The sequence below is a fragment of the Psychrobacillus sp. FSL H8-0483 genome (assembly GCF_038637725.1).
Taxonomy (GTDB): domain Bacteria; phylum Bacillota; class Bacilli; order Bacillales_A; family Planococcaceae; genus Psychrobacillus.
Genome location: NZ_CP152052.1, coordinates 648,187 through 878,872, shown reverse-complemented (window position 1 = coordinate 878,872; position 230,686 = coordinate 648,187). Strand labels below are relative to the sequence as shown.

Sequence of the window (230,686 nt, the reverse complement as noted above, 5' to 3'; positions counted from 1 at the left end):
ATTTGCGATTTGAGGGGTTGATCTTGCGATTCGTCGAAATTTACCAGGCATACTGTATCTTAGTTTCTAACAAAGGTGTACAAATTAAAAAAAAGATTCTTTCAAGTCAGTAGACTCAAAAGGATCTTTCTCGTATTCTATTGAACTATATTGGAAGAGGCAATGTAACCTGATACGTTTTTACCATTGATGATGGTTTGCACTGGATACCATACAAAATGGTTAGTAGAGTCTTTTCGTTTATCATAGATAGGTGACCCTATAATCTTCATTGTTGCTCCTTTGCTTGTTGGGATAAGTTCTGAATTCGTGGTACTTGGTAATTTACGAATCCCTTTCCCATCATACTTCACTTGATTTCCTTCGCTTAACAATTCCTTCGATGGAGTTGCATTCGATGAAAGGGTAAAGTTCTTTTTATTAAATTTGATGGAATGATTTGTATCTTCCCCATAAGTGAAATCATTTTTGTTCATGTCAATCGAAGTAATATTGGTAGAAAGCAATCCATTTTCACGAATAGCTTGGAATACTTTCTCTTGATAAGCGTCTAAATTTCTTTCACCAGTAGCTTGGAAAAATGGACTATTTTCTGCTTTTGTTCCATTATAGGCCATGACTGCGAAATACCAGCTCTCTAAATTTTCGGGATTATGATCTGCAATTTTAGGCAAATCACTTCTATTGAAATTTTTCACAAGCATGTCGATTCCCGCTTCAATATTGTACGTTAGATCATATTTTAAACGTTCTACATCGTATCCTGCTGTGTTTGTAATTTGCATTAACCCTATTCCACCGTCACTACTAATCATCGGTTCACCGTTCGATTGGAAATGAACCCAACCGTTACTTTCAACGGAAGCCACTGCTTTGACAATCTCAGGTGGAATCGGTGTTTCTGCATTTCTTGCCGCTTCTGTCAGTAAACAGTTGACGGTTTGACGATCTGGATTTGTTTTACTTTCTGGATTATATCCACATGCATTTACAGGTAGACGCAAATCATCATTTAATGCTCTTGCTAAAAAAGCAGCAAAGTGTGCTCGAGTTACTGGCTGATTTGGTTTAAACTCATCTTTTGAATACCCTGCTACAACCCCAAAAGCAGCTGCTTTCCGAATAGATGAATAAGCGGATGAATTTAGTGGAACATCCGCAAAAGGAAGTGCTTCCTTCTCTAGCTTAAAAGCTCTCGCTATAAAACTAGTCATCTGTCCTCTAGTTACAACTTCTTGTGGGCGGAATGTTCCATCCGGATATCCTTTAATAATCCCCGCATCATTGGCAGATTGAATAGCACCAGAAGCTTGATTTTGCATGCTCACATCTGAAAAAACAGTTTTTTGTTTGGTCATGTCCAATTTCATTGCTCTTGCAACCATTAAAGCAGCTTGTTTTCGTGTAACAAATTCGTTTGGTTCATAGTGATTGGCATCAACCCCACTAATAATATTATCCGAATTTAAATAGTTGATATGTTCATAAAATTGATGACTCGTAGGAACATCCGTAAAAGTCTGCGCTTGAGCAGGTGATGAAAAAGTCGTTCCTAGTAAAATAAATAAACTTACTAATAATGCTAATTTTCTCATTCGTATCCCCTCCTACCTTAAGATTACTAAAAAATTAGTAGAATAGATACCAATATGTAGAAATTATCCAATTTAGTAAAGTTGTCAGAATAGTGCTCAATTAGTGTGAGTGACAGGTATCAGAAAAATTACTTATTGTTTGGCGGGTTTGTCGCTTTCGGTGGTGGGTTTGTCGTTTTCATGTGGCTGTTTGTCGCGTTCGTGTCTTAGTTTGTCGCGTTCACTCTACAGAATGTCTCGTTCAGCCATATTTTCACATAAATACACTTCAGTCGAAGAAATAAGACTAGCCGCTCCAGTTTGAATACGGAGCGGCTTTTTAGATTGAGCATTTTGCGATTCGGGGAGGTTACCTTGCGATTTACACAGTCTATCTTGCGATTCTTAGTAAATGAACAGTGAATTTGAAAAAGGTACCAGGTTCATGCACACTCTAGAAGTGCGTTAGAACCGATACCTAAGGTTATACTTGCACCAAAACTAATCCTCCGTCACTTCACTTGTCGCCGTAATCTCAATTCCATTTAGTGCTTGTGTAGCCAAACGGTCTGCTTCTGCATTTGCTTTTCGCGGCACTAGTTCATACTCTGGCTGAATACCAAGTTCTTTCAGCTTCGCATCTATCCGGTCCGCCCAGCCGGATAGATCCTTCTCGAGAGCCGGCCATTCCCCATTCATCTGGTTGATGACAACCTGGGAATCTCCGATAAACCAGACTGGTAGATGATGAACATTTAATAGCGCTAACTCCTGCAAGCTTAAATAGAGCGCCGCATATTCAGCCTCATTATTCGACGTCAGTTGTGCAGATGGTGCATTCCGCCGTAGCCTGTAGGACTTTCCATTCTGATCATAAAAGATGACGCACCCTAAACCAGCTCTGCTTGTCGCAAGATCGAAACCGCCGTCGAAATAAACTGTGACATTATGCGGCTCGGTTTCGATTCCTTTTAAATAACTCTTCATTTCTTTAATCGTCCATGTGCTATCAAATCGGTCTATAAATATAATGTTTTTGGCACGACCTGTCCGCTCCATATCTTCTGCAAGCAGCATCCCTTGTGCTGCGGGCATCTCCTCCGAGTGGAAAACCGTTTCGGTTCCTTTGGGTGTTCTATAAATCCATTCGATTCGGATATTCATTGCTTGTCCTCCTTACACCAATAAGTCTGTGTAATGTTGAGTTTTCCCAATACAGATCATTTTTATGAAACATCTATAAGTTAAACAAAAATATGAACTCTACCGTTGAATGCCATCGGTTTGTCCATGGGTGTAATATCTATATTCAAAACCAGTTTCCGTTTCCTTATATTCTATATTTGCATCGACACATGCTTGTCTAAGTAACTTTTTAGCTACTCCATTTTGGATGTTCCACTCAGCAATTAGTGAATTTATTTCCTGCATATTATTTCTATCTAACGTAACATTTCTCTCTAGTGCAATGGAAAATTCCCCTAATGTTTCAAGGACATCTTGAATGCTCATGTGAAAGGCTTCAAACTCTTTCGGAACACGAATTGCGGTCAAGTTTTCTTTCGCTACAATCAATTCTTTTTGGGCATTTAAAATATCAAAGTTCGTCAAAGGATCACTTGGGGTGTGCAACTTCTCATTCAACACGATAAATTGAGCATTGATATCATAATACGAACGATAGCCTTCATCCAAATAAGTCGTTATTTTCTTATGACGCGCAATCGTAAATTCCCCTACAATAAATCCCCTATTTTCAAGCAGTGTAAAGCCTATAAGAACCAAAACTAACAGCAATATTGTTTTTCGTGAAAAAACTTTTTTAACTTTCTTTTCAGGGAAATTAATACTACTATCGGTTGCCTCTTTTCGATAAGGAATCACTTCTTCACATCCTTTCCCTTCTGTACCAAACATCTCATTTAAAAATATATGTATATTGTAATACATAGGAAAGACAAATTATGTCGAACCACGTTGCAAAGAGCAAACAATCTTTTGGATAATGAAACAAATACCCATTTCCTACAAAAAAAATAGCAGCCGAAGAGACAATTTCGGCTGCCTGTGGCTTTCTTTATTTCATATAACCTTCTAGCATTCCATTTCATTGTAGTTGGAGATTTCGTTTAAATATTACACTTTAACAGCCTATTAAAATCCATTATTTTCTAATTAGTAGTGGATGGAAATGGATAAATAATCCTCAACGAGACAAAACTATTGCCGAAAGCGACAAACCACCTAGTGAACGCGACAAAACCACTGCCGAACACGACAAAAAACCACCTCTGCTACAAAAACAGAGGCGGTTGTTCATTTAGCTATTTATTTCAATGAGTATTTTCCGAAACCATCAGTACCTTCGCCAAGGTATTTAATGCTTCCATTTGCAGGGATAACTTTCTCTGCTTTTTTGGATGATTCGAATACTACTTGTGCGTTTGCAGGTATTGTAGCGAACTTCCAGTTGCCGTCAGCAGATGGATCGATTGTTTTCTCCGCAAGAATATAGTCGATGATTGCTTGACGGTTCTCATCTGGGTAGATTTCGATTGCCGTCGCATTACGCACACCTGGGAATGTTCCGTTTGCACGGTAGTTATTTGTTGCAACGATAAATTCTTGTTTCAAATCAATTGGTTTTCCGTTGTATTGTAAATTTTTAATACGTGATGCACTTTCATTTTTCACTTTACCTTCTACATCGTATTTAGCAGGTTGTGTCACGTCGATTTCATACGTTACCCCATCAATTACGTCATAGTTGTATGAACGGTATTCTGAATTGATAAGCTGTTGCTCTCCTGTTTTCGTTGCATCGATTTGATTAAATTGACCTGCAGACATTTCCAGCCATTCTTTCACATCTGCTCCTGTCACTTTTACCATGGAAAGCGTATTGTCATATAGGTATAGATCCGCTACGTTTTTAATTGCTAATTCGCCTTTTGGAACGAATGTGTAGTATTCTGGATCACTTCTAGTTCCCGCTTTAAATGGTGCACCAGCAGAAAGAACGGCTAGTTTTTCATATGCTGTACCTTTCAGTTTCGCTTGTACATAGGCAGTTTGCGCGTTTGTTACGATTTGGATCGATGGATCATCTTGCACTTGGGAGAAGTAGCTATGAATGTCTGCTGTTGAAGTTCCAACTGCTTGACGAACGTATTTAATCGTTCCATCATGCGCTTCTTTCACTGCTTTCACAACGGTTTGATCTAAGTCCGTAGCGTCTTTTGCAATTGCACGCACTTCCGCTTGTGACTCTGCTACATCCCACTCGTTTCCTTTTTTCACTAGCTCTAAATCAATAACCCCTAAATGGCTACCGAATTTACCTGGCATAACAACTGGAACTCCGTTGATCGTACCTTTTTCAACATCCACATTAGTTAAAGAAGCATCCACTTTACCAGGGAATACTTGGTGCGCGTGACCTGTAATAATTGCATCTACACCTTTAACTTTTGTTAATAAATACGTTACATCCTCTTCTCCAGCCTCATGTGTCATATTGCCAAGACCTGAGTGAGATAGAACAACGATTACATCCGCTCCAGCTTTTTGCATTTCAGGAACCACTGCCTCCACCGCTTGAACAGAGTCGTCTACTGTCACTTTTCCTTCTAAATGAGACTTGTCCCACTTAAGGATTTGCGGAGGAACAATACCAGTAACCCCAACTTTAATCGTTGTTTTCTTACCTTTTGAATCAACCACTTCTTTGTCAATCAATACATATGGTGTATATTTCAATTTCTTCGTAGCTGCATCGCGAATATTCGCATTTAGATAAGGGAAGTTTGCATCATCCGTTACTTCATTTAAATAATCAAGACCGTAGTTGAATTCATGATTCCCGAACGTTGCGCCATCATATTTTAGCAGATTCATTGCTGTTACAGATGGATGTTCTTCCCCATCTACTAGCTTGTCTACTGCTTGTTTATAAGAACCTAATGGAGTACCTTGAATTGCATCTCCATTGTCAAATAATAAAGTGTTGCTATTTTCTTTACGTGCATTTTTGACTAATGTAGCTGTTTTAGCAAGACCTAAGCTATTAGACTCTGTGTCTTTGTAATAATCATAGTTCACGATATTTGTATGAATATCAGAAGTTCCTAAAATACGTAAAGAAACTGTCGTATTTGCTTGAGCAGGCTTGTATGCTTTTAAGAAGCGTTGCACAATCGTATTCATCTCGTGTTTACTTACAACATTTGCAGGTTTCATCGTTTTATCCGGATACCCGTTTAAAAAACCTAATCCTACAGCTTTCGCAATAAGACTGCGATTCTCTTTACCAATTTTATTTTTATCATTAAATTTATCTAATGTATCTTCTGCATAAGTTTTGTCCGAAGCTACCGCTTTGGAAACAATCACAAAAGCATGCTCACGAGTAAGCCTTTCATTAGGAGCAAAAACAGTTGAAGACTTTCCTGTGATAAGCTTTAACTCTAGTGCTTTTTCAATATACGGTTTCAATGAATCTGGGACATCTTTAAATGTGACCGACTTTCCTGTGCCTAGCTCAACACCCATTGCTTCAATGATCGTTTTTACATATTCACCACGCGTAACATCTTGATTATTAGCAGCTGCTGCTTGTTCCACACCAGCCATTCCACTCACTGCTAGGGACAAAGCCAGTGCTGAAGCCGAAACTTTTTTCCACATAAATAGTATTCCTCATCTCTCATTTGTAATATTGAAACAATTATATTGTACCAAAAAGAAAGTCATAAAAGTGTTAAATTTTTGTAAAAAATGAAAATTAATCTTAATTTGAATCTCTATTCGTGCAAGAAACCCACACAAATTTGATAAAAATAACCCTCTCAGCACAATAAAGACCTAAGATGATATTCATTGCAGCATTCAAACCCATTATTTCCTAATTACAAGTTCATTAAATTGGATAAATAATCCTAAACGAGACATACTAGCGACCGAAAGCGACAAACCGCCTAGTGAAGACGACAAACGACCCATCGAACGCGACAAACAACACGCCGAACGCGACAAAACACAAAAAAGCCTCTTCATCATTGCTCGATGAAGAGTTTTTTTGCGTATTGTTCCATCAATTTTGTTTGCACCTTCATGCTTGTTGGCGTCCGGCGTGTTTGGCGCTAATAATACTGATAAGCTTAGTTCCATTTAAATTATGAACTGTTTCACCTATATCTTCACTTGCTATTGTAAACCCACATATTCTTCCTCAAAACACATATACCAGTATCCGGACTCATCTTCTTTGCAAATGGCTTCTCTTGTTTCATATAATCCTGCTGGTGTGAAATAATAGGCACAAACTCTTTCTATTGCAAGATCGGCATCATAGAAACGGTAGACCATTAATACATTGGACATTTGACTCCTATTCTTTTGAATGAGCAAGGCGTTTAGAACTTCTATTCTATCCATTGACGCGATGTATTGAATCCCGATGACGTTATGAGGAACAAAGCCTTCTTCGGTGTCAGAAAAGAGCTTTTCAATGGTTTCCTCATCTTTACCCCAGACAAATTCTCTTTCTAAATGAAGTGCAGGATACAAGAAATTCTCCATATCTTCTCTTTTGTCCCACTTCCACCACGATAAGTCCATAGGTCTTGAACGTCCTTTTAACTTATCAAACTTGGAATCTTCTACAAAAGCATCAAATCCAAGCATCTCACCTAGATTGGCGAAATAATCTATTTCTCTTTTCGTAAACATGGAACGATTATGTAAGGAAGACAAATTTAATCTCCGATAATTTCGTACATATCCATTAAAAAATTGCATGAGATTAAAATATTGTTTCTTCATTTGCTTTTTTCCTTCTCCCTTAAAATTAAATCTAAATAAATAAAACAAAAAAATAACCAGTCAAATCTAATGATTTAACTGAGACAACTCTATCTAGTTATTAAGTTTGGGGAACACAAAAGCATATCGATGAAATAAAACCCGGTCAGCTTTTTCCATATAAGCCTTTGTTTGTGTAGGGGAACAATAGATGGCTCCATTCGAGTCCTTTAGTTCTAAATTACCAGGCATTTCATAATCCATAACAATAACCATCACATTTCTTTTCGCTTTGAGTTTTTTAATCATATAGCCTGTATGAACTGTAACCCCCATAATCACATGTAATTTCAATACAAAGCGCCTCCTAAACTGTCACGTATTAACTGGTAAAAAAACTCTATTCTGTATATTTCTTTTTATTAAAATCGTAGCACAAAGAAATAAACAAGTAAATATCATATAGTTCAAATAACATAATAAAAAACTTTATATTTCCATTTTAACTACATTAGATATGTATTTATGTTTTTCCAACTCTTCTGCTGCATCTACCATCGTGACTAAACACCATCACTACCTTGTACTTCTTTCCGATAAATCTCTACCAAATCATCCAGTAGCTCTTGTTGAGTTGTTTTCAAATGCGGTAGGATATGGAAGTAGTCAATTCCATTACGATGCGGCTTCCCAAACATTGGAATACCAGCATCCTCTAGTTGTTTTGTCCATTCTTGTTTTCGCGCGCTTAATTGCTTCCAATTTGGATTACTATTAATCCCCCAACATTTGCAGATCCACGGGTGAGTTCTCAATTCTTCCATGGAAGGAATAGCATCGATAACCGGAACATCGCTTAATTTTGCTAATACCTCAAACAAATCAATTGGGTCTTGCTCTATCGTATTTCGCAAGGAAAACAGATAGTATAGATGAACACGTCCTTCCAATTTTTCGTTGCCATAGATACGTTCGACTAATTTTCGCTTCTGCTCCATCATCAAATCCACTTTCACTTCACCAAAAAGTACCTCTCCTACTCCTATCAGAGCTCCAGTCAAAAGTTCCGTTCTTCCGGGATTCAGAAAAAGAAAAGCTCCAAGCGATTTCGTACTCGACCCCCATTGCAAATAAGCAGACGTACGGAATACATACCCTCTCCGCTCCTCAAATTGACCAAAAGCCTTCACATTGTTCAAGTAAACCCCTCCTAAATGGTTGTCCTCTATTATATTTAATGTGGAAATCAAAGCCCTGTTTGAATTTCTTCATACTCACTTCATAAAAAACAAATATTAGCTATTTTTGCAGCCTATTTACTTAAAATGATAATATACCTATCTCTGAACCCGCAATTGCAATTGGCAATAAATTGATATTTCCTCCTCTTCGATAGACACAAAAATGCCCTAATTTGTGGAAAAATCACCACTCACCAATAACCTCAGTACACTCAGTATTTTAGGTTTGGAAAATGAAAGAATTGATACTTCCTATATATTCAAAAAGCAACCGAAGATACAATTTCGGTTGCTCTTTCACTTCTTTATAAGATGATCACTGACTATTTTTCTACTAATTATGCTGAGCTTTTAGCCATTCCATTGCAACATTTGCATGTAAAGCAGCACCATATTTAAAGATGTCTTCATTTTGATGCATGCGAGGATTGTGAACTGATGGTTCTCCCTCTTTACCTTTACCTAAAACAACAAATGCAGAAGGAACCGCTTGAGATATATGAGAGACAAGCACACTGATTAAACATGATTGTCACTCCCTAAAATCCCTTCATGTGTAAGTTCCACATTCACGGCCATAGCCACTGTCGCACCGCTTGCTGCCGCAATGATGATTTGTGATGGATAAATAGTTGCTGCTTCCCCGGCTACAAAAAAACCATGAATTTTCGTTTTTCCCGCTTCGTCGCACTTGTGGCCCCCTGTATCGTCCAGCTTCAAACCCATAGCTGTCCCTAGATCCGTTGCCTGTACCAATTCCGGTGTGACAAATCCCCCGGTTCTTTCGATGACAAGTCCGTCTTCCAACTCAACACTATGGAGCAGCCCGTCATTACCAGTAAGTAGTTTTACTGGACTAGTTTCCACCCGTACTTGCATGCTGTTCAACCGTTTGAACTGGCTTTTTGTCACTTTGTCCCCGTTTGTAAAGATAACCAAGTCCTTGGACCAATTCCGAAGAATCTCTGCCATATGGATCGTAAATTCCACAACCCCGAACAACGCAAGTGGCTGGTCTCTCAGTTCCCACGCATCACAATAAGGACAGTTGAATATGCTCTTGCCGTAATAATTCCGAAAGTTCGGCACGTTCGGAAACTTTTCAGTCACGCCTGTAGCCAACACAACCTTTCTTGTCTTCCATTCCATCCCTTTATCCGTCTTGATTGTGAAACCATCCGCTTCTTTAATGATCTCTATGACCTTGTCTTCCATTGTCTCAATCGTATTGTATTTTTTAAATTCTTGATGGGCCAATTCTCGAAATTCATTCGGTTTAACCCCATCCCTTGTAACGAAGCCATGTGCCTCATGAGTGACTTTATTGCGTGCGTCGTTGCTATCGACCATTACCACGGTTCGTCTGGCTCTTCCTAATACCAATGTCGCATTTAAACCTGCTGGTCCCCCTCCAATAATAGTGCAATCCTTCATTCTTGTTCCTCCGCTTTAAAAACGTCATGTAAATGTAGTCCGTTTTTTTACAAATATATTGATACTCTTACCTTTTTTTAACATATTCAAACGATAATTTTTTAGATGAAAGGGTAAAAGAGTACATTTCCTACCATAGAAGAGCTGTCGATGATACAATCTGAAGTTTACTTTGAAAACACTTCTCCTTTATGCTCTGGATCTATAAACTCATCAAAATAAAGTTCAATATTAGAAAGACCTCCTACACTTTATTAATTCAAGTGTAAGAGGTCTTATTTGTTAGTATTAATCTAAAAATGTAAGTATCGATTAGAATTGATTCTGATACCGGGACATCAAGAAGGTCTATTAGATGTCAGTGGAATCTTCTCATAATCTTCCGGATTCAATGTTTCAACAGAACCATCTGCAACTCCTTGGATAATTGCTTCGAGTCCACGTTCAACCGATTTAACAAGTTGTCCTTTTTCCTTATGCCCCATCATTTGTGTCTGTCCTTTCACCTCAAAAAGCACCGTTCCACTTCCATTCAGTGCATAACTTCCAAGTGCCGTGCCTGGAAGATCAAGACCTTGAGAATAAAGAGAAATATTTGTAAACTTTGAGTTTCCATACGATTGAAGTTCGTTATAAGCTGCAACGTTCAATTGTCTTGAAAAATCATAGTTATAGTCATCAGCATATTGGGCATATTTCGCTCCTTCAGGCGTGTTCGGGTTTGGAACAAACTGTGCAGATAACGAAAGGGTTACTTCATCCGACGTGCCATCCACATAATACATGCCTTGATGATGTAGATCTACGAAAACATCTACGTTTCCATATTCTGCTTTTAATTCTTTGTATACGTCACGAGAAGTTTGCGATTCAGGTGTGATAAACCAACCAGGCTTATTGGATGCTCCTGGGAAATCTTGTGCCGTTGGGACATAGTTGAGATTTGGATTGAAATCTCTATTTACGTCGAAACCTGGATTTTCACCGTAGTTATAACTTTGACTGATTCCTCGGTCTAAATAGTTCCAAGAAGGTTTAGCACTCGCCAGTTGTGGGAAATCCTCCACCACTTCAGCCCATGTCATACTATTGCGACGTTTATCTCCTTCGGATGCATCTGGATTCATCATTGGCATAAATACAAGGGTCACTTCTTCCCGTATTTTTTTCGCTTCTTTTGAATTTGTGGAAAGGTTATTTAATAGATTTAAAATGGCGACCGTACCAGTTTTTTCGTTTCCATGAATTTCACTTTGAATAAGAATAACCTTGTCTCCCGTCCCAACTTTTACCGTATAAATATCCAAACCTTTGTGTGATTGCCCAGCGACCTCTACCTGTACAACCCCATTACTTGATTTTTCGATCTGTTTAAGACTCTTTTGCAGCTCACTGTGACTGATAAAACCAGAGATCGAGTACGGATGATGATGCATTTCTTGATTTACAGGATCAGCCGCATAAGCAGGGAAAGCCAAGCTTGTACATAATCCTAAAATTCCAATTGTACTAACTATTTTCTTCTTCACTACCCATCCACTCCTTCTTATTCTTAGATTCGTTAACAGAATAACAAAGGAAAAATTAATAGTAAATGTATTTTGAATATTTGATTAATTAGTAATGTAAACAAAACATTTGGAACGAAATATATCTATCTTTAGTGACACGAAGGACTAATTATTTCGGCTAGCGAAGTTAGTGAGTTTATAGGACAAATCCACTACTACAAAAAGATTTACTACTGAAATACCGAAAGTAAAGAAGATTATAGTAAGTGAATTTCAGCATATTATCAGAAACGATTAGAATCTAACACAGAGAAGTATTTTCTAATTTTCTCTTCCGCCCTATTTCTTCACTACTTTACTTCTCCATCATTAATTTTAAAATCAATTCATCTGTTTGCCTTGTACCTTCGTTGCCTAATGTACAGAAAGCATCAATCGTTTTCTCTACATCCCCATGTATAAAGCCATCTGTAGACTGAATCTCTTGGTGATTTAAAGCAAGCAAAGCAGACTGAACGGCAACATTAGAACAAGTGGAAACCTTCATAGCACATCCCGCTTTTGCTCCGTCGCAAATCATTCCCGATACATTCCCAATAGTATTTTGTATAGCCCCTTTGACTTGTTGAAGTGACCCATCCAGCAAATGGACGATACCTGCACTTGCTCCCATTCCAGCAACAGTCACCCCACATAATGCGGATAGACGGCCAAATTTAGATTTGATATGGATGGTAACTAAGTGACTAAGTGCTACTGCTCGAATCATTTTTTCTTCTGAAACTTGGAGTTTCTCCGCTACACCGACGACGGGAAGCGTTACGGCAATCCCTTGATTTCCACTTCCAGAGTTCGCCATAACAGGCAGTGTCGAGCCCGCCATTCGAGCGTCCGAGCCAGCAGCTGCAAGAGACATAGCGACAGTAGCTAAATCATCTGATAATATGCCTTTTTGAACATTTTGCTGAATGGTTTTTCCAACATTAAGTCCGTAATCACCTGAAAGTCCCTCTAGAGCAATTACTTTGTTCAATTCAATACTCTGTTTGACCAGTGCCAAGTTCTTCAGATCGGTTTGAATAACCCACTCATAAATTTCATCAATCGATAATTTGTCTAGTTCTTCTCCTGCTGATGCGACCCCTAGATTCTCACAGCCACCTCGAGAAATTGCTTTGCCATCCACTTCAATTAAAGAGATGTTGCTATGATTATCCGAGATAATTACTCTAGCATTCTGCTGATCTGTTTGAACAATGACTTCAATGAATAACCGCTTCGGACTATCCGATTGGCTAGCCTTCACTTTCCCTTCATCTATGAGCTTAAAGGCTAAACGTTCATCTTCCTTCGTAAGCCCCTCTAACAATTCCAGCTTTCTATCCGGGTTGCCAGCAACTACCCCAATCGCTGCAGAGAAATCCAGACCTTTACCCGACATCCCAGGAATTCCAACGGATTTAGCATTCTTAATAATATTGCCACTAGCCTTCACCATTACTTCTTGAATTTCCCCGTTCACATGCTTCTTTGCAGTAGCAGCTGCCAACGCGATAGCAACCGGTTCCGTGCATCCAAGTGCCACGACTAATTCCTTTTCTAAAATCATTGAAATTTTATTCTCTTCCATTTGCTACATCCCCTTTTAAATAACAGTGAAAATTTAATTTTCTCCTAACTTAATCATAATTGCAAACTTGTTTAAAGAATACATTCTTTTTTCCAATTAACGTTCCAATCAATGCGTCTTCTACAACTTTTCTAGCACTCTCAAAATCTTTTAAATACACATACACCTCACTTAGAGAGAAAATTATATATATATTATTAGGATCTAATTCAAAAGCTCTAGAATTTCTACCTAGTAACTACCAGAATTTTCTAAAAAATAGAGAAGATGATTGATTTATTCAATGAGAAGATTATTTGGACCCTTTGCAATACCTACGATCCTCATCCAAATGTATGAAGGGTAAATGTGGATATCAATTACGAATAGATACTCGTTCGAAAGTGCTTTTCAATCTTCTCCGCTCTTGTCGGATTCGTTTAGAATTGTTTCTATAGTATTAATAATAATGAAGGCAGCCGAAGATTCGATTTCGGCTGCTTTTTCCTTTTATAGAACATGTATACTAGATAATATTTAATGGTGGATTGTAGTCTATTGTAAAAATAGTGTAGAATTGTCCCTAACAACGGGACGAGTCTTTAATACCAAAGCTGTCAGGGGAACAGGAGAACCATCCCCCTTCCACCTTCCATTGAATGGAACGATGTTTTGCGGTAAAGTAGGTTCATTGGGAATTCTTTCTACTAGTTATTATGTGAGATTTAACCTTAGCAGAAACGGATTCTTTTTTTCACTACTTCACAAAAAATAACAACTCTTTTAGGCTAGGGTATATATTTTATATAAAGGTTTTAGGAGGAGAACATGAATACGAGGGAACCATACTACATTACAGAATCTAAGAGAATGTGCATAGAGGCCGGGATGGATCCGAATGAGGTATCAAGACCAAAGAATTTTTTAAACGAAGTGGAGTTTGAAAAGAAGAGAAAATCATATAGCGAAATATTGTCAGTTGTTAGTTTTTTCTCGAATAAGCTACTGGATTCCTTAAAAGGCACCCCGATACTCGTTGTTGTTTCGGATGCAACCGGTTTCCTTCTTGGAATTGAAGGAGACGAAACCATAAAGTCTACCATCGAACAATTCGGAATCAGACCTGCCAGCCTATTCATCCAAGAAGATACAGGCACGAATGTTATTAGTCTATCATTGCAACAAAAGCACCCAATTAGTCTTATTGGCGAACAACATTATCATACGTTTCTTCATGGCATTGCTTGTTACGGGACCGCATTTCACTATACCGATGACAATAACTTGCTTGGCAGTGTATGCCTCATGATGCCCATCCAGTTTCAGAATGCACTTTTCTTAACGATGCTAACCCAGGCGGTTGACTCAATCGAAAGAGAATTATTATTAAGAAAACAAAATAAGAAGCTTAATATTATGAATCAGATTATGTTAAGCAGAACAAGAAATGGAATTGTTATTACAGACGAGAAAGGAATCACTACCGAGTTTAATAGCTTTGCACAAAAAATTTCGAATAACAGTAGAGATTCGGTTGTGGGAAGAAATATTCGTGAATCATATCTAACGGGAGAGTATTTTAAAGAAGTACTGGAACAAGAAAGAATATTTAATAATGAAGAAATAAAATTTAAAGATGACGCTGGTAACCTCATCGTCTGCCTGTTCGATGCACAGCCAATTTATGAAGAAGACAAAATGATAGGTGCCTTTGGTCAGTTTAGGGACATTTCAGATCGTTACATACTGCAGGAGAAGTATAACTACTTAGCCTATCATGATGATTTAACAAATCTACCAAACAGACGATATATTAATAAGGAAATAGAATCCATTATCAAGGACCTAAATGCAGGTCATCATAGGACTTTAGCCCTTTTATACATAGACCTAGATCGTTTTAAAATCATTAATGATAACTTTAATCATTCTTACGGAGATAAACTCCTTATCGAGGTAAGCAAGCGTTTATGTGGATGTCTTGGGGAAAAGGATATACTTGCTCGAATGGGTGGCGATGAATTTATTTTCATACTGAAAGATTTTGTTGATCTGGATTATGTCACGAAAAAAGCTGAAGAGATACTCCAACTGGTGCGACAACCTTTTCATGTCAGCGGGAAAGAATTACATACGACAGCGAGTATCGGGGTTGCTATTTATCCCGACTACCCAATTACAATGGAACAGCTCATGGTCTACGCTGATAATGCGATGTACCAGGCAAAATCGCAAGGGAAAAATCGCTATGTTGTTCATACCTCTGAATTATTAGATGCAATGATGGATGAATACATGCTTGAGGTCGATTTAAGAAGAGCACTGGAGAAAAATGAGTTTGTTCTCCATTATCAGCCCCAAATTAATAACGATACCGGTAAATTGGTTGGATTTGAAGCGTTAATTCGCTGGCAGCATCCTACGTTAGGTCAAATACCTCCAGGAAAATTTATAAAGCTGGCAGAAGAAAACGGATTGATCACCCAAATTGGAGAGTGGGTCATCGATGAGGCCTGTTCTCAAAACAAAAAATGGCAAGATGCTGGAATGATACCGGTAAAAATGTCCGTTAATCTATCGACGCAACAATTCCTTACTGGAAATCTCATCCCATTTATGGAAGAGGTGTTGGAACGTACAGCGATCGATCCGGCATATGTTGTCGTGGAGATCACTGAATATATGGCGATGGAGTACGAATACTCCATTCACGTATTGGAACAGCTAAAAGCACTCGGTATTGGTATCAGTATTGATGATTTCGGGACAGGCTATAGCTCGCTAAATTATTTAAAAAATTTTCCGATTGATTATATTAAGATCGACAGATCCTTCGTTAGTGGATTAATGAACAATGAGGAGGATGCCATTATTGTAAAAGCAATTATCACGTTAGCACACAACCTACATAAGGAGGTGATTGCAGAAGGTGTGGAAACAAAGGAACAGCTTGATTTTCTGAAAAATCACCAGTGTGATATCTCACAGGGTTATTTCTTTAGCAAACCACTTCCCGCGGACGAAATAGAGAAGATTTATTTAGAACAACATAGAGCATAGGGGGAGGATGACAGCATGAAAACGACTTCATCCGTATTAGTAGCGAATTTTAAACATTGGGGAATTCATCATATTTTTGGGATTCCTGGTAAGGCAATATCTCCTATATTATTCGAAATATTGCACCATGATATGGAATTTGTATTAAGTAAACACGAAGCAGCAGCAGGGTTTGAAGCTTCCGGCTATGCCTTAATGACTCAAAAAATAGGGGTCGCAGTTGGTACGTCTGGACCTGGTGGGACTAACCTGATTACAGCTGCTGGCCAGGCGAAAGCCTCTAATCTACCACTATTAATCATCACAGGCCACCCTTCGATGAAAGATACTGGAAAAGCAATGGGACAAGACTCTAGCCTATTTGGTGCTGATCTTGTAGATATGTTTAAATCTGTCACCAAGTTTAGTGCACGGGTAGAACGAGGTGATATGCTACAGCCGTTCCTGCAGCATGCCCTTGAAAAAGCGTTATCAGGTGTAAAAGGACCTGTACATCTGTCCATCCCGTTTGATATTTTGTTAGAACAGATTGAACCATTCCAACTGGAGTTACCTGTGTCCCACGATATGATTTCGCCTAAAACAGGGGAAGTAATCGATAAACTGAATGTGGCCAAACGTCCCCTTTTATTCCTAGGAAAAGGCGTTCATTCAAGTCAGGCCTACGAAGAAGTACAGCATCTTGCGGAGCATTGGAGTATTCCTGTCATCACCACACCAGGAGGAAAAGGGGCATTTCCTTCCAATCATACGCTTTCATTGGGAGCATTCGGATTGGGTGGTACCGCCGAAGCGACAGAATTCTTACATGAAAAGGTTGACCTACTCCTTGTCATCGGTTCAAAACTAAGTGATATGTCAATCGCCGGATTATCTGAAGCGATGTACCCGGAGCACATCATTCACTTCGATTATGACCCAACCTTTATTGGGAAATCGATCCCAGTACCAACTACTCCAGTACTTGGCGATATAAAAGCGAATCTGACAGCTATTTTAAAGGATATACCGAAAACCGATAGCGAAGCATTTTTAATGCCAATCGAGTCAATCCCACTTCATGATAATAATCCAGGAGAGCGAATGTCTGCCGTCCAAGTATTACGGGCGATGCGTTACGCGCTTCCAGATGACGCGATTATTTTTGGAGATGATGGGAGCCACTCTTTTTACGGTATCAAATACTTTGACATTTACAGGCCTGGGTCTTTCTTCTTTGATGATATATTCGGTGCGATGGGCAACGGAATTGGCTATTCCATAGGTGCAAAACTAGCAGCCCCTAAAGAAACAATTGTATGCTTAGTTGGGGATGGATGTATGTTCATGCACGGTACGGAACTTTCAACGGCGTACAATTATAACTCCCCTGTCCTATTCATCGTTTTGAATAATGGACGATTGGACATGGTGGAAAAAGGGATGCAAAAAATGATTGGCACGTCTATCGGTGGGATTTATGAGACTCCGCTCAATGTAGCCCGATTTGCCGAATCTATGGGACTGGAAGCATACACCTGTTATAACCCTTATGATTTAACTGATAGTATAAAAGAAGCATTACATAAGATTGAAGAAACAAACAAACCAATCGTGATTGAAGCATTAGTGGATGAAAACGAAATACCACCAACTATGGGGAGGCAATAATATGGAAAATAACAAGCGATACGAGTCTGGTTTACGTGCAATGGAAGAATTTTTTTCTAAAGAAGTACGAGCTGGCATGGAAGAAATAAAAAAAATTTCACCTGACTTATGGGAGATGATTGTATCCTTTGGCTTTGGAGATCTCTACTCTAGAAATACTCTTTCCCACGTACAACGGGAAATCATCACACTCACAGCACTTATCACACAGGGAGCTTTCGATCAGCTTAAAGTTCACTTACAGGCCGCTCTAAACGTTGGGCTCTCAAAAGAAGAAATTATCGAAATCATCATCCACTGTGTCGGATACGTTGGGTTTCCAAAAGCTGTTCAGGCAATGGGAATAGCAGGGGAGATTTTTAAGGAAACAGAATAAACACAGGGGTAAAGCTGGAGGTAAGAAAAGTGCAAGTGCACTTTAAGTACAACATGTCTTTCGCCAATTCCAGCGTGCTTTGGACGAAACATTGGCTGTACTATTACCATGGGATTTTTAGAGGAGCTGGTTGTGACCACGTCACATCCAGCTTCTCTATTTTCGGTAATCTTATGGCGAATGTTTGTCCGTCGCCCTCTTGAAATATGAATAGACATAGTGCATTTGCTTAGGATAATGAAAGATAAAATCCTACCTTAATCTTTTAAAGGCGTCCGAAGATACCATTTCGGACGCCCTTCACATCTTTATTAATACCAAGTGATAATTGGTTTTCTGAATTATTATCGGATGTTTCATTAGATACATTAGTATCATTTTCTGTAACTCCATCATTTTGCGCTTCCTAATGATTAGTAACTTTCAAGTAACTATCTAAAGTGTAATAATCCTCGTTAGTAAATACTTCATATGCATTTAGCTTTTCGATGGCTCCGTTGAATGTATCCACATATTCCAATCCATCAGGAGTGAATTGGTACATATCCGTTCCTGTTATACGAGCACCCGTTTCATAAAACAACTCCATCCAACCATCTAAATTAATATCATACAAATATAAAATAGGTGGATTTTCGGCACTAACAGGAACTGAAAATATTTCACCCGTATCAAATTCAACTTTTATCTCTACATTTTCATTCATGTAGTTGCTACTTTCTTCTGGTCCCCCATTAAAAGAAACTATTTCTAGGGTTCCATCATTATTTAAGTCAATTTCATCCGTAATAATAAAATCAAACATACTAGGTGCATGTAAGGTTTTATATGTAGGTTCATTAGATAAACTATCGACATTATTTTGAACCGATATATCTTCATCTAAGTAGCTTACAGACACCACTTCCGTGTCAAAAAACTTCCACTTTCCTTTTTGGGGTCTAAGTGTATGGATGAAAACTGATTCATTATTACGAAAATCTTCTCCGTCTACTAGAGTTGTTGTTTGAGTTACGCGTACTTTAACTTCATTTTGGGAAATTGATAAAAATTCATAATCACTAATTTCATATGCCAAATCAAATCTTTCAAATATACCTCTTACCATTTGTACTGTTTCTTCATAAATAGTTTGGTCATCATCTATATACACCATAGCCATATAGTCATCAAAATGCTCATTTTGGAGAGCCTGTATATTGTCTTCAAGAACTTCTATAACATCGAATTCAATATCATAAGCTACTTCAGACTCTACCGTATCGTTAATAGAAGGAACAAAGGAAAAAATGCTCATTGCTAATAAAATGTAAATTGAGAATAACCCAACTGATGCAAAAAAACCTTTCCAGCTTGGCCCCCCTCTCAATTGAATTTCGTCGTGTAATAATTCAGGATTAGTTGGTTTACTCTCCATTATTTTACGAATTCTTTTGATTGCATATAATCGATATGTATTATTACCTGTAATTCCGAAAGTGACTCCAACAGCTAATCCTAAATAACTATTGAGTACGGTATCGTCTATCCCCAGTATTGTAACAATTAGGTCAATTACTAAATATATTCCCAAAATCAAGAGAATTGGATTGTACATTTTCCGATAACCAAGCCAAAATAATGAAAAGAAAAATGCCGCCCAGTTCCAAGAATTCAATCCTTTTGACCATTTTCGTATGTAATAGTTTTGCTTTTTTTCTCCAATAAATAATCCCAGTAAATGATTATTTATATCTGATCGATTTCTATTCCTTCTACTATTATAAATCAATTCCCTGTCCACTTTTTGTTCAGTAATCTCTTTGCCACAAGCTGAACAAAATTTTGCTGCTTCATTTATTTTAGAACGACATGAAGTACAGAACAGTTACATTCCTCCTATTTTAAATACTTTCATTCCTTCCTAATGATATGCATTACCATTTTCATTATTCCTTATTTAGCCTTTCTGAATTAGGCGGCGTATATTTATATGTATTATTTAAACCCATGAAAAAAAGCTCTAAGCTCAATTCAATTTCAACTAAATCCACTAAAAAACACTCTCCCCCGAACACTATTCCGGTACGCATCACAAAAAGCCGTATATCACGATTTTTTTAATCGAATATACGGCTTATTTTATTTTGTACTACATATTGCCTGGATTGTTTTTGACTAAGGTATTTAGCGATCTAAAGTCGCCAGGTTTTGATAGATTTCAAGATTCGGTAGAACTACCAAATATTTTTTTAGTTTCTAACACAGGGACGCATTTTAAGAGACGCATTACTCAAGGTACCTTCTAGCACCAGAATAATTTCTTTTAAAGTTTCCTGCATCAATAGCTTCAATTTTCACTTTGGATGATGCATGTGGTGCATGAAGCATTTTACCAGAGCCGATATATAAACCGACGTGATATACTTTTCCTTTTCCTCCATTACCGGCAAAAAACACTAAATCCCCCGGTTGTAAATTCTTTTTGGCTACTGGTGTGCCTTTTGTAGCTTGATAGAAAGAATCTCGCGGAATGAGAATTCCATGAGCTTTGTATACAGCGTAAATAATACCTGAACAGTCATATCCAAGTGCTGAAGTACCTGCCCATAGATAAGGAAGACCTAAGAATCTCTTTGCCTCATACACTATTTCGGCTTGGGTTGGTTTTGGTACATCCTTATAACTTTTAACTGTTTTTGCATCTTCTTTTTTCAACAGTTTTACACCATTTCCAGGTGTCTGGATATGTAGCCATTCTCCCTCTTCTTTTAGTACTGGGAGGATTGTAGAAAAGCTAATGTCCATAAACTTCTTCTTATTTACTAGATTGTGGAGGGTTGCTAATTTGGATGTTACGATAGCAATCGAACAATCCGTATAATCAGTCGATGATTTTGTTACATGGGATTTGGGTACCCAGCCTGGATAACCTGCTTTTTGATACGGTACAAATTGATCCTTTACAGCTATTTGGTACCAATTTCCACTACTTTTTAGAACAGTTACTTCATCCCCATATAAAGCTTGCGTATCTATTTTTCCCACAAGCCACCATTTTTGAGTCAAATTCATATCTTTAGTCCATTTTGGTATATCTACTGGGTTGGTAAGGGATGGTCTATCTACAGTTCGGTGCGTGTTCGGCTTATTCCAAAGAGAAGTTACTTGGACATTTACTTTATATGTTTTTGTTTCGCTTGGCTTTTCGCATGACACTGGTGTCTGTCCTTGCTCTAGAACAGGATTGGATGTGCTAACATCCTTTCTGAATGTGGGATTTAATATCCGAGCAAGTAATACGACAAAATCGGATTTGGTAATAAAAGCAGTTGGTTTATATATATTATTTGGATATACACTTATTATTTTATTAGCTACGAGTACTTGGATTGATTCGAATGCCCAATAAGTAGTTGGTACATCTTTGAAAAGTTCATCTGTTGTACCAGTAAGGTTAAATGCATTGACAAGAATGGCCGCCATCTGTCCTCTAGTCAATTTATCATTAGGTTTAAACTCCCAGTTTTCATTACCACTCATGATTTTCTCATCAACTATTGCAGCGATAAGTGGAAACTTTTCATCTTCTGGTTTGATATCAGCAAAAGTAGGAACTGGTCGATTTTCTAGATCTAAATTAAGTGCTTGTACGAGGATTTCTACTGCTTGAATTCGTGTAATTCCCTCATTTATCCCAAAATTAACTTCAGGGTTCGCTTTAAGAATTCCTTTTTCTATTAGATAATCGAACTCAGCTTTTGAAGAGTATTTGTCGGTGACATCTTGAAATATGGATTCAGCCAATGCTTTACTATTTGGGACAGCGACCAATACTAATACAATAAAAATTGCTAATAACTTTTTGTACATGTAAACCTCCTTCAGTTTTTCACATTGAATTATATATACGAGTTATGCAGGTAGGATATACCCACTTATGGTTAATAAGTAACGGAATAATTTGGAGTGTGAAGTGACTGCGTCGAGGTCACTTAAAAAGTCCATATAAATAAAAATAGTGTTGGCTATCTCGATAATATAGAGAAAGCCAACACTATTTTCTAGTAATTTAGAGTTCTGGTATTCGCTTTCCACGGGGTAACGCCGCCGAGCTAAATGCTTTTATATGAAGAAAAACCCATGCCAAATATGTCGGTATTTGTGGAACGAAACTACGTATATGCGGTCTATATTTCACCATACAATATAACTATTGTAGTAAAAAATACTCAGTAGGAATGGGGATTATTTATGTCATTTAAAAAGAAACGAATCATCGGGTGGATAGTTTTAACGTCTATGCTTTTATTGCCAAGCCAATCACTGGCTGCTGGAAAAGCAATTTATGTTCCACTTTCTTATGAAAACGGAGCTGCACCTGGAATTTATCAAGTAGTACCGAATACAAAGAAAGCTACTTTGATCATTAAAGATAATACTCATAAGCTAGTAGAAATAGAAAAACCCGTAGTCAAATTAGACGTAAATGAAGATAATAGACATTTTAAACTAGGTGAAGTCACCACATCAAAACAAGTATTAGAAGAGTACTATCCGGATTATACACAGTTCTCTGATCCTCTTGAAATTGGAAAAGAACTACTGTTTCAGAAGTACTTAGGGGAAACTACACATTCAGGTGGCTGTGGAGGTGCTGTCTCCGCTTTCACTTTACTTTATAAAAAAGCTGCTAACGGAAAAGAGACACTACTAACTAAGGATACTCTAGCAAATGCTACTGGGGATGCAGTACAGGTTAAGGAAAACACTATCTATTATACGAAAGTAAATAAAGACTTTTTAGAAAATTACACCCTATATAAAATGGATGCTAATGGTAAAAATAAAGTAGAAATAGCTAAGTCTATAGATGATTATATTCTTTCAGATACCAATGAAATTTATTACTTAAAGGACAATAAATTCTATAAAATGGACCTCAACGGAAAGAAATCGACACAATTAAAATCGATTAAAGACGATATACAAGGTATGCTCCCTTGTGGACCTGCAAATTACAAGTTCACCGATTCAGGTATATACTTTGAAAACGCTGACTACCAAACATCCGTCTATGACTTTGCAACTGGAAAAATGGTTGAAGTAAAAGATAAAACTTTCTATTATATTGAAGATCACTCTAAAACCCTAAATCAATTTGCTATATTAAATTATGACTGGGAAACATATACCACAACTGGAGCTTCTATAATAGACAAGAATGGTACAACTATAAAAGATATCAAACTTCCTGCAGACGCGAAAAAAGTCAAGGTTGATATCAACACCGGTATAGTTAGCTACTTTGTAAAGACTGCCTATTTTGAAGAGAAATATTGAATACATGTCGGCCAGGGAATATTTTCTGGCCGGCTTATTAATAAAAAATTATACTTTGGCAAAAGAGCTCCGTAAGCCCGAATTATAAAAAATATGCCCACTATTCCGGTACGTATCACAAAAAGCCGTATATCACGATTTTATTAATCGAATATACGGCTTCTTTCGTTTATTTACTACAAGCTGCCTAGATCGGTTTTGACCAGGGCATATATGCAACTAAAATTCCTAGGTTTTGATGAATGCCGTGAGTCGTAGGTCCGTCAAAATTTTCTGCAGGTATTTGTAGAAATCAACCGCTGTTACTTTTGGCTGTTTCCTTTTTTCTCTCCCACTTTTTCCCCACTTTGGGGCAAAAAGATAGGCCGCTAGAAGTGATTGAATCACCTCTAACGGCTCACTACTCATTACTTAATAGATTGATCTTTTCAATCAAACCAACGATTTTCTCGGTCTCTTCTATCCCTACCGGAGATAATCCAGTTTCAAAAAACTGAACGACTTGCTCGATTAAACCAGCATAATAAGGTTTATCTTCTTCCCACAAGCGTAGGGATTGAACACTTGCCTTAGAATGAAGGATTGCTCCAAAACGATTATGCCACTCGTTTTCTCCTCGAATGATTACATGTTTTCCACTAGCAAATGTCATATGAATTTGTTCACAATCCGTATATTTCTCTATTTTCATTTTTTCAACTTCAGTACCAAAGATTGTGACAACCATTTCAAGTAAGTGAATTCCATACCAAAAGTATCCTGAGATTTGTTCTTGACGAGGGGTCGGTCCGAAAAAGTAGCCACTCTGTATATCTGGGTTATTCGCAACGGATGCAACAGATTCTGAATATCTTAAAGATGAGGAACTCATGACCGGTGTGTTATGTTCACTACTTAAACGGATCAATTCTTGCATTTCCCTGCTACTCATGACAACTGGTTTATCGATGAAAATTGGTTTACTATAGCTCACTATTTTCTTAAACCAATCTAGATGATTTCTTCCATCTACTGTCCCAATGATTACAGCATCGACAGCAGCCATAAGCTCTTCAACGTCTTCAACTGGAATAACTCCATATTTATTGGTGACTATTTCATAGTAATTAGTGAAACGTTCTCGGCTAATAGGTAAATCCTCTGAATATGTTGGGATAGCATGTGTTATTTCAGCCCCTGTAACATGATAAGAATCCTCCGAATCATTTAATAATCTCGTGAAAATTTCACTATGTGACGTATCCAAACCGATTAAACCTATTTTCATATGCTATTCTCCTCACTATTTAGTAGAGTGAAAACTTGCCGTGGCCTGCCTCTTCTAGATATTTTCTCTGTCCCAATCACCTCGATTAAAGAAGCATCTAACCAAGATTGAACAATTCTATGCGCACTCCTTGGTGTAATTCCAAGTACCGAAGCTAGCTCATGGGCCGTAAATTCATTTTTCTTTTTTCTTCCAATTAGTGCCATCGTCTTTTCTATGTTCGCTGCATTCATACCAACTGCCTCTGATTGTTGTATTAATAGCTGATCTGTCACCGCAAGTGGGTATTTCATAGGTGCAGTTATATCAATTGGTCCAAATACACTTCTATCCTCATTAACGATATAGCAGCCAGCCCCTCCATTTTCTTGCGCTTGAATAAGTGCTACTCTCGCATGGGAACCTGCTTCTAATGCAGAAAATCCAAAGCCTACCCCAATTGATAAAGTTACTCCTAATTTTTTCTTTAACTCATCTACCATCGGCAATACTTTATAACCTTCTGTAACCCTTTCAAATATTCCACGGTTTGTGACAAACAAGTATTCAGTACTACTCAATGCGGTCAAATAACCGCTCATTTGCTCAGCAAAATGGAGGAGAAATCGATATGTAGTATGATTTCTTTTTTGAATTTGCTGCTCTGTCATAAAATCAGTGGCTAGCGTAGTTGAATTTTCTATAAAGATTCTTCCTATTATAATTTGCATTTCTTTTTGTTTTCGTTGATTAGTTCCTAATAACATTCGTTCTATCGCAACAATAATATCTTCTTCTGAAGGCTTCAGCCATTCATTCACTATATTATTCCTTGTCAATAATTCACTTACTAATTTTAAACTTGTAATTACAACTGAGTTAGAATTTATTGCCACATTCTCCACATGAAAGTTTACTATATCATCCACATTTTCAAACGAAACTAAATCATTGTAGTTGTCGTAACTAAACGTTTCTTCTAAATTTTTTTTTGCAATTTCAATATAATCATTTTGAATTCCATCAATGCTTAGATGTGTGAAATTCATTTTACTTTTCATTTTATATAGTGCCTGGTATAAGCCTGCTCCTTTTAACGGTATATAAAATGAAGGAACTTCCATTGGCACTTCTTCTTTAGCGACCAAGTATGGAATTCTTCCCGAATAAAATAAACAATCCACTTTATCCTTAAGTTCCACAGTGAATTCTTTTGCTTTATCCATATCATCAGACAAACGAAATATCGGTTGAATGGTAGGAAAAAGATTAAAACAGCGGACAAGCGTGTCATAAATCCATCGTGGTCCAATCACTCCTACCTTTATATGAGTTTTCAAACCAATCTTCCTTTCCAGCACGAAAAGACACATGACTGCTAATGTGTCTTTTCCTACTACTTATTATTCTTTATCACGACGAAGAAAATCCTGTACAAATGCATCATCATTTAACTGTGGATAGGTTGCATAAACACGATTGATTTCCTCTGCTTGACCTGGACTTAATACTTCATGATCAGTTAAACACCAATTCCCCTGCAGTAGCCCTTGTCTAGTTAGTACTTCATTAATCCCAGCAATACTTCCCTTGAAGGCATTTTTAGAATCAAAGAATGCAGAATTTGCATCTGTTACATTTTGAGCAATGGAAAACCAACGATTATCTAGTTCGTTATGAAGTCGAGCCTGTTTTATTTTTTCAAAAAGGTTTACGGCCTCGTGCGTCCATACCGACCAATGACCTAAAAGACCACCCACTATGCTTTTACTTTCCATTTGGCCATCCACTTCAAATTCGTATGTTGTAAATAAATCCAAAACAATATTATCGTCATTTCCAGTGTAGAGTGCAATTTCATCTCTTCTTGGAGAGGCACAAACAGCTCGAATTACATCCAATGTTAAATAACGATCAAAAGGCGCCATTTTAATACCTACTACGTTTTGGATACTGGCAAATTCCTCCCAAAATTCGTAGCTAAAAATTCGTCCTCCAACAGCTGGCTGTAAATAAAACCCAAATACCGGTAATTCCTCCGCAACAACTTTCGTCCGTTCAATAAGTTCCTTTTCTGAATAATCATGTAACCCACCGTTACTTAAAAGCACCAGATCATAGCCTAGTCTTTTAGCTATTTTCGTTTCTTCTAATGCTTGTTCGGTACCTCCGCAGACACCTGCTATTTTGATGAACGGACGCTGTAACTGTGCTTTTTCAACTTCCTCCATCGCCAAACGTAAAACAATTTCGTACAGATTAAACGCTGGGTCTCTTATTTCAAATTGAGTTGTATGAACGCCAACTGCAATCCCGCCTACTCCAGCCTCTATATAGTATCTAGTCAATCTTCTTTGGGAATATTCATCCAATTGTTTATCACTTGTCAATGCTAAAGGATGAGCTGGGATAAAGGCTCCTTCATGTAGATGTTTCTCTAGTTCTTGCGATAAAGTCATTTAGAATTGCCCCTTCCTTTCCTGAAAGTGAGTTGGTTTATTGATCGTTTCTCCATCATTTGCTACCCAGTCTGCTGTCCATTCAATCATTTCACGTATGGAGACACGCGGATATCCAAATAGCTTATGTGATTTACTAGCATTATTTAGTAATGCATTTTCCTTTTCTATCCCTTCAAATACCGGAGTTTTCCCTAGCAATTTTCCGAACTCATTTGCAAGCCATCGAACTGGTAACGTTTCTGGTCCCGTTACATTTAGAATGGCTGGAGGTGAGCTAGCGATTAATAACGACCTAATTGCATATTCGTTCGCATCTCCCTGCCAAATTACATTTACATGACCCATGGATAAATCTAATGGAATCTCGTTATATACTGAACGAGCAATTTCAAGTAATACACCATATCTCATATCGATCGCATAATTTAACCTGAAAACAGTTAATGGCGTGTTATCTTTATGAGAGAAATAAGTAAACACTCGTTCTCTTCCAAGGGAGGATTGACCATACTCTCCAACTGGAGCGACCTCATGCTTTTCATCACATCCACCTAATGTCAAAGGCACTAATGGATATACATTCCCCGTTGAGAAAGCCACAATGTTGGAGCCTTTAAAGTGCTCTGCAACTCTACCAGGAAGATATGTATTCATTGCCCAGGTGAAGTGTTCATTGCCAGTTGTACCGAATTTATTCCCTGCCATATAAATGATATTTTTCTCTTTCGGAAGAAGTTTCAATTGTTCATCGTTTAGCAAATCTGTGGAAATTGTTTCGATTCCTGCTTTTTCTAAATCCTCTTGTAATGTTCCATTTGAAAAGCGGGATACCCCTATCACTTTCTTATCTAACCCTGCTTTATCAATAGCTCGTTTTGCCATTATCCCTAAAGTAGGTCCCATTTTACCACCAATGCCTAATATCAAAATATTCCCTTCTATTTTTCGCATATCCTCTACTAGTGCATCAGATGGCTCGGTCATTAAATTCTCTAATTCTTCAACTGTTTTCAAATAAATTCCTCCTATCTCTTATGAGAAAAAGATATTTTTTATATTATTGAATGCTAAATAAATTAAAACGAGTAATCCGATAACCCCTAGGACATTACTTAATAGTTTGTTTTTAAGCTCACCCATAATGTTTTTATCATTAGCTACTACTAAAATAGCAATAGCGATAAAAGGCACAACAAATATTGTAATGGCTTGTGCAAAAATAATTAGATTCAATGGAGCAGAACCAAATACAATCCCAATGATGGAACCGAAGAGCATCACTAAAATAATGAGTAGTTTCACTTTTATATTTGATAGGCTGCTTCCTAGCCCTAGACCATCAGCTAGCAAAGATCCGCCAATCGTGGCATTCCCCATTAGTGAAGAAAAGGACGCCCCGAACAGGCCGAGCATAAAGACAAAAGTAGACCAGCTACCGAAAAGTGGTTCTAAAGCTAAGCCCATTTCAGTTGCATCATTCACAACAAGTCCCTGAGGCTTTAGAATAGTTGCAGCTGTGATCATTATTAAAAAAGAAATAAAACCCAGAAGAAAGATTCCTAAAAATGATTCCTTTCGACCACTTGCAGCATCCGTGATTTTCCAGCCCTTCTCTTTAACTAAATAAGATTGATATAAGGCACCTACGATGGAAAAGCTTGTAGCAAAAAGAGCTATGATTAACCCCATACTGCCCTCAGGCAATACTGGTATAAATCCTTTAAAAATATCTATTATTGATGGTTGAACTACAATCACAGTGATTAGAAATGCTAGTAGCATAATCACTACTAAAACAAGCATTATTTTTTCAAGAACTTGATAAAATTGTTTTGCAAACAACAATCCGATTGAAATGAGTGTAAAGATGATAATCCAAATTGTTGGATCCATATTCGTAACTGTAGAGATAGCGATCCCAGTCCCAATTGCATTGCCAGCCTGAAATGATGCGGTAACCAAAAATGCACCAACACCTATTAATACCCCTGCCGACAACCCCCACTTTTTCTTAATCGTTTGGATGAAACTGTGCTTAGCAGTTAAACCAATTCGAGTACTCATTTCTGTATATACCATCATCAAAATAATGGCTAAAATAATGGCCCATACTAATTGGGTACCATATATTGCTCCAATTTTAGAAGAAAGCGTAACACTTCCTGGACCTAAAACTAATGCAGAAGTGATTAAAGCAGGTCCAAGATAATTAAAAATATTTTTCTTTTTTATGCCCTCACTACCCTTTGCTGAAACTGTTTTCCCTTCGACATCCAAACTAATTCCTCCCATTACTAATTATTCTGAATAATCTATGATTATATTAACTTACTGATCGAATTAATGACATGTCTTTAATATGTCTTTAATTTGGTTGGAGGAATTCTATTTTATGTTTCATGCAAGACTATATTTCATTTAGAAATGTCTTCACAATCATCGACCGTGGAAGGCGGCGACTCCAGCGGGATAAGCTAGAAAGTCGAGACCTCGCAGCAAAGCGAGGACGCTCGGCCTCGCCCGCGGAAAGCGTCCGCCTGTAACGTAAATCAGCGGTATCATTTAACAAAGCCTATTTTGAAAATGGCCCATTCGCATGAGCGAATAGGCCATCTACTTATTACTTCCATTCTCTTTCTGTGTAACCTTTTGCTTTGATTCCTTCATTTGTTTCTTTAATAATCGCTTCGCCGCCTTTTGCCAAGTATTCCTCAACAAGCGCATCCCAATCAGATACTGGTCTTTGGCCTGCGATCATTTTAGATTGTTCGTTTATTAGGAATTGCATTAAGTCTGTGCCTTTTTCTTGATTTGTCGGTGACAAAACCCCATGAGATGGGTCAATATACATTTGGTTGGATTCAAACATTTCCTGTAGGGTAACCGTCATTTCCTTCAACTCTGGTAAAGTGTAGCTATCAGCATAGTTAATCGCTGCATCCTCTGGAACCTGTTCTCTGTTATCCAAGAAATAGGTTGATGGTGAAAGTCCTTCAGAAGAGAATGTTGGAACTTGGACAGGCAATCCATTTTCCATATTATAACCAGTTCCTTCTTTACCTAAATAAAAATCAAAATCTGCATTTTGAGGATTTTTTTTCTCAGCCGGAAAGTATGTTTTTCCGAAATCCACTAACTCTAATGCACGATATATTTTTCCTTCATCTTCCGCAAGTTTAGCATTTAAAGCAAGAATCCCTGAGTTACCTGAACCCATTGTGAATCCTTTAGATTTATCTGGCGCTTCAAATGGTGGAATTGCTACAAGCTCTGCATCCGGATTAATGGATAATAATCCTTCAAAGTATTCCTGAGACATTCCAGAGACACCACCTACAAAAATTCCTGCTTTGCCAGAATAAAATTCATTATTTGTACTTGCCCAATCTAAAACCGCAAAATCCTTTGTCATAGCGCCTTCTTTATAAAGATTAGCAAAAAATTGAATCAAATCTTTTCTTCCATTAGAAATGATACCAGGGATAAAATCACCGTTATCATTTTGGTGATACCATGCGTTGAAGTCCCAATAAGTTCCCATATTAAAGCTTGGATTGATATTTTCTCCAATAGCTACACCATACGTATCGGCCTTACCATTACCATCTGGATCTTCTTTAGTGAATGCAATGGCAATTTCCTCAAGCTCTTCGTAATTCGTTGGAACTTCTAACCCTAGTTTGTCTAGCCAATCCTTCCGAATAATCGGTGTTAAAGGAAATGGTTGAGAATAACGCGGAATCCCGTATATTTTTCCATTTACTTTAAAAGAATTGTAAATATAGTCTGGAATTTTCCCTAATGTTGCGTAATGTGATAGATAATCATCTAATGGTAAGAACGCTCCATCTTCAGCCCACTGATAAAAACGGGTATCACCAGCTTGGAAACCAACTAAATCTGGCATTGAACCTGAAGCTACAATGGCAGACGATTTTTCCACATAGTCACCCTGTGGTATGATCTCTGGTTTATAATCTACGTTAAAGCGCTCATTTATCATATCAAGACCAGGACTGCTTAACGGAGGTGGATCACCAAAACGGAATGTCATCCCCGTGATTGTATATTTCTCACTATGATCAAATGGATATATCTCTTTATCTGGAGCTTTTTCAGTTTCTCCTGCTGTTTCATTTTCTTTATTGGTCTCTTTTTCACCTGTCTTTTCATCCGTACAAGCTACCAACATAAAACTGAGGAAAAGAAGCAGAAAGCTAATTATTAAGTGCTTATTTTTCACAATGACCCCTCCATTTATCTTTTTGTAAGGCTTCGTTAAACAGTAGTACAGACCATTTTTAATTACTAACCTTTTACAGATCCAAGCATCACTCCTTTTGCAAAATGTTTTTGTAAGAATGGATAAACAATAAGTATTGGTAAGGTTGCCAACAAAATAGCTGCCATTTGAACCGTTTCTGGAGGAGGTAATGCCTCAACCATTGCCGCATGACCACCTAGCGCTGCATTTGGTTCATTAACAATTACAATTTGTCGTAAAATAACCTGTATTGGCCACTTTGCAGGGTCGTTCAAGTAAAGTACTCCTGAGAAGTAGCTATTCCAATGACCCACTGCATAAAACAGACCAAATGCTGCCAAAGCAGGCTTAGATAACGGTAAAATAATTTTAGAAAAAATTTGAATATCATTGGCTCCATCAATAACCGCAGCCTCTGTTAGTTCCTCAGGAATCCCTTTAAAAAATTGAGTCATGATGATTAAGTTAAAAGGACTGATTGCTACAGGTATTATCAAAGCCCATAACGAATTCAACAAACCAGTTTCTTTTACAATAATATAAGTTGGAATCATTCCAGCAGAAAATAGTAAAGTGAATAATACTAAAAACAGGATTAAGCGTTGCCCAATAATATTTCTTGTTAATGAATAGGCCATTGTTGAAGTGAAAACTAGATTAACAAATGTTCCTACCACAGTGACATAAACTGTAACCCATAAGGAACGGATAAACTGATCAGACCCTAAAATATACGTATAAGCGTCTGTCACCCAATCCTTTGGCCATAAAAGGAAATCACTATTAAGTACATCACTTATACTTGAAAATGAAACGGAAAAAATGTATAAAAAGGGAAATAGCATCGTTACGGTTATTAATAACAAAAGTATGTTATTAACAATTTCCATTACCCTTTCGCCACCAGAAGATTTAAACATAACCTTACCCCCTTAAGTAAATCCTGTAAGATGGTGTTTTAATATAAACCATCTTCTCCAAACTTTTTCGCAAGTCTATTGGCAAGAACAACAAGTATTAAACCAATAATTCCTTTAAACAGCCCTACAGCTGTGGCGAAACTGAAATTAGCCTGCTGAATCCCCTTAAAATACACATAAGTATCCAAGACGTTTCCCGTTTCCATATTGAAAGGATTCAACATGAGAAAGATTTGCTCAAAACCACTATCCATGACATTACCTAAACGGAGTATCAATAAGATGACAATCGTACTCTTAAGTGCTGGTAAAGTGATATGCCACATCTGTCTCAAACGACTAGCTCCGTCTATTACAGCCGCTTCATACAAATGCGGACTAATCCCAGACAATGCCGCTAAGAAAAGAATAGTACCCCATCCTGATTCCTTCCAGATAACCTGGAGAATGACTATAGGCTTGAACATAGAAGGATCTGTTAAAAATGGGATCGGATTGACTTCCAAAAAATTCACTAGAAAACTATTTATTAAACCTTCACTTCTAAGAAAAATAACAGTTATCCCAACAACGACTACCCAGGATAAGAAATGTGGTAAATACACAATAGATTGAAGAAATCTCTTGTATACCTGGTTTCTAATTTCATTCAGCATTAAGGCAAGTACTATGGAAATTGGAAAAGCAAAAAAGATTTGTAACAATGAAATTTGTAGCGTATTCCAAATAACTTGAATAACTTCCGCATCTTCAAAGATCAATTTAAAGTATTTTAACCCTACCCACGGACTATCAGCAAACCCACGAAATGGGCTATAATCCTTAAATGCTAGAAGAATTCCGGCCATTGGTATATAGCGATATATAAGGAAATATAGAATTCCAGGTAAGATTAGTAGTAGTAAATAGCGATCTCGCCATAATTTCTTTTTTAATGAATTCTTTTTTCTTTTAGTCGGGATATTATTTGATACCGCTAATGTTGAATCCAGCGTATCATTTTTTTTGTTTTTAGTTTCAATAACCAATTTCCCCTTTCCCAAGTACTTGTTACTCTATTAAACTCTTTTCAATACATGTATATTACATGTATTTAATAATAATTTAAATTTTACAATAATTCAATGTTTTTTAAAAAATTATATTCCTTTTTCTGTAACTGTCTTGTTATTTTTCGCTAAGTTCGTAAACATTTTGTTAGAAATAACCATTAATACTAGGCTTATGAGGCTACCTCCGAAAAATGGAAGTAATCCTGGAATTTTGATCATCAAATAATATGGGAAATAAAATCCTAAAACCATTAGCACAGAAAACAATGGATTAGAAAGTACAATGAGTAAGCAGTTTCTAAAATATTGCTTTAAGGTCAACTTATATTGAACGTAAACCGGGAATGCATATAGCAAAGCTACTATATAAATAGCAGCAAGTATAAAAAAGAATAAAGAAACAATTAATGCCCAAATAGTAGGAATGCCACGGAAAAACTGTAAATCCACGTATATTATTAACCCAAGTACTGCCCATGAATAGCCATATTTGTTGGATTGGAGGAATTCCTTTTTATACTCATTTTTAAAATGAGCGAATACCTTAAGTTCCTCTTCTTCCTCTTGTGTCCACTTTCTAAGTACAGAGAACATTGCCATGGTTGACGGAAAAAATCCTGCAATTCCCACACCAATGATTATCCCCACTAACCAAAGAATATTTAGATACGCAAGCTTCAAAGCCCAATCCATATAATGATATAACGAGCCTCTCCATCCAGTAAGTTCCATGTAAATCACCTCTTTAAATACAGATTATCATTGAAAATTCAGTCAATTATTAATGCAATTTCAAATGGATAGCTTGATTTCATATTTTCCAAACTTCAGATGAAATTCAAGCATTCCCTGTTCATTTTGATAGTTTATCAAATGCTCCTCATTATTTACTAATAGACCAGTAGGCTGGGGAGTTTTTATCCAAACCTGAGTAGTTTTTGGAAGCTCCAGCTGTATTTTTGCTCCTTTTTTATTAAAATGAACAGAAACATTCAGATCTTCAGTCGATTGAAAGATTGTATCCTCCTGTAGCTTCATACAGCTACCTTTTACGACAGATAACTTACTTAGCTTGTTGTCGTCGTTCTGAAATGAAATCCACCCCTGTTCTCCTTGAAGACCAATTTCACGATTAGAGGATGTTTGCCACACAGACTCTCTTTCCTCATTTACAAGAATATGATCTGTAATACCTTGACGACTAACCTCCATTTGAAATAGTGATCCATCTCTCGTTACTGAATACGCTAATTCGTTTTCTGAAGATTCAGGAACAAGCATCGTTATCATATATTGTAGCTGCTCCTTATCATGAGGCACTACCTGTAGATAAGAGCCATACTCTTCTGCTCCCTTATGCTGTTCTATGCTTTTCTTTGTATCTTCTGGATAGCAATCGTAAAGGGAAACGGAAGCTTTGTCTCCAGTGAACCTGATATGCTTTTCTTCTGTCTTCGTCCCTGGCAGTAAATTTTTATCCCCTGCGTATATTTGTGCTGGCGTATGGAAAAGAAAGCTGAGAACACTATCCGGATCCTCTTTAACTACCTTATCTACAATAAGATAATAGCTATTATCGATATGTACTATTTTTCGTTCCCATTGCGAAATACTCTTGTCGTAGGCACCAGCTGCTTCTCCACTTACAAAAGAATAGTTATCAGATGTATACCAGTCTACAAATTTACTTTTTCCTAATCGAGATTGTCCATTGCCATTTACAAGCATACTATTATGTCCAATTGTCCCAATCGTAAAATCTCTCCTTGGACCTTCCACATAATCCTGGTAACCCGGATTGGATATTAGCCATTCTCCAGCAACATGTAAAATAAAATTGTTTTGATCAAAATGATTATGATCCTTTGCTGATTGACTTGAATTGAAGGCTAATAGATGATTAAGATCCTTCCAACCACTTCTAAGTGAAGCCCAGCCTATCGTAGAAAATATATTGGAGCATTTATTTTCATAGTATTTTTCCGGCTCTAAAGGCTCGGGTAGATTATTCGCATGAAGTAATGTTTCCAAATGACTTTCAGAGAATTTATTTATATACCAGCTTGCAATACGATTTTGGTTTTTCGATGCAAGAATTGCCATAAGATAAGAAATATCCAAGCTATAAAATGAATCTGAAAAGTTTACAAAGCTCTTCTCTCCACCGGTACCAAGTGAATATATGAAGATATCAGGAAGAAAACTAAAGTATGGATGCTGGAGAAATTCTACATTTCCTGTCGAACGATGGTACGTATCCACTGCCAATAAAACATGTCTTACAGCAACATTTAAATACAATAGCCCCTCAATGTCGGCATCCTTCAACCTACTATCTAGATAATCGCTTATATAAGTACAAGAATTGAAGATGAAGGGTTCCACTTCGTCCTCACAATCACTATCTAAAATGGCAAGTGATCCGATAAGCATCGCTACTTGCTTTGATGCAATAATATTATGGCTATCATGATTGGCAAAATCTATACGGAAAGGCTGTAAACCTTTTGTTAAAATAGCATGTTTAATCGTATTTTTCTCCGAGTTGGATAAGGTATGCAAAATTGCATCGTAGCCAATTGCTGCGCCTATAGTGAAATGAGCATTACTTAAATTCCCTTCCGCACCTCTTAGCGGAAATTCAAACCATCTTGTAAACGAGGATAGAGCAATGAGATACTCCTTTACTTTTTCAGCAAACCTTTTTTCCCTCGTCATTCCATAGGCAAATGCTAAAATTCTAATTCTGTCCTCAATAGCTCGAGAATACATCGTCCAAAAAGGATAATCTTTATACCCTGGTGGATCCCCAACAGGCTCTAATTGTATTAATGGCAAAGGAATAGTCAGTTGAACCGAGCAGCTTGGATAGAGAACCGTAAACTCTTTTTCATCTACGTATGACTCTGCTAGTTCAAGCGTTTTATCCCACGCATTGTTAAAATCAATCCCACTTTCGAGTTTGTTATCTGCTAGTCTTGCTTTCATTTCCATTAGTTCCTCGTCATTATATAAAATTCGAGGATTTGGCTTTAATTGCTTAAGATGTTGAGCAAATTTCATCACAAGTACACCCCTTAGATAACGGTTTAACCGCTATACGTCGCTTGTTTTAAATTTAGAAGCTCTTCAATTCGTTTACATGTATCCTCTGCTTTTTCCATATTGGCCCAGAAAAATTGCATCTCTCGTTCAATTAGTTCAAATTCCTCGATCGTTAAATGAAGGTCTCTAATCGTCTTGGAGGATCCCATTACTTCTTTAAAAGCATTATATTGTTCAGGATGAACACCAGGCTGTAGAAGATTGTTATCCTCTGCAACTATGCGAAGCATCGGAATCGTACATCCATTTTGCTTGAGCAATGTTTGTGCTTCAGTACTTACCATAAAGCTAACAAATGCTTGCGCTGCCTCTTTAATATTGCTATTTGCATTAATTCCTAAAGCACCACCTAAAAGAAGTGTTCCTGGTGCATCATTTTGAGGAGGAGGAAGAACGTCCCATTTAATCTTATGGTCTCTAAATTCATTCATAAAATAATAGGTGGTCAAAATCATTGCTGCTCCTTCTCGCATAAAGAGATTTTCAGCTAACTCATTACTCCCGTGAGAGAATATGGGAGAGACTTGATGCTTATACATTAAATCACCACAGTAATTGAGCGCTTCTATATTCTCTTTTCTGTTCATAACTGATTTAGAGCGGTCCTCTGACATGAACGAACCTTTGTTTTGTAATAGAAATACTGGCCAGCGATTTGTGGAAGATGAAAAACAAAAACCGTACTCGTTAATCATACTGTCGCTATCCATTCCCTTCGTTGTACGGGTAGATAACTCTAACAGGTCACTCCAGTTTTCCATTTTGAAGTCCTTTGAGATCCCTGCCTCTTCAAACATTCGTCGATTGTAGCAGATCATCACTGGTGAAAATACAAATGGCGTTACAGGAACCGTCTGATTATACGTAAACATATCAAACACCTGCTTATAGCTATCCTTTTCTGTGTCAATATGCTCCGGCAAGAAAGGATCTAGCATATCTAAAGAGTTCGACTCCATTAGTTCCCGAAAATGATAGTCAGATACGATAAATACATCGGGTCCGTTATCATGCTTTAAGGATTGTGTCAGATTGTAAATATACTGGCTATTAGGCAGTATTTGAAGATTTACTTTTGTGAACGGGTTGAGCTGTTCGAAACGTTTTATAATTTTCCGTATAATTTCTATCTCATATGAATTAGAAAACCAACCTAGTGTAATCGTCTGTTTTTGCGTATCGTTTGGAATTGTTACTCTGTTTCCTTTTCCGGGTATTTTCTCAATTAGGCCTTCCTCGACAAGTTCTGCCAATGCCTTTCTAATGGAAACTCTACTTAATTCATACACTTTACTTAATGTATTTTCAGGGAGGATGAATTCACCAGGCTTAATCTTTCCTGAAATAATTTCTTCTTTTAATTCATGGATGAATTTATTGTAGCGATTTTCAAATACACTTTTTCTTTTTAGCAATTCCTACAACTCCCTACTAATGATTGCCCTACTTTTAATTAGGATAGCATATTTTGCAATGAAAACTTGAACGACTATTTTAGCTCAACCATTTATCTAGAAAAGCATAGGCAATTTGGCGAATTTCTGGTGGGAAATCGTGGCCTGAGTTCCCTATCAATGATGTAAATCGTTTCCCTTCTGCCATCCATTCATATAAGGAGTTAAGTTCAACTAATCCTTTTGCTGCAGGTTCCCAATGAGGAAAGATACCGTCATTTTGCCCCATCCATAGGAAGAAGGGGGTTGGAGCAACTAGTGCAGCTATTTCGGTGAATTCAAACGGTACGATTCCTTCATTTATATAATCACTAATCTTAGGGATATGGCTGAACCACTCTCTTCTGCCCCAGCGATGCACCTCCGGGTCTTGTGCGAAAAGTGAGAACCCACAGCTACAAACGACTGCTTTAACCCTCCTGTCGACTCCTGCTAGAAAGAAGCTATTATAACCGCCTAAAGAGTGCCCAATTGCACCAATTTTGGAGTTGTCTACGATACTTAGTTCCTCTAATAAGCTTATACCCTGTTGATGATCCACAATCATTTTAGCAACTGCCGACCACTCCGGGTGACTTTTATAAAATGCAGCCGTTTGAAACGGCTGATCGTTCTTTAATACTCGTTCTCCTGCAGTTATGGTATCTGGAGCTAAAACCACATATCCTCTTTTTACGAGCTCCAGTCCGTACTGTCTATTCTTCCTACCCGCTATTGTACTTATGTCCTCTTTCCCATTATCGCTCGTTGGATGGAGGGCAATCACTGCCCGAAACTGCTCGCTATTAGCTGAGTTCAATAATTGAAGCACATCACTTTTTGTTGCTATAATTTCTTCTTCATGGACTTTCGGAACTAAAAGATTTGCAGGTACCCAGTCCTCGTAAACCGTGGAATAGCAAATGTTGATCAGGTAATAATCGGTATGGAGCTCCCAGGAGTTAATCTTCATATTGGGTTTAACTAAAGGAGGAAGACCTCCTATACAATCTAACCAATTCCGGTGTATCATAGATCTTTTTTCATGCCAATCGACTATATCACTTACATTATGTAATAATGGTGGGGCTCCATCCTTTTCAATCGCTTTTAATGTATACATGGTCTTATCCCTCCTCTAATTTTCACCAATTTGAATACTACATAAATGACTTCCGCTACCATAGTAGATTCGACTATTCTTATGAACAATACCACTACTAGCGATCATCGGTAGTGAGTGAACTACTTTCGGTTCTACACACTGTTCCTCCTGAATCTCTATACTGAGCAATGTATGACTAAGAAGACAATAGAGCGTATTAGTCGGCAAATCATAAGCAAAACCATTTCGAACAATTTGTCCCCAGCTGGATAAATCTTGTTGGAAAAGGATCTGTTCGTTATATGGATTGCACACAAAGTAAATACTTTGTTCCGTAAGACAATGTACACGGTTGAATTGGTCAACAAAGATTTGAGCAATTTCACGAGCATCTTCTATTGGAACAAAACTATTTTTCACTTTTTGGGTCTTCCAGTCTAATACATATAAACGAGCCTCTTTTTCTCGTGATTCTGCTCCACCAGGTGTCTCAATACTCGTTCCACCAACGATATCACCAGAGCTCAATTCACCAAGGCTAATCGTACTCTGGTTTTCCACTACTATTTCATGTGTCAGCAGATGGTTTTCCTTAGATTCAATATGATAGATACCTAATGCCCCTCCGACCATTCCATATCCCGGAAATCCTCCCCAAACAATATGTTCATGATCCTTTAAAGCAATGGCGCAGCGAGGTCGGTGGATACTCTCTTCCCCCAGTACCAATTTTGGATTTTCACTCTTCCTAAATTTCTTCGTTGTATCAAAGACGTATAGCTTTCCACCTGCGTATGCTGCTCCTAAAAGTAAATTCCCTATGGAAGCATAGGCTGCAATATTTCCCCCGCCACCTTTTTCAATCACCTCTCCACCAAAATTAGTCGTCTTGACCGTGGAGCTATCAAATTGAAAAAATTGTAACGGATGCATAGATGTACCGTATATTCGATCATCAGGTCCGAGGTAAATAGTAGATAATTTCGCTCCGTCTGAGGTATAGCTAAAATGTATATTTTTTGTCTGTGCTGTTTCTCTGTGAACAAGTTCAATAAATCCTTCAGACAGACTATATCTCTCTATATTATAGATTCCCTCTTGATACCGATGAATCCTTTGAAATGCTGTACCAGTATAAAAAGAGGGGGATAGTTTTTCTACATCGATAGTTTCGAACTCTCCATTAGAAAACTTCATCCATTGCGGAGAACTAGTAGCTCCCATATGTCCGTATACAAATCCATCGTCACCTAAATAGATATATCCAGTTCCCTTTTCCCTTTGTGTTTCTGCGACAAGGTCTTTCTTCAAACCTTTTTCTAGATGAAAGGCAACTATATTTTTCTTTTCCGTTCCGATTCCTATATATGCCCACCCTGTGTGATCCACCGCTACAGTTCCTGGATACTTTTCGGTAATGTCCATCCTGCCATAGTCCATGATCTCTTTTGAGCGAGGCGAATAACAAAGTAAATGACAATGGGGATACGAGGTGAAATAAATATTACCCGGTATATCCTCCGCAAAGCTAAAACCTACAATTTCTTCCCCGTTTTCAATCACCTTATAATAAATAAATTGCTCTAAAAAAGGGTCCAATACCATAACCATATTTGCAGCACCGGTATAAAATAATCCATTGCTACTAAACGAGGAATAAGGATATTCTTCGTTATTTTCAGGAAAGAATACTTGTTTTATATGATCATTTTCAAGATTGACAATAATGACAAACCCTTTGGCAGCAATAACGAACCTATAGTCACCTTCCGAATTCATACATATTGCAGCTGTTCTTTCTTCCTCTGCTGAAACTGGAATACCATAGTCTGTAAACATATTTTTGAGCATAGTGACCCTCCTTCCAGAACTATTTACTATAATAGGAAGCAACTTTATTGATTGCGATAATCATCTCTTCTATATCTTGGTCTGTATAGAATTCATTTATATTTAATCGAATCGCCGTTTCTAAAATATTCTCGGCGTTTGGGCAGCTACCTATGGAATAATCATAGGATCCTAGATCAAATGGATAATGACTATTCAAATACGCCTGTTCCTTTTGAAATAAAGGCTGTGCATATAACACCTTCGGAATATAACCAGGCTGGTTTGGAATTCCTTCTGCTGCTAAAGCTTCCGAAAATCCCTCTCTTGAACAGGAAAACTGCTCCAGATTTAAGGTGAGCATGTAAAACCAATAGCTACACCAGCCTTCGTCGGTAGTTTTCATCGGATTGATCCCATTAATAGTACCGAGTCCTTGGTTTAAGCTTTTCCCTAGCTCGTTGCGTCTTGTACAGATCCAGTTAAGCTTTTTTAACTGCGCAATTCCAACCGCACCTTGTAGCTCTGTCATACGATAATTCGGCGCTAAGTATTCTAAATCCTTCATCACAGCGTCTTCTTGTCTACGATAATTTTTATCTGCAAATGCATGAGTAGTAAAATAATCTGATTCTTCCCCTGAGTTTACGGTCACCATTCCTCCGTCACCAGTAGAAATATGCTTAAAATCATTTGTACTAAAACAACCATAATCCCCAATTGTACCCGTTAGTCGCCCTTTGTAAGTCGTTAAATAACTTTGAGCACAATCCTCCACAACCTTAAGGCTATATTTTTTTGCAAGCTCCATAATAGGATCCATATCGCAAGGATTACCTGCTAGATGCACAACAATTATCGCCTTCGTCTTGGCTGTTATTTTTTCTTCGATTGATTTAGCAGTCAAAGTATAGCTATGGGGATCCAAATCAGCGAAAACTGGGATAGCATTTTGATAGAGAATCCCTACCACTGTCCCTTGGTCTGTAATAGGGCTTGTAATAACTTCATCTCCAACCGTAACTCCAGCTGCTCCAAGTGCGACATGTAGTGCAGCAGTTCCAGAAGAAGTAGCAACACTGTATTTAACTTTATAAAGATCGTTAAAATCCTGTAAAAACTGCTTTACTTTATTGCCAAAGTGATAGAATAATGTATTTTGCTCAAGTGCTTCTAGTAATTCCTTTGCCTCCTCTAACCCAAAACGCTGTCCTGTACCAAAGTCGGTCGTTTTCACCTTCGTACCGCCATTTAATGCTAGTATATTTTCTCCCATTATAAGTCCCCCATATTAGGATCCGTTCACTTTAACTTTAACTTCAACTTGCTTACAGCTAATGCCAAATCGTTTCACTACAACATTATCTGCATGGTTTTCGGCTACAGGAATAAGAATCACAAAATCATTTTCTTCATCCAGTGTAGTTACCTTTATAGCTCCAGAATGACTAATTCCATCAATTGTTACTCTACGACGTGCACGTTCCCAATCATTGATTTGCTTACTAGTCCAGAAGGTAAATCCCTGATCTTTAGCAGTCGTTATTAATTGAACAATGGCTTCTCTTACTTTTGGCTGATGGTAGATATGGTATTGATGGAACAGAAAATGAGCTACTCCATGTACACGCTTCACTCCATCTAAGAAAGGCTGAATGACACTAACATCTGATAATGTATTGTGATTTAAATCCTGCGTTAAAAATCCGATTTCTAAAACGTCATATAATCTATTTTTTTCATCCGCCCAAGCAATCGGAAAATAGGGGTGACATGTTCCAAATAAGAAACCAATATTCCCTTTTTTACTTGGACCTCTCGATTGATCCACTTGTATCTCATTGTTTTCACACCAAGCGTATAACTCTCCCCAGCCTTCAAAACGAGTATAGTGATTTTTATTGGAGACAGTATGGTCTGTATTTGTTGCTTTTTCTACCCATGCTAATTGCTTTTGAAAAGCTTCCGCTGACCAAACGCCCTCATCCTGTTCTAGTGCATTATAATGGAGGGCAATTTCATGACCATCTTTTTTTATTTGATCATATATTGAGGGACTGTAGCCTGGTGCAATCATGCACCAGGTAGATTGAACATTTTCTGCCTTCAAAGTATCTAATGTGATTTGCGCTGATTCATCCACATTTAAATCACTGTCATGGGAAATCATCGCAACATGTTGCACGTCAGCTGGCCAATAATCGAGGAACGGAAGTGTTAAGCCTTTTTCTAGTACTATTTTTAAAAGATGTTCCATTATTACTTCTTTCCATAAGTCGGCATATGGATGTGGAAAATAAGGCATTCCTGTTTCTGTAAATGCTCTATCCAAAACCCAATCTAGTTCAAAGCCATCCTCTGCCTTTAAGATTTCCTCATCTAAATTTGCCGAACCATCCGGAGCTGGTGTTCCATCCTCCACAACAGGCTTCGTTCCCTGCTGCAGTCCAACAATCGTTTGAGGAATCGCAATAGACCAGCGTTCAATAGTTCCAGATCCATATTTAATCTGTTGTAATGCCGATGCTCCTTGCCATGTTTTTGCCTCATCAGCTACAGAACCAAATTCCGTTACGCCTAAATTAGTTTCCTGTGTCCAGGGCTCTGCATCGAGAAAACGTAAAGGTGTATGTTGATTTAAGAAGGAAGATAAATCCGCATATCCCTTTTGAGGAGCATACTTATTTGAAAAACCTAATTTGCTTCGAATAGCGTCCAATCCGCCGTAGGAAATTACTGTCCCACCAGCGTGTACATATGCTAATATTTTGGAGCTTGCCTCTTCACTATCACGCAAATGGCTTACAATAAGTACATCAAACGATTCGTACTCATCCTTCTCACTTACTTTTTTATACGGGAGTCTTACATGTTCAAGAATTTCAAATAAATAGCTACTAAAAATATTCTGTCCTTCTAACCAGGTTAACTCCGCTTCTTTTTCATCAAAAAGAATACCAATATTCGCTAATTTCATGTTCTCAGCACCTCTATGAAGTAGTATAGATACATGTATTTTACATGTATCTATACTCTTTTCTTAGATCATATTATAGTTTTATATAATAAGCAATAAATTGTTTGAAATTTTAAATAATAAAAACAATTGTAGTAAATTTTTTAATTTTAATGGTATTTTACTTATTGTTTCCACCTTTATTATCGATCCAGACGGAGACCGTATTACTTTCAACAGTAACCCCATTTAATGTAACGTTTACTGTAATATCAGCTCTTCCACTTTTTTGGGCAGTCAAGATCCCATTGTTTATAGATACCATCTTTGGATTACTAACTGTGTATTCAATAGTACTCCCCGCCAATTCATAGGTGCTTCTATTATTCTCTAAAATAGCTTTAAGATGAAGCTGCGTAGTATCTCCAACTGTAAGACGTTGTTCATCAACTGACAGCTCTGCGCTCTTAATAGTTTGAATCAAACTATTATCCTCGTATTTATATAAGTTGATACCTTTTGATAAATAGAAGGCTCCAAAATCATCTTGGGCTAAATGCTCCACACCACTAGCAAGAAATTCATGTTCGTTACTAACTACATCAAATTTAAAAAACTTATTACCAATTACCCCATAGATGTTCCCATCCGTACCATTCTCAAGAGAAGCATTTCTCCAGTTACTTGAAGCTTTAGGGTCTATCTCCTTGCTATAAATTACGTTGTTTGTAGCAGGGTCAAATGCAAATAATGTTCCATCTGACATCCCCCAAATATTTCCGTCTGGGCCAAGGATTAATGCAGTTAATGCTCTTTTACCTGGTACAGGGACCACTTCAAAAGTTTTCTCTTGCTTCTCTATATCCCAAACAAATAATTTAGCTTCTGTTGTTGTAGGTGTAGAACCCTGCCCTCCAGCTACAGTAGTTCCGCCGTATACCTTTCCATTCGCATAAGCTAAGGAAACAATACTTTGGTCTTTCATTAAATTCCAATAAATTTCTAGATCTTTTTCTGTTCCTGGTTCATATATAGTAAATGCACCACCTAAATTCCCGTTTTTCGGTACAGTTCCTATGAACAACTTGTTATAATCATCTACTCCAAGCATCGCGAATGGTCTGTCTTGCAGTGTATAACCTGGTATGCTATCATTTTTTTCCAAGCTGAATAAGAGGTCAGGATTTAAATTATTAGAGTCCGTCCGATCCCATGCTTTGAATGGGTTATATTCATATATTTTGGCATTAGGATAAATTCCTAAATACATTTTATTGTTTAAGTTAGTCATTCCCTCACTTTGCCCAATACCATCAAATCGAACAGTTTCCTGTGAAGTAGGGATAAATGCACTCATGTTACCAGGTAGATAACCGGTACTATATATTTTTCCATCTGGTCCCTTCGCCAACTCATGAATTAAAACAGACTCAGAAGGTAAATCTAAATTTGTCAGCTTAAGGTTTCCATTTACCAAGTTATATTTATAAAGCTGACCACCATTACCGGAAAGACCCACCAGTGTATATCCTGGAAATTCTTCTTCATTTAATTGGATGAATTTATAACTTATAGCACTTCCTTTTAGATCCACATTCAACGATTGGAATGTATTCGTATCCAAATTGTACTCATGTAATATTCCAAAATGAGTGTAATAAACTTTATTGGCAATAGGAGATTTTTCCGAAACGCCTCTTGATGATTCAGGAATATCATATGTCTTCTCACCTGTGTCACCGTTCGTAGCCTCTACCAAATTTCCAGTTTCCGTATCGTAAATAAACATTTCAAATTTGGATTCTTTTTGTGCAAATAATTTCCCATCAACAAAATTTAAATCATAAACAGAAATAATATCTTCATATTGTGCGGGAAGAATATTTCTCTTTTCACCAGTAGCAATATCGTATTCTATTAAATGTGCTTTACTACCTACTCCTGCATAGACTTTTTGATTTCCTTCATCTAAAGCAACACTTCTAACCCATGACTGTCCATCAGCCATCCTTCCAAAATCCGTAAACATTTCAGTAGTAGGATCATATTCATAAACACTTCCAGAACCATAGGTACCTCCATAAATTTTCCCATCGCTTGCTGTAGTAAATGGATAAAGTACAGCATCTGTATCCTTAACCGGATGTCCAAGATTGATTAATTCATCGGTCTGAGGTAAATAACGGTAAAGAAAGCCCTTATTATATGCACCTAGATAAACAGAACCATCTGAAGCAACCTTTACACCCCACGCCCCAGATGTATCCTCTAACGTATAGCTTTTTATTAACTCTTCAGTAGCAACATCCACAATAGCAAATTTAGAAGGAATTCCCGCCACTACTGTATATAAGACATCATTTTCCTGAGAGTCTTTCCCAATATCCCCTAACATGACAGTTGTTTTCGTAACTTGGATACCTAAATCCTCAGCTACCTCTTCAATTGGGTTGATAGGCTTTACCTCCATTAAACTAGCATCATCAAAATAGAAGGTTCCTATATTTGCTTTACCAGAATAAAATAAAATAGCAGCCGATGCTGCTGTTTCCGGTGCAACAGCTGTAATGCTTATATCTGACCATGCAATTGCCCCATTTAACGACTTATTAAAACCAGTAATATATGCACCTTGCTGGTCAAAAAAACGAATGTATATTTCTCCAGATCCATTCGAACCCGTTTTGATTTTGGCAGATGCAGTGTATTCTCTACCAGGTGTAACAGAAACTGTATTACTTATTAATCCAAGGTTTTCATTCTTACTTGTATCTCTAATTTCTAAGCTTTTCGTACCTGAATAAAACTCATTCTCTACGGTCGTTATGCTAGTAGTACCAAAATTCTGTGTCCAGCCTGGGATAACTCCACTACCTGACGAATCCTCAAAGCCCGGGTTTTGTATTACCAAATCTTCAGCTGAAACTGAATGCATACTAGGAAATGAGAAGGTTACCAATAAAATCATACTTAATAGAAAAACAAAATTTAATACAATCTTCATTTTCTTCCTCCTTGAGTAGTAGATTGAAGAGCTTTTTCCGATAGATTAATCTGTTGCGTTTCTTATTGAAGCTGTCCGCTGTAGAGGTTAGGCGTTAGAAATAGTACATATTGATTTATTCTTCAAGTGAATTATACAAACCTCCTCCATTACTTCCTACTATGTATACATGTATATAACATGTATTTAATAATAAATGTAATTCAAATTGACAGAAAAATCAACTTTTTTATAAATAAGTTTGTTTAATAAGTAGTTGGATTTCTGATCCAGGCGGACGCTTCCGCGGGCGAAGCAGAGCCTCATGGAAAGCGATAGTGACAAGCAATTGTGAGGTGAAGCAGCCTTCACCTTCCCCACAAATTCAATACACCATTTGTAAAATAAAAAAACCGCCCTTTTTAAACGGCGGTAGGTTGATCTATTGCATTTTAGTATTTTCTAACAAGACTTTTAATTGAGCTGATAACTCATCGATAAACTCGCTTACTTTGATTGTTCTATTTTCGTTTCCTAGTGTATAACCGTATTCTAATATTTTTTTTAATTCTTCATTTAATTCTGTCGTGATCACGAAACTTCCTCCTACTATCTTTCTGTTTGCAATTTTATTTATTGTAATACAGAAATTGTTGATAACAGGCAATGTTACTAAGATTTAATAAATTAGAAATAAAAGACTCAGATGTAATATATTTCGCATCAAATTTTCTATATCCACTTCCACCACCCCAAATTTCCCGTCCATCTGTGTGACCAGTGTATTGATGTGTTTCTTCATTTACTAATTGAAGAACGACCGGATTTTCGCTATGGTGCCAGTCAAATACAGTTGGAATGTTAGCAGAAGTTAGTAATTGTATTTCTAAATTAGAAAAGCCTAATTCAGTTGCTACAATTAGAGATTCTTGTATAGCTTGAAAGAGGGTATCATTTGCTATTAGAAAATGGTTGTTGTCGCTTTCTAAATACAATTCTTCAGCTAAGACAGTACTAAATTTGGATTCAAATACTGGGAAAGTTCCAGTTAGCAGTTCACCACTGGATCATTCAATTGTATTCTCTACAAACGGGACCTTTCATTCTTAGTTCCTTTACTAGTATGAGAACCTGGTATCTCAAATTAGTTGTTACTTGGGTTAGCGGCGCCGAGCTAAATCCTTTTATATAGAAAAACCCATGCCAAATATGTCGGTATTTGTGGAACGAAACTACGTTTACGCGGTCTATATTTCACCATATAATATAACTAAATACTCAGTCGGAATGGGGATTATTAATGTCATTTAAAAAGAAACGAATCCTCGGGTGGATCGCTTTAATGTCTATGCTTTTATTGCCAAGTCAATCACTGGCTGCTGGAAAAGCAATTTATGTTCCACTTTCTTATGAAAACGGAGCTGCACCTGGAATTTATCAAGTAGTACCGAATACAAAGAAAGCTACTTTGATCATTAAAGATAACACTCATAAGTTAGTAGAAATAGAAAAACCCGTAGTCGAATTAAATGTAAATGGAGATAATAAACATTATAAACTAGGTGAAGTCACCACATCGAAACAAGTATTAGAAGAGCACTATCCGGATTATACACAGTTCTCTGATCCTATTGAAATTGGAAAAGAACTACTGTTTCAGAAGTACTTAGGGGAAACAACACATGAAGGTGGCTGTGGAGGTGCTGTCTCCGCCTTCACTTTACTTTATAAAAAAGCCGCTAACGGAAAAGATACACTACTAACTAAGGATACTATAGCAAATGCTACTGGAGATGCAGTACAAGTTAAGGAAAACACTATCTATTATACGAAAGTAAATAAAGACTTTTTAGAAAATTATACCCTGTACAAAATGGATGCTGATGGTAATAATAAAGTAGAAATAGCTAAGTCTATAGATGATTACATTCTTTCAGATACCAATGAAATTTATTACTTAAAGGACAATAAATTTTATAAAATGGACCTTAACGGAAAGAAATCGACACACTTAACATCTATTAAAGACCATATACATGGTGAGCTCCCTTGTGATGGACCAAATTACAAGTTCACCGATTCAGGTATATACTTTCACGCTGACTTCCAAACATCCGTCTATGACTTTGCAACTGGAAAAACAATTGTAGGAAAAGAAAACAGTTTTTATAATATTGTAGATCACTCTAAAAAACTTGATCAATTTGCTGTATTAGATTATGACTCCGAAACAGGCGCTACAATTGGAAATTCAATAACGATAATAGACAAGAATGGTACAACTATAAAAAATATCAAACTTTCTGCAGACGCGAAAAAAGTCAAGGTTGATATCAACACCGGTATAGTTAGCTACTTTGTAAAGACTGCTTTTTTTGAAGAGAAATATTGAATACATGTCGGCCTGGGAATTTTCTGGCCGGCTTTTTTTATAAAAAATTTTGGCAAAAGAGCTCCGTAAACCAGAAAAAGAAGCTTCCTTCAACGTTTTATGACATAAACTTTTAGTCTTTATCTACAATCTTATGGTAGGTCGGTTAGTGACCTAAATCTTCTCCATATTTTTGCACAATAAAAGCCCACTACCAATTGAGGTGATGAGCTAAATGAAATAACCTATTAATTTATCTATTCTGATGTTTTTAACTCTATATAATCAAAGATTTTTTTAGATTGTGGAAACTTGTTTTCGACAGAAGATATCCATCAAACAATTGTCTTCAACTCAGGGATGCGTTACTGGGTTGCATCTCAATTATCTTTTCATCAATAGTGAATTTACGTAATGTCTCATGATTGATATCATATCCAATGCCATGTCCAGAAGGTATTGAAATCAAACCGTTTTCTACAGTTACTTCTGGGGAAATGATATCTTCATCCCAGTAATTAGAGGATGCCGAAGTATCTCCTGGTAGGTCAAAACCAGCTAAACTGGTTATCGCAATATTATGTGCCCTACCTATTCCTAGCTCAAGCATTCCACCACACCATAAAGAAATTCCGTTCTCTAAACAGTAGTCATGAATCTTCTTAGATTCAGAAATTCCACCAACTCTACCGATTTTTAAATTCACGATTTTACAACTTTTTAGTTTTATCGCTTTCTTTACATCTTCTAGAGAATGTAAGCTTTCATCTAAACAAATTGGTGTTTTAATCCGGGCTTGTAATTCGGAATGATCGATAATATCGTTATGGGCTAGTGGCTGTTCAATCATCATCAAATTAAACTCATCTAACTTGGCTAAATGCTCAGCATCTTCCAGCGTATACGCTGAATTTGCATCTACCATGAGGTTAATATCTGGGTATGCTTTACGCACTGATTTTACAACCTCCAAATCATTACCTGGTTCTATTTTTAACTTTACTCTCTTATAGCCAAGTTTAATGTAAGTACCGACTAGTTCTAGTAACTTTTCTTCACTCTCTTGTAAACCTATACTAACTCCCACTTCTATTTTTTCTTTAGTACCACCGATTGCTTCTACTAAAGTCATATGATTTTGCCGAGCATATAAATCCCATATAGCTCCTTCTAAAGCTGCTTTAGCCATGTTATTCCCTTTCACCTTACTAAATCTTTCCATCAACTCATCTGGATGGCTAATAGGAGCTTGTCTTAACAAAGGGATTAATACCTCTTCTATAATATGCCTATTGGTTTCTACAGTCTCTTCACTATACCAAGGAAAGGTACCTGCTACCGTTTCTCCCCAGCCACTACGCTGTTTCGAATCTATAACCTCCACAATGTACAACTGTCGATCTTGTTGAGATCCAAAACTAGTTTTAAATGGGTTTTTCATACGTACTTTAAGTTTTCGTAGAATTATTTTCTCAATATCTATTTTTTGATTTGTCAATACCTTCACTCCGTTCAATGGACTTAAGTGCTAGTTCTACGCAATTTTCTAGTATCAGTACCCCCTTATTCAGTGCTTCTAAATTGAATGTCATTTTTTCATGATGTAATCCCGGTTGTAAATCACAGCCTAATGCTAGCATGGTTGATTTTAATCCAGGGGAATTAAGAGCATAAAAATGAAAATCATCTCCACCAGTTGTTGTTACACTAGTAACTAAATTTTCACTACCTAATATATTAATAATTGCTTTTTGCATAAAATCTTGAGCTGTCAAATTTACCGTTGCTGCTGGTAAATAAGTATTGATTTTATAATCCATATCTATTTGATATATCTCTTTTACTTTTTCTAAAATATGCACAGTACTATCAGTTAGCGACTTCATTACCTCATTTGTTTGGGCTCTTAGATCTAAACTAAACTCTGCTTTACCAGGGATTATGTTTGAATTTATTCCTCCAGCCAATAGTCGTGTCATCTTAACTGAATATGGAACAGCGGGATCCAAGTGAATGGTATTTAACATATTAACTAATGATGTTGCTACTTCAATAGCATTTTTACCTAAATGTGGTCTTGCCCCATGTAGATCAGGACCGATAATTTTCCCTACTATTGAACTTGTAGAACCATGCTGTATTGACGGGGCAGCCTTGCCATATTTGAGTTCATCGATTGGTCTTAAATGTAAACCAAACAAATACTCAACGTCTTCTAGAACCCCTTTTTCAATCATTTTTAATCCGCCTTGTCCAAATTCCTCAGCAGGTTGGAAAATAAAACGAATTTTACCAACGAATTTCTTTTGTATAAACTTAAGCATAACACCTAGAACAATAGCCATATGTGCATCGTGGCCACAAGAGTGGTTCGCTTTGAATTCACCGTCTACTTCTTGCCATAAGGCATCAATGTCTGCCCTAATTGCTACAATTGGGTATCCGTCACCAATCTCAGCAACGACCCCAGTACAATCTTCAAAGGTTTCTACACGGCATCCTGACCCTTCAAGAATATTTTTTAAATATTCTGTTGTACCATGTTCATTCCAGCTAATTTCTGGATGTAAATGAAAGTAAGAATAGAAATTTAAAACTCTCTGTTCAAGAGATACGTGTTTGTCCATCATTCACTCCACCTTGATTAGTTTTTCCAAAACATAGTAGTTCACCATTGTGTCCGAGCGATGAACTCCAACAATTTTATAGTTTGCTTGGAGTAGTTTCAGCATTACATTCCTTACACACTCACGCCATTTAATTACTTCTTCCATACATTTCGTCTTCATTTCTTCTATATCTACAGGTATAGGAACTAATAGTCCAAATGCTTTTTCATTAATCGAGGCACTAGAAACTATTGGGAATTCTCCTTGTTCATGCCAAGTTAAAGCTGGAGAGTAATTTTTCCAATGGTCATGTTGATCTTGTTTTAATTCTATTAATGTTTTTAAATCCGTCTGACAATCCCAAGATAAAATAAATCGATCTGATGGTAAGCCTTTATTTATTCTGTCATCCATATATCCGTAATAGTTAGGTTTATAAGCTTCTATGCTACCACCTAGTTTACAGATATTAAGATAACCATTTCTAATCTCTAAAGGGTCAAAAGTCCATTTCATGTCGGAATATCCTTTATCAGAGGCTACTTCTCTTTGTTTTATTTTTAATAGAGTTCCCAATCCTTTGTTGCGAAACTGAGGATGGATTGCAAGCATATGGGAATATAAGAAATTATCTCCTTCTTCTGTTTGCCCAGAAAAACCTAAACAAAACCCACTATATAAACCTGATATCTCTTCCACTGCCGCTACAATAAGACCTCCATTTTTTATCATAGCAAGCATTAAGGGTATAGGAATTCTACCTTCTGCCCCCCAAACAAGTTCTTGTAGCTCTGCAATAAATTTCAAATCGTTTGAACTCTCTATGCTTCTAATTGAAAATTTCTCTGGCATTTTTTCTCCTTTAATTACAATTAAAATTAAACATATTATTTAAGCCCATTTCAATTCTAAATTTCATTAGTTAAGTTACTAATCGCAAGAATTGTTTTGTTCTTTCATGCTGAGGATTATTGAAGAAAGCAGATGGTTGCGCCTCCTCAATAATCTTTCCTTTATGTAACATCAGAATTCTATCAGCTACATCTCTAGCAAAATTCATTTCATGTGTAACGATTGCCATCGTCATACCGTCTTTAGCGAGTTCTTTAATAACTTGAAGTACCTCATTGACAAGTTCTGGATCGAGAGCAGAAGTTGGCTCATCAAACAATAAAGCTTTGGGTTTCATAGCAAGTGACCTTGCGATAGCAACACGTTGTTTTTGACCTCCAGAAAGTTGATTTGGATAAGTATGTGCTTTATCCTTTAGTCCTACCTTATCTAATAATGTCATAGCCTCCAAAATAGCTTCTTCTCTCTCCATCTTTTTGACAATTATTGGCGCCTCAATAATATTTTCTAATACACTCTTATGGGGGAATAAGTTAAAGTGTTGAAAAACCATTCCTACTTGAGCCCGTATTTTTGGCAAATCTTTTTCATTTAACAAAATTTCTTGACCGTCTATTCTTATTCTTCCCGAATCGATTTTCTCCAAAAAATTAAAACAGCGAAGTAGTGTACTTTTACCTGAACCACTCGAACCTACTAACACTACTACTTCTTGAGATTTGATATGAATATCAATTTCATCAAGTACCTTCAAATTTCCAAATGATTTACTTATATTTTCTGCAATTAACATTCAATTCACCTCAGTCCGTTTATCAACGTCCATTCTTTTTTCCATCATTTTAAAGATATATGAAAATAGAATAACTAAAACTAAATAATATAAACCAGCTACAAAGAATGATTCGAATTGTTGAAAAGATTGCGCTGCCTCCATATTAGCTAAAGAATAAATCTCAGCTACCCCAATTACATAAACTAATGAAGAATCTTTTAATAGAATAATAAATTGATTTCCTAAAGCAGGTAAGGAAATTTTAAATGCTTGTGGAAATATGATGCGCTGCATACTTTGCTTTGTAGTCATTCCTAGAGATTTGCTAGCCTCTAGTTGACCTTTATCGATACTTTGTATAGCTCCTCGGAACGTTTCTGCAACATAAGCACCAGTATGGACTCCTAATGCGATTGCTCCTGCCCAAAACCCCGACAAAACGATGAATGAAGATATCCCAAAATATAAAAAAGAAATTTGCACGATTAACGGTGTACCTCGAACAATAGTGATATAAAAGCCTGCAATTGTTTGTAACACCTTACTATTGGAAACTTTGAAAAGGGCAAAAATTATTCCCAAAGTCGCCCCTACTAGTAAACCTACAACGGTCAGTTGGAGAGTAACAACGCTAGCACTAAGGAAGCCTGTGAATGTTCTCAAGAATAAATCAATTATATTTGCTATCAACCAAATCTTCCTTTCTTTTTATTTAACAGAATCTATTCTAAAATTTTTATCCCTTCCGTTTCCAATTCAAGTAAGTTTTCTCCGAAAAGTTCCTTTGAAATTCTTTCATATTCACCATTTTCAATAATAGTTTTCAGTGCTTTATTTAGAGCATTAAGTAGTTCTTCGTCTTCCTTTCTTACAGCAATTCCTGCTAACTCAATCCATATTGGATCGCCAGCTTGTTTAATTTCCAAACCTGCTGCTTTTGCTTCTAGCCCAATAACAGGTGCCGTTATTACTGCATCTAAGCGTCCTTTGATTGTTAAATCATTTAACGCTGTTACGTCGCCGGTGTAATATTTAATATCATCTGTATACTCTTTAGCAGCCACATCATACGTACTTTGCGCCACTACACCAATTCTTTTACCTTTCAAATCTTCTGCACCTTGAATTTCTTCATTTCCCTCAGCTACAAAAATTGAACCACCTGAATAGTAATAAGGTTCTGTAAAGTTTACTTCCTTTTTATTCTTTTCAGTAATAGCCATACTACCAATGACAACATCAAACTTTTTACCTTTGAGTCCTTGGATAATACTTTCCCAAGGATTTGTTACTGGATTTGGTTTAAGTCCCATTTCCTTAGCTAACGCCTTACCAATTTCAACGTCAAAACCTTTAAGTTTCCCAGATTCAACATAATTGAAAGGTTTATACATTCCACTCATGGCAAACGTTAGTGTTCCTTCCTTGTATAAATCTAAACCATTACTAGTATTATCTTTTGCAGAGGCATCATTTCCTGAATCCCCCTCACTACCACATGCTGCTAAAAATAGTGTTACTAACAATATCCCTACAACCCCTAAACTGAAAAACTTCTTCATACAATTACCCCCTAGATTATTTTTTATATTTAAAATAATTGAAGCCAAAGTAATTATTTGCTAAAAAATATATTATTCCTTAAATATAGCTGTTCTATATTTTCTAAGTTCTCTCTTACACGAGTTTTTTCCAGAATCGAAATATACCTAGTTAATGCATTTATTAACGCCATTACGGCTGTATATGAGTCAATTTCAATCTTTGAATTTATAGGGACTGTTAATAACTCGTCTGCATATGCAGCAATTGGGGATAGCTCTGAATCCGTAATTGCTATAATTTTTGCCCCATGTTCCTTAGATTGCTGTGCAACTTTTAGTGTGCTATTTATATACCTTGGGAAAATTATAGGAATTACAACTGTATTTTTATCTATCTTACTTATCTGTGAGTAATAGTTTATAGAATCTAGAGTAAGTAATTCAGCATTTCCTAGTAACATTTGTAACCATTGAGAAAAAAAATGTGCCAAGCCATAAGTAGATAAATTTCCAACTACGTAAATTTTCTCTGCCTTTCCAATATCCGCAACCACTTTTCTCAGTTTAATATCATCAATATTTTGAATTAGTTGCTGAAGATTATGGATATCCCCAATCACCAAATCATTAAGTAAGGAACTTTGCTCAAAATTCGTAACTTCTTGAGATTGAACTAAAATTCTACCTTGAGGTATAGATTGTCTAATCGTATCCTGGAGGTCTGTAAAACCTTTGTATCCTAATGTTTGACTAAACCTGATGACAGTTGATTCACTGACATTAGCTAGCCCGCCAATTTCCAAAGCAGTTGAAAAAGTAATAATACTAGGATTATCAAAAATTAACTTAGCAACCCTTTGTTGACTTTTACTTAGAATTTCAAAGTTCTCTCTTAGAATTTTCATAAATTCTTCCATTTCATATCTTCTCCAATAAACTATTTTTGTCTTTTAAAAATCTTCTTTGAAGGATTTCCTCCAAATATAACATAATGATTTTAAACCTGCAATATATTTTTCTGAATATTCTATATCGAGTGAATATAAAAAGAAAAGCGCATGCGCCCTTTAAGTGCAGCATGTCTTTTGCCAATTCCAGCGTGCTTTGGACGAAACGTTAGCTATCCGTTACCGTGGGATTTTTAGAGGAGCTTAATGTGACTGCGTCACATTAAGCTCCTCCTTTTTCGGTAATCTTATGGTGGATGTTTGTCCGTCGCCCTCTTGGAATGTGAATGGACAAAAAAAATCAATAATGATAATAGATAAATTTTACAATACTGTATAATATTATAGTGATGTTTTATTCGCAATATTTAAGTCTATTCCTCTATGCATGAATAGTTTAGAACCTTAATAGCACTGTGACATATTTTTCATTCTAAATTTAATATTTGATATAATTAGAAAAGTAAGGGAAATTTGTAAAAAGGGGGAGTGTTAAGTTGAGGGAGGCACATTACGAAGGGAAGAACTTTGACTTAGTAGTTTATTTGGAATCAAAATCAAACACGAAAGAAATTGAAAAATTAAAGAAAAGAGCGGATAAAGGTGCTTTTTCGTGTCCTTACTGCAATGAAACTTTAATTATTCGATCTGGTGAAATTCGAGAAGTTCATTTTGCACATCGCCATTCTAAATCTTGTGCGATGTCTGTCGCTAGTGAAGTATATCAAAAACAGCTTAAAGGGGAATCCAAACGGCACTCTGTAATGAAAGATATCATCCATGATGAATTAAAATCTCAAGAAAAAATTAATACTGACCTTCATGTTAACTATGGATATATGTCAAAAGCTGAGGAAAAATGGAAATACTACCCTGATATCATTATTAATTTTAAAGGAAAAGAATCAGCAATTTCCATTCTATCAGAAGTTACCTCTAATAAAGATGAACAATTAGTAAAACGAATTAAAAATCGGAATCGATATTTTAAAAGGAAAAATTTAGAAACTGTTTGGTTTGTTGAAAATACGGAACAATCAATTGATATGGCTCATCATGTTATCCACCTTTGGGAAGCTGAGTTAGACATAGCTTCTAAAACTGCTGAGGATAGAAAATGGGAAGATTGTATAAATACTTTATCTCCTAAATATCCATTATTTGAGCTCTTCGATTATCACAATAATTATTCACCAGTACCTATTAATGTACGCAGCTTATATTACATCAGTTCAACAGATACTAACATCGTTTTTAGCGTTCAACGCTTTATCCAAGATCAAGATAAATATCCTTTTCGTGCTTTTGCATTGAATGAGGCTTATCAAATGAGTCTTTCTACTGCTCTGCGGACAACTGTAACTTTACAATTAAGCGATCAGGTCATGGAAAATAAACAAAGACAACATTTTATACAAGAGGTTAAGGAAAAAGAAACTGAATACATTGCAAAACAACAAGAGGAAGAGGTATTTCTTCAAACAGCTGCAGCTATTACAGTAAATGATTCTCTAAAATCTAATTTTTCTATTACATCTACAGTAAAACCGAAGAGAACCCCTCTTAAATCAGTACAACAATTGAAAGATATAAAACCAGCGATAAATAGTTTCATACGTCATAACTCTGTTTTTTCAGCAACAGAAGTATGTGAATTTTTAGTATTAAAATGCGGTGCTTCTCAAGACTCATTTTCAACTGGAAGATATAAAATCTATCCAGAAGTTTGTACCTACCTTGAAATATTGGTAAGTGAACACATCCTAAAATTAGAAAGTAAAAATTTTGTTAATGAAAGAGTTTATCGTGTAGTATAAGCAGATTACTAGAAAGTCAATTTTTATGTTTTATAGATTAACGCTGCTTTGAATACTCCACAAACTCAATGTAATACTTAATAGCCCGTGGATAGTTATTGGAAGCATCTTTATAATGCTCATTGATTCTTTTCAACATCTCATCAGTAACAGTAAGTTCTCCATTATAAATCTTGCGTTTCTGCAAATTGATTAGTCTGTTATTATACTGCTCGGCTGATAGGTCTTTGATTTGCCTTTCTCCGAGTTTGATTGTATGTCTCTTCTTCAAGTAATCGATGAATTTCATTTCAGAAACCTCTTTGCGTGGAACGCTATATTCATTAATGAGGTCTACATAGATCTTCCGGTATTTCTCAACATTCTTACCGATTGAACAATAATATGGATGCGGAAGACGCTTTGCAATTGGGTGTTTCAGTCTTCCTTCTGCCCTCATCTGCTTTAACGTCTTTTCCACTTCCTCACTGAGCGGCACAATGATCGTAGGCCAGACTAAGTCCATCTCGTCAATAAAGGAATCGGTGAATGTTGCTTGCAAGTGCTTGGGTAGCTCGTAATAATTAATATTACTGCCGTTCCGAGTAAAGCCAAACCAAGAGAGATTTGTCATGTAGACACAATCATGAAATGTCTCTGCTCCGATTTCACTGGTCACAGACATGATAAACTGTGCACTGCACTCATGGTCTTGTTTTGTAATTCCCGGAAGCAGCTGGGATAACCCTTTAAAATCGATGAATGGAACCCCCGTCTTCCCCGCCCCATTTCTGCCAGGATTTATCCCGCAAAACACGATGCGATTTCCTTGACCCTTATACATCTCTCTATAATAGGAGCGGACGAGTTCTATGTTGTTATGAAATCCATTTAAAATTATAACATTCTCTGCTTCAAGCACTTGCAAAAATTCTAGATCAGCTGTCTTCTTGCTATAAAAATCATTATGAAGATCTACGACTCTTTCCAATGTACGTCCTCCTCGTCTTAACTCGTTATGTCAGTAAGTTTGCGATTGCAAAGTAAGAATAGCCTATTAACATCGGAGTTGTTTTAGAACTTCCTTACTTCTTTCCATACTAAAAAGGAATTCGGCACAACTCACCGAACTCCTTTTTAAATAATGATCTTGCAGAAACTTTCAATGCAGCTAATCCATCAATTGAATTTCGTGAGTTAGTACTTCCACTAACCAAAAACATACTGGCGCGTTATTAATAGTGAATTGTAGTCTATTGTCAGAATAGTGTAGAATTCTTTCTAACACTGGGACGCTTTTTTTACGAAAACCGAGGTCAAAAAAGAATGGGTTATTTAAGTCCAGCAACTTACTAAAATTTAAAATATTCTGCTAGCTAATGCACAATTTTACACTGTACATAAAATAGGGGCTAGACTACAGTAACGCGTTTTTCAAGCATCAACACTTTAATTCTACCTTTTTAACTTCATCATTAATAACTTTTCTGGCCCACAGAAAACCTATAATATATACAATAGACATGGCTATTGTATATAGACCTACAAACCCATATGAGTTTAACAAAAAAATCTTTGACAATGCAAATACCAATAAAACCATAATAATCCTAAAAATATCAAGGAATAGCTCATCTTTTTGTTTTTCATATATTGAAAATACCCTAGTAATTGGTGTAAAAGCTAACCTCGCAAATATTAAAAACGCTATTATTCTTGCATAAACTCCTGATGTATACCATTCTTGTCCAAATACAAATGCAAATAAAGATGGTCCAAACATTAATAAAATTATTAATGGGATTAATCCAATCAATATTAATTTTTTAAATAAATTATTTGATATTTTTTTTAAATCATTTGGACTAGTTCTTCCGATTCTGGCTGCTTCTCCATAAAACACATCAGATACAGATCGACCAATTAAGTTTATGGGAAGGCTAACAATTATGTTTGCTAATCCATAGAAACCAACAACTGAACTGCCAAATAAAGATGTCATAAACAGAATAGGTAACTGTAAACCGGCTATATTTAAAAATTGGCTAGGTGCTGTGTATAATGGAAATCTAACATATCTCTTAGCACACCATAATATATACTTAATATTAATTTTATTAAATAGATATTTATCTTCCTTTATTAATGGTGCTGATAATGTCCCAATACCAGAACTTTGACCAAATATATTTCCTAAGATTAGACCTATTGGTCCTAAATGAAACAATCCAAAACTAATTGTAAATATATTTTGTATTAAACTTTGGTTTAGTTTTGTCTTTGATATTGAATTGTAATTTCTATTCCTTAAAGCCCATTGAGTAAATATATTGTACAAGCCTGTAAATAATATTCCTAAAGGTATTAAAAATTTATATTTAATAATTACTGTGCTTGAAAAAAGTTCTAATAGATTATCTCCCCAAAAGTATAAAATTAAAGTTATTGAACTCACATACATCACCAAAACTATAATACTTAACGCTACCACATTAATTGCTTTTTCATCATCTTCAGCAATTGCAATACCTAAGTCAAATTTTAGTGAACCAGTTATAGCAATAATCCCTAAAATTGCAAGGTAAACAGTTAGTATCCCAAACTCTTCTGGAGAATATATTCTTGTTATAACTGGCGTTAATAGTGTATTTATTAACTGTGCTGTGGCGGTACCACCAGTAATGATTAATACATTTTTAAAAAAACTATTTTTTTTAGACTTTTTTATTTCCTTCACTTTCTCACCTTTTTTCTTAAAATAAATCATCGATATTATAATTAAAAGTAATAGCTTGAAAGTTGAAATACCACAATTATATTTTGACCTACAGTATCATTGTTTCACCGCAATTTGTTTTGAAGAACTTATATTTAAATGCTCTTTTCTAGGCAAATAGTATAGTATTAGACATAAAGCTAAAAAACCATGAGATAATAGTACAGTAAAAAATGATGAGCTTATTAAATTTAAACTAGTTGTAATTATACTTGCGATTAATATTCGGGAATCTAAGCCCATAGTACAAGCATCTAGCAATCTTAACGCCAAAATAATTAGGAATGGCATAATCAATATACCTATAATACCAATGTTATAAAATGCATCAGAAAATAATCCATTGTTCGCTGAACTCCCATAATAATTTTCTCCTATAATAATTGGGATCCTTACGATATAAGGTGAATCTATGCCTAAATTCCCAATAATACTTTGTCTAAAGTAATCAAACTCATTTTTTGAAAAGAAATCAAAATAAAAATAATTTAATAATTGTGGCAAGAACATAAGTCTTCTAATAAAAATAGTCATTATATACGTTGTTTCCAATATTCTTTCTTCCAATATAGCCAAAACATTAATAAATAAAAGTAACCATACGAACCAAGATATTCGATTACTTCTATAAATGAAATAACCACTAAAAGCTAATATTAAAGAAAATAAAACTGATTTTGATCCATCAACGGAAAAAATAAGTAACTGTATTAAAGCTAGCCAAAAGGCAATTGGTTTTTTACTGTTTACTAGGAAGTATACAATAAGAGTAGGTAAAACAACCCTTGATGCAGAATAAAGGTATTTTAGGATGATAAACATATCAAACTCTTTTGCTTCTTCCCTCAATTCATAAACATTAAAAATATTTAGATTTATACGAAAATTAGTATATTTATAAGATATGTATATAACTACTAGAGAAAAGATGATTAATACGCTATTAGTAACAAAATGACTTTCTTTAGCGATAGGTTTTCTTAAATTAAAATAAGGAATTATTCTATGGTATATACTTAATATTACCCAATACAACAAGAACAAAATTATAAACTCATTGTCCATAGGCTTAAAAGCCATTAAGACAGAAGCAGGAATAAAAGCAATAAGATAAAAAATAGTAATAATAGCACTAGAAGGTTTATTACTTTTATAATTTTTGCTAATAAAGGGTATTAATGCGATTAATACCAACCATGTCAGAAAATATCTTATAAAATCAAAATTAATTGTAAACCCACTATATGCCCAAACTGGATTTACTTGATAAACATATATCCAATCAAGCGATATTCTATAAAAAAAAATTCCTATTATTGTTAAAATAAGACTAGGCTGATATATTTTTTTATTCTTTGTAATTAAACTATTAACTTCCAAATTTAATCCTCATTTCTAAAGATATGGCTTAAATGAATTTTTTTCAACTTTAGGTGGATTAAGCATTGACTTCCCGCTAACAACCAATTTGGAAATTTCATCAAACCCTTTTTTTGCAAAAATTATTCTAATTTGGATATTTCCAATTTTTCCGTAAAATTTTTTATCTTTAGGCAAATTTTTGTATACTTTTTTTATATTTTTTTTATATAATTTAGCATAATTACCTTCAATCATTTCTCTTTTGGTAATAGTTCCATCATTAATTATTACAGTTGCTGTGTATTTTTTGGATAAATAACGATTAAAATATGGATAAACATCCTTAAAAATATACTCAATACAATGAATTAATGTTAATTTAATAGGATATTTTCCCATACCTAACATTACAACTTTGCTATTTTCTTTTTGTGAAAAAATATAATATGGAGAAAAATTATCAAAACCAAACTCACTTTTGATGTGATATTTAGTTATGATGTCAGCATCTTTACCAAAAGCACAAACAGAGAAATGAGAACATTCACTTCTCTTAACACCTGGATATCTTCTGAACTCTTCTGATAAAACTCCTGCAGTCGATCGAGTATTTTTAACATCAAAATATTTTCTATTATCACCATAGCATGGCATTAAAAGCGTTCCCTCATTACCAAGTAACTCAATAAAATTTTCAATCAAACTTTTAGGAGTTCCTGAATAATTATAGAATTTTCTCCAAGAAGCATGCAGCATTACAGTGTCTCCACTTTTTATCCCCATACTTTTTATTATTTTTAAAAAATCTTCTTCAGAGATTTTTTTTCTATTTATTTTTTTTTGAAGTCTCGTTTTATGCCTATCGATTGCATCTGATATTTTTTCATTTTCTCTACTTTTTATAAGGTACCTAATAATTTCTCGCAGTTTTTGCCTCATTTCATCGCTCCTAATAAAATAACACTTGAATCCATTTATAAAGCTTATATTATCAAGAATACTACCTACTCTTTGTAGTTAAAGCTTAAATTTATTTAATTATACTTTTTTAGTAAGTTCCTTAAATGTATCAATAAGTTTTTGATTTACAACATCATATTTCCACTTAAGATAAAAAGACCTACAATTTTCTTTTATCTCTCTTCGCAAGAAAAAGTCATTTTTTAGTTTTAATAAAGCATTAGTCAATTCATTAATGTTACCATCAGCTACAGATACTCCCAGTACTTCTTTCTCAACTATATTTGATAGTTCAGTTTCTTTAGATACAATAAGTGGTAATCCACATATTGCAGCCTCATAAAGTCGATTAGGCAATGCAATACGGACATTTTGAATCTTTGTATCATACATAGAATATATACAATCTACCTCACTGTATAGGGTAGCTATCTCTTCTTCATATTTGTAAGGACCATAGATAATTATATTTTGCTTACCTCTACAATAATCAGTGATTTCACTTAGATCAACTCCATTTCCTGCAATTAAAATATCAATATCAGCTCTTTCTGAAGCATCTATCAATAATTTAAGTTGTTCCTTATACCGAACCTTCCCAATAAAACCAATTCGGAATCTACCTCCTTCTTTAGGCTTGTAGCTTTTAAATATAGACTCGCGTGGGGTATTAGGTAAAAATAATACATTTCTTTTTGGAATTAGACGCTTATAATATGCATTCCAAAAGGACTCAGAGGTAATTATTAATCGATCTACTACACTCATGCCAATACGTTCTAAAATATATAAACACAATTTTATTACTTTCTTAAATAAAGATTTAGAATTATTAAAAGCCATTACATGAATATCACTTACCTCATATATTACGGATGGTCGTTTTTTTCTTGTAATACAAAACAACCAGACTAAAAGCAACATATCAGTTTTAGTTACATGGATACATGTTGGATTTTCAGTTTTTAAGATTGAAAAAGCTTTCCTACTAAAACGAAATGTAGCACCAAGTCTTTTCAATGGTTGGCCTTCATTTGCTTTCTCTTTAATATGGTGAATCTCCGCATTGGAAGGTAAATCTAAATTCGTAATTTCATCAGTGCCTCTGTCCCAAAATATTACTGAAGTATTATCTATGGAAGATGATGTCTTTATCCGCTTAACCATTCTAGGAATTGGTACATATGGAATAATAAATACAATACTCAAATTCATAATTCCTTTCTTGCCATATTGATTAATTTTGGCTAAAATTCTTGCACTTCCACCTTATTTTGGTATTCTCATTGCCCCTCTATATTTAAACTTTATTGAAAGCACATAATAGTTTTTCATTGCAATTCATAGTCAACCATTGCTCTACAACTTATAAACACCATCGAATAAACAAATATTTTTAGTATCCAGAACAATCTTGTCCTTTATGATATCCGTATTGTTTTTAATATGATCGTGTCCTACCATTATCACGAGAACTTCTATTTCATTTAGAAAGTCTTCAAAGTTCATAAACTGATGATCTATAATTCTTTCCTTTAAAAATGGGTCAAACACTTTAACACCAAAAGCTAAGTGTTCATCCATTCTTTCTAATAATTGATGTGTAGGGCTTTCTCTTGTGTCATCAACATTTTCTTTATAAGCCAACCCGTATAGACCAACTTTGGATATATCTTTAATGTTATGTTCTCTCATGATATCTCTGATTCGTCCTAATACATGCCTTGGCATCGAATCGTTAACTTTACGCGCAGTCAAAATAAGATTTGTTAGATCTGGGTAATCTCCAACTAAGAACCACGGATCCACTGAGATGCAATGCCCCCCAACTCCAGGTCCGGGTTGCATGATATTAACTCGTGGATGCATATTTGCAATGCGAATAATCTCATAAACATCCATATTGTCTGTATGACAAATTTTTGCCAACTCATTAGCAAAGGCAATATTAATATCACGATAAGTATTTTCTACTACCTTAGACATTTCCGCTGATCTTATATCAGTCACAACAATTTCTGCTTTACAGAAATTCAAATATAGCCCTTTAATCTTCTCTCCAATTTCTGAATTATCTGCGCCAATCGTTCTTGAATTGTACTCAAGTTCATAAATCATGTTTCCAGGTATAATTCTTTCCGGAGCATGTAACAAATGAATGTCTTCTCCAATAACAAGACCTCTTTTTTCAATTTCAGGACGTACGTATTTATCAATAGTTCCTGGTGAAACAGTAGACTCAACAATTAAAGCTGCACCCTTTTCACAAACATCAAGAACACTATTCACTGCAGAGATAACATACTTTGGATCAAGTTTCTTACTTTCTTTTATATAAGGAGTTGGAACCGAAATAATATAAGTATGTGTCTTCTGGTATTCGGTAGTAAATTCAATTCCCTTAGCGAGAGCTTCATTGAATAGTTCTTCTAGTCCCTCTTCTTCAAATGTAAGCCTACCTTCTATTAATGAACTTACTAAATTACCGTTGTAATCAGTTCCTACTACTTTTAATCCACTTTTTGCAAACATAAGAGCTGTTGGTAAACCTATATACCCAAGCCCAATAATATTAATCATGAATAAACTTCCTTTCTTTTCTTAGTTAATTAGCTTTATATTAAACTTCATATTACATCTATTTTGGGTTATAGCACTTCTAATTGTCACGCAATTTATCTCTTCTTTTTTTAAATAATACAAACTTCTAAAAGCCTTTTCTACTTCTACAAGACCATTAGTTAAAACCTTACACATGAGATGATTTTCATGGTATATTTCAAAACCAGATTTATTTATTTTGACATCACATGGGGTGTGAAAATAAAAATCACTGTACTCCCCTGCACCGTATATATCATCAGTAATCAAATAACCCTGTTCATATTTTTCAATAAATCTGCTATGTTCATAGCCATTCTTTGAAACCATAGTCCCTTTAAAAGAGGTATTATCAAAATGGACATCTTTTCGTTTTGTCCAGTCTATTACTAAAAATGCACCTATTTTATTCATCTGCTCAATACCAGAAATTTTTACGGTATTATGACCTGATGTAGAAGTAAGTTCTTTACCTAGATTACTAGCATAAGAATGAGTACCACTGTCGCAAAGGATATTTACCCCTTTATGCCATAAATCAATATGGAGTTGATCCATGTGAGCAGGTCTGGATTTGAAATTTTGTAGGCTAGTCATCAAAAAGCCATTATCATGGTGAAATTTATAAAAGCCAGATTCATCATAGGAAGAAGTTTTGCGTAATACTTTTTCAAATGGTAACTTTCTTCTACTACCAAACCATAATAGTTCTTCATCATAATCACCAGATTCATAGAGTCTTTTTCCCTCAATTAATGAGTACATCGTATTTAAAACTGGACGAAAATCACGATAACCACAAGATGTTACTGGGAATATTAGTGCTCCGTCATTTGATCCATAGTTTGGAACGTCTCCGTTATCATTTTGAACCTGATACAATAAAAGCACGCTACTTTTTATTCTTTCTTGTTCAGTAATATACAACTGAGTTTTTTCACTTAGTTTATAAACACACTCAATTATTTGAAGGGTGAATCTATGATAGTTAAATGAATATTGTGTAAAACCTCCATCAGGGAGAAACTGATTTCGAATTTCTTTATCAAGAAATATATAGGCCTTTTTAACTGCTAACTCATCTTCACAACACCAAGCCCCAACAATTAAACCACAAATTTCTGAAAAGGTATGATTGTTTTTAATACATTTATGTGCATAAAAAAAGTTTGATAGCACCTTCTTATAACATACCTCTACTAGTGTCGTTACATTATCTGAGTCTTCCTTAGTAGTTACTTCGCAACTCTTAAAAACTGAATAAGCCATAAGTAGATTTATCATACGAAGAGTACATTCTTGCCCACATTTAAAGTTAGCACCATAAGGATAGGGGTTATTTTTCAGCCAATCCTTTAGCTGTTCTGAAAATGCTCTATAATATTTCATATCACCAGACAACAAATATGCTCTAACAAAATAAAAGAAATGTGTAAATCGTGATGCTTCCCAAACAACTTTTATATCTCCTAATTCACTATCAAAATCCGGTATTTCATACCACTTAACATGTTTTTTGCTTTCCAATCCCGTTAACGGATTAAAGTGCCAATTAATCGGTTTTCCATAATCAAGATTAATTGAAGAAAAACCAGTAACAACCCCATCGATGGCTTTATCAGCAACAGAAATTATTTCTGCTTTTTTTTCTTCCGATAACCCCCATAAAAAGGCCATAATTGAAAAAACATCAAAATCGAATATATCAATTCTCGTCACCTTTACATTTCTTTCATAAAGCTTTTCCGTAACAGGAATTGCAGACATCGTTTTAAGTTTAGCTGAATATAACGCTCGATTGATTGTCCACTTTACTCCATATTCAGTTAATACTGTTTTAGCTATTTTTTTCATGAATTAAAATTCTCCATTACTGAAATCAATTTTTGGGTTAATACTTTATATTCAAATTCTCGCGCCCCGTTCTTAGCATTTTCACTCATTTCACTGTACACTTCTTTAGACATGTCATAAATACGCATAATAACATTTGCTAAATCTTCTGGGGTATCCCTAGTTAATGATAACCCGCAATTATATTTTTCTAATGGACTATACCCCATTTGAACAGTTGATATAATAGGCTTACCAGATGCCATATATTCAAACAACTTGTTTGAACTATTCCCTCTCGACCAATTATATTTAGTTTGAGAATAATTCAATATGTTAACTGATGATTTGCTCAACACAAAAGGGATATATTTCTTATCTATATATCCCTTCATCTTAACATTAGTTAATCCTTCGTCCTTTACACGCTTCTTCAAAGATTCTAATTGATTCCCGTCACCATAAATTAAAAATTGAATGTTTTCGTGTTCTTTTAATAACCTAGCCGCATCGAGAATATTCTCTACATTATTAATAGGACGTATTGCACCTGTATAAACAGCATTAAACTTACCACTAAGTAAGTCTTTATCTTTTAAAATATTATTTTCAATCTGCCTGTTAAATGCAGCAATATCAACACCATTATTAATGTAATGACATTTATTTAAGTCAATTTCCCCACCTTGTTCTGTTGCCCAATTTCTATCTTTGAGATAGTCCGTATCTCCTTCTTTTAAAAACACTAATGCATCTGCTCTTTTGTAAATCCAATGTTCTCCAGCTATTAGAAGTCTACCTAAAATACTTGTTTCTTTAGTTTTTCCAAAGGCAAATATTGCTTCTGGCCACAAGTCTCGAATTTCACAAATACAAGGAACATTGAGTTTTTTTGCAATTTTAATTCCAGCAACCATGGCTAAAGGGTGCGGGGATGAGGCAATAATAACATCAGGTTTGCCATAACTATCAGAGTAATTTTTTGCTACACTAAACAATTTTTTATAATAAGAAGCCATATTTTTTATTCTAGCCAAAGAATTTTTACCTGAGGAAGGTGTATTTACAAATACAAAAGAAACCTCTGAGTGATTTTCTACAACATATGGAGTTTTATCACTTATTAAATTTATGTCTGAAAAATGAAGGTAAGACGCAGCAAAGACTGTAGTCTTATAATTTTTATCGTTCATATTTGTTGCAAAGTTATAAGGCCTTGTAAAACCATTCATTGTTGGCGGTGTAGCATAGTGATGAAAAACCCATATATTCTTGAAATCTGTCTTCTTCCCCATAATTTAACCACCTATATTCTTTTCAGTAACTATGATCGATTTTTCAAATGACACAGTCTCATAATCTACTTTTTTTCCATTTATCGTATATAACGGTCCGCCCGAGATTCCTTTATCATAAACAAATGTCCCGAATACCTTCCTTAAAGTTCCTGACAGTTTAAGTCCTATTTCAACCCCGCAGTTAAAAATACTAGATACTCTAATTTCCTTGCCATGGGCTATTGCAATAAGCCTTACTAAATCAGCAGTATTCACATAATCCTTATTTTGCGGAAAATATATACCACCTTGGTTATTATCTATTAATATCCTAATAAATTCAGATAAATTATCAATATATAGCATACTACGCTTATTTTCTATTTTAGGAAAAATCGGTAGCTTTATAACCATATTTGCTAGTCTAGCGTAGTTCCCAGGACAATCCTTTCCATAGACAATCGGTGGTCGAAGAATAGCTACGTTAAAATCAGTAGTGTTAAGATTTAACAGAAGCTGTTCAGCTTCATATTTTGACTGGGCATATGGAGTCTTTGGTATTGGTATTGTTTCTTCAGTAATATAACCTGTTTCATTACCATAAATCCCCATAGTACTTAAAAATATGAATTGCTTCACACCTTCATCTTTCGCCTTATTAGCTAACTCAATTGTTATATCTCTATTAACTTTAAAATACTTAAGTGTATCGTTTTCTTTAACATGAACAATTGCTGCTGTATGAAAAATGATATCGTATCCAGAGAATGAGCTTTCCTTCCAATGATCATCTCTTATACTAATAAAATCTACCGAATACATATCAGGATATTGTAAAACCCATTTTTGAAATGAAGTACCTATATAACTATTAACTCCTGTTATAAGTATCTTTTTCATTTATGCATTCTCCTCTTTAGTACCTGCTACTTCTGTAAATCCTAAATTAATCTCAACTAAGCACTTATCAACATACTTCTCTTCTCCAAATAAAACAACACCGATGGTCCTTATAATAATCCTCAAATCAAGCCACAAACTATATTGTTCTACATAATAAACATCCAATTTATAACGATCTTCTAATGATAGATATATATTACCACTTACTTGCGCCAATCCAGACATTCCTGGATTCATATAAAGTCTTTTAGACATTTCATTTGTATAATCACTTAGTGATTCTACTCTCTCAGGTCTTGGACCAACAAGACTCATTTCACCCTTCAACACGTTAAGCACTTGTGGTATTTCATCCAATTTGCTTCTTCTTAGAAACTTGCCAATTGTAGTAATCCGATTGTCGTCTTTCATTACTTCATGACCCTTAACCATTTTTTCTGACCCGGGTTTCATCGTTCGAAATTTGTATACTTTAAAAATCTTTTTGTTCAGACCAGGGCGATCTTGCAAGAAAAATATAGGACCGGTAGAAGTAATCTTTATAAACAAAGCAACTATTACCCAAACAGGAAGGAAAGATACAAGTACTAGTAAAGAAGCAACAATATCAAAGACACGCTTTATTAGTTTTTGAACTTTCTTTTCTTTCATAGCTTTACCTCTACTTCATAATCCATGGGTGTCAAATATCCATCGCTAAGTTCTATTACACCTTCATCTTTACTCGTTTTAGCTGACCATATTCTGTATGTATTATTCCCTCTATTATAAAAAGCACCTGGATATGGATATGTTACTGCTCTTACTAATTTACTAGCTTCATCCATTGTCAAACTACTAAAAATCTCACCGTCTTCTGGCTTTCTTCCCGGCCATTCAGTCGCATTAACTTCATTTTGTTTTGTAAGTACAATATCGTTATTTACAATACTATCCCAATACTTTGACATAAGGGAGATATGCATATCATCAACTTCTTTATAAAGCTTCGTTGCTGTTGTGTTTTCATCTAGTTCGATGACGCCTTGTCCAATAATATCACCTGTATCAACACCTTCATCTAACTTAAACATCGTTACACCAGTCTCTTTTATACCTTTAATAATTGCCCAGGGTATTGCTGCTCGTCCCCTACCAATTGGTAATAAGGTAGGGTGCATTCCAATACAACCATAAGAAGGTGTTTCAAGAAGTTCTTTCTTAGCAATTTGTGACCAACCAATAATAAATAGCCAATCGATTTGACGTTCTTTCAATTCATTAAGAACTTGTTGATCATTGATATTATCAACTTTTAAGAGCGGAGCACTATTTTCGTAAGCAATCTTATCAAGGTTTATTCTTCCTGATTTATTCTTCGCCTTTTCATCCTTAAGTGTAATAAGCAAGTCAGGGATACCACCAATACGATATATCTCTTCAATGCAGCTTAATCCTAATTGAACACAAGTTGCAAAAGCGATTTTTTTCTTCAATCTAGATCTCCCTTTCTGACATTAGAATCCCCGTCTGAATACACTTTCAAATGCTTCGGCATAGACCATACCGGCTTGTCCACCACGGTAAGCGGAAAGACCTTTAATAACTTCGTTACTTCTCGGATGAGGATAATCTCTCATAACTCCACGATATTGAGCAAGGGCTTCTATCTTTTTATCGACACTTAGTTCACCAACTTCAATAAAGGTATTTGGAGAAAACTGGTTCATCGCTTTATTTAATCCCCACTCAGTTGAAGATGGAACTTCCATGAAAAGAAGCTCTTTTAACGGCTTTACATCACTTCTTCTTTGGAATAATCTCACTGCGGCCTGGCAAGCAAGAGATGTATGTAGATGGTCATTATTTAAATCTGCTGGATGATGAGTAAATACTACATCCGCATTTGTTTCAAGAATTGCTTTCTCTATAAACTCAACAAGTTTTATATGTCCCGTATTGTTAAACTCTATGTTCGGAAAATGACCTTTAATGACTCTATCAACGCCAATTATATCCATAGAGTTATTCACATCCTCATCAAGTTCATTGGAAGAAGGGCGGAAATTTCTTGCATTCACTTCTCCCGATAATATACAAACATTCACTGAATATCCTTGTTTAGCAAGTTTGTACATTGTGGCTCCCGCTCCTAAAACCTCATCATCTGGATGCGCAACAACTATTAAATATGACAATTATATTCCCTCACTTTAATTTAAATTTATTGTTTGTGGTTTTTTAGTTGTCTAGTACTTGATTAGATTTTTAGCTTTTTCTATCCAACTACTAATCAACTAAACCTATTTATAAACTGGAAGCCCACCTAGTATGGGCTTCAATATTTAAATATTTCCACCTAACTAACTATTCACATTCACAAATCGCGTACCCTCAAAATCAAACGCATACACATTCCTGCATTTGGTTTAACTGTTGGATCGCATCCGTCAACTGAATTTCTCCACCAGCACCAGTTTCCTGTGTTTCCAAAAACTCAAAAATCTCCGGTGTTAAAATATAACGTCCCATAATTGCCAAATTAGAAGGAGCTGTACCTTGTCCTAGCTTTTCCGCAAAGTTACTTACTTGATAGCGTCTCCTTTGGCAATTGCTATCATCTCTTCTATTTGAGAGTCATGATTTTCTAACGGGTAATCTAGCCATCCTAAAAACTTGTTTCCTTCTAAGCTTCTTTTATGCATTTTTTCGTGAATACGTTGAACAGAGTCTTTTAATAGAAGTAATTCTTCCGGTTGAATAAATGACTTTAAATAACCTGTTTGTAGTTTCAATGTACTCATCTTATTCTCCGTTCCAAATCCTTCTATAAAAGTTTTTAACTCTAGCAAATTTTTAGTAGCTATTTTCATGCCATCATTCTCTTATTCATTAATTCGACATTCTTCCTATTAGCAATCCCTACTAGCGTCTCTTTCACTTCTAAAACCGGCATCTCCAGTAGGTTATCCAGCACATCCTCCAACTCCAGCTGACTAATTGGAGTAGCGCGTCCAATATGAATCTTTGGAAATACATAGCCATTTTGAATTTCATTTTCGTTCAAAAGTTCTTCAAACAACTTCTCGCCTGGCCGAATGCCTGAGAATTGGATGCCAATCTCGTTTGCTGCGTAACCAGAAAGCTTGATGAGATTTTTAGCTAGGTCCACAATTTTAACCGGTTCTCCCATGTCGAGGACGAATACTTCTCCGCCATTTGCAAGTGTTCCAGCTTGAATGACTAGTCGAGATGCTTCTGGTATGGTCATGAAATATCGTGTCATCTCTGGATCGGTTACGGTCACCGGTCCACCAGCAGCTATTTGTTTTTTAAATAGTGGTACTACGCTTCCGCGAGAACCAAGCACGTTTCCGAAGCGGACTGCTGCGAATTTCGTCTCACTTTCTTTTGCAAGATTCTGAACAATCATTTCAGCAAAGCGTTTGGTTGCACCCATGATATTCGGTGGGTTAACCGCTTTATCGGTTGAAATCATGACGAAATAGCCGACGCCAAACATATCTGCTGCTTCTGCTACATTTTTTGTACCAAAGATATTATTTTTGACTGCTTCCATCGGGTTTCCTTCCATTAAAGGAACATGTTTATGGGCTGCAGCATGGTAAATAACATCTGGTTTATATTCAGACATAATGTCAAAGATACGGTTTCGATCTTGAACATCTGCAATTATTGGAATTATTTCTGTGTTTGGTGAAACCTTTCGGCGCAATTCCATGTCTATTGTATAGATAGAATTTTCTCCGTGACCGAGTAGAATGAGTTGGCTTGGATCGAATCTTGCTACTTGACGACAAATTTCTGAACCTATGGAGCCGCCCGCTCCGGTTATGAGAATCTTTTTATTTGTCAATTTGGTAGAGATCAATTCTAAGTCTAGTTCTACTTCGTCGCGTCCGAGTAGGTCTTCTAATTTTACATCTCTAATTTCATTGACTGATACTTTACCAGTCAATAAGTCTTCAATAAGCGGCATGATTTGTGTATGTACTCCAGTGTCTAAGCACTGTTGCATTAGCATGGCACTCGTTGTTTTGTCGAGTGATGGGATGGCAATGATGATGTGTTCGATGTCCAAGTCTTTCACAGCATCTTGTATAATGTCTGTTCCACCCATTACTCGAATATTGAAGATTTCTAGACCTTTTTTCTTATAATCATCGTCTATAAAAGCTACTGGAACTAGTGGTGAATCCATGTTCTTCAGCAATTGACGAGCAATCATGGTGCCTGCTGATCCAGCCCCAATAATGAGCGTTCGCTTTTTTGCGCTATTTACTTTTTCTCCTGATATATATGTATCTCGGAACACTCTCCAAGAAAGCCTTGATCCTCCAATGAGTAACATATGTAGCATCCACGTAATGGATAATGCTCTATATAATATATCTCCTCGAATGATTTGTTGAACGATTGCTACTACAATAATGGATAACGTTACCGCTTTAAAGATGGATTCTAATTCTCTAATAGAAGCGTACTCCCACACCTTTCGATATAATCCAAAATACATTGCTAAGACATGATGTGCTATGAAAATAGTAATAGAGCTTGTTACTAAAAATGAATCTGTAAAAGGATTGTCGATTGGATGCAGTAAAAAGTATCCGATGAAGATAGAAAACAATACGATAACAGAATCGACAAAAACTAACAGCGACATTCTTTTTCCTAATGACACTATTACAACCCCATTCCCAAATAATACTTTCACCCTAATTATTATAGCATTTTTGGGATTTTATAGGGATTTTCTTAAACTATAATACTTACTAAATATTATAGTTTTAGGTATTTTTAATTACAAAAAAACTCCATCGGCGGGACTCCTCCATTATTCAGATAATTAAGACAAATAATTTTCTCCTATTTATGATAAATAGTTACATCGTTAAGCGAAAATATTCCACCATTTTGGTAATTGTAGGTCTTCTGGCTCTAATATGATGACTTCGCTATTTTCTACGATTCTTGCATTATTTTCGAGAAAAATGTCTACGGCATCTAATCTTTTATGTTTTTCTAAGTATCTTAATCCCCGGTCAAATTTATATGGTCTCGTTTTTAAATTATGTACATCTGAACCATATGTATGCACTAAGTTTGCATCAACTAACTGTAAGGATAGTTTTTGAATTCCTCTTCCAAAGTGCCCTGCTAAGCTTCCTGATGTAATTTGTGCAATCGCTCCATGATTAATCAGTTTCTTTAATCTACTTGGATTTTCTGCAATTGCTTTGTTTCTTTCCGGATGTGCAATAATGGGCAGTATGTCTTCTGATAATAATTGATGAATAATATCTGTCGTGTACTTTGGAATACCTTGCGAAGGGAGTTCAAGTAGTAGGTATTTAGATCCAGCAAGCGTATGAATTTTCTCTTCTTTTATTAACTCTACTAAATCATCTCTTAGTCTCGCTTCATGTCCGATATGTAATTTTAAAGGTAGTTGCTGTTCTGCTATTTCTTGTTGTAGCGTGAGCAGTTTTTCTTTTACTTCATGTGCTTCTGCATGGTATTGCGGATGGAACGCATGAGAGGTGGATATAATCTCCGTTATTCCTTCTTTTACTGCCTTCTCTAGCATTTGGATCGTCACTTCTTTTACACCTGGTCCATCGTCTACTCCATATAAAATGTGGCTATGTATATCTATCATTATCTAGATTCTCCTATTATTTAAAATTAAATTAACATAAAAAGAGAGTATAAAAGACACCTAAGTGCCTTTTTACTCTTCCGTTCCATAGTATTGGTAATAATAATGATCTTTTTCTAGTTTGAAGTTGTTGAGTACAGTTCCGATAATTTTCGCTTTTGAGGCTTCTAACAACTCTTTTGCTTTTAGCACACTATTTTTATCGGTTGCACCTGCACTAATCACAAGCACAGTTCCTTCACACTTATTCGCCAAAATTTGCGCATCTGTCACGGATAATACAGGAGGAGCATCAAAAATAACGAGGTCATAATGCTTTTTTAATTCCACAACCATTTCATCCATGGACTTGGAACTAAGCAATTCCGCCGGATTTGGAGGGATTGGTCCACTTGTAATGATGTGTAGATTTTCAATATCCGTCTCTTTCACTGCATCCATCACAGGTGTACTTTGCGCTAGTATATTGGACAGACCTATCGTGTTCGTTAAATGAAATGTATATTGGACAGTTGGTTTTCGCATATCTGCATCAATTAGAATCACTTTTTTTCCTTCTTGTGCAAACAAACAAGCTAAATTACCAGAAGAAGTTGACTTCCCTTCTGCTTGTACAGAAGATGTAAATAGTAAAGTAGTTAACTCTCCATCTGGTTTCGAGAAGTTAATGTTTGTACGAGCGATACGAAATTGTTCTGAAACAAAAGATTTTGGATCGGTTTTCACGATTAATTTACGGGCGACTTCTTTTAAGCTTTTAGTTTTTTTCGCCATACTTTACACTCGCTTTCGTCGGGACTTAATCTGACTCGTAACACTTACATCATTTATTTCTGGAATTGGGCTAATAAGTCCTAGTATTGGTAATTGAAGAATATCTTCAATATCTTGCTCATTTTTTATCGACGTATCTAAGTATTCTAGTAAGAATGCAATCCCCACTCCAAGCATTAATCCAATAACCGCTGCAATAGCCATGTTAAGAACAGGATTCGGTTTAATTGGCGATGGATTTTCTACATGCACTGCTGGTGACAGGATGTTTACGTTGTCGACTTTCATTAATTTTTGGATTTCTTCTTGGAACACTTGTGCAGTTGTATTAGCAATATCCACCGCTTTAAAAGGTTCAGGGTCTTCTACACTAATGTTCACTACTTGCGAATTTTGTGCATTCGTTACGGTGATTTTATCTGTTAGGGCTGCTGGTGTCGTGTCCAGATCTAGATTCTCGATTACTTTTGATAGAATAGCAGGGCTTTTAATAATTACGTTATATGTGTTAATCAACTGAAGATTCGTTTGTATGTCTTGGGAATTGAATTGTTGCTGCTCGATTTTTTGTTGATTGACAAGGATTTGTGTAGAAGCTTGATAGATTGGCGTCAAAAAGAAGTAGCTAATAACTCCAGCAATCATTACTACAACTGCGACCATACTGATAATCAATATAAGCCTTTTCCTCAATGTCTTAAATAATTCTTGTAAACTAATTGTTTCTTCCATATGTATTTGCTACCCCTTTACATCTCAAATATCTTCTTTACCAACAAATTCTAGTATAACATAAATATTACCTATTCTATTACAAATAATCTCAATTTTCTATTGAAAACGAGACATTTCTACAATTCATTTAGTACCAATTATATTTGTAAATTGTGGTATTATTTTGTTATGAATAAACTACTTGTTTTACTCTTTCTTGTGACTATTTTATTCCTATCTTCCGGTCAAACGTACGAGCAACAATCTCTTATACCTACACTTCAGGAAATGCTACCATATAAGCCATTGGAAACGCAGTTAGCGAAGCTGGAAATACCTTATTGGGGAAAAACAGTTTCTATTGAGCAGCGTGGATATTATCGATTTTTGGAGTTTATTATTCGGAAAGGTGCACATTTCTTTCTTTTTGGTTTTGTCGCAGTTGCCGTTTATTTCGTTTTACCAAAGAAGAGATTCCGAGTATTGCTTGCTGGTTTGTCCACTTTTATCATTGCTTGTACGGATGAGTATCGACAGTTGCTTACGGGAGGCCGGACTCCTACGTGGCATGATGTTTTTCTTGATATGTGCGGGGCTATTACGTTTTTAGGTGTTTTAGTTTTTATGGAATGGATACAAAAAATCCGTCGGGATCCCTCTGTAAAGTGAGTCCTAGCGGATTTTTTTGTATTTTAATTATTTGCCAAGGGCCTTGTTTAATAAACTATCTCTTCTTGCTTTTTTCGTCGCTTCGTATTCTTCTTTGAAGCTTTTTGCGTACGATTTATCAAAACCGTTTGCTACTAGGTCTTTTTCTACTGCTGCTAGTACGCCATAAAATACAGCATCCGTGCTTGTTTCTAAATCTTTTGCAGCAGCCATGTACTTATTGTAGAAGTATCCGAAATTGATACTTTCTCCGTTTGCTTTCTTGTCCTGATATTCGCCCTTTGCACGGCCGACAAGTGCGTTTATTTTCGAGTCTGCTTGGGCTTCTAAACCTTGAAGGGCAGGTATGTATTTTTCTTTAATCGAACCGACAGTTGGTGTCGTGGATGAGTTGGCTGTTGTTGAATCAGTTGATCCAGTTGAACTTGTTTGACTGGAAGATTGTGTTTGATCGTTAGCTTGTCCAACACTACCCGTTATTGAATGGCCTGCAGATACTGTCTTAGTATCCGTTGCTTTATCTTCTATAACTTTTCCATTTTCATCGATTGTAATCTTACTTCCATCCGGTAACTCCACTGTGTAAGGATCTGCCATAATCTCTGTTACCGCTTCATCGGCAACGTCATATTTTTTAAATTTAAATTCATATAGTAAATAGCTTCCTGCCCCAATAATAATGATTAAAGCTGTTAACAAAAATATTTTTAGCCTTCTTCTCTTTTTCATGGAATTCCCCTTTTTACTTAATCTTAGCATAAGTTTAGCATGAAGCATGTCGAATGAGTAGCTAAAATTGGAAAAATAGGATATTAGTTAATAAATTTTACTGGTTTGGTTATTTGGTTTTTAGTACTTATGTATTAGTTTTGTGGGGAGTGGGGTGATTTTGCTAAGTTCGGAGATGGTTATGCTGAGTTCGTTGAGAGTTATGTTGGATTCGAAGATGGTTATGATTAGTTCGTTGAGGGTTATGTTGGATTCAGTGACTTATTCTTAGTTCGTTGGGGGTTATGCTTACTTCGGGCGTATTGTGTGAGTGACTGGCACTCGAAGAAACACAAAAAACTCTTATGCCCCAAAGGACATAAGAGTTTTTTAATTGTATGAGTAACTGGCACTTACTTATTTCGCAAATACAAATGTGTAAGTACCATTTACAGGTTCATTGTCAAATGTTCCAGCTACAGTAAAGCTAATAGTTTTACCTTTAAGCAGGCTTAGTGGTGATCCTAATGTAATGTCGGTATTTGTAGTAAGTGCATTAATATCTTCCAGTGCTTCTTCTACTGCAGTATCAAAAGGAACATTAGTAGTGAAAGTTTTTACTATATCTACACCTTCGTATGGTATTGTAATACTTTTTAATGTAGCAATTGGAGAATACTTACCATGGATACTTCTCGCTAACCCTGTAAAGTTTGCAAAAGTACTATTAACATCAATTGTGACGTTAAAAGTATTCCCATTAGGCACTATTGATATTGTGTCATCTTTAGTATCAGCTGAAGTAAGTCCTTCAAGAATTGCTGCATCTAATTTTTGTTGAGCTGTTTGAGTAGGGGGTGTAACTGTACCGCCACCACCGCCGCCAGTTGAACCACCACCACCGCCGCCGCCTGCTGGTGGTGTTAATGCTGATGAGTCAGGATTTTTTACTCCACCGATTTGAGAGATGTTAGCTTTTACTGCTTCATAGTTTGTGATAACATCTGAAGCTTTTACACCAGCTGGTAATACAAGGTTTGTTATTTTAGTTGTTGCGCTAAGTGTTATTTTTGTAGAAGTATTTTTTACGTCTAATGTTGTAACATTCGCATTAACACTTACATCTTTTACTCCAGCAGCAATTGCAAGTTTTGAAATTGTAATTCCTGAAGCAGCTGTCACAGAAGCATCTGTCGTTACGGTTACATTTTTCACAGTACCTGTACCTTTAAGCTCAAGCTTCGCGCCTGATTGTGCAATGTCTACATCATTTAAAGTAGAGTTATTGAAAGTAATACTTGTACCATTTGCTACTGCAGCAAGGAATTGATTGTCTAAGCTTGCTACTAATGCTTTTTTATTAGATACAGTTGTTTTTCCTTTAACTGTCACTTTTTCAGCTGTAAAGCTAGTTTTTACTTCATTTCCAAGTTTCAAGTCACCTGTAACTGTAAGGTTTTTAAGGATAACTGAATCTCCACTAACTACTACATTGCCCGCTACTGATGCACCAGCACCATCAAGTGTAACTTTGTCTTTTGTAATATTTAATGATTCAATAGAAGTGATTGCTCCATCTTTCGCTGTGAATTTTAGTTTTGCACCAGCTAAAGCGTCCGCATTTGCTACATTTAATACTTTTTGTAGATCAGCAGAAAGTGTATATGTGCCAGAAGCAAGCTCGATTGAACCTTCTTTCAAACTTACAACTACCTCTCCAGTGTCTATTGCTTTTTCAGCACGAACAACGAAAGAAGCTAATTGCCCACGTTTAACCGCAGCGCCTGGATCGAAAGTTGTTGCAGTCGTTCCTTTCGTGATGTTGTGAGTTACTAGTGTTTGAACATATCCTTTGAACCAATGTGTTTCTTTTACATCTTTGAAAGAGTTACTGATTGTTTGTTCTTCTGGAAGATCAAACGCTAAAGCAATAATTTTCGCCATTTGACCACGTGTCAATGTATCACCAGGGCGATATGTATTGTCTTCAAATCCAGTGATAATACCAGCCTGAACAAGTGCAGCGATTGGACCATAATATTGGTTATCTGTTTTAATATCTTTGAAACCGGGATTTTTGACATCTTTTGTTTCTAATCCAATAGCAAGCGCGATAATTTTAGCTGCTTGTCCACGTGTAACTGTATTGTCTGGCTTGAAAGTACCATCTGCATATCCTTGAATGATTCCTTTTGCAGCTAAATCTAGTACAGTTTGATAGTGATCGCTAGTAGACTTAAGGTCTTTGAAACTAGTAGTTGCTGCATCTGAATTTACTGGAGCAAGCACTACCATAGCACCAGTTGCAACTGAAGTAGCAAGAGCGGCTTTGAATAGTTTTTGAGCCATTTTTGTATTTTTTTTCATTAAACTTCCTCCTTATTTCCCCAATAATATGATGATAATTGACTATACCATTTTATATTAACATATAATTCTCTATTTTTGTGCAAAATTTTCCATTAAATTAGCCTATATGAAAAAACCCCCTTGAGTCTAAAGAGACAGAAGGAGGTTTTTTGCTATTTATTCATTTACACAAGCTATCTACCTATTAAAATGTTTCTATTAAGAAATAAAGCATTTTTGCCGCTTGTGCACGTGTTGCGTTGTCTTTCGGTGCGAAAACAGTTTTGCCATTTTCGTCTTTTCCGCTAATGATGCCTAGCTCTGCTGCTAAGCCAAGGTACCAGTCACCCACACAAATTATCAAAATTGATCATGAAATTCTAAATATCAATAGTTTAGTAATAGTATGGATGACTAACACGCAGTTGAGTGTATCACTTCTTCCAAATAACGTTTGCCCACTCTGGATGGTCGATGAATGGGTTGCGGTTCCCTTGCCATTTTTGAATGACGTTGTTTCTGTTTCTTTCGAAATCATCCACTGGGTCCAGTTCGTTCCATTTTAGTAAAATTGAAAGCTTTCCATGGTATGGGTTTGTTCCATTATTTAGCTTTTCGTTTAATTCTAAATCTACTCGATCACCTTGTTCATAGCGAGTTGCCATGTAGAACAGGATACGTGCTACATCGCCTTTTACACGATTTGGTGGTTCAAATGAATTCGATGTTTTATAACATCCATTACAATTTTTCACAGGGCTGCCACCATTATCGAAGTCTAAATTACCTCGAGTGCTATTGATTGTAACGTCTGTTGGACGAAGGTGATGAATATCGGTTCCCGGCCCCATGCTCGTGCCGAAGTTTCCGTGTGATTTAGCCCAAGTGTGTTCACGGTTCCAATCTCCCACATCTCCACCATTTAAACTTTTAGAACGAGAAATTCCAGAATAGAACAAAATAACATTGCTCTTATTATTAGGATCTTCATCCGTTTCTTTCAATGCTTCCCATGCTCCGTCGTATGTAAGTTGTTTATGGTCATCGATAATTTCATGTAAAGCAACTTTTAACGCTAAACCTTCTTTGCCGATTGCTGTTTGGTAATAGGCATCCGTTGAGCCTGATTCCGCTGTAACTTTAACAGTAAACCTTGAAGTTACACTGTTTTTTCCATCGTTTGCTGTAACACCTACGATGTGGTCACCTGCTTCTAGATTCAGCGTTAATGTTGAAGTTGCGTAATTGATTGTTCCTTTAGTAGAAGTAAAAGTCAGCTTATCATTTTCAGGATCAGAGAAATGATCTGTTAATATGATAGAAATGGATTCTCCAGCTTTAATCGTTGCGTTAGGTATCTCTTTTTTCACTATAGGTGCTTTGTTGCCATTAGGTAAAGAAGGAACCTCAATGAGGTCCCCTTCCACATTTGTAATTTTAATTGTTTCTGCACTTGCACCGTTGATGAACTTAATGCTCTTGATATTTTCCGCACCGCGGATTTCTTTTACATTTGTTCCATCAATAATAACTTCTTTTACTTCAGTGCCTTTGAAGTCGACAATTGCACCTGCTTTGTTTGGATTAATCGTCACAGTTAGGTCTTTGAATCCAGCACCTGTAAGCTCAGCGTATTCTCCTTTTACGAAAACTCCTTCTGAAATGATAGAAGTTTCATCTACAGATACTGCAATACTTGGAGATGCCAGGTTTAATTTTTTTGTTGCGAAGCCTTTTAAGTTGTATACTTTTTCAGCTTCAATCGGTGCAACAACATCGCCAGCAAGTAAATCGATTTGAACCATTACTGGGTCATGGTCACTTGCACGTCCTGCCATATCTGTAAAGTCAGCATTGACATGAAGAATATCAATTTTTGTTTTAGCTGCTAAGTTGTTTGATACTAAAATATGATCTAGTACTTGAGAATTACCTTGGAATACATATGTGTAACGATCAGACGTTTCTACTTTGTTGATCATATTTGTCATGTGATCGCCTTCGTGGATTTTTAATGCTTCAGAGAATTGGAAGTCATTAAAGTCACCAAGAGATACAACGTTCGCATCTGGATTTTTTGTTTTAATGTCCTTAACAAAATTAGACACTAAGTTTGCAATTTCTTTACGTTGTGTTTCACTTCCATAGACAGGAGGTTGTTGTGAACCGAATAATGGAGTGTCTCCATTTTTTGAGTTCCAATGGTTCGCAATAACAACAACGCTTTCACCTTGGAATTCAAATTGTGCTGCTAATGGTTTACGACTGCTATTGAATGCAGCATTTGTTGGATCGATACGGCCAGGGTTTAACGTTAACTTCCCATTTTCGTAACCAACTGCTTCTGTTGCATTTCCAGCATTAATTCCTTCTGGTAAAGATACACGTTCAGGATTGTATAAGAAGCCCACACGGATATTAGCATTAGGTGCACCACCGTCTTGGTTGTTCACTGGGTCGATATTCAAATACTCATATTTCGGCCCGCCTGCATTTTCAATCTCAGTGATTAGCCTTTGATAACTTTGGTTTGCTTTTGAATCACCAGCATCTTGACCATTATTATCTTGAACTTCAGTCACTCCAACAATATCAGGACCTTGCATATCTTTTGCAATAGCTCTTGCTAATTTTTTTGCTTTATCAACTGTCGTTGACTGTGTGTTATTTGAGAAATTTTCTAAGTTATAAGAAGCAATCGTTAATTTGTCATCTTCTTTAACAATCTTTGTTTGTTCTGGTTTTGCTGTTCCTTTTGAATGCTTTTGGGTCATCTCATCTAAAGAAACGTAAATTTTATAGTTTTGGAATGAATAACCAACTACTCCATTGATCGTCCCTGTAAATTTATCACCAGTCGCCACTTCAAAATTACGCGCTGTATTGTTTGGCTCTAAACGGAATTGAATACGATCTGCGTTTTGGTTATCTTTTTCTAGCAAAATTCCACCTTGTAAAGAATTTGTATGTTTGCTTTCAAGAACTGTTACTATATCTCCGTGCTCTTGTGGAGCAACTGCTTTCACATTTCCAACTTCTACACGCATTCCTTCAATACTTTCCCAGAAATCAAGTGCGTCTACCTCTGGGTTAAATTGTGCTAGTTGATCACTGTCAATAGATTGAGTAGGTAGGTTAGTTTCGTCAATAATGATTGGTTTTGGCAATTCAACACCTGTTTGAACGACTTCCACTTTTCCACCTTGATCATTACGAACATTGATTTGCGTTGTTTTCATATCAGTTAATTGACGTTCGTTACCAGCATATCCATCATAAACATACTCACTTACTTTACCAGTAACGGATACTAAATCCCCTACTTGAATAGGCCAAGCATTATTTCCACTGTAAAGTAAAATTGCTTCAGACGTTTTTGCATCAGTATCAGCAAGTGCGTCTGGTGTTTGTATATGGTAGTAATTTGCAGTACCTAGTTTGAAAGAATATGTTACAACACCTTGTATATTTTCTACAGTTTGACCGTCAAATGATGATTTGTGGTTAGCCCCTTGAATGTCGTGGATTTGTAGGCTATCTGTGATTGTATAGTCAAATGTTGATACTTCACTTAATGTACCTTCTTGAGTTTTCACGATTGCCATAACTGTTGTGTTTTCTTTAATTTCAATTGGATTCACGTATTTAGTACTCTCTACAGTTGGTTCCGAACCATTTAGCGTGAAATAAATCTCAGCACCTGCTGTAGTTGTAGATAATGTTACAGTTGTACTTCCAACAAATGTTCCACTACCTGGAGTTGCAACTGCTGGTTTTATTACGGAGCTATCCTCCACGATATCTTGAGTAGAGCGTGGAATGATTTGATAAGTCCCATTAAACTCTTGAACGATACCTGTGATTGACTCGTATGTTGAACCAGCTACTAATCCTAAGTTACTATTCTCATCACGAACAGTAAATGTAGTACCAGCTGCATCCGTACCTGTATAGTTCTGAGATGCTCCTGAAATTGTTACATTATTTACTGTTGCTAACTTTGATTCGTTCGTTTCGTTAAGTTGTGCACCAGTAAGTACTTCTGGATTTGGCACTGTTTTTGATACTGGGGTACCCACCAGTGTTCCTGTTAGTTGCAATAAACCATTATATTCACCTAATGAACCGTCAACCGTAATTTCATCACCAAGTTGAACATTGAGAGATGTTGGACGAACTGCAATTGCTGCTGATTCATCTTGAATATGAATCGTGTTTTTTAATTTCGCTGTTACGATACCTTTTACCGTTACTTCACCAGTTTTCTGCGCACGTGCATCAGCGATTGACATTACTTCAACAGGTGTTTCTGGATCTGCTGCAGCTACTTGTCCTGTTGCTTCACTTGTAATAGATGACTCCTCGTCACCACTAATGGTAACTTTGATAAATTTACTTTCTTGTTCTGCAGCTAATACTAATGTTGCATTTGTAGCTCCATCAATATTTGTGTAAGTGCCTTCTGCTGTATCAGCTACTTGCCATTGATACTTTACATTTGTTGCTCCTTCATTTGCTGAAGCAGTTAAAGTTTCTCCTACTTTAGCCGTTCCAGTGATTGTAGCTGAAGTTACTGCTACTGGATCAGTTGGATCTGGATCTGTTGAGCCGTCCATATCGTGGGAGCCAATATAAGTTAACGTATCTTTTGGATAACCAATCCATTCTGTAGCTGGATCAAATGCATCATTAGGATTCGTATCACCAGATGTAATAGAACTTTTTCTAACAAGTGTAAAGTCGGCTGTTTTTATAGTTGTTCCCCATGAAGTCCCAGGGTCTACACCTACTTGTCCAAAGGAATCAACGACTTCATTTGCTTTTTTTAGAACGATTGCATCATCGCCGTTAAAATTAATTACGTTTGAATCTACTTGATTACCTTTACTTTTAATATCAGCATGTGCATCTTTATGATTAATAACATAGGTTTTCCCGTGATCTAATGAACCTGTTAGATTTACTTTTAATGGTGAAGAAGCGTTACCATTCATATAACCTTCTAAAGAGTAGGCACTTAAATCAACAGCTTTTCCTGTCCCGTTGTAAAGTTCAATAGCCTTATTAAAATTTCCACCCTCAATATACTCCGAAATAATCAAATCGGTTGCACTTGTAGCAGCTACAGCTTTTGTTGGCATCGCTGGCAGTACTAGACTTGCTATTAAACTAGCAGATAGAAAAGCATTTATTGGCTTTTTCCAATTCCTTTTACTCATCTAAATAATTCTCCTTTTTAGTTAGGGATTTTTAGCAAAACAAACGATTTAACAAAGCCTTCAAACCTTAGGTAGAAGGCTTTGCATAAAATAATTAAAGATTTATTTCTCCATCTACGTTCAATCCATTAAAGTTAAAATCTTTTCCGTTAAGTCCTGAAAGATCTACATTTCCTTTAACTACAATGTTTGTAATTGAGAACGTATCTTTTTGGGTACCAGTCAGTATCAAGTTTCCTTTAATAACTGCATGTTCAAGTTTTTCAGCATCTGTAACAGATACTGTAACGTTCCCCTCATAGACTTTTGGTGCATCAACTGTACCAGAGAAGTTTTCAGCAGGAATATCAACTGCACCAACTCCAAATTCATAAACTGCAACTGTTCCAGAAACTTCATGCGTTGCAGCTAATAGAGCCTTACCAGTAGGGCTTTCAGAAGCCGGGATAAATTGTAATCCTTCAGGAGAAACATCGCCAGCAGCATCAAGAGAGAAGTCGCGGCTTGAAATCAATGTAACAAATTCAGGTGCTGCTACATTTGTTAAATCATAAACCATAATTCCGCTGTATCGCTCTAGAGCAATAAATGCATACATTTTTCCATCGACTTCACCAACAACTGCTGTTTCTGGCTCTGGTCCTTTATCATCACTTCGATTATCTACTTTAACCGCATCGTGACTAGTGTTGAAATATTGTGGAGTTTTTTCAGCAATAATTTGTTCAAACTCACTACCACTGTCGAATACCTGCTTCATTGATGCTGCATCAAAAATAGAGAAGCTACGGCCACCATAACCATAGATTGCGTCATATTCTGTGCCTTCTTCGTTTAATCCATTTTCAATCGTTACTTTATAGCCAGCTAAAGTTGTTAAGTCAAATGCGTCTAATTCTGATTGCGTGTAGTTTTTGTAATTAGCAGCTTTTAATTTAATCGGCAATTCTAACTTTCCTAATTCTTCTACTTCTGAGTATCCACCGTCATCAGCATAATCACGAGAATCACCTTCGTTTGGTGTAATGATATAGGTTTTATCAGCCACCGTGAATGTATCAACCGCATCTGGCATATGGAAAGTAAGAATTGGTTGTTTTAAGATGTCAGCTTTTTTGTCATCTTTATTTGCATCCATTTCATTTCCTTCTATAGAATGGTCAATAACTCCAAGACCTTTTACATGTAAAATTTCGTTATTTACGAGATCCACTGTCGCAATTGCATTGTTTTCTTGTAAAGTGACATAAGCAGTTTTGCTATCCTCTGAAACCGTTACGTATTCAGGTTCTAGTTGCTCTAGGATGGAAGCCCCTTTATAAGAAGTACGAACGTTTTCATCCAACATAGCCTCTGTAAAATTAAGTGTTGTTGCAGTTAATGATGTTACATCAATAACTGAAATAGAACCTTTTGGATCAATAGTTGTATCCATATTTGGCTCACCTTCATTTGCAACAATTGCTTTTGTTCCGTCTGGAGTGAATGTCACCATGTCTGGTAGTGCTCCAACTTTAACATGTTTCACATATTTTCCGTCTTTCGTTGCAAACACGATATAACCAGGGTCTGTTTTTTCTCCATATGCAGCAATGGCAATTAAATCTGCTGTTGGATGAGAAGCGATACTTGTAATGTTCTTAACTCCTGGGATTCCGTAATCCTCAATAACAACACGTTTAGTAGAATCAACTTGTTTAAACTCTCCAGATTTTACATCTGCAAAAGTTAGGATATCAAACCCACCAATTGCTCCATTTGTAACAAAAGCTTTTTTAGAATTTTTATCAAATGCCAATATCTCTGTTCCCGTTGATCCTTGACCACTGTCATAGCGAGCTACTTGAGAAACTCCTAATTTCTCTGGGTTAGAGTTATAAAGTGGTGGTGCAGTTGTTGGAACTGGTGCTGGAGTTGTACCTGGATCTTCCACTATTACTGGTTCTGTTGGAGCTTTAACGTCTACGATACGTCCTTCTATTTCGGTCGGGATATCATTTTTCACAGCAATTAAGTGGTCTTTAAGGTTTTCCCAATCTGATAAACCGAGGTCTGTTACACGACCTTCTGTATATGCTTTTGCAAGTACTGTATAACCGTCGCCACCTTTTGCAGTGAATGCGTTTGTTGCGATTGTGTATTTCGTTTCATCGTCTTCTAAGTCTATTTCAGTGTACGAATCATTTCCGCTTTTATATGAAATTGAAACGACACGTTCTCCTTCTTGTGTGACAACACCTTTGTTATCTACAATTCTTCCTTTTTTAGATGAATCGAATTCTACTTTTGCACCTGAAACGTGTAAGAAGCCTCCATTTTCTTTTGGATATTGACTCACACTAATTTCGAATGCTTCTTTAAGCTCTGCACCTGTTACTTCCATTGTTGCTAATGTGTTACCAAACGGAAGTACTGTAATTACTTCACCTACTGTGATTGGACCGGCATCAATAGCAGCCCGAATTCCTCCACCATTTTGGAATGCCATGATTACATTTTTGCCTTTTACATATTCTTGCGCTTTTGCAAGCATACCATCTGTAATTAAATTCCCTAGAATAGTTTCACTAACTCTTACACTTGTTCCCGGTACATAATCTTTATCCGATGTTCTTGGACTTAAAAGTGCTTTATCAAGTGTTACTCCAATTTCTTTTTTATTTACAGCTTCGATTTGATCCTTATAAGGTTTTAAGAGCTTAACTGCATCAGCATCTTCTGCTTTAGCTTTTGTCTCAATTAACTTTCCTGCATGTCCTACTACGACACCATTTTTATCGAATTCAACATCTAAAGTACCAAGATAATCTGCATACTGATATGCTTGTACAATAATTGTTTTGTCTTTCGTTGCACCAGTTTCATCTTTGTCTATAACTACAGGAACATTTAATTGTGTATGGCTATGTCCGCCAACAATAACGTCAATGCCATCGACTTTTGCAGCTAGTTCTTGATCATTGTCCATAGCGGCATTATCATCAAAACCAATATGTGTAAGTGCTACAATTTTGTTAATACCCATTGCTTCAAATTCAGCAACCATCTTTTCGGCATCTTCAATATAATTTGAGAATGTAATTTTTCCTGGACTTGCAATGTCTTTCGTTTCAGCAGTTGTAAGTCCAAAGATACCGACTTTTTCTCCGTTTACTTCTTTTACAATTCCTGTGTAAATATTCCCGTTTTCAGGTGTTGTAGGTATTTTCGTATTAAATAAACCAGTGAATTTGTCATCTTTTGAAAAATCTACGTTTGCGGAAACAAGCGGGAATTTTGCTGCTTTAATGAAATCAACCAATGCTTGATGACCTTCAGGAGATGAGCCAAGATCAAACTCATGGTTACCGAATGTCATAGCGTCTACTTTCATTAAATTCATAAACTCTAAGTCTGCTTTGCCTAAGAATTCATTAAAATACAAAGTACCAGAGAAAACATCCCCTGCATTTAATAGCAATGCATCCGGTTTAACTGAGCGTACTTCTTTTACTGCTGTAACAAGCTTTGGTGCTTTGTCTGTATTCGCATGTATATCATTTACGTGCATGATAGACAGATTAAAGTTTTCATCGTCAGGTTTCGGTGATGGATTATTTTCGTTATCGTTATCATCGTTACCACTATTTCCATCACCATTAGAAGGTGGTGTCACTGGTTTTGCATCAGGATTTGATTTGCCATTGATGTTTTCGACGTTTGCTTTTACTTTGTCATAGTTTTGAATGACATCTTTCGCATCTGTTCCTGCTGGAAGCGAGATATTCCCTACTTTTGTTCCGGTCCCTAGAGTAAGTTTAGTACCTTTTGAATCTACGTTTAATTTGCTAACATTTGCATTGATTGTTACTTGAGTAGCGCCAGCTAGAAGTTTAACTTCAGGTAATGTGATGGTTTTATCTGCTTTAATTTCCACATTGGATCCAACGTTGATCGTTTTTGCTGAAGTAGTACCTTTTGCTTCTAATACAGAACCGGCCTTCGATAACTCGACCGTACCAAGTTTGGAGTTATTGAAAACAGTTGATGAAGGAGCAATTGCTGCAACAGGAGTTAAACTAGCAATATTGTTATTTTTTGCAACTGCATTCTCAGAGATAATAGTTTTCCCTATGACTGTAATTGCATCACCTAGGAAACTATTTTTTACTGCATTTCCGATAATTAAATCATTGTTAATCGTAAGGTTTTTTACGGAAACAAAGTCACCATTCACTGTAAGATTCCCAGCAAAATTGGAGCCCTTTCCATCAAGTACAAGATTGCTATTTGCAGTTCCACTTTCTTTGATTTCAATAGAACTAACTTCTGTAATCTCGTTGTTTTTCACTGTGTATTTAACCTTGGCACCTTTTAACACAGCTAAATTGGATTCGTTGAATATGTTTTGTAAGCTTGTATTTACTGCATACGTACCGGTCGATAGTTTTAGTTCATTTTTGGAAATATCGATTACTTCAACAGCTTGTTGTTTAGCAGCTGCTTCTGCTCTATTAATAAAGGAAGCTACTTGTCCACGTGTTACATGTGCATTTGGTTCAAATGTAGTAGCTGTTTTCCCTGTTGTAATTTCATATTTATATAAGGTTTGAATATAATTTGCAAACCATTGTTTATCGTTAATATCTTTAAATGGTAAGTTTGAAAGTTTCTCTTCTTCTAAGTCAAAACCAACTACTAGCATTTGCGCGATATGTGCACGAGTTAAATTTCCATTTGGCTTAAATGTTTGATCTTCGTACCCTTTAATGATTCCCGCATCTACAAGCGCAGCGATATGACCAAAGTAAGGGTTGTTTTTACTCACATCTTTAAATCCAGGATCTTTTACATTTTTAGTGTCTAAGCCTAATGCTAGGGAAATTATTTTCGCAGCATGTGCTCTACTAATGTTTTCTCCTGGTTTAAAGGTACCATCTTCGTATCCGCTTATTATTCCTCTAGATGTTAGGTCTTTCACACTTTCGTAAAAATGCTGATGCTCTTTTACATCTGTGAAGGAAATTCCTTGTGCCTCTGCAACGTTTATACTTGATGGTACGGCCGCGACAAGTGTTCCAGCAGCCAATGTTGTTGCCAGCACCGCTTTATACGTCTTTTGTCGTAGTTTCTTGCTTTCTTTCATTTCCCATCCTCCTAGTTATCTGATACTCTTGCAAAAACCATTCTAACATTTACCAATATATAAATAGGTCAAATTTACAATTTCTTAATCATTTTTACCTACATTTACTATTCCTTTACAATGTTTTATATCGAAATAAGTGTCCTAGATAGACCAATTTATCTACTTCAAACCCAAAAAAGTCCCACAAAGATTTCTCTTCGCAGGACTTCCTCTATTATGACATAAGTGTTACTGGTGCCAGGCACCAGTAACACTTCTGCAACAAAACACTCTTTTATGAGTTTATGACGTACTTGACTAAACCTTTTGCGTTGGCGTATAAGGCTGCTTGGGTTCTGTCGGCTAGACCTAGTTTTGCGAATACTTGGCTTACGTGTTTTTTCACGGTGAATTCGGTGATATATAAGGTCTTGGAGATTTCCTTGTTGGAATGACCTTTGCCTAGTTCTATTAGTATTTCCTTCTCTTTTGGGGTTAACTGTTCGATATGCTCATCATCTTGGAGAGATGTGTTTGATTTCATCACTAAATCGAGTACTCCTGGATCGTAATATTTTCTTCCTTTGCTAATCATGGATAGAGCATGTAAAAGTTCCTCCGGAAGGGCTTCCTTCAACAAGTAACCGTCTACTCCTATTTCTTTTGCTAGCTTAAAGTCTTCTTCTTCTGCTGATGAAGTTAGCACAACAAATTTGCACACGATTCCTTTTCGAATTGCCTCTTTTATAAGTTCTAGGCCTGACTCTTCCCCTAATCGAAGGTCCACTATCGCAATATCAGGTTTGACCATGTTTAAAAGATTTAAGGCATCCCTACTATTCGTTGCCTCACCAAGTACCTCCATTGATCCATCTAACGAAAATAATGATTTTAGACCTTTTCTTATTAAAGGATGATCATCAATAATAACTACTTTCATTATCCTAGCACCTCTTGTTTTTTTAGCATTTTTACATGTGGAATATCAATTTGTATTTTTGTTCCCATACCTGGTATCCCTTCTATCGAGAATGTTCCATTAAACGAATTTACAATACTTTTCATATTAAAGAGGCCTATTCCTTTTTCCTTCTTTTCTTCCTGTTTATGCAAATTAATTCCAATCCCGTCGTCTTGGATTACTACTAATGTCTTCTCTTCTAGTAAAGAAACTCTTATTTCCATCACATGACATTTCCCGTGTCTAACTGCATTTCCACATGCCTCGCAAATGACCCGATAGAGTCCAGTTTTTAGATCGTGAGGAATGAAGGATTCATCTCCCTCTATTTGATAGTCAATTCTCACGTCATTCAGCTTGGCATACTCTTCTAAATAATTTTTTAGGAGTACCAGAAATGGTTTATCTCCTTTTTTTACTGAGCTTAGTCGGTAAATAGCTGCTCTTAGTTCTTTTATGGTCGAATTCGCTATCTTTGATAGAAATTGATACTCTCTATTTAACTCTTCTTTCGAAATATTCCGACTTTTATTCTGTAAGCTGTGCAATGAGTAGACGATTCCAAATAGTTTCTGAGAAACACTGTCATGTATTTCATTGGCTATACGATTTTGCTCTTCAATAATGATTAGCTGATCCATCATTTTATCCATATGAATTCTCTCGAGCATGATTTCACTGAGCTCTGCGATAAACTCAAATGTCCGGTTTAATAAGAAAGTATCTCTTACTTCACTGAAACTGCTGACATTAATTCCTACAACACCAACATTTTTAGAAGTTCTAATTACTTTCATCCAAAAGTATTCATCGTGAATCTTGTCCATAAATGATTCTTTCTTTTGGCTAATATTGTGCCAGTCTTTCTTAAGTTCCTCTTCCATGTTTAGAATACTCGTTGTATTTGCTAAATAGCTTTTCTGTTTATGGAGATCTATTAACCAAAAGAATGCAGATTCTTTTTGCGTACAATTAATTAAAGAAGATGTGATATCTGTTGTTAACTTTTCAGGGTTTTTATCGGCTGAAAAGTTATCCATTAAGTGATACAAAGACATGATATGCTCTAACGTATTCTCATACATTTCATTTGATTCCGACAGTTTTTTATTTACGAGCATTAGTTCAGTAGCTTTTGCATCTAGCTCCTTCGTTAGACCCAAAAACAAACTTGCAAGCAATGTAATTAATAAACAGACTAAATAAATATAAGAATTTTCTTCTAAAATCGTTACCATATTGTCTATGCGGAATAGAGAAGAAGCAATGAAAGTCGCACTACTTAGATAGAAGGTCAATACTCCCCAACAGAACAAAGGCGTTAGAAAACTTGCAGCTGCCAATACAGGATTCAGCGCATACCATATAAACGGACTTTCAATACCACCTGTAGGGATGAGTAATAAAGTCAAACCAATTGTTTCGGTTAAGACAATCGTTTTTAATACCTTACTATTCCCTACATATTTTCTTTGTAAGTCCGTTAAGATCCAAGCTGCTACACCAAGTGATACAACCAACCCGACTTTAAAAACAAATGGCGATTGGGGCGGTCCTAACAAAAAAAAGCAAGAAGTTAAGATAAGTGAAATATATCGATAAACAAGCACCAGATGCGGTTTGCTGGAAGGATTCTTTTCTATGAAAGAATAAACTTGACTAGTCCAGTGCATAAGCTGGATCACTTTCTGCACCTTTGTTCGCACTTCGACTTCTATTTCGAATGGATTCTACTTGATATAGGACATTTGGTGTAATTGTCGCCTTGTAATCATAGACTGTCTCAATTTGAGAGGTGTTACCATTGATTTGGTTAGTAGTTGTTACAGGTCGCGACAGAGAATAGACAGATATTGCAACAAATACTATTAGCAGTGGTAATAGGATGAAAGTAAGTTTCGTATTGTTTTCCCTATAGAAATTAGCAAAGATTCCTCCCAATTTTGCTCTCCCCTTTTATTGTACATCTGCAATTTCTGGTGTAATTGGTTCTTCAGTAATTTTTGGAGTTGAATGTATTTCTATTAAGTCTAGTTCTAGTTGATTCCCAATTTCTTTTGGAACAGTTTGTTCTTTACCTAATACCGGAAGCACTTCTTCAACTTGGTGTGGAGCATTTTCTTCTTCACATAATACTGGAGTCTTATCTCCTTCATCTATTTTGGGAACTTCTACTTCTTCACCTAGTTCTGAATGTTTCTCTTTTTCACACCCTAAATATTTTTCTTCTTCATTTAGTACTAAAAGCATTTTATCTTCTGCGAATTTCGGAAACATGGATGTAATTTCTGCACTGCCTCCATTCCAACTTGCTGTTATTTTAATAACTTTGCCTGTTAACTCCTTAGGACTACCAGTTAAAGCAAATTCTTTTATTTCTCCTGCCATGACATCGGAATCTGATTCTTCCATATTAACAATCTCTTTTACTGATTCCCCCATTAATTCAATTTTTTAATGGTTTTATCAGTATTATTTGTGACCTTAAGTGTCTTATTTTCCCCATAAGTTATTGCAACAAGTGCGCTATTCTCTAAAACCATGGTTATTGTTGCATCACTTTTTATTTCTGCAGTTGTAAACTAGTGCTCTGCAATAGAAGTAAAATCATGGATACAAAAAGTGCGGATTGAACAAACATCAGTTTCAATACGTTTCCTCCTGAATACATAATAAAGGCCTAATTAAATTGAACAAAATGTCCAAGTTTAATCAGGCCGGTTGCACCAATAACTCCATACGTCCCAGGTGCCCAAATACAGGTCGTACTTCACAGTTTCCGAAATATTTATTACTTTACAGAATTCAGTATAGCCAAATTACACCAATTTTAACGTCATTTTGCGCGGTTTTGTAGGTTCTATTTTTGTCGGAAAACGGAAGGGATTGTCTACCTTTGTTTTGTATTTGTAATATTCAAATTTTTAAAAATTTCAGTTCTACTGCACAGATTGTAGGCATGTATTAGTTATTTAATTTTTCCTGGAAAAATTAAATAGACAACAGGGCTCATTTTGATTTCAAGAACTTATTTGAATAACAATACCTTGTTCTATTAATAATAGACTGTAAGATTCAAGTAAATTTCGCTTTTCTACAGTCTAAAACAGCTCTAAGAAGTCCCTTAGAGCTGTTTCAAGTTCATCTATTAATTTATCTTAATCAGGGAAGAAAGAAGCTGGAGGTTAAGAAAAGGGTATAGGCTTTTGTTGTAGTGCAAGTTTTACCCACCTTTCTTTTCACTTCGGTTTGGCGCGTTTCCAATATTCCCGAATGGATAGCATGTGGATAAAGTAAGCATTCCTTCCGGTGCTGTAGAACCGATGACGGTTGTGTTATTTTCATCCACAATGGCATATGTAAAGTTACCATGCTGCATTTTTACGATGATCGTATCACCATTTTGCAGTTTGTCCAGTCCTGTAAAAACGGTATCCCATGTCTGGATAACAGAATTTGATCATTTTACCGGGATAAACAGTCCCTGTATAGAGAACAACACCTTGCTTTAAAGCATACACACCGGCGTATCTAATGAAAAACAATCCAATCACCAGCAAAATCACAGCTATTTTTTTCAGTAAAATGCTTCACCTCCTACAAACAAGTTATCCTGCTGTAAAGCTAATAAAGGATATTTTTATCCATCTCATATTCACCGTAGTCTACGAAAAACGGAAAAGCTGCCAATGCACGATACGCCATGCATAGGCAGCTTTTCAAAAGTTCCCCTGTAACTGATCAGCCTTTTGACATCTTAGTGTCTATTGAGCTATCTTCATCCGTCTGTAATGTCTGATGATCATCAACACAATTCCACTTGCCACAAGTATAGTTCCAAATAATATCAGAAAAAATATATTTGTCGAAGTGCTAGGCTGGCTGAACCCAGTTGATGTTGGACCGACGCTGGCAACCTGCCCTGTTGTCATGACTTGAACCGTCGTGTTATCTTTTCCTTCCGCCGTAAAAGAGAAAGTAAAAGCAGAATTAAGACCTTGAAAATCATTTCCAAGATGCTCTGGAAAACGAATAGTGATATCTAAGTTTTCTTCGGTGCCGCTTGAAAGTTTTCTTCCTGGAAATGATTTAAATCCAGCCAATTTCCCTTGATACAATTCTTTGTCACCTTCTTTAACTTCCAGCAACAGCTCATTGAAAAGCTTTTTTTCTCCACTGTTTTGCAATTGCATTTGGTAGACAAAATCTTTGCTTCCGGAATTCTGAACTGTAATGGTCCGAGGCGCCCAATCACCGGGCTTCATGTTAGTAATATCAAATAAATTTTCTTTTGGTGAAATACTGATGACTATATCATTCTCAGTCGTGTCATTATCAACATCTGCAAATACACTCGTCAAGGGATAGAAGCAGATTACGCTAATCAATAGAAGAAACGTGAATAGCCGAAAGAATTTGGTCATAGTAATACCTCCTTACATATTCTATCAATCATTCAGGTAGTACTTTTCCCGCTATCTTCGCCTACTATGTCTACTTGTTTTTTCGGGCGCAATTCAATTACAGATAGTACTTTCCAAATTGTAAATGCGGAGTAGATAAGCAACAGGAATCCAGGTATCAACAGTAGTAATGCGCCATTTTTAGACTGAGAAAAATTAATGAAGTATCCAACGTAAGGCACTGTGAAACCCGTGTATTTTGCTACCACATTGTCAGAAAGAACCGGATTCATGTCCTCCGCATTGTTGTTATCGCCTTTTGTACGGTAAAGTACGGAGTCACCAGTTCTGACTACCTCTGTGATTCTGTGTGTAATCAAAATGTCTTCTTCTGTCTGAAATGTAATGACATCGCCTTTTTCGAAGCCAGTTTTAACTACAGCAGACTTGAGAGCGACGATTGAGCCTGTTTGAATTCCTGGCTCCATCGATCCCGATAGAACGGTTTTTAACTGGTAACCGAAAAACTCTGGTTCTCCGCCGGAGGCTTTCGATATAACAACTACGGTAGCTACCGTGATCAACAGAATCATTAATATGCCGGTTACAATGTTATTTACCCACTTTTTTATCTTTTGATTTTTTGCTTTCATTTTATATCTCATTTGTATCCCCCTCTGCTTTTTCTATGTTTTTTTCTTGTTTTACTGCGTCGTTTATTTCATCATCTTTCTTTGTGTTGCTACTACTTTCTGAAGTTTCATCTTTTGCGGAGTCCTTTTCTGTTGGGTTCTTTTCTTTCGATTCGTTTACAGATTCATCCTTGGCTTCCGGTTGTTTTGGACTTTCCTCGTTAGATTTCTGTGGCTCATCCTCTTTGCTATCAACCACATCTGTTTTATCCGCATTTTCTTTCTCTGTTTCAATATCTCCCTCTTTTAATTCATCTTGTTTCTCTATAATCGGTTCAATCGTTTCTATATCTTCTGGCGCTTTTTCTTTTTCAATTTCATTATTAGGCTCGTCATCTTTTTTCGGGCAGTCGGTCTTGACTTCCACGCTTGTAGCGGCATCCTCTTCATTTACTTCTACAAGGTTTTCATCTTTGCCCTCGCATAATAGCTCTTCTGCAGCATCCTTTTCATCTTTTTCCTTAGGCACGTCATCTTTGTCTCCACAGTCAACCTCATCTTCCCCGCTTGCTATTACATCCTTTTCGCTTTCTTCTATAGGATTATCATCTTTGTCTTCGTGGTCGACATTGATTTCCTCACCCGGTAATGCATCATTTTCGGTTTCTACATTAGAATTTCCATCATTGTCCTCATTGTTAGGTTTGGTTCCCACGCTCGATACCTCACCGATTGTGTATTCCTCGCCACATCCATTAATAAGAACTTCCGGCACTTCCCATATACCGGCAGTAATTATCTGTGAGATCTCCGACTGGCTACTGAAATATGCGGATGTGTCAGATGACATATAACCGACGCCAAAAATGGCTAAGTAACAAATGAGGGCAATTTTTAAACACAGGAAAAGGTCAAGTTTCTTTTTCTTATACCTGCGCCTACGCTCCTTACGCTTGCTACGATTGCTTTTCAAACTGATCCCGCCTTTCGAAGTTTTATCACCGGATTTTCTTAAATATATTCCTCAAAACACAAAATAAGTTTATATGTTGAGAAATATATATAAATAATGACACTGACGGATTGGTTAAATAAAATAAGGGAGGAGAAGGGCTCTCCTCCCAGGTTATATGGTAGTATTATTTCCATGCTCCTGCTGTCTGTTTTGCATCGAATGACCATTTAAGCTGTAAAGAATCCCCTTGGAATCTATTTTGATCCCCTTGATCAACAAATTCAAACACTACAGTAAGATCATCAGATGTACCTGCTTTTAGTCCATCTCTCTCTCCGCCAAGAATAGCTCCTAATAGATCTCTATCCACAACGTCTGTTCTAGCCAATTCTTTTAAAGTAGTTTCCCAAATAACCGCTGACTCTTTGTCCTCATTAGCAAGGAATTTAACCTTAATATGCTCACCGAAATCTACGCCTGCATTATTGCCGTTTGCATCGGTAACACTATATGTTGAAGTCAGTAATACTTTAGATACATCCAGACTGCCTGTGTTATTAAGTTTAAAAGTACGTAACATATGGTCACCTGGTTTTAAATTGCTCACATCAATAATGGCATTTGCCGCATCATTACCTGCAACATTAATATCCAATGTACCTGCTGCAAATTTGCTGTTATTTACTTCTACATCATTGAAATAAGCATAAGTTCCTCCACCGATCATACTAATAGCTAATCCACCTGTTAAAATACCCATTGCTAACTTTTGTTTGATACCCATTTTTAATTTCCTCCAATTAGTTGTAGTTTTTGGTTTTGTTATTGCTTTTCCTTACTCGTCTTCTTTTTCCAGCTTTGTTTCGAAGTTTACTTGTGCTAAGGGAGACTTGGTTCCATGCACCATTTCCTAGTCCGATAGCTGTTTTACTTCGAATGTTACATTTTGTTCGAGGTGATTTATTACCCCACTTTAGAGAATTCCTTGGCTAAGTCTCTCATTGCAAATTTAGTTTCTTAGCCTGTAACAGCGATAGATAATAGAATTATAATGCCACTTTTTGCTTGATATTCAATTCTAGATTTAAGCTCCTCTTTTTATGTCATTCAGTGCCTCCTTAGACTTCGTTTTCGTTTTGATCACCATGCAATGGAACTAACTTCAGTATAAACAGCGCCAAACAATTCAGCCTCCCTCGAACGGGTAATTTTTGACTTTTCAGTATTCTACTTTTGGATGATTCCCTTGGTATACTTTCGCACCATACAATTTATTGTTACTTTTGATACAATCTTGTTATTTATTTTTTTGTACGATTCAAAGGATATGAAAGAGTGTAATAAAATAAAAGCTTACAAAAAAAGTGTTTACTATCTCCGGGGGACTGACAAAATTTTGACCTTCAAAGTGCCAGTGACCTTCAACGTGCCAGTCACCCACACATCACCCATTTATTGATGGCAAAATGAAAAGCAGAATTATGAGGAAGATAAAGAATAAGGTGATGAATAGTTTACCGTTTTGATCGTGGATTTTTCGAGTGACCACAGTCACTTACTCAATTTAGAAACAATTCAAAAAACCTCCATCAATCTAAATAGACTGATGGAGGTTTTTGATTTTTATTTATCCAATGGTACCAGGTTCTCATATCATTAACTGTTTTGAACCTGGTACCGTGCAACCTTACTTTAAACCTTCAGAAAAAATAACAAAGATTTTTGCAGCTTGTGCACGTGTTGTTGGACTAGATGGCATAAATTTCCCTTCAAATCCTGTAACTACTTTAAGCTCATAAAGCATAGAGATTGCATTTATTGTTTCCGGACTATAGTTTCCTAAATCCGAAAACGGAGCTATTGTGGATGCTTTGTATTGCTTGCCAGTTTTGTGTGCATATGCACGTTCAATCATTAATGCTAATTGTGCACGAGTAACTTTATCAGCAGGCTTGAAGTTACCATTATCGCCTTTGATAATTCCATATTTATATGCCGCTGCAATTTCGGATTTTGTTTCATTTGCATAATTAGCAATGTCGTTAAATGGTGCGACTTCATCTGTTTTTAATCCCAAAGCACGGACAATCAAAGAAACTGCTTGTGCACGTGTTAAATGATTGTTCGGTTTAAATGTTCCATCTGCATAGCCATTTATGAAGCCTAATCCAGCAATTTTTTGAATATAGCTTTCTGCCCAATGCCCTGTTACATCTGTAAACTTAATAGGTGTTGTTGGTTTAGGGTCTACTGGTTTAGTTGGACCTGTTGTACCAGTTCCCGGATTTGATGTGCCTGGGTTTCCTGATCCAGGGTTTCCTGGTCCTGGATCTACTGGAGGAGCTGTAACTGTAACGTTTACGGTTACTTCATCTTCACCGTGTTTAACCGTTATTGTTGTTTTACCTGCTGCTTTGGCAGTAACTAAACCTTCTGACACTGAAACTACTTTTTCATCCCCAACTATATACGTTGCTTCTTTTGTAACGTTCTTAACAGTTTCCGACTCAAATGAACCGTATCTTGCTGGTCCATCCGACGCGCTATTATTGTATGATACAGCGTTATTATTAGATTCTGAATTATCTATTTGCGACACAAGAGTTAATTTAGGAAGCTCCACATTTTCATTGATTGGAGTTGTTGTTGCTTCTGCTGGTGTTACTGTTTCTGCCGGTGTTGCTGGTACTTCCGGTGTTGTGCCTTCTTCAGGAGCTGTTGGTTCTTCTGGCGTTGTTCCTTCTTCTGGAGCTACTGGCTCTCCTGGTGTTGCTCCTTCTTCAGGAGTTACTGGTGCTTCTGGTGTTGCTCCTACTTCTGGAGCTACTTGCTCTCCTGGTGTTGCTCCTTCTTCAGGAGTTACTGGTGCTTCTGGTGTTGCTGGTTCAGTTTGTATGAATGCACCTTCAATAACTTGCTCCCCTTTGTTACCAGCTGCATCTTCAATTACTACTGTTACCGCTTCTGTTTCAGCTGTCACTGGGAATGAGAAGCTTCCATCCTGATTCAAATCAAAGTCAACCGCTGCTGTTGCTTCACCATCTACTGTAGCAATATACGATGCATTTAATTTTTCATTCAAATCGTACTCTAAACCATATAAATATAATTCTTCATTGTATTCGATATATTTGTCTGTTACTTGCCCTGTTACCACGCCTTCTGTTACCGTACCAGTAATTTCTGGGCTAGTAGTTTTAACGACAATTGGTCCCACGTAATCAGAAAGATTATCGTCGTACGCATTGAAGTCAAATGTATACAAACCATCTGGAATAATTGTTAGAGGTTCTCCACTCCAAGGCTGGTATATACCGTTAATCGGTAGTTTCCAAGATCCCGCACCTAGTGAATTATTTCCATATAAGTAACCAAGATAGCCGTCACCAAATTCTCCACCATCAGGATTCATGACATCCCAAACTTCGACGAAGTGAAGTCCAACCTCACCTGTCAACCTAAATGTCAGCTCAGCTGCATCTTGCACACCGTCTCCATCAAACGATAAGTCTGTTTCTGTTATAGCCATATCTTTGATTTCAGTTACTGCTGCACCACCAAAGTCTGCTGCAAATGGCAATGAAATTTCCGTGTATTCACTTTCTACTGGTGTTGTTGTTTCTATTACATTCAGTTGAAGTTTGTCACCTGTTTTCATGTTCAATTCTGTTTTATCTACAGAAAGGGAGGTTTCAGTTTTAGTTTCATCTGCTGGCGTAATGTGAATATATCCTAGAATTTCATCACCAGCTTCTGTAGCTTCTGATTTGGAAGCTGTTAATGTTACTTTCAACAATTCTTCTCCATCTAATGTAAAGGATGGTTTATCGACAGTTACTGTTGCATTGCCAAATTCTTTGGTTACATCTACTGTTACGTTATAATCTCCGCCGATACCTTTAATATCTTTGACTAGTATTTCCTTTGTAACTGTAATATCTTCCTCTAAAGATTGCGGACCAAATGTAACAGTCCCTTTTAAGTTTTCAACTATTTCACCATCTGCATCTAGCACAGCCTCGTCAATTGCATATGCAAGTGCCGCAGGATGAGCTGCTGCATATGCATCTACACGACCTGCACCCTGTGCGAATACATCGTATTTCGTTGTATCAAGGATTTTCGCTGTGTTAGAAAGGGCTACTTTTACGTCAAAAGCATTCCAATCAGGATTCGCTTGTTTTACAAGTGCTGCGATCCCTGTGACATGCGGTGTAGCCATCGATGTACCCGTTTTACGGTCATATGCTTCACCGTAAACAGCATCTGGAAAGTCTGCTTTGTACATTGGAATCGTTGACATAATGTTCGTACCAGGTGCACTTACATCTGGCTTGATGTCAAAGTTAGGTGTGGTTGGTCCACGTGAACTTGAATCATTTACATCATCACCAATTGTTTTTGCTGAAGCAAAATTACCAAAAGTAACTTTTCCTGCCCCATTTACTAATGCTGCACGGATTGCGACACCGTCTGTGTATGACATATCGAACGTTGGAACGAATTCAAATGAATCACCTAGGAACACACCAGATTCATTTGGTGCATTGGATCCAGTTTGAGAGTTGTGAATGATTGTTCCTACTGCTCCGTTTGCTTTTGCATGTGCAATTTTATCGACAAATGCAATGCTACCACGAGAGATCAGAGCAACTTTTCCAGTCACATTGATTCCATTATAATCTTTTGCTTCCCCGTTTCCAGGAACAGCAACTACGTCAAACTCACCTTGAAGTTGTGTTGCTAAGTCTTTCCCAAAAGTAGTTCCCATCAATTGTAGTTGTTTAGAAAGAGTATAATCCCCGACAGTTACATTTACCTTACCGTTATGCATTTTCTCAGGGTTTGTTGTGTTCCCTACTGCAATACCTAAACGTGATGTAGCCGGAGGAGATATTGTTCCACGATTAGGTCCATCGTTACCAGTTGCAAGTACACTTATTGTCCCCGCCATCATTGCGTTGTTGATCGCAAAGGAGCCTGCATCCGTTTCAGAGTTTGATCCTCCACCTAGAGATAAGTTGATAACATCCATCTTTTCAATTACAGCAGTGTCAATCGCTTTTACGATACCAGAATTAGATCCACTTCCATAAGCTCCAAGCACGCGATAAGCGTAAAGATCAACTTTAGGCGCAATCCCTTTAATGCCGTATTCATTCGCGCCAATTGCTGCGATTGTACCTGCAACATGCGTACCGTGAGAAGTATAGAATGCACTTCCTCTTTCATTAAACTCAGGAGTTCCCGCTGGACGTTCTACAGGAGAAGTTTCCGATGCATCATCAGCCGAACGTGTTCTTGTATAGACAGATGAGTTCGGGATAAAGTTCTTACCACCTTTATAAATTCCCGCAAACTCTGGGTGATCTGCATCGATTCCTGTATCAAGTACTGCAACTTTAATGCCTTGACCTTCAATTCCCTCGTTCCAAAGTCTTTCAATTCCAAGGAACGAAATGCTTGTATTCATCGCAGCATCTACTTGGCCATCTTTTTCAAGTTTAGATGGTGCTGATTCACTTGAGTCTTCAAATGCATACACTGTCGCATCTGGTTCTACTAATGTAATACCTTTAATTCCAAGTAATTTTGTAAGATCGTCGGCTTTTACAGTTGCTGCAAAGCCATTTAAAACTGTATCAAAGGAGTACCCTTGCGTGAATGTTACTGCCTTTGATTGCATTTCTTTTATGATAAATGATTGCTGCGCAATCACTTTTGACTTCACTGTACTTGCATCTGCACTAGTGAATTTTTTTCCTGCTAATTCTTTGATTCCTTTTTCAAGCGCTACTGGTTTCTCCGATAAATGAACGATAACCGCTACCTCTTCATCTCCTGACAAACCTTGTAGATCTTTGTGAAGTGTTGGTCCACTGTCCGTCAATACTAATTGTTCAGCGATAGCTGCCTTCATTTGCAGCGTGCTTTCTCTTGGAACGCTTTGTTTGAACGGTTTTGCATCTGTGTTCGCAAACGCATTCATTGGAGCCAATAGTGCGAAGATCATGGTCAATACCATGAATGCACTAAATAACCTAGTAAACTGTTTCTTCTTCAATAGATTCTTCCCCCTTACCAATAGTTGCTGCGATCCAACTAAAAATGATAGTAAAATTGCAGCACAAGTACAGAAAACAAATGTAAAGATAACAGTCTAGTATTCTTCACAACTAGTTGTTCGAACTAAACTATTACCCTTAATCTAATTTGTATGATTACTTGTCTACTATTATTCGTAATACTTGAGGGTTCTTATGGGTGACAGTCACCCACACAATTTAGGCACAATTCACAAGCGTTTAAGTGTCTGATTTTAATAGTTTATGTACTAGGTTTTAAGCTTTACTTTGGCTAAAACTATGAAAAGTAGAAAACCTGGGAAATCTCCATATAAAAACAAGATAAACCCCTTTTCCTAAACGGAAAAGAGGTTTACTTTTTATCCCATAACTAATTAGTTTGTCTATTTGAAACTTATTTTTTCTTTGACACTTTGATGATTTGCTTAGCTTCGTTACCTACAAGATCCACCACTTTTAATTCAAATGTGTTATTACCAGTAACCAATGGAAGTTCGATATCAATTGTCTGGCTATAACCTAACATTGCATATGGTTCAGAAATTGGTTTGTAGTAAACTTCACTTCCATTAAGGTAAAGGCGGATTTCATCGAAATTGTCGCCCACATTCACTTGAATGACGGGATTTCCTTGATTCGATGAAACGTTTTTCGGAACGGTTGTAGAAACAGCTTGCACAGTTGGTTTTGTCGTATCAACGAAAATTCTGCGTGTGATCGCCATTACATTTCCGAACTCGTCAATCGCTTCCACATTGATAAGTTGTACACCGTCTTCAAGAATCAATGTGTGCGTAAAGTTTTCACCATCAAAAGTTGTTACGTCTTGTCCATTGACTTTTAATGATGCAATATTAGAATCGTCTTCAATAGTCCCCGCAACCAATACTTCAGATGCTGTATGGTGGCTGAAGAATTCAGGTGTATTGATATAGATGACTGGTTCAACTGTCTCTGGCTCATTAGGAGTTGAGTCATCTTCACTGCCTGGATCTGTTTCGCCCGGAGTACCTTCGTCTGCAGGATCTTCTACTCCTACTTCATCTGTCGATTTTCCGTGTCCTTTAAACTCTTTTGCTGTAACATTACCAGCAATGTCCCAAATTCTAACTTCAATTTTGTCATCCTTAGCAACTTTTTCCTCAAATGTGTACTTTTCAATATTTGCCGCTTCTGCCACTTCTTCACCATTCAAAAGGACTTCTACGCGGTCAATACCGATACCTGTTTGGTTATCCGAAAGTTTAGCAATGGAGATGACTTGTTTTTTCTTGTCATAACTTACGTCTGCTGTAGGTTTCACTGTATCCACGATGATTGGGAATTCAATGGATTGCCATTCTGCGCCTTCAAAATCAATGACTCCTCGTAGCTGAATTTGGTATTGTCCATCTACAGCTACTTTTCCATTAATTAATCCATCCCACCCATAAACAGGATTGTACGTGTATGGTAAGTTAGGTGCTGTAGCCGAGTAATGTTTAGTTAAATTGTTTTCTGTACGAATTGTACGTACTTTATTGCCTTCTGCATCCAATATATTTACTTCAAATTTTTTCGCGTTACGCATTAGAGAGTAAACAGGAATTGCCTTATCCACATTGCCATCACCATTTGGAGAGAATGCGAATTTCGATGGGTCAATACCTTCACGATAGGTTGGTCCAAGGATCAAGTTTCCTTGTTCATCAGCTAAAGCTTGCATGCCATAATAATTTTCTGCTTCCCATGCAAAGTAGTCAAAAATGGATGCGTCATCCCACGAACCATTAAATCCGAAGAAAGGTACTGTTAATGGTACGGTTCCTGTTGTTTCTTCGTTCGGGTCAATAAGAGAAACGAATCCGTCAATGAAGAATCCGTTTACGAATGTTTCAAAGCCATCCATGTCTTTCAATGCAGACGCATCAACAGATACTCGAATTTCCACTTCCCCATTTGCAGGAACAACAACCGTTTCAGGTGCATCTACATTTACAGCATCCGTAACAACGTTAGATCCTGCAATATTTGGTACAACGACATCATATCCAGATGTAGTTAATGCATAATCCGTCTGAAGCTGAACGTCTACATTATAGTTTTTCTCTACGTCTGAGTAATTTTTCGCTGTTAAAGTGAAGTTAAATTGGCCATTACTTATTTCTTTTAGTGCTACTTTTGCTTCACCAGTTACTTTGTCTGTCACCACAACATCAGTTTCCAAAGCATTCGCAAGTTGCATGATACCTGCACCTTGACGACGTGGTGATACATATTCAGTAATACCGTCGTATTCAGCAAATATAACTTTCGAAGCTGTATTCATCATTAAATTCTTCGCTAATTGAACACGTGCTGCACCAGTTAATCCGAACTCTTCGTTCACGCGTTCCATCACAAGCGCCGTACCACCTGATACATGTGGAGCTGCCATTGAAGTTCCACTCATCAAACCGTAGGAATCGTTATTTAATGTCGAGAAGATGTTTCCACCCGGTGCTGTGATTTCAGGTTTGAAATCTAAATTCGGTGTAGGACCCCAAGACGTAAATGAACTCATTTTTCCTGCAGTCGGACTTGGTGTTTCTAAATACTGACCGTCGAATCCAACTGAAACGACTTGTCCAGCATCAAGCCCTGCTTTGATCGCTAATCCATCCGCTTGAAGCGTGGACATGAACGGAATATCGATCGCTGGGTCAGATGCCATATTAATTGTTCCTGCAGCATTGTTATATACGATGATACCAGCAGCACCAGCAGCTTGTGCATTTAGTCCTTTTTCAACGAAAGAAAACGATCCACGAGCTACTAATGCAAATTTGTTTGTCCAATCTTTCCCTTCAAAGTCAGTAGGGCTACCTAAACCTGCGAATTGAATTTGATATTCCTCTTCAGGAAGATCGTTTGGATTTTGGTCATTTGCAAGTAAGAACAGTGAACGACCAGATTCCACACTATCAAATTTGTATTTAAAACTGGAAGCCGTGATCGTACTATTTTCAAACGATGCCACACCAAATGAATCTTCCGAAACAGAAGGTGAACCTGTTAACGCATAATCTTGATTTTCAGCCATTGGATAGAAGTAACCGGAACCAAACATATCTGAATTACCCGCAGAAATGGCCACTAGCAGTCCATTGTCTTGTGCCCGTGTAACAGCTTGCTGTTCAGGGTTACTGTTATCCACATAACCCGCAGTCGATCCAAGTGACAAGTTCAACACATCTGCGCCGAGCTTAATCGCATCGTCCATCGCTTTTACGTAAATATCTCCATATGTTGAAGAGAATAATGGATCATTACCAAATACTTTAAGTGCTAAAAGTTGAGCTTCAGGAGCTACTCCCTTGATCCCTCCATTTTCTTCATCACCATTCGCTCCAACTGTTCCAGAAACGTGCATCCCATGCATGGAAGCATCTGGTCCAAGATCCCGTATTTCTAGGTTTCCATCCATGTAGTTATAACCGTAAGGAACTTTGGCTGAGTAGTATTTACCTGATTCAATAGAACCGTCTCCAATTAAAGCTTCCACTTCAGAAGCAGTAATGTCACCGGATGCATCATCCGTTAAAATCATATCGCGATGACTTGGATCGATACCCGTATCAATTACACCGACTACCATTCCTTCACCTTTGAAGTCATATTTTTCCCAAGCCAATTGAGCTTGTATTAATTCTTTCGAGTGGACCATGTTTGGCTCAATATTTGGTCTCGTATATTCTGTAGACTCATAGATTGCTTTTACACCTTCCGTTTCCGCGATGGCTGCGACATCTCCCGCTTCAACTTCGGCTGAGAATCCATTGAAGACAGCTGTAAATTCTTCTTTGAATTTAATTTTTTTTGACTTTTGTTTCACTTTTTCTTTTACATTTTTTTGATCTGCTTCAATAGATGCTTCCACGCTTTTTCGTTGTGACTTAGGAAGGTTCTTGTAAAGGACACCTTTTTTGGTAGCCGTCTCAATCGCAGGTGCTTTTTCTAGCTCCACGATGATGCGAACAGTTTCACTTGGATTTTTTGGAGCAATCAGTTGCTGAGGTACTGTGGTTGCCGACTTTTGCAATTGAAGCGGTGGAATCTGTTTCGCCAATACGTTGGCGGCTGTTGGAACTGGTGCACCGAAAGAAGCGGTGCTTATTACTAAGGTTCCAGCAAGAGCGAGTAACATACTTTTTCTCTTAATCCCCAATTTACTTTCCTCCCTATTCGTGGTTCATAATTTAATCGGAATCTACAAATCTATTAAACTCCCTACTAAATTATGTGACAATAGAAACTTACCATATATTCGGATTATTTGGAATAATATATTATGTTACATTTTGGTAACAAAAGATTCTATTAGAAAACGGTTAGTTAAATAGTTTTAGTTCGTTTAGACCGGTTTCATACATATTTCTGTCACCATAATTCCTCTCTTTTTGAAACAACTCACACCTCATGAAAGCACAATACTTTTGGTCTACTTTTGGTGACAGTCACTCACACAATACTCACACAATTTAGGCACAATTCGACCGAAATATTTTTTGGGTCGAATTGTGTCTTTTGAAGGGAAAATTAATTTTGGTTGTCTAAATCGCTCTAAAATTGAATTGTCTACACTTTTGTACAATTGACTTTAATCCTTAGTCCTTTTATTCTGTATTTATTAATTTCTATAGGGGTTTAGTAATGAGGAGGGGGTTAGAGGTTGGGTAGGAAACGTAGACACTGGCATCCGAACATGTATTATCACGTGGTAATGAGAGGGAATAATAGGCAGAATATTTTCCGGAATAGTGATGATTTGCGAGAGTTGTTTCGCATTTTTCACTATGCTTACGATAAATACCCATTTTCAATTGTTGCGTATTGTATAATGACGAACCACTATCATCTGCTTATTCAGTCACCGGAAGTGCCGTTAGGTAAAATAATGAGTATTATCAATCGCCGCTATAGTGAGTACTATAAGAAAAGGTATAATACGAGCGGATTTCTCTACGATAGTCGGTATTTTGCGGAACTCCTTATTAGCCCACGAAGCATTCTTGCTGTAAGTCGATATATTCACAGAAATCCGATCGAAACAAAGGTGCCAATTGTTTCTCATATGGAACTATATGAAAATAGTTCCTATGCTTTTTACAAACTTACAAAGTCCACTACTCACCCTTTTCTGCATTTGCATATACTCCCCACTTTTCTTCCAACATCTTTTAACCAAACAAATGAAGATTATTGCAAATTTTGTGAGGCTGAGTTGCCTGATGAGCAAAACAGTTAAAAATCCCACGATTGAAATCAATCGTGGGATTTTTATTGTCAGAATAGTTTCTGAATTGTGCGGGTGACTGGCACGTACTTAGTTTGCTTTTTTCCATATGGAATTTACCCACTCTGGGTGGTCAATGAATGGATTGCGGTTGCCTTGCCATTTTTGAATGACATTATTGCGTTTTGTTTCAAATTCATCGACTGGATCTTGCTCATGCCACTGTAAAAGAACGGATAATTTGCCGTGGAAAGGGATACTTCCGTTATTGACTCTATCATTTAATTCGAGGTCCACTCTATCTCCAGCCTCATAGCGTGTTGCCATATAGAATAAAATTCGAGCGACATCGCCTTTTACACGATCAGATGGTTCAAATGAATCCGCATCTTTATAACACCCATTACAATTATTAACAGGACTTCCCCCGTTATCAAAATCTAAGTTCCCTCTGGTGCTGTTCACTTGTACATCTGTTGGACGCAAATGGTGGATGTCAGTACCAGGTCCTTGACTTGTACCGAAACCGCCATGTGATTGCGCCCATGTATGTTCTCGATTCCACTGGCCTACGTTCCCCCCATTACTAGTTTTAGAGCGCGATAGTCCAGAGTAGAACAAAATGATGTTATTTGAGTTATTTGGATCTTCATCTGTTTCACGCAATGCGTCCCAGACTTTGTCGTATGATAGTAGAGTGTGCTCATCAATAATTTCATGTAAGGCATCTTTTAATGCTTGCCCCTCTTTGCCGAATGCGTCTTTGTAATAATCATCTGTTGGAACTTCATTAGATGTTACACTCACACTGAAGCTTGTCGTTACACTTTTTTCACCATCTGTAGCAGTAACCCCTACAATATGGCTTCCTTCACCTAGAGTTAGGCTTAACGTAGAACCTTCTATCGTTCCTAATGTAGAAGTAAAAGTTAGTGCTTTGTTTTCAGGGTCTGCAAAATGATCTGTTAGTAAGATCGAAATGGATTCTCCGACTTTAATTGTTTGATTTGGAATACTTCTTTTTACTACCGGTGCTTTATTTTCACCTGGAAAAGAAGGAACCTCAATGGGCTCCCCTTTCGAATTTGTGAATTTAATCGTATCTGGATTTGCACCGTTAATGAATTCAATTTCTTGAATATTTTCAGCGCCTCTTATTTCCTTTACATTAGTCCCATCAATAATAACCTTTTTCATTACTGTTCCTTTGAAATCTAAAATCGCCCCAGCATTTACTGGTTTGATCGTTACAGTATGCTCTGCAAATCCTGCTCCGTGGAATTCTGCATAAGCCCCTGTGAAAAGAATGCCTTCTGAAATGAGCGAATGGTTATCCAGCGTAATAGAAACGCTAGGTTTGCCAATTGTTAATTTCATCGTTTGCAGATTTTTAATATTGTATGTTTTTTCAGCTACGATCGGTACTACAACTTCATCTTCGGCTAATATATCAATTTGAACCATTACTGGATCATGATCACTAGCACGACCTGCCATATCCGTGAAGTCTGCATTGATATGAAGAATATCGATTTTTGTTTTGCTTTCTAAATTCTTCGTGACTAAAATATGATCTAGCACTTGTGAGTTCCCTTGATATAGATATGTGTAACGATCTGGTGTTTCTACTTTGTTTATCATGTTTGTCATCTGTTCGCCTTCGTGAATTAAAAGTGCATCGGCAAATTGATAATCGTTAAAGTCACCCAAAGATACAATGTTTGCATCTGGTTTTTTCGTTTTAATATCTACAACAAAGTCAGAAACTATTTTTGCAATTTTTTTACGTTGTACTTCGCTGTCGTATTTTGGTGGCTGAATCGATCCAAATAGAGGTGTATCACCATTTTTTGAATTCCAGTGATTCGCAATCACAATGACGCTTTCCCCTTTGAAATCAAATTGTGCAGCTAACGGTTTACGGCTACTGTTAAATGCACTATTTTTTGGATCAATACGACCCGGGTTAAGTGTTAACTTACCATTTTCGTAACCTACAGCAGTTGTAGCATCCCCAGCAGAAATACCTTCCGTTAATTTAACTCGTTCTGGATTGTATAGGAATCCAACACGAATATTCGCATTCGGTGCTCCACCGTCTTGGTTGTTCACAGGGTCAATATTTACATATTTATACTCTGGTCCACCTGCAGCTTTTATAGCAGCAATTAATCTACCATAGCTTTGATCTGCTTTTGAATCCCCTGTACTTTCACCGTTATTATCTTGCACTTCTGTTACACCAACAATATCAGGACTTTGCATATCCGTAGCAATTGCTCTTGCTAATTTACGTGCTTTGTCGTCTGAAGTGGATGTTCTGTTATTCGAGAAGTTTTCTAAGTTATAGGAAGCAATCGTTAACTTATCTTCTGTTTTCACAATGGTTGTTTTTTCTGGTGTTGCAGTTCCTTTTGTATGGGCAGCATTCATTTCGTTTAAAGAGACATAGATTTTAAAGTTTTGGAATGAATAGCCTACCACTCCAGTAATCGGACCACTAAATTTATCACCTGTCGCTACTTCAAAATCACGTCCCGGTCCGTTTGGTTCTAAACGGAATTGAATACGATTTGGATTTTGATTAGTTTTTTCATATAATACACCGCCATGAAGGGAGTTCGTAGGTGCATTTTCTAAAACCGTAATCAAATCGCCATGCTCTTGAGGTGCTACCGCTTTCACATTTCCAACTTGCACGCGCATTCCTTCGATACTTTCCCAGAAATCGATTGCGTCCACTGTTGGATTGAAAACTGTAAGATTGTCGCTATCAATTTTAGCTAAAGACATTTTAGTTTCATCAATTAAGATTGGAGCTGGTAAAGCTACGCCACTTTTAATGACTTCCACTTTTCCACCTTGATCATCACGAACATTGATTTGGGTAGTTTTCAAGTCTGTTTGTTGACGATCATCATATCCGTCGTATGCAAATTCACTTACTTTCCCTGTAACTGATACTAAGTCTCCAACTTTTACTGTTAAAGATTTATTACCGCTATAAAGAAGGATTGCTTCCGATGTGTTTGGATTATTATCCGCTAACTCATCTGGCGTTTGGATATGATAATAATTTGACCCATTCAAGGTAAATGAATAGGTTACTACCCCTTGAATTCCTTCTACTGATTTATTGTCAAAAGAAGTAAAGTGTCCTGCTCCTTGGATGTCATGAATTTGAAGACTATCTGTAATGACATACTCGAAAGTCTTTACTTCACTTGCAGTGCCATCTGCCGTAATTGCTACAGCTTTAAGCGTTGTATTTTTTTTAATTTCGATTGGTGCTGTATACTTTGTGCTTGCATTCGTCGGTTCTGAACCATCTATTGTGTAATAAATTTCTGTATTTGCCGTTGTTGTGGATAATGTTACGGTTGTACCACCTACAAACGTACCGCTTCCAGGATTTGCTGCAACCGGTTGTAGTGTGGTGCTATCTTCTACAATATCTTGAATAGATCGTGGAATGATTTGATAAGCTGCATCGAACTGTTGCACGATACCAGTAGTTGATTCATACGTTTTACCTACACTTAGACCTAGTGAATTGTTTTCATCACGAACGATGAATTCAGTAGTTCCATCAGTTGCTGAATAGTTTAATGCATTTACTGCAGTTATTGTAATTTGTTTTGCTTGCACAAGAAGCGATTCATTGGCTTCATTTACTTCTGCACCTGTAACAACTTTAGGAGTTGGTGCTCCGACATTTTCCGTTTTTTCAACGATGGTTGCTCCATCTAATTGAAGAAGTCCACGGAATTCTCCTAGTTTACCAGTAAGGGTTACTTCATCGCCTACTGTCGCAGATAGATTTGCAGGACGAACTGCAATACCTCCGGTTGCATCTTGTACAGAAATAGTATTTTTCAAGTTCGCAGCTACTATCGCTTTAATCGTCACAGTTTCACCAACAGCTGTAGCGCGTGCTTCAGCAATGGACAATATTCCTGATTCACTTATTACTGTATAAGCGAACTCAGCAATTGAACTGTTTTCAAGACCTTCCTTCACTCCTATCGCCTTGATCGTCATGTCCTTATCGATAACAATCGGAGCTTCATATCTCACACTTGAACTCGTTGGATCTGAACCATCGGTTGTATAGTAGATTGTTGCACCATCTGTGTTTGTTGATAACTCCACTATCGTTCCAACATTTACTTGACCGGGCGAAACAGTTGCTGATATTGTTGATACTTTTTCGGGCTCTTGATTGTCATTACTTGACCATATAATATCATCTAAAACTATTTGTTTATTTCCTGGAGAAGCATTAGTGATTTTTATTGTAAAAGGACCTTCCACATTTACATTATCAACAGAAAAATTATGAATCTCTGTGTCATCAAAACCTTGAGATATCCCAATAGATTGACCATTAATAAATACTTCTACCTTACGTTCTCCCGCTCCTGTAAATGCTTTCTTAAACTTCACTGAAAAGGAGCTTATGCCTCCCTCAATGGAATTAGATTCAATATACTTTCCTGTATCTCTAAATAAAATACCTTTACCATCAATTTCATTTCCTGTTGCTTCCCTAGCACCGCTATAGGACCACACTATGTCATTTTCTCCTATAAAACTGCCATTAATATAACTAGTTCCGGCAATATTAATATTATTAAAGTTTTCCACGAAAGTTGCTGCCATAGTCTTGTTTATCAAATTTGGATTAATGAGACTGACAATCATAATAAAGATGAGAAACAAGGAAATTTTACGTTTTTGTTGTTTCAATATTTATCCTCCTCTAGCTTATTCATTCTAGTATTTCTAGGCACCTCTTTTTGCAGATTTTTTAAACAATAGGAGATGCCTATTCTATCTGCTTCAAATCAATTAAAAAATTGTTTCTCCGTATACTTCGATATCTTCTAGTCCGTAAACGTTGCCTTCATGTCCTGATAGGTCCAAGTCCCCTTCTACAATCATGTTTCCAAGAGAAATGTTTGCAGTGGATGTACCAACAATGATTAAGTTTCCTTTGATAATTACATTACCAAGGAAGGATACGTCTTGAACGTCTACTGTAACGTCGCCATTGTATATTTTTAGCTTTTCAGGTGTACCAGAGAAATCTGTAGCTGGTACATCTCCACCAGGAAGTTCTCCAACTACATCGACAATGCGTCCTTCTACTATTGGATCTACGTTACCTAGACTTACAAGATGCTCACGAAGATTTTCCCAATCTGATAAACCTAAATCGGTAACTCTGCCCTCTTCGTAAGCTTTTTTGAGTACTGTATAGCCGTCTCCGCCTTTAGCTGTGAATGCGTTTGTTGCAATTGTGTAAGTTGCATCATCAAGGATTGGAGTATATATATTATCTGCATTTTTATAGGCAATCGATACGACACGTTGTCCAACTGGCTTAGAAGAGTCAAATTTCACTTTTGCACCAGCAACATGTAGGAATCCACCATTTTCACCTGGGAGTTCTTTGAAGCTAATTTCAAATGCTTCTTTGATTTCTGCTCCTGTTAAGTCCATTGTTGCTAGTGTATTTCCGAATGGAAGAACCGTGATTATTTCTCCGATCGTAATAGGACCTTGATTAATAGACGATCTTATTCCCCCACCATTTTGGAACGCCATGATTACATTTTTGTTGTATACTTTTGCTTTCTTAAGCATGCCATCCGTGATTAAGTTTCCTAGTGGAGTTTCATTTCTTCGAACACTATTATTCTCTGCACGTGGATTTTCTATTGCTTTTACAGCAATTGCACCAGATTCTTCATTTGATATTTCTGCAATTTTATCAGAATATTTCTTAAGTAATGCTGCTGCTTCAGGATCCGCTGTTTGGTCTGCAATTTTTATCAATTTCCCTGCATGTTCTACAACTACACCATTATTATCAAACGTTACATCAAGTGTTCCTAGATTATCTGCATATTGACCTGTTTGAACGATTATTGTTGGTTCATCATTTACACCAATCAGAACTGGTTCTGCCAATGTTGTATGACTATGTCCGCCGACAATTACATCGATACCCTCAACTGCTTTTGCTAACTCGATGTCGTTATCTACTGCTGGATTATCATCATAGCCGATATGTGTAATGGCAACGATCTTATTGACACCCATTGCCTCAAACTCAGCAACCATTCTTTTTGCATCCTCAATATAATTAGAGAATGTGATGCTACCAGGGCTTGAAATGTCTTTGGTTTCCGCTGTTGTTAAACCGAAAATCCCTACTTTTTCTCCGTCCACTTCTTTGACAATACCTGAATAGATGTTCGCTTTTTCAGGAGTGGTCGAGACTTTCGTATTAAACAAACCGGTAAACAATGCATCATTTGAGAAATCCACGTTAGCTGATACAAACGGGAAGTTTGCCGCTTTAATGAAGTCTGTTAACGCTTTATGACCTTCCTCCGATGAACCAAGATCGAATTCATGGTTACCGAACGTCATCGCATCGACTTTCATTAAATTCATAAACTCTAAGTCTGCTTGTCCTTTGAACTCATTAAAGTACAATGTCCCCGAGAATACATCCCCTGCATCTAGTAGCAATGCATTTGGTTTTGCTGCACGTACTTTGTTCACTGCTGTTACACGTTTTGCTGCATTATCTAAATGAGCATGCGTATCATTGAAATGCATTAGGGATAGTTCAAACTCTTCTGGAATAGGTTCATCCTTAACATCTACAATTCGTCCTTCTACCTTCGGATCAACATTACCTAAGCTTACGACATGGTCCCGTAAATTTTCCCAATCTGAAAGACCTAGATCAGTTACTCTTCCTTCTTCGTATGCTTTTTTCAGTACGTCATAACCATCTCCACCTTTAGCTGTGAACGCATTCGTCGCAATTGTGTACTTTTCAGTATCTTGAATTGCGATATAATTACCTTCTGCATTTTTATAAGCTATCGATACGACTCGCTCTCCACTCGGTTTAGAAGAATCAAATTCTACTTTTGCACCTGATACATGAAGGAATCCTCCGTTTTCACGTGGAAGTTCTTTAAAGCTAATTTCAAATGCAGCTTTAATTTCCGCACCTGTAAGTTTCATTGTCGCTAATGTATTTCCAAAAGGTAGAACAGTTATTACCTCACCTACTGTAATAGGTCCTTGATTAATAGCTTCTCGAATCCCGCCACCATTTTGGAATGCCATGACAACTTCTTTGTTATATTCTTTTGCTTTTGCCAGCATGCCATCCGTGATCAGGTTTCCTAAAGGTGTTTCATTTTTGCGTACACTCGGTTTTGTATTATCCCCACCAGTGCGAGGGTTTTCTAATGCATTTACGGCAGTTGCACCAGTTTCTTCATTTTTTATTTCTGCAATTTTATCAGCATATTTTTTAAGTATTGCAGCCGCTTCTGGGTTTTCCGTTTTCCCAGCAACATTGATTAGCTTGCCTTCATGTGCAACAACTACACCCTTTTTATTAAACGTAATATCTAACGTACCAAGATTGTCAGCATATTGACCTGATTGCACGATAATTGTTGGCTCAGCATTTGCTTTAATTAAAACTGGTTTTTCCAATGCTGTATGACTATGTCCGCCGACAATTACGTCAATACCTTTTACTGCTTTCGCTAACTCGATGTCATTATCAACTGCTGGATTATCGTCATAGCCGATATGTGTGATAGCAACGATCTTGTTAACACCCATTTTTTCAAATTCAGCAACCATCTTTTTCGCATCTTCAATATAGTTAGAGAATGTAATGCTTCCAGGACTAGAGATATCTTTCGTATCGGCAGTTGTTAAACCAAAAATTCCAACCCTTTGGCCATTCACTACTTTTACAATACCTGAATAAATGTTACCTTTTTTTGGAGCGTTTGATATTTTGGTATTAAACAATCCAGTGAACAACGCATCATTTGAGAAGTCTACGTTTGCTGATACAAACGGGAAATTTGCTGCTTTAATGAAATCTGCTAATGCTTTGTGGCCTTCAGGAGATGAACCAAGATCGAATTCATGATTACCAAACGTCATTGCATCGACTTTCATTAGATTCATAAATTCTAAATCTGCTTGTCCCTTGAATTCATTAAAGTATAATGTTCCAGAGAAAACATCGCCTGCATCTAGTAGTAATGCGTTTGGTTTTTTAGCGCGTACTTCGTTCACTGCTGTTACACGTTTCGCAGCATTATCTAAATGGGCATGTGTATCGTTGAAATGCATCAGGGATAATTCAAAGTTTTTATCTTCAGTAACTGGAGGTGGATTATTTCCATTTCCACTGCCACTACCTCCGCCGCCATTACTTGCTGGTGGTGTCACTGGTTTTATATCAGGGTTTGCTGCGCCATTAATTTTGACGATATTTCCCTTTACTTTTTCATAGTCTAGGATTATATCTTTCGCTTTTACTCCTGTTGGAAGAATAAGGTCTCCCACTCTTGCATTAGCTCCTAATGAGACTTTGGCATCCTTCGATTGGATGTTTAATTTACCAACTTTCGCGTCCAACGTTACATGAGTAGCTCCAGATTGTATGTTTAATACCGACAACGTAAGGTTTTTAACCGATACATAATTACCTTTTATAGAAAGCTCACCTGCAAATGTAGAACCTTTCCCATCAAGTACAAGATAACCATTTGCAGTTCCATTTGCTCTAATTTCAATCAAACTAATGTCCACAATCTCATTATTTTTCAATGTGTACTTAACTTTTGCACCTTTTAACACGGCTAAATTCGACTCGTTAAATATGCCTTGCAAGCTTGGATTCAATGCATACTTTCCATTAGATAAGGTCAATTCGTTTTTAGAGATATCTATTACTTTTACATTTTGTAGTTCAACAGCTGCTTCTGTTCTATAAATAAAAGCGGCAGCTTGTCCACGTGTTACAAATGCATTTGGTTCAAATGTAGTAGCTGTTTTACCTGTTGTTATTTTATTTGTAAATAAGGTTTGGATATAATGTGCATACCATTGTTTATTATTAATATCTTTAAATGGTAGGTTTGAGAGTTTCTCTTCCTCTAACCCAAAACCTACTACTAGCATTTGAGCAATATGTGCTCGAGTTAGATTCCCGTTTGGTTTAAATGTATCGTCTTCATACCCTTTAATAATTCCTGCATCTACAAGTGCTGCGATATAAGCATAGTAAGGATTACTTTTACTCACATCTTTAAACCCAGGATCTTTTACGTTCTCTGTGTTTAACCCTAATGCAAGGGCAATTATTTTCACAGCCTGTCCTCGAGTAATATTTTCAGCAGGTCTAAATGTATCGTCTTCATATCCACTAATAAATCCTCTAGCAGTTAACTCTTTTACACTTTCGTAGAAATACTGGCTATCTGTTACATCTTTGAAGAAAACCTCTTGTGCTTCTGCCACGTTCATGTTTATTGGTGCTGCCGCGACAAGTGATCCAGCTGCCAACGTTGTTGCCAACGCAGCTCGATACGATTTTTGGCGAAGTTTCTTGCTTGCTCTCATTTCCTAGCCTCCTATTTATCTAATAGTCTTACTGAAACTGTTCTAATATATGAGGCGATATCAACCTTCCAAGTTTCGAAACTATGAACTAGATTTACTCGTATTGGACGTTAATATCACCTCTCCCTTCACCATATGTGTGAGAGTTGATAAAGATGTTTAATAGATAGAAAAAGAGTTAGCTTTAAACTAAAAAAATCCCTTGAAGAGTATTCTTCAAGAGATTAAAAAAGGAATGTTACTGGTGCCAGGCACCAGTAACATTTTTGTAATATAAAAAGCACTTATTCCTCTAGGGAATAAGTGCTTTTGGGTGCAGGCAAAGAGTTTACATAGTGTGTAAGTTGTAATCATTCAAAACTATATGATTCACTACATAACCGTCGAATATTATATGTTAGTTCTTGAATTTGCTCCCAGGTTACTAGGTGGTTTAAAGATTTTCTAACATGTTGTAAAGCATTTTTCCTGCTTGTGCGCGTGTTGCGTTGTCTTTTGGTGCGAAAATTTGTTGACCATTTTGATCTTTTCCGTTAATGATGCCTAATTGAGCTGCTAAACCAACATTTTCTTTCGCGTAATCGCTGATAGATGCATTGTCGGCGAATGATGCTTTACTTGTTACGCCCTCTAGTACAGATGCGTCGTTATATTGAATTGCACGGATAATCATTGTTGCCATTTGTTGACGAGTAATGTTTTCGTTTGGATTGAATTTACCATCACTGCCTAGAATGATGCCTGCTCGGTTTGCAGCTTCAATTTCTAATACGTTCCAAGTCATTTTTTCTGTGACATCCGAGAATGTTCCTTCGTAATCTTTCTTAGGAAGGTTTAGTGCACGTGTCAGAAGTAATGCAAATTGAGATCGTGTGATTTGATCATTTGGTGCAAATAGATCTGCTGTTTTCCCTTTGATAATCGTTTTAGACGCTAGAGATTCAATATAGTCTTTTGCCCAAGTTTTCTCTAGATCCTTAAACGTAATGTCATTTTCAACTACTACAAACTGAGAGAAGTGATTTGTTTTAAATGTTACTTTTCCGTTTGCGTATTTACTGTTAACGTATTCTAGCACTCCATTATTTACGTAGTATGCTGCCACTTTTTTTGCATCTTTTACTGCAGATACATTCACTGGAATAGAAATTTCAATAGGCTTAGAGAATGTAGAAACTTTAGATGCTTTTCCATCTTTATCTACTGTAATAGTAAATTCAAGTACTTCAGATAATGTAGTTCCGTTTTGAGGAACTTTTGAATCTTTCACTAAATTCATTACAAAATTCATTTTACCAGCTGAATTCTTCGAAATTTCCTTCAGTACTTGGGAAGGAATGGTTACTTCCATTTCTCCTGCTTTTATTACAAATGGCCTTCCAGAAGCCGCAATAGATTTCAAGACTGACTCAGACATTTCAACATTTACTTTAGGTTGTGCATCCGTTAAAGCTGGAGCTTTAATTTCCACTTTTGTATTTTTAGGATCACTTAATTGTTTATTAACGTCTTTCTCATCTACTTTAATTTTTCCTGAATCCTCTTTTGTTCCATCGTCCTCTTTATCATCTGGGTCTGATGGAGTCGGATCTGGATCTGGTGTTGATCCATTTAACTTAAACACTTTTTGCTCTATTAAATTACCTTCTGAAGCTACTTGAACCGTAAAGGATAAGCCATTTTTTAATGCTTCTTTCGTTTCATATGTAATCGAGTAATTACCAGTTTCGTCCGCTGTAAATTCATCGATGTACATTAAATTTTCAGATGTGAATGCATTCCCTTTAAAAACAGTTATCGTCATTACTTTATTAGCAAGATTGGCATCTTGGCCACTTGTTGTAAAAGTTCCATCCCCATTATTAGTCGTTGCTGCAAAGGATATTAATGGAATACATAGACTCATTACAACAGCAGCGATGAACGTACCTATTATTTTTTTCATTCTTTACCTCCCTAAAAATTCATTCGTACATTGAAAGTTCTGACAGTGAGAAATTTGCTCCGCACTGACTAGAACAATCCTTATCGTCCCCTATCTTATTCTAGACTTGGAGCATCCGTTGGAACTTCAGGTTCCACCGGTTCCTCTAGAATAGGTGGTTCTTCAACAGGTGCTTCTTCAATAGGTTCATACACTCTTAGAACAGGAACTTTCTTCTCTTCATCCCATGTCCAAACCGTTTCGAAATCCCACTTTAACGTGTCTGCATAAAATGCTTGTGTTTCAAATAAGGTCAATGAAACATCTTGACCGTTTTGATTATCTAATGAATTAGTGGCTACGCCTTTCTTATCAACTGTCATCAATTCATTGGCAAAGTTATTTTCCAACGTTGCTGTTTGTCCACTAGCTACGCGGCCTACTATTCTATTCGCATAAGTAGCTTTTACTGATGCATTTAATGCAATGACATTTTTTACGGTTGTATTATTGTATGCATATCCCGTAATACCCCCTGCATTGCTCGCATTAGTAGTCACATTACCAGAAGCGTATACATTTTCTGTAACACTTCCGGAGTTTGTCATTCCGACTAATCCACCTGCTTGATTGCCAGTTGCTGTTACATTTGCATTCGAGTAGCTGTTCAGGATTATTCCATTCGAATAACCTACTAATCCTCCGACTGCAATATTGCCAGTTACTTCTCCAGTGGAATAACTATTCTCAACAGTTCCAAAGTTTAAATTAACTAAGATACCTGTTTGAGCTGCAGCATTAGCTCCTGTAACAGCCGCATTTTCAATCCCAATGTTTTTAATTGTTCCTGCATTTAGATTGAATAACGCACCCGTAGTAGATGTGAAGTTCTTTAATTTCTTCCCATTTCCATCAAAAGTTCCTGTAAAAAATGCATCTATTGCTGATGACGAAATGGTTGTACCATTTAAATCTAAGTCATTTTGCAAAATATAATTCGCATTAGGAAAGCTATTAATCACTTGTAAGCCTTCCGCTGTTTCGATCATATAGAATCCATTTTCATCTTGCGGTAAAGATGGAATTGATTCACTATCAATAGGTTGTGTTTGTTCTTTTGCAACTTTTAATACTGGTCTTTCGACATTTGTATCCCACATCCATACATTTTCAAAATCCCATCCAATTGATTCAAAAGTTTCTTTTGATTTTAGTTCAGCTTGGGACTTATCCATACCTTTTTCATTATCAGCACTTGCGACTGTTTGACCTTCTGTACTTATCAGCATGTCTGTATTTGCACTGTTATTTACTAAGGTTGGAGTATCTTTTATTCTACCTACAACTCGGTTTGCAACTGATGCTGTGTTGACCAACATGTTTAGCGAAACACTGTTTTGAATAGTTGTGCCCGTGTATGCATAACCACTAAGTCCGCCAGCATTACTAGATGCTGCACTTACCATCCCTGTTGCATAACTATTCTCAGTAGTACTTCCCACATTCGTTATTCCAATGAGGCCACCAGCTTGGCTTACTTTAGCTTTCACATTAGCTAGTGAATAAGCATTTTTCACTGTTCCAACAGATTCCCCTACTAACCCACCTACAGTAGAGTTACCAATAATCTTTCCGGTAGAGTAAGAATTTTCAATGGTTCCTTTATTGACATCGACCATAATTCCTACTTTACTATTTCCAGTCGTAATTTCTGCATCGACTATTGCTAGGTTTTTGATTGTTCCTTCGTTCGTGTTAATAAAACCACCAGCAGTAGACGTGTAGTTTTTAATTACCTTACCATTTCCATCTAATACACCTGAAAATGTAGCAATTGGAGTTGCATCTGTGATTCCAGCGTAATCAAGATCTGCAGATAAAATGTAGCTTTCTGCTGGATACTTACTCAATTCTCCTATATCTTTTATAGAAGTAATTATATAATTTTCATTGCTATCTTTTTCTAAATTTGGAGCATCCACCGGAATTTCAGGTTCCTCGCCCGGATTCCCATCAACTGGAGCATTCGATTGTAGTACAGGGACTTTATTTACTTCATCCCATGTCCAAACTGTTTCGAAATCCCAACCTAGTAAAGTGCTATACGTTTCCTTCGTTTCAATTTCTTCTTTTGTTTTACCTAATCCTGTTACTGATGTTCCAACGTTGTTTTTTGTTTTTTCTATGTCTACCATCATTCCGCTGTAAGAGAAGTTATTTTCTAATATCGGTGTATGTCCGCTATAAATACGGCCTAGTACTCTATTCGCATATGGAGATGTCACAGATGTATTCAATGCGATGGCATTTTTCACAGCTGTATTGTTATATCCATATCCAGAAATACCACCTGCATTACTCTTAATGGCACTGACGGTACCAGTTGTATATACGTTCTCTGTTAAACTACCAGAGTTCGTGATACCTACTAGTCCACCAGCTTGACTCCCTGTTGCTGTTACATGTACATTTGAGTAGCTGTTTCGTATTACACCATTTGAATAACCTACTAGTCCACCTACTGTACTCGATCCAGTTACTTTACCAGTCGAATAACTATTTTCAATCGTCCCGCTATTAACACTAACTAAAACTCCTGTTTGAGGAGAACCAGCTTCTCCCGTTACATCTGCATTAATCATTGCGATATTATAAATAGATCCACCATGTAAATGGAATAACGCACCAGAAGTCGATTTAAAATTAATTAACTTTTTACCGTTACCATCTAGGGTCCCCATGAATGGTGCATCAACACCAATTGGATTTAATACTTGTCCTGTTAAATCAATATCATTTTGAAGTATATATTTCTCATTTAAATATTGATTGATTTGCATAAGATCATCTGCGGTTTTAATCATATAGAAACCATTTTCGTCTTGATCTAATGTTGGTTTACTTGCCCCATTATTTTCCGCATTCTCTCTGTTTTGCATTAATACTGGTCTTTCCATAATTTCGTCCCAAGCCCATACAGATTCAAAATTCCATTGTAATAAATCTTCATACGTAGATTGTGTTTTTAGTTCTTCTTGTGTCTTGCTTAGACCTTTTTCATTAGAGGCATCCTCTAACGTAACAGATTCTTTACTTACGATCATTTTATTGTTAGCAATATTGTTTTCCAAAGTCGCTGTTTCTCCAGCTAATACTCGTCCGACAATTCGGTTAGCTGCTGAAATCGTAATGACAGAAGTATTTAATGCTGCACTATTTTGAATGATTGTATTTTCATACCCATACCCACTAATACCACCAGCGTTACTTGATCCGGCAGTAACTGATCCAGTTGCATATACATTCTCTGTTGTACTTCCTTCACGTGTGATACCAACAAGTCCACCAGCTTGTTTTGCCGTTGCTTTTACATTTGCTGTAGAGTAACTATTCCTAATGACTCCATTGGACATACCGACTAGACCACCAACAGTTGATAAGCCAGTAATGGATCCTGTCGTGTACGAGTTTTCAATTGTCCCGTTATTAACATCTACTAGAAGTCCTACATCATTTTTTCCTGCCGTAACGTTTGCATCTAAAACAGCAATATTTTTGATCGTTCCGTTATTTATTCGGAATAATCCAGCACCAATTGTTGCAATTTCAACACCTTTAATAAAGTGCCCATTGCCATCAAAAACTCCGCTAAATGGTATAGCATCGGAGCCAATTGCAGTTATAACATCTTGGTTTCCGATAATATCTTCCGTCAGTACAAAATGTTTATCAGGATAGTACTGAATTTTATCGAAATCTTGAATACTATCTATTTTATATGGATTTTCTGCAGTACCTTCCCCGTCCATCGCTTCTCTAACGGTTACAGAAGGAAAAATAGGTTTTTGATTGGTTAAATTGTCCAAAACAAAAAGTTTTACTATATTTTGATCATTATAAACAAGTGGCTTGTCGAAACTGATTAATTGTTCACGACCAAGTCCCTCTAATGTTACTTCTTTCATCTGTGCATCGATCAGTTTTGTTCCTGTTGCATCATAAGTAGCTCCAACTACAGTTACTTCATCAGTTGAATTTGGATAATTTAATATACCTACTCCATTAAATGCACCATCTTCTACATCTACACTCGATAATTCCAAATGACTTTCAGGTGGAGTTAATGTAAATTCATCAATAACAGTACCTGCGTTATTGTAGGCCTTAATTGTTAAAGAGCTTTCATTCGCTTCTAAAATCATACCTGTTTGGACATCTTCATCATATACAACGTTATCCCATTCATAGACTTCGTTGTCATAGAATTTAGGACCCGATGAACCCATTGTTATAAAAGTAGTTCCTAAGTTCATAGCCTCTTGATCGTTATTCATCACACCATCTCTAATTGTAGTTCGTTTATAAACATGGTCATGTCCACCAATATAAAGACTAATTCCTAATTGTTGCATTTTTTTTGTTATTTGTGCTCTGCCTGTACTCATTCCAGCATCGTCACTATGTGAACCACCATAATAAGGGAAATGTCCCATGACAATTTTCCATTTTTTATCGGTCGCTCTCATGTCCTTCTCCAGCCACTTTAGCTGCTCATCGTTGAAATCCATTGAGTTTAATACAGCGATATGCGCATCGCCGTAATCAAACGAATAATTCCCGTCTGTATACGTACCTTCCCCATTATCAGGTAAGTTGAAGAAGTTTCTGTATGAACTTGCATCCACATCTTGGATGACTTCATGATTCCCAATCATATTAGCTGATAACAAATTCAAGTCTTTGTAAATGTATTTAAATACATCCGTCCAAGTATCTGTCATTCCAGCTGAGTTTACTAGGTCACCGACTTGAATCATCAGTTTTCCATCTGCTTTTTTTTGTTTCAATACATCTAACATATCTCTGTATAGTTTAAAGCTTTCTGGATTTCGATCCGGTACTTGAAGATCTCCCATGATGTAAATAGTAGTATCTTCTGATTCAGGAGCTGTTTCAAATTTGCTTTGATTTTCCCAAGGACCTTCTGAAGTAATTCCAAATCTATATTCATACTCTGTACCTTTTTGTAGGCCAGATAAATCTGCCTCATGGGAAGCTAGAATTCTGTAATTACTCTTATCAATATTTTCTCCATAAGCAGATTCAAAGTAAGATACTTCTGTTTCGATTACGTTTGCATTTGCCCAATTTTCTTCTGCTGCAGGCTTATACTGAACGTATGCCTTTTTTAGTACTTTATCTGTAACTAGTGTAATCCCAACTTCATTTTCCGTTGCTCCAACATTTACGGTTGGCGCAAATTCATTTAATATTTTATTCCCATCTAAATTAGTATCATCTACTAATATTCTGACGGTCTTCACTCGTGCATTTCCTGCCGAATCTGTCGCCTTATATCGAACAAAATATTCGCCGTATTCTTCTATTTTGAATTTATTATCTACCACTTCTGCCATGCCTTTAGAATAGAAAACTTCTGCTTTTACGCTAGGAGTTTCTCCACTATCATCAATAGATGTTGCAGCAGGTATTTCCACTGTATTTCCTAATTGAACTGTAGTAGGTAATTGCTCGTCTATCGTGATATCAGGAGCATAGTTAGTTCCTTTTGTTTTCTCTCCAACCCAAATTGGTGCACTAAGTATTTCATCACCATCTTTTTGGAAAGTTCTTACGAAGAAATATTCCCCAGCGTTAGTTGGGACCGTTTCATTAATCACAAACTCATTACTATTAATATCTTTATATTCTTTTACAATCTTACCGTTGTTGGTGTAGATGGTGACATTGTCTATAAGATCATCTTTATCTGGATCTTTTAATGTCGCATTAAGCGTAAGTTCTTTTGTATCTTCCGTGATAATAGAACCCATCATTTTTCCATTAGCCGAGTAGCCTAATTCAAAATTTTCATCAAAAGTTACATACGTACGACGATTCGCCATTGCATCATAAATACTTTCTCTTGTTAATTCATCCGTCCATACTCCAGTTAAAGCAGGATTTCCACTACCCCAATTGGCTGTATGTTCATCTCCACCATAGGAAGGTGAAAGGTGCCACCCATTATCTAAAGCTTGTACGAAAGTATCAAAATAACGTGCAACTTTATATTCAAATAACGTAACATTATCATCGATGTCTTTATTTAAATGACGAAAGCCATTAAAATTCCCTTTACTATTTGCATCTGGATGATTAAATTGCGCGATTGCACCTTCCTCTTCTGCCAAACGACCATAAAAAGTCGGCAGATCATACATTAATTGACCCATACCAAATTGTCCTGTCGCACCTTCTCCAGTTGTTCTAGGAAACCATTCTGTATTGAACAAATTAATATGACCTGCATTGTCATACCAAGTTACTTCCACCCCAGGTACTGTAACAAGACTGTCAGAATTTAATCGATCGAGCTCTGACCTTGAAAACTTATATTCTTCCGAGTAAGAATCTATGTATCTTTCTAGATAATCATTGCCTGTAGTTATATCAAAAGTCACATCATGTTCTGACGTACTGTAAAAATCCAGATTCGTATTTTTTGCCACATGATTAACCGCGTCCTCTGGGAACAAAACCCCATCACTTATAGACGTATGAGAATGTAACTCCCCCGTATATAACTTCATTCCTAAATACTCTGCACGGTCATTTGTTTCTGTATCACTATTTTCTGCTGCATAAGCAGGAATCGTTTGCATAATTAAAGCAAACGGCATTAATAGAGCAATACTTTTTTTCCATAGAACACTACTTTTCTTTCTCACTTGTAAACCCCTTTCTATTTGTTAGAGTGACTTTAAATTGTATCTGTCACACACAAGAATAGCTCAATATTATTAAGGTCATATAAAGGAATTGTAAATATATGCTTAGATACTAGGACCCAGCAACATTCCATCTAGCTAAAAAATCCCTTGAAGATTATTCTTCAAGGGATTTCAATAGAAATGTATTTATATGGATTTTATGATAGGGTGCAATTCTAGACTATTCTCTACCTATGTTCATAGGTTAAATCTATAAATGGCTTAATCTGTTCTAAATGATCTACCCATTCTAATCTTATATATGCTTCATGCGGATACTTTTCAATCTCATAATCTGGTCTAGCAAATTCCCTTCCAAGTACAACGTCAATTTCCTTTTGCATACTTAAACCTAATCTGTTCTCTTTATTTCCTATATGAAGAATGAAATGTCTTTGTCTGGTAGTTGATAAAGTAGCAAATTTGGGTTTTCCGATTCTTTTATATCCAATTCCATCTTTTGTACCCGCATCTCGAATATCTTGGTATCCGGATTCATTCCAAATATAATGGTGAATTTTTCTTGCGAGTTCCTGTGCCTTAACCTTCTCAAACTGTAAAAAGAAGTATTCGTTAGTTTTTAAGCCACCTATACAATTAATGACACAGAATTCTTCAAACTGCTCCAACAAGAAAGCTGTCAATATGTCATTGGATTGTTTAAAAGATGGAAGCTGCGCTTGAAAAAAATCTCTTATTGTCTTCCAAGTTAGAAGGATATTTTCTTCCACCTTTTGATCAATAGCAAATCGTTGTTTGTGTCCTTCTATTTGGTTTATTTCAAGATAAGATTTTAACCCAATTTTCGTTTCGATAAATATGGAAACCGACTCGCAGAGGATTGCACCATCCGGAATGTAGTATTTTTTACTTTGCTCTTTACTTATTAGCTTATCTGTTTCAGCGATTCCAATTACAACTGCTTGTGGTGTCTTTCGATGTAATTCGCTAGATACTTGATACATATATTCAAACGGTTCCTTCTCGAAAACTTGGAAGCCTAGCCACTCCATAAATCTAATCGTGAGAGTTGGCGAAGAATTTTGTAATACATTCATAAAAGCCTTCGTAGTATTATTTTCTATTTGTAATTGTTTCGTTTCTTCCGATCCTCTTTTCGTTTGACCACGATAATAATGAAAAATATTTTTGTAAATAGAAATGCCTATCCCATCCATTCCTCTTATTATCGACAAAATGCACCTTCTATTCATACTATTCATTCGTATTCAGCTTTATTATTAGGGACGTATTGATATCTCCACCAACCATACTACCTATCAGAATTGCTATAGATCTATTACGGGATTGTTACTGGTGCCAGGCACCAGTAACAATCCCGTAATAACTAAAAATCCCCCGATCCAAATTGATCGGGGGATTTTTATTGTCAGAATAGTATCTGAATTACATGGGTGACTGGCACCTAATCAGACCCTAATCTACAATCACTTGTGCTGTTAGTGTGTTGCCGTCTACGATGTATGTTAGGTAGAATGTGTCGCCTCGTTCTACACCAGTGAATGTTAGTGTATTCGTGCCGTTGCCGGATGCTGTTGGTACTACGTTGTCATTGTCTGAGTTGACTAGGTTTGTTGCGGTTAGTTTGATACGATCCGCTGCCGTTTTCGAAATATCTTCGCCGTATTGGTCGATAATTTTCAATGCGCCTTTTAAATCAGTGGAAGATATGTTCACGGTTGCTGTTGTTCCTGGGACATATAAGATATTTTCACGAACTGTTAAACTATTTATTGCCTGTAGTTCGATTTTGTTTGCGAATGGTACTGCTTTTGTGATCATTACTGTTTGGTCCAGTGTAAATGGTTGTCGTTCTGCATTTACGATGACTTTCACAGGAATGTACTTGTCCTCTTTGTCTACGATGTCTTTATTGCCACGGACAAATAAAGTGCCTGCCGTAGCGTCATATACTAGATCGTTGTGACCTGGAATCACTGTATAATCCGATTTTGGTACGACTACTTTGTTTCCATCTGTTGTAATACCATAGACGACTATCTCTCTTGCATAGTTGTTCGTTGATGTACTTGCAGGATTATCATAAATTACTTCTATATTTTTCAATTCATATGCTAAGATATTTGCTTTGTCTGTCACCTTCAGATTCATTTCATAAGCGCTGGAATCGATTGTTTTTGCGACACCTTTTGCATCGATTTGTTGCAGTGTAAGCTTAAGGGAATTGTTTCCTCTTTTATTGCCTGTTACAGTGACCGCATTTGTTGCGGAAATAGTTTTATTGGAAGAAAGCACTACTTTGTCGTCTGTTGTTTCCACTTTGATCAAATATTTTCCGGCATTCGCAGTTGTCTCAGCTGTTGCCAAGTTCGAGGCTGATAAAGCAATTTCACGTCCGTACTGATCACTTACAAGTACTGTATCTTTGGATAATGAAATTGCTCCACCAACTAGCAAATTCGTTTCGATGTCTTTCGTTGCAATAATGGCTTTTGCTTCTGCTTTTGCTTTTATGGTTACTACAAGTGTTGCTGATTTCATATTCGCTGTCGTAGCTGAGATAAGTACTTGGCGATCTGTTGTAGTATTGGAAGTATCCGTCACTACTAATTTCGCTTTGCCTGTCATTGGGTCATTTTCAATAGAAGCTTTTAAGTTCGCATCATTGGTTGTTACCTTCACACCATTTGTGTTATTTAATGTAGCTGCATTTGTAATTTCTCTGCCGTCCAAACCGTACACCTTGAAAGGTACTTCTGTTTTTTCACCTGCAACGACTAATGATGGAGCCGTTAATGTAATAGTATCGGCCTTCACCCCTTCACCGGATGTCACCTCAAACTTACCAATCTTTCCTGACGATTTTGACGTAATAGAAACAGTTGCTTTCCCTACTTTTTTATTCTTCGGTTGTTTTAGTTCCAATACGGTTTGCTTTTGTCCATCAATTGTCAGTTGAGTAAAGATTGGTGAGCTCACACTACTATTCACATCTATAATGGAAGTATCTGAAATTGCTACTACTACATCACTCGCGATGTCTTGAGCCGGAACTTCTAACCCGTATTGATCGATTGCCTTTAGTACTAAATGAAAGTCTCCATATGTCGCATCTACATTTAAAGTAGCTGCAGCATCGATATCATTGTAGACACTAGTAATCTTTACTTCATTTACTTTCGACTTTTCCGAAACAGTTACTGATTTCGATTGAGAGGTAGACGTCGCTGTATCAAGTAAAGTAAGAGAGATTTTATCTCCTAGTTTAAAATTAGCAGATGATGTTGCTTTTGTAATTTCTACGATTCCTTCAGATGGCTTCACAGTAGTGTCACTGCCAGCTCCAGTTACATTCGAATTCACCGTTAAGTTTGTACTATTTAATGTAATATCTTCTCCGTATTGATTTAATACCTTATAAGGAACTTTTACTTTATTTCCTACTGCATTTATAATGGCATTGTTTGTTGGAATTACAATGGAATCTACCTTTTCATTCATAACAGTTACCGATTTTGAGCGTGTTGTTTCTCCAATACCCGTTACAGAAACATCATATGTTCCTGCTGTTAGGCTAATAGGTAATAGGAGTTTCGCCGATTTTTTATCCTGTGAGAATTCAACACTTGAGATATCTACAGTAGAAGCTCCTTTTTTCACGGTAAACTTTGCTGTAGTTGGATTTACTTCTTTATTAAAAGTTACGGTTAATGCTTTCACACCTGTTGCTTGGAAATTTGTAAGCTCTATCGGTTTTACTTTTACTGCAGATAGATCTAGTTTTACTGTACGCTGCAGGAACGTTGCGAATTGCCCTCGTGTCGTTGTGTCTTTCGGATTAAATTTATCTAACTTCGGATTCGTAATATCAAAATAATCTAGCACGTTAATATAAGCTCGAGCCGATTGTTTCGCAGCACTTAAATCTTTTACGTCACCCGTAAATTTTTGAGTAGCCACATAAGCTCCTAGATCAACCTTTTCTACAACATTGGTCAGGCGTACTAGAGCAATGGCCATATCTTCACGAGTCATATTTTCTTTCGGAAGAAGTTTTCCGTTACTACCTCCTAAAATTCCATTGTCTTTAACTAGTGCTGCATATTTTAATAACTCATCTTCTGTATTTTTTGTTGTTAAATCTGTAAAACGACTCTTCGTTTTATAGTCAGTAGGTACTTTATAGCCTTTCGATACTAAATATTTCCCTATTAACTTGACTACGTCCGAGCGTACCAGCGTTTTGTTCGGTTTAAAAGTGCCATCTGGATAGCCATTAATAACACCTGCTTTCACTAGTGCATATATCGCTTCTTCATGTGTACTTCCTTTTGTATCGGAAAAACTTGCTGCAAACGCTGTTGGTACTACCGCTGTCGCTACTAAGCTCGCCGTAACTGCTCCTGCTAGAAATCTACTTTGTTTTCTCATGAATGAAGTTCCCCCTTTTATATGAACAATACTTATAAACAGTACGAAAAAAATATTGCTAAAGTTTACACCTATTACTATAATATAACATTTATCTACTAATATTGGTATTAAGTTTCCTATATATAAGCGTGTTGAGTTGGTGACGGCACACTAAAAGAAAATACTCCTCTTTTTCACGTTTACAACAATCAAACAGCTAGTTTGTCTAGAACAAATATGCAGTTTACCCTAAGTAAACGTCCTATCTGGTCATTCGTACTTCCTGTAAAAACCGATTATGCTAGTGCTACCTAGGAATAACCGAATCGTGCACGACTCCAAAAGGAAAGCACAGTGAAGACGTTTGAAGAAGTTCTAATACAATACGAACCAATGATTTCGGCCTGCATTCGAAAACTGCACATTTACAAAAATCACGAGTTATACAAACAAGCTGGAAATATTGCATTATGGAAAGCATGGGTGAAGTTCGATGAGGATAAAGGAGAATTCACACCGTATGCCTATCGAAGTATGTACGGGGCTATGCTGGACGAGTTAAAGAAGGAAAAGCATGTCGAAGATACTATTAACCCAGTGGAGGATGAAAAGCTGAGTCTCTTAATAGACCACTCACTAGTCAGTACCTTTGAACATGAAGAGCTTGGACTCGCACTAGAGAAATTAACATGGGACGAGCAAAGATTATTGTCATGGCTCTTCATCGAAGGTATCTCCCTCCAACAAGCTGCAACACGAGCAGGAATTAGTCAATCAGGTATTAAAAAGCGACGGGAGCGACTGTTGAATAAATTGAGGGAAATACTAGTGTAGGTTACCAGATTCTAAGACAATTCTATGATGTTAAGCAGAATTGTGAACCTAGTAACTCACTACTATTTTTAAAAACTTGTCTCGAAGTTCATTTGGTAGTTTTCACCTTTATCAACAAAAATGACAAGTCGGTACTTTGTAGATTGTTCATACGGTGAAATGGGGGTAGGAAAAGAAGAATGAAAAAAACATATATAAAAAAGAAAAAGACCTGGAAATGTATCTCTTATCAAATCCAGTCTTCATTTGACTACTTTTCATTCTATTCAATTTTAATAAAGAAAGTATAATTAGTATCCATGTTAACCAAATACACAGTTTAGTACTTAAAAAGCTACAAATATTTTTGAGTTTCTTTTATTATAAATATCACATAGGTAAAGATCTTTTGGAAAATACTACGAAGAATATTTGGGAGACATTTTAATCTCAAGTGCATCTAAATTATCATTACCTTGCCCAAAAGCATTTCTTTTCCTCCTCAAATAGAAACACCCCTAACTCCTCAAAAGGAATTAGGGACCTGTGTTATTGTTATTCGTTGTAATAATATTAATTTATTTTCTATTTGATTCGGTGAAAATAGAATAACAGAGAGCTTTATACTCTCTGTTTTCTTTTACACCTCACAATTAATGCATGTGTATGAAGGGAGCAAAGTGCAAATGACACCAAATTTAACATTGATTTTGAAACACATTTAACAGTGAAAATAGCATTAAAAAAGCTCTGTAAAGACTTCTCACCACAGAGATAATTCTCTCCACTTGTGTAGTTAACGTAAGCAAATTCTTACCATTTTCCACGGTAAGGAAAGATTAAATGCAGCACAAACAGTAGCAATTATAAGGTGTAGAATTTTTGGGTAGCATAAATAAGTTTTGAAGCCTACAAAAAACTCCCAATCCGAAGATTGAGAGTTAATTTTATCTATTAGTTAGAAGTTACATTTACACTTGCAGGGAATACAACAAGGTTCTTGTTTGTATCAGCTAAATCAAGTGTAGAAGAGGCTTTAACTTTAAGATCAAGAGTAGTTACAGGATCTTTCAAAGTAATTGTCAACTTATTATCAACAATTTTTTCTACTGCTACGGCATCTTCTACAAGAGCAGCAGTGTCAGTTCCTTTGAATACTTCTAGATCATCACCTGCTGTTAACGCATCAAGGTTTTCACTAAATGTAACAACGATTGTTTTAAGATCAACTGAAAGAACTGCCGATACTACGCTAGGAGCAACATTTTCTGTTAATGTTACTTTATCTGAATGTGCTTTTTCCATTGAAACACCAGCAGCAGTTTTTACGCCACTGATTGAAATATTACGTTCTCCAGAGAAAGTTGTTTTCCCAGTCTCAAGAATCAATGTAACTACTTTTTTGTTTGCATCTTTGTTTATTGCTTGTTTAACAACTGCACCATCAATAGTGTAGTTTGCTGCATTTTCAGCAGAAGCAACATCGAAAGCTTGGTTAAATTCTACTGTTACTACATTATTATCAGTTAGACTTGGAGTAATTGTTTTAACTGACTGTGCTAATGTATTAGAATCAGTTGTACGAGTGAAACTGATAGCATTAGTTTGTGCAACATTCTTAACACCAGAAATGTTTTCCACTACTTCTTTTGGAAGAGTTAATACATAAGAAGCATCAGATTTAACATTTGCAACATCCGCAAGAGCTACTTTGTAAACAGAAGTAGATCCATCAACTCCAGTTAAACTAGCTTTTGAAATTTTCACATCAGTTACATCAGTGGAAACTCCATCTTTACGCTCCGTACCTGCTAGAGTGATATCTCCAAGTACTGTTACATCTTTATTGAAAGTAAGAGTTAGATACTCTTTACCATCTTTAGCGTCTTTAGAAACAACTGCGCTTGATAGTGAAGGTGCTACAGTGTCAGCTTTGTAATCAAGGATTTTTGTGAATACAACGTTTTGTTCACCTGAGAAATCAGATACAGCACTTGCATTTAGGCTAACTGAATTAAGTCCTGTTACAGAAGTGTGAGTCAACACATATTTTGTTTTATCAGTCGAATCTTGTTTAACATCTGATACAGTTAGTCCAGTGAAATCAGAAGCTTCAAGACCATTTACTTTTTCAGAGAACTTAATTACAGTTTTGTTTGGAGCTAAAGCGTCAAGTGAAACAACTGAAGGAGCTACTCCGTCTTTGTCACCTTTTTGAACTGTAACACTAGATGGATTTGGTGAAATTAGGTTTCCAGCGATATCTTTTGCACCAATGAATCCTACTGTTACATCTTTCTTAGCAACCGCATTTGTTAGATCAAGTGTACCGAACTCACCTGAAGCATCCAAAGTGAATGTTACGTTTGCTGTTGTACCATCTGCATATTTGAAAGAAGGAGTTGGTACAGAAGACATAGGCTCAGAGAAATTAACCTTTACTGTTGAAGCGTTAACAGCCTCAGTTGCAAGAATACTTGGTGCAACAGTATCTTTAACTGATAATTTAACTAGGTGAGAAGTAACAAATTCACCTTTTTCATCCTTAACTGTTTCTTTTGGTAGGTCAACAATTAAATCTTTTCCATCAAGCGATGTGCTTGCAGTAATCGTAAGAATTTTTTTGTCTTCGCTTAGTTTTGCAGTATATGTTGCAGATACTCCTGAAACAGTGATACCTTTCAAAGCTTTATCAGCAGCGTTGATAACTGTTGCAGTATCAACAGCTTTGTTAAATTTAACTTCGATTTGTTTAGCGTTAATCGCACTTACTGAAACAACTTCTGGAGTTGTTACAGGAGCTTCAGTGTTGATTAAGTTGTTAAGGAAAGTAGAGAATTGACCGCGAGTTACATTACCTTTCGGGTTGAATGTAGTTGCAGTTGTGATGTTGAAGAAATCTAAAACATTGATGAATGGTTGAGCTTCAGCTTTTGCAGTTGCTAAGTCAGTTACTTCTTTAGTGAAAGTTTGATCATTCACATAGCTTACTAGATCTGATTCATTTACTGCGTCAAAAGCACGAACTAAAACAAGAGCCATGTTTTCACGAGAAATTTTGTCTGCAGCAAGTAATTTACCGTTGCTACCATTGAATACGCCATTGTCTTTAACAAGAGCTGCATATTTTAATAACTCATCGTCAGCAGTTAATGGAACATCGTCGAAACGTTGAACTGTTTTGTAATCTGCAGGAACTGCTTTTCCTAAAGTTTCTAACCATTTACCAAGCATTTTAACTACGTTATTACGAGTTAGTTCTTGGTTTGGTTTGAATGTACCATCTGGATATCCTTTAATGATACCTGCATCAACTAAAGATTTGATTGCTTTTTCGTGCGTGTTCCCTTTGATGTCTGTTAATTCTGCTGCTAATGCAGTTGGTACTACCGCTGAAGCTACTAATGCTGCTGAAGCTGCACCAGCTAAAAATTTGCGGTATTTCGTAGATTGGTTGGCCATGGATGATTTCCTCCTAATTGGTAAATATAAATTAGTAAACTATTATTTAGTAAAGTTGGTCCTACTTATGTAGAAATAACACCTACTAAATTAGTATAAGACCAGTATTTAGTAAAGTCTAATGCGAAATTATGGTAATAATACCACATAAAAGAAAGATCCAGAGGCTAATTGCCGCTGGATCTCACATGTCTATTTAATTCAGGTTCTACTGGTAGAATTGAGTCCTCTACTACTGTAATATCTTCTGCTGCTATATTTTCTGCAGGTTTGGAAGTCGACATAGGGAACGTTCCTGCCACTACTCTTTGAAACCAGTATAACATGAATTACCATTGACAGAACAGAAATTCCTCTGTGATTCGACAAACACAGAGGACTTTTTTCTCGTTTTTACTAATTCTTGAAACTTATAACTGGAATGTTCAACGGACGTTCTTTTATAGAAGCTTTCAATGCATTTACAAATCACGTTGGCGGCGTCTGTCCAATACTAATTGACGATATGCGAATTGCAGCTTCTTTTAAAAAAACTCCCTACATTGACTACATTAATCCAACAGCTACAAGAGCATTTCAAGATGGAAGTTCGATTATGTACACTAATACCTATTAATATCTTATGCTATTAAGTTCGACTTATTTATAAAAAAACCCTTCTGTCACTAACTTAAATAGCATTTTTTCTACAATCTTTCCTACTTCTTCTCTCCACAATGCATTTGAATAGAACTCTCAGACGTGTATTAGAAGTTGGTACCCTAAACTATTCACAACCCAACTTTAAACAATGTAGATACATAATTCTCCATTTACATTGTAACAACATCACAAAAACTACATTATTCTTTTGATTCGATTCCAACAAAAATACCTTGTGAAGTTTCTACATGCTATTCCTTTATTATTCCACTAAAGTTCAAATCTAATTCCTTACAAATGAATTGTCGAAAATGTGTTCCTCTAAAATAGAAATAGCCCTAACTCAACTTAAAGAGTTAGGGCTTAGTAATAAATACTATCCTTCTAAATAATATAAATAGTTGAAAAGTCATTAAATACAGATTAATGGCAAAAGAAAAGCCCTGCAGAGATCTCTCTCCACAAGGCTTTCTCTCATTCAAGCATTAAATTTAATCAACATAATGTAATTGTCTGAATTTTATTATAACCTAGTACCCAATAACTGTGTTAGAACCTCGCACCCGAACTTAATACCTGACTTTAAGATACTAGGCCCTTGCTCTGCGTACATAAGAAAAGAGCCAGAGTTAGAAACTCTGGCTCTTAAATTCAATTAAGGAGTAACAGTAACAGCAACTGCAATTGAAACAGTATCTGTTGTTTTAAGTGAAGCAGTATGTGTTACAGTGTAAACAACGTTTGATGAACCAGTTGTTTGTAATTTACCAGCTGTATCGTAAACTGCTGCAGCAGATGTAGTGTTTACTGCAATTGTATAACCAGTTGGAACAGTTGGTAAAGCAACTGTTCCTGCGGCAGCAGCTGCTGGAGCAAATGTTGTTATTCCAGCTGCAACAGCATTAACTAAACCTTGTTCTTTAGTTTGTAGATCTGATTCATTTGTAACTAATAATTTTTGAGCAGCTGTTAGACCAGCAAATGCTGTTCTTGCAGCTTCAATTTGTGCTTGAGTAGTAGCAGCAGTGATTTGTGCTTTAACTGCATTAGCAGCTGTAGCATCAGATACTGCAGAAACTGAAACTGATACAGGAACTCCTTCTGTACGAGTATTAAATCCTTTAGCTGCAAGAGCTGTAGTAGCAGTACCATCAGATGTTTTAACAGCTGATGCATCAACTACGTTACCATTAGCGTTGTCGAATGTGATGTATACTACGCCAGCATATGAAGAATTAGAGAAATTTAGTGTGAATCCATTTGCATCAGTAGCAACTGTGTAATCTCCACCAACACCGTATTCTAATTCAAGACCATTTGCTTGGAAAACACTAAAGTTATTAATTAGATTTGAAGCATTTTTAACAGTGATATTTTCACCGAAGTTTACTTCAACTGTAGTGTCTCCTGAAGTAGTTACAGCTTCTAAACCTGCAGTATCAAGAGCATCTGCAACAGTTACAACTGCAATATTATCTGCACTGTTTCTAACAATTGAAGGTGCAATCGAATCTTCAATGTTAACCGCTGTTCCTAAAGTAACTTTTTTATCTACTAAGTTTCTAGCAGCTGTATCAGTGAAACTAATTGTTTCAACTGCATCTTGAGATACTGTACCACTAAGTGTTAGTTCAACTAAAGTATTGTCAGCTTGGATTGCATAGTCTGATACAGTTACACCATTTGATAAAGTAAATTGAGATTTATCAATTGAGCTAACTGGTTGGTTGAATTTAACCAATAATTTGTTTGTAGCAGTAGCATGTACTCTTACTACATCAAAGCTGTTAGTGATTCGTTTTAATGGATTAGCATCATTAACAGAGAATTTATCCGAGAATCCATTTATATATTCTCCATTAGCACCTTTAACACCTTGAATTGTGATTTCTTGTAAACTTGTTACTGAAGACGGAAGAGTGATAATAACTCCTTTGTTTCCATTAACCGGTGTAAGGTTTGTGCTCGCTGGTAGTTTACCAACTTTAGTAACGTTATTTTGTACATATTTCACATAATAGTTTTCAGGATTTAATACTGAATATTGAGAAGAAGTATCCATGTCTTTGCTGAAGTTTACATAGTATACATTTCCGTCACCAGTTACTGAAGTAACACTTGGTTTAGCAACATCTTCAACAACGATTTTTTCTACAATTGGAAGTGCAGTATTTTTTAATGTTGTAGTATCTTGGATACCACTTAACTCAAATGTATATGTTCCCGCATCAAGAGCTTCAGAGAAGTTTACAGTTAGAGTACGACTTGAAGTTGAAGCAGCTTCAGTGATTGTGTAACCATAGCCAGTTACTGCTTTACCATCTTCATCTTTTAATACAACATTTCCAACTTTAAATGATGCTGGATTAATATTTTTATTGAATGTAAGAGTCAAAGAATCATTTGTGTCAGCAAAAATCGCACTAACAACTTCAGGACGAGTTTGATCAATTACTGGATTAATTGTTACTTTTGTATCAGCAGCAATTTTGTTTCCACTGTAGTCTACAACGTTTGTAACATTCAAGTCTGTAGCTACTGCAGGAAGTTTATGGTCGCCAGAGAAAGTTAATTTGAAAGTTTTTCCGTCGATTTTTTCAGTTACTGCATTAGCTGCATGTTTAGTAGAACCATTCATCCAGAAGTAGTTGCTACCTTTAAGAGCTTCTCCATCTTTAACATCTTCACTGAAGACAACTGTTGCACCTTCAAGAGTAACATCCTTCACTTCAACTACAGTTGGTGCTGTTACATCTTCAACTACATCGAAATCTACAGATGTTGAAACTAATTTATAGCCAGCAAAGTCTTGTACTTGATTATTAATTGAAAGAGTATGTTTACCAGTAGTTTGGGTAGAGAAAAGTTCAACGATTACAGTGCGAGTTCCGTTACCAGAAATAATACCAGAAACTGCTTTGTCATCTAATTTGAAAGTTCCAGCTACTGTAGAGTTAATATTAACTGGTTCTGAGAAAGTAATTTTGACAGCTTTATTTCCAAGACCTTCAACTTTTTCAACTGTTGGTAATGCACCATCAACTGGAGTGAACGCAACGTCTTTTGCAGATACAGTTTTAGTTTTGTCAGTAGTTTTTACATTTGTTACTGTAAGTGTGTGCTCTTCTTGGTTAACAAGTGGATTTGCATCTAATGTAAGAACTACAGATTTACCATCTGCTTGTAAACGAGCTGATTTAAGACCTAAAGTTGTACCATCTTGTTTTAAGTTATAAGCTGATTTGTTTTCAGCAGATGCTTTATCAACTGTACCGTCGAAAGTTACAGTAACTTCTTTTAGGTTAGTCGCACTTACTGATGCAACTTTAGTTGCGTTAGTAGTTGGAACTTCAGTTTTGATCAAGTTGTTAAGGAAAGTAGAGAATTGACCGCGAGTTACATTACCTTTTGGGTTGAATGTAGTAACAGTTGTGATGTTGAAGAAGTCTAATACATTGATTGCATCACGAGCTTCTTCTTTAGCAGCTGCTAAGTCAGTTACTTCTTTAGTGAAAGTTTGAGCATTCACATATTTTACGATTTCTGTTTTGTTGACTGCGTCAAAAGCACGAACTAATACAAGAGCCATGTTTTCACGAGAGATTTTGTCTGCAGCAAGTAATTTACCGTTGCTACCTACAAATACGCCATTGTCTTTAACAAGAGCTGCGTATTTTACTAACTCTTCGTTAGCAGTTACAGGAACATCGTCGAAACGTTGAACTGTTTTGTAATCTGCAGGAACTTTTGCTCCTAAAGTTTCTAACCATTTACCAAGTAATTTAACTACGTCAGAACGAGTTAAATCTTTGTTAGGTTGGAATGTACCATCTGGGTATCCAGAAATGATGCCTTTTTCAACTAAAGATTTGATTGCTGCTTCGTGCGTGTTCCCTTTGATGTCTGTTAATTCTGCTGCTAATGCAGTTGGTACTACCGCTGTTGCTACTAATGCTGCTGAAGCTGCACCAGCTAAAAATTTACGATACTTCGTTGGTTGGTTAGCCATTGAATAATTTCCTCCTCTAGGTAAATATAAATTTGCAATCTATTAACACGGCAAAATGCTAATAGATTATCAACTACACATTAAAGTATAAATTGGTAATAGAATTCTGTCAATTACTTTATTGGAAACATATTAAACAAATATCCAAAATTAAGCATTTTTGTCGAACTCTAATTACCATTATATAGATAAATATAAGGAATACAATCTTTTTAAACAAAATTCATTCCTCCCTTGCCATGTTTAACCAATTTTAATTTTTCTTATAAATTATGTTATACTTATTAATTGTTGAGTACTTATAAAAAAGGAGACTGGCAAATGGCTCTGTTTTGGCAAAAAATTTTCCCATCGGTGGATGAAAAAAAATTGAATTTATATAAGAAGGAATTACTAGAAATAGATAATTGGAGTGATACGCTTCGCGCTCTAACAGACGAGCAGTTGCAAGCAAAAACCTCTGAATTTAAAGAACGTCTTGCTCAAGGAGAAAAGGTGGAAACCATTCGTCCTGAAGCGTTTGCTGTAATTCGGGAAGCTGCAGATCGCGTGCTTGGCATGCGTCATTTTGATGTACAACTAATTGGAGGCATGGTATTGTCTGATGGCCATATCGCTGAAATGCCTACTGGTGAAGGGAAAACATTAGTTGCTTCTCTTCCCTCGTATCTTCGCGCTTTAGAAGGCAAAGGTGTTCATGTTATTACCGTGAATGAATATTTGGCGAAGCGTGACCGTGAATTAATCGGTCAAATTCACGAATTTTTAGGCTTGTCTGTTGGGATTACATTACCCATGATGGATCCGAGTCAAAAGGCTACCGCTTATGCAGCAGATATTACATATGGTATTGGTTCTGAATTTGGATTTGATTTTTTACGTGACAATATGACGTACAATGCCACTTCTCGTGTGCAACGTCCGTATCATTTTGCTTTAGTTGATGAAGTGGATAGTGTTTTAATAGATGAAGCAAAAACTCCTTTAATTATTGCAGGGAAAACAGATGTTCATGATCAGCTAAGTACTCTTTGTGCAAAGCTTGTAAAATCGTTTAAAGTGGATGAGCATTTTCACTATGACTTAGAAACGAAGACAGTAAGCTACTCCGAAGAAGGAATCGAACTGATCGAACGCTTCTTCTCTATTGATAATTTATATGATTTGGATCACCAAACACTCTATCACTATATGATTCAAGCATTACGTGCACGCATGATGTTTGCCCGGGATGTAGATTATATTGTGAAAGAAGGCAAAGTATTACTAATTGATATGTTCACTGGTCGTCCCATGGAAGGTCGAACGTTATCCAATGGCCTTCACCAGGCAATTGAAGCAAAAGAAGGATTACTTATTTCAGAAGAGAACAAAACACAAGCTTCTATTACCATTCAGAACTATTTCCGTATGTACCCTTTACTTTCAGGTATGACAGGTACTGCGAAAACAGAAGAAAAAGAGTTCCAGGAATTATATGCGATGAACGTTATGAAAATACCTACTAATCGACCAATTATTCGTGAGGACTTACCTAATCGTATTTATGCAAAAATTGAAGATAAGTATAAAGCTGTAGCAGAGAAGACGAAGGAACTTCATACGACTGGGCAACCTGTGTTAATCGGTACTACTTCTATTATTCAATCGGAAGAAGTTTCGAAGTATTTAAAACATGAAGGTATTGTTCATGAAGTGTTAAATGCGAAAAGTATCGACCAAGAAATTTCCCTTATTTCATTAGCAGGTCAAAAAGGTACTGTAACAGTTGCGACGAATATGGCAGGCCGTGGAACGGACATTATGCTAGGAGAAGGTGTGGCTGAACTTGGCGGATTGTATGTTATCGGGACAGAGCTGCATGAGTCTCGCCGTATTGATAATCAGTTAAGAGGTCGTTCTGGTCGTCAAGGAGACCCTGGTATGTCCGAGTTTTTCATCTCTTTAGAGGATGAAATGTTCAAGCGCTATGCTGGGGAAGAACTAGAGAAGCTAGTTGCTACTGTAAAACCAGCAACTGATGGGCTTGTGCAAAATAAAAAGGTGGAAGAATTTATTACTAGAACACAACGTATTTGCGAAGGTGCAAGTTACAGTGTTCGTGAGTACAATTTAAAGCTGGATAATGTGTTGAATGTTCAGAGGAAGACTATTTATGAACTTCGTGACCATTTAATTTATGGTGAACAGATAGAAGAAACTTTTGTTACGTTCATTAAAGAGTTCCCTGTACATGAAATTAACTTTTTCTTCGATGAAGAACGTGAGCATACGGAAGCCGATTTCCAAACACTTCGTCAGGTATTTTTAGATGCGATGCCTGGTACATCGTTACCTGCTTGGGATGTAGCCCCTTCTATGGATGAAGTGAAAAAGCAAGTAAATGCACAAATCGATGTGTATAAGGATACGGTATTGGAGCTGTTGAGCCGTGCAACGGAGAAAGAACAATTACGTTTGTACTTAATTGGCAGAGTAGATCGTCACTGGTTGCAGCATATGGATGCGATGGATAAGCTAAAAGAAGGAATCGGTATGCGTAGCTATTCACAAGAGGATCCGATGAGACAATATGAACGTGAAGGTCTTGTACTCTTTACCAAAATGGTTCATGGAATCGGGAAAGGCGTCGCGATGGAGATTGCCAATTTAGTTAACCAGCATACTACTAATGGAGGCGAAACAGAATGAGCATAAAAATCCCATTTTTCAAAGGCACTTCTAAGAACAAACAGAAAGAAACAGCCATTTCTTCGGAAGAAATTTTAGAAAATGCCGCTGCCGTTGGAGAGGAAGAGGTACTTACGAAATTATACTTTTTCGGTGGAAAACCAAAGCAAATAGAGGATCAATACTATTTTCAGTTTTTATTGAACGAGTTAGCTCCTTTGAAACGTAATCAGCTATCTCTTTCACCCCTTGAGTTGAGAATCGAAGAAGAAACTGTGTACGCACAGTTCTTCTTCCGTCAATCTTTAGAGAAAGAGATTACTCTGGGAACCACTCCCCTTGTTTTATTAGATGAAAGTGGAAAAACGTTAGGCCGAATCGATGCAGATTTGAGTGAACTTGGTGTAATACCCGCTGAAAGCGCTATGCCTTGGATTGTCGCTTTTGAAAAAGAGCATTTACTTGTTCCTGTAGAAGATATTTTAAAGGAAAACTGGTCCATTGCTTTTGAACAAAAGCTTCCGCACCGTTTAGATTTAGACGAGAATTGGGAACAATCATTAGCGAGTGCAGATAAAGAACAATTAGCTAAAGTGGTGGAAGGTTTAGCTGTTCCCAAGAAAAATGAATTGAATTTCATGGGATTAAACCAGCGTTTTCAAGAGGATGGCAGCTTGGCTGTGACAATTTTAATTCGCAGTGGTCACGAAAAGAATGTATCCATTGAAAAACTACCATTAGAGGTAATGGATGCAGCAAAAGAAATTGTTGCTAAAGGCGCATTTACTCTACCTCCTCTTACCGTTCAAGCGAATACAAGTAAGCCTTGGACATTTATCTTCCCTAATGAAATGGTCTTGAAAGAGCAGCCAGATTTTTCTAGTTGGTCCGTTAAAGTAATAGAAAATAACTAACACAAAAAAGCCTAAGTAAATTTTCATTTACTTAGGCTTTTTTGCGTGGGCAACCAACCGACTTTTTTTGGAAATTGTTCATATATATTATTGAGGAAATTATCCTTACAGTTTTTATGCTACCATCTTTTCTTCCATACTTCAATAGAAAAAAGCCTGTCAACAAGAAAATTTTAGAAAATTTTCTTTACTTTGATTTTAGTGTTTCCAGTAAAAACTTAGGTAAAACCATTTGTCGTTGTATGCGTGACGGCTCTTTTGCTAGTCTATAGAACCATTCTAGTCCTGTTTTTTGGAAAAATTCTGGTGCGCGTTTAATGTTTCCTGCAAGCACGTCGAAAGACCCTCCTACTCCTTGGTAGAGAGAAGGATGAAGTTGATCTCTGTTTGCTTCGATCCACTCTTCTTGTCTTGGGCTACCCATTGCGACGAACAGGATGTCTGGTTTTGCTTCGTTGATTTTGTTTTTGACGATTTCATTGTCTTTTTCATAGCCATCTTGCGTACCAGCGACAATTAGTGATGGGTATGTGAATTGAAGTGCTTCCGCTGCCTGTTCAGCAACACCCGGTTTTGCTCCGTATAGGAAAATTGATTTACGTGTTCTCGCAGCTTCTCTAACGATGCGGTCCATCATATCAATACCCGTTACGCGTGATTTGATGTTCCCTTTATTTAGCTTGGAAGCTAGAATTACTCCTATGCCGTCCGGAATTTGGAATTCCGCACGGTTTAGAAGGTCTTTTAAAGATTGGTCTTCTTTTGCTTTCATGAGCTTTTCTGGATTTATTGCCACAACAAGTGATTTTTCGTTGTTGTCTATTCTTTGGAATAGTTTTTTGATCAGCTCATCGTAATTTTCGGTGTTTACTTTAACGCCAAGTATGATTTCTTTCATCGGTTTGATTGCTCCTATTAGTTAAGGTTTTTGTTTTTAGAGTCACCTAGAGTGTTAAAAACAAATCCTGCTTGCTCCCATACATCGCGTTGCAGACAGTTTTTCGTATCGAATACGATTGGTGTTGCTACGTTATCTAGGATGCTTGTTGGTTGTAGCTCTTTAAATTCGTTATGATCTGTTAGTACCAGGATAACGTCTGCTGCTGATGTTGCTTCTTGAAGTGATTGCGTTTGTGTCGGATGCGTATTTGTTTTAATATGCGGATCGTATGACACTACTTCTAGTCCTAATTTTTGTAGTTCTTCGATAACGTCGGTTGATGGACTTTCACGCATATCATCGACATTCCCTTTGAAAGCTAGTCCAAGAACAGCAATTTTTCCTGATGTTTTTTTAGCTTCTTGTAGAATTTGGCTTGTTTTTTGTGCTGTGTAAGCAGGCATGCCATCGTTTGTTTTACGTGCAAGCTCGATGATTTTCGCTTCTGGGCTTAATTCCACTAGGAACCAAGGATCTACTGCGATACAATGCCCCCCCACTCCAGGACCTGGAAAGTGAATGTTCACTCGTGGGTGGAAGTTTGCGAATTTGATAGCTTCCCAAACGTTTACGTCCATTGTTTCTGCTATTTTTGCAAGTTCGTTTGCAAATGCTATATTGACGTCACGGTAAGTGTTTTCCATTACTTTCACAAGCTCAGCTGTCGTTGCATCCGTAATATGAATTTGTCCTTTTACGAAAGTTTCATATAGTTCTTTTGTTAGTAGTGAAGACTTCTCGTTGATACCACCAACGATACGGTCGTTTTTAATCAATTCCTCAAATATTTTACCAGGGATAACGCGCTCTGGTGAATGGGATACAAATAGTTCTAATCCTAGTTCAAGGTTTGCTTTAATTAGCTCAGGCAGCATCACGTTTTCCACTGTTTTTGGTGGAACTGTCGATTCTAATACGACTAAGTTTCCTTTTTTCAGGTAAGGAACAACAGATGCTGTTGCTGCGCGAACATATTCTAAGTTAGCTGTTTTGTCTGGATTTATTGGCGATGGAACTGCGATGATAAATACATCTGCTTCCACCGGTTTCGTTGATGCTGTTAAGTAGCCTTCATCTATCGCTTTATCTAGACGCTCCTGAAGACCATTTTCTTCTATATGAAGTTGCTTGTTTTGAATCATTTCAACTGCTTTTTCGTTTACGTCTACGCCATGTACGCGGACACCGTGGTTAGCGAATGTTACTGCGGTTGGAAGTCCGATGTAGCCTAGGCCTACCACACATATTTTTTTTTGCATTTTGGGTACTTCCTTTCTTTATTTACCTTGCAATATTATAGCATATTTTGTTGGATTGGGCGATTATTGAGGAGATTGGGGTTTTTGGTGCAGGATTTTTTTGGGGGAATACTTAGTTAGATATAGATAAAAACCATTGACCTGTGTAAAAGGTCAATGGTTTTTATTGTTGTGGTTGCTGGTGTATTATTTTTTTGTGTTTTCTACTGATGCTTGTTTACCGTTTTTGTATGTTACTGTGAATTTTACTTTTGTTGGTACTCCAGTAAATTTACCTTCTACTGCCCAAATACCGTCTGTTGCATAATCAAATGCAGGGTCAAATGGCATTGAAAGTTGCGTAGCTGTTGGGAATTCTTTTGCTAACTTGTCTGTTAGTGTTCCTTTTCCTAGTACAGTTCCCGCTTCGTCAAACCATTCTGCAGTTAGGGTAGCAACATCGCTTAGTGTTTTATTTTCAGTTAGACCTGCTCCAGCTGAATACATTGTTCCACTAACGAATCCGAAGTCTTGCGCTACGATACCGCCTGATACGGTTCTTGTGTTTTCAATAGAAGCTTCTTTACCGTTTTTGTATTTCACTGTGAATTTCACTTTTGCTGGTTCACCAGTAAATTTGCCTTCTGCAGTCCAATAGCCGTCAGTTGCATAGTCAAATGCAGGATCGAATGGCATTGAAAGTTGTGTAGCTGTTGGGAATTCTTTTGCTAATTTGTCTGTTAGCGTCCCTTTTCCTAATACGTTTCCTGCTAGGTCATACCATTCTGCTGTTAGTGATTCTACATCACTAAGTGTTTTATTATCAGTTAGGCCAGCTCCAGCTGAGTACATTGTTCCACTAACTAATCCGAAGTCTTGTGCTTCGATATCGCCTGTAGCGATTCTAGTGTTTTCTACAGAAGTTGTTTCGCCAGTTTTGTATGTTACTGTGAACTTCACTTTTGTTGGTTCGCCAGTGAAGTTACCTTCTACTGTCCAATAACCGTCTGTAATGTAGTTAAATTTTGCATCGAAAGGCATAGAAAGTTGAGTAGCTGTTGGATATTCTTTTGCTAATTTATCTGTTAGCTTTCCTTTTCCTACTACGTTTCCTGCATGGTCATACCACTCTGCAGTAAACGACTGAACGTCACTAAGTGTTTTTCCTTCTGTTAATGCCGCGCCAGCTGTGTAGCTTGTTTCAGTAAGGTTTCCAAAGTCTTCTGCTACGATCCCGCCAATTTTGTTTTCACTTCTAAAAATGAATGAAGCCATTTGTCCACGTGTTACTAATTTTTTTGGTTCGAAAGTAGTTGCTGTTGCTCCTGTTGTAATTTCATTTGAATACAACGTTTGGATATAATTTGCAGACCATTGTTTATCGTTTACATCTGTGAAAGGAAGATCTGCTGCCAGCTTCACTTCATCAAATCCAAAGCCTAACACGATCATTTGAGACATTTGAGCTCTTGTTAACGTTTCTTTTGGTTTAAATGTTTTATCTTCAAATCCTTTGATTACTCCCTCTTTTACAAGAGCTGCAATATAAACGTAATACGGATTTTCCTCGTTCACATCTTTAAATTCTGGATCTGTTACATTTTTAACATCTAAATCAAGCGCTAATGCCATAATTTTAGCAGCATGTTCACGGCTAATGACTTGGTTCGGCTTGAATGTTCCATCTTCATATCCTTTAATGATTCCTCTTGAAGCTAAACTTGTAACAGCTTCATAGAAATGATGGCTCGGAATGTTTTTCACATCCGAAAATGTAGGCGCTAGTACTTGTACTTCTTCTGCTTGTGTTAGAGATGGTGCAGCAGAAACAAGTGCTCCTGTAGCTAGTGCTGTTGCCAAGGCAACATTCAATAATTTTTGATATTTACTCATTATATAACCCCCGTTATAATTGGCTTTTTTAGCCTTTTGTCTTCCAATTAATATTATCATGGGGTTCCGTTTTCTAGTTCGGCCAATTTGAGGGTGCTTTACCAATTAGTAAAATCTTGTTTTTTTCTGATATTTATTAGGGATTTATCACTATTTAAGTTATATTTATACATCTTGATTATTTGGTTTACAAAACCCTTCGTACCGCGGTTTTGCATGAATTATTAGTTATGCTGTTACCTCTGAATTTTTTTTCGCACTCCTAATATTCTGAGTTTTGTTTTCATCATCTATTTTCGGTATATAATGGTAAGTTTTTTTCGGTTTATGTTTGTTGGCTATTAATTAATTATTACTCCATTAGTTGGTACGATTTCTATTACTCCGTTTGACGCTTCCACTCCCCCTCGTGTGTGCGCTTGTACTATTTAGCATCGTGATTAGATTTTGAAGTAGATGTTATTACAGTTTTGCTACTGGTGCCAGGCACCAGTAGCAAAACTGTAATAATGATGTGAGAATAGACAAAGAGAATATAGACAAAATAAAAACCACTAGATAATTCTAGTGGTTTAGGACTTTGGATAGGAAGTCTTGCGCGCGCTGTGTGTCTGGGTTTGTGAAGAATTTGGATGGTGCGGCGCGCTCGACGATTTTGCCATCTGCCATGAAGACGATTTCGTCGCAGATTTCTTTGGCGAAGCCCATTTCGTGTGTTACTACAACCATAGTCATACCGTCTTTTGCTAGTTTGCGAATCGCATCAAGCACTTCTGTTACCATTTCTGGGTCAAGTGCGGATGTTGGCTCGTCAAATAGCATGACAGTTGGATCCATTGCTAATGCGCGTGCGATCGCTACACGTTGTTGTTGTCCACCAGAAAGTCTGCTTGGGTACGAGTCGAATTTGTCAGCTAATCCAAGAGACGTTAATAGTTCTTTCCCTCTTTTTTCAGCTGCTTCTTTCGAAAGTCCTTTTACTTTCATCGGTGAAATGGTTACGTTTTCCAATGCCGTTAAAAACGGAAATAGGTTGAAGTTTTGGAATACGAAGCCGATGTTCAATCGAGCAACGTTAATATCCGTTTTTTTGTCGTGGATGGAGATTCCGTCTACGACTATTTCACCATTGTCCACTGGTTCAAGTGCGTTGATTGTTCGGATGAGGGTGGATTTTCCTGCTCCACTTGGTCCGATTAGTGCAACTACATTCGATTTTGGTACTTCGAGCGAAACGTCGGTTAGGACGTGGTGGTCGCCGAAGCTTTTATTGACATTTTTGATAGAAATCATTTGGGTACACCCTCCTTAACGTTATGCTTCGCTTTTCAGTAATCGTTTTTCGAAGTATCGAATGATTAGCGATAAGCTGAAGGTCATGATGAAATAGATTAGTGCAACGAAAGTCCATACTTCAATCGAGCGGAACGATGTTGCTACTAGGTTTTTTGCGTTTAGTGTTAAGTCGGTTGCTGCGATAATAGATACAAGGGATGAATCTTTTATTAACATAATAAATTGTGATGCAAGCGGCGGTAATACTCGTCTAAATGCTTGCGGCAAAATAATATGTGTCATTGCTTTTGTATGAGACATACCAAGTGATCGCGCTGCTTCCATCTGTCCTTTAGGTACCGCTTGAATCCCCGTACGAACGATTTCAGCGATAAATGCACCGGCAAATATCGCGAGTCCCACAATGGAGCCCCAATACGAGCCTAATCTAAATACCTGTCCTAGCACGTAGAATATCCACATTAATAGAACGAGTAGTGGTACCCCGCGAATTATTTCTACGTACGTAGATGATATAAATAGAATGACTTTGTTTTTGGAAATACGGCCAAGGCCAAAGATGATGCCGATTGGAATCGCCAAAAGGATCGCGATTGCTGAGATTTCCAGCGTTTTGAGTGCACCATCGATGAACACATCCATATTTTGTGGAATGACACTCCAGTTGTATTGATACATTGTTGATCCTCCTCTAAGCTGCCAGAGTGTTTTACTCTTCTACTACTTCCGATAACCAATCAGAAGTTTCAAACCATTTTTCGCGAGACGCAAGCTCTGTTGGGCTTCCTAAGTAGCTGTCCAGGAATGAGTTCACCCATTGAATTGTTTCGAAGTCGTTTTTCTTTAAAGCAATCCCAAGATTTTCCGTAGAAATTAATCCTTCTAATTGTTTAATAGAGTCACCATTTCTCAACTTCCAAACTGCGATAGCAGGTTCATCGTATACTACTGCATCTGCTTCCCCTTGAGCCATAGCTGCTGCTGCTGATGGGAATTCTTCGAAGTCTAAGATTTGCGCGTTTTTAAATACATCTTTTGCAAGTAATGCGCCTGTTGTTCCGATTCCTACAGCGATTTTATTGCCTTTTACATCAAGTTCTTGCCATGTTTTTGTCGTTGTATCTGATCCTGGAACCATGACAGCTTGACCTGTTTGGAAATATGGGTTTGCGAAACTTACTGCTAATGCACGGTCACCACGAATAGTCATACCAGCGAATACCATATCGACTTCGCCTGTATTTAACGCAGGAATTAGGCCGTCAAATGTGAATTGCTTAAATTCTACTTTAATATCTTTTCCAAGTGCTGCTCCAAGTGCGTTTGCTGTGTCTACATCATACCCAACGAAATCGCCATTTGGGTCTTTCATATCAAATGGGAAATATCCTGGAGACATCCCGATAACTAGTTTTTTCTCTTTTAATACTTTTTGAATAGTTGAGTTTTCCGTGGATACTCCCCCACCCGAATCATTACTACAACCTGCAATGACTAAAAATGAAATCATAAGTACTGCTGCTAACCATTTTTTCATGTACATTTACCCCCATTTAACTATTATTCAGTTCCCCATTCTGAAATTACTGAATTATTAGTAGTATAAGTTATTGATATTCATGTGTCTACATAAAAAATTAATTAGCTTAATATTTTAATTATTTACACTGCTTGTAAAAAGGTGTAAAATATAGGAAAAATCCTATTACATTAGCATTTTATGTGTAACTCCTTGCAATTATTCTCATTATTTACAATTTTAATTATTCTGTTTTATGCATATTTATTCAAAAAGGGGTGCTAAATTGGAATTTCCAAAAGAGGAAGTCGGCAAGCGAATAAGGTATTTACGTAGGCTACAAGGCTTGACATCAGAAGAACTGGCAAGGCTTGCGGGGGTGAGCCAAAGTATGATTTCTCAAATTGAGAGAGGACAAGTGTCCCCTTCTTTAGAGACACTTTGGAAATTAAGTCATAGTTTAAAAGTTCCCGTGTTTTCATTTTTTGAGACTGAAGTATCCAATGCAGTTACTATTTCTCGAGCTGGCGAAACTAATTCGATCAAGCGTGTGCGACCAAATGTAAGCTACCAGTTGTTGTCACCGAGTACCGGGAAGCAGATGAGCTTCTTTAAGATGATCGTCTCTCCTGGGGAAGATTTGGACGCGCCGCTTATGTATCACGCTGGCGAAGAGTGCGGCCTTATGCTAGCTGGGAGTTTGAGCGTGGAAGTCGAGGGAGAAATTCATACGATTTATGAAGGGGATAGTATTTACTTTGATAGCACGCTGCCGCATCGGTTTATGAATGTAAGCGACGAGGATGCCGTGGCAGTTTGGGCGATGACGCACAGTTTTTAGTGGATTATTTGGGCTTTTCGCTTAGGCGGAGGGCTTTTTTTGTTGGGTTCAGCGGGTTGTGTTGGTGGTTTGTCGCTTTGGGCGGGTGGTTTGTCGTGTTCGGGGTGTTGTTTGTCGTGTTCGATGTGTAGTTGGTCGTGTTCGATGTGTTGTTTGTCGTGTTCGAGGTGTTGTTTGTCGTGTTCACGGTGTGGTCTGTCTCGTTCAGCCAATTACTGGGAACATTTCGGCATGGAAATTGCTCTTTGCGGATGCAAAGAGCTTCCTTTTGGTTGGATGTGGCTTTTCGCTGGGGCGAAAAGCTTCGACTTGTGGGTTTGTCGCTTTGGGCTGGTGGTTTGTCGTGTTCGGGATGTTGTTTGTCGCGTTCGATGTGTAGTTGGTCGTGTTGACGGTGTGGTCTGTCTCGTTCAGCCATTTACTGGGAACATTTTGGCTTGGAAATTGCTCTTTGCGAATGCAAAGAGCTTCCTTTTGGTTGGATGTGGCTTTTCGCAGAGGCGAAAAGCTTCGATTTGTGGGTTTGTCGCTTTGGGATGGTGGTTTGTCGTGTTCGGGGTGTTGTTTGTCGCGTTCGATGTGTAGTTGGTCGTGTTGACGGTGTGGTCTGTCTCGTTCACCCATTTTACTGGGTACATTTTGCCTTGGAAATTGCTCTTTGCGGATGCAAAGAGCTTCCTTTTGGTTCGATGTATAGTTGGTCTCATTGATGGTAATATTTGTCTTATCGAGACATTTACTAGGAACATTTTGACATAAAAAAAGCTCATTGCCTTGGCAAAGAGCTTTTATTCATTTTAGTAGGTTCATTGTGTATTCTGTTTTTCTGGATTTACCAGTTACTATTAGGTTAGCGTTTTTTAGTATTCGGGTGGCATCGTGTTTGTCTTGCAGATGAAAGAATCTGCGGCATTCTTGGTTGTTAATGGTTTCTTTGTATATTAGAAAGTAGTCTTTTATTGTTTGCTCGTGTGCTAGTTTGCTAAAGTTTCTACATTTAGGACAGGTCCAGTTTCTGATCACTTTTTTCATTCCGATAAATGTACATGTTGGACATTCTACTCCTGTGATGATATCTAATGGGTTTATGGAGTAATGCTTACTTAACGGGAAAGAGTTATATTCTTTATTATTATTTAAGATCCAGTTTTTTAATTTTTCGAGTTGATCCTCTGATAGGAGTGGCTTTGTTGTTTTTATTCCCCTTATGAACTTACGCACTTCATTGGTTAATAGAAAAACGGTCTCTGTTGGAGCCGACTTTACATAGGACCTTGCGAAGGCGAATGTAACGGCGCCATAAATGGGCAGGTTAATTTTGTGACGTTTAAAGATTTGGGATAGTTGGTAGATGTATTCTTCGAGTTGGGGGATGGGGCTTTTATAAGTGTTTTTTTCTCCGTTAGGTTTTGTTCTTACGAGTATGCTGGGATTAGTGAGAATTTCTATTTCCCCTGAGATGTTTTTTACTTCTAGTATTACCGCAAAATAGGGTGAAATTAACAGGATGTCCATTTGAAAACTGTTTTCAGAGTATAGACTGAGGTTGTGAAAAATAAAAAATTCGTGGGGTAATTTTAAATTTTCTAGTTCTTTCATGACTACTTCTTCGCCAAGATCACCAGCGATTTTTTGCATCAGCTCGTCACGGATGTATGCGTAGTTGGGATGCGATTTGCGCAGGCGTTTAGATAGTGCTGTAAGTGCATCTGCATGGAGTGATTTTGCAAATGATTTAGCTATCAATAATGATCACCTCGTAAGTAGATTATCATAACCCTATGATTGAATCTATATAAAAAACTATATTTAAAGGAATTTTTTGGATAAAAATGGCCCTTTGATTGGCTCAAAGGGATTTTTATTTGCTATGCTAGCCAGCCGTGTAATGCGCCGAGTAAAGTGAAAATTATAAGGTGATCGCAAATCGCGATAAGTGTTGACTTTTTGGAAATTAGTCCAAATAATGCATTTTTTACGTAGACCATTTTAATAATTATTCCAATGACGAAACCGAATAGAGCACCTTGAAGTAGGGTATCTGCTCCTGCTAAATTTATTAGAATGGCTACTAGGAAGGAACTGATGAATGCGATGATAACTGAGTAAATATATTTCAACGGTCCATTTGTTTGGTTCTCTTTTTTATTTGATAATAAAATTGAATAATAGATCGTGCCATAGATCATGTACAGAAATCCACCAATAATGATGGCTACGTAATTTATGTTATTCCAGTCAATTGACATGAAAATCCTCCTTATTTATGAATCTTTTAATGCTTCCGTGCGGACTACTTCTACAAAGTCCTCTACTACTCGATCATTTTTCTTGCTTGAACCTAGTTTGATAAATGTCTTGCCCATTAGGTTTAGTCCTTCATTTTGTCCAGCATAAATAAATTTTGTCGATTGGTTATCTAGTTTGACGAGGGTAAATGATGTTTGAATTTTAAAAGCTTTTGCTAATGTAAATTCAATTTTTTTGTGCTTCATTTGATCGGTATTTTCGTATTCGGTATCCGTCACGATGTACTTTTCGGTTCTTTTGCCCTCTTGATAGGTTTGCTCATAGGTTGATCCGACAACCCCTTCTTTTAGTTCGAGTGGTTTGTGTTCTACGATGTTCGGCATGATTCTTTGGATTTGATCTAGTTCAAAGAGATTCCAAATTGTTTCGATTGGTGCTTCGATGATGATTTCTTTGTTCCAGGTTAGCATGCGTTTACCCCATTTCCTAAGTGATTGGACTTTCCTATTGAATGCTTTAATATAAGGAAAATAATAGTGTATTTTCCCTAAAGTGTACCATATTTATGCATGGGTGGGGGAAGGGTTTTTAGTGAGGCGACGAGAAACATTTTAGGGGCTTTTGGATGAGCCACTGGAGCTCTCGTATAGCCATATATTTGTAGCATGAATAAAGGACCTGCTGAGTTAGCAGGTCCTTGGGTGTGAATAAAGGACCTGCTGAGTTAGCAGGTCCTTGGGTGTGAATAGCGGTTCTCTGAGCGCTTTAATTCAAGTATGTTTCTTCTATAGTAATATGGTTGATAAAATGTCGATGGCTTGGTCGATTTCTTCGGCTGTGACGGTTAGTGGTGGCAGGAGTCGGATGACGTTTGGTCCTGCTGCAACTAGTAAGAGACCTGCTTGTTCGGCTTGCACTATATAGGGTGCGACTTCCACTGGGCAGACGATGCCGAGTAGTAGTCCCGAGCCAACAATTGGATATGCTGGTAGTTCTGTTTTTAATTTGTCTATAAAGTAATTTGATTTTTCTTGGACTGCTTCCAAAAATTCGGTAGCAAACACATGGCCTAATACGGTTTGTGCGACAGCAACTGCTAGTGGATTCCCTCCGAATGTTGTGCCGTGGGAACCTGGGCCAAATGTGTCGCGCAGTGCGCTAGTGCCGAGCATTGCTCCGATAGGGAAACCGCCACCGAGTCCCTTCGCTAACGTCATTATGTCAGGTTGGAGGACGGTTTGCTCGTAAGCGTAGCGAGTTCCTGTACGGCCTATGCCTGTTTGTACTTCGTCGACGATAAGCAGAATTCCTTTTGACCGGCAAATGTCTTCGATTGCTTGTGCAAATGCTGGCGTTACTTGGTTGACACCGCCTTCTCCTTGGATGACCTCGAGCATGATTGCGCCAACTTCTTCATCGATCGCTGCTTCTAGTTGCTCCACGTCATTAAATGAAACCGTTCGAAACGTTTCAAGCAATGGTCCGAAGCCTTTTCGAACTTTCTCTTGACCTGTTGCGGACATCGCACCAAATGTCCTTCCATGAAAGGACTGCTCGAATGTGATGATGACATGCTTGCCTGTGTGTTTGCGCGCGAGCTTGATCGCCGCTTCATTTGCTTCTGCTCCACTGTTACAGAAAAAAGCGTGCGCAAAATGAGTATCTTTCACAAGTGATTCAGCAAGCTGCTCCTGGCCTGGACTTTCGAATAAATTCGATGTATGCCATAGCTTCTCACTTTGCTGGTTAATTGTTTCTACGATTGCAGAATGAGTATGCCCGAGACTAAGTACAGCTATACCACTCGTGAAATCCAGATATTCTTTCTCATTACTATCGGTTACGATCGTCCCTTTTCCTTTTATGAGCTGGATAGGGCGACGCGTGTAATTTGGAAATAAAGCACTCATGCGAAAACCTCCTGATGCAGTATGGTTGTGCCTTTTAGCTGTTCATCGACAATTTGAACGGAAGGAATTCCTGCTGCCAGGCAATCTAGTGCGGCCGTCACTTTAGGGATCATGCCACCGTAGATGTCACCCGATGAGATCCAGTAGGTAATGTCTGAAGAGGTTGCAACCTGTTGCACTTGCCCTTCAATTTTTATTCCTGGTGTATCGGTTACGAGTTTCAGACTTTCTGCTTTGATTGCCAGTGCGATTTTACTCGCTACGGTATCGGCATTGATGTTGAGTGGTGTTCCGTCGTTTGTACAGCTGATGCTCGAAATGACTGGTGTGATGCCGTTTGCGAGCAGCGTTTCGAGTAGTGCGCTGTTTACTTGTTTTATTTCGCCGACGAAGCCGTATAATGCTTGATCTAAAATCGTACATGCTAGTAAATTGCCGTCGTAGCCGCTTAATCCGATTGCTGCAATACCGTTTTTATTGAGCTGGTGCACGAGTGCAGGATTGACCTGGCCGACAAGTGTCGACTGGACGATGCTGATTGCTTCTGCGGAAGTGACGCGGAAGCCGTTAATCGTTGTAGAGGTGACGCCATTTTTTTCGAGTGCCTTATTGATGGCAGGGCCTCCCCCGTGGACGATGATCAGTTCATTACCAGCAGCTTGCAGTTCCTTGAAATTGGCGAAAAAGTTTTCATTCAGCCCCTCCAGCATGCTTCCACCTAGCTTGATGACGATGCGTTTAGGAGCGGTATGTTGCATTGATTTGGACGTAGTCATATGTCAAATCGCACCCCCATGCAGTTCCTTGGCCGTTGCCTTGGTTTAATTCGATGACGAATTTCACTTCTGCTTGTTTTAAATAAAGATGGAGTTGCTCATCTGAAAAGTAGACTGGCTCTCCGTTTTCTACGACTGGTGTTGTGCCGATTAGAATTTTGATGTCATTTGGATCGAGCGTTGCCCCGCTATAGCCGACAGCCGCAATAATTCTTCCCCAGTTTGCGTCGCTTCCGAAGACGGCAGTTTTGACAAGTGGTGAGCCGACAACGGTTTTAGCAATCATACGCGCTTCCGCATCTGTAATTGCTCCTTGCACTTCGACTTCAATAAGTTTCGTTGCGCCCTCTCCGTCCTTCGCAATCATTTTGGCTAGATCCTGTGACACAACATGTAAGGTTTCTACGAAGGCATCCCAGTCTGGGTGAGCTGGCGTGAGTGTTTTATTTTCCGCTAAGCCATTTGCCATAACAATGACCATATCGTTTGTGGATGTGTCACCGTCTACTGTGATAGCGTTGAACGTTACGTCCGTGATCGATTTGAGCGCAGCTTGGAGATGGTCGGATTCAATGTTCGCGTCGGTTGTAATAAACGCGAGCATCGTCGCCATATTTGGTTCGATCATGCCAGAGCCCTTTGCAGTTCCAGCGATCATGATTTCTTTGCCGTCGATAATTGTTTTGTAAGCCGTATCTTTCGTCACCGTATCTGTCGTCATTATTGCTTGGGAGAATTGGATTGCTCCTTCCAGCTCGTCGATTGGGTGGAGTTTTTGGATTCCTGATAGGACCGGCTCCATTTTCATCGCTTCGCCAATTACTCCCGTGGATGCCACACCGACTAGAGCTGGTGAGATGCCAAGGTGTTGTGCTGTTTTTTCTTGCATCGTATAGGCGTCTATTATGCCTTGCTTGCCTGTGCACGAATTGGCGATGCCAGAATTGATGATGATTGCCTGCATTTTTTTTGTTGTGTAGACGACCTCCTTTGTGACAACAAGGGGAGCCCCCTGGATAGCATTTGTGGAGAAAACGCCTGCGACACTTGCGGGCACTTCACTTATAAGTAATGCTAGATCTTTTTTCTTGTGCTTTACGCCGCAATGGATGCCGGTCGCTTTGAAACCTTTTGGCGAAGCGATGTTCTTATAGGCGATTCGCTTCATCGTAGTAGTTGCGGTTGTCAAATTGGTTTCCTCCTTGTTTTAAATGAATAGTGGGACGTGCGTCAGACCAGTCGTTTGATCTAGGTTGAACTGGACGTTCATGTTTTGGATTGCCTGCCCGGCAGCACCTTTTACTAGATTGTCAATAACGGATACAATAGTCGCGCGGTTTGTTCGCGGATCAACTTTGACATGGACATCACAGAAATTGGAACCGTAGACCTGGTTTGTTCCGAATTTATTTGTTTCTTTAATGATTCGAACGAACGGGTGATTTGCGTAAGCTTCCTGTAGTACATTAGTGAGCTGTTTTTCAGTTACGCCTTCGATGACGGGGGCATAGCTAGTTGCTAGGATGCCTCTCGTCATCGGTACGAGATGTGTCGTGAATGTTATTGGTGATGTTTGATTCGCAAAGGTTTGAATTGCTTGCTCGATTTCCGGTATATGTTGATGTTGATGTAGTTTGTAAATGGCTATGTTTTCATTCGTCTCGCTGTAATGTGTCATTTGGTTTGGCTTGTTTCCTGCACCTGAAATGCCACTTTTTGCATCGATTACGAGTTGTGTTGCGTCGATCAGGTTTTCTTTGATGAGTGGTAACAACGAAAGCAGAACCGCCGTTGGATAGCATCCTGGGTTTGCGATTAAGGGTGCTTGCGCGATTGCGTTTTCATTCCATTCTGTGAGACCGTATACAGATTTTTCGATTGCTTCCGCTGGAGCCGGCATTTTTTTGTACCACTGCTCGTATTCAACTGCATCTTTTAAACGAAAGTCACCAGATAAATCAATAAGTTTTGGACCTTTTCCAATTAGAGGTGGTAGAAGTTCAGTAGAAACCCCTGAGGGCGTACTAGTGAAAAGCACATCGTAATCTGTCAGTCTATCATGCTCGATTTTAAGAAGAGGCTCATCATGGATATGCAAAAGATGTGTATATTTATTCGAAAAGACACTCCCTTCATCAGAAGATGTAAACAGGTCAAGCCTTTCGATTTCAGGATGATTATGTAGTAGTCTTATTAATTCAAGACCGCCATATCCTGTTGCTCCTATAATACCAGCTTTCATATCTATCACCTCTTCACTAAGATAGAATCTAGTATAATACTGCATAAATATAAAGTCAAATGTATTTTTATATATTTTTTAGATTTCTTATATATATGTATTGCAGGTTTGTTACGGGTGCCAGGCACCAGTAATACTCCTGTAATTTAGTCTGTGGTTTATCTGTTCGGAGGTGGATTTGTCGTGTTCGGAGGTGGATTTGTCGCGTTAGCGGCTTGGTTTGTAAAGTTGAACGGTCGATTTGTCTTCCATCCATATTTCCCCATAAAAAAAGAGCGATTTGATATCACTCTTTTGATAGTCCTATTATTTGTTTGGGTTATTACCGTTATTGTTATCTTTGTTGCTGTGCTCGTTTTTGTTGCCGCCGTTGTCATTATTTTTGTTATTACCTTTGTTATTGCTATTGACGTTGTTATGGTTTTCGGATTTCTGTTGGGAAGCTGGTGATATATTTTGATCCTTATTTTCTTGTTGTTTTTCTTTATGGTTATTAATTTGTTTATTAGCTGGAGTTGATTTTTCTTTATTATTATTCGGATTAGGTGTGTTCATTTCTTTTTCTATTTCGTTTGATTGGTCAGGTATTTTTTGTTTTTCTTGCTGATTTTTGGGATTTTCAATTTTTTGCTCTACAACTGGTGGTTGCTGTTCTTCTTGCTTGAATTTTTTTATGGATTTGTTGTTTTTGTTTGCTTCTTTTCTTTCTTGCACAGTGCTTTCTTGTATACTCCAATTTTTCTCCGCATGGTCATTGCTGATTTTATTCACAGCTTGGTCTATCCGTTTTTTTAATTCCGCCTGACCTTGCTTCTCATACACTGTTGTTACTGCAAGTTCATCATTTTTTGGTGCTATTTGTTTCACTACTTTTGCTAATACGATGCCAATAGGAAGTCCTTCCCAATCTTGAAGCTCTAAATTTGGTGCTTCATCTAGTGATCGTAGCGACACGACATTACCTTCTCCATCCACGCCAAATTCGATTGCCTGGTCACCTTCTACTTGTACGTATGCGTATGCACTGTTCGTTTGAGGAATCAATGATGCTACTAAAAATACCAGTAGCACTGCTGCGATTAGAGCTGGCCCAATGAAAAAGGGTTTCATTCGTTTTCGTCGAAGGTTGGTAGTTGTTACTAAATGGAACTCCACTTCTTCGCCCACTTCTGGATCAGTGACTAGCGGAATGCCATGAACAAATTCTCCTTCGCTCGTCAGAAAAATCATATCGTTCGTATTCTTTTCGCAAACAATGCCTCTGTACGCGTGCATCATATGATTTCTCCTTTAACATAGTCTTTTATATAAACGAAGTCACTGTTTAACAGTAGTACAATAGCAATCATATATTTCCGATGCCGCTCCAATGTCTTTCGTGATACCTCAACCAATGCTTCGATTTCTTTCAAAGGTAATCTTTTATTTATCATTAAGTAGTTATAGAGTTCTTCCGATTCTGCAATAATTTGAGCTATTTGAAATGCAGTTTTTCGTGCATCTACATGCTTCGGAGCTGTGCGTGTTAGTTCTTCAAAGGACAAGTTAAATTCCTTTAGTGAGTTGTTGTAAACTGAAAGTTCTTCTCTTCTTGCTGCAGATTGTTGTTCTTCTGTGTATGTATGAATCGATTTTTCATCGAATAAATAATGTTGCGTTTGTGAGGAGTCTTCATTCTCCAAGTGAAGTAACATAACTTTTTCATTTCTTACGGATTCTTTTCGAATGTAATCTACTAATCTTCTTTTTATTATTAAGTGAGCGAATGTTTGAAGAGAAGCGTTTTCGCTTGCATCGAAAGCCATCACTGCTTCATGAAATCCATTCATTGCCACACTAAATTCTTCATCGTGTTCATCAATCGGTCGTTTACAAACAAAAGACGCTGTTTTTTTCATAAACGGAGTATTGGCAAAAAGGAGGTCATTAAGAACCTCCTCATTGCCTGCTTTCGCCTTTTTAGCAAGCTCACTCATATTCGTTTTTGTTTTGTAAAAACCATGAATAATGGACAAAAGCATACATACCCTCCGTTCTCACTTCTTCCGAATGCCTTCTGATTGTATACGGCTTTGCGGAAAATGAAAAGCGGTTCTATATATTTAATGATTATTTATCTTCTTTATTGTTCTTTTTATTTTCATGCTTTTCAGCTTTGTGTTCTTCTTGAAGAGCTTTTCTTTCTTCCTTATGCTCTTCTTGTAGGGCTTTACGCTCTTCTTTTTGCTCTGCTTGAAGGGCTTTGCGTACTTCTTTTTCAGCAGATTTTTCTTCTTTCTTAGTTGTATCTTTTGGAGCTTCTACCTTAGCTGGTTCTTCCACTACAGGTTTTTCTTCAACTGGTTTTTCTACTACTGGTTCTTCCGTTTCTGGTTCTTCTACTTCTGGAGTTTCTGTTTCTTCTTGTTGAGAAGCTTCAAATTTAGCGATAGCTCGCTCAGCGTTTCGTTTAATTGCTGCTTTTGCTGTTTCACTTCCTGCATTTTCATATGCTTTTGAAAGTGCTGCAAGATTACCTGCAGGATATCCTTCAGGAATTTTAATATCCAATCCTACAGAATCTTCTGTTGTAACAACGGATTCAGTGTCTCCAGTTGTTGCTACTGGCGTTTCTTCCGTCTCTTTTTCCTTTTGATTCATTACATCGTTTAAATCTACTGTATCAAATAAATTTTCATCCGCCCAAGCGTAACCTGCTCCTGTTAACGTCATTGTCGCAACTAATAAAGCTGCACTAGTTTTCTTAAATTTCATCTTCATTTCTCCATCACCTCGACTAATATTTGTCCTCTATATCTTTGGACACCTTATTATTCGTGGGACAACCACATCTTCTGGGGGTAGAAAGTAAAAAGTATTATTACAGATATATTACGGGTGCCAGGCACCAGTAATATACCTGTAACAAAATCTACTTCTATTACGAACTCGTTTGTTTCCATTGAAAAAGAGCAACTTTATGAGGTTGCTCTTTTTTCTTTATGTTTTTTCCACATATCTTCCGCTGCTCCGGATCCGAGCATAACGCCAGCAACGATGAGGATGAGGCCGATGAAGTGGCGGATGTTTAGTATTTCACCTAAGAAAATAGCGGAAAGAAGTAATGAAAATATTGGGTTAAGGTTCATAAAGATGGCCGCTTTTGTTGCGCCAGCTTTACCGACCGCATAGTTGTACATGAGATGCCCAACAGCTGTACAAACGATGGCCGATGTTATAAATAACCCCCAGAAGAATGGCGTTGTTTCTGAGAATGCATATACTCCCCCAGGTTCTTGCACAAAGCTGATGACAATTAAAACAATGGAGCCGATCATCATCATATAGGCTGTCAACAGTCTTGGATCAAGCGTTCTTGCAGCTTTACTCACGACCATATAGCTCAGTACTTGCGCTAAAATAGCGAGGAAAACATAGAAATCCCCAAGGTTTGCTCCGCTGGATTCTCCTCCGCCCACTAATATGGACACGCTCACTCCGGAGAGACCCAATACGAGTCCAAGCCACTGAATCCGTGTTGGAGAGTATTTCAATATAAAAGCCGCAGAAATAGCCGTTAGCATTGGACCTGTCCCTAATATAAGTCCTCCGTGGGTTCCACTTGTAATGGCAAGTCCCATGTTCAGAAAATAGTGATGGGCAACTACATTCGTCAGCGCCCCTAATAATATGTATTTCCATTCTTGTTTTGTTGGCTTACGCAGGAGTTTCATTTGCCATAAAATCACAAGCACTACTAAACCAGCAGTAAGAATTCGAAATGCTGTTAGTGTGACAGGGGGAACTACTGTTACCAAGTATTTAAGTATCGGTAGGTTTGCTCCCCAAACGAACATGACAAACACGAGCATTAAGTAAATATTTAATTGCTTCATCTGAGGACCTCCTTGTTAGAATACGTATTTTGTTTTTTTGATTAATAAACTGCAGATCACATATGCGATAAGCGATAAGATAACTGGTACAACAACTGTGTGCACACCGAATAGGTTGCCATTTGCTTGATTATAAAAATGTAACGCAATATAAGAAACGATACCTGTGACCATCGATGCAATTGCACCGTATTTATTGCCATAAGACCAATAAAGACCAAGCACGACTGGCCAAATAAAAGCAGCCTCTAAACCACCGAAAGCAAAAAGATTTAAGAAAATAAGCAGATCTGGAGGATTCAATGCTAATAAAAAGACAACGGAACCTAAAAGAGTCGTCACCCCAAAGCTGAGGCGTTTCACCTTTTTCTCGCTTGCATTTGGATTAAGATAATTGATATAGACATCCTTTACGATAGAAGAACTCACTAAAATTAGGAGTGAGTCGACCGTCGACATAATTGCAGCTAATGGCGCTGCCAGGACAATACCCGCAAGCCACGCAGGAAGAACCTTCAGTGCGACAAGCGGAATGACTGTATCTGCCACTTCCACTCCAGGTAAAATTGGTCGAGCAAAGATTCCGATCAGATGCATGTTCAGCATAATGAAACCAGTGACGATTGTTCCAATTACAAGTGCACGATGCATTGAGCGTGTGTTTTTATACGACATGGCACGTACTGCCATTTGCGGAAGCCCGACAACACCTACTCCGACAAGTATCCAAAAGGAGGATACATATGCAGCGGATAAATTTCCTTCATTGCCGTATGGCGTCACAAGATTTGGATTTTCCGCAAGTAGATCCTGCATAATATTCGGTACCCCGCCACCAGCAATAATGACTGCGATCAATAGAACGAGCGTTCCGACGACCATAACTCCACCTTGCACAGCGTCTGTTACCGCAACCGCGCGGAAGCCTCCGATCACTACATACACCAATACGGAAACAGCGAAAATAAATAGAGCTGTTGTATATTGCATCCCTGTTAACGACTCGATCAAGCGACCGCCGCCAACCCATTGTGCCGTCATAGCGGAAAATAAAAAGATAATCATACTAGCGGCTGCAAGTAATACGACTGCTGTGCTGTTATAGCGCACTTTTAGGAAATCAATTAAAGTGATGGCATTATATTTGCGAGCTAAAATCGCAAACTTCTTACCTAAAATCAGCAACACGAAATAGCCCGTGACAACTTGTGTCATCGAAAGTAAAACCCAGCCAAAGCCCATCGTATAGGCTGTACCAGGCCCACCTAAAAAACTTGATGCACTTCCATACGTCGCAACCATCGTCATTGCTAGAACAAAACCACCAAGCTCTCGCCCACCTAAAAAATACTCTTGTAGAAATCCGCCAGTGGACTCCTCTAGTTTTTTACTAGACCAAAAGCCAATGAAAAAAATAATTGCAAGAAAAATAATGAGCGGTATAATCACACCGATATTCATAGCTCATCTCCCTCCTCTTCAAACGAAACATCCTTCAACACAAATTTCGCAAGAATAATAACGGTCACAGATACTAAAATGAATCCTATGACACAGCTGTAGAAAAACCAATCTGGGAAACCAAGTATATAAGTATACTCCTCTACTGGTCGTGAGCCAAGCCCATAAGCAAAACCAAACCACCAAACAAAATGAAGGATCGCAAGTCCTACCCCAATTAGCGCCTCTCGATGTGCAATTTTAAATCTATGATCCATCTTTCATCCACCCTTGCATTTTATAATGATTCCTTTAGTATAACGAAGTTAAATTGACTTGTTAATAGTAGTCACAAAAGTATTATTGGCACCAAGAGTGTTACAGAAGTATTACTGGTGCCAGGCACCAGTAATACTTCTGTAACAAATAGAAAAAGCAATCGGGAGCGGTTTGGCTCCCGATTGCTTTCGATGGAACACTATTCTATTTATAGGTTAAGTATTTCATATAGTCTTTCCAGCTGACTGCTTTGATGCTGCTCCATGTTGGTAGGTCTAGTGGAAAGGGTAGGAATGCTGGAGCATCTACGTTTTTGGGATCGGCGTTTAATACGACACTTTCACTCTGAAGTCCTTCTGATAAAATGGCATATTGTTTTACATCAAATGGGACAGTGACAGGTGAGCGCATGATTCTACCTTCATTTGTTAGTGTGTATACTTCTGCTAATTCTTTTGATCGATTTAGAAGCCACTTTGTTTTTACGCGCACTGCGTTCTCTGCTTCATCTGTGATGATGACGGAGTTTATGTTAGCGCCGAATGGCAATACTAAACGTTGTTCTTCTAATGCGATTTGCATTTCGTATACAGGTCCCTCGGTTTTATTTCCGAATTGTTCGTATGCTGTTAGCCATTTGAACGCGTTCGCTGGTACTTCTGCTTTGGCGAGGATGCTCCCTTCAACAACACCTTCTAGATGGGACGAGTAGTTTTTCACTTGCAGGCCTTCTTTGATTTGATGCCATTCAACTTCATTTGCGAACGTGATAACAGATTTTTCATTGCCGTAAATGTCAATAAAATACTTTCCATCTCGTTCTTCAATGGCTGCTATGGTGCCTTCTATTGGGCTAAGTAGCGCAAGCTCGCCTGATTCCTGACTTAGTTGGGCGCTGACGATTTGCAATTTTCGAGTTACTTCCGCCAGTTTTTGTTCCGCCTCAGCAATTGCATGTGCGAAGTTACCTTCTTGTGAAACGTTCACGTCTACTTGGACATTTACATCTATCACCTCATCTTCTGTGTTACCTGTTGTCGAGCCATTATTAGATGAGGTAGAGTTTGCTTCCGCGCGCTCTGATTCAAGATTCCCAATGATTTGATTTAGCTGAGATTGCTCTTTCATATATGCTTGTTGCTCCGTTTGCCAAAGCATTCGTTGGTCATCGGCAGATTCCGTTTTTAGTTGGACAAGATCTGCTCCTTGTTGCACACTGTCTCCTGCTGCGACGAGGATATTATTTACCGCGTCTACATCAATCGTGACTGTGCTCTCATTTACTGGAACGATGACCGATTCTTTTTCTAGCTCTTTTGTAAAGGTGTTTTCGTACACACGATCGTACTCATTCACATAATAAGATCTAGTAATCTCGCTTTTATTTGAAAATAAAAGCACCGCATTTGCTGCAATGAAGATAGAGACGACAATTGATATACCGATTACAAGCCATTTATTCATCTAGTTGTCCCCCTTTCGAACCATGATGCAATTGGGAGTACTTCGATACCCGCGGACAAGCATGCGAGTATAAGCTGAATTACTATTAACATAATAAATAGATTGCGAGTCGATATTGTAGTGAATGCACGTAGAAAACGAAACTGAATTGCAATGATTACCCCTGTAATAATCGTTAATTCATTAAAAAAGTAAATAAAGAATTCATTGCTTAGAAACGTTGCTGCAAGCGGACCAAAGGATAATATGGAAAAATCCGTTGTGTAGCCGACGATTGCATATAGGAAAAAGGTGAATGCTTTTTCCATCAAGAATAGTGCGACTACAAAAAGTTGTACTACGGCCACTTTTGATAAATCGACACTAGTCATTTTATGTAATAAAAAGGCGATTCCGAAGAAATGAAACGCCATATAAAGGAAGGAGCCGATAACTGCCCCTATCAATGATGTAATTCTTGCAATAATAAATGTATCGTCATAACCGTTGACGAAAATAGATGTGAGATCTTCTGTATGCATCCCCCACATATCTCGGAGTGCAAAAAGAATAACACCACATAACGCGACGAACCATACGCGTTTTTCAAAGTGGCGCATCGTACTGTCCTTCAGCGATACGATTAAGTCATTTTGGCTAAAAAGATATTTCCAAAATCGAAATTCAAAAAACATTAAATTGTTCCCCCTCTTATGGATGAACAGTTACTTCCACATATGCACCAGTTTTCATCATCGCACCAGTTTCCGATTGGAAAGTTGGATGAATGAGTAGTAAGTATGCTGCTCCTTTTTCAAGTGGTGCGTTTGGAGTTGCAATGAATTGGTTGGAGGATTTTTGTTTTATCGTTACTGGAACGTTACTCGTGCCTCCAAGCTTAACTAACTCCATTTTTTGTTTATTATTGTTTTGTATATTATTTGAAAATGTTACTGTAAATTGTTTAGTTGTCGGTACGTCTACAAGAGCAGTTAGTTTTTTATAGGTTTTATTTGCAGCGATTAGCGTGTCTAGATGCGCTTTTGTGAGTTCTCGACCTGTTTCTGTAACGATTTGTGGTTTCACACCAGTTTTATGGATAATCGTACCTTTTGGACCAGTAAAGTTGGCAACTGTCAGCTTTAGATAGGAGCCATCCGATAAATGATAAAAGGTTTGCATGGAGCCTTTGCCATACGTAGTTTGTCCATAAAGTGTCGCTGACTTTTGGTCTAATAACGCTGCAGCAGTCATTTCTGACGCACTCGCACTGTAACCATTAATAAGTACTTTTGTATCTTTTGGAAATAAAGAAGGTTGTTTTGTAGCATGTACTAACCCATTCTGATCTCTGGTTTGAAGAATATAAGCGTTTGGGCTATTTGGAAATAATCCAATAAGTTCTTCTGCGGTATGGACGTAGCCACCACCATTATTTCGTAAATCTAGAATAAAAGACGTAGCCCCTTGTTTTAAAAGTGCATCTTTAGCTTGTTGCACGAGCGTTGCGCCATTATCCGAAAACGAATTAATACCGATATACCCGACATTGCCGTATAAAAGTTGCTTGGACACAACAGGAACGCTGAATTTCTTGCGAGTTAATGTGTACGTTTCTATTAAATTAGTATTTTTTAAAACTTGTACGCGAATCTTCGTACCTTCTTTTCCAGTAATAATAGAAGAGGCTTGCTGAATCGACATTTTTTCAGTAGAAACGCCGTCGACTGATAGAATAATATCGCCTGGTACTATACCTGCATCCCATGCAGCCGCTCCCTCAAAAGTACTGACGATTTCTATACCTTTTTCATGTTCCTCAATAACTATCCCAATACCAGTCGTCGTGTTGTTAATAGAGCTTGTATATGATTCAAATTCTTCCTTCGTAAAATAAGTAGAATATGGATCGAGCTGCTCCATGATTGCATCAATCGAATTTAAGTCTTGTAAATTGGATGGAAGCTCGCCTTTATAATTCTCACTAACAAGTTGCTTCACCTCATCGAGAGGCGCAGCCAATGCTGAAACTGGAACCAATAACATACCAAGTGCTAATAAAATGGACGCTAAAATGGAAATCTTCCTCATTCCAATTCCCCTTTCTATAGTATATAAACCTATCTTAACCCAAAAATCTCCATAACGCAGAAAAATCTTCACAATATTTTAATACATTTATAGCAATATAGCCATACCAAAGAGAATTCTATGTGCTTTATTAGTGATACTAAAGTGACGATTTGTTACAGAGGTGTTACTGGTGCCTGGCACCAGTAACACCTCTGTAATTAAAATGGATAATTTTGGTTTAATGTATATTTTGTTGTGTTTCAGGGAATGCTGATGGTAACTTTTGGATGGATTTTAGTTCAGACCATTAATCGAGTTATTTCCTGGGAAATTTACATGAAGGGGGTTTTGGTACATGAAAATCGACAAATTAGGGTTGAATTGGGGAGACATTTTGTTTGGAGTGCTCGGGTCAAGTGGATTTGTTTTGTTTCTTTACTTTATTACCTCCTCTTAAAATTTGTCTCTATTAAACTTAGGCTGTTGTTTTTTGAAGTATATATTTTGTGACGAAAATCAGCGAAACTCCTGCGGAAAGCGAGCGGATTTTAGGCTGGTAACAACATGATCGATTAACAGAGCCTCAATTTTAAGCACATAAAAACACCTATCGAAAATTGGTTTTTCGTTAGGTGTTTTCTATTTATTGATTTTCAACTTGATAGCCTCCGTTAGAGTCTTTTAATTGTTGTAGCTCTTTAAATAAAGCTGCATTTTTATGAAGTAATGCGTAGTCAATCATTCTCTCATAGTTTTCTTGCTCTAGTTGTCGGATTATTTCTTCGGTACTTTCCAAAAGGATAACACCTGACTCATGCTGATCATCGTCTCCAATTATTGTTTGAAGATGTATATGAATGTCGGAAACGAGTAGTAATTGATAGAGTGGTAGACGGATGAATCGATTTCCTTTTTGGAATACAAAAACTTCCGATAGGTTTTCTACTTGTAACGACTGTGTATTAACAATAATTTCTTTTCCTTCCACTGGAATAAAGTGAAAGAGATCGTTGTCTTTTTTTATGGAGAAGTATTGATATGCAAACACTAGCTTTATCCGATTTCCTTCAATCTTTCGGCAAAAAGGTTTCATTAACTGAACTTGTAACATCTCTTCCCCTCCTCGCATGTTTGAATTTTCTGATTATTGTTAGTATATCACAATTCTATTATTTCGTGTAGTGCATTCAACACAAAAAAGCGAAGGCCTACTGCATTCGCTTTTTTTATTTATTATTCCTTATTTCCTCACATAATTTGGTCTATTTTTCCCTTCCGCATAAAGAAAAAAACCAATTTTATTGGGACTATATCTGACAGCAAACGTTTGAAAAACTTTTTGTAAAATCTCAGACTGCGTATATTCTGTTTCACTTTTTAGATAAAAAGAAATAGTCTTTGCATGAAAATCGAGTTTTATATCATAAAGCGCAAAATCTTCTGCCACAATCTGATCGATACAAGTTATTTGTTTTTTGGGATATTCTATAAAATACTTTATGTTACTTCCTTTTACCCCAACTACCTTTACTTCATCAAACCCTAATTTTGATTGTTGATCTATTGAGTCCAACAAGCTAGGTATATAAAACTGTATTTTCTCCACATTAACCACTCCATTCTATCTATATATTTCCTAAAAATTACTTATATGTAATAGTAATTATATATTCTATATACACTATAAATCATATAATTATATTAAAATCTCCATTTTGGCGATTTTAACTATTTCCTCCTATTATTTCGATATCCTTGTTCCATTGAATATCGAAGGGAAATGGATAGGATGGCCTTTTACGAACATATTCGTGCATATCGGGAACAACTTGAAATTACGCAAATGGAAGCTGCCAAGAGCCTAGGTATTGATCATTCCGTCTTGTCGAAATATGAAAGAGGCGATTTGGCAATACCAATTGATTTATTAATGAAATTTGTGGAGGTTTATGCCATCCCACAAGACCTCTTTTTTAATATGTTGAAGGACATTCCGTTCAAAAGTAAAAATCCCGGACTTGAAGCAAGGGAAAGTCGAACAAGGTATATAGAGTCTTTTCAAGAGGAGTACGTCTCGCAAGTGGTACATTTGAAAGAATATCGAGACTTCACCATGCAAGTAGTATCCACTTCAACGGATGATAAAGAACGTAAACGCTTCATTACTAATATAATGAAAAAGGATTAAAGCTTTTGCTAATGCTACTTTGGGGTATTTCCTCCAACTTAGGCTGGGTAAAAGCTTTTTCGTTTTCCACCGTGTAAGATAAGCGCTGTTCTATTAATTGGCATTTCTAAGCCATTTATAATAAGAAATTGTGGACACCATCCGTTTTTTTGAAGAAGGATTCGATGTACGGCTTTTATTCGTGACCGTTTATACGTATAATGGAAGGAAAGCCTTTTTTCTTAGGAGAGATCCGTTTGAATCTTACTTCATACCAAAAACTTGCAACACATTATAAAAAGTATATCGATGAGTCAATGAAGACAATCGAAAAGAAGCTACATCCTGCTATTATAGAGGACGAGGAGCTCGTTCGACGTGCAACTTTCTTTGTTCGAAATGGTGCTGTTTCGATTACGAATTACTATCCGCAGGATCACCGTGTTGATTTTTCGATTCGTGATGTAAGCAATATTGATGTTACGTATAATTTATTGACCGATTCGTTTCACTGCCCTTGCCCAATGCACAAGCCTTGTCGACATATTGTGGCGGCAGTTTTTTATTTGTATCAACAAAATGATTCGTTGTCGAATTGGATTTCAGCTTGGCGTTCCAATGCAGACCACGCCCAGTTGAGCTTACTAAGAGATGAGCGTAGTCCTAGAAGTTGGAATATTCTTGTCGATAATTTTTTCCGTAAGTTTATTTCAAATTACCCACCTGCTAGTTTCTATTTGTTAGAGTTTGCAGTCCATGATTTAAAAACACAGATACGTAAGTCTCGCCCATTTGAACGCGAATGGCAACCTATCTTTGACGTGTATATAGACCTTTCTATATTAATAAAAATATGGCCGTATTTAGAGCCATTCGCCGAATCTAATATGCGCAACCGTGTCTTCCATTTTCTAAATGAATTTGTAGATGAAATAGATGATCACTTGTCCCAGCTCGCTTCCAAACCTAGAATGTTTGCAGCAGATCCCTTTTACGACGAAATGATGGAACAAGTTCGTACATTCTATTTGGAGACAGAGACGCTTATTCGCTATCGAAAGCATGTGTATTTGTCTTTTTGGGATGCACTTGTGACCGACAAAGCGACGCGCGAAAAAGAAGTGGCATACTTACAACAGCTTGATAAAACAGAAGATGATATACCTTTAAATATGGTGTTACCGTATTTCTACCTTACCTTGTCTAAGACAGACGAACTGCTAGAAGCGGCTGAACATATGGAGAGAGAACAACTGCTGGAATGGGTGGAAGTCTGTGAAAAGGCGCTTCATTCCGCTAATAAAGAATTAGTGAATGAGCTTGCAAGAAAGCTATTGCCTCATATTTCGTACTATTTGAATGAAGTGATTCAAAACCCATCTCGTGTCATGCTTATACGTAGATTAGAATTATTGTTTGATTCTATACGATTAGAGCCTGAAGAACTTGAAAACCTATACAAATCCTTTGGGCTGTACGGCATACAGTCTTATTCGAATTTGTTGTTGAAAGGGAAACGTTACCGAGATTGGATGGCGCTTCATCAGTCAGCGAATTCTTCTCTTGAATATGCAGAGGCATGTGGACTTTCCATCGTGAAGGAAGATGCCCCTGAAGTATTGCTACCGCTTTACCATCATTACGCGATGCGTTTTATCCAAGAAAAAAACCGATACAGCTACAAGCAAGCGGTACGAATTTGGAAGAAAATGAAACAGGTAGCGAAAAAATCTAATGAAACGGAATATTGGAATGCATACGTCGAAAATGTCCGAGAAAAATATCGCCGTCTTCGTGCATTACAACAAGAAATAGAGAAAGGAAACTTGCCACTATGACTCAACCTTTATCTATTACAAAAGAATTTTCCCTAACTATTCATAAAACCGAGAACGGAAGCTTCCACCTAACATCTGCTGCCACTCCAGTAGAACAGTGGGTTCCCTCTTTATATATAGATCATCGCGAGAGTTTTTTCGGACTAACCGCACAAATGGAAGAAAATGCACTAATCGCAACACCCGTTGAAGTGGTTGAACTATTTTCAGGAAAAGCACATCCTTTTATTTCATTTTCAGGAGCAAATGATGATTCAGAGGGATGGATACAGACGTTTAAAGAAACTGCGAGCGTATGGTCTAATCCAGATTTATGGAGTGTATTACAACTCGATGGAAACATGATTCAAGTAAATGCCGACATAGATGTAAAAGCGAAAGTTCTTATTGAAAATGCAGTGAAACAAAAGCTATTCCAAGCAGGTCTTACGATGGAGGACGTTCCAGCACTTGTACCGTTTTTTCAACAAGGTGGTTGGCCAATTAAATCACAATCTACTCACCCTAGTTTATTAGTCGCATTGCGTTTATCTGAACCAGAGGGACTCGATGATACATGGTTACTAGAAACAGTCGTACGTGGGAAAAAAAGCAGTGTATACTGGACGCCAGCATTTCGGAAAAAAACATTACCAATTAAAGAAGCATTACCAGACAAATGGAATGAATTCGGTAGCTATATTGAAGAAACCCAAGCAAAAATATTTTCACTTATTTCTTCCATTGACCCATCCAATCTTGATACATTCTTCTCATCTACATTAACCGATGAGGAAGTACGAATGTTTCTTCGTGATGACTTAATAAAATTACAAGCGCTCGGTTTTGAAGTTGTCCTTCCTGCATGGTTAAAGGCCGTGAAAGAAACGAAAATGAAGGTCAAAACGATTGCCAAAACTGCTAATACGTATAAAACGGCAGCTGGGCTCAACGAGATTTTGCAATTTAACTGGAGCTTCTCTTTAAACGGTCAAGAAATTTCTGCGGAAGATTTTCAGCAAATGGTGAATGAAAATCGTTCTTACATTCAAGCAGGTAATGAGTGGTTCCGTATCGACGCGGCTTGGATGCATCAGATTCGTGAATTAATGAAGAAATCAGAAGATGAAAATTGGACAGTAAAAGAGCTTCTATTCCGAGAAATTCCAGAAGAAATCGCACTCGCATTAGATGACGATAACGAACAGTCAGAAGAAGATCCGCTATTCCAGTTTGAAATGCAGAAATCTCTTCAATCACTTATGGAACAGCTTTCCGAGAAAAAAGGATTTCCAACTGTCGAAGTTTCTCCAAATTTATTGACAACCCTTCGACCTTATCAGCAGCTCGGTCTCGAGTGGCTCGTATTCATGCGCAATGAAAAATTTGGCGCTTGTTTAGCGGATGATATGGGACTCGGCAAGACAGTTCAGTTAATTTCTTATTTACTACACGTACATGAAGGTGAACAACAGCAATCACCTTCACTTATCATTTGCCCAACTTCCGTTTTAGGGAACTGGCAAAAAGAGTTAGCCAAATTTGCTCCTTCGCTGAAAGTGCATACACATTATGGATCTGCTCGTACGAAAGAAATAGATTTGACTGCAGATGTTGTTATTACAACGTTTGGTACAGCGATGCAAGATATTGAATCTCTTCAAGAGATTGTGTGGTCTAGCATCACACTGGACGAAGCGCAAAACATTAAAAATATGCATACGAAGCAATCTCGTGCAATTCGCAAGTTAACTGGAGGGCACCATATAGCCTTAACAGGAACACCTGTAGAAAATAGATTATCGGAGTTATGGTCCATTTTCGACTTTATTCATAAAGGCTATCTAGGATCATTCCGTAAGTTTCAGGAAAATTACATCGCAGCAATTGAACGCGATAATGCAGATTCCACCAAGCATAAGTTACGCATAAAAATTCAGCCTTTCTTACTGAGAAGAACGAAGCAAGATCCTGAGTTACTGCTTAACCTGCCTGAAAAGCTGGAGCAACGTGAATATTGCGCATTGACTACGGAGCAAGCTGCTTTGTATGAATCGCTTATTCAGGAAACAGTGAGCAAGTTGGATACGCTTACTGGATTTGAGAAGAAAGGGCTTATCTTGAAGATGCTAAGTAAGTTAAAGCAGCTATGTAATCATCCTGCCCTTTATCTGAAAGAACCATTTGATGACGCAGAGGATATGCTAGAACGCTCCGAGAAGCTTGCACGAATTGTAACTCTAGCTGGAGAAATTGCAGCCCGTGGAGAGCAATGTCTGATCTTTACGCAATACATTGGCATGGGACATCTGCTACAACATTGTCTAGCTGAACTTTATGACATTGATACGCCATTTTTAACAGGTAGTATGCCAAAAAATCAGCGTGATCATTTAGTAGAAGCTTTTCAAGCAAAAGAATTCCCTATTTTCCTTCTATCTTTGAAGGCAGGTGGAACTGGCTTAAACTTAACCGCTGCAAGCCATGTGCTACATGCCGATCGCTGGTGGAACCCAGCAGTAGAAAATCAAGCGACTGACCGTGCCTATCGGATTGGACAAACGAATTTTGTCCATGTGCATAAATTCATTACCATTGGGACGATTGAAGAAAAAATTGACAAGCTGCTTGTAGAAAAACAAGCGTTGTCGGAAGAGCTCATTCATTCTAGTCAGTGGATTACTGAAATGTCGGATACAGATTTAAAAGATTTGTTGACGTTATCGATTTGATATTGAGCCACTCTCGAATAGAATAGAACATTAAACTACTATTATATTTTACAGTTGTTTTTAGCGATTAATTAGCGGTAGGATCCGCACAGATTCCTGCGTTAAAGAGCCAGATGAGACCCAACAGGCCCAGCCGAGGAGGCTTGGCGGTTCGCCCGCGGAAAACAAATGGATTTTACCAAATGGCAACAATGTAGTTTAACAGCTCCAACATAAAAAACCTGACCGCGCTTCATCGGTCAGGTTTTCCTCTCGTGTTCAGCATTAAATTGGTTGCGGCCATTTAATATTTATACTGGAAGTTGATTGGATTGTGTTGTTGGAAATTCAAAATCGCTCTCCATTTTCTTGTCTTGTTCCTGTCTATCTTCTCCCTCTTCCCGTTTCTTCGTTGCTAAAAATCGGATGTCCTCCACAACTACTTCTGTTACGAATACTCTTGTTCCTTCGCCTTTTTCATATGACCTCGTATTAAGCCTACCTGTTATCCCAACAAGCGAGCCTTTCCCACAATACTTAACGGTCGTTTCTGCGAGCTTTCCCCAAATCGTGCATAGCACAAAGTCCGCTTCATCATTTTTATAGGCTTTACTGACGGCGATTACAAAACTTGTTTGCACCCTCCCTTCTGATAATTGTTTGAGTTGCGGAGATTTTGTCATTCGTCCGATTATTGAAACTGTGTTCACCCTGTCACCTCCTTTTCTTTGACTAGCATTATCATAAAGCCATTGTAAATTGTTAGCAAAAGCCAGCAATTTCATTTTGAAGCGTTTTTCCTTGTCAAAATTCCATTTTTGCACACTCCTTTTTAACTAATTCTTAGAAAACTGTGTTATGGATTAAATCAAGAATACAATTTTAGTAGTTTTTGCAATTATTTTTTTCCAATGTCTCACTATGCTATAATTAGTTTTAATTAGTCCTTAAAAGGTGGATTGCCCATGAAAACGTTTAAAATGATCTCAGTTAATCTGATTCGGGAAAACGAAGAAGTACCAATTGTCCTTGAAGATGGCATTGTCATTAACCAAGAAAATAGCAGTCGTTCTTGGATTTTAGAATTATTTATTGATCAAAAATTCGAGGATTTTTTTAACGAATTAAAATCAACAAACGAATTGTTTAGAGCAAAAGTTGTCATTTCTTATCCAGAAAACGAACCTGCTCATTTTGAAGTCGCTACCTATTCGGTCAAACGGATTGGAAAACATCTATCCGTATTGCTTCGTGGGACATTGAAGCGGGCTAGAAGACAATATGCAGAATCTCTACTTGCAGACTTAATTGAAGATGGATATACAGGACAAGAACTTTTAGCTAAATTTGAGCATGACATGAAAACAAGACCTTCATTAAAAAAAGATTAACGGATATCTTCCGTTTTTTGCATCAATTTTTTCTTCATCGTTTCCGGAGTGCTTTGGTCAGAATTTTCTTCTATCATCACAGTATGATAGATAGAGTCGATTTTGCACTTGTACGTTTTTGGTTCGTTTTGGACGAAATAATCACTACTACATCGTTACCGAGGGCTAAGTGTATCAGGAAGTAACTGCCTCACTTCCTGATACACTATTTTCGATCATCGTTGTGGATATTTAAAGGAGCACAGTCTAAGTACGCGACATCGTGGTGCTCCTGCGCAAAGCTCATCGCAAAATAAAAGAACATTTCGCAACGAATGTGTGACCTGCATCGTGCAGGCCTCCGTTTCGTACCCACAACGCTCAAGAAAATCGAAATGGATTTGGAAAATGAAAGAAGAAATCCGGCACTTCCTGTTCAAACAACTTGAACAAGAAGTGCCGGATTTTTGTTTAAAAAGAATTTACTGATTTGGTTAGCTTTTTCAAATTCTATTTCATCGTGCCGTCATTTATTACTCCATCATTATCATTTACGCTTGGTTCTTTTATCCATTTGTTTTCCGCATTAGGGGTTATAGGTTGTTCCTGAAGATTTTGGTGAGTTCCATTTCCATTGACTCCATTGTTGATAGTTCCATCATTTACACCGTTATTATTGTTGTTCACATCTCTATCCGGTGAAGGTGTATTTACATTCGGAGTCAACCCATCCTCCACGTCTCTCTTAATGTCCTGCATTGGGGTTTCATTATTCGACGGGACGGTATCATCATTGGTGTTACAACCGACTAATAAAAGTGAACATAAAGCAACAGCTGGAACAGCTTTTTTCCACATAAAAAAAATTCCTCCTTTCTTGGTATCTTCATCACCTTTTAGTGACTTACGATAGGTTATCCAAGACAAGAAGGAACTATCCTCTGGCAATTATGCCTGTTTTTCCAATTCTTTTAATACAGATTCAACGTATAATGCTTCCGCTTTACATCCATATTTATAATGAGTATTTAATTTGTTCTGCATCACTTCTATAGATGCAATTAAATTTTCGTGCACAGGTTCTGCTAAGATTTTTTCAATAGAAGCATTGATTTTTTTAGCAACTTCTTCATGAAAATCTGTACTTTCCTTTACTTCAAGAGGAACTTTGTCGTACCATGAAGCGGATTCCGTTATGTACTCCTGCCAACTCTTGACAAAATCCTCCATTGTAAACGAATTTTCATCCCAGCCGATTTTTGCCATATATAGTTCAAATGCCTTTGATATCGATCTAGTAATACTACTTTTTATCCCTGATGATAAATCATTATACATGAAGATGTTAATCCTCCCTACATTTAAAAAGCCAATATATCCACTTTAGAATAATTGCTCATACTATTTTATATTATGTAACCAAATATTGCAAATTAGATTTTGTCTTCTACAACTGGTCCTAGTGCAAAAAGAATGTCTGTTTCGCAAACAAGTTCACCATCAACTGTTGCTATCCCATGACCTTTTCCCATTGGTCCACGAAGCTTAGTAAGTACTACTTCTAATCTTAATTGATCGCCTGGCTTCACTTGTCGTTTGAAACGACAGTTGTCTATTCCTGTAAAGAAAGCAAGTCTGCCTTTATTTTCAGGAATTTGCAAAACAGCTACTGCTCCAACTTGTGCGAGTGCTTCCACAATTAGAACGCCCGGCATTACCGGATATCCTGGAAAATGGCCATTAAAAAACTCTTCGTTTATCGTTACATTTTTTAATCCTACTGCACGTTTACCTTCCTCTACTTCCAACATTCGGTCTATCATTAAGAATGGGTAGCGATGTGGTAAAATCGCTTGTACTTGTTCTGTTGTTAACATGTTATGGTCCTCCAATAGCTTTATTTGCCATTTTTTATATCTAAAATATGCTGATAAGTTTCCCATTTGAGCGCATCCTTTGGTGATCCGTCTCCCAAAACTCCGTAGCCAACCATTAGTCCTAAAGCAGCTGCTCCAGCAAAAAGCACGATGATTAATAGTATGCGTAGCCAAATAGGGAACATGCGAATTTGTACCCACTTTGTTTTTTTCACATCGGCTGCCTGTTCTTTTTCTAATCTACGCTGTTGTCTGCCAGAAATTTTTCCTTCTTCGGTCATAAAGATAACTCCTTTTACGGGAATGATTATCGTATTCCATTTATGAGACCCATCATTTGATCCGCAATTGTAATAGAACGAGCATTAAATTGATACGATCGTTGTGCCGTCATAAGATCGGTCATTTCTTTTGATATATCTACATTTGACATTTCAAGCACTTTGTTTGTAAGAGCGATTTCGCCTCGATCTGCCCCTTGCAAGTTTGTCATCACGTCTTGTTCATTCACACCTAATGCAGCTAAATTCTCAGGCATCCCAATATACGTGCCAGAAATATGTTCCATCAACTCTGGCTTTTGTAAAACAGATACTGCTAACTCTCTTTGTACTGTTGCCCCGTCTGAGTAGGTTGCTGTAAGGATGCCTGTATCATTTACAGAAAAGCTCGAAACGTTTTCCGGAATCGTTATTGGTTGTCCAGTCGAGTCAGCAACAGGATATCCATCACCGGTTACGAGCATTAATTGTCCGTTTTCAAGTGGAGACACATAAAATGCTCCTTGGCGAGTATAAGCTGTTTGTTGCCCATTTTCGCCGTCTGGCATTAATATATTAAAGTATTGTTTTGGTTCTTGAAAAGCGAAGTCTAAATCGCGATCTGTCGATTGAATACTTCCTTGTTTCCAGTTCATCTGCGCTTGAGCAAGTGATGCACCTACTCCGTAACGAATCCCTGTAGGAGATTGTCGATCGACTTTATCTAACTTATCATTATTATATTGCTGATAAAGAAGCTCTTGAAACTTTACATCTTTCGCTTTAAAGCCGTGTGTATTGGAGTTGGAAAGGTTGTTTCCAATTACATCTAATTGACTTTGCAATTGGGACATTGTGTTCGTTGCGGTGATCATTGTACGTAACATTCAAAAGAACCTCCTTCTAAATTAGTTGATGCGCCCAACTTCATTTACTGTTTTTTGCATGCTTTGATCGTATGCTTGCAGTACTTTTTGGTTCGCTTCAAATGCACGGTATGCTGTTAGAAGGTCCGTCATTGTTCTTGCAGAATCGACGTTCGAACGCTCGATAAATCCTTGTTGCATTGAAAAGCTTACGTCAGCAATGTTGTATGCTGATGGTAAATCTGTGCCATCAGCTGTACGAAATAATCCATTGTCTTGTTTCATTAATTTCTCAGGTTGTGCTGCAAATGATACTCCAATTCGTGCAACGGACGCATCATTTACAAAGATTTGTCCATCGTCCGCAACTCGGAAATCGTCATTCTGTAATGGAATACGTTGCCCTTCTGCATCCAACACATATAAGCCTTGTGCGTTCGTTAAGAACCCTTCTGCATCGAGCGTGAAATTCCCATTGCGAGTGTATGCTTCCCCTTGTCCAGGATGTTGCAAACGGTAAAATAATGCACCTGTTTGCCCAGTTTCCTCGTCCACTGGAAGACTCCCATCGATTAAAGCAATATCCGTATTAAAATCCGTTTGCTGCAGTTGACCTTGTGTTAATAAAGCAATTGTTTCTTGCATATACACACCCGTGCTAAGTCCCCCAACTTCTGTAGCATACTTCCCGTTTATAGGGTTTTCAGTCGGTATTTTCATTGGTCCAACGCGTGATAAAAGCATTTCTGGAAATGAACGAATTGTTGATTGGTCCGCCTTGTATCCTGGTGTGTTTGCGTTCGCCATATTATTTGTCAGCAATTCCGTTCTACGCTGTTGCGCAATCATACCTGATGCAACTGTATTAAATCCACGAAACATGAGAAAGCCTCCACTCTATAGTTGTTCAGCTTCAGAAAAAGGTTGTCGCAGTAATTAAACCGCATCACACATTTTTCTTATTTATCTTCGAGATATTTTATCAATATTGTCTAACATTAATCCAGTACCAATCGCAACACAATCCATTGGGTTTTCCGCTACAAGTACAGGTACTTTCAATTCTTCCATGAGAAGGTGATCCATTCCATGTAAAAGTGCTCCACCGCCAGTAATAATAACTCCACGGTCAATGATATCAGCAGATAATTCGGGTGGTGTTTTTTCTAGTACATTTTTTGCTGATTGTACTATAACGGAAACAGATTCACGTAGTGCTTTTTCTATTTCATCTGATTTAATCGTAATCGTTCTTGGGAGTCCTGTTACCATATCACGTCCACGAATGTCCATTTCTTCATGACGGCTATCAGGGAAAACTGTTCCAATCGTTATTTTAATATTTTCAGCTGTGCGTTCACCAATTAATAGCTTGTACTGTTTTTTTATGTATTGTAAAATATCGTTATCAAAAACATCACCAGCTACTTTAATAGATTCAGAAGTTACGATATCACCCATAGAAAGAACTGCAACATCTGTCGTACCTCCACCAATATCCACTACCATATTACCGCTCGGTTGAAAAATATCCATACCAGCACCGATTGCAGCTACTTTTGGTTCTTCTTCTAAATACACTTTTTTCCCGCCAGATTTTTCTGCTGCTTCTCGAATTGCTTTTTGCTCTACACTTGTAATATTAGTAGGACAGCAAATTAAAATGCGAGGCTTAGATAAAAATCCCTTTACGTTCAATTTATTTATAAAATGTTTTAGCATTGCTTCCGTCACATCAAAATCAGCAATAACTCCATCTTTTAGAGGACGAATTGCTATAATGTTACCAGGTGTTCTACCAAGCATTTGGCGAGCTTCTTCTCCAACTGCAAGCACCTTATTTGTATTTCTATCTATTGCAACCACGGAAGGTTCATTTAAAACAATTCCTTTGCCTTTTACATGAATTAATACATTTGCCGTACCTAAATCGATTCCAATATCCTTAGCAAACATTAACAGTGTTTCTCCTTCCCTATTAAAACCTTTTTATATGTACGTTCCTAACTAATAATTTTAGCATAGTTTTGTCATAAATACACTGTTTTTAGTGCTAGAATATGTAGAAAATTGGGATAAATTTTAGAAATAAATGGATTTTCAGAACGAAAATAGTCGGATACCCGAACATCCTAGTTAATACAGCAATTAATTCATTTCTAAACAATAAGAAAAAGTCGTGATTTGTTACAATTCACGACCTTTCCTATCTTCCTTTTTGGTTTTCCATTTTCTTTTCGTAGCTTCTCCACCTCGCAAATGCCTCACTGATTTGTGATACGCAAGTATTTCTTTGACTTCTCTTGCTAACTGCGGATCTACTAAATGGAGTCTTTCCGTTAAATCTTTGTGAACCGTACTTTTGGAATGCCCGGTTGTGCTCGCGATGGCACGAACGGTTTTTTTTGTTTCAATAACCATTTCACCTAAACGTATGCATCTATGACGAATCGTTTCGTGCACTAACTCTTCCTTTCGTTAGTAAAGGAACACTTTCCATCACTTTATGCATACGTATAAGGTATTATGAATTAAAAAGCTAGTAATGATTCCGGATTGATTAGTACTCCGTTTTCAAGTACTTCGAATTGCAAGTGAACTCCAGCATTTGGATTCCATTCATTTTCAGCAGAGGTTGCAAGAGATTGACCTTGTTCTACTACATCCCCAACTTTTACTAGAATGCCAGTGACTGAGCGATATTTTGTTTGCATACCATTTGCATGTGATAAGACGATTTCATCCCCTTCAAATGGGTCTAAATTGACTTCTTCTACTTTTCCACTTAATGCAGCGACAACTTCAAAAGGCTCGTTATTCATAGACAGAGATACACCTGTACTCATTGCGTATGATTGTTTGAATACGACTAATGATTTCTCACGTGTCGCTTCATCAGCTTCCATGTCATAATAATGCTGTACAATCTCGACGTTATCTAACATTGTCTCCTTGAAAGGATATTTCATTGACTCTGCTTTAGCGTTCGTCTCAATTGTCACCTTATCGGTTTTACTCGCATCGGTCCATTCTGACTTTTCTGCTGAATCTGTGCTAACAAACACATTGTAACCCCAAATCATTCCTACAAATACTACCGAAAAACCAACATATACTACCGGCCAAAACCAAGGTTTCTTCGGGTCGTTCTTTTTCTTCTGAGAAGGCTTGTTTGATTGTTCTTCTCTCATTTTCATCACCTCAATTGCTATTCTTAGCAAATCATGGAGATTTTAAACATGGAGAAAAACTTTTTATTTCTGTTCCTTTATAGTAATGAAGTAAAATGTCGTGAGCCTTTACAGAATCATTGGCTAAAACCTCTGCTCCATACTGACTCATCCCTACTCCATGCCCATATCCTACGGTATCCACTACGACTTTATTAGATTGAAAAGATATGGAGAAATCGGTAGAGGGTAATCCAAGTAAAGTACGCACTTCTCTGCCTGTCCATATTTTTCCGTTCATTTGTATAGACTCCACTCTATTAGAATCCGTCTTCTTAACTTCTAGCGTATTTGGTATAGAAGACGACCACTTTAATCCAAATGCGTTCGACCATTCTTTATTCGTGAATTCAAACTGTTTATTCATATTCTGCGCGTAAAGTTCTTCCTCTTCACTTGGCACGGAAACTAAGTAAGGAATGGCATAGCCACTGTAGTTCTCAGCACTTTCTGTCTGTCCATTGCTCGTGGAGAAGAACATTGCAGTAATAAGTTGGTCTTTATATACAATGATTTCGCCTTCTGTCGACGCGATAATCTTTTGGAGTTTTGCTTCATATTGCTCGAAGGAGCCCCCCCATTTTTTCTTCCGATCTTCTTCACTCGCATACACTTGCTTTTGCACTGTTTTATCGATGGTCTTTTCTCCGTAATTTGTTGCTTTTAGCACATATGTCCTTGCAGCAATCGATTGTGCCTTTAATGCTTCTTCATGGAAGGTAATCGGCATTTCGGCAGCAACTACTCCTAATACATACGTTTCGAGAGGAATTTTCTCCTTAACCCCTTTCACTTCGATTAGTATTGGACAGGCAATTTCGAGTTTCGGTGTGATTTCTGGTACAGGTTTTACTTCTTGTTTTTCTTTGATCAGTAAAAACGGTAAGAACAAGAGGCCAATGCAAAGGATTAATAAAAGGATATATTGTTTCATAGGGGTACTATATGCTAGCAAATAGATTCTAATGAGTAAGTAGTTTTGAATTAATAGAATTTTTCTGTTGGAAGTAGTTTAGGAGAATTGGTTAGGGAACCGAGAGGAATTGACTGTTAACCGAGACCATTTTACTCCAAAGCAATACCAATTATATTTTAAATACGTTCATCCATGAGCTTCTAGAGGCCTTATTTTACAATAAATAACGGTATATGGCTTAACGAGACCAATATGTATGTAACCACAACCAATTGGCTTCTAACCGAGATCATTTCATCCCAAAGCGAGACCAATTATAATTTAAATACATTCCATGAGCTTCTAGAGGTAATATTTCACAATAAATAACGTTATATGGCTTAACGAGATCAATATGTATGTAACCACAACCAATTGGCTTCTAACCGAGATCAAATGACGACTAACCGAGACCATTTCATCCCAAAGCGAGACCAAATATATTTTAAATACATTCCAAGAGCTTCTAGAGGTAATATTTCACAATAAATAACGTTATATGGCTTAACGAGACCAATATGTATGTAACCACAACCAATTGACTTCTAACTCAGATCAAATGACGACTAACCGAGACCATTTCATCCCAAAGCGAGACTAAATATATTTTAAATACATTCCATAAGCTTCTAGAGGTAATATTTCACAGTAAATAACGTTATATGGCTTAACGAGACCAATATGTATGTAACCACAACCAATTGGCTACTAACCGAGATCAAATGACGATTAACCGAGACCATTTCATCCCAAAGCGAGACCAAATATATTTTAATATGCCAAAATTGAATTTTGAAGCATAAATAAGGATCAGAATTCAATTTTCCCATCATTTTTACGCAATCTACCTTATGAAAATCGCATTTTCATCGTTTTATTAAACTAATACTATTGTGATATTCTAGCTTCGAGGTGATTTGATGATAGCAAAAAAATATTCGACTACTCTATATGTAGAAGCACTAAAAGCACTGTATAAACGTCTGCCAAGGAAGCATCCAAAGCTTAAATGGATTCAAGATGAATACCATCAAAAGGTTGCAGGTGATTTAGGTGAAGAAGTTGTGATGAAAGTGTTGGAGCAAGTACAATTGCCGTATAAATTTTATGTATTCCACAATATTTCGTTATACACAGAATCTCTTTTTCAAATGGATATATTATTAATTTCCCCGTATTATGCGGTTATATTTGAGGTGAAAAATATAAAAGGAGAAATTTCATTTACAACAAATCCCCTACAGCTTGTGCGTAAACTCGAAACTGGCGAAATCAATACATATGATAGCCCAGTTCTTCAACTAGAGGAATACGTATATCACTTAAACCAGTTATTACGTGGCAAGTACATTCATTTGCCAATCTATAGTGCCATTGTCTTTGCGTTCACTAGTTATATAAAAACCTCTCCAAGCGATACAGTTGTTTTGTCACGAAAAGAAATCAAATCTTTTTTAAGAAAAATCAAGATAGACAAACCTCTCCTTTCAAGTGAAGATCTAGATAAACTCAAAGACTGGATTCTAAACTCTAATTATGATTTTCTTCCCTTCCCAATATGCAATCACTTTTCTATATCACCTGAATCCATTATAAAAGGAGTAGAATGCGTCCAGTGTGGTTTAATTGGCATGAGAAAGGTAAGTCATAATTGGTTTTGTCCATGCTGTAAAATCTATCACAAAAAGGCTTACGAACAAGCGTTGAAGGATTATTTCTTTATCTATAAAAATACGATGACTAACAAGAATGCCAGCAATTTTTGAAATTAAATAACAAACATGAAGCAACAAGAATTCTGAAAAACAGGATGCTAATGAAGACCGGTCAATCTCGGAACGCTAAATATAGCATTTTGTTTTCGAAAGTAAATGGCTAAACGAGAACAATTCAACCTAAACCACAACTTACTCGGAAATTCGACACCGTATTTCTTTCTAAGCTTTATCTTTAGATAAACACTGCAAAGTGGCAAACTTAGACGCGTTAAATGTAAATGAATAACGATAAATGTCTAATTGAGACTAACTATCCCCAAACCACAACCAATTAACCTGGAATCGAGACCAATCTCATTGCAAACACAACAGTCACAACCATTCCCTCTATCCTAACGCAATTGAAAAAAGCACTATCCATGTATACTTGGATAGTGCTTTACATATATTATTATACGAATTGTACTGTTTTCTCTGTGCTTTCGCTACCGATACGTTCGATATCTGCACCAAGTGCTGCAAGCTTCTTGTCAAAATCGACATAGCCGCGATCTAAGTGATATAGCTCTGTAACACGAGTTATACCTTCTGCGACTAAACCAGCGATGATTAGTGCTGCTGCAGCGCGTAAGTCCGTTGCTGCAACTTCTGCGCCTTGTAAATTAGATGGAGACTCCATGATCACAGAGCGACCTTCAATTTTCATATTACCATTCATGCGTCTGAATTCTTCCACATGCATAAAACGATTTTCGAAAACTGTTTCCGTAATGATACCCGTTCCGTGTGCTGTCATCATTAATGCCATCATTTGCGATTGCATATCAGTAGGGAAACCAGGATGTGGCATTGTTTTAACATCTACAGATTTTAAATCGCCTGTAGAACGTATACGAAGACCTTCATCCTCTTCTGTGATTTCGATACCCATTTCTTGCATTTTAGAAATTAGAGCCGTCATATGCTCAGGCACGGCGTTTTCAATGAGAACATCGCCTTTTGTAATTGCTGCTGCTACCATGAAAGTACCAGCTTCGATGCGATCCGGGATAATATGGTGTTCTGTACCGTGAAGTTCAGTTACACCCTCGATTCGAATTGTATCCGTACCAGCACCTTTTACACTGCCGCCCATTTCATTAATAAAATTAGCTAAATCGACAATTTCCGGTTCCTTAGCAGCGTTTTCGATTACCGTCGTACCTTCGGCAAGTGCTGCTGCAGTCATGATATTTTCAGTAGCGCCAACACTTGGTACATCTAAATAAATTTTTGCACCTTGTAAGCGACCATTTGTTTTTGCTTCTACAAAGCCATGTCCGAATGAAATTTCTGCACCCATTGCTTCAAAGCCTTTTAAATGTTGATCGATTGGTCTTGATCCAATTGCACAACCGCCTGGAAGAGCTACACGAGCAAATCCATTACGTGCTAAAATTGGTCCCATAACAAGTATAGAAGCACGCATTTTACGTACATACTCAAATTGTGCCTCACTAGAAAGTCTTTGTTGTGAATCAATTATCACTTCATTTTTCTCGGGACTATATGTTATTTCTGTATTTAAACTTTTTAAAACTTCATTTATTGTCAAAACATCTGCAAGTGTCGGTACATCTTTAATAATATTTTTTCCCTTTGTCGCAAGTAAAGCTGCTGCTAGAACCGGTAGAACAGCATTTTTAGCTCCTTCTACTCGCACTTTACCTTGTAACGTTTGGCCGCCTTTAACAACGATTTTATCCACTTCGTTCCCTCCGAGTTCATTATCCTCATTTGCTTTTATATAAAAGAAATATGTATGATGTCATATTTTAGGTTTACAAAACATTATCATCATACAACGTATTTCGACTATATACAAGCATCTAAAACACTATTTTCAATGGCTTTATTGGTAAATTTTCTTGTTCTATTATACGTAATACCCTGTCTTTTCGTGTAGATAATTATAAATTACCCTACAATGTTTCTCCTAAAACCTATTAGAAAAGAAATTTCCCAGGAAATATGAGGAGATTCTACATGCTCATACAAACTTGTCCATAATTTGCATGAGCATATAGGATCTAATTAAATAGATACTGTAATTGACTTGACCATGCAGTTAGATTTAAGAAAAAATTTGCAACGCTAGAGCCAATCATAATACTAGCTAAAATATAAAAAAGCTGAGCTTGAAACACGTGATTTTTTTTAATAAACTTGTCTACCATTAATGATTGTAACGCATAAAAGGCAATACCTATAAAGAAAATATTGGCTAAAATTGCAATCACTGCTTGCTCCCCATTCAATAAGCCCATTATATTTCCCTCTCTTTCTATTTCTTAAAGATAAAAAACGGACAGAAATAAATCTGCCCGTTACATAACCATTCAAATTAAATGTTACCCTCATAAACGTTGATACGATTCATTGCACGTTTCAAAGCAAGGTTAGCACGATTGAAATCAATCGAATCTTGCTTAGTTTGAAGACGTTCTTCTGCACGTTTCATCGCTTCTTTTGCACGAGCTAAATCGATCGTTGAAGCAACCTCGGCTGATTGTGTTAATATCGTAACCTTTTCAGGACGAACTTCTACAAATCCTCCGTTTACTGCAACGTACTCGGTTTTCCCATCTATTTTCAACTTAACTACACCAATAACAAGTGGAGCAACCGTTGGAATATGACCAGGTAAAATACCGATTTCACCTGATGCTGTTTTAGCGATAATCATGTCTACTTCAGAATCGTATACCGGGCCGTCGGGAGTGACAATATTGACTGTAAGTGTCTTCATATTTTTACCTCCAGGTCCGAATTATTATACTTCTACGCCCATGCTTTTCGCTTTTTCAACAACTTCTTCAATGCGTCCTACTAGACGGAAAGCATCTTCTGGTAAGTGGTCATATTTTCCTTCAAGAATTTGTTTAAATCCTTCAACAGTTTCTTTAACTGGAACGTATGAACCTTTTTGACCTGTAAATTGTTCTGCAACATGGAAGTTTTGAGATAGGTAGAACTGAATACGACGAGCACGGTTAACCGTTAACTTGTCTTCGTCACCTAATTCATCCATACCTAAGATTGCAATGATATCTTGAAGCTCTTTATAGCGTTGTAATGTAGATTGTACTTGACGAGCTACATTATAATGCTCTTGACCTACGATTTCTGGAGAAAGCGCACGAGAAGAAGAAGCTAAAGGATCCACGGCTGGGTAGATACCCATCTCAGATAATTTACGCTCTAAGTTTGTTGTTGCATCTAAGTGAGCAAAAGTTGTTGCTGGAGCTGGATCCGTATAGTCATCGGCTGGTACATAAATCGCTTGGATTGATGTTACAGAACCAGTATTAGTTGACGTAATACGCTCTTGCAATTGACCCATTTCAGTAGCAAGTGTTGGTTGGTAACCAGCTGCAGATGGCATACGACCTAAAAGAGCCGAAACCTCAGAACCTGCTTGTGTGAAACGGAAGATATTATCGATGAATAAAAGTACGTCTGCACCTTGCTCATCACGGAAATATTCAGCCATTGTAAGACCAGTTAAAGCTACACGCATACGTGCGCCAGGTGGCTCATTCATTTGACCGAATACCATTGCTGTTTTCTTAATAACGCCTGAATCGCTCATCTCGTGGAATAAGTCATTTCCTTCACGCGTACGCTCACCAACACCAGCGAATACCGAAATACCACCATGTTCTTGAGCAATGTTGTTAATAAGTTCTTGGATAAGAACTGTTTTCCCTACGCCGGCACCACCGAATAGACCGATTTTACCACCTTTAATATATGGTGCTAGAAGATCTACTACTTTGATACCTGTTTCAAGAATTTCAACTTCTGTTGAAAGGTTTTCGAATGTTGGAGCTTGACGGTGAATTGGATCACGACGGTCTTCCGCTGAAATCTCTTCCCCTAAGTCAATAACATCACCTAGTACGTTGAATACACGTCCTAATGTTACGTCACCAACTGGAACAGAAATTGCTGCACCAGCATCGATTACCTCTGTACCACGCTTAAGGCCGTCAGTTGATGCCATAGCAATAGTACGAACAGAGTCATCTCCTAAGTGTAAAGCTACTTCTAATGTTAACGTTGAAGGCGCTTGGTTTGGACGTTCAATCGCTACAGTTAATGCATTATAGATAGCTGGTAAATGGCCATTGTCAAACTTTACGTCAACAACTGGACCCATTACTTGTAGTACTTGTCCTTTGTTCACTACTGTTCCCTCCTGTCTTACTTTTCTTCACTATTCTAGAGCCGCTGCGCCGCCTACAATTTCCGTAATTTCTTGCGTAATTGCTGCTTGGCGTGCTCGGTTATAAACTAATGTTAAGTTGCTAATTAAATCAGCTGCGTTGTCTGTCGCACTCTTCATCGCGGACATACGTGAAGCATGTTCACTGGCTTTACCATCGAGTAATGCACCAAAAATTAGGCTTTCCGCATATTGAGGAAGTAACACTTCAAGAATTGCTTCAGCTGAAGGTTCAAATTCATAAGAAGCTGTTGTGCCTGTTTCTACTGCAATATCCGTAAGTGGCAGTACCTTTTTCTCTGTAACTTCACTAGAAATGGCACTGACAAAGTGGTTGTAGTACATATAAAGTTCATCATATGTACCATCCGTGAACATACCAACAGCTCTGCGCGCTATTTCTTTAATATCAGAAAAAGCAGGTTGATCTGGTAAACCTATAACTTCTCCGATTACATTCGAACCACGTTTTTGGAAGAAGTCACGTCCCATACGACCAATTGCTAAAACTACATACTCATCTTTTGACGAATGTCGCTCCGCTATAGCATTTGCAACAGCACGTATAACGTTACTGTTATAAGCTCCAGCTAAACCACGATCTGAAGTAATGACAAGATATGCTGTTTTTTTCACAGGACGAGAAGTTAACATTGGATGTCCACTATCACTTGTACCTGATGCAATTGCACCTACTACTTCTTGAATTTTCGCCATGTAAGGAACATATGCTTTCGCATTTTCTTCCGCACGGCTCAATTTAGATGCAGAAACCATTTGCATGGCCTTCGTAATTTGACTTGTTTTCTTTGTAGACGTAATTTTACTTTTAATGTCGCGTAATGATGCCACTGGTATTTCACCACCTTATTGTTTTTTTCACTTAGACAAAAGAATTATTCAGATTTAGCGAAAGTCTTTTTAAATGCAGTAATTGCATTATTCAAGTCTTCTTCTGAAGGAAGATCTTTAGTCGTGCGAATATGATCTAAAACGTTTGTGTGGTTTGAATCTATCCAGCTGTTTAATTCAGCTTCAAAACGAGTAATATCTTTAACTGGAATATCATCTAAATGGCCACGTGTTAGAGCGTATAAAATAAGTACTTGTTTTTCCACTTTAATAGGGCTATTCAAGTCTTGTTTTAATACTTCTACTGTACGTATACCACGATTAAGTTTTGCTTGAGTCGCAGCGTCAAGATCTGATCCAAATTGAGAGAATGCTTCAAGTTCACGGAATGCAGCTAAGTCAAGACGTAGTGTACCCGCAACTTTTTTCATTGCTTTAATTTGAGCTGAACCACCAACACGAGATACAGATAAACCAGCATTGATTGCTGGACGTACGCCCGAGAAGAATAGATCAGATTGTAAGAAGATTTGACCATCTGTAATAGAAATTACGTTGGTTGGAATATAAGCAGAGATATCTCCAGCTTGCGTTTCAACGAACGGTAATGCTGTGATAGAACCAGCACCAAGTGTTTCATTTAACTTCGCAGCGCGCTCAAGAAGACGGCTGTGTAAGTAGAATACATCCCCTGGATATGCTTCACGACCTGGAGGACGACGAAGTAGTAATGAAAGTTCACGGTATGCAGCAGCTTGTTTTGATAAATCATCATAAACGATTAACACATGCTTGCCTTCAAACATGAACTCTTCAGCCATTGTTACACCAGCATAAGGAGCTAGGTAAAGTAATGGAGCTGGTTGTGATGCAGATGCAGTTACAACGATTGTGTAATCTAAAGCACCTTTTTTACGAAGTGTTTCTACAACGTTACGAACAGTCGATTCTTTTTGACCGATAGCAACATAGATACAAATCATATCTTGGTCTGCTTGGTTAAGAATTGCATCAATCGCAACAGATGTTTTACCTGTTTGACGGTCACCGATGATTAACTCACGTTGCCCACGCCCGATTGGTACAAGAGCGTCAATCGCTTTAATACCTGTTTGAAGTGGCTCATGTACTGATTTACGTGCCATAACTCCTTGTGCAGGGCTTTCGATTGGACGAGATTTAGTAGTTGCAATAGGACCTAGTCCGTCAACTGGTTGGCCAAGTGGATTGACAACGCGGCCAATCAATTCTTTACCAACAGGAACTTCCATAATACGGCCAGTTCGACGTACTTCATCGCCTTCTTTGATGTCTGTGTATGGTCCAAGGATAACGATACCAACGTTATTCGCTTCCAAGTTTTGTGCCATACCTAACACACCAGTTGAGAATTCTAATAATTCTCCAGCCATGACGTTGTCGAGGCCATGAGCAAGAGCGATACCGTCACCAATTTTAATGACTGTACCAACGTCGCTAACTTTCATCTCAGATTCATAATTCTCAATCTGCTGTTTAATCAAGACACTGATTTCTTCAGCTTTGATGCTCATGTATGTCACCTCTCTAAATTCATAATATTAACCGATCAAGTTACGTTTTAAGCGATCTAGTTTTGTACTTAGACTGCTATCGTAAATGCGGTTTCCGATTTGAACACGCATTCCACCAATGATTGATGGATCTACAATGTTTTGAATACGTAAAGATTGTTTCCCTACATTTTTTGCAAATACAGTAGAGACGTTTGCACGCTCTTCTTCTGTTAATTCACGTGTAGTATATACTTTCGCTTCTGCAACACCTTGTGCATCGTAGGAAAGTGCCATAAATTCAGTAATAATGTCTGAAACTTCACCTAATCTTTTCTTATCAATAAGCACTAAAAGTGTATTAATAACAATTGGATTAGCATTGTTGAAAACTTCGCGGATTAGCTCTTTTTTCTTGTCTAATGAAAGCTTTGGAGATGTGAATAAAGTTTTCAAATCTTTATTGCCATTCCAGACAACTTTAAGTTCGCGTAAATCATTTTCTACTGATTGAAGCTCATTTTTTTGTTGTGCTAATTCGAATAAAGCGATTGCGTAACGTTTAGCTGCAGTTGAATTACTCACTTAGCTTCCCCTGCCTTCGCAATCGTTGCCTCGATTAGCGCACGGTTATCTTCTTCCGAAACTTCTTTTTCAAGAACTTTGGACGCTGCAAGTACTGAAAGTGAAACTACTTCTTCACGTACTGCTGCAATCGCTCTCTCTTTTTCTGTATCGATTTCACGGATAGCAGATTCTTTCAAACGCGCTGCTTCAGTACGAGCAGTTGTGATAATTTCTTCACGAGATGCTTCGCCTTGCTTTTTCGCATTTTCTACAATCGCTAATGCTTCTGTACGCGCTTCTTTTAATAAGTCACGTTGTTCTTCAAGTAATCGCGCTGATTCATTGCGGCTATTTTCTGCTGCTTCGATTTCGCTTGCGATTAACTCTTCACGTTGATTCATAATACCCATAAGTGGGCCCCATGCTACTTTCTTCAATAAAAACATAAGTAGTGTAAAGAAGAATAATGTAGCAAGGATATCCAAAATATTCAACCCATCATGGCCACTCGCACCAAGTACAAGGTAATCAAAAGACACGATTGTTTCACTCCTTTCAAACGCTAATAAGAGATCTTACTTCTATAATGTAATGTTATACTCATTGTTTTCTAATTCATAAAGAGAATGGCGGAAATGTTTCCGCCATTTCATCCTGTTGAAGTTGTTCTTATTTGTTTAATACGATGAACGCGATAACTGCTGCGATGATTGGAAGTGCCTCAACTAATGCTACCCCAATGAACATAACTGTTTGTAAAGATCCACGTGCTTCTGGTTGACGAGCGATACCCTCTACTGTTTTTGAAACGATTAAACCGTTACCGATACCTGCACCAAGTGCACCTAAACCGATTGCTATAGCTGCTGCTAAAAGACCAACTGAACCTACCATTGTGTAATTTCCTCCTTGGAATGTTGTTTTATTTATTTCTGCTTAGTAATACTGAGCAGTTATATTAATGGTCAGACGACACTTTATGTGACATATAAACCATTGTTAACATAACGAAAATGAACGCCTGGATTCCACCGATAAATAGTGAGAAACCTTGCCATGCCATTGCTGGAATAATTGCTCCAACAAAGCCAAAAATATTAGATGTTGCTAAGCCTGCAAGTAGTCCTAAAAGAACTTCCCCTGCATATATATTTCCGTAAAGACGTAGACCGAGTGTCAACGTATTTGCGAATTCTTCCATTACTTTTAAAGGAGCTAAAAAAGGAAGCGGTTTTAAGTAATCTTTACCATATTCTTTTATGCCCTTCGCTTTGATGCCATAGTAGTGCGTTAATAGAATAATCATTACTGCAAGTGTCATCGTTACCGTCGGATCCGCTGTTGGAGATTTCCACCAAAGCACACCATCATACGATATCGAAAATGGTAGACCTAACACGTTTGCTACAAAAACAAACATGATTAATGTAATTCCAAGAATATGGAATCTCCCACCTGTTTGCCAGTCAAAGTTACTTTTAATAATGCCTTTTACGAAGTCCATAATCCACTCCATGAAGTTCTGCATACCAGTTGGCTTCAGCTTCAAGTTTCTTGTCGCGATAAAAGCGATCAAAAATACGATGAGTGTTGTGACTGCAAGCATCAGGATATTCGACCAGTTTCCGTACATCCCCAAAAACTCAAAAGTGGGATTTTTATGTTCCACGATTAATTCACCTCACTTTCACAATCTCATTGTTGGTGTCTTGCATAATACATAATTCGTTCTACTAAAAGCAGAACATAGGGAATCATTAATCCAATGACTGTGCTTATAACATGAATATACTGTGGAAGGGCAAGTGCTATTGCAACAGCTGCAACGCCAGATGCGAAGCGGAATGTTGTACCGAGACCTGCTCGTCCTTTTCCATTTGTTAACACACGGTCAAATTTCTCCATTCTACGTACTAGAATCCAGAAATTATACAGACCAAACAAAGAACCTAGTGCTAGGCCTGCAAAAATTGTCGAATATGGGGTAAACCCCCAACCTAGCGCACATACTGCGAGCAAAAAAAATATGTACTTTTTCTGCTTTGTATAAATATGTTGCATTTCATGCATTGGTCTTCAGTCTCCTGAATCATATTTTCGAATGGTAGTAATAATGGCAAACATACCAACCGCAAGGCCAGCGAGTAAACATATTACTAAAAGTACTGGAGTGGTTCCATAAGTATTGTCGATCCACATTCCTGTGAATGTACCTATTAAGATAGAACCAACAAGCTGTGAGAGAATCGCTGAATACATAGCTATCCCTTGTAACGGACGTCTTATTTGACGCATAAAAGTGTCCTCACGTTTTTCCTCATAAAGTAAAAACTGTGAATCTAGTAGAAAGTTGATACATCAAGTGTTTCAAGCACTAAACACCTATCTTGATCATCCTTTGTAAGCATACAATAGGGCCAATTTGATGTCAATTAGTAGAAGTGAAAAACTTCACAAATACTTCTCATTTGACATCTTATCGACAAATTTAAAAAATTATTTTTGTTTTAAATATTCTTTTAAAGCATCCACAATCTTTTCTGAAGCTTTGCCATCCCCATAAGGATTACTCGCTTTCGCCATTTCGTTATAAGCAGTTGGGTTAGATAGTAGCTCATTTGCTAATCGGAAAATAGTTTCTTCTTCAGTTCCTGCTAGTTTCAACGTTCCAGCTTCAATTCCTTCTGGTCGTTCTGTTGTATCGCGAAGAACGATTACTGGTTTCCCTAACGAAGGCGCTTCTTCTTGAACTCCACCAGAATCCGTCAGAATAATAAATGATCTAGCCGCAAAATTGTGAAAATCTAATACCTCTAACGGTTCGATTAAATGAATACGATCATTTTCTCCAAGAATGTCGTTTGCTATTTCTCTTACCGCTGGGTTCATATGAACCGGATACACTACTTGTACATCCTCATGTTCTACTAATAATCGATTAATAGCTCGGAACATATTGCGCATTGGCTCTCCCAAATTTTCTCGACGATGGGCTGTTAATAGTATTACTCGACTATTTTGTAGCTTCTCTAAAATAGGATGCGTATAATCTTCTTTTACAGTTGTTTGAAGTGCATCAATCGCTGTATTACCAGTAACAAAAATCCGATCACTTAGCTTATTTTCAGCAAGTAAATTTGCTCGTGATTTTTCCGTTGGCGCAAAATGTATATCTGCCATTACACCCGTTAGTTGTCGATTCATTTCTTCAGGAAAAGGAGAATATTTATTCCATGTACGAAGTCCTGCTTCTACATGACCGATTGCAATTTGGTTATAAAAAGCCGCTAGACTAGCAACAAATGTTGTAGACGTATCTCCATGAACGAGCACGATGTCTGGTTGTGCTTCTTTCATGACTGCGTCAAGACCTTCCAGTGCTCTAGTCGTTATATCAACTAAAGTTTGACGATCCTTCATCATATTTAAATCATAATCCGGCTTTATATTAAATGTTTCAAGCACTTGGTCAAGCATTTGACGATGTTGAGCCGTCACTGTAACGATTGATTCAATTTCTTCTTGATGTTTTTGAAGTTCAAGAACAAGAGGAGCCATTTTTATCGCTTCTGGTCTCGTTCCAAATATCGTCATTACTTTCCATTTACGCATGAAATTTATACACTCCTTTTATTTCGTACCGAATAAACGGTCACCAGCGTCACCTAAGCCAGGCACGATATAGCCATGGTCATTTAGTTTTTCATCTAGTGCAGCAATATAAATATCTACATCTGGGTGTGCTTTTTGAAGAGCTTCTACACCTTCTGGAGCTGCGATTAGACACATGAACTTAATACTTGTTGCTCCGCGTTTTTTTAGTGAATTAACAGCTTCTATTGCAGAACCACCCGTTGCAAGCATAGGATCCACTAAAATGAAATCACGATCTGCAACGTCTGCAGGAAGTTTTACGTAGTATTCTACTGGTTGCAATGTTTCTGGATCACGGTAAAGACCAATATGCCCAACTTTTGCAGCAGGAATTAGTTTTAATATACCATCAATCATTCCAATTCCAGCTCGTAATATAGGAACAATCCCTAATTTTTTCCCAGCTAATACTTTCGATTTAGTGGGCTGTACAGGTGTTTCTACTTCCGTTTCTTCTAATGGAAGATCACGAGTAATTTCAAAGGCCATGAGTGTAGCTACCTCATCTACAAGTTCACGGAATTCCTTTGTTCCAGTGTTTACATCACGGATATATGTAAGTTTGTGTTGAATAAGCGGGTGATCGAATACAAATACTTTTGGCATATTGCATAACTCCTTTATCTTTTAATTTAAATTCTATTAATTATAACAAAAAAAGCAGTTCACATACTAGTAAACCCAAGTTTTAATATTGCGTCTATTTCTCCCGAGTTCCTCGTTTGTAAAAACATACCTAAAGTAGCAAACAAAGTATAGCTACACGGTGGATAATACAAAAATCAGTGTTCCTTTTAATCTCCATATTATGCATTTAAGATCATTATTTTTTTCCAATTCAAAACTGAATCCTAAAAGAAGCTGTCCCTAAAGTCATACATTGACTGAGAGATGGTCCCTTTTCTTATTTTTTGTAGGCAATTGATTGTAGTGAAAGACGGCGACTCCAGCGGGAATAGCATGAGCTGAAGGCCCCGCAGGAGCGAAAGCGACGAGGAGACTGAAGCCATGCCCGCGGAAAGCGTCCGTCTGGAACGGAAATCAATACATTTAGTTGAATAAAAAGTATACAAAAAACAGGTGTAGAAAAAGACTCGTTTTTCTACACCTGCTTCAATTTATGGGCTTATTGGACAGCCCCCATTTAAACTATTCTATTAGTTATATAATGGGAATTTATTTGTTAAAGCTTCTACTCTATCTTTTGATTCTTTTAATACAGTAGCATCTTCATGGTTTTTCAATAGTTTCGCAATAATTAAAGCAATTTCTTTCATTTCTTCTTCTTTAAACCCACGGGAAGTAACAGCTGGTGTACCAATACGAACTCCAGATGTAATAAACGGACTAGAAGTATCGAATGGAATCGTGTTTTTATTCACGGTAATACCAACCTCATCTAGTACATGCTCCGCAACTTTACCAGTTAAGCCTAAAGCAGAAACATCTAATAGCATTACATGGTTATCCGTTCCACCAGAAACGATACGAATACCTTCAGCCGTTAAACTATCAGCTAATGTTTGAGCATTTGCAATTACTTGCGCTTGATATTCTTTAAATTCAGGTTGTTGTGCTTCACCAAAAGCTACTGCTTTTGCAGCGATAACGTGCATTAATGGGCCACCTTGAATTCCAGGGAAAATTGTTTTATCAATTTTCTTCGCGAACTCTTCTGTTGTTAAGATCAAGCCACCACGTGGGCCGCGTAATGTCTTATGTGTAGTAGATGTAACGAAATGTGCATATGGAACTGGGTTAGGATGAAGACCCGCAGCCACTAAACCTGCGATATGAGCCATATCTACAAATAAGTATGCTCCTACTTCATCAGCAATTTCACGGAATTTAGCAAAATCAATAATACGAGAGTATGCACTTGCTCCAGCAACGATCATTTTTGGTTTGTGTTCCAACGCTTTAGCACGAACATCTTCATAATCGATCATTTCTGTTTCTTTGTTTACTCCATAATCAATGAAATTATATTGAATTCCACTAAAGTTTACAGGAGAACCGTGTGTTAAATGCCCACCATGGGACAGGTTCATACCTAAAATCGTGTCACCTGGTTGTAAAGCAGTCATATATACAGCCATATTCGCTTGTGAGCCAGAATGTGGTTGTACGTTTGCATGCTCTGCTCCAAAAATTTCTTTCAGACGATCACGAGCAATATCTTCTACTACGTCTACATGCTCACAGCCACCATAGTAACGTTTACCCGGGTAACCTTCTGCATATTTGTTTGTAAGTACAGAGCCTTGTGCCTCCATTACCGCTTCTGATACGAAGTTTTCTGATGCGATTAACTCAATATTCGCTTGTTGACGTTTTTTCTCGGCAAGCATTGCCTCGTAAACTGCTAGATCTTGTGATTGAATTTTTTCCACTTTAGTTCCCCCTCTAATATCATCCATAAAATGCACGCGTCCCGCCAATGAGCTTTGGACGCGTTTTCGCAATCGTTACGACTGCTTCCCCAATTTGCTTAATAGACACACGAATTGGCACAGCTACAGGTTGTAGCTGCATACCAATCATAGTTTGTCCTATATCAATGCCAGCCTGTGCTTGAACATGCTCGACTACTACAGGGTCTTGAAATTGAGTGTATGCGTAAGCCGACATAGAGCCGCCTGCTAGAACAACCGGAATAACAGAAACTTCCGATAGTCTATATAGTTTTTGTGTTTTTCTTTCCATTGTAATAGCTCGATTAATATGTTCACAGCCTTGAAAAGCAAGATGCACCTTATTGCGCTCTGCAAATGCTCTTAATGGTTCGAATAAAGCTTCCGCTATTTCTAAACCACCAGCAGTTCCTATTTTTTGGCCTTTTACTTCAGAGGTCGAACAGCCAATAACGAAAAGATCATCTTCATGTAAGTCTATTTGCTGCTCCACTTCCAGGAGAAGCTGTTCGATTTGTTGTTGCCACAAATTTTTTGCTTCCATCTGAAATCCCCTTTTCTTTAGACTGTTCTTTTTATTAATTAATTTTCTAATGCTGAAATTTTTTCCACACGGCGTACATGACGACCACCTTCGAAATCTTGTGCAAGCCAAGTTGCTACAATTTCTCTAGCAAGGCCTGGACCTATAACTCGTTCGCCCATTGCAAGAACGTTCGAGTCATTATGACATCTTGTAGCTTTAGCAGAAAATACATCATGTACTAAAGCGCAACGAATGCCTTTTACTTTGTTAGCAGCAATCGACATACCAATACCTGTACCACAAATTAAGATTCCACGATCAAACTTCCCACTAACTACTGCTTCAGTAACAGGAATTGCATAGTCGGGATAGTCAACTGAATCGTCGGTGTTTGGACCAAAATCCTCATAAGAAAGTCCAAGCTCTTCTATCTGTTGAATAATTTCCTTACGAAGATTATTACCTCCGTGGTCGGAAGAAATTGCAATTTTCAATTTGTTCCCTCTTTTCTGTTTAGTACTCCATCTTATCATACCATTTTTCTGCATAAAAAAATACAATTCACACATAGTGAATTGTATTTATATGAACTATTTTGACGAATTTCTGTCAAATTGCGAAATAACCTTGAATAATTCTTCCGATTGTCGCTTTAATCCGAACGATAATTGATCTATTTGCTCAATTGATCGTGCTTGTTCATCTGTTGCACTTCTTACCTCTTCTGCCCCAGCAGACGTTTCTTCTGCAATTGCCGCTACGTCTTGTGATTGGCGAGCAGTACTCTCTATATTCGTCAGTTGTCTTTCAATGAGCGTAGAAATCTCAACGACAGATTCAGCCATTTCATGTATTTTATTAGACATACCTTCTACCGCTGCATTTGTTTCTGAAACGCGTTTTGCTTCTCCCACTGCGAAGCTTACCTGATTAGTCATTTGTTGTACCACTGTCTGTACATCCGTTTGAATAGCCAGTATTAACTCAGAAATACCTTGAACTGCTTTCGCACTTTCATCTGCTAGCTTACGTACTTCTTCTGCTACCACTGCAAAGCCTTTACCATGTTCGCCAGCACGAGCGGCCTCAATGGAAGCATTTAATGCTAGTAAATTTGTTTGCGCTGCAATATCCCCTACTAGTTGAATAATACTTTCCACTTTTCTTGCATTTTCTTCTAGTTGATGGACATTCCCTAATGCAGATTCACTACCAGAAGCAATTTTTTGAATCCCGTTTACAAGCGATTGGATGACATCTGTTGTTTGTGCAAGTCCTCTAATCATCTCTTTGGATTGAACGGAAGATCTTTCCGCACGTTTATTAACTTCTGACGCAAGCACACGTACATCTTCTACCGATTCTGCAGTTTCTTGAACTGCTACAGCTGATTGTTCTGCACCTTCAGAAATTTGAGCTATCGTATGTGCAATCGCTTCTGCTTGCTCTGAAGCAACCGAAGATTCTTTTGAAAGGTTTTGCACTGTATTATTTGTTTTATCAAAATTTTCTTCTATACTTTGAACCATTTCTCTTAAGTTTACTAGCATTGCTTGGAATGCAACTGCCACTGATTGAATTTCATCTTTCGACTTTGGTACTTCCACGTCCACACCAATTTTTCCTTCTGAAGCAAGTATGGCAACTTTTTCTAAATTAAATAAAGGTTTTATAATAAGACCACTGAATATATAAGCTAATAAACCAGACCAAAAAACTCCCGCAGCATAAGTTAGAATTTCAAATGTGATAGACCCTGTTGTCTTATCTAATAAAAAAGGTTGTACATAATTAATAAACAATGCACTTGTAGAGTACGTAATTACTGCTAATACTGTTACAAATAGCACAATCTTCTTTTGGATTCCAAAAGCGTGCTTCTTTTTCTTTTCTTTCATCGCTGTTCCCCCTGAAGTTTTTTTACTAGTTCATCTGTTAATGCAGATAGTTCTTTAAACGTGTGTTCATATGTACGTAAGCTTCCACCATATGGATCCGTTACATCTTGCGTATTTCCAGGCACTACAAATTCTTTGTACATATACACTTTCGATATCGCCTGTGGAAATGCCTGAATAATTGTATGTTTGTGAGATCCAGTCATCGTTAAAATGAGATCCGCCCAATCGATTAATGATTCATTTATAGAAGTTGATTTATGAGCGAAAGATATAGACTCATTTTCCAAGACTATTTTCCCATTCGAAGACATATTTCCTCCATCCATCGCATAGATACCTGCCGATCGAACCACTACGCTCTCTAGTTTTCGGTCTTTCAGTATCGCTTCTGCTATAGGGCTTCTACATGTGTTTCCAGTACAAACAAATAAAATATTCATAGCTACATTTCCTCATCTCTAGTATATATTAATTAGTCAGATAAAAGTTTGAAAATTTCTAAATATTTTTCAACGTAATGATTCCCATTAGTAAAATTAACAAACCGGCTACTTTCATTAAGATACCCCTACCCATAAATGCATGTTTAAAAATAAATTTCTGCGCAAAAATAACTCCAAAAAAGGAAAATAAACCTGCGCTTAATATAAATATGACTTTTTCCACTCTAAGCATACCAAATGAAATACTGACTGAAAAGGTATCAAAGCTCGCGACAACCGCAAGAATATATGGAGATAATAGTGGAACTTGTTTTGGGGATTGAGTCAGAATCATTTGCAGCCCAACTAAAGCTAGTAGAACTCCAGATAAATAAGGACTTGCATTTTGTAAATAACTTTGCACAAGAATACCCGCGTAATACCCTATTAAAGGGAAAAGCATATGTAAGGATGCCACCCATGCTGCAAGAGTTAATAGTTGTTTTCTATAGGATACAAGAGAAAATAGTATTAATACATCTACTGACATTAGTCCGCCTGCCAAAATTTCACGCCACAAAAAAATCTCCCCCGTCTATTCGCATACTTAAATGTATGCAAAAGATTAGGAGAGAATACAATCTAATATTATTACACGTGGTGATTAACCGCTTGGAACTGAGCGAGTTCTACACCCATGTACTATTATTTACAAGTTAGTTGAAAAATAGTTACCATTCGCAGCTTTCTCTAGACGATTCATGATTGCAGTACCGACACCTTGTTTGGAAAAGGTTGGTACCAATACGATGTCCGCATCTGTTTCGTCACAGCTTCTAAGCGCTTCGTATAATAGCTGAGCTGCATCTTCTAATTGATGCTCTTTTCCTAATGAAAAGAAGTAATCGACGTGAGTAGTTTTAAACTGTTCTGTTGCGATTAATGCTACTTTCTTCTGTTCGCTATGTATACTTTCAATTGCTAGCTGCACTTTTTGTAGACTCGCTTCGATTAAATAAACAGGTGCATTTGGTGCATAATGAGCATACTTCATACCTGGTGCACGAGGTGCTTCTGCATGATCTGTCAGTTTGGATTCATGGACTGGTCCTATCACTCGTTCAAGCATTTCTTTCGTTACTCCACCTGGGCGTAGAATAGTTGGAATTTCAGAAGTAAAATCTAAAACGGTCGATTCAAGCCCCATTCCCGTTGCCCCACCATCTAATATAAATGGCACTTTTCCATTTAAATCATGGAAGACGTGAGATGCTTTTGTTGGACTCGGCTTACCACTACGATTTGCACTAGGAGCAGCAACTGGTTGTTTTAAACGATTGAGTAGTTCTAGAGCTACTGGATGATCAGGCATTCGAACACCTACTGAATTGAGTCCAGCAGTAACATTTTTTGCTAATGATCCTTGCTGTAATGGTAATACGAGCGTCAGAGCACCTGGCCAAAAAGTATCCATACACACTTTCGCTAGATTGGGAACATTATGTGTAAAGGCTTGTAACTCTTCTTTTGAACCAATATGCACAATTAGCGGGTTATCTTGTGGTCTACCTTTTGCTTCAAATATTTTGGCAACTGCGGATTCATTTGTTGCAATAGCACCTAAGCCATAAACTGTTTCAGTTGGAAAAGCAACTGTATCTCCGGCAATCAATAAATTAACAGCCTGTGTATAACCCATCTCTTTTGTGGAAAAGTTATCCACTACAATAATTTCCGTTTTCACGCTTATCCTCTCCTTTCTATTGTGTTTATCCACAAATTGTTTATAACTTTCTGAAAATTGTGGGTAACTATGTGGAAAATTTCTTTTTTAACCATTCCCATACCCAAAATTTTGGCTTTTCTTCTTTTACTTCTTCTTTATAGCAAACTTTTGGAAATAGAGCACACCACCAATTATCTCCTCGACCTTTTCCAATTGTAATAACAATGGATTCTACATTTGTTTGAGAAGTGATTCCTTCATTCCACATTTTTGGCGGAAAAATAGCTTGCCCCTTAGTTATCGTAATCTTTTCATTAAGCGAATGTGATAATTCCCCCACAGCTTTTTCCAGTTCCTCGTACGTTTGGTGCGGATCATTTTGATATTCTAATAAAATCGGTGCTATATTGTCTTTCACTTCATTTTTAATTCGCTGATCTTGCACCGTATTGCTATTTGCAATTAGGCGAAAGCGCATACCTTCCGCTTGATCAGATTCTTGAAATAGGAAAAATAAAACCGTTTGCATCATAAGTAGCATCCACACAAAAAGAATAATTGAATCTATTTTTCGGCCAATACTTGGCACTCTCTTTATCTCGTAATCTGGTAACATGTAACATTCCTCCTTAGGAACATTGTTACCAATAGATTCATAACTTATTCAATTATTGTACAAAAAACAAATCTATTTTTTTGATTAATATCTTTCACGATTTCCACTGTGGCATTTGGAAAAGCAGATTGTAGCATACTTTCAACAGCTGGACCTTGTTCATAGCCAATTTCAAATCCAATAAAACTTGGAACATTCATCATATGTGGAAGCTGCTCCGTCATTTTTCGATAGAGTTGCAGCCCATCTTCCTCTGCAAATAGAGCAAGATGTGGTTCAAAATCAACTACTGTGTCTGAAAGAGATTTAGCTTCGTGTTGTCCAATATAGGGAGGATTCGATAAAATTATGTCCCATTTTTGATTGGCTATTGGAGCTAGTAAATCTCCTTGTTTAAATTGGATTTCTGCCTCTAGAAGCTGTGCATTTTTGCTTGCTACTTGAAGTGCTTCGTTAGAAATATCAGTTGCCGTAACAACAACATCCGGCATTTCTTTTTTTATCGTAATTGCGATGGCACCGCTTCCTGTTCCAATGTCTGCAATCATTAAGCGTTTATTGGGTTCAAAAACAGTGTCCATGCGTTTTTTTACTTCTTCTATTAACTCTTCTGTTTCTGGACGAGGAATTAAGACATGTTCATTGACGACAAAATTTCGATCGTAAAATGTTTCCTGTCCAATAATATATTGAAAAGGCCTACCTGTTGTATGCTCTTCCACGTAATTCCAAAATATTTGGAAGTCTTCTTTGGATATCGCATCATACATGGCCATCATTAATTGTGAATAATTTTTCCCAAGCACGTGCTGCAGTAAATAACGAGCGACTTCTTTTTCCCGATTATTTTCCTCTAAAAAAGAAGAAGCCCGGTTTAGGGCCTCATAAATTGTCTTACACATTGGTGTCATTCAATCTTTCTAATTTTTCCGCTTGATCTTCTACGATTAGTGCATCGACTACTTCATCTAGCTTACCTTCCAAAATTTGGTCTAGTTTTTGTATCGTTAAGCCAATACGGTGATCCGTCACACGATTTTGCGGATAATTATAGGTGCGAATTCGTTCGGATCGGTCTCCAGTACCTACTGCTGATTTTCGTACAGCATCATATTCTGCTTGCGCTTCTTGACGGAATTTATCAGCAACGCGTGCTCGAAGAATCTTCATTGCCTTTTCTTTGTTTTTAATTTGCGATTTTTCATCTTGCATTGAAACCGTAATTCCGGTTGGTAAATGCGTAAGACGGACAGCAGACATGGTTGTATTAACCGATTGTCCACCTGCACCTGATGATGCAAATGTATCAGTACGAATATCCTTTTCATGGATTTCCACTTCTACTTCCTCCGCCTCCGGAAGTACCGCAACTGTTGCAGTTGACGTATGAATACGGCCGCCAGATTCTGTTTCCGGAACGCGTTGTACACGATGTGCACCATTTTCATACTTCATTTTGGAATAGGCATTGCTTCCATTAATCATGAAAATGATTTCTTTGAAGCCCCCAAGTCCTGTAGGAGAGGAATCCATGATATCAATTTTCCAGTTTTGCGTTTCTGCATAGCGACTGTACATACGGAACAAATTACCTGCAAATAAAGCTGCTTCGTCTCCTCCAGCTGCTCCCCGAATCTCCATGATAACGTTCTTGTCATCATTAGGATCTTTTGGAATCAATAAAACCTTGAGACGTACTTCCAGTTCCACGATCTGAGCTTCCAAATCATTTACTTCTTCTTTCACCATTTCACGCATATCCGCATCTAGCTTATCATCTAGCATAATCTTCGCATCTTTATACTGACTTTTCACTTCTTTGTATTCGCGATAGGCATCTACTGTGTTTTGTAGGTCCGATTGTTCTTTTGAATATTGTCTCAGCTTATTTAAATCATTAACCACATCCGGGTCACTAAGCAATTCATTTAATTTATCATAACGATCTTCTACCGATTGTAATCGATCAAACATCGAGCTCACCTCGTTCGTTTAAGTGTCTAATAGTACTATTATAAAGAAAAAGTGATGTCACCGCTACTTTTTCTGAGTGATTACTTAAGTGCATGTCATTAATTCTACTTATTTTTTACGTAAAATGGTTAAACGATACTTATTTCATTCCACTCAAGACCAATTCACAAATCTAGACCTCTACCATTTATCCGCATGAAAAAATTCACTAACCCCTATAGAAATTAGTGAATTTTTGCATGGCATTTTATAAAGGTGGGTTGGCATGGCACTTCCGACAAACCGGATAGTAAGCATCATTGCCACCAATTTGAATTTGTTCACCAGTATAAACTGGTTTCCCATCTTCATCTACACGTAAATTCATAATCGCTTTTTTATGGCAGAACCAGCAAATTGTCTTCATTTCTTCAATTTTATCAGCGTAAATTAACATATATCGGCTACCTTCAAACATTTCGTTTTGAAAGTCATTTTTTAAGCCGAATCCCATTACTGGTATATTTAATTCATCTACAATTTTCGTTAATTGTAAAACATGTTCTTTTTTCAAAAACTGTACTTCGTCGATCAGAACGCAATATGGTTTTGGAGAGTGTTCTTTCACTAAGTCATATAAGTTGGTTTCGTCGTAAATAGCAATAGCTTTTCTTTTTAAGCCTATTCTACTGGAAACATGTCCAACTTCATCCCGCGTATCAATTCCAGGTGTAAAAATAATGACGGGTTTATTTTGTTCTTCATAATTATGTGCCACTTTTAGAATTTCAATTGATTTTCCACTATTCATTGCACCATGCTTAAAAAATAATTGCGCCATTGTATATCTCCTTATAAATCGTGTCTGTAAATATTCTTTTTCCTCTATATATTTATAACATATGGTCCTGTTTAAATGTAGGTGAATATTGGAAAATGTCCAAATGCAAAAAAAATCGCATGAATTATCACTTTCAAACAAAAATACCTGTAAAGCACAATGTGCTCTACAGGTATTTTGCTTTTAGTTTTCTTCTTGAATTCCGTATTTTTTGTTGAAGCGATCAACACGGCCATCCGCAGCTGCGAATTTCTGACGTCCAGTATAGAATGGGTGACATTCGTTACAGAACTCGACACTAATGCTTGATTTAACAGAACCAGTTGTAAATGCGTTACCACATGAACATGTTACTGTTGCTTCTTTGTAATCGGGATGAATTCCTGCTTTCATCTCTATCTCTCCTCTCGCCCTGAACCATCTGGAACAGAGTTGGTTATGAAACTGATACCTTACACGATCCGATTGATGTCAATCGCATATGTAGCAGAAATGTATAAACTTACGTTAAATATAATAACATGTCTATCTTGGATATACAAGTCGTTAGTTTTTTAATTCCTTTTCTGACTTGCTAAAAGATATTAGTAGTTTGTGAAGTAAAGAAGTTTAGTAAAAAGATGTAAAGTGCTTGGAACTGAACGAGTTCTACACCATTATCGAGATTTCTTGATGCGGAAGGATGCGACTTTGTCGCATCCTTCCGCATTTTTTCGATAATCATCTGGTAGTGGTTCGTCCGTCACTCTCCATAGCTACTTGTAATAGAAGTGCTAAAGCTTTTGAAAATGAATAAATAGCCACTTTCCTTAATACAGTAAGTAGCCAAAGAGTCCAATAAGCCCATAAATTGAAGCAGGTGTAGAAAAACGAGTCTTTTTCTACACCTGTTTTTTGTATACTTTTTATAAAACTACTATTTTTGTAGGCAATTGAATGTAGTGGAAGACGGCGACTCCAGCGGGAATAGCGTGAGCTGAAGGCCCCGCAGGAGCGATAGCGACGAGGAGACTGAAGCCATGCCCGCGGAAAGCGTCCGTCTGGAACGGAAATCAATACATTGGAAAAGGGACCATCTCTCAGTCACTATATGACTTTAGGGACAGCCCCTCCTCTTCTAAATTCATCTATAAGGAATATCGAATATAAAACCCGCAGGTAGATTATAGCGTTACTTTTCCACTCCGGTGTGCTTTCATTTCTACAGCTAATTGTTCAAAAAATGCTTCGTTTGTTTTGCTTTGGCGAAGCTTTTTCAAGAAACGTTCCGCAAAATCGGATGAATCGGAAAACGTTTTGCGAATTGCCCATAATTTGTCGAGCTGGTCTTTTGGAATAAGAAGTTCTTCTTTTCTCGTTCCAGAACGACGAATGTCGATTGCAGGGAAAATTCGGCGCTCTGCAAGATGTCTATCTAAATGAAGTTCTAAGTTACCTGTTCCTTTGAACTCTTCATAGATAACTTCATCCATACGTGAGCCTGTATCAATTAAAGCAGTCGCAAGAATTGTTAAACTTCCGCCTTCTTCAATATTTCGTGCCGCTCCAAAAAATCGTTTAGGACGGTGGAATGCAGCTGGGTCAATACCCCCAGATAATGTACGACCGCTTGGTGGGATTACTAAATTGTATGCACGTGCAAGGCGTGTAATAGAATCCATTAGAATGATAACATCACGCTTATGCTCTACTAAGCGCATCGCTCTTTCTAACACTAGCTCTGCTACTTTCACGTGGTTTTCTGGTACTTCATCAAATGTTGAACTTACTACATCTGCTTTAACTGAACGTTCAATGTCTGTTACTTCTTCAGGACGCTCGTCTATTAATAGCACAATTAGTTCTGCATTCGGATGATTCGTTGTTATCGCATTTGCAATCTCTTTAATTAATAAAGTTTTACCTGCTTTTGGAGGCGCAACAATTAAACCACGTTGTCCATACCCTACTGGTGCTACTAAATCCATTATACGTGTTGATAATTTATCTGGTGTTGTTTCAAGCGTTATATGACGATCTGGATATAATGCTGTAAGTCCTGGAAAATGCACACGTTCTTTTGCAATTTCTGGGTCTTCACCGTTTACCAATTCTACATGTAGAAGACCATAGTAACGTTCACTTTCTTTTGGTGGGCGAACTTTTCCTGTTACTTTATCTCCGTTACGAAGGTCAAATCTTCTAATTTGGGATGCAGAAATGTAAATATCCTCGGAACTAGGAGAATAGTTGATTGGTCGTAAGAAACCGAAGCCCTCTTGTTGGATAATTTCTAAAACGCCTTCCATGAAGAAAAATCCTTCTTGTTCTGCACGAGATTTTAAAATAGCAAAAATAAGTTCTTTTTTTGATAATTTACTATAAGCAGCAACTTTATATTTGCGCGCTAGTGTATAGAGCTCTTTCAGCGTCATATTTTCTAATTCGTTAATTGTTGTTTGTGTCATAAGCAACGCACCACTCTTTATTATATTTTATTGTTTACTATTTTCAGGATTTATAAGGGAAAGAAGTTTAATAAGAGGATACCCGGCAGTATTTCACCGGGTATACATTAGGAAGTTTCACTTTATAGAACTAAATTCGGTTTTTTGTTTAAGCTATGACGTCCTTCTACAAATCGAATAGTTCCTGATTTTGCACGCATAACGATGGAATGTGTAGAACCAAAAGCGCCTTTAAATTGTACTCCGCGAAGAAGCTCTCCGTCAGTTACTCCAGTTGCTGCGAAGATTGCATCGTCACCTTTTACTAAGTCTTCCATACGTAAAACTTTATTCACATCAAGACCCATTTTAAGACAACGTGCAAGCTCTGCATCATCTTGTGGGACAAGCTTCCCTTGGATTTCTCCACCTAGACATTTTAAACCTACAGCTGAGATTACCCCTTCAGGAGCTCCACCCATACCAAATAAAATATCAACACCTGTGTTATCAAATGCCGTATTAATAGCTCCTGCTACATCGCCATCCGTAATTAGCTTGATGCGTGCGCCAGCGGCTCTAATTTCGTCGATAATTTTTTGGTGACGTGGACGACCAAGTATTGTTGCTACAACGTCTTCGATATCTTTGTTTTTTGCACGAGCTACTGCTCGTAAATTATCAAGTACGGATGCGTTAATGTCCACTTGACCTACAGATTCAGGACCTACAGCAAGTTTTTCCATATACATGTCAGGAGCATGAAGAAGGTTTCCGCGATCTGCAACTGCAAGAACTGCTAGTGCATTCCATCCACCAGAAGCTACGATATTTGTACCTTCTAACGGATCTACTGCTACATCTACTTGAGGTCCTCCAGATCCATGTCCAAGCTTTTCTCCGATATATAACATCGGTGCTTCGTCCATTTCACCTTCCCCAATTACAACGACACCTTCCATTGGGATTGTGTCAAATACTGTACGCATTGCAGTAGTTGCTGCGTCATCTGCTTCATTTTTTAATCCGCGTCCCATCCAACGAGCAGATGCAATTGCTGCTGCTTCTGTTACTCGGACTAATTCCATTGATAAACTACGTTCCATCTAATATGTGCCTCCCGTTTTACGGTTTATATATTCTAGAATGTGTTTCTTCCTGTATCATTGTAGCATATTTGTCAAATAGGATTTACTGGTATATTATTCGTTATTTACTTCGACTTCTTTTATTTCCACTCTTCGAATGTCTGCTCCAATTCCTTGAAGCTTTTCAATAATGGAACTATATCCACGCTCGATATGGAAAATATCTTGAATTTCTGTTTCGCCATCCGCAATTAATCCTGCAAGAACTAATGCTGCACCCGCTCTCAAATCACTTGCACGTACTGTGGCTGATTCTAGCTTTGCCGGACCTGTAATAATCGCTGTTCTACCATCTACACGGCCGTTAGCATTCATCCGGCGCAATTCATCAATTTGTTTAAAACGTGCCGAATAAATCGAATCCGTAATGACAGATGTTCCTGCCGCTTGCGTCATTAATACGGAAAAAGGTTGTTGTAAATCCGTTGGAAATCCAGGATAAACAAGTGTTTTAACATCCACAGCCTGTAAATTCTTCGGCTTTGCAATGTAAATTTTTTCTTCAAATTCTTCTACTCCGACACCCATTTCACGAAGCTTCGCTGTTAAAGCTTCGACATGAAAAGGGATGACATTATCGATCGTAATGCCGTCTCCAGCAACCGCAGCCATAATCATAAATGTTCCAGCTTCAATACGATCTGGAATAATTGTGTGCTTCGTGCCATGCAGTTCTTTCACACCATCAATTCGAATGACATTTGTTCCAGCACCTTTAATATTCGCGCCCATATTACTTAAAAGAGTCGCAACATCAATGATTTCTGGTTCTTTTGCAGCATTTTCTATGATTGTTCTACCTTTTGCTAGGACTGCAGCAAGCATAATATTAATGGTAGCTCCCACACTTACGACATCTAGGTATATTTTGGACCCGACTAATTCATCTGTCCGCAAATAAATAGCTCCATGTTCATTGGTTACAGATGCACCTAATGCTTCAAAGCCTTTAATATGTTGGTCGATTGGACGTGGACCTAGATGGCATCCACCTGGCAACCCAATCGCTGCTTTCTTAAATCGTCCAAGTAAAGCACCCATTAAATAATATGAAGCACGAAGCTTTTTAATATTCCCGTTAGGTAGCGGCATATCCACTATATGTGTTGGGTCAATTGTCATCGTACCGTTTTCAAAAGTAACAGTTGCTCCCACTTCTTCTAGAATCTCTTTTAATGTCCATACGTCTAAAATTTCTGGTAAACCTTCAATTGTAACAGGAGAGTTCGCCAATAAAGAAGCGGGAATAAGCGCTACTGCGCTATTCTTCGCTCCGCTTACTTTTATCGTTCCTTGGAGGCGATTACCTCCTTTTATTTTATAAACTTCCATAATGTTTCTCCTTCATCTTGTTACTCGCTTTTACGATTGTTCCAATCTGCTAGAAATCCTTCAATCCCTTTGTCTGTTAAAGGATGATGAAAAAGTTGTTTTAATACTTTAAATGGTGTTGTAGAAATATGCGCACCATTTAGTGCTGCATCTGTAATATGTTGAGGATGTCTAATTGAAGCGGCAATAATTTCTGTATCGATTTGGTGGATATCAAAGATTTGAGCAATTTTTGCAATCAATTCCATTCCATCATGACCAATATCGTCTAGGCGTCCTAAGAAAGGAGATACATATGTTGCACCTGCACGGGCTGCAAGTAGCGCTTGGTTTGCACTAAAAATAAGTGTGACATTTGTTTTAATGCCTTCTGAACGGAATACTGAACATGCTTTCAGGCCTTCTGGTGTCATCGGGAGTTTAACTGTAATGTTTGGTGCAATTGCAGCAAGCTCTCTACCTTCTTTAATCATGCCTTCAGCGTCTAATGCAATTACTTCTGCGCTGACAGAACCATCTACTAGTGCTGTAATTTCGCGAAGGCGATCATGAAATGAAATGTTTTCTTTCGCAACAAGTGATGGATTTGTCGTTACACCTGATAAAATACCCCAAGCGTGTGCTTCTTTTATTTCTTCAAAGTTAGCCGTATCGATAAAAAATTTCATATTAATAATATCCTCCTCATAATGGAAAAACAGGAGAAGGTTCTAAACTGAACACTTCTCCTAAGACTGTTGATAAATATGTTTTAAATGTACTCTTGCGCAAAGCTCTTCACAGAAAAACGGTAAAAGTTCCCACAAGAATTTCTTTAACTTAGGTTACCTCGACTGCCAAGCGTTTTCAAGACAGTCTAAATTGGCACATTCGAAGTAATATTTGTCTATATTCTAAGAAGAAGGTTTAATTAAAACACTTCTCCTTGTATCTATTTATATTGCATTATGCTCTATTCGAACTTCCAAATTCACGCATTTTGCCCATAACAGTTGCTTTAATTGCATCACGTGCTGGGATTAGATATTTGCGTGGATCATATTGGTGTTCATTTTCCGCTAAATACGCACGAATTGCATTTGTCGCAGCAATTTGGTTTTCAGTGTTTACATTAATTTTAGCTGTACCTAGAGAAATAGCACGTGTAATATCATGCGTTGGAATTCCTGTACCACCATGTAGTACTAGTGGAAGATCCGCTAATTGAGAGATTTCTTCCATTTCTTTAAATCCTAAGTTTGGTTCACCTTTGTATGGCCCATGAACAGAGCCTAGTGCTGGCGCTAAGCAATCAATAGCTGTGCGTTTTACTAGTTCGGCACATTCTGCTGGATCTGCATATATAACACCATCAGCAATTACATCATCTTCTTGTCCGCCAACAGTTCCAAGTTCAGCTTCCACTGATACATTGCGTGCATGTGCATATTCTACAACTTTAGACGTAATTTCTACGTTTTCTTCAAATGGATGATGAGAAGCGTCAATCATAACAGAGGTAAATCCTGCGTCAATTGCAGCTTTACATTTTTCAAAGCTAGAGCCATGGTCTAAGTGAATTGCCACTGGCACAGTCGTTTGATAGTCTTCCATCAAACCCTTTACCATATGTACAACTGTTGTGAAACCACCCATATATTTTGCTGCACCTTCAGAAACTCCTAGAATTACAGGTGATTTTTCTTCTTCAGCAGCTTGTAATATAGCTTGTGTAAATTCTAAATTGTTAATGTTGAATTGTCCTACTGCATAGCCTTCTTTTTTCCCTTTTTCAAGCATTTCTTTCATAGATACTAAAGCCATTCAAATGGACCTCCTCTATTCACTTTTTCACTCATTTATTTTCCTTTTATACCTCTCTTATCATAACAAAAACAGGCGATGTTTTCCACTGCCTGCTTACGAGGTACTTATTTTATTAAATTATTCACAGCATCCCGCACTTCAAAGATATCAAATGGTTTTGTAAAATAATGACTGGCACCTAAATTCATTGCTTCTTGGATTAAATTGAGTTCTCCATATGCCGTCATCATCATGACTGGTAAATCGGGATGACTTATTTTTAGCTTAGTTAAAATTTGAATCCCATCCATGCCTGGAATTTTCATATCCAATAAAACTCCGCCAATCTCTCTTTCATTTACAATTTCTAATGCTTCAAACCCATTTGAAGCTAGACTGACTTCGTATCCTTCCTGCGAAAAAACTTCCTTTAAGAGCATTCGTATGCCAAGCTGGTCGTCTACAATTAAAATGTGCTTCATGATGAACAAACCCCTTTTTAAATTTTTCCCCATATATCCCTACTACTATATCTATTCTATACTCCCCTTCACATTCCTGCTAAAAATTCGAATTATTTTCCATTTATAAATATTTAGAGATAATTATTCCGTTTATCAGGGACTATCTTACGTAATACTCACTAGTAACTATGTATATATTGAACTTTCTTATATAATAATACCGAGGTGAATTTACTTTGAAAATGCTAACAACACAACTTTCTGGACTATTACAACGTATCGCAACTTCAGAAGAAGAAAATATGGAAGAAACAGCTCGACTGCTAGCGCAAGCTGCTGCAGGCCAAGGGAATATTTATTTCGCAGCGTTTGGAGAAATGAAAAGTATTTCTATTAATGCTCAATTTGCTGCAGAACCATTTCCGAGTTTTCAGATGTGGACATCAGATGTACAACTAACTAGTGCCGATCGTATTTGGATAATAACTAGATCTTCTGCAAACTCAGAAGCCATTACTTTAGCAGAAAAGTTAGCGGCCGACTTCATTCCATTTAGCGTGCTTGCAAGCGAGCCTGCTAGTGAAGAAAATAAGCTTTCAACCCTTGCTTATACATATATTTCACTAAAACTAACGAAGGGGTTACTTCCTGCTGAAGATGGTTCTCGGATTGTCTTGCCGTACGCATTGAGTGCGATGTTCGTTTATGAAGCTGTGAAAATGAAGCTCGACGAAATACTTTTTGGTGAAGAATAAAGAGAAAGTCAAAAAAGCACAAGGAAATTTGAAATTTCCTTGTGCTTTTTTGATTTGGTTGCGGTTGTTTGCGAATTGGTCTCGGTTGCTTGCGAATTTGTCTCGGTTGTTTGCGAATTGATTGCGGTCGCAAGTGAATTGGTCTCGTTTAGCCACTTTCTAACTTATTATGAATAATAATTACAGTTATTTATTATTATACAATCCAACCTATCTCGCCCAGCCTGTCCAGTATCAATCGGTCATTTATTCTCTTATAAAACATAAAGAAAAAGCAGCTCGACGAGTCGAACTGCTTTTCACTATTTATTCACCTACGGAAGCTTTGATAAACTCACGGAATAATGGTTGTGGACGTTGTGGACGTGACACAAATTCCGGGTGGAATTGAGAAGCTACGAAGAATGGATGTTCTGGAAGCTCGATGATTTCGATTAAACGACCATCTGGGCTTGTACCAGAGAACACAAATCCTGCAGCTTCGAATTGCTCACGGTATTCGTTATTGAACTCATAACGGTGACGGTGGCGTTCATACACAAGCTCTTCTCCGTATGCTTGGTGTGCTTTTGAGCCAGGAATTAACTTACATGGATATAATCCAAGGCGAAGTGTTCCACCTAAGTCTTCTACGTCTTTTTGTTCTGGCAATAAATCAATAATTGAATGTGGAGTTGTTGGGTCTAACTCTGTAGAATGAGCACCTTGAAGTTCTAGAACTGAACGTGCAAATTCAACTGTTGCCAACTGCATACCTAAACAAATACCTAAGAACGGCACGTTATTTTCGCGAGCAAATTTAGTAGCAGCAATTTTCCCTTCTACACCACGATCTCCAAATCCACCAGGAACAAGGATTCCATCAACATCAGCAAGAATTTCTGCAACGTTTGCATCATTCACATGCTCAGCATTTACCCATTTCACTTCTACGTCTGCATCAAATTTATAGCCGGCATGTTTCATCGCTTCTACTACAGAAATGTACGCATCTTGAAGCTCTACGTATTTACCAACTAAACCAATACGAACTTTTTTCGATAATGATTTCACTTGATCCACTAATACTTTCCAATCTGTCATATCCGCTTCTGGAGTTTGCAGTTTGAAATGATCTACTACGATTTGATCTAAATGTTGTGCTTGTAGATTCAATGGAATTTCGTATAAAGAATCTGCATCAATACATTCGATTACTTCTTCCGGTTTAATATCACAGAATAGCCCGATTTTATCTTTCATATCTTGAGGAACTGGCATTTCCGAACGAAGTACAATAACGTTTGGTTGAATACCTAGGCTACGAAGTTCTTTTACACTATGTTGTGTTGGTTTTGTTTTCATTTCACCAGCAGCTTTAATGAAAGGAACCAATGTACAGTGAATGTACATTACGTTATCGCTACCTACGTCACGTTTCATTTGACGAATTGTTTCTAGGAATGGAAGAGATTCGATATCTCCTACTGTTCCACCAATCTCTGTAATTACGATATCTGCATGTGTTTCTTTTGCTGCTAAAAATAAACGTTGTTTAATTTCATTTGTGATATGAGGAATAACTTGTACTGTCCCTCCGTTGTAATCACCGCGACGCTCTTTTCTTAATACAGAAGAATACACTTTTCCTGTTGTAATATTCGAGTATTTATTCAAGTTAATATCAATGAAGCGCTCGTAATGACCTAAATCTAAATCCGTTTCTGCACCGTCATCTGTTACAAAAACTTCCCCATGTTGATATGGACTCATTGTTCCAGGGTCTAGGTTAATATAAGGATCAAATTTTTGAATCGTTACATTTAGCCCTCTGTTTTTCAATAAACGACCAAGTGACGCCGCTGTGATACCTTTACCAAGTGAAGATACAACTCCACCAGTAACAAAAATAAATTTAGTCATTGTTAGTTCCTCCTAATGTATTATCAAATTCACCTTGGCATATTGCGTCCAGATTTACAAAATCTATGGCATCCGCCAGAGGCTTGGGCCAACAGGATGTTGGTTACTATGGTGTTGCCGCAGGACACGGCGATCTTAGCCAGAGTTCTACGATTCAGCAGATAGTTGTGTGTACACAATAGGATGAATCATTTGCCTTCATCTTACCACTTATAAAAGTGGGAAACTTTTGCTCCTACTCAAGTTCCTTCCAAAAATACAACTGCTTCTATTGTTTCACTTTCATAGCAAAAACCTTTTGCTGAATAAGGTTAAGCAATAACAAAAAGCGCTCCTCCTGCTGTTTTGCAGGGGAGCGCATATGCACATAAGTAATGTCTCTTTAAAAAGAGCCCAATAAAATCTTATAGCGTTTAGATTTAGAAGTCAAGAATTATTCTTCGTCTTCTAAATCTTCATCGTCCAAATCTTCATCAATAATTTCAAATTCATCCTCATCTTCGTCGATTAAGTCTTCTTCAATTACTTCATCGATTTCTGCTCCAACAAAGTCAATGACTGCTTCATCTTCGTCATCTTCGTCTTCGTCGTCGTCTTCATCAATAAATTCATCAAATTCTTCTTCGAAAATGATTTCATCCTCATCAAGATCATCTAGCTCGTCATCTACGACTTTAGCTTTCTTTTTACGTACCTTCACCGTAGGAGCTGATTCTTCTTCGATTTGTTCCACTGGGTACCATTCTCTTAGCCCCCATTGGTTTTCTGCAATCGCTAAAAAGCGACCATCGATATTCATATCTGTATAAAATTGAGGTTTGCGGGACGCCATTTCTTCATCTGTAAATCCGTTTAAATTTTGAATTTCATCAAATAGTTCTGTTAATGTTAGTGAGTTTTTCTTATCTTCTAAAATCGCAAATCCGATATCTATTAACGATTCTTCTTGTAGTTGTGCTGTTGTCATTTCACGAAAATTCAAATCGTGCACGTCCTTTCTATGTCCGTTTGCATACTTACCATTATATACAAACAATTATGTAATATGCTACATTCATTTATTCTTTTTGAAAAGAGAAATTTTCATACCTACTATTGAAAATAAATAAAAAGATAGCAGGAGTAATGGAATAGATGCCAGTCTTCTATTATACAGAAAAGTGGCCAGTAGTAGGAGTATTATAATGACCATTATGTGAATTGATTTTTTCATGCCATTGCTCCTTTAATACATAATCAAATTCGCCTGGGCGTATTTCCGTCCAGATTTTGGAATGAGTATACTCAATCAATTCCTGTCCAAAATCTGTGACATCCGCCGGTGGCACTAACCATATTCAGCAAAAGTTGGGACTTCTGGTGAATAAGGTTAGTTTCATTATACAAAAAATTAGGAAAAAAGTGTCCCATTTTTACATGGAGACACAGATTTTTTTTAAAGTATTTCTTTTCTATTTTTTAACACACGTGTTGATTAACCAAAAGCACCCTGTAAATTGCTTATTAAAATGGTGATAACACAGTAAGCACTCTATGTATAGATGCTTTGGAGTGCTTAAAACTAAACGAGTTCTACACCATTACCTGAATTTCTTGATGCGAAAGGGATGTGACAAAGTCGCATCCCTCCGTATTTTTTCGATAATGGTGTGGTAGTCGTTCGTCACTCTCCGTAGCTACTTGTAATAGAAGTGCCTTTTTTTACATGTTTCGTCTATATTGTCCGCCAACTTCGTATAAGGCATTCGTAATTTGCCCAAGACTTGCTTTTTGAACCGTGAACATTAATTCTTCAAAGATGTTACCACCTGTTACGGCAACTTGTTTCAAACGATTGAGTGCTTCGGTTGTTTCTGACTTATGCTTAGCTTGGAAGCTTTGTAGATTCATAATTTGTGTTTCTTTTTCTTCCTTCGTTGCACGTGCAATTTCCATATTGTCAATGTCTTCTGCAGAAGCAGGTGTTGGATTTAAATAGGTATTCACACCGATAATTGGTAGTTCTCCCGTGTGTTTTTTCATTTCGTAGAACATCGATTCTTCTTGAATTTTACCACGCTGATACTGTGTTTCCATTGCACCAAGTACTCCGCCACGATCGTTAATACGATCAAACTCAGAAAGCACTGCCTCTTCCACTAGGTCTGTCATTTCTTCTATTATAAAAGCCCCTTGTAGCGGATTTTCATTTTTTGATAGTCCGTGTTCTTTTGTAATAATCATTTGAATCGCCATTGCACGGCGTACAGATTCCTCGGTTGGAGTTGTAATTGCTTCATCGTATGCATTTGTATGAAGCGAGTTACAGTTATCTTGTAATGCCATTAATGCTTGAAGTGTTGTGCGAATATCATTAAAGTCAATTTCTTGTGCATGTAGACTTCTTCCTGATGTTTGCACATGGTATTTCAGTTTTTGACTGCGATCATTTGCGCCATATTTATCACGCATGACAACGGCCCAAATACGACGAGCCACTCTACCAATTACGGTATATTCTGGATCCAAGCCATTAGAGAAGAAGAATGATAAGTTTGGTGCAAAATCATCTATATGCATACCGCGGCTCAGATAGTACTCCACATAAGTGAAGCCATTTGAAAGCGTGAATGCAAGTTGCGAAATTGGGTTAGCACCAGCTTCTGCAATATGATAACCAGAAATGGAAACTGAATAATAATTGCGAACCTTTTGGTCAATAAAATATTGTTGAATATCGCCCATCATACGTAGTGCAAATTCGGTTGAGAAAATGCATGTATTTTGACCTTGATCTTCTTTCAATATATCTGCCTGCACGGTCCCTCTCACAACTTGTAAGGTGGTAGCCTTTACTTCTGTATATTCTTCTATTGTAAGTATGCGTCCAAGCTTCTCTTCCTGCAGACGTACTTGCTGATCAATGGCCGTATTCATGAACATCGCTAATATAATGGGAGCAGGTCCGTTAATGGTCATAGATACAGACGTAGAGGCTGCACATAAATCAAACCCTGCATACAGCTTTTTCATATCATCCAGTGTACAGATGCTTACCCCAGACTCCCCAACTTTCCCGTAAATGTCCGGTCGATAATCTGGATCTTCTCCGTACAAGGTTACCGAGTCAAATGCGGTAGAGAGACGTTTTGCATCGTCATCTTTCGATAAATAGTGGAACCGTCGATTGGTACGTTCTGGCGTTCCTTCTCCAGCAAATTGACGTTTTGGATCTTCCCCTTCTCGTTTAAACGGAAATACACCTGCAGTGTATGGGAATGAACCAGGTATATTTTCTTTGTACACCCATCTTAAAATTTCGCCATAATCAACGAATTTAGGAAGTACTACTTTCGGTATTTTCAACCCTGAAAGACTTTCTGTACGAAGGATCGTACGAATTTCTTTATCGCGTATTTTCGTGATGAACTCATCTCCAGCATATGCTTCTTTTAAAGCAGCCCAGTTCTCCAGTATGCGCTTTGATTCTGCAGTTAATTCGTCTCTAACTCCACTTGCTAAGGATTCCAATGATTGTACTAAAGCGTCATCAGCTGCTTTTTCTTTCACTGCTTCCATCGCGCCCTCTAATTGGAACAGCCTTCTTGCAAAGCCGACCTGCTCTTCAGATTTACGATGATACCCACGAACCGCATCTGTTATTTCACGCAGATAATAGCGTCGGTCATTCGGAATAATGACGTTTTGCTTTTGTGTTTTGACAAATTTTTCGTATGATGTTTTCCAGTCAGACCCCGTCTTTTTATTCAACACAGCAACTAACGCTGCAAATAAAGAATTTGTTCCTTTATCATTAAATTGACTAGCAATCGTTCCGTAAACAGGCATCGTATCCAACTCATCATGCCAAAGTTCACGGCTACGTTGATATTGCTTTTGCACTTGGCGAAGTGCGTCTTCTGAGCCTTTTCGTTCGAATTTATTAATCACAATTAAGTCTGCGTAGTCAATCATATCTATTTTTTCTAGTTGAGATGGCGCACCGAACTCGCTTGTCATTACATACATCGAAACGTCCGATACATTGGTAATTTCCGCGTCCCCTTGCCCGATACCACTTGTTTCAACCATAATTAAATCGTATCCTGCTACTTTGACTACATCTAGTACATCAGCAAGCGCACCAGATAATTCCGTACGAGATCCACGTGTTGCTAAACTCCGCATGAATACACGCTTGTTAAAAATAGCATTCATACGAATACGGTCACCTAGCAATGCTCCACCTGTTTTTTGCTTCGTAGGATCGATCGAAAGAACCGCGATTTTTTTGTCTGGTAGCTCCTGTAAGAAACGGCGAATTAATTCATCTGTTAAGGAGCTTTTCCCTGCTCCTCCCGTACCAGTAATTCCAAGGACAGGTGTGCCTTTCGACAAGCTTTTCGCTTGTTCGATCATGGCTTTTGTTTCCGCATCTCCAGTTTGAAGTGCCTCTTCCGCTAACGTAATTAAATGTGCTAACTTCTCTGGATTTTCGGTGGAAACATGAGCAATCTCATCCCCCGCTCCCGACGATATCGTTGGCACATCACATTCCATTAGTATTTGATTAATCATACCTTGAAGCCCAAGTTTACGGCCGTCTTCCGGCGAGAAGATTCCTGAAACACCGTAATCTTGCAGTTCTTTTATTTCTTTCGGAATGATTACTCCGCCGCCTCCCCCATATATGCGAATATGTGGTGCACCCCGTTCTACCAGTAAATCCTTCATATATTTAAAATACTCAACATGCCCTCCTTGATAGGAAGATATTGCGATCCCTTGTACATCCTCTTGAATAGCAGCGTTTACCACTTCTTCTACGGAACGATTGTGTCCTAAGTGAATAACTTCTGCACCACTTGCCTGTAAAATACGACGCATAATATTTATTGACGCATCATGTCCGTCAAAAAGACTGGATGCAGTTACAAAACGAACATGATTTGTTGGACGATATACTTCTATCTTAGACATGTTGTTCCCCCTTTGTTTGTTAGCAATCGAAACTATTTCTTCATCCCATTGAGTAATACTTGTATTTGTAGTTCTGTAAATTGTTCGATTGAATATTCCTTGCTCAAAGCCCATCTTCTAAATGCCCACATTTGTCCTTGAACGACAAGTGTATGAGCATAGAGTTTAGCTTGTGCCTCCGTTAGCTCAAGTTCCCCAGCTTGTATACAACCAACGAGAATTTTATGAAAGATCTCAACCATTTCTAGTTCTTTTTTTAGTACATATTCAAGTGCGTTTTTCGGTAAGGACTTAGATTCTTGGTACATCACAACAAACTCATCAGACATGTCATCAATTACACCGTAATAATGACGTACTGCATTTTCCAAGTCCTCTATTGTCCCATTTTCAGGTGTAAATTCTGATAGTTTTGTGTGTACTTCATTGTAGATACTATCGCAAACTAAATAGAGGACATCTTCCTTTGTACGAATATATTCATAGAGTGTCCCAATGCTAAAGCCAGCTTCCTTTGCAATTTCTCTTGTTGTCGCTCGGTGAAAGCCTTTTTCCTTAAATAGTGAAACAGCTGCTTGAATCATTTGCTGACGTCTTTTTTCAATGAGATTTCCATCTTTTACAGTAGTCAGTACTTCATGCTTTTTGTCCATATGCATCTATTATTTTGTCAGCATACGAGAAATAACAAGACGTTGAATTTCTTGTGTTCCCTCGTAAATTTGCGTTATTTTTGCATCGCGCATATAACGCTCTACTGGGTAATCTTTTGTATATCCGTATCCACCAAATACTTGCACTGCCTCTGTTGTCACCTTCATCGCAGTATCTCCAGCCATTAGTTTTGCCATGGCAGATTCTTTTCCATATGGAAGTCCATTTGACTCCAGCCATGCAGCTTGATATGTCAGTAAACGAGATGCTTCTATAGAAGTTGCCATATCCGCTAGTTTGAAGGATACCCCTTGGTTTGCAACGATTGGTTTTCCAAATTGGACACGATCTTTTGCATAAGTCACAGATGCATCCAGTGCACCTTGCGCAATTCCTACTGCTTGCGCAGCAATCCCGTTACGTCCGCCATCTAATGTTTTCATTGCGATAATAAAGCCTTCTCCTTCTTCCCCAAGAAGGTTTTCTTTTGGAATTCGGCAGTTATCAAAAATAATTTCTGTAGTTGGTGAAGAACGAATTCCTAGTTTCTTTTCTTTTTTCCCAACAGAGAATCCTGCAAAATCTGCTTCTACGATAAATGCACTTGTACCCTTATGTTTTGATTCTGGATCTGTTACTGCAAACACTACATAGATGTCAGCAATCCCACCATTTGTAATGAAAATCTTAGAGCCGTTTAATACGTAGTGATCACCATCTAATTTAGCAGTTGTTTTCATTCCACCTGCATCCGATCCTGATCCCGCTTCTGTTAAACCATATCCACCAATTTTTGTTCCCTCTGCCATTGGACGAAGGTATTTTTGTTTTTGCTCTTCATTGCCATATTTAAAAATTGGCCATCCAGCAAGTGATGTGTGCGCAGAAAGTGTTACGCCAGTTGACGCACAAACCCGAGATAGTTCTTCTACTGCGATGCAATACGCAAGATAATCGGAACCGATTCCACCGTATTCTTCTGGCCAAGGAATACCTGTTAAACCTAGCTCTGCCATTTTGTCAAAAATCTCACGGTCAAAGCGTTCTTCTTCGTCACGCTCAGCAGCTGTTGGACCTACTTCCTTTTCTGCAAAGTCACGTACCATTTTCCGAATCATTTCATGTTCTTCTGATAGTTGAAAGTTCATTGTTTATCCCGCCTTTTTTGGTAGTAGTGTATTGGTTTGTCGCTTGTTCTCGGATGAATTTTGATTACTCTCTTATTGAGTCGATTTCGTTACTCTTAGCCATTTATTGGAAATTTATTTGATCAAATGCTTGCTTATAACGATTCGTTGTATTTCGCTTGTTCCTTCGTAGATTTCCGTAATTTTAGCGTCTCGGAAATAACGTTCTACTGGATAATCTTCTGTATAACCATATCCTCCAAATACTTGAACTGCTTCAATTGCAACGTCTACAGCAGTCTTCGAAGCAAATAGCTTTGCCATCGACGCTTCTTTTCCACATGGAATTCCCTGATCTCGTAGGCTAGCTGCACGGTAAATAAGTAGTCGTGCTGCTTCTACCGCTGTGCCCATATCTGCAAGCTTGAAGCCGACCCCTTGATTTGCAGCAATAGGCTTACCGAATTGCTCACGCTCTTTTGCATATGCAACTGCCGCCTCAAACGCCGCCTCTGCAATGCCTAGCGCCTGCGTAGCAATTCCAATACGACCTGTATTTAAGTTGGCCATCGCTATTTTAAAGCCCTCTCCTTCTTCTCCAAGAAGGTTTTCAACTGGAATTTTCATATCTTCAAATGTCATTTGCACAGTTCTCGAGCCGTGTAAGCCCATTTTATGTTCATCTTTTCCGATAATAAAACCCGGTGTGTCTTTCTCCACAATAAAAGCAGAAATCCCTTTAGATCCTTGTGATGCATCCGTAGAAGCAAAGACTATATTCACATCTGCTTCACCACCATTTGTAATAAATACTTTGGAGCCGTTCAGTATATAATGATCACCTTGTTTAACGGCTTTTGTTTTCAATGCAGCCGCATCTGATCCTGCTGACGGTTCCGTTAAGCAAAATGCTCCTAAATATTCGCCTGAAGCTAGCTTTGGTAGGTATTTATTTTTTTGTTTATCATTCCCAAAATAAAGAATTGGATTTGTTCCAACAGATGTATGAACTGATAGAATGACACCGATAACTGCACTCACTTTTGACAGTTCGTTAATCGCGATAACATAGCTTGTAAAATCCATCTCAGAACCGCCATATTGTTCCGGAACTGTAATTCCCATTAACCCAAGTTCGCCCATTTTATTAATAATTTCACGGGGGAACTCCCCTTGTTCCATTCGTTCAATAAATGGTTCAATTTCTGTTTTAGCAAAGTCTCTAACCATATTGCGCATCATTAGTTGTTCTTCGGTGAATTTCAATTCCATCTTAATTACCCCTTTATCCCGTATTAACGGTCTGGCCGACTAAATTCGGTTTATTCGTAGCTGTAAAATCCTCGACCTGATTTTTTCCCCATCCAACCAGCCTTTACATATTTTCTAAGTAGTGGACACGGACGATATTTACTGTCTCCAAATCCTTCATGTAGGATTTCCATAATGTATAAGCAGGTATCTAAACCGATAAAATCTGCTAACTGAAGTGGTCCCATTGGATGGTTCATTCCTAGTTTCATCACATCATCAATTGCTTCTTTTGTTGCGACCCCTTCATAAAGCGTATAAATGGCTTCATTGATCATCGGCATCAATATACGGTTAGAAACAAATCCAGGAAAATCGTTTACCTCCACTGGTACTTTGCTCAATTTTTTCGTCATGTCTTCAACTGATGTATACACTTCGTCGGATGTTGCTAATCCGCGGATGATTTCCACTAGCTTCATTACTGGAACCGGGTTCATGAAATGCATTCCAATTACTTGCGCTGGACGATTTGTGGCAGCGGCAATTTCTGTAATTGGAAGCGATGATGTATTGGTTGCTAGAATCGTATGCTTTGGTGTAATTTCATCTAGTTGTTTAAAGATAGATTGCTTGATTTCCATATTTTCAATAGCAGCTTCAATGACGATGTCTACATCATTCGCATCTTCGATTGACAGTGACATTGTAATATTGTTTAGTACTGCTTGTTTTTCATCTTCTGTCATACGACCTTTTTCCACTTGGCGCGAAAGGTTTTTGGTGATTGTTTGAATTCCGCGATCGTAAAATTGTTCTTCCCGGTCATTTAACTTTACTGTATATCCTGCTTGTGCACAGACCTGTGCAATTCCTGAGCCCATCTGTCCTGCTCCGATTACCATTACTTTTTGGATTGTCATACGTTACTTCCCCCTGTTTTTGGAACTTCAATCATAATAGCGTCGCCTTGCCCGCCACCTGAACAAATTGCTGCTACTCCAATCCCACCGCCACGGCGTTTCAATTCATATGCAAGCGTTAAAATAAGACGGGCTCCAGAGGCCCCAATTGGATGACCTAGCGCTACTGCTCCGCCATTTACATTCACCTTTTCCTCTTCTAACCCTGCAATCTGGCTACTCACCAGTGCTACAGCTGCAAAAGCTTCATTAATTTCAAATAAATCAATATCTGCAAGTGTTTTCCCTGTTTTATCAAGCAATTTATTAATTACTATACCGGGTGTTTGAGGGAAGTTTTCCGGCTCAATTGCAATTTCAGCATGACCCAAAACATAAGCAAGTGGCTCTTTACCAAGTTCTTTTGCTCTTTCTTCATTGGTTAAAACGATTGCGCAAGCTCCGTCATTAATACCAGGTGCATTCCCTGCTGTAATCGTCCCATCATTTCCGAATGCAGGCTTTAGCTTTGCAAGTGATTCGACAGAAGTATCACGGCGAGGTGCTTCATCTTGATTTACAATGATTGGATCGCCTTTTCGCTGAGGTATCTCCACTGAGATGATTTCCTCTGCAAAAATACCGTTATCAATTGCTTTTAACGCACGATCATGACTTCTATACGACCATTCATCCTGCTTTTCACGTGATAACTGGAACGCCTCAGCAGTAGAATTTCCGTATGTCCCCATATGCACATGTTTTGGATGGAATGAACAAGAAAGCCCGTCATATACCATCCCGTCTACCATTTGGGCATCTCCCATTCGAAGTCCAAATCTACCTTTAGGTAAATAATAAGGAGCATTTGACATCGATTCCATTCCACCTGCAACAATGATTTCTTCATCCCCAAGGCGAATTAATTGATCAGCCAACGTGACACTTCGCATTCCAGAAGCGCACACTTTATTGATCGTTTCTGTTTTCACTGACCAAGGAATCCCTGCTTTTGTTGCCGCCTGTCTAGAAGGAATCTGACCTTGCCCTGCTTGTAAAACTGTCCCCATAATTACTTCGTCCACCTGATTAGCTAGTACGCCTGCACGATTTAATGCTTCTTTTATTGCTACCCCACCAAGATCCGAAGCTGTTAAACTACTAAATGCTCCACCGAACTTACCAAAAGCTGTACGTGCCCCATCCAAAATTACTGTCTTTTTCAACACAGCCACCCCTTTATTTTGTATACGCTTTCATTGGTTGTAAAATAAAAAAATCTAATTGACTGAACGCTCGCTCGACTTCACTTGTTAGAAAAAGGGAGTACTTTTACTCCCTCTCTTGTTACTTCTAGTTTACTGAATGTTCTTTTTTTAATCAATAGCCCTCTCTGTTAAACGAAAAGATTGTTACCTGCCAAAATCAACAACCTAATTTATCAAAGCCTAGTCAATAGAGATACGTCTATTTATTGTACGTTTGCCTCGATTTGCTCTTCTACTGCCTCTTCTACTGGTGGAGTTTGTTCTCCAAAAATAGATTTCTCTAGTAGTTCTGCGATATCGTATGTTCCAACGGTATCCTCTACTTCTTTTGCTTTCGTACCATCGGATAGCATAGTTAAACAGTATGGACATCCAGAAGATATAACGGTTGGATTTACTTCTAATGCTTGTTCAGTTCGAGCAACGTTAACACGGTTTCCTACATGCTCTTCCATCCACATTAGTCCCCCACCTGCTCCACAGCACATCCCTGATTCACGGTTACGGTTCATTTCCACTAGCTTAACGCCAGGTATTGCTTTCAGTACTTCACGTGGTGCATCGTATACATCATTGTATCGACCTAAGTAACAGGAATCGTGGAACGTAATTGTTTCTTCCACCGCATATTGTGGTTTCAAGCGACCTGATTTTACTAAATCGTATAGCATTTCTGTATGGTGAAGCACTTCGCCATTCCAGCCAAAATCACTGTATTCATTTTTAAAGATATTGTATGCATGTGGGTCAATTGTTACTATTTTTGTTACGCCAGTTTTTTCAAATTCGGAAATATTTGCAGTAGCCAGCTCTTGGAATAAAAACTCATTTCCTAGGCGACGTGGTGTGTCTCCAGAGTTTTTTTCTTTATTTCCAAGAATCGCAAATTTCACTCCCGCCTTGTTCATTAAGTTTGCAAAGGATAAGGCGATTTTTTGTGATCGACTATCAAACGATCCCATCGAACCTACCCAGAATAGGTATTCAAACTCTTCTCCAGCCTTAGATACTTCTTTCACTGTAGGAATATGGACCTCTGGACGAGCATCTCTCCAGTTCTCTTTCTCCTTACGGTTCAAGCCCCATGGATTTCCTTGACGTTCAATGTTTGTCATTGCGCGCTGTGCATCCGGGTTTACTTTTCCTTCTGTCATTACTAAGTAACGACGAAGGTCAATAATTTTATCGACATGCTCATTCATTACTGGACATTGGTCTTCACAGTTACGGCAAGTCGTACATGCCCAAATTTCTTCTTCTGTGATAACATCGCCAATTAATGAAGGGCTATAAATATCTTCGATTACTGCTCCTTCTGCTCCAGCAGCCATCGCAAGCTGGTTCCCCTTTGTTCCTTGGAAAGCAAGTGCAGGTACCCAAGGCTTTTTCTTCGTTTCAACTGCTCCAGTCATTGTTAAATGATCACGAAGTTTAACAATCAAGTCCATCGGTGACAGCATTTTACCTGTTCCCGTTGCAGGACACATATTTGTACAACGTCCACATTCTACACATGCGTAAAAGTCGATCATTTGCGCTTGTGTAAAGTCTTGAATGCGACCTACACCAAATGAAGGCATTTCTTCTTCATCCGCGTCTTCATCTTCTGCCTCTTCAAAATTGATCGGACGCAGTTTACCAACATTGTCTAAACGATGGAAATATACGTTTGCTGGACCAGTGATTAAGTGGAAATGCTTGGATTGTGGTACATACACTAAGAATGTGAGTAGGAATAATAAATGCGCCCACCACATGATATAGAATACAGCTACTGCCGCCGTGTCTGGTAAGAATCCAAAAATAGTTGCAATAGAAGATGCAATCGGCTCCGTCCAAACTGCTTCATGGCCATGCCAAATCATTCCCATACCGTTACCAACTAATACAGAAACCATTAATCCACCGATGAAAATAAGCACAAGCCCATTTTTCCATCCTCGTTTTAAACGAACTAACTTCTCTACGTAGCGGCGATAGAATGCCCATACAACTGCTACCAAAATAATTAATGTCACGATTTCTTGGAAGAATGTAAATGCCGGATATAGCGGCCCAAGCGGTAAATGCGAATCCGGTGCTAATCCTTTCCAAATAAAATCGATTGCCCCAAGTTGGACAAGTAAGAACCCATAAAAAAACATAACGTGGATTGTTCCACTTTTCTTATCTTTTAAAAGTTTCTTTTGTCCGAATACATACACCCAAATTTTGCGAAGTCTTTCCTTCACATTGTCTTCAAATTCAACTTTTTTCCCTAATTTAATATATGCATACCTCGTTTTTAACAAATATGCGAATAAACCAATTGCATACAAAGTAACTGCTATAAACATTACCCAGTTTGCTATTAACAATGGACCCATCTTATTCTCCCCCTCTAAGATGTAAAATGATGATATGGATAGAATACCATTATATAAATAGAATTATAAGAATTAACTATAATATTAGAACTGAGTGAGCATTCAGTCAACAATTATTTATTGGAATTGCTAGAATTTTATTTCATTAGAACTGAAACTTATTTTCTTTTATTAATTAGGTTGAGGGGTAAAGAGGTTAAAGGAGAAGATGTGATCACTTTGCAGGTTATCGAGAACAGCAGGATGTTAACCGAGATGTCATCTCACAATAAAGAGTTATTTCTTTTGTAGATAATTCTTTTTTCATTAGCATATCAATTTTTCAGATGGAATTATTATACATAATTAGTTAGAATACGGCTTAACGAGACCAATTCGTCTGAAATCGCAACCAATTTAGTCGGAACCGCAAGTAGTTGTCCATGAACCGAGACTATTTCACCTGAAACCGAGTCCATTTCTCACAATAAAGAGCTATCTCTATGCGAGATAACTCTTTATTCATTAGTATATTAATTTTGAGATGGAATTATTATACATAATTAGTTAGAATACGGCTTAACGAGACCAATTCGCTCGGAATCGCAACCAGTTTACTCACAACCGCAACTAGTTGTACATGAACCGAGACTAATTTACCTGAAACCGAGACCAGTTCCCACAATAAAGAGCTATCTCTATGCGAGCTAGCCCCAATTCCTTACTTTATTGCTTCAAAATATTTCCCAAAGTGCATTTTTGCTTCTTCTTTTCGATCTAGTGGGATGCCTAGTAAAACAGAGGTTGCTGGTCCCGCAGATTTCCCTAAGTCCCATCCATCTACTTCTCCGAGCAATCCTAGTCGATGGCATTCCTCCAATATTCCAGTAGAGCCGACTGGCCAAACACGATGGACTAGTCCGTTGTTTATGGCATTCCATATTTTTTTCATGTTAGCAATTTTCTCTGTTTCCTCGAGAACTTCATTGCCAACACAAGGTTTCCCATAGATAAACCAGTCGTATGAATCGAGTCGTTCTTCTCGTCTCTCACCGATCATCGTGACGGCCATTGCTGATTGCATCGTTTCCATGTTGGTTTCGCTACTCCCCGTAATGACTGGACACTCTACCTCAATCTCTTGAAATAATCTCTCTATGCCTGCAATATACTGGTCCCAGCTTTTATTACCAGAAAAATTATGCACAATAATGGAAGATGGATATGCAAGGGCTGCCCACTGCTCTAGCAACGTTACTCGAGCTGCGAAATAGGAAACTATGTCATCAGCAGCAGGAACGATATCATGTTCTTTTTCACCGATACCAGCAGAATTATCCGTTGTTAATACAAATCCATTTGGCAACAAAACTGCATTACGCATGGATTTTTACACGCTCCATTACTCGCTCGACCATTGGTGAAACAATCATTGCGATTCCCGCATTCAAAACAGTTGCAATCGTAATTCCTGGTAGTGCTCCTACGAAAAATGCTGGCGAGATAATCCAGTAAAACGGAAGTGTTGCAAGAACACTGTTCGCAAAAATGAAAAATACCCACTTCAGCACTTTACGTCCTGCTTGATGAAGCTTCGTAAATACGAATAATATAATAAACATTTCCACCGCAATGATGATATGCAGCGGTCCAAGTGGGAACCCTACATAAAGAGATGATGATAAATGACCGATTAAAGATGCTGCCCCTGCATAAACAGGGGGTAAGAATGCGCCTGAAACAAGTGCTGGCACCGTATCAAGTGCCGCGCTTCCAATACCAACTGGAATTTTAACGAATGCGCCGATTGCACAAAGTGCTGCAAACATTGCTGCGAGTGTTAGTAAACGAAGCTTCATCGTTCTTACTCCCCCTCTTTCTTCACACTTCCTACGTTTTTAAATACTTTTGCACTGCGTACGTATTCTACATCTGACACATTTTCACGTGAATTTGCTACGCGTGCTGCTGCGAATAAATAGTCGGATAAGCGATTCAAATAGCGCTGCA

General features: G+C 37.5%; 176 protein-coding genes, 1 pseudogene and 1 riboswitch (1 of these 178 cut by a window edge). Of the genes and pseudogenes, 18 read left to right on the top strand and 159 right to left on the bottom strand.

What is annotated here, in order from left to right:
- Window positions 1–137 precede the first annotated feature (137 nt).
- From MHB48_RS04000 to MHB48_RS03950, 11 genes are all read right to left on the bottom strand, one after another.
- Window positions 138–1,595 carry an S-layer homology domain-containing protein gene (locus tag MHB48_RS04000; RefSeq protein ID WP_342600266.1) on the bottom strand — a complete coding sequence of 486 codons (1,458 nt, stop codon included), beginning with the start codon at window positions 1,593–1,595 and terminating at the stop codon, window positions 138–140.
- Between the two features lie 480 nt (window positions 1,596–2,075).
- Window positions 2,076–2,738, bottom strand: a complete 663-nt coding sequence (locus MHB48_RS03995; RefSeq protein WP_342600265.1) for a ribonuclease H family protein — start codon at window positions 2,736–2,738, stop codon at window positions 2,076–2,078.
- Window positions 2,739–2,837: 99 nt separating this feature from the next.
- Window positions 2,838–3,458, bottom strand: coding sequence for a hypothetical protein (locus MHB48_RS03990; RefSeq protein ID WP_342600264.1), 621 nt, complete (start codon window positions 3,456–3,458; stop codon window positions 2,838–2,840).
- Between the two features lie 444 nt (window positions 3,459–3,902).
- Complete coding sequence (locus tag MHB48_RS03985) at window positions 3,903–6,260, bottom strand: bifunctional 2',3'-cyclic-nucleotide 2'-phosphodiesterase/3'-nucleotidase (RefSeq protein WP_342600263.1); 2,358 nt, start codon at window positions 6,258–6,260, stop codon at window positions 3,903–3,905.
- 519 nt (window positions 6,261–6,779) lie between these two features.
- Entirely contained in the window at window positions 6,780–7,397 is a 618-nt protein-coding gene (locus tag MHB48_RS03980; RefSeq protein WP_342600262.1) for a hypothetical protein, read from the bottom strand.
- Between the two features lie 93 nt (window positions 7,398–7,490).
- Entirely contained in the window at window positions 7,491–7,730 is a 240-nt protein-coding gene (locus MHB48_RS03975) for a hypothetical protein (protein WP_342600261.1), read from the bottom strand.
- 209 nt (window positions 7,731–7,939) lie between these two features.
- Window positions 7,940–8,575 carry a hypothetical protein gene (locus MHB48_RS03970; RefSeq protein ID WP_342600260.1) on the bottom strand — a complete coding sequence of 212 codons (636 nt, stop codon included), beginning with the start codon at window positions 8,573–8,575 and terminating at the stop codon, window positions 7,940–7,942.
- A gap of 376 nt (window positions 8,576–8,951) precedes the next feature.
- Window positions 8,952–9,131, bottom strand: a complete 180-nt coding sequence (locus MHB48_RS03965; RefSeq protein WP_342600259.1) for a hypothetical protein — start codon at window positions 9,129–9,131, stop codon at window positions 8,952–8,954.
- Between the two features lie 5 nt (window positions 9,132–9,136).
- Entirely contained in the window at window positions 9,137–10,051 is a 915-nt protein-coding gene (locus MHB48_RS03960; protein ID WP_342600258.1) for an NAD(P)/FAD-dependent oxidoreductase, read from the bottom strand.
- A gap of 338 nt (window positions 10,052–10,389) precedes the next feature.
- Entirely contained in the window at window positions 10,390–11,580 is a 1,191-nt protein-coding gene (locus MHB48_RS03955) for a M14 family zinc carboxypeptidase (protein WP_342600257.1), read from the bottom strand.
- A 337-nt stretch (window positions 11,581–11,917) separates the two neighbouring features.
- Window positions 11,918–13,192 (bottom strand): L-serine ammonia-lyase, iron-sulfur-dependent, subunit alpha, encoded by a 1,275-nt coding sequence (locus MHB48_RS03950; RefSeq protein ID WP_342600256.1) that lies wholly within the window; start codon window positions 13,190–13,192, stop codon window positions 11,918–11,920.
- Window positions 13,193–13,999: 807 nt separating this feature from the next.
- Here MHB48_RS03950 and MHB48_RS03945 point away from each other — a divergent pair.
- The 3 genes from MHB48_RS03945 to MHB48_RS03935 are packed head-to-tail and all read left to right on the top strand — an operon-like array spanning window position 14,000 to window position 18,257.
- On the top strand, window positions 14,000–16,231 hold the full coding sequence (locus MHB48_RS03945; RefSeq protein WP_342600255.1) for an EAL domain-containing protein: 2,232 nt from the start codon (window positions 14,000–14,002) through the stop codon (window positions 16,229–16,231).
- A gap of 15 nt (window positions 16,232–16,246) precedes the next feature.
- Entirely contained in the window at window positions 16,247–17,881 is a 1,635-nt protein-coding gene (locus tag MHB48_RS03940; RefSeq protein WP_342600254.1) for a thiamine pyrophosphate-binding protein, read from the top strand.
- Between the two features lies 1 nt (window position 17,882).
- Window positions 17,883–18,257 carry a carboxymuconolactone decarboxylase family protein gene (locus MHB48_RS03935; RefSeq protein WP_342600253.1) on the top strand — a complete coding sequence of 125 codons (375 nt, stop codon included), beginning with the start codon at window positions 17,883–17,885 and terminating at the stop codon, window positions 18,255–18,257.
- A gap of 406 nt (window positions 18,258–18,663) precedes the next feature.
- Here the strand turns inward: MHB48_RS03935 and MHB48_RS03930 are convergent, their stop codons facing one another.
- Together MHB48_RS03930 and MHB48_RS03925 are read right to left on the bottom strand one after the other, a co-directional pair.
- Window positions 18,664–20,028, bottom strand: a complete 1,365-nt coding sequence (locus MHB48_RS03930) for a DUF2628 domain-containing protein (protein WP_342600252.1) — start codon at window positions 20,026–20,028, stop codon at window positions 18,664–18,666.
- Between the two features lie 497 nt (window positions 20,029–20,525).
- On the bottom strand, window positions 20,526–22,109 hold the full coding sequence (locus MHB48_RS03925) for an NlpC/P60 family protein (protein WP_342600251.1): 1,584 nt from the start codon (window positions 22,107–22,109) through the stop codon (window positions 20,526–20,528).
- 381 nt (window positions 22,110–22,490) lie between these two features.
- Between MHB48_RS03925 and MHB48_RS03920 the strand changes: the two genes are divergently transcribed.
- Window positions 22,491–23,579 (top strand): DUF5050 domain-containing protein, encoded by a 1,089-nt coding sequence (locus tag MHB48_RS03920; protein WP_342600250.1) that lies wholly within the window; start codon window positions 22,491–22,493, stop codon window positions 23,577–23,579.
- Between the two features lie 400 nt (window positions 23,580–23,979).
- Here the strand turns inward: MHB48_RS03920 and MHB48_RS03915 are convergent, their stop codons facing one another.
- The 18 genes from MHB48_RS03915 to MHB48_RS03830 form a co-directional block, all read right to left on the bottom strand.
- Window positions 23,980–24,846: a Gfo/Idh/MocA family oxidoreductase gene (locus MHB48_RS03915; RefSeq protein WP_342600249.1), complete on the bottom strand. Its 867-nt coding sequence runs from the start codon at window positions 24,844–24,846 to the stop codon at window positions 23,980–23,982.
- On the bottom strand, window positions 24,843–26,165 hold the full coding sequence (locus tag MHB48_RS03910; protein WP_342600248.1) for a hypothetical protein: 1,323 nt from the start codon (window positions 26,163–26,165) through the stop codon (window positions 24,843–24,845). The genes MHB48_RS03915 and MHB48_RS03910 overlap by 4 nt, the downstream gene beginning before the upstream one ends.
- A gap of 63 nt (window positions 26,166–26,228) precedes the next feature.
- Window positions 26,229–27,284, bottom strand: a complete 1,056-nt coding sequence (locus MHB48_RS03905; protein ID WP_342600247.1) for a dihydrodipicolinate synthase family protein — start codon at window positions 27,282–27,284, stop codon at window positions 26,229–26,231.
- On the bottom strand, window positions 27,285–28,301 hold the full coding sequence (locus MHB48_RS03900; protein WP_342600246.1) for an NAD(P)-dependent oxidoreductase: 1,017 nt from the start codon (window positions 28,299–28,301) through the stop codon (window positions 27,285–27,287).
- An 18-nt stretch (window positions 28,302–28,319) separates the two neighbouring features.
- Window positions 28,320–29,564, bottom strand: a complete 1,245-nt coding sequence (locus MHB48_RS03895) for an Nramp family divalent metal transporter (RefSeq protein WP_342600245.1) — start codon at window positions 29,562–29,564, stop codon at window positions 28,320–28,322.
- A 343-nt stretch (window positions 29,565–29,907) separates the two neighbouring features.
- Window positions 29,908–31,530, bottom strand: a complete 1,623-nt coding sequence (locus MHB48_RS03890; protein WP_342600244.1) for an extracellular solute-binding protein — start codon at window positions 31,528–31,530, stop codon at window positions 29,908–29,910.
- A 65-nt stretch (window positions 31,531–31,595) separates the two neighbouring features.
- A complete protein-coding gene (locus tag MHB48_RS03885) occupies window positions 31,596–32,471 on the bottom strand; it encodes a carbohydrate ABC transporter permease (protein WP_342600243.1) in 876 nt (291 codons plus the stop codon).
- Between the two features lie 38 nt (window positions 32,472–32,509).
- The gene (locus tag MHB48_RS03880) at window positions 32,510–33,433 is read right to left on the bottom strand and encodes an ABC transporter permease subunit (RefSeq protein WP_342601295.1); all 924 of its coding nucleotides are present in this window, start codon (window positions 33,431–33,433) and stop codon (window positions 32,510–32,512) included.
- Window positions 33,434–33,610: 177 nt separating this feature from the next.
- Window positions 33,611–34,255 (bottom strand): DUF624 domain-containing protein, encoded by a 645-nt coding sequence (locus MHB48_RS03875; RefSeq protein ID WP_342600242.1) that lies wholly within the window; start codon window positions 34,253–34,255, stop codon window positions 33,611–33,613.
- Between the two features lie 60 nt (window positions 34,256–34,315).
- Window positions 34,316–36,586: a heparinase II/III family protein gene (locus tag MHB48_RS03870; RefSeq protein ID WP_342601294.1), complete on the bottom strand. Its 2,271-nt coding sequence runs from the start codon at window positions 36,584–36,586 to the stop codon at window positions 34,316–34,318.
- Between the two features lie 26 nt (window positions 36,587–36,612).
- Complete coding sequence (locus tag MHB48_RS03865) at window positions 36,613–38,043, bottom strand: extracellular solute-binding protein (protein ID WP_342600241.1); 1,431 nt, start codon at window positions 38,041–38,043, stop codon at window positions 36,613–36,615.
- 79 nt (window positions 38,044–38,122) lie between these two features.
- The gene (locus MHB48_RS03860; RefSeq protein WP_342600240.1) at window positions 38,123–39,184 is read right to left on the bottom strand and encodes a dienelactone hydrolase family protein; all 1,062 of its coding nucleotides are present in this window, start codon (window positions 39,182–39,184) and stop codon (window positions 38,123–38,125) included.
- A gap of 15 nt (window positions 39,185–39,199) precedes the next feature.
- Window positions 39,200–41,017 (bottom strand): hypothetical protein, encoded by a 1,818-nt coding sequence (locus tag MHB48_RS03855; protein ID WP_342600239.1) that lies wholly within the window; start codon window positions 41,015–41,017, stop codon window positions 39,200–39,202.
- Between the two features lie 19 nt (window positions 41,018–41,036).
- Window positions 41,037–42,272, bottom strand: coding sequence for a DegT/DnrJ/EryC1/StrS family aminotransferase (locus MHB48_RS03850; RefSeq protein WP_342600238.1), 1,236 nt, complete (start codon window positions 42,270–42,272; stop codon window positions 41,037–41,039).
- A gap of 15 nt (window positions 42,273–42,287) precedes the next feature.
- A complete protein-coding gene (locus MHB48_RS03845) occupies window positions 42,288–43,973 on the bottom strand; it encodes a hypothetical protein (protein ID WP_342600237.1) in 1,686 nt (561 codons plus the stop codon).
- A gap of 160 nt (window positions 43,974–44,133) precedes the next feature.
- Window positions 44,134–46,956: a carbohydrate binding domain-containing protein gene (locus tag MHB48_RS03840; protein ID WP_342600236.1), complete on the bottom strand. Its 2,823-nt coding sequence runs from the start codon at window positions 46,954–46,956 to the stop codon at window positions 44,134–44,136.
- Window positions 46,957–47,377: 421 nt separating this feature from the next.
- A complete protein-coding gene (locus tag MHB48_RS03835) occupies window positions 47,378–47,530 on the bottom strand; it encodes a hypothetical protein (RefSeq protein ID WP_342600235.1) in 153 nt (50 codons plus the stop codon).
- A gap of 34 nt (window positions 47,531–47,564) precedes the next feature.
- Complete coding sequence (locus MHB48_RS03830) at window positions 47,565–47,990, bottom strand: HNH endonuclease (RefSeq protein WP_342601293.1); 426 nt, start codon at window positions 47,988–47,990, stop codon at window positions 47,565–47,567.
- A 245-nt stretch (window positions 47,991–48,235) separates the two neighbouring features.
- On the opposite strand from MHB48_RS03830, the gene MHB48_RS03825 reads away from it, so the two are divergent.
- Window positions 48,236–49,327: a DUF5050 domain-containing protein gene (locus tag MHB48_RS03825; RefSeq protein WP_342600234.1), complete on the top strand. Its 1,092-nt coding sequence runs from the start codon at window positions 48,236–48,238 to the stop codon at window positions 49,325–49,327.
- 328 nt (window positions 49,328–49,655) lie between these two features.
- Here the strand turns inward: MHB48_RS03825 and menC are convergent, their stop codons facing one another.
- From menC to MHB48_RS03790, 7 genes are all read right to left on the bottom strand, one after another.
- Window positions 49,656–50,789 carry an o-succinylbenzoate synthase gene (gene menC, locus MHB48_RS03820; RefSeq protein ID WP_342601292.1) on the bottom strand — a complete coding sequence of 378 codons (1,134 nt, stop codon included), beginning with the start codon at window positions 50,787–50,789 and terminating at the stop codon, window positions 49,656–49,658.
- The gene (locus MHB48_RS03815; RefSeq protein ID WP_342600233.1) at window positions 50,779–51,936 is read right to left on the bottom strand and encodes a M20 peptidase aminoacylase family protein; all 1,158 of its coding nucleotides are present in this window, start codon (window positions 51,934–51,936) and stop codon (window positions 50,779–50,781) included. Before MHB48_RS03815 ends, menC begins: the two co-directional genes overlap by 11 nt.
- Entirely contained in the window at window positions 51,937–52,767 is an 831-nt protein-coding gene (locus MHB48_RS03810) for a hypothetical protein (protein WP_342600232.1), read from the bottom strand. It abuts the gene before it with no gap.
- A gap of 70 nt (window positions 52,768–52,837) precedes the next feature.
- The gene (locus tag MHB48_RS03805) at window positions 52,838–53,560 is read right to left on the bottom strand and encodes an amino acid ABC transporter ATP-binding protein (protein ID WP_342600231.1); all 723 of its coding nucleotides are present in this window, start codon (window positions 53,558–53,560) and stop codon (window positions 52,838–52,840) included.
- Window positions 53,561–54,238 (bottom strand): amino acid ABC transporter permease, encoded by a 678-nt coding sequence (locus MHB48_RS03800; protein ID WP_342601291.1) that lies wholly within the window; start codon window positions 54,236–54,238, stop codon window positions 53,561–53,563.
- A 26-nt stretch (window positions 54,239–54,264) separates the two neighbouring features.
- On the bottom strand, window positions 54,265–55,104 hold the full coding sequence (locus MHB48_RS03795; protein WP_342600230.1) for a transporter substrate-binding domain-containing protein: 840 nt from the start codon (window positions 55,102–55,104) through the stop codon (window positions 54,265–54,267).
- 53 nt (window positions 55,105–55,157) lie between these two features.
- A complete protein-coding gene (locus MHB48_RS03790) occupies window positions 55,158–56,003 on the bottom strand; it encodes a MurR/RpiR family transcriptional regulator (RefSeq protein WP_342600229.1) in 846 nt (281 codons plus the stop codon).
- A 527-nt stretch (window positions 56,004–56,530) separates the two neighbouring features.
- On the opposite strand from MHB48_RS03790, the gene MHB48_RS03785 reads away from it, so the two are divergent.
- A complete protein-coding gene (locus MHB48_RS03785; protein WP_342600228.1) occupies window positions 56,531–57,850 on the top strand; it encodes a competence protein CoiA family protein in 1,320 nt (439 codons plus the stop codon).
- Between the two features lie 37 nt (window positions 57,851–57,887).
- Here MHB48_RS03785 and MHB48_RS03780 read toward each other — a convergent pair whose 3' ends face one another.
- The 18 genes and pseudogenes from MHB48_RS03780 to MHB48_RS03695 all read right to left on the bottom strand — a co-directional run bounded on the left by MHB48_RS03780 (window position 57,888) and on the right by MHB48_RS03695 (window position 76,709).
- A complete protein-coding gene (locus MHB48_RS03780; protein WP_342600227.1) occupies window positions 57,888–58,820 on the bottom strand; it encodes a uracil-DNA glycosylase family protein in 933 nt (310 codons plus the stop codon).
- 450 nt (window positions 58,821–59,270) lie between these two features.
- The gene (locus MHB48_RS03775; RefSeq protein WP_342600226.1) at window positions 59,271–60,566 is read right to left on the bottom strand and encodes an oligosaccharide flippase family protein; all 1,296 of its coding nucleotides are present in this window, start codon (window positions 60,564–60,566) and stop codon (window positions 59,271–59,273) included.
- Window positions 60,567–60,662: 96 nt separating this feature from the next.
- Entirely contained in the window at window positions 60,663–61,985 is a 1,323-nt protein-coding gene (locus tag MHB48_RS03770) for a hypothetical protein (RefSeq protein WP_342600225.1), read from the bottom strand.
- 15 nt (window positions 61,986–62,000) lie between these two features.
- Entirely contained in the window at window positions 62,001–62,906 is a 906-nt protein-coding gene (locus MHB48_RS03765; protein ID WP_342600224.1) for an AAC(3) family N-acetyltransferase, read from the bottom strand.
- Between the two features lie 99 nt (window positions 62,907–63,005).
- Window positions 63,006–64,136: a glycosyltransferase gene (locus tag MHB48_RS03760; protein WP_342600223.1), complete on the bottom strand. Its 1,131-nt coding sequence runs from the start codon at window positions 64,134–64,136 to the stop codon at window positions 63,006–63,008.
- 150 nt (window positions 64,137–64,286) lie between these two features.
- Window positions 64,287–65,507: a nucleotide sugar dehydrogenase gene (locus tag MHB48_RS03755; RefSeq protein ID WP_342600222.1), complete on the bottom strand. Its 1,221-nt coding sequence runs from the start codon at window positions 65,505–65,507 to the stop codon at window positions 64,287–64,289.
- 21 nt (window positions 65,508–65,528) lie between these two features.
- Window positions 65,529–67,382, bottom strand: a complete 1,854-nt coding sequence (locus tag MHB48_RS03750; protein ID WP_342600221.1) for a heparinase II/III family protein — start codon at window positions 67,380–67,382, stop codon at window positions 65,529–65,531.
- Window positions 67,379–68,656 (bottom strand): glycosyltransferase family 4 protein, encoded by a 1,278-nt coding sequence (locus tag MHB48_RS03745; protein WP_342600220.1) that lies wholly within the window; start codon window positions 68,654–68,656, stop codon window positions 67,379–67,381. Before MHB48_RS03745 ends, MHB48_RS03750 begins: the two co-directional genes overlap by 4 nt.
- A gap of 3 nt (window positions 68,657–68,659) precedes the next feature.
- Window positions 68,660–69,538 (bottom strand): NAD-dependent epimerase/dehydratase family protein, encoded by an 879-nt coding sequence (locus MHB48_RS03740; protein ID WP_342600219.1) that lies wholly within the window; start codon window positions 69,536–69,538, stop codon window positions 68,660–68,662.
- Entirely contained in the window at window positions 69,539–70,192 is a 654-nt protein-coding gene (locus MHB48_RS03735) for a sugar transferase (protein WP_342600218.1), read from the bottom strand. It lies immediately after the preceding gene.
- A complete protein-coding gene (locus MHB48_RS03730; protein WP_342600217.1) occupies window positions 70,189–71,016 on the bottom strand; it encodes a formyltransferase family protein in 828 nt (275 codons plus the stop codon). Before MHB48_RS03730 ends, MHB48_RS03735 begins: the two co-directional genes overlap by 4 nt.
- A 21-nt stretch (window positions 71,017–71,037) precedes the next feature.
- Window positions 71,038–71,718 carry a PIG-L deacetylase family protein gene (locus MHB48_RS03725; RefSeq protein ID WP_342600216.1) on the bottom strand — a complete coding sequence of 227 codons (681 nt, stop codon included), beginning with the start codon at window positions 71,716–71,718 and terminating at the stop codon, window positions 71,038–71,040.
- A gap of 183 nt (window positions 71,719–71,901) precedes the next feature.
- Window positions 71,902–72,121: pseudogene (locus MHB48_RS03720) on the bottom strand (sugar phosphate nucleotidyltransferase); the annotation flags it as partial.
- The gene (locus MHB48_RS03715) at window positions 72,106–72,393 is read right to left on the bottom strand and encodes a hypothetical protein (RefSeq protein WP_342600215.1); all 288 of its coding nucleotides are present in this window, start codon (window positions 72,391–72,393) and stop codon (window positions 72,106–72,108) included. The pseudogene MHB48_RS03720 and the gene MHB48_RS03715, both read right to left, overlap by 16 nt.
- Window positions 72,390–74,225: a nucleoside-diphosphate sugar epimerase/dehydratase gene (locus MHB48_RS03710; RefSeq protein ID WP_342600214.1), complete on the bottom strand. Its 1,836-nt coding sequence runs from the start codon at window positions 74,223–74,225 to the stop codon at window positions 72,390–72,392. Before MHB48_RS03710 ends, MHB48_RS03715 begins: the two co-directional genes overlap by 4 nt.
- Window positions 74,226–74,435: 210 nt before the next feature.
- On the bottom strand, window positions 74,436–75,203 hold the full coding sequence (locus tag MHB48_RS03705; RefSeq protein ID WP_342600213.1) for a CpsB/CapC family capsule biosynthesis tyrosine phosphatase: 768 nt from the start codon (window positions 75,201–75,203) through the stop codon (window positions 74,436–74,438).
- Between the two features lie 72 nt (window positions 75,204–75,275).
- Window positions 75,276–75,977 carry a CpsD/CapB family tyrosine-protein kinase gene (locus tag MHB48_RS03700; RefSeq protein ID WP_342600212.1) on the bottom strand — a complete coding sequence of 234 codons (702 nt, stop codon included), beginning with the start codon at window positions 75,975–75,977 and terminating at the stop codon, window positions 75,276–75,278.
- A 3-nt stretch (window positions 75,978–75,980) separates the two neighbouring features.
- Window positions 75,981–76,709: a Wzz/FepE/Etk N-terminal domain-containing protein gene (locus MHB48_RS03695; protein WP_342600211.1), complete on the bottom strand. Its 729-nt coding sequence runs from the start codon at window positions 76,707–76,709 to the stop codon at window positions 75,981–75,983.
- A gap of 171 nt (window positions 76,710–76,880) precedes the next feature.
- Here MHB48_RS03695 and MHB48_RS03690 point away from each other — a divergent pair, with 171 nt between their 5' ends.
- A complete protein-coding gene (locus MHB48_RS03690; protein WP_342600210.1) occupies window positions 76,881–77,360 on the top strand; it encodes a VanZ family protein in 480 nt (159 codons plus the stop codon).
- 27 nt (window positions 77,361–77,387) lie between these two features.
- Here the strand turns inward: MHB48_RS03690 and MHB48_RS03685 are convergent, their stop codons facing one another.
- From MHB48_RS03685 to MHB48_RS03610, 16 genes are all read right to left on the bottom strand, one after another.
- Window positions 77,388–78,089, bottom strand: coding sequence for a hypothetical protein (locus MHB48_RS03685; protein WP_342600209.1), 702 nt, complete (start codon window positions 78,087–78,089; stop codon window positions 77,388–77,390).
- Between the two features lie 396 nt (window positions 78,090–78,485).
- On the bottom strand, window positions 78,486–80,435 hold the full coding sequence (locus MHB48_RS03680) for an S-layer homology domain-containing protein (protein WP_342600208.1): 1,950 nt from the start codon (window positions 80,433–80,435) through the stop codon (window positions 78,486–78,488).
- A gap of 187 nt (window positions 80,436–80,622) precedes the next feature.
- Window positions 80,623–80,769 carry an S-layer homology domain-containing protein gene (locus MHB48_RS03675; RefSeq protein WP_342600207.1) on the bottom strand — a complete coding sequence of 49 codons (147 nt, stop codon included), beginning with the start codon at window positions 80,767–80,769 and terminating at the stop codon, window positions 80,623–80,625.
- Window positions 80,770–80,851: 82 nt separating this feature from the next.
- Entirely contained in the window at window positions 80,852–85,636 is a 4,785-nt protein-coding gene (locus tag MHB48_RS03670) for an endonuclease (protein WP_342600206.1), read from the bottom strand.
- Window positions 85,637–85,730: 94 nt separating this feature from the next.
- Window positions 85,731–90,761, bottom strand: a complete 5,031-nt coding sequence (locus tag MHB48_RS03665) for a choice-of-anchor I family protein (RefSeq protein WP_342600205.1) — start codon at window positions 90,759–90,761, stop codon at window positions 85,731–85,733.
- Window positions 90,762–91,038: 277 nt separating this feature from the next.
- Window positions 91,039–91,683: a response regulator transcription factor gene (locus tag MHB48_RS03660; RefSeq protein WP_342600204.1), complete on the bottom strand. Its 645-nt coding sequence runs from the start codon at window positions 91,681–91,683 to the stop codon at window positions 91,039–91,041.
- Window positions 91,683–93,377: an ATP-binding protein gene (locus tag MHB48_RS03655; protein WP_342600203.1), complete on the bottom strand. Its 1,695-nt coding sequence runs from the start codon at window positions 93,375–93,377 to the stop codon at window positions 91,683–91,685. The genes MHB48_RS03660 and MHB48_RS03655 overlap by 1 nt, the downstream gene beginning before the upstream one ends.
- Window positions 93,364–93,645, bottom strand: a complete 282-nt coding sequence (locus MHB48_RS03650; protein WP_342600202.1) for a hypothetical protein — start codon at window positions 93,643–93,645, stop codon at window positions 93,364–93,366. Before MHB48_RS03650 ends, MHB48_RS03655 begins: the two co-directional genes overlap by 14 nt.
- A 15-nt stretch (window positions 93,646–93,660) precedes the next feature.
- On the bottom strand, window positions 93,661–94,116 hold the full coding sequence (locus MHB48_RS03645) for a hypothetical protein (RefSeq protein WP_342600201.1): 456 nt from the start codon (window positions 94,114–94,116) through the stop codon (window positions 93,661–93,663).
- A 294-nt stretch (window positions 94,117–94,410) separates the two neighbouring features.
- Window positions 94,411–94,494: riboswitch (cyclic di-GMP riboswitch) on the bottom strand.
- Window positions 94,495–94,927: 433 nt separating this feature from the next.
- Window positions 94,928–95,092, bottom strand: a complete 165-nt coding sequence (locus MHB48_RS03640) for a hypothetical protein (protein ID WP_342601290.1) — start codon at window positions 95,090–95,092, stop codon at window positions 94,928–94,930.
- Window positions 95,093–95,468: 376 nt separating this feature from the next.
- Entirely contained in the window at window positions 95,469–96,128 is a 660-nt protein-coding gene (locus MHB48_RS03635) for a hypothetical protein (RefSeq protein WP_342600200.1), read from the bottom strand.
- Window positions 96,129–96,160: 32 nt separating this feature from the next.
- Window positions 96,161–96,772, bottom strand: coding sequence for a signal peptidase I (locus MHB48_RS03630; protein ID WP_342600199.1), 612 nt, complete (start codon window positions 96,770–96,772; stop codon window positions 96,161–96,163).
- Entirely contained in the window at window positions 96,762–97,712 is a 951-nt protein-coding gene (locus tag MHB48_RS03625) for a SipW-dependent-type signal peptide-containing protein (RefSeq protein WP_342600198.1), read from the bottom strand. The genes MHB48_RS03630 and MHB48_RS03625 overlap by 11 nt, the downstream gene beginning before the upstream one ends.
- 166 nt (window positions 97,713–97,878) lie before the next feature.
- A complete protein-coding gene (locus MHB48_RS03620; RefSeq protein WP_342600197.1) occupies window positions 97,879–98,478 on the bottom strand; it encodes a TasA family protein in 600 nt (199 codons plus the stop codon).
- A gap of 903 nt (window positions 98,479–99,381) precedes the next feature.
- Window positions 99,382–103,758: a S8 family serine peptidase gene (locus tag MHB48_RS03615; protein ID WP_342600196.1), complete on the bottom strand. Its 4,377-nt coding sequence runs from the start codon at window positions 103,756–103,758 to the stop codon at window positions 99,382–99,384.
- 416 nt (window positions 103,759–104,174) lie between these two features.
- Window positions 104,175–107,966 (bottom strand): S8 family serine peptidase, encoded by a 3,792-nt coding sequence (locus tag MHB48_RS03610; RefSeq protein WP_342600195.1) that lies wholly within the window; start codon window positions 107,964–107,966, stop codon window positions 104,175–104,177.
- A 504-nt stretch (window positions 107,967–108,470) separates the two neighbouring features.
- Between MHB48_RS03610 and MHB48_RS03605 the strand changes: the two genes are divergently transcribed.
- Window positions 108,471–109,046, top strand: a complete 576-nt coding sequence (locus MHB48_RS03605) for a transposase (protein WP_342600194.1) — start codon at window positions 108,471–108,473, stop codon at window positions 109,044–109,046.
- Between the two features lie 78 nt (window positions 109,047–109,124).
- Here MHB48_RS03605 and MHB48_RS03600 read toward each other — a convergent pair whose 3' ends face one another.
- From MHB48_RS03600 to MHB48_RS03575, 6 genes are all read right to left on the bottom strand, one after another.
- Complete coding sequence (locus MHB48_RS03600) at window positions 109,125–113,783, bottom strand: endonuclease (RefSeq protein ID WP_342600193.1); 4,659 nt, start codon at window positions 113,781–113,783, stop codon at window positions 109,125–109,127.
- 102 nt (window positions 113,784–113,885) lie between these two features.
- Window positions 113,886–118,499, bottom strand: a complete 4,614-nt coding sequence (locus tag MHB48_RS03595; protein WP_342600192.1) for a 5'-nucleotidase C-terminal domain-containing protein — start codon at window positions 118,497–118,499, stop codon at window positions 113,886–113,888.
- Between the two features lie 433 nt (window positions 118,500–118,932).
- Window positions 118,933–120,444: an S-layer homology domain-containing protein gene (locus MHB48_RS03590; RefSeq protein WP_342600191.1), complete on the bottom strand. Its 1,512-nt coding sequence runs from the start codon at window positions 120,442–120,444 to the stop codon at window positions 118,933–118,935.
- A 95-nt stretch (window positions 120,445–120,539) separates the two neighbouring features.
- Window positions 120,540–127,154, bottom strand: a complete 6,615-nt coding sequence (locus tag MHB48_RS03585; RefSeq protein WP_342600190.1) for a CehA/McbA family metallohydrolase — start codon at window positions 127,152–127,154, stop codon at window positions 120,540–120,542.
- Between the two features lie 230 nt (window positions 127,155–127,384).
- Entirely contained in the window at window positions 127,385–128,392 is a 1,008-nt protein-coding gene (locus tag MHB48_RS03580) for a hypothetical protein (protein WP_342600189.1), read from the bottom strand.
- Between the two features lie 241 nt (window positions 128,393–128,633).
- Window positions 128,634–131,609 carry an S-layer homology domain-containing protein gene (locus tag MHB48_RS03575; protein WP_342600188.1) on the bottom strand — a complete coding sequence of 992 codons (2,976 nt, stop codon included), beginning with the start codon at window positions 131,607–131,609 and terminating at the stop codon, window positions 128,634–128,636.
- Between the two features lie 336 nt (window positions 131,610–131,945).
- On the opposite strand from MHB48_RS03575, the gene MHB48_RS03570 reads away from it, so the two are divergent.
- Window positions 131,946–132,425 carry a sigma-70 family RNA polymerase sigma factor gene (locus MHB48_RS03570; protein WP_342600187.1) on the top strand — a complete coding sequence of 160 codons (480 nt, stop codon included), beginning with the start codon at window positions 131,946–131,948 and terminating at the stop codon, window positions 132,423–132,425.
- A 933-nt stretch (window positions 132,426–133,358) separates the two neighbouring features.
- On the opposite strand, the gene MHB48_RS03565 is transcribed toward MHB48_RS03570, so the two are convergent.
- Window positions 133,359–135,866, bottom strand: coding sequence for an S-layer homology domain-containing protein (locus MHB48_RS03565; RefSeq protein ID WP_342600186.1), 2,508 nt, complete (start codon window positions 135,864–135,866; stop codon window positions 133,359–133,361).
- 1,297 nt (window positions 135,867–137,163) lie between these two features.
- The gene (locus tag MHB48_RS03560) at window positions 137,164–140,517 is read right to left on the bottom strand and encodes an S-layer homology domain-containing protein (protein ID WP_342600185.1); all 3,354 of its coding nucleotides are present in this window, start codon (window positions 140,515–140,517) and stop codon (window positions 137,164–137,166) included.
- A gap of 321 nt (window positions 140,518–140,838) precedes the next feature.
- Here MHB48_RS03560 and secA2 point away from each other — a divergent pair, with 321 nt between their 5' ends.
- Both secA2 and MHB48_RS03550 read left to right on the top strand, forming a co-directional pair.
- Window positions 140,839–143,208 (top strand): accessory Sec system translocase SecA2, encoded by a 2,370-nt coding sequence (gene secA2, locus MHB48_RS03555; RefSeq protein WP_342600184.1) that lies wholly within the window; start codon window positions 140,839–140,841, stop codon window positions 143,206–143,208.
- The gene (locus MHB48_RS03550; protein WP_342600183.1) at window positions 143,205–144,101 is read left to right on the top strand and encodes an accessory Sec system S-layer assembly protein; all 897 of its coding nucleotides are present in this window, start codon (window positions 143,205–143,207) and stop codon (window positions 144,099–144,101) included. Before secA2 ends, MHB48_RS03550 begins: the two co-directional genes overlap by 4 nt.
- A gap of 187 nt (window positions 144,102–144,288) precedes the next feature.
- Here the strand turns inward: MHB48_RS03550 and MHB48_RS03545 are convergent, their stop codons facing one another.
- The 6 genes from MHB48_RS03545 to MHB48_RS03520 all read right to left on the bottom strand — a co-directional run bounded on the left by MHB48_RS03545 (window position 144,289) and on the right by MHB48_RS03520 (window position 151,005).
- Window positions 144,289–144,999, bottom strand: a complete 711-nt coding sequence (locus MHB48_RS03545) for a WecB/TagA/CpsF family glycosyltransferase (RefSeq protein ID WP_342600182.1) — start codon at window positions 144,997–144,999, stop codon at window positions 144,289–144,291.
- 17 nt (window positions 145,000–145,016) lie between these two features.
- Complete coding sequence (locus MHB48_RS03540) at window positions 145,017–146,300, bottom strand: nucleotide sugar dehydrogenase (RefSeq protein WP_342600181.1); 1,284 nt, start codon at window positions 146,298–146,300, stop codon at window positions 145,017–145,019.
- A 186-nt stretch (window positions 146,301–146,486) separates the two neighbouring features.
- Window positions 146,487–148,172, bottom strand: coding sequence for an S-layer homology domain-containing protein (locus tag MHB48_RS03535; protein WP_342600180.1), 1,686 nt, complete (start codon window positions 148,170–148,172; stop codon window positions 146,487–146,489).
- A gap of 564 nt (window positions 148,173–148,736) precedes the next feature.
- A complete protein-coding gene (locus tag MHB48_RS03530) occupies window positions 148,737–149,465 on the bottom strand; it encodes an amino acid ABC transporter ATP-binding protein (RefSeq protein ID WP_342600179.1) in 729 nt (242 codons plus the stop codon).
- A 21-nt stretch (window positions 149,466–149,486) separates the two neighbouring features.
- Entirely contained in the window at window positions 149,487–150,146 is a 660-nt protein-coding gene (locus MHB48_RS03525) for an amino acid ABC transporter permease (protein WP_340917943.1), read from the bottom strand.
- A gap of 31 nt (window positions 150,147–150,177) precedes the next feature.
- Complete coding sequence (locus MHB48_RS03520) at window positions 150,178–151,005, bottom strand: transporter substrate-binding domain-containing protein (RefSeq protein WP_342600178.1); 828 nt, start codon at window positions 151,003–151,005, stop codon at window positions 150,178–150,180.
- A gap of 268 nt (window positions 151,006–151,273) precedes the next feature.
- Here MHB48_RS03520 and MHB48_RS03515 point away from each other — a divergent pair, with 268 nt between their 5' ends.
- On the top strand, window positions 151,274–151,828 hold the full coding sequence (locus MHB48_RS03515; protein WP_342600177.1) for a helix-turn-helix domain-containing protein: 555 nt from the start codon (window positions 151,274–151,276) through the stop codon (window positions 151,826–151,828).
- A gap of 792 nt (window positions 151,829–152,620) precedes the next feature.
- On the opposite strand, the gene MHB48_RS03510 is transcribed toward MHB48_RS03515, so the two are convergent.
- From MHB48_RS03510 to MHB48_RS03425, 18 genes are all read right to left on the bottom strand, one after another.
- Window positions 152,621–153,574 carry a nuclease-related domain-containing protein gene (locus MHB48_RS03510; RefSeq protein ID WP_342600176.1) on the bottom strand — a complete coding sequence of 318 codons (954 nt, stop codon included), beginning with the start codon at window positions 153,572–153,574 and terminating at the stop codon, window positions 152,621–152,623.
- A 122-nt stretch (window positions 153,575–153,696) separates the two neighbouring features.
- The gene (locus tag MHB48_RS03505) at window positions 153,697–154,077 is read right to left on the bottom strand and encodes a DUF1761 domain-containing protein (RefSeq protein WP_342600175.1); all 381 of its coding nucleotides are present in this window, start codon (window positions 154,075–154,077) and stop codon (window positions 153,697–153,699) included.
- Between the two features lie 15 nt (window positions 154,078–154,092).
- On the bottom strand, window positions 154,093–154,548 hold the full coding sequence (locus MHB48_RS03500) for an SRPBCC family protein (RefSeq protein ID WP_342600174.1): 456 nt from the start codon (window positions 154,546–154,548) through the stop codon (window positions 154,093–154,095).
- Between the two features lie 315 nt (window positions 154,549–154,863).
- Complete coding sequence (locus MHB48_RS03495) at window positions 154,864–155,988, bottom strand: acetylornithine transaminase (RefSeq protein ID WP_342600173.1); 1,125 nt, start codon at window positions 155,986–155,988, stop codon at window positions 154,864–154,866.
- A complete protein-coding gene (gene argB, locus MHB48_RS03490) occupies window positions 155,985–156,764 on the bottom strand; it encodes an acetylglutamate kinase (protein WP_342600172.1) in 780 nt (259 codons plus the stop codon). Before argB ends, MHB48_RS03495 begins: the two co-directional genes overlap by 4 nt.
- The gene (gene argJ / locus MHB48_RS03485; protein ID WP_342601289.1) at window positions 156,727–157,932 is read right to left on the bottom strand and encodes a bifunctional ornithine acetyltransferase/N-acetylglutamate synthase; all 1,206 of its coding nucleotides are present in this window, start codon (window positions 157,930–157,932) and stop codon (window positions 156,727–156,729) included. Before argJ ends, argB begins: the two co-directional genes overlap by 38 nt.
- Before the next feature lie 39 nt (window positions 157,933–157,971).
- Entirely contained in the window at window positions 157,972–159,006 is a 1,035-nt protein-coding gene (gene argC, locus MHB48_RS03480) for an N-acetyl-gamma-glutamyl-phosphate reductase (RefSeq protein ID WP_342600171.1), read from the bottom strand.
- Between the two features lie 306 nt (window positions 159,007–159,312).
- Window positions 159,313–160,284, bottom strand: coding sequence for an anti-sigma factor domain-containing protein (locus MHB48_RS03475; protein ID WP_342600170.1), 972 nt, complete (start codon window positions 160,282–160,284; stop codon window positions 159,313–159,315).
- Complete coding sequence (gene sigI / locus MHB48_RS03470) at window positions 160,281–161,027, bottom strand: RNA polymerase sigma-I factor (RefSeq protein WP_342600169.1); 747 nt, start codon at window positions 161,025–161,027, stop codon at window positions 160,281–160,283. The genes MHB48_RS03475 and sigI overlap by 4 nt, the downstream gene beginning before the upstream one ends.
- A gap of 88 nt (window positions 161,028–161,115) precedes the next feature.
- A complete protein-coding gene (locus MHB48_RS03465) occupies window positions 161,116–161,760 on the bottom strand; it encodes a hypothetical protein (RefSeq protein WP_342600168.1) in 645 nt (214 codons plus the stop codon).
- Window positions 161,761–161,963: 203 nt separating this feature from the next.
- A complete protein-coding gene (locus MHB48_RS03460; RefSeq protein WP_342600167.1) occupies window positions 161,964–162,881 on the bottom strand; it encodes a DMT family transporter in 918 nt (305 codons plus the stop codon).
- A gap of 15 nt (window positions 162,882–162,896) precedes the next feature.
- Window positions 162,897–164,342, bottom strand: a complete 1,446-nt coding sequence (gene panF / locus MHB48_RS03455; RefSeq protein ID WP_342600166.1) for a sodium/pantothenate symporter — start codon at window positions 164,340–164,342, stop codon at window positions 162,897–162,899.
- Window positions 164,339–164,599, bottom strand: coding sequence for a YhdT family protein (locus tag MHB48_RS03450; RefSeq protein WP_342600165.1), 261 nt, complete (start codon window positions 164,597–164,599; stop codon window positions 164,339–164,341). Before MHB48_RS03450 ends, panF begins: the two co-directional genes overlap by 4 nt.
- A gap of 205 nt (window positions 164,600–164,804) precedes the next feature.
- The gene (locus tag MHB48_RS03445; protein WP_342600164.1) at window positions 164,805–166,064 is read right to left on the bottom strand and encodes an efflux RND transporter periplasmic adaptor subunit; all 1,260 of its coding nucleotides are present in this window, start codon (window positions 166,062–166,064) and stop codon (window positions 164,805–164,807) included.
- Window positions 166,061–166,738, bottom strand: a complete 678-nt coding sequence (locus MHB48_RS03440; protein ID WP_342600163.1) for a hypothetical protein — start codon at window positions 166,736–166,738, stop codon at window positions 166,061–166,063. Before MHB48_RS03440 ends, MHB48_RS03445 begins: the two co-directional genes overlap by 4 nt.
- A 16-nt stretch (window positions 166,739–166,754) precedes the next feature.
- Window positions 166,755–168,134, bottom strand: coding sequence for a S41 family peptidase (locus MHB48_RS03435; RefSeq protein ID WP_342600162.1), 1,380 nt, complete (start codon window positions 168,132–168,134; stop codon window positions 166,755–166,757).
- A 625-nt stretch (window positions 168,135–168,759) separates the two neighbouring features.
- Window positions 168,760–169,227: a transcriptional regulator gene (locus MHB48_RS03430; RefSeq protein ID WP_342600161.1), complete on the bottom strand. Its 468-nt coding sequence runs from the start codon at window positions 169,225–169,227 to the stop codon at window positions 168,760–168,762.
- A 129-nt stretch (window positions 169,228–169,356) separates the two neighbouring features.
- Complete coding sequence (locus tag MHB48_RS03425; RefSeq protein ID WP_342600160.1) at window positions 169,357–169,722, bottom strand: hypothetical protein; 366 nt, start codon at window positions 169,720–169,722, stop codon at window positions 169,357–169,359.
- A gap of 183 nt (window positions 169,723–169,905) precedes the next feature.
- Here MHB48_RS03425 and MHB48_RS03420 point away from each other — a divergent pair, with 183 nt between their 5' ends.
- The 3 genes from MHB48_RS03420 (at window position 169,906) to MHB48_RS03410 (ending at window position 174,832) form a co-directional block, all read left to right on the top strand.
- Complete coding sequence (locus MHB48_RS03420; protein ID WP_342600159.1) at window positions 169,906–170,304, top strand: helix-turn-helix transcriptional regulator; 399 nt, start codon at window positions 169,906–169,908, stop codon at window positions 170,302–170,304.
- 236 nt (window positions 170,305–170,540) lie between these two features.
- Window positions 170,541–172,121 (top strand): hypothetical protein, encoded by a 1,581-nt coding sequence (locus tag MHB48_RS03415; protein ID WP_342600158.1) that lies wholly within the window; start codon window positions 170,541–170,543, stop codon window positions 172,119–172,121.
- Entirely contained in the window at window positions 172,118–174,832 is a 2,715-nt protein-coding gene (locus tag MHB48_RS03410) for a DEAD/DEAH box helicase (protein WP_342600157.1), read from the top strand. Before MHB48_RS03415 ends, MHB48_RS03410 begins: the two co-directional genes overlap by 4 nt.
- Window positions 174,833–175,122: 290 nt before the next feature.
- On the opposite strand, the gene ssb is transcribed toward MHB48_RS03410, so the two are convergent.
- Entirely contained in the window at window positions 175,123–175,521 is a 399-nt protein-coding gene (ssb, locus tag MHB48_RS03405) for a single-stranded DNA-binding protein (RefSeq protein ID WP_342600156.1), read from the bottom strand.
- A 255-nt stretch (window positions 175,522–175,776) separates the two neighbouring features.
- Here ssb and MHB48_RS03400 point away from each other — a divergent pair, with 255 nt between their 5' ends.
- Window positions 175,777–176,202 (top strand): YwpF family protein, encoded by a 426-nt coding sequence (locus tag MHB48_RS03400; RefSeq protein WP_342600155.1) that lies wholly within the window; start codon window positions 175,777–175,779, stop codon window positions 176,200–176,202.
- Window positions 176,203–176,691: 489 nt separating this feature from the next.
- Here MHB48_RS03400 and MHB48_RS03395 read toward each other — a convergent pair whose 3' ends face one another.
- The 10 genes from MHB48_RS03395 to spoIID form a co-directional block, all read right to left on the bottom strand.
- Window positions 176,692–177,039, bottom strand: a complete 348-nt coding sequence (locus tag MHB48_RS03395) for a hypothetical protein (RefSeq protein ID WP_342600154.1) — start codon at window positions 177,037–177,039, stop codon at window positions 176,692–176,694.
- Between the two features lie 90 nt (window positions 177,040–177,129).
- Window positions 177,130–177,519, bottom strand: coding sequence for a hypothetical protein (locus MHB48_RS03390; protein WP_342600153.1), 390 nt, complete (start codon window positions 177,517–177,519; stop codon window positions 177,130–177,132).
- 95 nt (window positions 177,520–177,614) lie between these two features.
- Entirely contained in the window at window positions 177,615–178,058 is a 444-nt protein-coding gene (fabZ, locus tag MHB48_RS03385; RefSeq protein WP_340917883.1) for a 3-hydroxyacyl-ACP dehydratase FabZ, read from the bottom strand.
- Between the two features lie 20 nt (window positions 178,059–178,078).
- On the bottom strand, window positions 178,079–178,339 hold the full coding sequence (locus MHB48_RS03380) for a DNA-directed RNA polymerase subunit beta (RefSeq protein WP_342600152.1): 261 nt from the start codon (window positions 178,337–178,339) through the stop codon (window positions 178,079–178,081).
- 26 nt (window positions 178,340–178,365) lie between these two features.
- Window positions 178,366–179,205: a flagellar hook-basal body protein gene (locus tag MHB48_RS03375; protein WP_342600151.1), complete on the bottom strand. Its 840-nt coding sequence runs from the start codon at window positions 179,203–179,205 to the stop codon at window positions 178,366–178,368.
- A gap of 21 nt (window positions 179,206–179,226) precedes the next feature.
- The gene (locus MHB48_RS03370) at window positions 179,227–180,066 is read right to left on the bottom strand and encodes a flagellar hook-basal body protein (protein WP_342600150.1); all 840 of its coding nucleotides are present in this window, start codon (window positions 180,064–180,066) and stop codon (window positions 179,227–179,229) included.
- Window positions 180,067–180,147: 81 nt separating this feature from the next.
- Window positions 180,148–181,140, bottom strand: coding sequence for a rod shape-determining protein (locus tag MHB48_RS03365; protein ID WP_342600149.1), 993 nt, complete (start codon window positions 181,138–181,140; stop codon window positions 180,148–180,150).
- Window positions 181,141–181,371: 231 nt separating this feature from the next.
- Window positions 181,372–181,647, bottom strand: a complete 276-nt coding sequence (locus MHB48_RS03360) for a sporulation transcriptional regulator SpoIIID (RefSeq protein WP_340917872.1) — start codon at window positions 181,645–181,647, stop codon at window positions 181,372–181,374.
- Window positions 181,648–181,715: 68 nt separating this feature from the next.
- A complete protein-coding gene (locus tag MHB48_RS03355) occupies window positions 181,716–182,375 on the bottom strand; it encodes a M23 family metallopeptidase (protein WP_342600148.1) in 660 nt (219 codons plus the stop codon).
- Window positions 182,376–182,406: 31 nt separating this feature from the next.
- Window positions 182,407–183,348, bottom strand: a complete 942-nt coding sequence (spoIID, locus tag MHB48_RS03350; protein ID WP_342600147.1) for a stage II sporulation protein D — start codon at window positions 183,346–183,348, stop codon at window positions 182,407–182,409.
- A 941-nt stretch (window positions 183,349–184,289) separates the two neighbouring features.
- On the opposite strand from spoIID, the gene MHB48_RS03345 reads away from it, so the two are divergent.
- A complete protein-coding gene (locus MHB48_RS03345) occupies window positions 184,290–185,135 on the top strand; it encodes a nuclease-related domain-containing protein (protein WP_342600146.1) in 846 nt (281 codons plus the stop codon).
- A gap of 403 nt (window positions 185,136–185,538) precedes the next feature.
- Here the strand turns inward: MHB48_RS03345 and murA are convergent, their stop codons facing one another.
- The 32 genes from murA to MHB48_RS03185 all read right to left on the bottom strand — a co-directional run bounded on the left by murA (window position 185,539) and on the right by MHB48_RS03185 (window position 213,531).
- Window positions 185,539–186,834 (bottom strand): UDP-N-acetylglucosamine 1-carboxyvinyltransferase, encoded by a 1,296-nt coding sequence (gene murA / locus MHB48_RS03340; protein WP_342600145.1) that lies wholly within the window; start codon window positions 186,832–186,834, stop codon window positions 185,539–185,541.
- 322 nt (window positions 186,835–187,156) lie between these two features.
- On the bottom strand, window positions 187,157–187,393 hold the full coding sequence (locus tag MHB48_RS03335) for a DUF1146 family protein (RefSeq protein ID WP_342600144.1): 237 nt from the start codon (window positions 187,391–187,393) through the stop codon (window positions 187,157–187,159).
- A 77-nt stretch (window positions 187,394–187,470) separates the two neighbouring features.
- Window positions 187,471–187,875 (bottom strand): F0F1 ATP synthase subunit epsilon, encoded by a 405-nt coding sequence (locus tag MHB48_RS03330; RefSeq protein ID WP_342600143.1) that lies wholly within the window; start codon window positions 187,873–187,875, stop codon window positions 187,471–187,473.
- A 24-nt stretch (window positions 187,876–187,899) separates the two neighbouring features.
- Window positions 187,900–189,315, bottom strand: a complete 1,416-nt coding sequence (gene atpD / locus MHB48_RS03325) for a F0F1 ATP synthase subunit beta (protein ID WP_342600142.1) — start codon at window positions 189,313–189,315, stop codon at window positions 187,900–187,902.
- Between the two features lie 30 nt (window positions 189,316–189,345).
- A complete protein-coding gene (locus MHB48_RS03320) occupies window positions 189,346–190,206 on the bottom strand; it encodes a F0F1 ATP synthase subunit gamma (protein ID WP_342600141.1) in 861 nt (286 codons plus the stop codon).
- Between the two features lie 44 nt (window positions 190,207–190,250).
- Window positions 190,251–191,759, bottom strand: coding sequence for a F0F1 ATP synthase subunit alpha (gene atpA, locus MHB48_RS03315; RefSeq protein WP_342600140.1), 1,509 nt, complete (start codon window positions 191,757–191,759; stop codon window positions 190,251–190,253).
- Between the two features lie 27 nt (window positions 191,760–191,786).
- Window positions 191,787–192,323 (bottom strand): F0F1 ATP synthase subunit delta, encoded by a 537-nt coding sequence (locus MHB48_RS03310; protein ID WP_342600139.1) that lies wholly within the window; start codon window positions 192,321–192,323, stop codon window positions 191,787–191,789.
- Window positions 192,320–192,844 (bottom strand): F0F1 ATP synthase subunit B, encoded by a 525-nt coding sequence (gene atpF, locus MHB48_RS03305; RefSeq protein WP_342600138.1) that lies wholly within the window; start codon window positions 192,842–192,844, stop codon window positions 192,320–192,322. The genes MHB48_RS03310 and atpF overlap by 4 nt, the downstream gene beginning before the upstream one ends.
- Before the next feature lie 130 nt (window positions 192,845–192,974).
- Window positions 192,975–193,199, bottom strand: coding sequence for a F0F1 ATP synthase subunit C (atpE, locus tag MHB48_RS03300; protein WP_340917842.1), 225 nt, complete (start codon window positions 193,197–193,199; stop codon window positions 192,975–192,977).
- A gap of 64 nt (window positions 193,200–193,263) precedes the next feature.
- The gene (gene atpB / locus MHB48_RS03295) at window positions 193,264–193,974 is read right to left on the bottom strand and encodes a F0F1 ATP synthase subunit A (RefSeq protein WP_342600137.1); all 711 of its coding nucleotides are present in this window, start codon (window positions 193,972–193,974) and stop codon (window positions 193,264–193,266) included.
- 26 nt (window positions 193,975–194,000) lie between these two features.
- Window positions 194,001–194,375: an ATP synthase subunit I gene (locus tag MHB48_RS03290; RefSeq protein WP_342600136.1), complete on the bottom strand. Its 375-nt coding sequence runs from the start codon at window positions 194,373–194,375 to the stop codon at window positions 194,001–194,003.
- Between the two features lie 6 nt (window positions 194,376–194,381).
- Window positions 194,382–194,600, bottom strand: coding sequence for an AtpZ/AtpI family protein (locus tag MHB48_RS03285; protein ID WP_342600135.1), 219 nt, complete (start codon window positions 194,598–194,600; stop codon window positions 194,382–194,384).
- 201 nt (window positions 194,601–194,801) lie between these two features.
- Complete coding sequence (gene wecB, locus MHB48_RS03280; RefSeq protein WP_340917833.1) at window positions 194,802–195,917, bottom strand: UDP-N-acetylglucosamine 2-epimerase (non-hydrolyzing); 1,116 nt, start codon at window positions 195,915–195,917, stop codon at window positions 194,802–194,804.
- An 18-nt stretch (window positions 195,918–195,935) separates the two neighbouring features.
- Window positions 195,936–196,565, bottom strand: coding sequence for a uracil phosphoribosyltransferase (gene upp / locus MHB48_RS03275; protein WP_342600134.1), 630 nt, complete (start codon window positions 196,563–196,565; stop codon window positions 195,936–195,938).
- A 551-nt stretch (window positions 196,566–197,116) separates the two neighbouring features.
- Window positions 197,117–198,379, bottom strand: a complete 1,263-nt coding sequence (gene glyA, locus MHB48_RS03270; RefSeq protein WP_342600133.1) for a serine hydroxymethyltransferase — start codon at window positions 198,377–198,379, stop codon at window positions 197,117–197,119.
- Window positions 198,372–198,917: a TIGR01440 family protein gene (locus tag MHB48_RS03265; RefSeq protein WP_342600132.1), complete on the bottom strand. Its 546-nt coding sequence runs from the start codon at window positions 198,915–198,917 to the stop codon at window positions 198,372–198,374. Before MHB48_RS03265 ends, glyA begins: the two co-directional genes overlap by 8 nt.
- A gap of 38 nt (window positions 198,918–198,955) precedes the next feature.
- Window positions 198,956–199,393, bottom strand: a complete 438-nt coding sequence (gene rpiB, locus MHB48_RS03260) for a ribose 5-phosphate isomerase B (protein WP_342600131.1) — start codon at window positions 199,391–199,393, stop codon at window positions 198,956–198,958.
- 96 nt (window positions 199,394–199,489) lie between these two features.
- Entirely contained in the window at window positions 199,490–200,797 is a 1,308-nt protein-coding gene (locus tag MHB48_RS03255) for a HAMP domain-containing methyl-accepting chemotaxis protein (protein WP_342600130.1), read from the bottom strand.
- Window positions 200,794–201,240, bottom strand: a complete 447-nt coding sequence (locus tag MHB48_RS03250; RefSeq protein ID WP_342600129.1) for a low molecular weight protein arginine phosphatase — start codon at window positions 201,238–201,240, stop codon at window positions 200,794–200,796. Before MHB48_RS03250 ends, MHB48_RS03255 begins: the two co-directional genes overlap by 4 nt.
- 58 nt (window positions 201,241–201,298) lie before the next feature.
- Window positions 201,299–201,802, bottom strand: a complete 504-nt coding sequence (locus tag MHB48_RS03245; RefSeq protein ID WP_342600128.1) for a manganese efflux pump — start codon at window positions 201,800–201,802, stop codon at window positions 201,299–201,301.
- A gap of 129 nt (window positions 201,803–201,931) precedes the next feature.
- Window positions 201,932–202,966 (bottom strand): L-threonylcarbamoyladenylate synthase, encoded by a 1,035-nt coding sequence (locus tag MHB48_RS03240; RefSeq protein ID WP_342600127.1) that lies wholly within the window; start codon window positions 202,964–202,966, stop codon window positions 201,932–201,934.
- A 67-nt stretch (window positions 202,967–203,033) separates the two neighbouring features.
- Window positions 203,034–203,564, bottom strand: coding sequence for a stage II sporulation protein R (locus tag MHB48_RS03235; protein ID WP_342600126.1), 531 nt, complete (start codon window positions 203,562–203,564; stop codon window positions 203,034–203,036).
- Between the two features lie 44 nt (window positions 203,565–203,608).
- On the bottom strand, window positions 203,609–204,466 hold the full coding sequence (gene prmC, locus MHB48_RS03230) for a peptide chain release factor N(5)-glutamine methyltransferase (RefSeq protein WP_342600125.1): 858 nt from the start codon (window positions 204,464–204,466) through the stop codon (window positions 203,609–203,611).
- Entirely contained in the window at window positions 204,459–205,538 is a 1,080-nt protein-coding gene (prfA, locus tag MHB48_RS03225; protein ID WP_342600124.1) for a peptide chain release factor 1, read from the bottom strand. The genes prmC and prfA overlap by 8 nt, the downstream gene beginning before the upstream one ends.
- 247 nt (window positions 205,539–205,785) lie before the next feature.
- Window positions 205,786–206,358: a thymidine kinase gene (locus MHB48_RS03220; RefSeq protein WP_342600123.1), complete on the bottom strand. Its 573-nt coding sequence runs from the start codon at window positions 206,356–206,358 to the stop codon at window positions 205,786–205,788.
- Between the two features lie 183 nt (window positions 206,359–206,541).
- Complete coding sequence (rpmE, locus tag MHB48_RS03215) at window positions 206,542–206,751, bottom strand: 50S ribosomal protein L31 (RefSeq protein WP_342600122.1); 210 nt, start codon at window positions 206,749–206,751, stop codon at window positions 206,542–206,544.
- A gap of 770 nt (window positions 206,752–207,521) precedes the next feature.
- Window positions 207,522–208,805, bottom strand: a complete 1,284-nt coding sequence (gene rho, locus MHB48_RS03210) for a transcription termination factor Rho (RefSeq protein WP_340917800.1) — start codon at window positions 208,803–208,805, stop codon at window positions 207,522–207,524.
- A gap of 122 nt (window positions 208,806–208,927) precedes the next feature.
- Window positions 208,928–209,890: a class II fructose-bisphosphatase gene (glpX, locus tag MHB48_RS03205; RefSeq protein WP_342600121.1), complete on the bottom strand. Its 963-nt coding sequence runs from the start codon at window positions 209,888–209,890 to the stop codon at window positions 208,928–208,930.
- Between the two features lie 96 nt (window positions 209,891–209,986).
- On the bottom strand, window positions 209,987–211,264 hold the full coding sequence (locus MHB48_RS03200; RefSeq protein ID WP_342600120.1) for a UDP-N-acetylglucosamine 1-carboxyvinyltransferase: 1,278 nt from the start codon (window positions 211,262–211,264) through the stop codon (window positions 209,987–209,989).
- Window positions 211,265–211,284: 20 nt separating this feature from the next.
- Window positions 211,285–211,932: a fructose-6-phosphate aldolase gene (gene fsa / locus MHB48_RS03195; protein ID WP_342600119.1), complete on the bottom strand. Its 648-nt coding sequence runs from the start codon at window positions 211,930–211,932 to the stop codon at window positions 211,285–211,287.
- 277 nt (window positions 211,933–212,209) lie between these two features.
- Entirely contained in the window at window positions 212,210–213,067 is an 858-nt protein-coding gene (locus tag MHB48_RS03190) for a class II fructose-bisphosphate aldolase (protein ID WP_342600118.1), read from the bottom strand.
- Window positions 213,068–213,174: 107 nt separating this feature from the next.
- Entirely contained in the window at window positions 213,175–213,531 is a 357-nt protein-coding gene (locus MHB48_RS03185; RefSeq protein ID WP_342600117.1) for a response regulator, read from the bottom strand.
- A gap of 224 nt (window positions 213,532–213,755) precedes the next feature.
- Here MHB48_RS03185 and MHB48_RS03180 point away from each other — a divergent pair, with 224 nt between their 5' ends.
- On the top strand, window positions 213,756–214,268 hold the full coding sequence (locus MHB48_RS03180; protein WP_342601288.1) for a DUF2529 family protein: 513 nt from the start codon (window positions 213,756–213,758) through the stop codon (window positions 214,266–214,268).
- Between the two features lie 306 nt (window positions 214,269–214,574).
- On the opposite strand, the gene MHB48_RS03175 is transcribed toward MHB48_RS03180, so the two are convergent.
- The 12 genes from MHB48_RS03175 to MHB48_RS03120 form a co-directional block, all read right to left on the bottom strand.
- The gene (locus MHB48_RS03175) at window positions 214,575–216,170 is read right to left on the bottom strand and encodes a CTP synthase (RefSeq protein ID WP_342600116.1); all 1,596 of its coding nucleotides are present in this window, start codon (window positions 216,168–216,170) and stop codon (window positions 214,575–214,577) included.
- Between the two features lie 433 nt (window positions 216,171–216,603).
- On the bottom strand, window positions 216,604–217,152 hold the full coding sequence (gene rpoE, locus MHB48_RS03170; protein WP_340917782.1) for a DNA-directed RNA polymerase subunit delta: 549 nt from the start codon (window positions 217,150–217,152) through the stop codon (window positions 216,604–216,606).
- 719 nt (window positions 217,153–217,871) lie between these two features.
- On the bottom strand, window positions 217,872–221,129 hold the full coding sequence (gene icmF, locus MHB48_RS03165) for a fused isobutyryl-CoA mutase/GTPase IcmF (RefSeq protein WP_342600115.1): 3,258 nt from the start codon (window positions 221,127–221,129) through the stop codon (window positions 217,872–217,874).
- Window positions 221,130–221,161: 32 nt separating this feature from the next.
- Complete coding sequence (locus MHB48_RS03160; protein ID WP_342600114.1) at window positions 221,162–221,782, bottom strand: TetR/AcrR family transcriptional regulator; 621 nt, start codon at window positions 221,780–221,782, stop codon at window positions 221,162–221,164.
- A gap of 9 nt (window positions 221,783–221,791) precedes the next feature.
- Window positions 221,792–222,931 (bottom strand): acyl-CoA dehydrogenase, encoded by a 1,140-nt coding sequence (locus tag MHB48_RS03155; protein ID WP_340917770.1) that lies wholly within the window; start codon window positions 222,929–222,931, stop codon window positions 221,792–221,794.
- A 114-nt stretch (window positions 222,932–223,045) separates the two neighbouring features.
- The gene (locus MHB48_RS03150) at window positions 223,046–224,182 is read right to left on the bottom strand and encodes an acyl-CoA dehydrogenase (RefSeq protein WP_342600113.1); all 1,137 of its coding nucleotides are present in this window, start codon (window positions 224,180–224,182) and stop codon (window positions 223,046–223,048) included.
- Window positions 224,183–224,232: 50 nt separating this feature from the next.
- Entirely contained in the window at window positions 224,233–225,084 is an 852-nt protein-coding gene (locus MHB48_RS03145) for a 3-hydroxybutyryl-CoA dehydrogenase (protein WP_342600112.1), read from the bottom strand.
- Complete coding sequence (locus MHB48_RS03140; RefSeq protein ID WP_342600111.1) at window positions 225,081–226,289, bottom strand: acetyl-CoA C-acetyltransferase; 1,209 nt, start codon at window positions 226,287–226,289, stop codon at window positions 225,081–225,083. The genes MHB48_RS03145 and MHB48_RS03140 overlap by 4 nt, the downstream gene beginning before the upstream one ends.
- Before the next feature lie 245 nt (window positions 226,290–226,534).
- Window positions 226,535–228,697 carry a (Fe-S)-binding protein gene (locus tag MHB48_RS03135; RefSeq protein WP_342600110.1) on the bottom strand — a complete coding sequence of 721 codons (2,163 nt, stop codon included), beginning with the start codon at window positions 228,695–228,697 and terminating at the stop codon, window positions 226,535–226,537.
- Window positions 228,698–229,397: 700 nt separating this feature from the next.
- Window positions 229,398–230,060: a hypothetical protein gene (locus MHB48_RS03130; RefSeq protein WP_342600109.1), complete on the bottom strand. Its 663-nt coding sequence runs from the start codon at window positions 230,058–230,060 to the stop codon at window positions 229,398–229,400.
- Window positions 230,053–230,535 carry an ECF transporter S component gene (locus MHB48_RS03125; protein ID WP_342600108.1) on the bottom strand — a complete coding sequence of 161 codons (483 nt, stop codon included), beginning with the start codon at window positions 230,533–230,535 and terminating at the stop codon, window positions 230,053–230,055. The genes MHB48_RS03130 and MHB48_RS03125 overlap by 8 nt, the downstream gene beginning before the upstream one ends.
- A gap of 5 nt (window positions 230,536–230,540) precedes the next feature.
- On the bottom strand, window positions 230,541–230,686 hold the final stretch of the coding sequence (locus tag MHB48_RS03120; RefSeq protein ID WP_342600107.1) for a cob(I)yrinic acid a,c-diamide adenosyltransferase. It continues 445 nt past the right edge of the window; 146 of the gene's 591 nt are visible here — the last part of the coding sequence; the start codon falls outside the window, past its right edge; the stop codon is at window positions 230,541–230,543.

Bases quoted from the DNA above. Each gene is read 5' to 3' on its own strand.
- MHB48_RS04000 (WP_342600266.1), bottom strand. From the start codon at position 1,595: ATGAGAAAATTAGCATTATTAGTAAGTTTATTTATTTTACTAGGAACG.
- MHB48_RS03995 (WP_342600265.1), bottom strand. From the start codon at position 2,738: ATGAATATCCGAATCGAATGGATTTATAGAACACCCAAAGGAACCGAA.
- MHB48_RS03985 (WP_342600263.1), bottom strand. From the start codon at position 6,260: ATGTGGAAAAAAGTTTCGGCTTCAGCACTGGCTTTGTCCCTAGCAGTG.
- MHB48_RS03980 (WP_342600262.1), bottom strand. From the start codon at position 7,397: ATGAAGAAACAATATTTTAATCTCATGCAATTTTTTAATGGATATGTA.
- MHB48_RS03960 (WP_342600258.1), bottom strand. From the start codon at position 10,051: ATGAAGGATTGCACTATTATTGGAGGGGGACCAGCAGGTTTAAATGCG.
- MHB48_RS03950 (WP_342600256.1), bottom strand. From the start codon at position 13,192: ATGGAAGAGAATAAAATTTCAATGATTTTAGAAAAGGAATTAGTCGTG.
- MHB48_RS03945 (WP_342600255.1), top strand. From the start codon at position 14,000: ATGAATACGAGGGAACCATACTACATTACAGAATCTAAGAGAATGTGC.
- MHB48_RS03940 (WP_342600254.1), top strand. From the start codon at position 16,247: ATGAAAACGACTTCATCCGTATTAGTAGCGAATTTTAAACATTGGGGA.
- MHB48_RS03935 (WP_342600253.1), top strand. From the start codon at position 17,883: ATGGAAAATAACAAGCGATACGAGTCTGGTTTACGTGCAATGGAAGAA.
- MHB48_RS03925 (WP_342600251.1), bottom strand. From the start codon at position 22,109: ATGTACAAAAAGTTATTAGCAATTTTTATTGTATTAGTATTGGTCGCT.
- MHB48_RS03920 (WP_342600250.1), top strand. From the start codon at position 22,491: ATGTCATTTAAAAAGAAACGAATCATCGGGTGGATAGTTTTAACGTCT.
- MHB48_RS03915 (WP_342600249.1), bottom strand. From the start codon at position 24,846: ATGAAAATAGGTTTAATCGGTTTGGATACGTCACATAGTGAAATTTTC.
- MHB48_RS03905 (WP_342600247.1), bottom strand. From the start codon at position 27,284: ATGACTTTATCGCAAGAACTAGAGAAACATCTACATGAAGGAGCCTTT.
- MHB48_RS03885 (WP_342600243.1), bottom strand. From the start codon at position 32,471: ATGTTTAAATCTTCTGGTGGCGAAAGGGTAATGGAAATTGTTAATAAC.
- MHB48_RS03875 (WP_342600242.1), bottom strand. From the start codon at position 34,255: ATGGAACTTACTGGATGGAGAGGCTCGTTATATCATTATATGGATTGG.
- MHB48_RS03870 (WP_342601294.1), bottom strand. From the start codon at position 36,586: ATGAAATTTGCTCAACATCTTAAGCAATTAAAGCCAAATCCTCGAATT.
- MHB48_RS03860 (WP_342600240.1), bottom strand. From the start codon at position 39,184: ATGTATACATTAAAAGCGATTGAAAAGGATGGAGCCCCACCATTATTA.
- MHB48_RS03855 (WP_342600239.1), bottom strand. From the start codon at position 41,017: ATGCTCAAAAATATGTTTACAGACTATGGTATTCCAGTTTCAGCAGAG.
- MHB48_RS03850 (WP_342600238.1), bottom strand. From the start codon at position 42,272: ATGGGAGAAAATATACTAGCATTAAATGGCGGTACGAAGGTGAAAACG.
- MHB48_RS03845 (WP_342600237.1), bottom strand. From the start codon at position 43,973: ATGAAATTAGCGAATATTGGTATTCTTTTTGATGAAAAAGAAGCGGAG.
- MHB48_RS03840 (WP_342600236.1), bottom strand. From the start codon at position 46,956: ATGAAGATTGTATTAAATTTTGTTTTTCTATTAAGTATGATTTTATTG.
- MHB48_RS03825 (WP_342600234.1), top strand. From the start codon at position 48,236: ATGTCATTTAAAAAGAAACGAATCCTCGGGTGGATCGCTTTAATGTCT.
- MHB48_RS03815 (WP_342600233.1), bottom strand. From the start codon at position 51,936: ATGATGGACAAACACGTATCTCTTGAACAGAGAGTTTTAAATTTCTAT.
- MHB48_RS03810 (WP_342600232.1), bottom strand. From the start codon at position 52,767: ATGCCAGAGAAATTTTCAATTAGAAGCATAGAGAGTTCAAACGATTTG.
- MHB48_RS03805 (WP_342600231.1), bottom strand. From the start codon at position 53,560: ATGTTAATTGCAGAAAATATAAGTAAATCATTTGGAAATTTGAAGGTA.
- MHB48_RS03795 (WP_342600230.1), bottom strand. From the start codon at position 55,104: ATGAAGAAGTTTTTCAGTTTAGGGGTTGTAGGGATATTGTTAGTAACA.
- MHB48_RS03790 (WP_342600229.1), bottom strand. From the start codon at position 56,003: ATGGAAGAATTTATGAAAATTCTAAGAGAGAACTTTGAAATTCTAAGT.
- MHB48_RS03765 (WP_342600224.1), bottom strand. From the start codon at position 62,906: ATGAGGCAAAAACTGCGAGAAATTATTAGGTACCTTATAAAAAGTAGA.
- MHB48_RS03755 (WP_342600222.1), bottom strand. From the start codon at position 65,507: ATGATTAATATTATTGGGCTTGGGTATATAGGTTTACCAACAGCTCTT.
- MHB48_RS03750 (WP_342600221.1), bottom strand. From the start codon at position 67,382: ATGAAAAAAATAGCTAAAACAGTATTAACTGAATATGGAGTAAAGTGG.
- MHB48_RS03745 (WP_342600220.1), bottom strand. From the start codon at position 68,656: ATGGGGAAGAAGACAGATTTCAAGAATATATGGGTTTTTCATCACTAT.
- MHB48_RS03740 (WP_342600219.1), bottom strand. From the start codon at position 69,538: ATGAAAAAGATACTTATAACAGGAGTTAATAGTTATATAGGTACTTCA.
- MHB48_RS03735 (WP_342600218.1), bottom strand. From the start codon at position 70,192: ATGAAAGAAAAGAAAGTTCAAAAACTAATAAAGCGTGTCTTTGATATT.
- MHB48_RS03715 (WP_342600215.1), bottom strand. From the start codon at position 72,393: ATGAAAATAGCTACTAAAAATTTGCTAGAGTTAAAAACTTTTATAGAA.
- MHB48_RS03705 (WP_342600213.1), bottom strand. From the start codon at position 75,203: ATGATAGATATACATAGCCACATTTTATATGGAGTAGACGATGGACCA.
- MHB48_RS03700 (WP_342600212.1), bottom strand. From the start codon at position 75,977: ATGGCGAAAAAAACTAAAAGCTTAAAAGAAGTCGCCCGTAAATTAATC.
- MHB48_RS03695 (WP_342600211.1), bottom strand. From the start codon at position 76,709: ATGGAAGAAACAATTAGTTTACAAGAATTATTTAAGACATTGAGGAAA.
- MHB48_RS03690 (WP_342600210.1), top strand. From the start codon at position 76,881: ATGAATAAACTACTTGTTTTACTCTTTCTTGTGACTATTTTATTCCTA.
- MHB48_RS03685 (WP_342600209.1), bottom strand. From the start codon at position 78,089: ATGAAAAAGAGAAGAAGGCTAAAAATATTTTTGTTAACAGCTTTAATC.
- MHB48_RS03680 (WP_342600208.1), bottom strand. From the start codon at position 80,435: ATGAAAAAAAATACAAAAATGGCTCAAAAACTATTCAAAGCCGCTCTT.
- MHB48_RS03670 (WP_342600206.1), bottom strand. From the start codon at position 85,636: ATGAGTAAAAGGAATTGGAAAAAGCCAATAAATGCTTTTCTATCTGCT.
- MHB48_RS03665 (WP_342600205.1), bottom strand. From the start codon at position 90,761: ATGAAAGAAAGCAAGAAACTACGACAAAAGACGTATAAAGCGGTGCTG.
- MHB48_RS03660 (WP_342600204.1), bottom strand. From the start codon at position 91,683: ATGAAAGTAGTTATTATTGATGATCATCCTTTAATAAGAAAAGGTCTA.
- MHB48_RS03655 (WP_342600203.1), bottom strand. From the start codon at position 93,377: ATGCACTGGACTAGTCAAGTTTATTCTTTCATAGAAAAGAATCCTTCC.
- MHB48_RS03645 (WP_342600201.1), bottom strand. From the start codon at position 94,116: ATGGAAGAATCAGATTCCGATGTCATGGCAGGAGAAATAAAAGAATTT.
- MHB48_RS03635 (WP_342600200.1), bottom strand. From the start codon at position 96,128: ATGACCAAATTCTTTCGGCTATTCACGTTTCTTCTATTGATTAGCGTA.
- MHB48_RS03630 (WP_342600199.1), bottom strand. From the start codon at position 96,772: ATGAGATATAAAATGAAAGCAAAAAATCAAAAGATAAAAAAGTGGGTA.
- MHB48_RS03620 (WP_342600197.1), bottom strand. From the start codon at position 98,478: ATGGGTATCAAACAAAAGTTAGCAATGGGTATTTTAACAGGTGGATTA.
- MHB48_RS03595 (WP_342600192.1), bottom strand. From the start codon at position 118,499: ATGAGAGCAAGCAAGAAACTTCGCCAAAAATCGTATCGAGCTGCGTTG.
- MHB48_RS03590 (WP_342600191.1), bottom strand. From the start codon at position 120,444: ATGAAAAAAATAATAGGTACGTTCATCGCTGCTGTTGTAATGAGTCTA.
- MHB48_RS03575 (WP_342600188.1), bottom strand. From the start codon at position 131,609: ATGAGAAAACAAAGTAGATTTCTAGCAGGAGCAGTTACGGCGAGCTTA.
- MHB48_RS03565 (WP_342600186.1), bottom strand. From the start codon at position 135,866: ATGGCCAACCAATCTACGAAATACCGCAAATTTTTAGCTGGTGCAGCT.
- MHB48_RS03560 (WP_342600185.1), bottom strand. From the start codon at position 140,517: ATGGCTAACCAACCAACGAAGTATCGTAAATTTTTAGCTGGTGCAGCT.
- secA2 (WP_342600184.1), top strand. From the start codon at position 140,839: ATGGCTCTGTTTTGGCAAAAAATTTTCCCATCGGTGGATGAAAAAAAA.
- MHB48_RS03550 (WP_342600183.1), top strand. From the start codon at position 143,205: ATGAGCATAAAAATCCCATTTTTCAAAGGCACTTCTAAGAACAAACAG.
- MHB48_RS03545 (WP_342600182.1), bottom strand. From the start codon at position 144,999: ATGAAAGAAATCATACTTGGCGTTAAAGTAAACACCGAAAATTACGAT.
- MHB48_RS03540 (WP_342600181.1), bottom strand. From the start codon at position 146,300: ATGCAAAAAAAAATATGTGTGGTAGGCCTAGGCTACATCGGACTTCCA.
- MHB48_RS03535 (WP_342600180.1), bottom strand. From the start codon at position 148,172: ATGAGTAAATATCAAAAATTATTGAATGTTGCCTTGGCAACAGCACTA.
- MHB48_RS03530 (WP_342600179.1), bottom strand. From the start codon at position 149,465: ATGATTTCTATCAAAAATGTCAATAAAAGCTTCGGCGACCACCACGTC.
- MHB48_RS03525 (WP_340917943.1), bottom strand. From the start codon at position 150,146: ATGTATCAATACAACTGGAGTGTCATTCCACAAAATATGGATGTGTTC.
- MHB48_RS03520 (WP_342600178.1), bottom strand. From the start codon at position 151,005: ATGAAAAAATGGTTAGCAGCAGTACTTATGATTTCATTTTTAGTCATT.
- MHB48_RS03505 (WP_342600175.1), bottom strand. From the start codon at position 154,077: ATGTCAATTGACTGGAATAACATAAATTACGTAGCCATCATTATTGGT.
- MHB48_RS03500 (WP_342600174.1), bottom strand. From the start codon at position 154,548: ATGCTAACCTGGAACAAAGAAATCATCATCGAAGCACCAATCGAAACA.
- MHB48_RS03495 (WP_342600173.1), bottom strand. From the start codon at position 155,988: ATGAGTGCTTTATTTCCAAATTACACGCGTCGCCCTATCCAGCTCATA.
- argB (WP_342600172.1), bottom strand. From the start codon at position 156,764: ATGACTACGTCCAAATCAATGCAACATACCGCTCCTAAACGCATCGTC.
- argJ (WP_342601289.1), bottom strand. From the start codon at position 157,932: ATGAAGCGAATCGCCTATAAGAACATCGCTTCGCCAAAAGGTTTCAAA.
- argC (WP_342600171.1), bottom strand. From the start codon at position 159,006: ATGAAAGCTGGTATTATAGGAGCAACAGGATATGGCGGTCTTGAATTA.
- MHB48_RS03475 (WP_342600170.1), bottom strand. From the start codon at position 160,284: ATGATGCACGCGTACAGAGGCATTGTTTGCGAAAAGAATACGAACGAT.
- sigI (WP_342600169.1), bottom strand. From the start codon at position 161,027: ATGCTTTTGTCCATTATTCATGGTTTTTACAAAACAAAAACGAATATG.
- MHB48_RS03465 (WP_342600168.1), bottom strand. From the start codon at position 161,760: ATGAAATTTAAGAAAACTAGTGCAGCTTTATTAGTTGCGACAATGACG.
- MHB48_RS03460 (WP_342600167.1), bottom strand. From the start codon at position 162,881: ATGAAGCAATTAAATATTTACTTAATGCTCGTGTTTGTCATGTTCGTT.
- panF (WP_342600166.1), bottom strand. From the start codon at position 164,342: ATGAATATCGGTGTGATTATACCGCTCATTATTTTTCTTGCAATTATT.
- MHB48_RS03450 (WP_342600165.1), bottom strand. From the start codon at position 164,599: ATGGATCATAGATTTAAAATTGCACATCGAGAGGCGCTAATTGGGGTA.
- MHB48_RS03445 (WP_342600164.1), bottom strand. From the start codon at position 166,064: ATGAATAAATGGCTTGTAATCGGTATATCAATTGTCGTCTCTATCTTC.
- MHB48_RS03440 (WP_342600163.1), bottom strand. From the start codon at position 166,738: ATGTTTTTTGAATTTCGATTTTGGAAATATCTTTTTAGCCAAAATGAC.
- MHB48_RS03435 (WP_342600162.1), bottom strand. From the start codon at position 168,134: ATGAGGAAGATTTCCATTTTAGCGTCCATTTTATTAGCACTTGGTATG.
- MHB48_RS03430 (WP_342600161.1), bottom strand. From the start codon at position 169,227: ATGTTACAAGTTCAGTTAATGAAACCTTTTTGCCGAAAGATTGAAGGA.
- MHB48_RS03420 (WP_342600159.1), top strand. From the start codon at position 169,906: ATGGCCTTTTACGAACATATTCGTGCATATCGGGAACAACTTGAAATT.
- MHB48_RS03410 (WP_342600157.1), top strand. From the start codon at position 172,118: ATGACTCAACCTTTATCTATTACAAAAGAATTTTCCCTAACTATTCAT.
- MHB48_RS03400 (WP_342600155.1), top strand. From the start codon at position 175,777: ATGAAAACGTTTAAAATGATCTCAGTTAATCTGATTCGGGAAAACGAA.
- MHB48_RS03395 (WP_342600154.1), bottom strand. From the start codon at position 177,039: ATGTGGAAAAAAGCTGTTCCAGCTGTTGCTTTATGTTCACTTTTATTA.
- MHB48_RS03390 (WP_342600153.1), bottom strand. From the start codon at position 177,519: ATGTATAATGATTTATCATCAGGGATAAAAAGTAGTATTACTAGATCG.
- fabZ (WP_340917883.1), bottom strand. From the start codon at position 178,058: ATGTTAACAACAGAACAAGTACAAGCGATTTTACCACATCGCTACCCA.
- MHB48_RS03380 (WP_342600152.1), bottom strand. From the start codon at position 178,339: ATGACCGAAGAAGGAAAAATTTCTGGCAGACAACAGCGTAGATTAGAA.
- MHB48_RS03375 (WP_342600151.1), bottom strand. From the start codon at position 179,205: ATGTTACGTACAATGATCACCGCAACGAACACAATGTCCCAATTGCAA.
- MHB48_RS03370 (WP_342600150.1), bottom strand. From the start codon at position 180,066: ATGTTTCGTGGATTTAATACAGTTGCATCAGGTATGATTGCGCAACAG.
- MHB48_RS03365 (WP_342600149.1), bottom strand. From the start codon at position 181,140: ATGTTTGCTAAGGATATTGGAATCGATTTAGGTACGGCAAATGTATTA.
- MHB48_RS03355 (WP_342600148.1), bottom strand. From the start codon at position 182,375: ATGAGAGAAGAACAATCAAACAAGCCTTCTCAGAAGAAAAAGAACGAC.
- spoIID (WP_342600147.1), bottom strand. From the start codon at position 183,348: ATGAAACAATATATCCTTTTATTAATCCTTTGCATTGGCCTCTTGTTC.
- MHB48_RS03345 (WP_342600146.1), top strand. From the start codon at position 184,290: ATGATAGCAAAAAAATATTCGACTACTCTATATGTAGAAGCACTAAAA.
- MHB48_RS03335 (WP_342600144.1), bottom strand. From the start codon at position 187,393: ATGGGCTTATTGAATGGGGAGCAAGCAGTGATTGCAATTTTAGCCAAT.
- MHB48_RS03330 (WP_342600143.1), bottom strand. From the start codon at position 187,875: ATGAAGACACTTACAGTCAATATTGTCACTCCCGACGGCCCGGTATAC.
- atpA (WP_342600140.1), bottom strand. From the start codon at position 191,759: ATGAGCATCAAAGCTGAAGAAATCAGTGTCTTGATTAAACAGCAGATT.
- atpE (WP_340917842.1), bottom strand. From the start codon at position 193,199: ATGGTAGGTTCAGTTGGTCTTTTAGCAGCAGCTATAGCAATCGGTTTA.
- MHB48_RS03290 (WP_342600136.1), bottom strand. From the start codon at position 194,375: ATGCATGAAATGCAACATATTTATACAAAGCAGAAAAAGTACATATTT.
- MHB48_RS03285 (WP_342600135.1), bottom strand. From the start codon at position 194,600: ATGCGTCAAATAAGACGTCCGTTACAAGGGATAGCTATGTATTCAGCG.
- wecB (WP_340917833.1), bottom strand. From the start codon at position 195,917: ATGCGTAAATGGAAAGTAATGACGATATTTGGAACGAGACCAGAAGCG.
- upp (WP_342600134.1), bottom strand. From the start codon at position 196,565: ATGCCAAAAGTATTTGTATTCGATCACCCGCTTATTCAACACAAACTT.
- glyA (WP_342600133.1), bottom strand. From the start codon at position 198,379: ATGGATGATATTAGAGGGGGAACTAAAGTGGAAAAAATTCAATCACAA.
- MHB48_RS03265 (WP_342600132.1), bottom strand. From the start codon at position 198,917: ATGGAAGCAAAAAATTTGTGGCAACAACAAATCGAACAGCTTCTCCTG.
- MHB48_RS03255 (WP_342600130.1), bottom strand. From the start codon at position 200,797: ATGAAAGAAAAGAAAAAGAAGCACGCTTTTGGAATCCAAAAGAAGATT.
- MHB48_RS03250 (WP_342600129.1), bottom strand. From the start codon at position 201,240: ATGAATATTTTATTTGTTTGTACTGGAAACACATGTAGAAGCCCTATA.
- MHB48_RS03235 (WP_342600126.1), bottom strand. From the start codon at position 203,564: ATGTTACCAGATTACGAGATAAAGAGAGTGCCAAGTATTGGCCGAAAA.
- prmC (WP_342600125.1), bottom strand. From the start codon at position 204,466: ATGTGTAAGACAATTTATGAGGCCCTAAACCGGGCTTCTTCTTTTTTA.
- prfA (WP_342600124.1), bottom strand. From the start codon at position 205,538: ATGTTTGATCGATTACAATCGGTAGAAGATCGTTATGATAAATTAAAT.
- MHB48_RS03220 (WP_342600123.1), bottom strand. From the start codon at position 206,358: ATGGCGCAATTATTTTTTAAGCATGGTGCAATGAATAGTGGAAAATCA.
- rpmE (WP_342600122.1), bottom strand. From the start codon at position 206,751: ATGAAAGCAGGAATTCATCCCGATTACAAAGAAGCAACAGTAACATGT.
- rho (WP_340917800.1), bottom strand. From the start codon at position 208,805: ATGACACAAACAACAATTAACGAATTAGAAAATATGACGCTGAAAGAG.
- glpX (WP_342600121.1), bottom strand. From the start codon at position 209,890: ATGGAACGTAGTTTATCAATGGAATTAGTCCGAGTAACAGAAGCAGCA.
- MHB48_RS03200 (WP_342600120.1), bottom strand. From the start codon at position 211,264: ATGGAAGTTTATAAAATAAAAGGAGGTAATCGCCTCCAAGGAACGATA.
- fsa (WP_342600119.1), bottom strand. From the start codon at position 211,932: ATGAAATTTTTTATCGATACGGCTAACTTTGAAGAAATAAAAGAAGCA.
- MHB48_RS03190 (WP_342600118.1), bottom strand. From the start codon at position 213,067: ATGGCTTTAGTATCTATGAAAGAAATGCTTGAAAAAGGGAAAAAAGAA.
- MHB48_RS03185 (WP_342600117.1), bottom strand. From the start codon at position 213,531: ATGAAGCACATTTTAATTGTAGACGACCAGCTTGGCATACGAATGCTC.
- MHB48_RS03180 (WP_342601288.1), top strand. From the start codon at position 213,756: ATGCTAACAACACAACTTTCTGGACTATTACAACGTATCGCAACTTCA.
- MHB48_RS03175 (WP_342600116.1), bottom strand. From the start codon at position 216,170: ATGACTAAATTTATTTTTGTTACTGGTGGAGTTGTATCTTCACTTGGT.
- icmF (WP_342600115.1), bottom strand. From the start codon at position 221,129: ATGTCTAAGATAGAAGTATATCGTCCAACAAATCATGTTCGTTTTGTA.
- MHB48_RS03160 (WP_342600114.1), bottom strand. From the start codon at position 221,782: ATGGACAAAAAGCATGAAGTACTGACTACTGTAAAAGATGGAAATCTC.
- MHB48_RS03155 (WP_340917770.1), bottom strand. From the start codon at position 222,931: ATGAACTTTCAACTATCAGAAGAACATGAAATGATTCGGAAAATGGTA.
- MHB48_RS03150 (WP_342600113.1), bottom strand. From the start codon at position 224,182: ATGGAATTGAAATTCACCGAAGAACAACTAATGATGCGCAATATGGTT.
- MHB48_RS03145 (WP_342600112.1), bottom strand. From the start codon at position 225,084: ATGACAATCCAAAAAGTAATGGTAATCGGAGCAGGACAGATGGGCTCA.
- MHB48_RS03135 (WP_342600110.1), bottom strand. From the start codon at position 228,697: ATGGGTCCATTGTTAATAGCAAACTGGGTAATGTTTATAGCAGTTACT.
- MHB48_RS03130 (WP_342600109.1), bottom strand. From the start codon at position 230,060: ATGCGTAATGCAGTTTTGTTGCCAAATGGATTTGTATTAACAACGGAT.
- MHB48_RS03125 (WP_342600108.1), bottom strand. From the start codon at position 230,535: ATGAAGCTTCGTTTACTAACACTCGCAGCAATGTTTGCAGCACTTTGT.